At 69.8% G+C, this 182,164-nt stretch carries 180 protein-coding genes, 2 tRNA genes, 3 pseudogenes and 1 riboswitch (1 of these 186 only partly in view); of the genes and pseudogenes, 126 read left to right on the top strand and 59 right to left on the bottom strand.

The annotated features are described in order from the left end of the window. The first annotated feature begins 648 nt into the window (after positions 1 to 648). Both O2L52_RS12660 and O2L52_RS12655 read left to right on the top strand, forming a co-directional pair. Complete coding sequence (locus O2L52_RS12660) at positions 649 to 1,563, top strand: SDR family NAD(P)-dependent oxidoreductase (protein WP_270115834.1); 915 nt, start codon at positions 649 to 651, stop codon at positions 1,561 to 1,563. A 119-nt stretch (positions 1,564 to 1,682) separates the two neighbouring features. Next, positions 1,683 to 2,303 (top strand): vitamin K epoxide reductase family protein, encoded by a 621-nt coding sequence (locus O2L52_RS12655; protein ID WP_270115833.1) that lies wholly within the window; start codon positions 1,683 to 1,685, stop codon positions 2,301 to 2,303. A gap of 102 nt (positions 2,304 to 2,405) precedes the next feature. Here O2L52_RS12655 and cysC read toward each other — a convergent pair whose 3' ends face one another. After that, positions 2,406 to 3,950 (bottom strand): adenylyl-sulfate kinase, encoded by a 1,545-nt coding sequence (gene cysC, locus O2L52_RS12650; protein ID WP_270115832.1) that lies wholly within the window; start codon positions 3,948 to 3,950, stop codon positions 2,406 to 2,408. 372 nt (positions 3,951 to 4,322) lie between these two features. Between cysC and ppc the strand changes: the two genes are divergently transcribed. The 3 genes from ppc to O2L52_RS12635 all read left to right on the top strand — a co-directional run bounded on the left by ppc (position 4,323) and on the right by O2L52_RS12635 (position 8,987). Then, positions 4,323 to 7,079, top strand: a complete 2,757-nt coding sequence (ppc, locus tag O2L52_RS12645; protein ID WP_270115830.1) for a phosphoenolpyruvate carboxylase — start codon at positions 4,323 to 4,325, stop codon at positions 7,077 to 7,079. 358 nt (positions 7,080 to 7,437) lie between these two features. Next, on the top strand, positions 7,438 to 8,259 hold the full coding sequence (locus O2L52_RS12640) for a TrmH family RNA methyltransferase (protein ID WP_270115828.1): 822 nt from the start codon (positions 7,438 to 7,440) through the stop codon (positions 8,257 to 8,259). Positions 8,260 to 8,453: 194 nt separating this feature from the next. After that, positions 8,454 to 8,987, top strand: coding sequence for a hypothetical protein (locus O2L52_RS12635; protein ID WP_270115827.1), 534 nt, complete (start codon positions 8,454 to 8,456; stop codon positions 8,985 to 8,987). Positions 8,988 to 9,024: 37 nt separating this feature from the next. On the opposite strand, the gene O2L52_RS12630 is transcribed toward O2L52_RS12635, so the two are convergent. Then, positions 9,025 to 9,897, bottom strand: coding sequence for an arylamine N-acetyltransferase family protein (locus tag O2L52_RS12630; RefSeq protein WP_270115826.1), 873 nt, complete (start codon positions 9,895 to 9,897; stop codon positions 9,025 to 9,027). A 177-nt stretch (positions 9,898 to 10,074) separates the two neighbouring features. Between O2L52_RS12630 and O2L52_RS12625 the strand changes: the two genes are divergently transcribed. The 4 genes from O2L52_RS12625 to O2L52_RS12610 all read left to right on the top strand — a co-directional run bounded on the left by O2L52_RS12625 (position 10,075) and on the right by O2L52_RS12610 (position 16,159). Continuing rightward, on the top strand, positions 10,075 to 10,905 hold the full coding sequence (locus tag O2L52_RS12625; protein WP_281847066.1) for a metal-dependent hydrolase: 831 nt from the start codon (positions 10,075 to 10,077) through the stop codon (positions 10,903 to 10,905). A 194-nt stretch (positions 10,906 to 11,099) separates the two neighbouring features. After that, positions 11,100 to 14,696, top strand: a complete 3,597-nt coding sequence (mfd, locus tag O2L52_RS12620) for a transcription-repair coupling factor (RefSeq protein ID WP_270115823.1) — start codon at positions 11,100 to 11,102, stop codon at positions 14,694 to 14,696. Between the two features lie 56 nt (positions 14,697 to 14,752). After that, on the top strand, positions 14,753 to 15,550 hold the full coding sequence (locus O2L52_RS12615) for a metalloregulator ArsR/SmtB family transcription factor (protein WP_270115821.1): 798 nt from the start codon (positions 14,753 to 14,755) through the stop codon (positions 15,548 to 15,550). An 18-nt stretch (positions 15,551 to 15,568) separates the two neighbouring features. After that, positions 15,569 to 16,159, top strand: a complete 591-nt coding sequence (locus O2L52_RS12610) for a dihydrofolate reductase family protein (RefSeq protein WP_270115819.1) — start codon at positions 15,569 to 15,571, stop codon at positions 16,157 to 16,159. A 35-nt stretch (positions 16,160 to 16,194) separates the two neighbouring features. Here O2L52_RS12610 and O2L52_RS12605 read toward each other — a convergent pair whose 3' ends face one another. From O2L52_RS12605 to O2L52_RS12590, 4 genes are all read right to left on the bottom strand, one after another. Next, positions 16,195 to 16,917 (bottom strand): SDR family NAD(P)-dependent oxidoreductase, encoded by a 723-nt coding sequence (locus O2L52_RS12605; protein WP_270115818.1) that lies wholly within the window; start codon positions 16,915 to 16,917, stop codon positions 16,195 to 16,197. A gap of 72 nt (positions 16,918 to 16,989) precedes the next feature. After that, positions 16,990 to 17,265: a DUF2277 domain-containing protein gene (locus O2L52_RS12600; RefSeq protein ID WP_270115817.1), complete on the bottom strand. Its 276-nt coding sequence runs from the start codon at positions 17,263 to 17,265 to the stop codon at positions 16,990 to 16,992. Between the two features lie 88 nt (positions 17,266 to 17,353). Continuing rightward, a complete protein-coding gene (locus O2L52_RS12595; protein ID WP_270115816.1) occupies positions 17,354 to 19,699 on the bottom strand; it encodes an endo-1,4-beta-xylanase in 2,346 nt (781 codons plus the stop codon). A 123-nt stretch (positions 19,700 to 19,822) separates the two neighbouring features. Beyond that, the gene (locus O2L52_RS12590; RefSeq protein ID WP_270115815.1) at positions 19,823 to 20,524 is read right to left on the bottom strand and encodes a TioE family transcriptional regulator; all 702 of its coding nucleotides are present in this window, start codon (positions 20,522 to 20,524) and stop codon (positions 19,823 to 19,825) included. Positions 20,525 to 20,713: 189 nt separating this feature from the next. Between O2L52_RS12590 and O2L52_RS12585 the strand changes: the two genes are divergently transcribed. Next, positions 20,714 to 21,313, top strand: coding sequence for a hypothetical protein (locus O2L52_RS12585; protein ID WP_270115814.1), 600 nt, complete (start codon positions 20,714 to 20,716; stop codon positions 21,311 to 21,313). 20 nt (positions 21,314 to 21,333) lie between these two features. Here O2L52_RS12585 and O2L52_RS12580 read toward each other — a convergent pair whose 3' ends face one another. From O2L52_RS12580 to O2L52_RS12570, 3 genes are all read right to left on the bottom strand, one after another. Next, a complete protein-coding gene (locus O2L52_RS12580; RefSeq protein ID WP_270115812.1) occupies positions 21,334 to 22,170 on the bottom strand; it encodes a DUF6585 family protein in 837 nt (278 codons plus the stop codon). A 151-nt stretch (positions 22,171 to 22,321) separates the two neighbouring features. Further along, positions 22,322 to 22,645, bottom strand: coding sequence for a DMT family transporter (locus O2L52_RS12575; RefSeq protein ID WP_270115811.1), 324 nt, complete (start codon positions 22,643 to 22,645; stop codon positions 22,322 to 22,324). Continuing rightward, a complete protein-coding gene (locus O2L52_RS12570; RefSeq protein ID WP_270115809.1) occupies positions 22,642 to 23,283 on the bottom strand; it encodes an FMN-dependent NADH-azoreductase in 642 nt (213 codons plus the stop codon). Before O2L52_RS12570 ends, O2L52_RS12575 begins: the two co-directional genes overlap by 4 nt. A gap of 85 nt (positions 23,284 to 23,368) precedes the next feature. Between O2L52_RS12570 and O2L52_RS12565 the strand changes: the two are divergent. After that, positions 23,369 to 23,908, top strand: a pseudogene (locus O2L52_RS12565) (TetR/AcrR family transcriptional regulator); the annotation flags it as partial. 667 nt (positions 23,909 to 24,575) lie between these two features. Then, entirely contained in the window at positions 24,576 to 25,451 is an 876-nt protein-coding gene (locus O2L52_RS12560) for an aminoglycoside phosphotransferase family protein (protein ID WP_270115807.1), read from the top strand. Between the two features lie 56 nt (positions 25,452 to 25,507). Here the strand turns inward: O2L52_RS12560 and O2L52_RS12555 are convergent, their stop codons facing one another. Both O2L52_RS12555 and O2L52_RS12550 read right to left on the bottom strand, forming a co-directional pair. Beyond that, entirely contained in the window at positions 25,508 to 25,690 is a 183-nt protein-coding gene (locus O2L52_RS12555; RefSeq protein ID WP_270115805.1) for a DUF397 domain-containing protein, read from the bottom strand. Continuing rightward, complete coding sequence (locus tag O2L52_RS12550) at positions 25,687 to 26,490, bottom strand: helix-turn-helix domain-containing protein (protein ID WP_270115804.1); 804 nt, start codon at positions 26,488 to 26,490, stop codon at positions 25,687 to 25,689. Before O2L52_RS12550 ends, O2L52_RS12555 begins: the two co-directional genes overlap by 4 nt. Positions 26,491 to 26,703: 213 nt before the next feature. On the opposite strand from O2L52_RS12550, the gene O2L52_RS12545 reads away from it, so the two are divergent. Further along, positions 26,704 to 27,027, top strand: coding sequence for a hypothetical protein (locus O2L52_RS12545; protein WP_270115803.1), 324 nt, complete (start codon positions 26,704 to 26,706; stop codon positions 27,025 to 27,027). After that, a complete protein-coding gene (locus O2L52_RS12540) occupies positions 27,020 to 27,271 on the top strand; it encodes a hypothetical protein (protein ID WP_270115802.1) in 252 nt (83 codons plus the stop codon). Before O2L52_RS12545 ends, O2L52_RS12540 begins: the two co-directional genes overlap by 8 nt. Before the next feature lie 103 nt (positions 27,272 to 27,374). Here O2L52_RS12540 and O2L52_RS12535 read toward each other — a convergent pair whose 3' ends face one another. After that, positions 27,375 to 27,776 carry a hypothetical protein gene (locus O2L52_RS12535; RefSeq protein ID WP_270115801.1) on the bottom strand — a complete coding sequence of 134 codons (402 nt, stop codon included), beginning with the start codon at positions 27,774 to 27,776 and terminating at the stop codon, positions 27,375 to 27,377. Between the two features lie 227 nt (positions 27,777 to 28,003). On the opposite strand from O2L52_RS12535, the gene O2L52_RS12530 reads away from it, so the two are divergent. The 6 genes from O2L52_RS12530 (at position 28,004) to thpD (ending at position 32,958) form a co-directional block, all read left to right on the top strand. Further along, positions 28,004 to 28,594, top strand: coding sequence for a hypothetical protein (locus tag O2L52_RS12530; protein WP_270115800.1), 591 nt, complete (start codon positions 28,004 to 28,006; stop codon positions 28,592 to 28,594). Further along, positions 28,591 to 29,538 carry a nucleoside triphosphate pyrophosphohydrolase gene (locus tag O2L52_RS12525; protein ID WP_270115799.1) on the top strand — a complete coding sequence of 316 codons (948 nt, stop codon included), beginning with the start codon at positions 28,591 to 28,593 and terminating at the stop codon, positions 29,536 to 29,538. Before O2L52_RS12530 ends, O2L52_RS12525 begins: the two co-directional genes overlap by 4 nt. 73 nt (positions 29,539 to 29,611) lie before the next feature. Next, complete coding sequence (gene ectA / locus O2L52_RS12520; protein ID WP_270115798.1) at positions 29,612 to 30,205, top strand: diaminobutyrate acetyltransferase; 594 nt, start codon at positions 29,612 to 29,614, stop codon at positions 30,203 to 30,205. Between the two features lie 118 nt (positions 30,206 to 30,323). Then, entirely contained in the window at positions 30,324 to 31,613 is a 1,290-nt protein-coding gene (ectB, locus tag O2L52_RS12515; protein ID WP_270115796.1) for a diaminobutyrate--2-oxoglutarate transaminase, read from the top strand. Beyond that, complete coding sequence (locus O2L52_RS12510; RefSeq protein ID WP_270115794.1) at positions 31,610 to 32,026, top strand: ectoine synthase; 417 nt, start codon at positions 31,610 to 31,612, stop codon at positions 32,024 to 32,026. The genes ectB and O2L52_RS12510 overlap by 4 nt, the downstream gene beginning before the upstream one ends. A 47-nt stretch (positions 32,027 to 32,073) precedes the next feature. Then, on the top strand, positions 32,074 to 32,958 hold the full coding sequence (thpD, locus tag O2L52_RS12505; RefSeq protein WP_270115793.1) for an ectoine hydroxylase: 885 nt from the start codon (positions 32,074 to 32,076) through the stop codon (positions 32,956 to 32,958). 131 nt (positions 32,959 to 33,089) lie between these two features. Here the strand turns inward: thpD and O2L52_RS12500 are convergent, their stop codons facing one another. The 4 genes from O2L52_RS12500 to O2L52_RS12485 all read right to left on the bottom strand — a co-directional run bounded on the left by O2L52_RS12500 (position 33,090) and on the right by O2L52_RS12485 (position 36,192). Then, positions 33,090 to 34,616: a hypothetical protein gene (locus O2L52_RS12500; RefSeq protein WP_270115792.1), complete on the bottom strand. Its 1,527-nt coding sequence runs from the start codon at positions 34,614 to 34,616 to the stop codon at positions 33,090 to 33,092. A gap of 19 nt (positions 34,617 to 34,635) precedes the next feature. Continuing rightward, a complete protein-coding gene (locus O2L52_RS12495; protein WP_270115790.1) occupies positions 34,636 to 35,148 on the bottom strand; it encodes a SigE family RNA polymerase sigma factor in 513 nt (170 codons plus the stop codon). Between the two features lie 124 nt (positions 35,149 to 35,272). Continuing rightward, a complete protein-coding gene (locus O2L52_RS12490; protein WP_270115788.1) occupies positions 35,273 to 35,878 on the bottom strand; it encodes a permease prefix domain 1-containing protein in 606 nt (201 codons plus the stop codon). Beyond that, positions 35,875 to 36,192 (bottom strand): PadR family transcriptional regulator, encoded by a 318-nt coding sequence (locus tag O2L52_RS12485; protein WP_270115787.1) that lies wholly within the window; start codon positions 36,190 to 36,192, stop codon positions 35,875 to 35,877. Before O2L52_RS12485 ends, O2L52_RS12490 begins: the two co-directional genes overlap by 4 nt. Positions 36,193 to 36,260: 68 nt before the next feature. Between O2L52_RS12485 and O2L52_RS12480 the strand changes: the two genes are divergently transcribed. Continuing rightward, a complete protein-coding gene (locus O2L52_RS12480) occupies positions 36,261 to 36,857 on the top strand; it encodes a hypothetical protein (protein ID WP_270115786.1) in 597 nt (198 codons plus the stop codon). A gap of 127 nt (positions 36,858 to 36,984) precedes the next feature. Continuing rightward, a tRNA-Gln gene (locus tag O2L52_RS12475) sits at positions 36,985 to 37,059 on the top strand. Positions 37,060 to 37,068: 9 nt separating this feature from the next. Here O2L52_RS12475 and O2L52_RS12470 read toward each other — a convergent pair. Both O2L52_RS12470 and O2L52_RS12465 read right to left on the bottom strand, forming a co-directional pair. Next, entirely contained in the window at positions 37,069 to 37,785 is a 717-nt protein-coding gene (locus O2L52_RS12470; protein ID WP_270115785.1) for an alpha-ketoglutarate-dependent dioxygenase AlkB family protein, read from the bottom strand. Between the two features lie 132 nt (positions 37,786 to 37,917). Beyond that, a complete protein-coding gene (locus tag O2L52_RS12465) occupies positions 37,918 to 38,553 on the bottom strand; it encodes a TetR/AcrR family transcriptional regulator (protein ID WP_270115784.1) in 636 nt (211 codons plus the stop codon). A gap of 69 nt (positions 38,554 to 38,622) precedes the next feature. Here O2L52_RS12465 and O2L52_RS12460 point away from each other — a divergent pair, with 69 nt between their 5' ends. Genes O2L52_RS12460 through O2L52_RS12445 form a run of 4 tightly spaced genes read left to right on the top strand, consistent with a single transcriptional unit; the run spans position 38,623 to position 41,632 of the window. After that, positions 38,623 to 38,997, top strand: a complete 375-nt coding sequence (locus O2L52_RS12460; protein WP_270115783.1) for a DoxX family protein — start codon at positions 38,623 to 38,625, stop codon at positions 38,995 to 38,997. 31 nt (positions 38,998 to 39,028) lie between these two features. After that, positions 39,029 to 39,970 (top strand): ABC transporter ATP-binding protein, encoded by a 942-nt coding sequence (locus O2L52_RS12455; RefSeq protein WP_270115782.1) that lies wholly within the window; start codon positions 39,029 to 39,031, stop codon positions 39,968 to 39,970. Then, complete coding sequence (locus O2L52_RS12450; protein WP_270115781.1) at positions 39,963 to 40,787, top strand: ABC transporter permease; 825 nt, start codon at positions 39,963 to 39,965, stop codon at positions 40,785 to 40,787. The genes O2L52_RS12455 and O2L52_RS12450 overlap by 8 nt, the downstream gene beginning before the upstream one ends. 11 nt (positions 40,788 to 40,798) lie before the next feature. Continuing rightward, on the top strand, positions 40,799 to 41,632 hold the full coding sequence (locus tag O2L52_RS12445) for an ABC transporter permease (protein WP_270115780.1): 834 nt from the start codon (positions 40,799 to 40,801) through the stop codon (positions 41,630 to 41,632). 7 nt (positions 41,633 to 41,639) lie between these two features. Here the strand turns inward: O2L52_RS12445 and O2L52_RS12440 are convergent, their stop codons facing one another. Then, positions 41,640 to 42,221 carry a TetR/AcrR family transcriptional regulator gene (locus O2L52_RS12440; protein WP_270115779.1) on the bottom strand — a complete coding sequence of 194 codons (582 nt, stop codon included), beginning with the start codon at positions 42,219 to 42,221 and terminating at the stop codon, positions 41,640 to 41,642. Between the two features lie 139 nt (positions 42,222 to 42,360). Between O2L52_RS12440 and O2L52_RS12435 the strand changes: the two genes are divergently transcribed. Next, positions 42,361 to 43,266, top strand: coding sequence for an alpha/beta hydrolase family protein (locus tag O2L52_RS12435; protein ID WP_270115778.1), 906 nt, complete (start codon positions 42,361 to 42,363; stop codon positions 43,264 to 43,266). Positions 43,267 to 43,271: 5 nt separating this feature from the next. Here the strand turns inward: O2L52_RS12435 and O2L52_RS12430 are convergent, their stop codons facing one another. From O2L52_RS12430 to O2L52_RS12415, 4 genes are all read right to left on the bottom strand, one after another. Further along, the gene (locus O2L52_RS12430; RefSeq protein WP_270115776.1) at positions 43,272 to 44,183 is read right to left on the bottom strand and encodes a hypothetical protein; all 912 of its coding nucleotides are present in this window, start codon (positions 44,181 to 44,183) and stop codon (positions 43,272 to 43,274) included. Positions 44,184 to 44,194: 11 nt separating this feature from the next. Then, positions 44,195 to 44,608, bottom strand: coding sequence for a hypothetical protein (locus O2L52_RS12425; protein ID WP_270115774.1), 414 nt, complete (start codon positions 44,606 to 44,608; stop codon positions 44,195 to 44,197). A gap of 333 nt (positions 44,609 to 44,941) precedes the next feature. Continuing rightward, entirely contained in the window at positions 44,942 to 46,510 is a 1,569-nt protein-coding gene (locus O2L52_RS12420; RefSeq protein WP_270115772.1) for a multicopper oxidase family protein, read from the bottom strand. Continuing rightward, on the bottom strand, positions 46,503 to 46,958 hold the full coding sequence (locus O2L52_RS12415) for a hypothetical protein (protein ID WP_270115771.1): 456 nt from the start codon (positions 46,956 to 46,958) through the stop codon (positions 46,503 to 46,505). The genes O2L52_RS12420 and O2L52_RS12415 overlap by 8 nt, the downstream gene beginning before the upstream one ends. Positions 46,959 to 47,044: 86 nt before the next feature. Between O2L52_RS12415 and O2L52_RS12410 the strand changes: the two genes are divergently transcribed. Then, complete coding sequence (locus tag O2L52_RS12410; RefSeq protein ID WP_270115770.1) at positions 47,045 to 47,932, top strand: LysR family transcriptional regulator; 888 nt, start codon at positions 47,045 to 47,047, stop codon at positions 47,930 to 47,932. Here O2L52_RS12410 and O2L52_RS12405 read toward each other — a convergent pair. Continuing rightward, complete coding sequence (locus tag O2L52_RS12405) at positions 47,929 to 48,669, bottom strand: TetR/AcrR family transcriptional regulator (RefSeq protein WP_270115769.1); 741 nt, start codon at positions 48,667 to 48,669, stop codon at positions 47,929 to 47,931. The genes O2L52_RS12410 and O2L52_RS12405 overlap by 4 nt on opposite strands. A gap of 126 nt (positions 48,670 to 48,795) precedes the next feature. Between O2L52_RS12405 and O2L52_RS12400 the strand changes: the two genes are divergently transcribed. The 4 genes from O2L52_RS12400 to O2L52_RS12385 all read left to right on the top strand — a co-directional run bounded on the left by O2L52_RS12400 (position 48,796) and on the right by O2L52_RS12385 (position 52,943). Next, entirely contained in the window at positions 48,796 to 50,001 is a 1,206-nt protein-coding gene (locus O2L52_RS12400) for a DUF418 domain-containing protein (RefSeq protein WP_270115767.1), read from the top strand. A 97-nt stretch (positions 50,002 to 50,098) separates the two neighbouring features. Continuing rightward, complete coding sequence (locus O2L52_RS12395; RefSeq protein WP_270115844.1) at positions 50,099 to 51,034, top strand: NADP-dependent oxidoreductase; 936 nt, start codon at positions 50,099 to 50,101, stop codon at positions 51,032 to 51,034. 73 nt (positions 51,035 to 51,107) lie between these two features. Beyond that, positions 51,108 to 51,632 carry an NUDIX hydrolase gene (locus O2L52_RS12390; protein WP_270115765.1) on the top strand — a complete coding sequence of 175 codons (525 nt, stop codon included), beginning with the start codon at positions 51,108 to 51,110 and terminating at the stop codon, positions 51,630 to 51,632. Between the two features lie 96 nt (positions 51,633 to 51,728). Further along, positions 51,729 to 52,943: an MFS transporter gene (locus O2L52_RS12385; protein ID WP_344471261.1), complete on the top strand. Its 1,215-nt coding sequence runs from the start codon at positions 51,729 to 51,731 to the stop codon at positions 52,941 to 52,943. A 47-nt stretch (positions 52,944 to 52,990) separates the two neighbouring features. On the opposite strand, the gene O2L52_RS12380 is transcribed toward O2L52_RS12385, so the two are convergent. Beyond that, positions 52,991 to 54,175 (bottom strand): homogentisate 1,2-dioxygenase, encoded by a 1,185-nt coding sequence (locus O2L52_RS12380; protein WP_270115762.1) that lies wholly within the window; start codon positions 54,173 to 54,175, stop codon positions 52,991 to 52,993. 190 nt (positions 54,176 to 54,365) lie between these two features. Between O2L52_RS12380 and O2L52_RS12375 the strand changes: the two genes are divergently transcribed. Further along, positions 54,366 to 55,187, top strand: coding sequence for a hypothetical protein (locus tag O2L52_RS12375; protein WP_270115761.1), 822 nt, complete (start codon positions 54,366 to 54,368; stop codon positions 55,185 to 55,187). Then, positions 55,184 to 56,407 (top strand): fumarylacetoacetase, encoded by a 1,224-nt coding sequence (fahA, locus tag O2L52_RS12370; protein ID WP_270115760.1) that lies wholly within the window; start codon positions 55,184 to 55,186, stop codon positions 56,405 to 56,407. Before O2L52_RS12375 ends, fahA begins: the two co-directional genes overlap by 4 nt. A gap of 119 nt (positions 56,408 to 56,526) precedes the next feature. On the opposite strand, the gene O2L52_RS12365 is transcribed toward fahA, so the two are convergent. Beyond that, positions 56,527 to 57,060: an Lrp/AsnC family transcriptional regulator gene (locus O2L52_RS12365; RefSeq protein WP_270115759.1), complete on the bottom strand. Its 534-nt coding sequence runs from the start codon at positions 57,058 to 57,060 to the stop codon at positions 56,527 to 56,529. 130 nt (positions 57,061 to 57,190) lie between these two features. Here O2L52_RS12365 and hppD point away from each other — a divergent pair, with 130 nt between their 5' ends. The 8 genes from hppD (at position 57,191) to O2L52_RS12325 (ending at position 67,130) form a co-directional block, all read left to right on the top strand. Then, positions 57,191 to 58,354: a 4-hydroxyphenylpyruvate dioxygenase gene (gene hppD, locus O2L52_RS12360; RefSeq protein WP_270115757.1), complete on the top strand. Its 1,164-nt coding sequence runs from the start codon at positions 57,191 to 57,193 to the stop codon at positions 58,352 to 58,354. A 29-nt stretch (positions 58,355 to 58,383) separates the two neighbouring features. Continuing rightward, the gene (gene hutU / locus O2L52_RS12355; protein WP_309299878.1) at positions 58,384 to 60,021 is read left to right on the top strand and encodes a urocanate hydratase; all 1,638 of its coding nucleotides are present in this window, start codon (positions 58,384 to 58,386) and stop codon (positions 60,019 to 60,021) included. Positions 60,022 to 60,125: 104 nt separating this feature from the next. Next, a complete protein-coding gene (locus O2L52_RS12350; RefSeq protein ID WP_270115755.1) occupies positions 60,126 to 61,361 on the top strand; it encodes an allantoate amidohydrolase in 1,236 nt (411 codons plus the stop codon). After that, entirely contained in the window at positions 61,355 to 62,650 is a 1,296-nt protein-coding gene (locus O2L52_RS12345; RefSeq protein ID WP_270115753.1) for a formimidoylglutamate deiminase, read from the top strand. Before O2L52_RS12350 ends, O2L52_RS12345 begins: the two co-directional genes overlap by 7 nt. A gap of 418 nt (positions 62,651 to 63,068) precedes the next feature. Further along, positions 63,069 to 64,229 carry an imidazolonepropionase gene (gene hutI, locus O2L52_RS12340; protein WP_270115752.1) on the top strand — a complete coding sequence of 387 codons (1,161 nt, stop codon included), beginning with the start codon at positions 63,069 to 63,071 and terminating at the stop codon, positions 64,227 to 64,229. Between the two features lie 9 nt (positions 64,230 to 64,238). Beyond that, positions 64,239 to 65,777, top strand: coding sequence for a histidine ammonia-lyase (gene hutH / locus O2L52_RS12335; protein WP_270115751.1), 1,539 nt, complete (start codon positions 64,239 to 64,241; stop codon positions 65,775 to 65,777). Between the two features lie 82 nt (positions 65,778 to 65,859). Continuing rightward, the gene (locus O2L52_RS12330; RefSeq protein ID WP_270115750.1) at positions 65,860 to 66,240 is read left to right on the top strand and encodes a DUF1801 domain-containing protein; all 381 of its coding nucleotides are present in this window, start codon (positions 65,860 to 65,862) and stop codon (positions 66,238 to 66,240) included. A gap of 92 nt (positions 66,241 to 66,332) precedes the next feature. After that, positions 66,333 to 67,130, top strand: a complete 798-nt coding sequence (locus O2L52_RS12325) for a CHAD domain-containing protein (RefSeq protein WP_270115749.1) — start codon at positions 66,333 to 66,335, stop codon at positions 67,128 to 67,130. 96 nt (positions 67,131 to 67,226) lie between these two features. Here O2L52_RS12325 and O2L52_RS12320 read toward each other — a convergent pair whose 3' ends face one another. Beyond that, a complete protein-coding gene (locus O2L52_RS12320) occupies positions 67,227 to 67,913 on the bottom strand; it encodes an IclR family transcriptional regulator (protein WP_344469158.1) in 687 nt (228 codons plus the stop codon). A 67-nt stretch (positions 67,914 to 67,980) separates the two neighbouring features. On the opposite strand from O2L52_RS12320, the gene leuC reads away from it, so the two are divergent. The 3 genes from leuC to O2L52_RS12305 all read left to right on the top strand — a co-directional run bounded on the left by leuC (position 67,981) and on the right by O2L52_RS12305 (position 70,822). Continuing rightward, the gene (gene leuC, locus O2L52_RS12315; RefSeq protein ID WP_270115748.1) at positions 67,981 to 69,408 is read left to right on the top strand and encodes a 3-isopropylmalate dehydratase large subunit; all 1,428 of its coding nucleotides are present in this window, start codon (positions 67,981 to 67,983) and stop codon (positions 69,406 to 69,408) included. A 15-nt stretch (positions 69,409 to 69,423) separates the two neighbouring features. Further along, the gene (gene leuD, locus O2L52_RS12310) at positions 69,424 to 70,023 is read left to right on the top strand and encodes a 3-isopropylmalate dehydratase small subunit (protein WP_270115747.1); all 600 of its coding nucleotides are present in this window, start codon (positions 69,424 to 69,426) and stop codon (positions 70,021 to 70,023) included. Between the two features lie 241 nt (positions 70,024 to 70,264). Next, the gene (locus tag O2L52_RS12305) at positions 70,265 to 70,822 is read left to right on the top strand and encodes an HU family DNA-binding protein (RefSeq protein ID WP_270115746.1); all 558 of its coding nucleotides are present in this window, start codon (positions 70,265 to 70,267) and stop codon (positions 70,820 to 70,822) included. 141 nt (positions 70,823 to 70,963) lie between these two features. Here the strand turns inward: O2L52_RS12305 and O2L52_RS12300 are convergent, their stop codons facing one another. From O2L52_RS12300 to O2L52_RS12285, 4 genes are all read right to left on the bottom strand, one after another. Beyond that, a complete protein-coding gene (locus O2L52_RS12300) occupies positions 70,964 to 72,247 on the bottom strand; it encodes a D-arabinono-1,4-lactone oxidase (RefSeq protein ID WP_270115745.1) in 1,284 nt (427 codons plus the stop codon). A gap of 423 nt (positions 72,248 to 72,670) precedes the next feature. Beyond that, positions 72,671 to 73,588, bottom strand: coding sequence for an NUDIX domain-containing protein (locus O2L52_RS12295; RefSeq protein WP_270115744.1), 918 nt, complete (start codon positions 73,586 to 73,588; stop codon positions 72,671 to 72,673). 75 nt (positions 73,589 to 73,663) lie between these two features. Continuing rightward, complete coding sequence (locus O2L52_RS12290; protein ID WP_270115743.1) at positions 73,664 to 73,879, bottom strand: cold-shock protein; 216 nt, start codon at positions 73,877 to 73,879, stop codon at positions 73,664 to 73,666. 101 nt (positions 73,880 to 73,980) lie between these two features. Then, positions 73,981 to 74,208: a hypothetical protein gene (locus tag O2L52_RS12285; protein ID WP_270115742.1), complete on the bottom strand. Its 228-nt coding sequence runs from the start codon at positions 74,206 to 74,208 to the stop codon at positions 73,981 to 73,983. A 337-nt stretch (positions 74,209 to 74,545) separates the two neighbouring features. Here O2L52_RS12285 and O2L52_RS12280 point away from each other — a divergent pair, with 337 nt between their 5' ends. The 12 genes and pseudogenes from O2L52_RS12280 (at position 74,546) to O2L52_RS12225 (ending at position 84,036) form a co-directional block, all read left to right on the top strand. Next, positions 74,546 to 75,316, top strand: a complete 771-nt coding sequence (locus O2L52_RS12280; RefSeq protein WP_270115741.1) for a lysophospholipid acyltransferase family protein — start codon at positions 74,546 to 74,548, stop codon at positions 75,314 to 75,316. A gap of 11 nt (positions 75,317 to 75,327) precedes the next feature. Further along, positions 75,328 to 76,332, top strand: coding sequence for an NAD(P)H-dependent glycerol-3-phosphate dehydrogenase (locus O2L52_RS12275; RefSeq protein WP_344471267.1), 1,005 nt, complete (start codon positions 75,328 to 75,330; stop codon positions 76,330 to 76,332). Further along, the gene (locus tag O2L52_RS12270; RefSeq protein ID WP_270115739.1) at positions 76,325 to 77,374 is read left to right on the top strand and encodes a D-alanine--D-alanine ligase family protein; all 1,050 of its coding nucleotides are present in this window, start codon (positions 76,325 to 76,327) and stop codon (positions 77,372 to 77,374) included. The genes O2L52_RS12275 and O2L52_RS12270 overlap by 8 nt, the downstream gene beginning before the upstream one ends. A 196-nt stretch (positions 77,375 to 77,570) precedes the next feature. Beyond that, a complete protein-coding gene (gene rpsD / locus O2L52_RS12265) occupies positions 77,571 to 78,176 on the top strand; it encodes a 30S ribosomal protein S4 (RefSeq protein WP_344471048.1) in 606 nt (201 codons plus the stop codon). 312 nt (positions 78,177 to 78,488) lie between these two features. Then, positions 78,489 to 78,710: a translation initiation factor IF-1 gene (gene infA, locus O2L52_RS12260; protein WP_026929479.1), complete on the top strand. Its 222-nt coding sequence runs from the start codon at positions 78,489 to 78,491 to the stop codon at positions 78,708 to 78,710. Positions 78,711 to 78,737: 27 nt separating this feature from the next. Next, complete coding sequence (rpmJ, locus tag O2L52_RS12255) at positions 78,738 to 78,854, top strand: 50S ribosomal protein L36 (RefSeq protein WP_081913453.1); 117 nt, start codon at positions 78,738 to 78,740, stop codon at positions 78,852 to 78,854. 167 nt (positions 78,855 to 79,021) lie between these two features. Further along, positions 79,022 to 79,396: a 30S ribosomal protein S13 gene (gene rpsM / locus O2L52_RS12250; protein WP_205325287.1), complete on the top strand. Its 375-nt coding sequence runs from the start codon at positions 79,022 to 79,024 to the stop codon at positions 79,394 to 79,396. Positions 79,397 to 79,407: 11 nt separating this feature from the next. After that, on the top strand, positions 79,408 to 79,806 hold the full coding sequence (gene rpsK, locus O2L52_RS12245; protein ID WP_136529806.1) for a 30S ribosomal protein S11: 399 nt from the start codon (positions 79,408 to 79,410) through the stop codon (positions 79,804 to 79,806). 96 nt (positions 79,807 to 79,902) lie between these two features. After that, positions 79,903 to 80,949: a DNA-directed RNA polymerase subunit alpha gene (locus O2L52_RS12240; protein WP_270115736.1), complete on the top strand. Its 1,047-nt coding sequence runs from the start codon at positions 79,903 to 79,905 to the stop codon at positions 80,947 to 80,949. Between the two features lie 68 nt (positions 80,950 to 81,017). Beyond that, positions 81,018 to 81,365, top strand: a pseudogene (gene rplQ / locus O2L52_RS12235) (50S ribosomal protein L17); the annotation flags it as partial. A gap of 145 nt (positions 81,366 to 81,510) precedes the next feature. After that, on the top strand, positions 81,511 to 82,323 hold the full coding sequence (truA, locus tag O2L52_RS12230; RefSeq protein WP_270115733.1) for a tRNA pseudouridine(38-40) synthase TruA: 813 nt from the start codon (positions 81,511 to 81,513) through the stop codon (positions 82,321 to 82,323). A 258-nt stretch (positions 82,324 to 82,581) separates the two neighbouring features. Beyond that, positions 82,582 to 84,036 (top strand): vWA domain-containing protein, encoded by a 1,455-nt coding sequence (locus tag O2L52_RS12225; protein ID WP_270115732.1) that lies wholly within the window; start codon positions 82,582 to 82,584, stop codon positions 84,034 to 84,036. Positions 84,037 to 84,054: 18 nt separating this feature from the next. On the opposite strand, the gene O2L52_RS12220 is transcribed toward O2L52_RS12225, so the two are convergent. Then, positions 84,055 to 84,252: a hypothetical protein gene (locus tag O2L52_RS12220; protein ID WP_270115731.1), complete on the bottom strand. Its 198-nt coding sequence runs from the start codon at positions 84,250 to 84,252 to the stop codon at positions 84,055 to 84,057. A 339-nt stretch (positions 84,253 to 84,591) separates the two neighbouring features. On the opposite strand from O2L52_RS12220, the gene O2L52_RS12215 reads away from it, so the two are divergent. Beyond that, positions 84,592 to 86,145 (top strand): cytochrome ubiquinol oxidase subunit I, encoded by a 1,554-nt coding sequence (locus tag O2L52_RS12215; RefSeq protein ID WP_270115730.1) that lies wholly within the window; start codon positions 84,592 to 84,594, stop codon positions 86,143 to 86,145. Beyond that, on the top strand, positions 86,142 to 87,224 hold the full coding sequence (locus O2L52_RS12210) for a cytochrome d ubiquinol oxidase subunit II (RefSeq protein WP_270115729.1): 1,083 nt from the start codon (positions 86,142 to 86,144) through the stop codon (positions 87,222 to 87,224). The genes O2L52_RS12215 and O2L52_RS12210 overlap by 4 nt, the downstream gene beginning before the upstream one ends. 91 nt (positions 87,225 to 87,315) lie before the next feature. Here O2L52_RS12210 and O2L52_RS12205 read toward each other — a convergent pair whose 3' ends face one another. Together O2L52_RS12205 and O2L52_RS12200 are read right to left on the bottom strand one after the other, a co-directional pair. Further along, a complete protein-coding gene (locus O2L52_RS12205; protein WP_270115728.1) occupies positions 87,316 to 88,344 on the bottom strand; it encodes a proprotein convertase P-domain-containing protein in 1,029 nt (342 codons plus the stop codon). 612 nt (positions 88,345 to 88,956) lie between these two features. After that, positions 88,957 to 89,955 carry a hypothetical protein gene (locus tag O2L52_RS12200; protein ID WP_270115727.1) on the bottom strand — a complete coding sequence of 333 codons (999 nt, stop codon included), beginning with the start codon at positions 89,953 to 89,955 and terminating at the stop codon, positions 88,957 to 88,959. A gap of 264 nt (positions 89,956 to 90,219) precedes the next feature. On the opposite strand from O2L52_RS12200, the gene O2L52_RS12195 reads away from it, so the two are divergent. Next, entirely contained in the window at positions 90,220 to 90,837 is a 618-nt protein-coding gene (locus O2L52_RS12195) for a class I SAM-dependent methyltransferase (protein ID WP_270115726.1), read from the top strand. Between the two features lie 205 nt (positions 90,838 to 91,042). Next, positions 91,043 to 92,056, top strand: a complete 1,014-nt coding sequence (locus O2L52_RS12190) for a LacI family DNA-binding transcriptional regulator (RefSeq protein WP_270115725.1) — start codon at positions 91,043 to 91,045, stop codon at positions 92,054 to 92,056. Between the two features lie 301 nt (positions 92,057 to 92,357). On the opposite strand, the gene O2L52_RS12185 is transcribed toward O2L52_RS12190, so the two are convergent. Continuing rightward, positions 92,358 to 94,457 (bottom strand): RICIN domain-containing protein, encoded by a 2,100-nt coding sequence (locus O2L52_RS12185; protein ID WP_270115724.1) that lies wholly within the window; start codon positions 94,455 to 94,457, stop codon positions 92,358 to 92,360. Positions 94,458 to 94,773: 316 nt separating this feature from the next. On the opposite strand from O2L52_RS12185, the gene O2L52_RS12180 reads away from it, so the two are divergent. The 17 genes and pseudogenes from O2L52_RS12180 (at position 94,774) to O2L52_RS12100 (ending at position 111,295) form a co-directional block, all read left to right on the top strand. Then, on the top strand, positions 94,774 to 96,108 hold the full coding sequence (locus tag O2L52_RS12180) for an extracellular solute-binding protein (protein WP_270115722.1): 1,335 nt from the start codon (positions 94,774 to 94,776) through the stop codon (positions 96,106 to 96,108). An 8-nt stretch (positions 96,109 to 96,116) separates the two neighbouring features. Further along, positions 96,117 to 97,061 carry a carbohydrate ABC transporter permease gene (locus tag O2L52_RS12175; RefSeq protein WP_270115720.1) on the top strand — a complete coding sequence of 315 codons (945 nt, stop codon included), beginning with the start codon at positions 96,117 to 96,119 and terminating at the stop codon, positions 97,059 to 97,061. Then, entirely contained in the window at positions 97,058 to 97,894 is an 837-nt protein-coding gene (locus O2L52_RS12170; protein ID WP_270115718.1) for a carbohydrate ABC transporter permease, read from the top strand. The genes O2L52_RS12175 and O2L52_RS12170 overlap by 4 nt, the downstream gene beginning before the upstream one ends. Further along, on the top strand, positions 97,891 to 99,147 hold the full coding sequence (locus O2L52_RS12165; RefSeq protein WP_270115717.1) for a family 1 glycosylhydrolase: 1,257 nt from the start codon (positions 97,891 to 97,893) through the stop codon (positions 99,145 to 99,147). The genes O2L52_RS12170 and O2L52_RS12165 overlap by 4 nt, the downstream gene beginning before the upstream one ends. Positions 99,148 to 99,237: 90 nt before the next feature. Next, a riboswitch (TPP riboswitch) is annotated at positions 99,238 to 99,346 on the top strand. After that, positions 99,343 to 99,984 (top strand): annotated as a pseudogene (thiE, locus tag O2L52_RS12160) (thiamine phosphate synthase); the annotation flags it as partial. It overlaps the preceding riboswitch by 4 nt. Positions 99,985 to 100,187: 203 nt before the next feature. Beyond that, the gene (gene thiO / locus O2L52_RS12155) at positions 100,188 to 101,678 is read left to right on the top strand and encodes a glycine oxidase ThiO (protein ID WP_270115715.1); all 1,491 of its coding nucleotides are present in this window, start codon (positions 100,188 to 100,190) and stop codon (positions 101,676 to 101,678) included. Further along, on the top strand, positions 101,675 to 101,866 hold the full coding sequence (gene thiS, locus O2L52_RS12150) for a sulfur carrier protein ThiS (RefSeq protein ID WP_270115714.1): 192 nt from the start codon (positions 101,675 to 101,677) through the stop codon (positions 101,864 to 101,866). Before thiO ends, thiS begins: the two co-directional genes overlap by 4 nt. A gap of 2 nt (positions 101,867 to 101,868) precedes the next feature. Beyond that, on the top strand, positions 101,869 to 102,675 hold the full coding sequence (locus tag O2L52_RS12145; protein WP_270115712.1) for a thiazole synthase: 807 nt from the start codon (positions 101,869 to 101,871) through the stop codon (positions 102,673 to 102,675). Next, the gene (gene thiD, locus O2L52_RS12140) at positions 102,672 to 104,069 is read left to right on the top strand and encodes a bifunctional hydroxymethylpyrimidine kinase/phosphomethylpyrimidine kinase (RefSeq protein WP_270115711.1); all 1,398 of its coding nucleotides are present in this window, start codon (positions 102,672 to 102,674) and stop codon (positions 104,067 to 104,069) included. The genes O2L52_RS12145 and thiD overlap by 4 nt, the downstream gene beginning before the upstream one ends. Next, positions 104,066 to 105,658: a phosphomethylpyrimidine synthase ThiC gene (thiC, locus tag O2L52_RS12135; RefSeq protein WP_270115709.1), complete on the top strand. Its 1,593-nt coding sequence runs from the start codon at positions 104,066 to 104,068 to the stop codon at positions 105,656 to 105,658. Before thiD ends, thiC begins: the two co-directional genes overlap by 4 nt. 458 nt (positions 105,659 to 106,116) lie before the next feature. Beyond that, positions 106,117 to 106,560 carry a 50S ribosomal protein L13 gene (rplM, locus tag O2L52_RS12130; RefSeq protein ID WP_270115708.1) on the top strand — a complete coding sequence of 148 codons (444 nt, stop codon included), beginning with the start codon at positions 106,117 to 106,119 and terminating at the stop codon, positions 106,558 to 106,560. A gap of 25 nt (positions 106,561 to 106,585) precedes the next feature. Then, a complete protein-coding gene (gene rpsI, locus O2L52_RS12125) occupies positions 106,586 to 107,191 on the top strand; it encodes a 30S ribosomal protein S9 (protein ID WP_373897030.1) in 606 nt (201 codons plus the stop codon). Positions 107,192 to 107,339: 148 nt separating this feature from the next. Beyond that, entirely contained in the window at positions 107,340 to 108,668 is a 1,329-nt protein-coding gene (glmM, locus tag O2L52_RS12120; protein WP_270115707.1) for a phosphoglucosamine mutase, read from the top strand. A 115-nt stretch (positions 108,669 to 108,783) separates the two neighbouring features. Next, positions 108,784 to 109,665 (top strand): LemA family protein, encoded by an 882-nt coding sequence (locus O2L52_RS12115; RefSeq protein WP_270115706.1) that lies wholly within the window; start codon positions 108,784 to 108,786, stop codon positions 109,663 to 109,665. Positions 109,666 to 109,740: 75 nt separating this feature from the next. Continuing rightward, on the top strand, positions 109,741 to 110,409 hold the full coding sequence (locus O2L52_RS12110; RefSeq protein ID WP_270115705.1) for a hypothetical protein: 669 nt from the start codon (positions 109,741 to 109,743) through the stop codon (positions 110,407 to 110,409). A 70-nt stretch (positions 110,410 to 110,479) separates the two neighbouring features. Further along, entirely contained in the window at positions 110,480 to 111,163 is a 684-nt protein-coding gene (locus tag O2L52_RS12105; protein WP_270115704.1) for a hypothetical protein, read from the top strand. A gap of 57 nt (positions 111,164 to 111,220) precedes the next feature. Further along, a tRNA-Gln gene (locus O2L52_RS12100) sits at positions 111,221 to 111,295 on the top strand. A gap of 89 nt (positions 111,296 to 111,384) precedes the next feature. Here O2L52_RS12100 and O2L52_RS12095 read toward each other — a convergent pair. The 4 genes from O2L52_RS12095 to O2L52_RS12080 are packed head-to-tail and all read right to left on the bottom strand — an operon-like array spanning position 111,385 to position 115,601. Next, a complete protein-coding gene (locus O2L52_RS12095; RefSeq protein WP_270115703.1) occupies positions 111,385 to 112,464 on the bottom strand; it encodes an ROK family transcriptional regulator in 1,080 nt (359 codons plus the stop codon). Positions 112,465 to 112,467: 3 nt separating this feature from the next. Then, positions 112,468 to 113,730: a sugar ABC transporter permease gene (locus tag O2L52_RS12090; protein WP_270115701.1), complete on the bottom strand. Its 1,263-nt coding sequence runs from the start codon at positions 113,728 to 113,730 to the stop codon at positions 112,468 to 112,470. After that, the gene (locus tag O2L52_RS12085) at positions 113,727 to 114,500 is read right to left on the bottom strand and encodes an ATP-binding cassette domain-containing protein (protein ID WP_344471276.1); all 774 of its coding nucleotides are present in this window, start codon (positions 114,498 to 114,500) and stop codon (positions 113,727 to 113,729) included. Before O2L52_RS12085 ends, O2L52_RS12090 begins: the two co-directional genes overlap by 4 nt. A gap of 3 nt (positions 114,501 to 114,503) precedes the next feature. Beyond that, positions 114,504 to 115,601: a sugar ABC transporter substrate-binding protein gene (locus O2L52_RS12080; protein WP_373897029.1), complete on the bottom strand. Its 1,098-nt coding sequence runs from the start codon at positions 115,599 to 115,601 to the stop codon at positions 114,504 to 114,506. Between the two features lie 167 nt (positions 115,602 to 115,768). On the opposite strand from O2L52_RS12080, the gene glmU reads away from it, so the two are divergent. The 13 genes from glmU to O2L52_RS12015 all read left to right on the top strand — a co-directional run bounded on the left by glmU (position 115,769) and on the right by O2L52_RS12015 (position 129,229). Then, the gene (gene glmU, locus O2L52_RS12075) at positions 115,769 to 117,208 is read left to right on the top strand and encodes a bifunctional UDP-N-acetylglucosamine diphosphorylase/glucosamine-1-phosphate N-acetyltransferase GlmU (protein WP_270115696.1); all 1,440 of its coding nucleotides are present in this window, start codon (positions 115,769 to 115,771) and stop codon (positions 117,206 to 117,208) included. Positions 117,209 to 117,310: 102 nt separating this feature from the next. Continuing rightward, a complete protein-coding gene (locus O2L52_RS12070; RefSeq protein WP_270115694.1) occupies positions 117,311 to 118,294 on the top strand; it encodes a ribose-phosphate diphosphokinase in 984 nt (327 codons plus the stop codon). Between the two features lie 203 nt (positions 118,295 to 118,497). Further along, positions 118,498 to 119,112: a 50S ribosomal protein L25/general stress protein Ctc gene (locus O2L52_RS12065; RefSeq protein ID WP_270115692.1), complete on the top strand. Its 615-nt coding sequence runs from the start codon at positions 118,498 to 118,500 to the stop codon at positions 119,110 to 119,112. 14 nt (positions 119,113 to 119,126) lie between these two features. Continuing rightward, positions 119,127 to 119,732 (top strand): aminoacyl-tRNA hydrolase, encoded by a 606-nt coding sequence (gene pth / locus O2L52_RS12060; RefSeq protein ID WP_270115690.1) that lies wholly within the window; start codon positions 119,127 to 119,129, stop codon positions 119,730 to 119,732. A gap of 173 nt (positions 119,733 to 119,905) precedes the next feature. Next, positions 119,906 to 121,375, top strand: coding sequence for a sugar transferase (locus O2L52_RS12055; protein ID WP_270115689.1), 1,470 nt, complete (start codon positions 119,906 to 119,908; stop codon positions 121,373 to 121,375). Positions 121,376 to 121,536: 161 nt separating this feature from the next. Beyond that, a complete protein-coding gene (locus O2L52_RS12050; protein ID WP_270115688.1) occupies positions 121,537 to 121,866 on the top strand; it encodes a hypothetical protein in 330 nt (109 codons plus the stop codon). Between the two features lie 13 nt (positions 121,867 to 121,879). Next, positions 121,880 to 122,611, top strand: coding sequence for a hypothetical protein (locus O2L52_RS12045; RefSeq protein WP_270115686.1), 732 nt, complete (start codon positions 121,880 to 121,882; stop codon positions 122,609 to 122,611). 2 nt (positions 122,612 to 122,613) lie between these two features. Further along, the gene (locus tag O2L52_RS12040) at positions 122,614 to 124,359 is read left to right on the top strand and encodes a hypothetical protein (RefSeq protein ID WP_270115685.1); all 1,746 of its coding nucleotides are present in this window, start codon (positions 122,614 to 122,616) and stop codon (positions 124,357 to 124,359) included. An 87-nt stretch (positions 124,360 to 124,446) separates the two neighbouring features. Further along, on the top strand, positions 124,447 to 124,995 hold the full coding sequence (locus O2L52_RS12035; protein WP_270115682.1) for a hypothetical protein: 549 nt from the start codon (positions 124,447 to 124,449) through the stop codon (positions 124,993 to 124,995). A 134-nt stretch (positions 124,996 to 125,129) separates the two neighbouring features. After that, entirely contained in the window at positions 125,130 to 125,954 is an 825-nt protein-coding gene (locus tag O2L52_RS12030) for a 3'(2'),5'-bisphosphate nucleotidase CysQ (protein WP_270115680.1), read from the top strand. Between the two features lie 74 nt (positions 125,955 to 126,028). Then, on the top strand, positions 126,029 to 126,931 hold the full coding sequence (gene cysD, locus O2L52_RS12025; protein WP_270115678.1) for a sulfate adenylyltransferase subunit CysD: 903 nt from the start codon (positions 126,029 to 126,031) through the stop codon (positions 126,929 to 126,931). Next, complete coding sequence (locus tag O2L52_RS12020) at positions 126,931 to 128,208, top strand: sulfate adenylyltransferase subunit 1 (RefSeq protein WP_270115676.1); 1,278 nt, start codon at positions 126,931 to 126,933, stop codon at positions 128,206 to 128,208. Before cysD ends, O2L52_RS12020 begins: the two co-directional genes overlap by 1 nt. Before the next feature lie 145 nt (positions 128,209 to 128,353). Continuing rightward, positions 128,354 to 129,229 carry a hypothetical protein gene (locus tag O2L52_RS12015; protein ID WP_270115674.1) on the top strand — a complete coding sequence of 292 codons (876 nt, stop codon included), beginning with the start codon at positions 128,354 to 128,356 and terminating at the stop codon, positions 129,227 to 129,229. A 52-nt stretch (positions 129,230 to 129,281) separates the two neighbouring features. Here the strand turns inward: O2L52_RS12015 and O2L52_RS12010 are convergent, their stop codons facing one another. The 5 genes from O2L52_RS12010 to O2L52_RS11990 all read right to left on the bottom strand — a co-directional run bounded on the left by O2L52_RS12010 (position 129,282) and on the right by O2L52_RS11990 (position 132,983). Beyond that, positions 129,282 to 129,626 (bottom strand): MmcQ/YjbR family DNA-binding protein, encoded by a 345-nt coding sequence (locus O2L52_RS12010; protein WP_270115672.1) that lies wholly within the window; start codon positions 129,624 to 129,626, stop codon positions 129,282 to 129,284. Between the two features lie 102 nt (positions 129,627 to 129,728). Beyond that, positions 129,729 to 130,565, bottom strand: a complete 837-nt coding sequence (locus O2L52_RS12005; protein ID WP_270115670.1) for a hypothetical protein — start codon at positions 130,563 to 130,565, stop codon at positions 129,729 to 129,731. A gap of 10 nt (positions 130,566 to 130,575) precedes the next feature. Continuing rightward, on the bottom strand, positions 130,576 to 131,196 hold the full coding sequence (locus O2L52_RS12000; protein ID WP_270115668.1) for a DUF305 domain-containing protein: 621 nt from the start codon (positions 131,194 to 131,196) through the stop codon (positions 130,576 to 130,578). 90 nt (positions 131,197 to 131,286) lie between these two features. Next, on the bottom strand, positions 131,287 to 132,135 hold the full coding sequence (locus O2L52_RS11995; RefSeq protein ID WP_270115666.1) for a DUF3105 domain-containing protein: 849 nt from the start codon (positions 132,133 to 132,135) through the stop codon (positions 131,287 to 131,289). A 152-nt stretch (positions 132,136 to 132,287) separates the two neighbouring features. Beyond that, positions 132,288 to 132,983, bottom strand: a complete 696-nt coding sequence (locus tag O2L52_RS11990; protein WP_270115664.1) for a DUF3105 domain-containing protein — start codon at positions 132,981 to 132,983, stop codon at positions 132,288 to 132,290. 104 nt (positions 132,984 to 133,087) lie between these two features. Between O2L52_RS11990 and argS the strand changes: the two genes are divergently transcribed. The 20 genes from argS to atpD all read left to right on the top strand — a co-directional run bounded on the left by argS (position 133,088) and on the right by atpD (position 153,355). Further along, positions 133,088 to 134,737: an arginine--tRNA ligase gene (argS, locus tag O2L52_RS11985; RefSeq protein WP_270115663.1), complete on the top strand. Its 1,650-nt coding sequence runs from the start codon at positions 133,088 to 133,090 to the stop codon at positions 134,735 to 134,737. Beyond that, on the top strand, positions 134,737 to 136,140 hold the full coding sequence (gene lysA, locus O2L52_RS11980) for a diaminopimelate decarboxylase (protein ID WP_270115662.1): 1,404 nt from the start codon (positions 134,737 to 134,739) through the stop codon (positions 136,138 to 136,140). The genes argS and lysA overlap by 1 nt, the downstream gene beginning before the upstream one ends. 176 nt (positions 136,141 to 136,316) lie before the next feature. Continuing rightward, positions 136,317 to 137,594 (top strand): homoserine dehydrogenase, encoded by a 1,278-nt coding sequence (locus tag O2L52_RS11975; RefSeq protein WP_270115660.1) that lies wholly within the window; start codon positions 136,317 to 136,319, stop codon positions 137,592 to 137,594. Positions 137,595 to 137,615: 21 nt separating this feature from the next. Continuing rightward, a complete protein-coding gene (gene thrC / locus O2L52_RS11970) occupies positions 137,616 to 138,671 on the top strand; it encodes a threonine synthase (protein WP_344471286.1) in 1,056 nt (351 codons plus the stop codon). 16 nt (positions 138,672 to 138,687) lie between these two features. After that, on the top strand, positions 138,688 to 139,608 hold the full coding sequence (gene thrB, locus O2L52_RS11965; RefSeq protein ID WP_270115656.1) for a homoserine kinase: 921 nt from the start codon (positions 138,688 to 138,690) through the stop codon (positions 139,606 to 139,608). A gap of 572 nt (positions 139,609 to 140,180) precedes the next feature. Continuing rightward, positions 140,181 to 142,199, top strand: coding sequence for a transcription termination factor Rho (gene rho, locus O2L52_RS11955; protein ID WP_373897028.1), 2,019 nt, complete (start codon positions 140,181 to 140,183; stop codon positions 142,197 to 142,199). Between the two features lie 189 nt (positions 142,200 to 142,388). Further along, on the top strand, positions 142,389 to 142,619 hold the full coding sequence (gene rpmE, locus O2L52_RS11950) for a 50S ribosomal protein L31 (RefSeq protein WP_205325217.1): 231 nt from the start codon (positions 142,389 to 142,391) through the stop codon (positions 142,617 to 142,619). A gap of 84 nt (positions 142,620 to 142,703) precedes the next feature. After that, a complete protein-coding gene (gene prfA / locus O2L52_RS11945) occupies positions 142,704 to 143,792 on the top strand; it encodes a peptide chain release factor 1 (protein WP_270115654.1) in 1,089 nt (362 codons plus the stop codon). 31 nt (positions 143,793 to 143,823) lie between these two features. Continuing rightward, entirely contained in the window at positions 143,824 to 144,705 is an 882-nt protein-coding gene (gene prmC, locus O2L52_RS11940) for a peptide chain release factor N(5)-glutamine methyltransferase (RefSeq protein ID WP_270115653.1), read from the top strand. Continuing rightward, positions 144,702 to 145,496: an L-threonylcarbamoyladenylate synthase gene (locus O2L52_RS11935; RefSeq protein WP_270115651.1), complete on the top strand. Its 795-nt coding sequence runs from the start codon at positions 144,702 to 144,704 to the stop codon at positions 145,494 to 145,496. Before prmC ends, O2L52_RS11935 begins: the two co-directional genes overlap by 4 nt. Continuing rightward, positions 145,493 to 146,044: an arsenate reductase/protein-tyrosine-phosphatase family protein gene (locus O2L52_RS11930; protein WP_270115650.1), complete on the top strand. Its 552-nt coding sequence runs from the start codon at positions 145,493 to 145,495 to the stop codon at positions 146,042 to 146,044. Before O2L52_RS11935 ends, O2L52_RS11930 begins: the two co-directional genes overlap by 4 nt. Then, on the top strand, positions 146,041 to 146,442 hold the full coding sequence (locus tag O2L52_RS11925; protein ID WP_270115649.1) for a hypothetical protein: 402 nt from the start codon (positions 146,041 to 146,043) through the stop codon (positions 146,440 to 146,442). The genes O2L52_RS11930 and O2L52_RS11925 overlap by 4 nt, the downstream gene beginning before the upstream one ends. Positions 146,443 to 146,568: 126 nt before the next feature. After that, the gene (locus O2L52_RS11920; protein ID WP_270115648.1) at positions 146,569 to 146,787 is read left to right on the top strand and encodes an AtpZ/AtpI family protein; all 219 of its coding nucleotides are present in this window, start codon (positions 146,569 to 146,571) and stop codon (positions 146,785 to 146,787) included. A gap of 34 nt (positions 146,788 to 146,821) precedes the next feature. Then, positions 146,822 to 147,634, top strand: coding sequence for a F0F1 ATP synthase subunit A (gene atpB, locus O2L52_RS11915; protein WP_270115647.1), 813 nt, complete (start codon positions 146,822 to 146,824; stop codon positions 147,632 to 147,634). Positions 147,635 to 147,729: 95 nt separating this feature from the next. Then, a complete protein-coding gene (locus tag O2L52_RS11910; protein WP_205325210.1) occupies positions 147,730 to 147,933 on the top strand; it encodes an ATP synthase subunit c family protein in 204 nt (67 codons plus the stop codon). Positions 147,934 to 147,951: 18 nt separating this feature from the next. Beyond that, positions 147,952 to 148,494, top strand: coding sequence for a F0F1 ATP synthase subunit B (locus O2L52_RS11905; protein WP_270115646.1), 543 nt, complete (start codon positions 147,952 to 147,954; stop codon positions 148,492 to 148,494). Further along, on the top strand, positions 148,494 to 149,315 hold the full coding sequence (locus tag O2L52_RS11900) for a F0F1 ATP synthase subunit delta (protein ID WP_270115645.1): 822 nt from the start codon (positions 148,494 to 148,496) through the stop codon (positions 149,313 to 149,315). The genes O2L52_RS11905 and O2L52_RS11900 overlap by 1 nt, the downstream gene beginning before the upstream one ends. Positions 149,316 to 149,349: 34 nt before the next feature. Then, positions 149,350 to 150,984, top strand: a complete 1,635-nt coding sequence (gene atpA, locus O2L52_RS11895) for a F0F1 ATP synthase subunit alpha (protein WP_270115644.1) — start codon at positions 149,350 to 149,352, stop codon at positions 150,982 to 150,984. 2 nt (positions 150,985 to 150,986) lie between these two features. After that, complete coding sequence (locus tag O2L52_RS11890; protein ID WP_270115643.1) at positions 150,987 to 151,925, top strand: F0F1 ATP synthase subunit gamma; 939 nt, start codon at positions 150,987 to 150,989, stop codon at positions 151,923 to 151,925. A 2-nt stretch (positions 151,926 to 151,927) separates the two neighbouring features. Further along, the gene (gene atpD, locus O2L52_RS11885) at positions 151,928 to 153,355 is read left to right on the top strand and encodes a F0F1 ATP synthase subunit beta (protein ID WP_270115642.1); all 1,428 of its coding nucleotides are present in this window, start codon (positions 151,928 to 151,930) and stop codon (positions 153,353 to 153,355) included. Positions 153,356 to 153,422: 67 nt separating this feature from the next. Here atpD and O2L52_RS11880 read toward each other — a convergent pair whose 3' ends face one another. After that, positions 153,423 to 154,328, bottom strand: a complete 906-nt coding sequence (locus O2L52_RS11880; RefSeq protein WP_270115641.1) for a glycosyltransferase family 2 protein — start codon at positions 154,326 to 154,328, stop codon at positions 153,423 to 153,425. Then, complete coding sequence (locus O2L52_RS11875) at positions 154,321 to 155,355, bottom strand: sulfotransferase (RefSeq protein WP_270115640.1); 1,035 nt, start codon at positions 155,353 to 155,355, stop codon at positions 154,321 to 154,323. Before O2L52_RS11875 ends, O2L52_RS11880 begins: the two co-directional genes overlap by 8 nt. 242 nt (positions 155,356 to 155,597) lie before the next feature. Between O2L52_RS11875 and O2L52_RS11870 the strand changes: the two genes are divergently transcribed. Further along, positions 155,598 to 156,356: a WecB/TagA/CpsF family glycosyltransferase gene (locus tag O2L52_RS11870; RefSeq protein ID WP_270115639.1), complete on the top strand. Its 759-nt coding sequence runs from the start codon at positions 155,598 to 155,600 to the stop codon at positions 156,354 to 156,356. A gap of 4 nt (positions 156,357 to 156,360) precedes the next feature. Beyond that, positions 156,361 to 156,516: a hypothetical protein gene (locus tag O2L52_RS11865; protein ID WP_270115638.1), complete on the top strand. Its 156-nt coding sequence runs from the start codon at positions 156,361 to 156,363 to the stop codon at positions 156,514 to 156,516. A gap of 4 nt (positions 156,517 to 156,520) precedes the next feature. Here the strand turns inward: O2L52_RS11865 and O2L52_RS11860 are convergent, their stop codons facing one another. Genes O2L52_RS11860 through O2L52_RS11835 form a run of 6 tightly spaced genes read right to left on the bottom strand, consistent with a single transcriptional unit; the run spans position 156,521 to position 163,891 of the window. Then, entirely contained in the window at positions 156,521 to 157,252 is a 732-nt protein-coding gene (locus O2L52_RS11860) for a class I SAM-dependent methyltransferase (protein ID WP_270115637.1), read from the bottom strand. A gap of 16 nt (positions 157,253 to 157,268) precedes the next feature. Further along, positions 157,269 to 158,741 (bottom strand): oligosaccharide flippase family protein, encoded by a 1,473-nt coding sequence (locus tag O2L52_RS11855; RefSeq protein ID WP_270115636.1) that lies wholly within the window; start codon positions 158,739 to 158,741, stop codon positions 157,269 to 157,271. Continuing rightward, positions 158,729 to 159,613, bottom strand: a complete 885-nt coding sequence (locus tag O2L52_RS11850) for a sulfotransferase family protein (RefSeq protein ID WP_270115635.1) — start codon at positions 159,611 to 159,613, stop codon at positions 158,729 to 158,731. The genes O2L52_RS11855 and O2L52_RS11850 overlap by 13 nt, the downstream gene beginning before the upstream one ends. Beyond that, complete coding sequence (locus O2L52_RS11845) at positions 159,610 to 160,845, bottom strand: hypothetical protein (protein WP_270115634.1); 1,236 nt, start codon at positions 160,843 to 160,845, stop codon at positions 159,610 to 159,612. Before O2L52_RS11845 ends, O2L52_RS11850 begins: the two co-directional genes overlap by 4 nt. Then, positions 160,842 to 162,230 (bottom strand): hypothetical protein, encoded by a 1,389-nt coding sequence (locus O2L52_RS11840; RefSeq protein ID WP_270115633.1) that lies wholly within the window; start codon positions 162,228 to 162,230, stop codon positions 160,842 to 160,844. The genes O2L52_RS11845 and O2L52_RS11840 overlap by 4 nt, the downstream gene beginning before the upstream one ends. Continuing rightward, positions 162,227 to 163,891 (bottom strand): Wzz/FepE/Etk N-terminal domain-containing protein, encoded by a 1,665-nt coding sequence (locus O2L52_RS11835; protein WP_270115632.1) that lies wholly within the window; start codon positions 163,889 to 163,891, stop codon positions 162,227 to 162,229. Before O2L52_RS11835 ends, O2L52_RS11840 begins: the two co-directional genes overlap by 4 nt. 204 nt (positions 163,892 to 164,095) lie before the next feature. Between O2L52_RS11835 and O2L52_RS11830 the strand changes: the two genes are divergently transcribed. Next, a complete protein-coding gene (locus tag O2L52_RS11830) occupies positions 164,096 to 166,000 on the top strand; it encodes a glycosyl hydrolase (protein WP_270115631.1) in 1,905 nt (634 codons plus the stop codon). Between the two features lie 12 nt (positions 166,001 to 166,012). On the opposite strand, the gene O2L52_RS11825 is transcribed toward O2L52_RS11830, so the two are convergent. The 3 genes from O2L52_RS11825 to O2L52_RS11815 are packed head-to-tail and all read right to left on the bottom strand — an operon-like array spanning position 166,013 to position 167,390. Further along, a complete protein-coding gene (locus O2L52_RS11825; RefSeq protein WP_270115630.1) occupies positions 166,013 to 166,606 on the bottom strand; it encodes a DNA-3-methyladenine glycosylase in 594 nt (197 codons plus the stop codon). Beyond that, the gene (locus O2L52_RS11820; protein ID WP_270115629.1) at positions 166,603 to 167,142 is read right to left on the bottom strand and encodes a DUF3515 family protein; all 540 of its coding nucleotides are present in this window, start codon (positions 167,140 to 167,142) and stop codon (positions 166,603 to 166,605) included. Before O2L52_RS11820 ends, O2L52_RS11825 begins: the two co-directional genes overlap by 4 nt. 14 nt (positions 167,143 to 167,156) lie before the next feature. After that, positions 167,157 to 167,390: an Lrp/AsnC ligand binding domain-containing protein gene (locus O2L52_RS11815; RefSeq protein ID WP_309299877.1), complete on the bottom strand. Its 234-nt coding sequence runs from the start codon at positions 167,388 to 167,390 to the stop codon at positions 167,157 to 167,159. Positions 167,391 to 167,535: 145 nt separating this feature from the next. Between O2L52_RS11815 and O2L52_RS11810 the strand changes: the two genes are divergently transcribed. Continuing rightward, positions 167,536 to 168,486, top strand: a complete 951-nt coding sequence (locus tag O2L52_RS11810) for a thiamine-phosphate kinase (RefSeq protein WP_270115627.1) — start codon at positions 167,536 to 167,538, stop codon at positions 168,484 to 168,486. A 242-nt stretch (positions 168,487 to 168,728) separates the two neighbouring features. Here the strand turns inward: O2L52_RS11810 and rpmB are convergent, their stop codons facing one another. Beyond that, positions 168,729 to 168,920, bottom strand: a complete 192-nt coding sequence (gene rpmB, locus O2L52_RS11805) for a 50S ribosomal protein L28 (RefSeq protein ID WP_030157716.1) — start codon at positions 168,918 to 168,920, stop codon at positions 168,729 to 168,731. A gap of 399 nt (positions 168,921 to 169,319) precedes the next feature. Here rpmB and O2L52_RS11800 point away from each other — a divergent pair, with 399 nt between their 5' ends. From O2L52_RS11800 to rnc, 9 genes are all read left to right on the top strand, one after another. Further along, positions 169,320 to 170,600, top strand: a complete 1,281-nt coding sequence (locus O2L52_RS11800) for a hypothetical protein (RefSeq protein ID WP_270115626.1) — start codon at positions 169,320 to 169,322, stop codon at positions 170,598 to 170,600. A gap of 110 nt (positions 170,601 to 170,710) precedes the next feature. Then, the gene (locus O2L52_RS11795) at positions 170,711 to 172,327 is read left to right on the top strand and encodes a DAK2 domain-containing protein (protein WP_270115625.1); all 1,617 of its coding nucleotides are present in this window, start codon (positions 170,711 to 170,713) and stop codon (positions 172,325 to 172,327) included. Then, positions 172,324 to 174,513, top strand: a complete 2,190-nt coding sequence (gene recG, locus O2L52_RS11790; protein WP_270115624.1) for an ATP-dependent DNA helicase RecG — start codon at positions 172,324 to 172,326, stop codon at positions 174,511 to 174,513. Before O2L52_RS11795 ends, recG begins: the two co-directional genes overlap by 4 nt. Positions 174,514 to 174,747: 234 nt before the next feature. Continuing rightward, complete coding sequence (rsmD, locus tag O2L52_RS11785; protein ID WP_270115623.1) at positions 174,748 to 175,305, top strand: 16S rRNA (guanine(966)-N(2))-methyltransferase RsmD; 558 nt, start codon at positions 174,748 to 174,750, stop codon at positions 175,303 to 175,305. Then, on the top strand, positions 175,302 to 175,793 hold the full coding sequence (coaD, locus tag O2L52_RS11780) for a pantetheine-phosphate adenylyltransferase (RefSeq protein WP_270115622.1): 492 nt from the start codon (positions 175,302 to 175,304) through the stop codon (positions 175,791 to 175,793). Before rsmD ends, coaD begins: the two co-directional genes overlap by 4 nt. Before the next feature lie 63 nt (positions 175,794 to 175,856). Next, positions 175,857 to 176,369, top strand: a complete 513-nt coding sequence (locus tag O2L52_RS11775; RefSeq protein ID WP_344471293.1) for a hypothetical protein — start codon at positions 175,857 to 175,859, stop codon at positions 176,367 to 176,369. A 201-nt stretch (positions 176,370 to 176,570) separates the two neighbouring features. Next, positions 176,571 to 177,140 (top strand): YceD family protein, encoded by a 570-nt coding sequence (locus O2L52_RS11770; RefSeq protein ID WP_270115620.1) that lies wholly within the window; start codon positions 176,571 to 176,573, stop codon positions 177,138 to 177,140. 33 nt (positions 177,141 to 177,173) lie between these two features. Continuing rightward, positions 177,174 to 177,347, top strand: coding sequence for a 50S ribosomal protein L32 (gene rpmF / locus O2L52_RS11765; protein ID WP_205325184.1), 174 nt, complete (start codon positions 177,174 to 177,176; stop codon positions 177,345 to 177,347). Between the two features lie 13 nt (positions 177,348 to 177,360). Next, on the top strand, positions 177,361 to 178,077 hold the full coding sequence (rnc, locus tag O2L52_RS11760; RefSeq protein ID WP_270115619.1) for a ribonuclease III: 717 nt from the start codon (positions 177,361 to 177,363) through the stop codon (positions 178,075 to 178,077). A gap of 238 nt (positions 178,078 to 178,315) precedes the next feature. Here the strand turns inward: rnc and mutM are convergent, their stop codons facing one another. The 3 genes from mutM to O2L52_RS11745 all read right to left on the bottom strand — a co-directional run bounded on the left by mutM (position 178,316) and on the right by O2L52_RS11745 (position 180,729). Continuing rightward, the gene (mutM, locus tag O2L52_RS11755; protein ID WP_270115617.1) at positions 178,316 to 179,146 is read right to left on the bottom strand and encodes a bifunctional DNA-formamidopyrimidine glycosylase/DNA-(apurinic or apyrimidinic site) lyase; all 831 of its coding nucleotides are present in this window, start codon (positions 179,144 to 179,146) and stop codon (positions 178,316 to 178,318) included. Positions 179,147 to 179,168: 22 nt separating this feature from the next. Continuing rightward, positions 179,169 to 179,792 (bottom strand): helix-turn-helix transcriptional regulator, encoded by a 624-nt coding sequence (locus O2L52_RS11750; RefSeq protein WP_270115840.1) that lies wholly within the window; start codon positions 179,790 to 179,792, stop codon positions 179,169 to 179,171. Positions 179,793 to 179,988: 196 nt separating this feature from the next. Beyond that, on the bottom strand, positions 179,989 to 180,729 hold the full coding sequence (locus tag O2L52_RS11745) for a CAP domain-containing protein (protein ID WP_270115616.1): 741 nt from the start codon (positions 180,727 to 180,729) through the stop codon (positions 179,989 to 179,991). A 350-nt stretch (positions 180,730 to 181,079) separates the two neighbouring features. On the opposite strand from O2L52_RS11745, the gene O2L52_RS11740 reads away from it, so the two are divergent. Continuing rightward, complete coding sequence (locus O2L52_RS11740; RefSeq protein WP_270115615.1) at positions 181,080 to 181,268, top strand: hypothetical protein; 189 nt, start codon at positions 181,080 to 181,082, stop codon at positions 181,266 to 181,268. A 237-nt stretch (positions 181,269 to 181,505) separates the two neighbouring features. After that, a protein-coding gene (gene smc, locus O2L52_RS11735) for a chromosome segregation protein SMC (protein ID WP_270115613.1) crosses the window boundary here: on the top strand, positions 181,506 to 182,164 show its start. Its footprint extends 2,887 nt past the window's final position; 659 of the gene's 3,546 nt are visible here — the first part of the coding sequence; the start codon lies at positions 181,506 to 181,508; its stop codon lies beyond the right edge, outside the window.

Below are 182,164 nucleotides of genomic sequence, written 5' to 3'. Positions count from 1 at the left end.
TCCAGGGCGCCAGGTGCGGGTGTTCCTTGATCAGGTCGTCGACCGTCACGTAGAGTGCGGTAGCGAGGGAGTCCAGGTTATTCAAACTTGTTGCCACACAACGAGTCTGGACTCCCTCGCTTTCATGTCAACCGCGAGGGGCCCGACCCGACCCCAATCGACCCCTAGGAATCAACCATCTAGTGGTGGGTGGGGGCTTGGGACGGGGTTCCGACGCCGTCCCGACCGCTCGCCTCGCAATGGGATGAAGCCGCGGACCACCCGCCTCGCAATGGGATGAAGCCGCGGACCACCCGCCTCGCAATGGGATGAAGCCGCGGACCGCCCGTACCGCACCGGATCGAAGCCGCCGACCACCGGCACAGCATTGGAACGACGCCGCCGACCGCCAATGCCGCCTCGTGGCGAATCCCGAAGTCCGCCCGCGCTGCGATTCAGCGGGCTTCCGCCTGCACCGGGTTCAGGCCGTCCCGTCCGCGAACCCGCCGACCGGCATCGCCGGGACCTGGCGAACGCGCCGATCCCCTGCGCCGCTTCGCCTTCGCATGTTCCCGGACCTCACGCCTCACGTGCCCTGATGGTGGCGGTTTGGCGCAGTTCGGCCTGCCGGTGATCTGTTTGATAACAGTCACGTGAGAGACTGCGGTAATGAGTGAACCGCGCACGAGCGCCGACGCATTCGACTCGTCCTTCGACCCCGCCGACTACAGTGCCGACGGCTACGCCACCGTCGACCAGGGCCTCGCCGAGGTGATCGACCTCCCGTCGAACGGCGGCGCGCAGGGCACCGAGTCCTCCCGCGGCCGGCTGCAGGAACTCGACTCGCTCGCCGGAAAGATCGCGCTGGTCACCGGTGCGGGCGCCCCTGACGGCATCGGGTTCGCCATCGCGACCCGGCTGCGCCTCGCCGGTGCAGCGGTCGCGATCGTCTCCACCACCAAGCGGATTCACGAACGCGCCGAAGAGATCGGCGCGATCGGCTTCGTCGCCGACCTCGCCGACGAGGCCGAAGTCGGCGGCCTCGCGGACGCCGTCGCCGAAGCGCTCGGCGAGGTCGACATCCTCATCAACAACGCCGGCCTCACCTCCAAGTCCGATCCGGCCGTGGTGAAACCGGTCGCGCAGCTGTCCTATGCGGACTGGCAGACCGAGGTGACCCGCAACCTCGACACCGCGTTCCTCGTCTCGCGCGCGTTCGTGCAGTCGATGGCCGAGCGCGGCTGGGGCCGCATCGTGAACGTCGCGGCCACCACCGGCGTTGTCACCGCCGTCCCCGCCGAGGCCGCCTACGCCGCAGCCAAAGCCGGCGTCACCGGCCTCACCAAGGCCCTCGCCACCGAGGTCGTCGCCGACGGCGTCACCGTGAACGCGATCGCGCCGGGCCTCATCCGCACCGGCTCCTCCACCGTGCCCGAACTGCAGAAGGGCCTCGACGGCCCGATGGGCCGCCCCGGCAGCCCCGAAGAAGTGGCCGCCGCGGCCGTGTTCTTCTGCGCCCCTTCGGCCTCCTACATCACCGGGCAGACGCTCGTCGTCGACGGCGGCAAGTCCCTGCGGGCCTGAACCGTCACATAACGACCAGTCGTCCGCAACTTCGCACGGGCCGCAGTCGTTACCCTTGCGTGAACACGATTGCGGCGACGACAGTAGCGGCTGAGCCGACCGAGACGGGGGAAGCGCGGATGGACGAGGCTTTCGGCGAGGGCTCGCGCGAGGCCCGGGGACGCACCGTCACCGGCCTCGTGCTGCTCCTGGGCGGACTGGTCGGCCTCGCCGCCGCGTTCGACCTCACCTACGAGCGCATCGCCACCCTCATCGACCCGAGCCACGCGATCTCCTGCGACTTCAACCCGGTGCTGTCCTGCGGCACCGTGATGAACACCTGGCAGGCGTCCGTGTTCGGCTTCCCGAACCCGATGATCGGCCTCGTCGCGTTCCCGTTCGTCGTCTTCATGGGCGCACTGCTCCTGTCGAAGGTGTCCCTGCCGCGCTGGATCGCGCTGGCCTTCAACCTCGGGACGCTCGCCGGGCTCGTCTTCGTGTCGTGGCTGATCTACCAGTCCGTGTACCAGATCGGCGTGCTCTGCCCCTGGTGCATGGCGGTGTGGACCGTCGTCCTGCCGATCTTCTGGTTCTCCACAGTGCGCAACCTGCGCACGGGCGCGATCCCCGTGGGACAGGACTGGCGCGACGCCGTCGACGACCTGCTCCGCTACCACTGGATCGGCCTGGCCCTGCTGTACGCGCTGGTCGTCGTGCTCGTGGGCACCGGCTTCTGGGACTACTGGTCCACGCTCTTCTAAGTCGTTCAGAGACGCAAAGAGGAAAGGCCCCGGGTGGATGCCCGGGGCCTTTCCTCATGTCTCAGCCGAGCGGCCTCACCAGGGGCCTCGATCCGAGATGCCTCAACCCAGCCGCAGCCCGGTGGGCTCCAGCCAGCCGCCCTCGGAGAGGTACTCGAGCACCTGCTCGACCCCTTCCCCGACGGTGATCTCGGTCGTGTCGATGGTCAGCTCCGCGGCCGGCGGCTCCTCGTACGGGTCCGAGATCCCGGTGAACTCCGGAATCTGGCCCGAACGGGCCTTCGCATACAGCCCCTTGCGGTCCCGCGCCTCGCACACCTCGAGCGGGGTGGCCACGTGCACGAGCACGAAGTCCGCTCCCGCCGCCTCGGCCATGCGCCGCGCCTCGGCCCGGTCTGCCTCGTACGGCGCGATCGGGGCGGCCATGCCGATGCCCCCGTGCCGGGCGACCTCGGCCGCCACGAACCCGATCCGGCGGATGTTCACCGACCGGTCCGCGCGCGAGAACCCGAGCCCGCTCGAGAGGAGCCGGCGCACCACGTCGCCGTCGAACAGCGACACCGTGCGGGTGCCGTCCTCCAGCAGCGCCTCATAGACGCCGCGCGAGATCGTGGACTTGCCCGAACCCGAGAGGCCCGTGAAGAACAGCACCAGGCCCCGCTGGCGGCGCGGCGGCCGCGCCTTGCGCAGCTCGGAGGCCACGCTCGGCGGCGTGTGCCACTCGGGGAGCCCGAAGCCGCGGTCGAGCATGTCGGCGACCTCGGCGTCGCTCAGAGCGACCCGCCGGAACGGCGGCTCGATGTCCTCGACCGGACGCCACTGCCCGTCGCGCGTGTCGTACGCCAGCTCGCGCGGCACCATCGAGCGGACGCCGTCGCCGCCGCCGAGGCCGTCGCGGCCGGTCATGATGTGGGTCGCGCCGTACGCCGCCGCCACCTTCGCGGTGAGGAGCCCGTCGCGGAGCTTGTCGCCGCGCTTGGACAGCGGCACCGTCAGCACCGTGGCCGTCGGCAGCCGGTCCTTCGCCGCGAGCACTGATCGCACCAGCGCCGCCGTCGGCAGCCGCAGGTCCCGGTCGCCGTTCGTCTCATCGCCGGTGGGGATCATGACGAGCACGTGCGCGGCCAGGTTGTGCGCGGCCCGCGCCAGCTGCGCCAGCTGCGGACGGTGCAGCGGCCGGTCCGCGACGAGCGCCAGCACCCGCGGCTTCGTGTAGGTCGTGCGCGCCTGCTCCGGGGTGGCGCGCAAGCCCGTGAACACGCCGTGCGCGGCGTCGGCGATGCGCCGCACCGGGCCGCCGACGCGGACCATGTCCGGCCCGAGCGCGTCGAGGCTGTGGCACTCGACCGCCGCGACCGGCGCCCCCTCAGGGTCGGTGATGCGAAGCACACGCCGCTTCGGGTCGGGGTTGTCGAGCAGCCGCGCGGTCGCGATCGGCACGTCCAGCGTCACCGGGACCGGCCACGCCGTCCCGTCCGGGAGCGTCCCGGTCCGCGTCACCGACCGGGCCTCCGCCTCGCCCATGAACCCGCGCAGCGGCGCGTACGCGCCGTACAGCAGCAGCTCCAGGTCGGCGAGTTCATGCGGGAGGGGGGTGTGGCTCGGCGCCTCGGCGAGGATCTCATCGGGCAGTACCCAGTCAGACATCGGCGGTCGGGATCCCTTCGCAGTGCTTCGGGCAGGGGCGGCATCGGATTCGGTCGCACCAGCGTATGCCACGGGACCGTCACTCGCCTCACCCGCGCCGGGCGCTTATGCGCGGGATCGTCCCGCATGGCGGACTGAGAAAGTGGCGCACCCATTACCGGTAAGTTACGCTGACGGAGCCAATTTACGGGTCCGCGAGCGGGCGCCCAGGAGCCGATCCACGGCTCCGCAAGCGGTCGCCGAGCAGGCCCGAGAGCACGAGTGCAGCAGTGACCGCGGACAAGGACGTCGGCGCGGCCAGCCCCTAGGGCTACATGGCGAAGCTTGCGGAGCCGTAAGTTCGTGCCGCCCAGACCACCAGTGGAGACCTCCATGGACTACTTCGACTCCTCCAGCGGCATCGACGACAAGCAGCTGCGCCGCGACATCCGCCGGCTCGGCAACCTGCTCGGCCAGGCACTCGTCCGCCAGGAGGGCCCCCAGCTCCTCGAGCTCGTCGAAGAGGTCCGCGGCCTGGTGCGCCACCAGCCCGAGGCCGTCGCCTCGCGCCTCGCGAAACTCGACGTGAACGAGGAGGTCGACCTCGCCCGCGCGTTCGCCACCTACTTCCACCTCGCGAACATCACCGAGCAGGTCCACCGCGCCCGCGACATGCGCCGCTCCCGCGCCGAGAACGGCGGCTGGCTCTCCCAGGCCCGCGCCGACATCATCGCCGAGGACATCCCGGCCGACCAGATCGCCGCCGCCGCCGAACGCCTCGAAGTGCGCCCCGTCTTCACCGCCCACCCCACCGAGGCCGCCCGCCGCTCCATCCTCATGAAGCTCCGCGGCATCGCCGACCTCCTCGACGCCGAGACCGCCGAACGCGCCGTCCTCGGCTCCGCCGACGTCGACGCCGTCAACTCCCGCCTCGCCGAGATCATCGACCTCCTCTGGCAGACCGACGAACTCCGCGTCGAGAAGCCCGAGCCCACCGACGAGGCCCGCAACGCCATCTACTACCTCACCGACCTCTACCGGGACGCGGCCGCGCGGGTCCTCACCGACCTCAACGCCACCCTCACCGACCTCGGCGGCTCCCCCCGCCCCGGCCACGCGCCCCTCAAGTTCGGCACCTGGATCGGCGGCGACCGCGACGGCAACCCCTTCGTCACCCCCGAAGTGACCAAGCAGGTGCTGCTCATGCAGCACGAGCACGGCATCGCCGCCGCCGAAGGCGCCGTCGCCGCGCTCATCAACGAGCTCTCCGTCTCCCAGACCGTGCGCCCGGCCGCCCAGGAGCTCCTCGACTCCGTCGCCGCCGACTTCAAGGTCCTCGACAACATCCCCGAGCGGTACAAGCGCATCTACGGCGAAGAGCCCTACCGCCTCAAGGCCCGCGCCATCGAGGCGAAGCTCGGCAACACCCGCGCCCGCCACGCCGAAGGCCTCCCGCACCGCGCCGGCTTCGACTACGCCGACGGCCGCGAGCTCCTCACCGATCTCCAGGTCATGCGCGACTCCCTCGCCCGCCAGCGCGGCCAGCTCCCCGCCAAGGGCGTCCTCGACCGCGTCATCCGCACCGTCGGCGCCTTCGGCCTCCAGCTCGCCACCATGGACGTGCGCGAGCACTCCGAGGCCCACCACGCCGTCCTCGGCGAGCTCTACGACGCCACCGGCGAACTCGACAAGCCCTACGCCGACCTCGCCGCCGACGAGCGCGACGCCCTCCTGGAGAAGGAGCTCTCCGGGCAGCGGCCCCTCGCGCCCGCGAACGTCGAACTCGCCGAACGCAACCGCAAGACCTTCGACGTCTTCCACGCGATCCGCGACGCCCAGGTCCAGTTCGGGCAGTCGATCGTCGAGTCCTACATCATCTCGATGACCCACGACCCCGCCGACGTCCTGGCCCCCGCGATCCTCGCCCGCGACGCCGGCCTCGTCGACGTCGCCCGCGGCCGCGCCGACATCGGCTTCGTGCCGCTCATGGAGGAGGTCGAGGACCTCGCCGGCGCCGACGCCCTCCTCGACCGGCTCCTCAGCCTCCCCGCGTACCGCGCGATCGTCGCCGCCCGCGGCGACGTGCAGGAAGTGATGCTCGGCTACTCCGACTCCAACAAGGACGCCGGCATCACCGCCAGCCAGTGGAACATCCAGAGCGCCCAGCGGCAGCTGCGCGACGTCGCGCACAAGCACGGCGTGCGCCTGCGCCTCTTCCACGGCCGCGGCGGCACCATCGGCCGCGGCGGCGGCCCCACCCACGAGGCGATCCTGGCCCAGCCCTCGGGCACGCTCGACGGCGCCATCAAGATCACCGAGCAGGGCGAGGTGCTGTCGGACAAGTACACGCTGCCCGCGCTGGCGCGCGAGAACCTCGAGCTGACGGTGGCCGCTTCGCTGAAGGCGACGCTGCTGCACACCGAGCCGCGCCACCAGCCGGACGTGCTCGGCCGCTGGTTCAGTGTCATGGACCAGACCTCGGAGGCGTCGAAGGCCACGTACCGGGAGCTGACCGGGAAGCCGGGCCTGGCCGAGTACTTCTGGGCCGTGAGCCCCACGGAGCTCTTGGGCGCGTTGAACATCGGTTCGCGCCCGTCGAAGCGCCCGAACACGGACGCGGGGCTGGGCGGCCTGCGGGCGATCCCGTGGGTGTTCGGCTGGACGCAGTCGCGGCAGATCGTGCCGGGCTGGTACGGCGTGGGCTCAGGGCTAGCGGCCGCCCGCGAGGCGGGCCTGGGCGACGACATCGCCGAGATGTACGAGAAGTGGCACTTCTTCCGCAACTTCGTCTCCAATGTGGAGATGACGCTGGCGAAGACGGACCTGTCGATCGCGGAGCAGTACGTCTCCACATTGGTGCCGGCCGGGCTGCGGCCGATCTTCGAGACGATCACGGCCGAGCACGAGCGCACCGTCGCCGAGGTGCTCGCGCTCACCGGCGGTGAGAAGCTGCTCGACGCGAACCCGCAGCTGGCCCGGACCCTCGAGGTCCGCGACCGCTATCTCGCGCCGCTGCACCACCTGCAGATCTCGCTGCTCAAGCGCTACCGCTCGGAGGGCGGCGCCGACGGCGACGTCGACCCGCAGCTCAAGCGCGCGCTACTCATCACGGTGAACGGCATCGCGGCGGGCCTGCGCAACACCGGCTGATCGGTCGCGGTCGAGCCTTCGAGCCCGGTCCGTCAAGGTCGAGCCTTCGGACTCGATCTGTCACGGTTGAGCCGCCGCGCTCGATCCGTCATGACGGATTCGTCACGCCCGATCCGCGACGGCACCACGGGCCCGCGCCTGTTTCCGCAGGTAGCGGGCCTTTGTCGTACCCGTGTGAGAGGGTGTCCTTTTCATTGGTAGTGGTGAAGGTGGGATCGGGAGGGTACCCGGGACCGCCCGTACGGGCCGGGAACGGCCGCGCGGGCCGGGGCACAGCCCGGATTTCTCCGCGGCGGCGCCCGCGCCGCCCGTGGTAGGTTCTGCGCACTTGTCCCCACTACCGAGAAGCGCGGAGGCCATGGCGAGAGTCCTGCAGGTCAGCGTCCGGAACGCCAAGTACCAGCAGTGGGAGACCTTGCTGCGCAACCGCAACAAGCGCCACCGCGCCGGCTCGTTCCTCGTGCAGGGCGTCCGGCCGATCTCCCTCGCGGTCGAGCACGGCTGGACCGTCGAGGCCCTGCTCTATGACGCCGACCGCCCGCGCCTCTCCGACTGGGCCCGCGGCCTGCTCGAACGGCCCCACATCGAGCAGGCGGCCGTCTCCGGCGAGCTCATCGCCGAACTGGGGGAGAAGGACGAGGACAACCCGCCCGAGCTCCTCGCGCAGGTCAAGATCCCGCAGCGCCGGCTCGCCGACCTCGCCACCCGCCCCGACTGGCTCGGCATCGTCATCGACCGGCCGACCAGCCCCGGGAACGTCGGCTCGCTCATTCGCTCGGCCGACGCCTTCGGTGCCGACGCCGTGGTCATCACCGGCCGCAACGCCGCAGACCCCTACGACCCCAAGGCGGTCCGCGCCTCGACCGGGAGCCTGTTCGCGATGCCCGTCGTCAGTGCCGCCTCGGCCCACGAGGTCGCCGAATGGGCCCGCAAGCAGCCGCACGCGCCCGCGATCATCGGCACCGACGAGCGCGGGGAGCAGGCACTGTCCGAACACGACCTGCGCGGCCCCACGCTCCTCGTGGTCGGCAACGAGACCGCCGGCATGTCGAAGTCCTGGTTCGAACTCGCCGACGCCACGGCCCGCATCCCCATGTCCCCCAAGGCCGCCTCCTCACTGAACGCGGCCAACGCCGGTTCAGTGGCGCTCTACGAAGCCGCCCGCCAGCGCACCGCCTGAGCACTCCCCCGGACGGGGGACCGCGCTCACCTCGCGGGGGGAATCCGACCGGCCCCGCGGCCGGGAGCATGGAGTCGACCCGCTGAACGGCGGACTCGATCCTCAGTGCGGGAGCCCCGATGACTTCGCGATCCGATGCCCACGTCCGTATAGAGCCGACGGGGCGGGGGCGCCGAACCGCCGCGGGATCGGTGTTGATCTTCGGCGCGATCATGTTCGCCGCCACGGGTTTCCCGGTCACCGAGGGTGCGGCGGCGTTCGTGAACTGGGCGGGCCTTGCCGCGGTGCTGCTGGTGTTCGGCGGGTTCAGGGTGTTCGCGGGCGGGCATCGGCCTTTCCTCGGCCGACTCGGAGCCTGGGGATGCGGCCTCGTGCTCGCCGGGCTCGCGGCGACGGCGGTCGGCTTCATCGCCAACGCGGCCGGTCCGCTCGTGCCGAAGGCTTTCGAAGGGGCGGTGGCGCTCGCGGCCGTACCGGCGTGGACGCTGTCGCACCTGATCTATGCGGGCGCGACAGTCGTCGGGATCGCCTGCCTGCGGGCGCGCATCGTGCCCCGCTCGACCGCGCTCCTGCTCGTCGCGAGCTTCCCGCTGCTGATCGCCGGCGTCTCTTTGGGGCTGGCGGTCGGCGGATCCGCCGCAGACCTGATCACCTGGGCCGCGACGGAGGGCCAGGCCGGACTGGCCTGGGCGCTCATCGGCGCCCTCCTGTGCCGACGGGAGTACTGAGCCGCATTCGGGCGCCCGACTGGGGGCGGCATGACGGTCAGGCCGAGGTCTTGCTGGCCTGGTCCGCCACCGCGTCTTCGGCGAGTCTGCGTTCGTGCTGCTCTGCGGCCTTGCTCCACAGTGCACTGATTTCGGTCTCGTCGAGGGAGAGATTGAAGCGGCCCTGCAGGAGTCCGGCGAAGTCGGCCTCCTCGGCGATGATGCGGACCGTCTTCCCTTCCGGCGCTTGGGGGTCGTAGATGGTGAGGGTCCGCGCCCGCAGGACCCAGATGTCGGTCTCGGCGGGGCTCTGCACGGTCAGGGTCTTCACGAACGGCGACTCCGGAGAGGTCGAGAGCTCCGTGCACTTTGCCGCGAACTCGGGCACGTTGCGCGGGTCCAGGGTGAAGTCGAACGTCAGGTTGGTGACGCGCGGGTCGATCGAGCAGCGCCATTCGCCGTCGCCGAGGCTCCAGATCCCGAAGTTGAAGGGCCCCACCCGGTAGCTGCCGTTGCGGATCGGCAGGGGGTCGCGGAAACCGGTGCCGATGCCGGCGTCGGCCAGGTACTCGTCGCCGCCGGGGAACCGCACCACCAGCGGCATGTGGTTCCACCAGTTGCCGTCGCCTTCGGTCTCGCGGGCGACGCCGCCGAGGACGCGGCGCACGTCGAAGCCCATGGCCTCCAAGGCGTGCGCGAGGGTGCCGTTGTGCTCGTAGCAGTAGCCGCCGCGGCCGCCTTCGACGAGTTTCGCGAACAGCGACTCGGTGTCGAGCCGGATCGGCCTGCCGAGCTGGATGTCGAGGTTCTCGTACGGGATCGCGTCGATGTGGGCGCGGTGGATCCGCCGCAGCGCGTGCAGCGTCGGGCGCCTCGGGGCCCTGATCCCGACGCGCTTGAGATAGGCCGTGAGCTGCGAGGAGTCGAACACCCCTCGACCATAGCGCGAGGCGCTGCCGCAGGACGGGCCGTGATGATACTGATACGGGAATGATGTTGCGGGACTGGAGGAACCTCTCGCCTGGAACCGCGGTTGTCGTGCGCGTGTGGGATAGTCTCCACAGCTTCCAGACTCTGCTCCCAATCTGCCCTTGAAGGAGTCCCCACTATGGTCATGGGCCCGACCCACGCCATGTCCGGTGCCGCCCTGTGGCTCGCGGGCTCGGCGGTCGCCGACCTCGCGTTCGGCATCGACCAGTCCTCCGCCGAGCTCGTCGTCGGCACGATCGTCGCCTCCGGCGCCGCTCTCTACCCCGACATCGACTGCGCCGGCAAGGTGACCGAGAACAAGGGCGGCTCCACTGTGGCCCGTTCGTTCGGCGTCGCGTCCCTCTTCGTGGCCGAGGTCGTCGAACGCCTCTGCTACTGGTTCTACCTGCTCACGAAGTCGAAGAAGGACAAGAAGCGGAAGAACGGCCACCGCACCTTCACCCACACCGCCCTCCACGCCGCGATCGTGGGCACCGGCACCGGCTTCCTCGCCTACCAGTTCGGGAAGCCGGCGGTCATCGCGATCCTGTTCGTGCTCACGGGACTGGCGGTGCGCGGCCTGCTCGCCGAGACCGTGGAGAAGAAGGGCTGGATCGTCACGACCGGCGTCGCGCTGGTGGCCTCGTACGGCATGTACCGGTTCCTGCCCGAGGGCCGCGACTACTGGGTGCTCGGACTCGCGATGGGCATCGGCTGCTTCATCCACGTCCTGGGGGACATGATCACGAAGATGGGCTCGCCCCTGTTCTTCCCGATTCCGATCCAGGGCCGCCGCTGGCGCGACATCGGCCTGCCCAACTCCGTGGCGCTCCGCGCGGGCGGCAAGGAGGAGAACCGCATCCTCCTGCCCGTGCTCACCGTCCTCGTCGTGATCGGCATGCTCTACAACGTGCCCGAAGTGCAGCAGCTGCTCTTCGACCAGGGCACGGGCCAGGGCGCGAGCGAGTAGGCGCGGCGCGGCGCGCGGCCCCCGGCGAAGCCTGCGAGCCGCAAATGGGCGCCGTCCACGCGAGGTAGACTCGACCGGTTGCCGGAACCAGACGGGCCGATTCGCGGCTCGCAAGCAGCGCCAAGGGCTGCCTGGATTCCGGCCAATCGTCGTGCCTCGAGCACAGTGAAACCCGGAACCTCGCAGGAGTCCGCATGGCCGCAGAACGAACCGTTCCGAAACTCGCGAGCCTGCTCAACGCGGCCGCGAAAGCCCCGAAGCTCGCCCGCATCGCCGACCTCGCGGCCTCGTCCGACCGCCCGGTCGACGTCGTCGCCGTGCCCGGCGCGCGCCCCCTCGCGCTCGCCCGGGCCGCCGCCAGCTCGCCAGGCCCCGTGCTCGCGATCACCGCGACCTCCCGCGAAGCCGAGGAGCTGGCCGAGTCCCTGGCCTCCTTCATCGACGAGGAGGACATCGCGTTCTACCCCGCGTGGGAGACGCTGCCGCACGAGCGCCTCTCGCCCCGCTCCGACACCGTCGGCGCCCGCCTCGAACTCCTCCACCGCATCCATGCCGGCGACATCCCGCGCGTCATCGTCACCCCCGTGCGCGGCGCCCTCCAGCCCCAGCTCAAGGGCCTCGGCGAACGCGAGCCCGTGCAGCTGCGCCGCGGTGACGAGACCGACCTGCTCGACCTCGCCGCCCACCTCGTGGACCTCGCCTACGAGCGGGTCGACCTCGTGGAGAAGCGCGGCGAGTTCGCCGTGCGCGGCGGCATCCTCGACGTGTTCCCGCCCACCGCCCAGCACCCGCTGCGCCTGGAGTTCTTCGGCGACGAGGTCGACTCCATCCGCGAGTTCTCCGTCGCCGACCAGCGCTCCCTCGACGAAGCGCCTGAGCTGCGCGCCGTCGCCTGCCGTGAACTGCTCCTCACCGATGCGGTGCGGGAGAAGGCGGCCGCCCTCGGCGACGCCTACCCCGGCATCGCCGAGATGTGCGCCAAGCTCGCCCAGGGCATCCCGGCCGAAGGCATGGAGTCCCTCCTGCCCGCGCTCGCCGGACCGGACGAGCTGCAGCTGTTCCAGGAGGTGCTGCCCCGGAACTCGCTGGTCGTCGCGATCGAGCCCGAGCGGATCCGCTCGCGCGCGGTCGATCTCGTCGCCACCTCGAACGAGTTCCTCGACGCCTCCTGGGCCGCCGCCGCGGCCGGGGCCGAAGCGCCCGTGGACCTCGGCGCGGGCACGTTCCACGACCTCGCCGAGGCCCGCACCGCCGCGCTCGCCAAGGGCCAGCGCTGGTGGACGATCTCGCCGTTCGCCGTCGCCCCCGAGGAGGACGCGCTCGCGGACGAGCTCGCGACCATCACCGGCGAACCGCTCCACTATGGAGACGTGACGGCCGACGAGTCGATCACCGTGGACCTCGGCATCGCCGAGACCCCGCGCTACCACGGGAACACGCCGCAGCTCGTGGCGGACATGCAGGCCTGGACCCGCGAGGGCCGTGCCGTCGCCGTCGTCTACCCGGCCCTCGGCGGGGCCGAGCGGGCCGCCGAGCAGTTGAAGGCCGAGGGCATCGGCGCGCACCTGGAGGCCGCGCCGCAGGAGTTCCGCGCGGGCGAGGTCGTCGCCTGCACCGGCACGCTCACGCTCGGGTTCGTCGACGCCGCTTCGGGTCTCGTGGTCGTCACGGCCGCCGACATCGCGGGCGGCAAGGCCCTCGCGGCCCAGAAGCCGCGCAAGGGCAAGGCCGCCAAGCGGCGCGGCGTGGTCAACCCGCTCGAGCTCTCGCCCGGGGACTTCGTGGTGCACGACGCGCACGGCGTCGGCAAGTACGTGGAGATGGTGCGGCGCGCTATCGGCGGGGCCGAGCGCGAGTACCTGGTGATCGAGTACGCCGCCTCCAAGCGCGGCCAGCCGGGCGACCGCCTGTTCGTGCCCACCGACTCGCTCGACCAGCTCACGCGGTACGTGGGCGGCGAGCAGCCGACGGTGCACAAGCTGGGCGGCGCGGACTGGCAGAAGACGAAGCGCCGGGCCCGCAAGGCCGTTCGCGAGATCGCGGCCGAGCTGATCCAGTTGTACGCGGCCCGCCAAGCGGCCCAAGGGCACGCGTTCAGCCCGGACACGCCGTGGCAGCGCGAGCTCGAGGACGCGTTCCCGTACATCGAGACCCCCGACCAGATGTCGGCCATCATGGACACGAAGGCTGACATGGAGGCGCGCGTCCCGATGGACCGCCTCGTCATGGGCGATGTGGGGTACGGCAAGACCGAGGTCGCCGTGCGCGCCGCGTTCAAGGCCGTGCAGGACGGCAAGCAGGTGGCGGTGCTCGTGCCGACCACGCTCCTGGCGAGCCAGCACTACGGCACGTTCGTGGAGCGCATGGGCCAGTTCCCGGTGAAGATCAAGCAGCTCTCGCGGTTCCAGTCGACGCGCGAGGCCGGGGAGATCCAGAAGGGCATCGCCGCGGGGGAGATCGACATCCTCGTGGGCACGCACCGGCTCCTGCAGGCCGAGACCCGGTTCAAGGACCTGGGTCTGATCATTGTGGACGAAGAGCAGCGGTTCGGCGTGGAGCACAAGGAGAAGCTGAAGGCCCTGCGCACCGCCGTGGACGTGCTCACCATGTCCGCGACGCCGATCCCGCGCACGCTCGAGATGGCGGTGACGGGCATCCGCGAGATGTCGACGATCGCCACCCCGCCCGAGGAGCGCCACCCGGTGCTGACCTATGTGGGCGCCTGGGAGGCCAAGCAGGTGGCCGCCGCGATCCACCGGGAGCTGCTGCGCGACGGCCAAGTGTTCTACCTGCACAACCGGGTCGAGTCCATCGACCGGGCCGCGACGAAGCTGCGCGAGCTCGTCCCCGAGGCCCGGATCGCCGTGGCCCACGGGAAAATGGGCGAAGGCCAGCTCGAGAAGATCATGCAGGGGTTCTGGGAGAGCGAGTACGACGTGCTCGTCTCGACCACGATCATCGAGTCCGGCATCGACATCCCGAACGCGAACACCCTCATCGTGGAGCGGGCCGACCTGCTCGGCCTCTCGCAGCTGCACCAGATCCGCGGCCGCGTGGGCCGCAGCCGCGACCGGGCGTACGCGTACTTCCTGTACCCGCCGGAGCAGACCCTCTCGGAGACCGCGCACGAGCGGCTCGCGACGATCGCGCAGCACTCCGAGCTCGGCGCCGGCATGTACGTGGCGATGAAGGACCTCGAGATCCGCGGCGCTGGCAACCTCCTGGGGGCCGAGCAGTCCGGGCACATCGCGGACGTGGGCTTCGACCTGTACCTGCGCATGGTCGGCGAGGCGGTGGCGTCGTTCAAGGGCGGCGCCGAGGAGCCGCCCGCGCCGGTCAAGGTGGAGCTGCCGCTGGACGCGAACATCCCGTTCGACTACGTGGAGGTCGAGCGGCTGCGCCTGGAGATGTACCGCAAGATCTCCGAGGTCCACAGCGAGGCCGAGCTCGACGAGGTGCGCGAGGAGATGGAGGACCGGTACGGTCCCGCGCCCGACCAGGCGCAGACCCTGTTCCACCTGGCCCGGTTCCGGCTCCTCGCCCGCGCCCACGGCCTCCAGGACGTTGCGCTGCAAGGGAAGAACCTCCGGTTCTCCTCGATCGAGCTGCCCGACTCGAAGCAGCTGCGGCTCGGCCGGCACTACCCGGACGCGCACTACAAGCCGCAGGCGGGCCTCATCAGCGTCCCGCGCCCGACCACCTCGAAGATCGGCGGCAAGCCGCTCGAGGGCCTGTCGCTCCTGCAGTGGTGCGCCGACCTGGTCAACGACATCATTCCCGAGGCCGCCTGAGCGAATTACAAGATATTCCTTGACAAGAATATTCTCCATGAGGAATACTTCTTCTCATGGAAGCAATCCTCGCCGCACTCGCCGACCCGGCTCGGTGGCGGCTCGTCGAACTCCTGGCCGAGCGGCCCCGGCCGGTCGGCGTCCTCGCCGAGCTGGCCGGGGCGCGCCAACCGCAGACCACCAAGCACCTCCAGGCCCTCGAACGCGCCGGCCTCGTCGCCTCCCAGCGCAACGGCCAGCGCCGCATCTACGCGCTCCGCTCGGGCCCGCTGCGGGACCTGGCGACCGCACTGCATGCCCTCGCCGACGCCGCTGACGGCCACGAGGGATTCGACCGGTACGGCGCGAGCGCCGACGCCGAGCGCCTCGCCGCCACGGCCGAAGGCTGGGCCGACGGCCGCTCGTTCCGGTTCACCCGGTCCCTCCCGGCCGCTCCGGCGGCCCTCTGGCCGCACCTGACCGAGACCGAGCTGCTCGACCGGTGGTGGACGCCCGACGACTTCCGCGTCTCCGAACTGGTCTTCGAAGCGCGACCGGACGGCCGCATCGTCCTGGAGTACCGCGACATCGACGACAAGGGCACCGACCTCGTCGCCGGCCGCGCCGAAGGCGAAGTGACCGAGGCCATTCCCGGTGAGCGCCTGGCCTACCGGCTCTCCCCGCTGCTGCCCGACGGCGGCATCGCCTTCACCTCCCACGTCGAGTTCGACCTCCGCCCGAGCGGCGACGGCACGGACCTCGACGTCCACTGGCGGCTCTCCGACAGCACCGTCGACGCCGCCGACTTCATCGCCGGCATCGAGATCGGCTTCGGCCAGACCCTCGACAAGCTCGCCTCGATCCTCAACCCCTGAAACCGCAAGGAGCACACCATGACCACCACCCGACGCGTCGTCACCAACACCGCCCTCTCCCTCGACGGCCGCTACGCCAAGGCGAACCCGCTCGACATGGGCTGGGTGATGCCGTACGCGGTCTCGGACACCGCCCGCGACCACCTCGCCGCCCTCCACGAGACCGCGACCACGGCCCTGCTCGGCCGCGTCAACGCCGAAGGCTTCCTGGGCTTCTGGCCCACCGTGATCGGCGCCGAAGGCGTCGACCCCCGCGACGAGGCCTTCGCGCAGTGGCTCGTCGACACCGACAAGACGGTCCTCTCCTCCACACTTGACAAAGCGCCCTGGGAGCGGACGGAGATCCGCGACGAACCCACCGCAGAGGTGGTCGCCGACCTCAAGGCCGGTGAAGGCGGCGACATCCTGGTGCTCGCCAGCGCGAGCGTCATCAAGGCGCTCCTGGCCGCCGACCAGGTCGACCGCCTGGCGATCACGCTGTTCCCGGTGTTCCTCGGCGAGGGCCCGCGCCTGTTCGACGGCGGGCTCCCCGAAGGGCAGTGGGCGCTGGCGAGCCAGGCCGCGGGCGAGGACGGCACGGTCTCCCTGGTCTACGACCGCATCCGCTGATCGAGGCGCGAAGGGGCCGGATGAGTCCGGCCCCTTCAGGCCTGCTCGAAGTAGAACGACTTGATGTAGCAGTCGCGCGGCTGGCCGATCGCGAACATGACGCAGTCGGCGACCGAGCGGGCCGTGAGGGCGTCACCGTCGCTGCGTTCGGCGTCCCATGCGGGTCCGAGCGGGTCGGTGTCGTCGAAGTCCGGCGGGTAGAGGGAGATGACGCGGACCCCTTGGGGCCGCAGGCGCTTCGAGAGCACTTCGGTGAACCCGGACTGCGCGGCCTTCGCGGCGTAGAACGCCTCGTGCGCTTCGGACCGGTGGTTGCCGTACTCGCCGCACCCGGACACCATGGTCACGATGTCAGGCCGCGGGCTGCGCAGCAGCAGCGGCAGGAGCGCCTTGGTGGCGAGCACCGTGCCGGTGGCGCCGGCCGCGATGGTCGCCGCGACCTGCGCGTCGTCCGCTTCGAGGAACCCGCCCGCGTCCAGGTAGGGCGCGCCGTTGTTGACGAGCACGTCGACAGCGTCGGTCACCTCGCCGACGGTGGTGGCGAACTCGCGCACCGACTCGGGATCGGCAAGGTCGCATTCGAACGCGTGCGCCCGCCCGCCGGCGTGCCGCACCTCCTCCGCGACCGTTTCGGCCGCCCGGAAGTCGCGGGCACTGAGGAACACCTCCGCGCCGTCCCGGCTCAGCGCGATCGCCAGGCTCCTGCCGAAGCCGCGACCGGCCCCGGTCACGACCACCCGATATCCGTCGAACCGCATGAGCGCCCCTTCCCGCATGTGGAAGTCTCAGCTTCCCACCGATGCGGGCGCAGGGGCGTCTTCGGACGGGTCTTAGTCCCCGGTGCCGAAGCGCTGGGCCGAGCGGGCCTTCGCCTTGGCCGCCTCGACCTCGCGGTCCTTCGGCGGTGCGGACGTGACCAGGCCGTCGAGCAGCTCCTGGGTCGCGGCGGCGATCGCGGCCACGGCGGCCTCGAAGACCGCCTCGTTGGCCTGCGACGGATGGGTCGAGCCGCTGACCTTGCGCACGTACTGGAGCGCGGCGGCGGCGACCTCCTCCTCCGTGGCGGGCGGATCGAAGTTGAACAGGGTCTTCACATTGCGGCACATGTCCCAATGGTGGCACGGTGGTACGACATCGCGCCGGACACGACGAGGGCGGGACCTCGCGGCCCCGCCCTGTCATCTACCTATGGCGTCATTCGCCCCAGTTGGCGGCGCGGCGCTGCCGCAGCACCAGGAACGTGCCGCCGACCGCGAGGACCGCGGCCGAGGCGACCGCGACCGTGAGGCCGGCACCGGTGACGGGCAGGCTCCCGCCGCCGCCGTTCCCGTTGTCGTTCTTGACCTTCTCGACCAGTTCGGCGATGCCCCACATCTTGTTGGTGCTCCAGGACTGGCCGGTCGGGTCGTACCAGGTGTGCGCGGCGGTGCGCACCCCGTCGGTGGCGTCGTTGACCTGCAGGTCGAGGCCGTGCTCGGCGCCGACCTCGCCCTGTCCCTCGGCCAGCGCGATCGCGATCTCGACCCGGTAGCCGGTGCTCGTGGCGACCGCGGCGCTGGTGACCGCGCCCGCGTCGGGTCCGTTGCCGCCCAGGGAGACGACGTTGGTGAAGCTCACGCGGTACTGGCCGTCCGCGTCGTCGTACCCGCCCGACTTGGTGTTGCCGGGGTTGAGGAACACCTCGACGGAGTCCTCCTCCCACGGGTTGGCGCTGCTCTCGTCGAGGGTGGGGTCGGTGACCTCGAACAGGGCGTACATCGCGTTCTCGTCCCACATGAGCGAGACGTCGGCCTTCGCGCCGTCCTCGGCGCCTTCGACGCGGACGTCGGTGGCGACCGTGGCGGCCTTCTTCCAGGCCTTGTCCTTCTCGCCGTCGATGACGGGCGCGTTCTTGGCCCGCGGCACCTGGACCACGGCGTACTCGGGTTCGGGCTCCACGGGGATCTCGGGGAGGCGGCTCGGGTCGACGATGCCCCAGTAGGCCCACTTGGCCTGCAGGTTGTCGTCGAAGGGCAGCGGGGACTCCAGCGGGCGGGTGCCGTTGAAGCCGCGCAGCCAGGAGCGGCCGTCGTGCAGGCCCCAGACGGTGACGGACTCGAGGTCCTTCTCGCGGAGCATCGCGAACAGGTCGCGGTAGTAGTGGCCCTGCTGGACGATGCGGGCGTCGTACTCGGGGAACTCCACGCCTTCGACGGGGGCGCCGATGGCGACGTCGAGTTCGGTCACCGCTTGGAGGACGCCGAGTCCGGCGAACTTGTCGATGCTCGACTCGATGTTCTCGAGGGGGGTGTTGAGGCTGATGTGGGTCTGGTGGCCCACGCCGTCGACGGGGACGCCGTCGGCGAGCATGTCGGCGACGAGGTTGTAGAGGTTGTCGCGCTTGGCCGGGTTGTCGGTGCCGTAGTCGTTGATGAAGAGCTTCACCTCGGTGGCGCCGACGGCGTCGAGCTGCTCGCGGGCGATGCGGAACGCGTGCGAGATGTACTCGGGGCCTTCGAAGATCTGGAACCAGCGGCTGTCGCGGTACACCTCGGCGGCGTTGTCGCTGATGACCTCGTTGACGACGTCCCAGGCCCAGATGCGGTCGCCGTAGTGCTCCGCGATGGCGCCGATGTGGGCTTCGAGGCGGTCGAGCATGATCTGCTGGTCCTCGGCCGAGCTGCCGATGGGCTCACCGGCCTGCGGGTGCCCGGCGGGGTAGGTGAACCACCAGTCGGGGGTCTGGCTGTGCCATAGGAACGTGTGCCCGTAGACCTCCATGCCGTTCGCCTCGGCGTGCTCGACGAGTTCGTCGGCGGCGTCGAAGTTGAACGTGCCCTCGGTCGGCTGGATCGCCTCGACCTTCATGTGGTTCTCGGCGGTGACCTGGTTGAAGTGCTTGTTCAGCAGGTTGCCGGTGGGGGCGGCGAGGTCGCGGGGGTCGATGGCCGCGCCGAAGCGGAAGTCGTCGGCGAGGACGTCCTTGAGGGACGGGATGTCCGGGTCGACGCCGGGCGGGGTGAGCTCGGTGATCTGGACGTTGTCGATCGCGTACGAGGCCTCGGGGGTCGGCGACTCGACGTAGAGCGTGAGGGCGTCGGCGGTCGCGCCGATGCTGTACTCGCCGCTCAGCGTGGTCCAGTCGGCGCCGGCGGCGGCCTGGTAGACGACGCTGTCGTAGGCGGTCTCGCCGCCGGCCTCGCGCTGGACGGTGGCGGAGACGACCTCGCCGGCGCTGTCGGCGGCGAAGCGGACGTCGAGCGCGATCTCGTACACGCCGCCGGGGGCGATGAGCCCGGTGAGGTCGAGGGCGGGGCCGTTCCAGTCGGCGGTGCGGCCGGTGGTGAGGAGCGCGCCGTCCTCGACGGCGAGGGTGACGGGGCCGCGCGGGGCCCAGTCGCCGACCGTGCCGTCCGCGAAGTCGGCGGCGTAGACGACGGTGGGCTCGTCCTGGGCGGCGGCGGGTTGGCCGAAGGCGAGCGCGGCGGGGAGGACCAGCGCTCCGGTTCCGGCGGCGAGGGCGCGGAGGCGCCGATGCCGCGATCGGGGGTGACGTTCCATGGCTTGGCAGCTCCATTGCGGAGGAGGGAAAACAAAGCTTCGGAAGTTTCGAAGATTTTCATGAAACTTTCCGAGAATGACGGTGCCATGGTAAGTGGGATATCAACGCTTGTCAATCGGCGTTCACTGGGCGAGCTGCAGGTACCGGCTCAGCTGCGCGGCCGCGTCGAGCATCGCGAGGCCGCGCTCGGTCAGCCGCTCGCCCCAGCCTTCGAGCGCGAGCGCCAGCTCCTCGGTGCCGCCCGCGGTGCGGACCTGGCCGACGACCACCGCGATGCGCTCCAGCGGGTAGTCGCCGCGCCGCAGCAGATGGGCGAGTTCGGCGTCCCGCACGTCCTCGTCCCGGAACAATCGGTACCCGGTCACCGGTTCGCGCTCGGGGGTGAGGATCCCGGCGTGCTCCCAGTTCCGGAGGGTCGCGGCGGTGACGTCGAGCCGTCGCGCCAGTTCGCCCACCGTGAGCGGCGGGCCGTGGAACCGCGCGGGCGCGGGCTCGGCCGTGAGGTGCCCGATCGCGCCGCGCACCGCGTCCAGGGTCTCGCGGTCGCGGACCAGCCGCAGGTGCCCGCGGTCGATCAGTGCCAAGGCGCTCTCTTGATCGCCTGCATTGAGCGCCTTCATGATCCGGCCTGCCTCGGCGTGCCCGTACGCCGGGATCAGCGCCAGGAACGCGCGCAGCGCCGCCGCGTGCAGCTCGGTGTAGACCCGGTACCCGCTGGGCGTGCGCGCCGCCGCCGGGAGGAAGCCGTCGCGCTCGTAGTTGCGGACGGCCTGGGTCGAGAGCCCGTGCTCGCGGGCGAGGTCGGAAGGTCGCAAGGTGTCCACAGGTCGTTGACCCTAACGGAACGCGGAGGCCCGCGCCGGAGGCTTCCGGCGACGCCTCGCACGGTATCGGGAAAGGCGCAAAAGCGATATGATGGCAAGCCCCGCAATCGAGACGGCGAAGCCGCGATGGACGCACTGGACGGACGTCGTCCCAGGCGGTCCGAGGCCCCGGCCCCTTGGAGGCCCGTGATGAGCACCTCTGATCCGCAAGCGCTGTACGACAAGCCGCACTCGGTCGACCTCGCCCAGGTCATGCTGGTGTTCCAGTACTTCATGGTGCTCAGCGTGAGCGTCGGCATCGGACCCCGGATCTTCAACTGGGTCAAGGGCGAGACCGAAGGGGTGCCGTTCCTCGCCGACGTCGAGGCCGCCATCGACATCGGCGCGAGCTTCCCGATCGCGGTGGTGGCGCCCGCGCTCGTGGTCTACACCGTGCCGTACGTGATGGCGGTCCTCGCCCTCGGTCTGGGCCGCAAGTGGGCCCGCGTCGCCGCCGTCGTCTTCGTCCCGCTCAACACCTGGATCGGCATCACCGCCGTCGTGCGCACCTACGGCGAGGTCTGGGCGCTCATCGTTTCTCCACTGTGGATCATCGTGTCGCTCTGCGTCCTCGGCGGCCTCGCCTCGCACACCGCCCGCCAGTGGTTCCGCCAGGGCGGCTGGGAGCCCTGGTACCTGCGGTACGAGATCGACCAGATCCAGCGGGCGCGCGGCCGCGTCCGCCCGCGCCCCCGCCGCAGGCGCCGCTACCGCACCGCCCACGACCCCAACCAGCCCGACGCCGACTGACCGGAGGCGCTGGGCGAGGCCTACGACCAGGCCAGTCCCGACCGTGACTGCACCGCCGCCTTGAACACGAAGAAGTTCGGGATCGCGTAGACCGGCTGGCGCGCCTTCAGGAAGCGGCCGGCGATCTTGAACGCCACCACACCGTCCTTCACGGACACGCCCTGCAGTTCGCCCCAGGGGACAACGCTGCCGTCGATGTGGAGCGCCCCGGCGTCGAGCGCGAGGCCGCCGAACTCGACCCGGCGGCCCGCGTCGATCTCGGCCAGCACCTGCGGCAGCTGCGCCCGCGTGATCTGCTCCTGCACGATCGGACCCCACTCCTGGGGCCCCTCGAACGCCGCGCCGAGCGTGAACCGGTCGAGGTTCGCCTCCAGGTTGACCGCGGCGGACATCGCCGCTCCCTTCGGGTCGCCGATGCTGATCGCGTTCCCCTCCGGACCGACCAGCAGGTAGTTGTAGGTGACGAGCCCGGTCTGCGGGTAGTGGAAGAGGCGCTGGTACGCCTTCGTGTCGTCCCAGTTGTAGATCGAGACGAGCGACTTGGGGCCCTTGACGATCAGCCCGTGCTCGAACAGGTCGAGCGTGTCGCCCGCCCCGGACTTGTGCTTCGTGTACGCCAAATTGGCGAAGCCGAGCGCGAAGAACGCGGTGATCACCAGGAACATGATGAGCAGGAACCCGTTCGCCAGGAGGTTGCTGCCGATGAAGCACGCCGCGACCGCGACGTAGATCGCCCCGGCGATCCCCATGGACAGCGCGATGGGGGGCTTGCGGGGCCGGTACTGGGCCTGCCAGCGCCCGAGTCCCGCCTGGGCGGCCAGGTCCCCGTGCGGGAACTGTTCTGCGTTCGAGTGCATTGCTCGGTCTCCCGTGATCGTTGGAGGAGGCCGACGCGGGGCGCTCCGGCGGGTCCGGAGGTCGGCCGGTGACTGGTCCTCGAGCCACCGCGGAGCACGCTAGGAACGGCGGGCACGAGTTCGTCCCGACTCGGTCATGATGCGGCAGCGGTCACTCGGCGGGCGAGGTGACCTTGGCGAGGACGACACCGCCGACGATGAGCGCGAGGGCCACGATGCGCCCCACGGTCACCGGGTCCCGGTTGAGGACGATCCCGAGCACCACCGCGCCGACCGCGCCGATGCCGGTGAAGACCGCGTAGGCGGTGCCGGTCGGGAGTTCGCGGATGGCGAGTGCGAGGAGGAACGCGGCGAGCGCCATCAGCACGAGGGACAGCACGGTCGGCCAGAGCCGGGTGAACCCTTCGGTCGGTTTGATGCTCATCGCCCAGGCGATCTCCACGAGACCGGCCCCGAGCAGGATCCACCAGCTCACAGCGCACTGCCGATCCTCGCTGCGGCGGCCAGCGCTGCGGCCCTCGACTCCTCGTGCTCGTCCCGCCGCCCGGCCAGGGCCGGGTCGATGAGCGCGTTCACCATCTCCGAGCCGACGAACACAGCGTCCTCCACGGCGAAGTGCCCGGCGAAGAAGTCGCGGAGGTACCGCTCGTGGTGGTCGAACGGCTCGCGCGGCTTGCCCGGCCCGTACGCCCCTCCGCGGGCGTAGGCGACCACGAACTTGGTGCCCGCCAACGACATCCGCGGGAACGTCACCTGGTCGATCCAGGCCTTGAGCACCGCCGGGACCGAGAAGTTGTACATCGGGGCGGCGATGAGCACCGCGTCGGCCGCGACGAGCTCGTCCAGGAGGGGCTTCACGAGTGCCCACGCCTTGGCCTGCTCCGGTGTGCGGACGGCCTCCGCATACCTTCCGGGGTCGGTGATCTGGTGCTCGAGCACGTAGTCGCAGAGCTCAGTCCAGGCCTCGCCGATGGGCGGGGGAGGGTCGAGGGTGAGGTCGCGGTGCACGTACGCGCTCTCAGGATTGGCTTTCCGCCACGCGGCGGCCACGGTGTCGCCGACCTCGCGGCTGAACGAACTGCGGCGGGCGCTGGCGTCGAGGTGCAGGAGCACAATTCCTCCTCAAATAAACGGACACGATGTCCACTTATTCGAGCATAACCGGTCATCATGTCCACTTACTGTTAGGATCGCCACCATGAAGCCCGAGCGCGCCGACGCCGCCCGCAACCGCACCAAGGTCCTCGCCGCCGCGGCCGACCTCTTCGCGGCCGGGGACCCGCGCGCGGTCACCATGGACGACATCGCGAAAGCCGCCGGCGTCGGCCGCGGCACCCTCTACCGCCGCTACCCCGACGTCGCCTCCATCGCGGTCGCCCTCCTCGACGAGCACGAGACCGCCCTCCAGCACTCGCTCTTGTCCGGCCCCCCACCCCTCGGCCCCGGCGCCCCGCCCACCGAACGCCTCGCCGCCTTCTACGACGCCATGGCCGACCTCCTCGACGCCCACGGCCACCTCGCCCTCGCCACCGAGACCGGCGGCCGCCGCTTCGAAATCGGCGCCTACGGCTTCTGGCGAGCCCACGTCCTCTCGCTTCTCAGGGCAGCGGACGCCCCGGAAGTCCTCGCCGACGCGCTCCTCGCCCCGCTCGCCCCCGAGGTCTTCACCTACCAACGCGCCCAAGGACTCTCCCTCGCCCAGATCAAGGCCGCGCTGGCGCGCCTCGCCAGGATTCTGGCCTTGGATGAGCAGGCGCCCGGGTCGTTACCGGGGTGTGCTCGCCTGAAGAAACGCTTGAGGCGGCGACGAGGAGGCGGGGGCGTGCTCGTGCCACAGCATCGCGGTCTTCGGGGTCGGCGTTCAAGCGGGCGGCGACGAGGAGGTGGGGGGCGGGGCCGGTTCTTCGGGTGGTGGGTCGGGAGGGGCGGCGTCGTCGGCGTTGCCTTTGGGGCGCAACCGGACCGGGTGAGGGCAGCGCGGAAGATGAGTGTTCTCCACGCTTGTGGGTGATGACGACCGAACTTGTAGCGCGGACAATTGAGATACGTACAGGGATACGGAATCCGTGTAGGTGAACGAGATGGTGGTAAGCAGACTACGACATAAGCCTCTGGCCATCTGCCTGCATTGCACGGACGTCGTGTTGCGTTTGGGACGATGTTTCTCATTCGTGCTCGGCTACGGCCCTTACGAGACCAGCCGGTGGGCTGTCCTGGTATTGGACAGACCACTGGGACGCCACCGGCCTGGGTAACACCGGGTCAAGAGCGGCTTCACGGTACGCCGATTGCGCTCGCCTGCCTGCGAAAACTAGGTTCAGGCAGGAGGATGTCTCGCGCTGCCGGCCGGGGCCTCCGAACCACGCGGATAGGGTGGGCTTGAACTTGCGGCGAAGGGATTCGGGTTGAGCGACTGGGCGATCGACGAGTACCTGCTCTGCGAGCTCCTGGAGGAGCAGCACCCCGACCTGGCCGGCCTCGAACTGAAGTCCGTCGACGGCGGCTGGTCCAACCAGATGTGGCGCCTCGGCCCCGACCTCGCCGTACGCATCCCCCGCCACGAAGGCGCCCCCGAACTCCTTGAGCGAGAGCACCGCCTGGTCCCCGGCATCGCGCCACGGCTACCGCTCCCGGTGCCCGTGCCCACCCGGCTCGGCCGGCTCACTGAGCGGTTCCCGCACACCTGGCTCATCGCCACTTGGGTCCACGGCACGCCCGCCGACATCGCACCGATCACCGACGCTGAATCGGCGACCGTGCTCGCCGAATTCCTCACCGCACTCCACACCGATGGCCCCGAAACCCCCGCCAACGACGGCCGCGGCGCACCTCTCGCCGCCATGGACGACCACTTCGAGCAGGCACTCGCACGCCACCGAGGCATCGACGCCGACCGAGCCCGCGCCATCTGGCGCGGCGCCCTCGAAGCGCCCCAAAGAGACCAACCCGACGTCTGGCTCCACGGCGACCTCCACCCCGCCAACGTCGTGGTCGATGACGGCGCCCTCGCGGGCGTGATCGACTTCGGCGACGTCTTCGTCGGCGACCCCGCAGTCGACCTCGCCGCCGCCTGGATCCTCCTTCCAGACGGGGCCGCTGAGCCCTTCTTCAACGCCTACAAGGCAGCCGAAGAATCAGTGGTGCTCCGTGCTCGCGGCCGAGCGCTTATCAAGGCCCTTGTCCTGCTTGACATCGGTGTCGCTGGCGAACTCGGTCGACCAGGCGGCAAGCCGACCTGGAAGCCTTCCGGTGAAGCGGCACTGGCACGAATCCTGCGCTGACCACACAAGCGAACGGCCCCGCCGGAAGGCGGGGCCGCTTTGCGTTTTCGGTCGGGTTACCGGTCGGCTTGCTGGAGCAGCGCGGTGAAGTCGACGGTCTTCAGATCGAAGATCGGGGAGTCATCGCCCAGCTTGCTGTCGCGAACCTGGAAGCCGGTGCCTGCGGGGCGGGCCTCGACGCAGTTGCTGTTCTCGGTGCCATCGCTCCGGCTGGACTTGCGCCACCCATCCTGGCTCATCGCTGGAACTCCTTCAGAGACTTGGCTTGTCGGAGCCCTCCTTCGAAGATCTGGTGGTACTTGCCCACGGCGGCGCTGTCCTCGTAGAAACGACGCTCGAACGGGCTCTCCAGATAGACGATGCTGGGTTCCTCGGTGTTCCTGAAGGATAGTACTGAGAAGGGCACATTCAACATCGGATACGGCCCGTCTGCAAGCGGCAGGAACTTGATGGTCACGCTAGGATGCGCGTCGAGTTTCAGCATGTGAGCGAGTTGTTGGTCGTCGCAGCCACCTCGAAGGACTGCCTCTGAAAAGAGGAATCGCAGCCTCACTGGATCGACCTTTCCGATGAGCTCTGTCTGCCTGGCAAGGCGGTTCTCGATCAGGATCGGGATGCGTTCGGGTGCAGCACCCCGTTCGAAGAGGCGGCTCATGTAGCCCATCGATTGAAGAGGGCCGGGTACGAAGGTGGTCTCGTACTGATCGAGCCCGACCGCCATGCGCTCGAACTCCAGGTAGGCATCCCATCCCGAGTTTTCGACCGCGTGGCTGGGCTGGGCCCAGATCTTGTCGTCCATGAAGCGCCAGATGCGCTCCATCTCGAACCGGACCTTGTCGGGAGCGCCGTAGTACTCCAGGAGCCTCCCGATGCCCGCGAACGTAACCCTCGTGGACTTGCCCTCTTCGATCCTCCTGAGTGTCCGAGTAGAACCGATAATCGCGCCCGCTTCGGGATCGGTGATCTTCTCACCCGCCAACTCGCGCTGCGCCTTCAGTTCTCGGCCGACAACCTTGCGAAGTTCTGAAACCGTCGACATCCACTCAGTATCGCAATCACAACCGATTGTGCAACCTCAAGTGGTCGTGTGTTCTGTGTGGCAGTTTGGCGGACCATACTGCCACATTGTTGTGGCACAACGTATATGAAGGGGCCGATTGGCAACTGTCCGACCTGGTGTTTCGTCTTGAGGCAGTGCCCACTTCTCCCTACTCTCGAGCCATCGACGCCGAACTGGATGGAGGGGAAACCAGTGATGCGAGAGGAATTGAGTGCGCGACATGGCGCGCCCGATCCGCTGACTCGGGGGCAGTTCAGCGACGGCCAGCGCCTTTTCACCGTCCGCGCTTCGAGCACCGAAGCGCCGGACTCGTTCCAGGTGTTTGCGGGAGGCGACGCGGCGGACATCGTGGTCGTGGTCTCGGGGTTGACGTCCTGGAACCTCAGGGCCACATGGGGAGACGGCTGGCGCTCGGCCAGCGCCGAATGGAAGTCGTGGGTGAAGGACCAGGCGTTCATGGCCTTCTACAACGGGCGCCCACCGGCGACCGGAAGTGTGCGGGTGTGCAGTGGCTGAGACCGAAGACCAGCTCCTCGGCGAGTTCCAGCGCGGACCCGCGATCTTCACGGTCTTCCAGACCGCCAAGGACCCCAACGTGATCCGGGTCGACTGCCGCGACAACGGCGGCGGTCCGAACCCGGCGGCCACGTTCCTTGAGGGCATCGGCGAACCGCCGTACTGGCACGGCGCGTGGAACCGCGACCGCTGGTGCCCCTGGATCGTCGCCGAGACCCGCAAGGTCGTCAAGAAGCCGCACTGAACCGGGAGCGCCCCGGCCCGGTGATGCTCCAGGCACCGGGCCGAGCGAGCGCCCCGCAACGGGCCGACCGATCTGGTGGGGATCGGTCGGCCCTCGTTCCTATCTACGCGAAGCTCATGAGGAACTGCGAGAGGGTAATTAGCGTCCCCATCGCCGAAATGGCGAGTGCGCAGGTTGCGATCCGGTTGGCGGCACCGGTAAACCATCCCCGGAACGCTTCCCGGATCTCCTTGGGCTTGAATAGGTCGCTGATCTTCTGCCAGCGATGCTGGTTGTAGGAGCAGCCCAGCAGGAGCCCATAGGAGTTCTTGCGGCAGCTCAGGCCCTTTCGGGTTTCCGCACCGCACCAGACCGGCGCTCCGACGAGCGTCCACGTTCCGGCGAACCCGAAGGCGATTAGGGCCGTTCCCGGCCCGATATCGCGCATAGCCCAGAAGACGATCGCAAGGACCAAGAGAAGGTAGCCCGCGTTCTTCATGATGAAGGATTGCTTCTTTCTTGACATGACTGCGGAGGGTAGTGAAGCGAACTCGTTTCGTGAACCCTCATGTCGGGATCCTGACACCGCGAAGCGTCCTAGGTGCACCGGATTGTGGAGGAACCTTGGGTGAGGCTAAGGTCACAGAGGTTGTCGAGTGGAAGGGAAGTGCTGTGCGCAGACTCAGGATTGTCGCGGTGGCGTCGGTCGGACTTTTGGCGTTGGGGGCCTGCGGGAGTGAGCAGGGGGCCGCGATGTTCGTGGGGGACCAGCGCGTCACGGAGGCCACCCTTGACGGGTTTGTGGACGCGGAGATGGACTCCTACTTCGAGCAGGGCGCGACGCTCGATGACGTGAGCTACGGGGACAGCCGCCAGAAGGCCGCGTTCATCGTGCTCTTCGCCGAGCTCGGCCAGGCCTTGGGCCTGGAGGCCCCCGACACGAACAATGCAGCGGACGAATTCGAGGCCCGGTACATCGAAGCCGCCGCGTACTACGACGAGATCGCCTCGGCCGCCGAGCCGCGCGAGCTGACCGACGCCGAGTTCGAGGCGCTGAACAGCGCCGTCGGGAGCGACCAGGACCTGCTGCAGCGCGTGGTCGAGGGCTGGCTCGCCTCGCAGAACCTCTCTCAGGAGCAGCTCGCGGAGTTCAACGTGGCCGCGCAGTCCGACCCCGCGGTCCTGCAGCAGGTCGTGCAGATGTGGGGCGAGCAGCAGGCCGGCTTCGCCGACGACCTGAGCGAGTACATCACCGAGTACGACATCGCCGTGAACCCGCGCTACGGCGCGCTCGACATCAGCCCGCTCGTGGGCGTGTTCGAGGTCGAGGTGCCGCAGCGTTGAGCGACATCACCTGGCTCCTGACCTCCCCGCGGATCCCCGCCGGGCTGCTCACCGTCGAGGCCTGGGACGCCCTGCAGGACGCCGAGGCGGTGGCCGCGTTCTTCGAGAGCCCCACCGTCGAGGCGGTGCGCGACGCCGGGATCGACGTGGAGCTCGTGGAGGACGCCGCCGAGTTCATCGAGACCGGCGGCGTCTGGATCGTGGGCGAGGAGGGCGACGAGGAACTGCGCGAAGCCCTCGCCGAGTACGTGGCGGGCGGTGAGATCGAGCTCGAGATCGTCTACGGCTCTTGGGATCCGCCCGGCGCCCGTCTGCTCGACCTGGTCGAGGCCGTGGCGCGGCTGCACGCCGAGGACGGCTGCCCGTGGCACCACGAGCAGACGCACGAGACGCTCGGCCCGTACCTGCTCGAGGAGTCGTACGAGGTCCTGGACGCCATCGCCGGGGGCGACCCCGATGAGCTGCGCGAAGAGCTCGGGGACCTGCTGTTCCAGCCGTTCCTGCACGCCTCGCTGGCCGAGGACTTCGACATCGACGAGGTCGCGGGGGACCTGGTCGAGAAGATCATCCGCCGCCACCCGCACGTGTGGGGCGACGCCGACCCGGACGACCTCTACGCGCACTGGAACGAGGCCAAGGCCGCCGAGAAGCCGCACCGCGACCACCCGGCCGACGGCGTCTCGCGTCAGCTGCCCTCGCTCTCCTTGGCCGCCAAGGTCATCGAGCGCTTCAACGACCAGGGCGAGGAGATGGAACTGCCGGAGCTGCCCGAGGGCCTCAAGCTCGAAGCGGACGAAGTGGGCGACTTCCTGCTCGCCGCCGTGGCGGCTGCGCGGGCCGCGGGGGTCGACCCCGAGCTGGCGCTGCGCAAGTCGATCACCGAGCGGGCGGGCCTCGAGCGGCTCGACCCGCAGGGGCATGTGGCGGAGTCCATCGAGCAATAGATCTTCAACCTGGACTTCACAATATCGTTCGGTTGGCCTTAACAGTCGTCGTTTTCTTTGCTACCGTCGTCGCATGCCATCCGGTGACGCAAGTGACAGAGGTCCGCAGGGCCCGGCCACCCAGGTCAAGGAAGCGATCGATCCCAGCGGGGACCTGAGCTTCGGCTCGCCCACCCCCGCCGAGGGGACCGACCTGTGGAACCTCGCCCGCGAAGCGGGCAATCTCGACGTCAACAGCAGGTACGCCTACCTGCTGTGGTGCCGCGACTTCGCGGCGACCAGCGTCGTCGCCCGCGATCTGCGCGGTGCCGTCGCGGGTTTCATCACCGGTTACCGCAGGCCCGAAGCGCCGGACGTGTACTTCGTCTGGCAGGTCGCGGTCGCACCCGGCTTCCGCCGCCGGGGACTGGCTCGGACCATGCTGGACCACGCGGTCCTTCGCATGCGCTCCAACGGAGTCCGCTACGTCGAGACGACGGTGACTCCGGAAAACAAAGCGTCGATGCGCCTGTTCGAGTCGTTCGCCGAGGCGAACGGCGCGGACCTGACGCGCGACGTGCTGTTCTCTGAGCGTGAGCTCGGCTCCGGCCATGAGTCGGAAGTGCTCCACCGGATCGGACCCTTCACGGGCCCGGCGCGGACGCTCGACGGCCCGCTGCCGGACTGAGTCAAGCCCTACCCGGGCGTCGACCAGACGTGCCGGCCCGGGTATGCGCCCGGCGTGCGCCCCAAGCAGCGCGTGCCGGGAAGCGGAGAACAGCCAACAGGCAGACGAAGAAGAGATCATGCAGGTTTTCGAACAGGTCGAATCAGAAGTCCGCTCCTACTGCCGCAACTGGCCCACGGTGTTCACCACCGCGAAGGGCAGCCGCATCGCCGACGAGCAGGGAAGGTCGTACATCGACTTCTTCGCCGGTGCGGGTTCGCTCAACTACGGGCACAACCACCCCGTGCTCAAGGAGGCTCTGCTGGCCTACCTGGCCGAGGACAACGTCGTCCACACCCTCGACACCTACTCGGGCGCCAAGCGCTCCTTCCTCGAGTCCTTCCGCGACGTCGTACTCGCGCCCAGGAACCTCGAGTACAAGGTCCAGTTCCCCGGCCCGGCCGGGAACAACGCCGTCGAAGCCGCGCTCAAGCTCGCGCGCAAGTACACCGGCCGCGAGACCGTCGTGTCCTTCACGAACGGCTTCCACGGCATGACCCTCGGGGCCCTCGCGGTCACCGGGAACTCGATGAAGCGCGGCGGCGCGGGCGTCCCGCTCAACAACGCCGCGACCATGCCCTACGACAACTACATGCACGGCCAGACCCCCGACTTCCTGTGGCTGCGCAGCCTCCTGGAGGACTCGGGCTCCGGCCTCGACCAGCCCGCGGCGGTCATCGTCGAGACCGTGCAGGGCGAGGGCGGCATCAACGTCGCCACCGACGAATGGCTGCGCGGGCTCCAGGACGTGTGCCGCGAGCACGACATGCTGTTCATCGTCGACGACATCCAGATGGGCTGCGGCCGAACGGGACCGTTCTTCTCGTTCGAGCGCGCCGGGATCTACCCGGACATCGTGACCCTCTCGAAGTCGCTGTCCGGCATGGGCCTGCCGTTCGCGCTCACCCTCATGAAACCGCACCTCGACGTGTGGGAGCCGGGGGAGCACAACGGGACCTTCCGCGGGTTCGCGCCCGCGTTCGTCACCGCCACGGCCGCGCTCGAGACCTTCTGGCGCAACGACGACTTCACCGCCGGCGTCGACCGCGACGGCGCCTGGCTCGACGCCGAGCTCGCCGACATCGCCGCCAGCCACCCCGACCTCGGCATCACCACCCGCGGCCGCGGCCTCGCCCGCGGCATGGTCTTCGAAGACCCGGCCCACGCGGGCCAGGTCTGCCACGAGGCCTTCGCGAACGGCCTGCTCATGGAGACCTCCGGCGCCGAGGACGAGGTGGTCAAGTTCCTCCCGCCGCTCACCACCACCCAAGCCGACTTCGAAGAGGGCATCGCCATCGTCCGCGAAGCCGTTGCGACAGTCGAGAAGGAAGCGGCCGCCGCCGGCACGCTCGGGACGGAGTCCGCATGATCGTCAGAAGGCTCGAAGACCTCATCGGCACCGACGCCGACGTCGAAGGCGGCGACCGCGACCAGGCCACCGGCACGTGGCGCTCGCGGCGCCTCCTGCTCGCCCGCGACGGCGTCGGCTTCTCGCTGCACGACACGGTCCTGTTCGCCGGGACCTCCACCACGATGCGGTACGCCAACCACGTCGAGGCCGTGTACGTCATCGAAGGCTCCGCCAAGCTCCGCGACCTGGAGACCGGCGACGTGCACGCGCTCGCGCCGGGAACGATGTACCTGCTCAACGGGGGCGAGCGGCACACGCTCGACGTCGAGCAGGACCTGCGCTGCGTATGCGTGTTCAACCCGCCGGTCACCGGCCGCGAGGTACACGACGCCGACGGCACCTACCCCCTCCTGACCGAAGACGACGACTAGCCGATCCAGAGCCGCAAGCCCTGCGGCGCAGTGAGGAGCGAACGACGATGCAGTCCACCGACCTCTACCCGACCCGGCGCTTCAAGGAACCGCGCCTGGTCTACCGCACCGAGGACCCCGCAGTCTGGGGCCGCCCCGGCGACGGGCCGCTCAGCGAGTCGCAGCTCGACACGCACGAACTCGACGGCTTCACCGCCATCGAGGAGCTGCTCGAGCCGGCCGAGCTCGCCGCGGCCCAGACCGAACTCAACCAGATCCTGCGGGACCCGGCCCTCGACGGCGACGAGCGCGTGATCCGCGAGCGCAGCACCGCCGAGATCCGCTCGGTCTTCGACGTGCACCGGCTCTCGGAGCATTTCGCGGCGCTCATCCGCGACGAGCGGATCGCCGGGATCGCCCGCCAGATCCTGGGCTCGGACGTGTACGTGCACCAGAGCCGCGTCAACTACAAGCCCGGTTTCGGCGGCGCGCCGTTCGAGTGGCACTCGGACTTCGAGACCTGGCACGCCGAGGACGGGATGCCGCGCATGCGCGCGGTCAGCCTCTCCTTGGCGCTGACCGAGAACTACCACTTCAACGGTTCGCTGATGATCATGCCGGGCTCGCACCAGACGTTCGTCTCGTGCGTCGGCGCGACCCCCGAGGACAACCACAAGGCCTCGCTGGTGAAGCAGGAGGTCGGCACGCCCGACCACGACTCGCTGCGGATGCTCGCCGACAAGCACGGCATCCACCAGTTCACGGGCCCGGCCGGCTCGGCGATCTGGTTCGACTCGAACTGCATGCACGGCTCGAACGGGAACATCACGCCGTTCCCGCGCTCGAACCTGTTCATCGTGTTCAACAGCGTCGAGAACGCCCTGGAAGCGCCGTTCGCGGCCGAGAAGCACCGACCGGAGTACCTCGGCTCCCGCGACTGGCAGGTCCTGTAGCGAGCACGACGAGCGCGATCCGACCCGGGCGCTCCGGAACGGGCGGCCATTGCAGCGGCCGCCGCGACGGGGGAAGGCGCGGGCCCGACTCGATGAGTCGGGCCCCCGCTTCGTCGTATCCGACGGCGTCGCTACTCCGCTGGGATCACGGGCGTCGCCGAGGCGTCGTACTGCGGTGCGGGCATCGCGGCCAGGAGATCGGCGATCAGGTCGGCGTTCACCTCGGACTCGTCCTGCCACTGCGTCCAGATGGAGACGGCCCAGCCGTCCGGGTGGAAGCGCGTGACCTCCAGTATGTGCTCCGTGAACGGCTCGAAGTCCATCCCGGCCGCGATCTCCTCCTCGGTGGGTTCGTGGAGCGCTTCGGCGGACTCGAACGCCCAGATGGTGCCGTCCTCGTCGGTGGTCGTCTCGCAGGTGGAACTGGGCTGGCAGCGCGCCAGCTCCGGGCCGCGCCCCTCGGTGATGCCCGGCAGCCAGCCGCCGGGCAACGTGTAGCTGAACTGGATCCCGATGTCGTCGACCGACGAGTCGATCGTCGTCGTGAACGGCAGGGTTCCTGTGGAGTAGTACGAGCGGTTCACGACCGTACCGCGATCCACCATGCCGATGAAGCTCCCGAACGCGCCGTCGAGCGAGGCGCCCGGGAGGATCTCGCTGAGCACGTCGTCAGCTGCGCTGATCGAGGCTTCGGCGGGCTCCTGCGCCGCCTCCTCCCATTCGGGGTCGTAGAGCCAGCCGGTCGGCACCTCCAGCAGCTCGCCGACGGGGCTCAGCTCGCTCGTGTCGTAATCGACCTCGGGCATCGCCGTCATCGCAGTGGTGAGCTCCTCCAGACTGATCTCGTACTCGGAGGTCCCCTCGCCGCAGCCCATGTCCCAGGAGGCGTGCAGGCCACTGCCGTTGGGGTAGGTGATCAGGGCCTCGTAGGCGCACCCGTGATCCACCGTGGTGAGGGTGCGGCCGTCGCCGAGGTCGCTGGTCTTCAGCTCGTCGGTCCAGTCCGCATTCTCCTGCCACGGGCTGCCGCTGGCGCTGATGACGTGCTGCGGGAACAGTTGCTCGGTGACCGGCCCGGGCTCGGCGGTCCAGCCGCCGGGCAGCAGCGCCTTGACGCGCAGGACCACGTCCTCCTCGCCGCCGTCGCCCTCGTCGTTCGAAGCGCCGGTGATGTAGCTGCGCAGCCAGGTCTGCCCGTAGTTGCCGGGCGACTGGCGCGTGTTGAACTCGAGCGGCACATCGTCGGTCAGGACGACCCCGACCTGGTCGAGCAGCGGCTTGAACCCCGCCATCGCGCCCTCGTGCAGGGCGTTCTGCTCGGCTTCCGAGTCGAACTGGTCCTCCTCGGCGTACGGGTACCCGGACATGGCCGGGTCGTCGACGGCCTCCTCTTCGGCGGGCGGTGCGGCGGCGCTATTGCTGGCCGGGTCGTCGGCCGGGTCGGCTGAGGACCCGGGGAGTCCGACCACGGTCAGCGCGAGCACGGCGGCGACGGCGGCCACTCCGGTGGTGGCGGCTCCGCCGAGCACCATCTGGTGGCGGCGGCGGGCGCGGTAGCCGTCGCGCACGACCTGGTCGAGGTCGAGCTGCCGGGGCGGGGGCGGGGCTTCGGGCATGACGGTGCGGAACACCGCACCTGGGTCGTCTTGCAGGTTCATCGCTAGTCGCTTCCTTCCGCTAGACCCGGGCCAGGACGCGGGAGTCGTTGAGGAGCTCTTTCAGCTTGCGCAGGCCCTTGGCGGACTGGCTCTTCACGGTTCCCGTCGAACAGCTCATGGCGGTCGCGGTCTCTTCTACGGACAGTTGCTCCCAATAGCGGAGTACGAGCGTCGCGCGTTGCCTGGCGGGCAGCAGGTTCAGTGCCGCCTCCAGCTCCATCCGCACATCCACGGCCTCTTGTGGACGGTCGATTTCCTGAACGGGCAGTTCGGGACTGGTCCGCTCGCGGCGGACCCAGGCGAGACGCCGATGGGAGATGTACACGTTGGTGACGATCTTGCGGACGTACGCCGAAGCGCCGCCCGGTTCAATGCGCCGCCAGGCCGCGAACATCTTGGTGAGCGCCTTCTGCACGATGTCGTCGGCCTCGAACCAGTCCCCGCAGAGCAGGTACGCGTACCTGCGCAGGCTGTCGCGCTGGGCGATGGCGAAGGATCGGAACTCGGCCTCTTGTTGCTCCTCGGTCTTCACGGGGCCTCTTTCAGGTGACGGGTAGGGGCCGGACCGGCCGCGGTGTGGTGGATTCGGCGTGGTCCGACACGCCTAGTACGCGCCGATTGGCCCCCTGGTTGCCCGGTGTGCGAAAGCGATCCGCTCAGTTCGCGGCGCGGCCGACGCGCAGGGAGCGCAGCGCCGATCCGGCGATCCACGCCGACCCGAGCGCCGAGGCGACCGGCAGCAGCAGCCATGCGGCAGGGACATCGGCCGGCTCGTGGGAGCCGATGACCGCGATGAGGAGCGAACCGCCTAGGGCCACAACGAGGTGCGTGAGGCCGACCGTGCCGCACAGGGCGGCGGCCCGCCGTTCGAGGCGCCGGGCGACGACCAGGGCGGCCACCGTGAACGCCGCCGCCGTGGCGAGGTCGATGAGCCTGGCCAGCAGCGTCACGGCCAGGCCGGGGTCGCCTTCGCCGCCGAAGAGGTCCCACATGATCGTCAACGCGGGCAGACCGATCAGGAGCGTACAGGCGGTGCGGCGCGCCTGCGCGGCCGCGAGCTCCCGCTGGAACTCGGCCGCGATCAGATGCGGCTCGCCGAACTCGGCCGCCGCGTCGGCGAGCGCGCGCTCTCGCTCCATGCCCGCGTCGATCCGCTCGGCGACCGCCTCCTCGAACCCGCCGCCGAGCTCGGCGACCATGTCGGCCCGCAGCCGCCGCGGGCCCCGCAGGGATGCGGTGACCGCGTCGACGTACCCGTTCACGGGCCCAGGACCGCGCTCATGACCTCGCGCAGCGCCAGCCAGTCCTCGCGGCCCTTCGCGAGCGCCGCTAGGCCCTCGTCGGTGATCGCGTAGACCCGGCGCCGCCGCCCCGAGGCCTGCGTCCACTTCCCGGCCGCGTACCCGGCCCGCTCCAGGCGCCGCAGCGCCGGGTAGACCGTGCCGCTGGGCAGGTCGAGCTGCTCGCCGCTCGACTCCTTGAGCGCCGCGATGATCGCGTAGCCATGCGCCTCACCGCGTTTGAGGGTCGCGAGGATGAGGGTGTCGAGCTGGCCGTGAATGCCGTCAGCGTCCATGGCCCCAGCCTACGCCCTCATAGGTAGACGGTCTTGATATGTAGACCAGCTACATATAGTCTGTCTACATGATCAGACACCTGCACTTCCTCTCGCTCCTCGCCGGACCACTGCTCGGCGCCACCGCGACCTTCCTCTGGGAGAGCGACCGGTACGGCACCACCGCCAGCGTCGTCCTCATGATCAGCACCGTCGCCTGGATCTACGGCATCCTCGGCGTCTGGGAGCGGATCGCCGCATGGAAGCCCTGGGTCGGCGGCGCCGGCATCCTCCTGGCCCTCGCCGGCTTCGCCGGCGGCATGGCCTTCAGCCTCCAGGGGTTCTTCGAGGCCATCTTCGCGATCCCCGGCCCCGAATCCCTCGAGGCCGCCGCCGCGCACCCCGTCGCCTCCGCCTTCGTCCTGTGGCTCCCCGGCCCGGCCTTCCCGCTGAGCCTCTGCGCCCTCGGCATCGCCCTGGCCTGGTCCCGGCTCGCGCCCGTCTGGCTCGGCGGCCTCCTCATCCTCGCCAGCGTGGCCTTCCCGCTCAGCCGCATCACCCGCACGGCCCCCGTCGCGCACGCCGCCGACCTCCTCATCCTCGCGGCCTTCACCGCCCTGGCCCTCCTCTACCTGCGCACCGACCTGCGCCGCACCACCACCGAACCCGCCTTCGCCGCGGCCTGACCCCGAACGCCCCGCGCCCTTGCCGACGCGTTGCCCCCGTCACAGGAACCCGTTTGTAGGGGCGCGGGCGCATCCGGTACAGTTGTCTCTCGTCGGCGCCTGCAGATTTGAGGCGCTAAGGCACCATTGGGGTATGGTGTAATTGGCAACACGGCGGTTTCTGGTTCCGTTGTTCTTGGTTCGAGTCCAGGTACCCCAGCCAAAGTTTTCCTTAGACACCAGGCCGATTCATCGGCCTGGTGTTTTTGTTTGCGCGATTCGGGAGCCGGCTCGGTAAGCGGGGGTCGAGGCCGGTGGCGCGCAGGGTCAGGTTGAGGCGGCCGGTGAGGCCGAGCGGTCTGGGGGCGGTGCCGGGCAGGATCCGCGGTACGCCGTGAAATGCGAGGCGCGAAGGGCCTCCGAAGACGAACAGGTCCCCACTGCGCAGTTCCAGGTCGGTGTAAGGCCGCGAGCGCGATTCGGTGTTGCCGAAGCGGAAGACGCACGCGTCGCCCAGGCTCAGCGATATGACAGGGGCCTTCGAGAGCTCGTCCTTGTCCTGGTGCATGCCCATGTGCGCCTTGGCGTCGTAGAAGTTGAGCAGCGCCATGTCGTACTGGGGGCCGTCGTCCGGCGCTCGGCCGAAGGCGTCCGTGATCGCCCGGTCGGCGAGGTCGCCGAGTTCGGGAGGGAACCGCTTCACGGGTGACCCGTCGTCGGCCGTCTTCGAGAAGTGATACGGGCGCCAGTGCCAGCCGAGCGCCACCACCTTTGCCGACATGACGCCGCCGCCCGGAGTGCGAACGGTGCGCATGCCAGCCGGAGGCCGAGCCCATTCGCGACATGCCGCGACCAGCTCGCGCTGCCGCTGCTCATCGAGCCAATCCGGTATCAGCACCGCACCCGGGGCGACCTCGGTCCGGTCCCTGGGGAACAGCTCGCCGTACATGCTTCCGAGCGTAACCGCGGGCTCCGACATCGTCGCCTGACGCCAAATGCCCAGTTCGCTGAGCCTCTGGCGGCCCTCAGTCCTGCGATGGCGAGTCGGCCCGATGCATTCAGCGGGTCTTTGTCCTGGTTTTCAGTCGCTGCGGCAAAGCTGGGCCCGCAGGGTCTCCAGGGTCCATCGGGACCATTGGTCGGTGGTCCAGTGTCGGGATTTGACCATGACGAGGTAGAGCTCGGGGCTCGTGAGGCCGTAGAGGACGTCGGCGGCGTGGGCGGGTTCGATGCCTTGGGCTGCATCGGGTTTGGTGAGCAGGGCGGTCGCGGCTTCGGTGCAGACGGTGTAGCGGGGGTCGGTGTCGCTGCGCCAGATTTCGGCGAGTTCCGGGTCGGTGGCGGCGGCGGTTTCGGCAATCTTGAGGACTGGGGCGAGGCGGGCCTGGATGTCGGCGCTGCCGGCCGTGAATCCGGCGAGCAGCTCGGTGGCGGTGGGGGCGGCGAGGGCGTCGAGGAACCACTGCCGCTGCATCGTGGGGACCGGCTCGTCGTCGCCAGCGATCGCGACGTCGACCAGTTCTTTCATCAGGGTGCGCTTGTTGCCGAAGCTGAAGTAGATGGTCTGCACCGCTACGCCGGCGGCGTCGGCGACGTCCTGCACCGTGGTGGCCCCGTAGCCGTGCTCGATGAACAGCCGCTCGGCGGCGGCGAGGATCTTGCGCCTGGTGAGTCGGGCCTTCTCGGCCCGCTTGCCGGTGCCCTTGACGATGCTCATGCCTAGAGTGTAATACTAGTGATGATCACTAGTGAACAACTCTAGTGAAATTCCGACAGGAGTCCCCGCATGCACCTCGCTCTCTGGATCACCGCCTCCCTCCTCGCACTCGTCTTCCTCCTCGCCGGGACGCTCACCCTGTTCAGCGGCAAGGAGAAGCTGCAGAACAGCGGCATGGCCTGGGTCGAGGACTTCCCGCTCCCCGCAGTGAAGGGCATCGGCCTCCTCGAGGTCCTCGGCGCGGTGGGGCTGGTCCTGCCCGCCCTGCTCGACATCGCGACCGTGCTCGTTCCCGTCGCCGCAGCCGGCTTGGCCGCCCTCATGATCGGCGCCGCCGTCACCCACGGACGACGCGGCGAGTTCAGCGCGATCGCCGTCAACGCCGTCCTGTTCGCGCTCGCCGCGTTCACCGCCTGGGGGCGCTTCGGCCCCGAATCCTTCTGACCCGCCACTGGACCTGCTGAAAGGAACCGCCATGCCAGCCCCCGCCATCGCGATCACCGACCTCACCAAGCGATACGGCGACTCCGGACCGCTCGCCGTCGACGGCGTCTCCCTAACCGTCGAACCCGGATCCGTCATCGGATTCCTCGGCCCCAACGGGGCCGGCAAGACCACCACGATCAAGATCCTCGCCGGGCTGCTCTCGGCCACCTCCGGCACGGCGAGCCTCGGCGGCTTCGACGTCGTCAGGCAGCGCGCCTCGGCCATGGCCCAGTTCGGTGCCGTCCTCGAAGGCTCGCGCAACGTCTACTGGACACTCTCGTCCTGGCAGAACCTCATCTACTTCGGACGCTTGAAGGGCCTGCGCAGATCCGCCGCGGCCGCCAGGGCTGAGCGGCTCCTCACCGACCTCGGCCTGTGGGAACGCCGGCACGAGAAGGTCGGCGGCTTCTCCCGGGGGATGCAGCAGAAGGTCGCCATCGCGGCCGCGCTCATCGCCGACCCCGCCATCATCCTGCTCGACGAGCCCACGCTCGGCCTCGACGTCGCCGCCACCCGCACCGTCAAGGACCTCATCCGAGCCCTCGCCCGCGACGAGGGCAAGACGATCCTGCTCACCACCCACCAGCTCGACGTCGTCGAGGAGCTCTGCGACCGCGTCGCGGTCATCAGGGAAGGCAGGTTCGTGACCGACCTGCCAACCGGAACCCTCCTCTCCCAGTTCAGAAAGCACGACCACTACGAGATCCGGGTCGAGGCCCGGACCGAACCGGTCGTGCTGCCCGACGGCTTCACCGCCGCACGCGGCGACGAGGACACCGTCATCACCGGGCAGGTGCAGGACGGCGACGACCTGTACGCGCTCATCGAGTCGCTTCGGGGACAAGGCCTGCCGCTGCGATCGCTCGCGCAGATCCAGCCGAACCTCGAAGCGGTCTTCCTCTCCCTCGTCGAGGAGCCCGCCCGTGGCTAAACACTTCGCAGCGGCACCCGGTGCCGGAATCCGGACGGGGACCACGGTCCTGGCCGCAGAAGTCCGCAAAGGACTCGCCAACCAGCTCGCGCATCCGCTGGGCCACATCGTGACCCTCGCGATCAGCGTCATGATGTACCTCGGCCTGCAGTACGTCATGGGCCAGGGCGACATGCGCGACGACCTCCTGCCGGCCACGCTCATCGCCATCGGCGCCTACTGGTTCCTCCAGTACTCCGGGCAGGTCATGGTCGCCGACCTCATCGAGGAGAAGCGCAGCGGCACCTTCGCCGCCGCGCTCATGTCGCCCGCGCCCCCATGGGTCGCGATGTGCGGCAGGCTCGTCACGGCGACGGTGTTCGCACTGCCCATCGCGGTGCTCGCCTCGCTCGTTCCCGCGCTCGCGGTCGGCATCGAGATCCCCTGGCGCTGGTCTGCACTCGTGCCGTACCTGCTGCTGGCGGCGAACATCCTGGCGTTCACGTTCCTCATGGCGGCCATCGCGATCCGCAACCCGATGACCGGCGCGCTGCACTCGCTGCTGACCTCGCTGGTCCTGATGCTCAACGGCGCGTTCATGCCGCTGGCGCTCTATCCGGAATGGATGGCGGCCGCCGCGCGGCTGCTCCCGACGACCCTCGCCATCGAAGCGATCAACCTGGTGCTGTTCGAAGGCGGCTCGCTCGCATCGGTCTGGAGCGGTGGCACCCTGCCGCTCCTCATCGCCCACACCGCAGTGCTCGCAGCGCTCGGCGCGTGGTTGTTCCGTCGCAACCGACGGCTCGCCATCGCCGAGGGCCGCGTGGGCCAGTACTGAGAGGAAACGACATGACCACCATGCTCTCCGTTCCCGCGCTCGCGTCTCCGGGTTGGGCGAACGCCTTCGGCAACGAGGTCGGCAAAGGCATGCGGGAACTGGTCGCCGGCTGGCGCGCCGTCCTCGCCGAGATGATCACCTTCCCGGTGTTCTACCTCCTCATCGTGATGTTCATGGGACGGGGAAAGCTGCTCGAGGAGCTGCTGGTTCCGGTCCTGATAGGACTCGTTGGGCTCGCGTTCATCCACGAGCAGATCAACCGCGTATTCTGGAGCTACCTGGGCGACCTCCAGTCGGGCGTCCTGGAGCAGACGTACCTGACGCCGCTGCCGTCGGCCGTCGTGGTCCTCGGACGCCAGGTCGCGGCGGTGATCGGCGCACTGCCCGTGGTCGCCGCGCTCCTCGCCACCGGGTTCGTCGCGGTGACCGTGCAGGGCGGGATGTTCCCGTTCGAGCCGGCCGTACTCGTGCCGGCGGCCGCGATCGTCGTCGGCACCTGCGGTCTGGCGCTCGTGCTCTGCGGGCTGACGCTGGTGTTCAAGCGGATCGAGAGCATCACGCAGGCATCGGTCGCCGTGTACGCGATCATCGGCGGCACCCTCGTGCCCCTGTCGGCGCTCCCGGACCCGGTCGCGGCGGCCAGCCGCGCCCTCATCCCGGTCGCACCGGGCATCGAGGCCGCCCGCGCGATGCTCCTCGACAGCGCGACGCTGACCGACCTCGGCACGGTCTGGGGCCTGGGATGGCTACTGCTGCAACCGATCCTGCTCACGGCCGCTGGCGTGGTCGTGTTCAACCGTCTCGAGCGCGTCGCGAAATCGCGCGGCACCCTCGGCCGCTACTGAGGCCGCGTCAGTCCGGCAGGCGCAATCCCGTGATGAGCAGATCGATCAACGTGCGGGCGTTGTAGCGCGGGTCGCTGTCGTCGCCGATGCAGAGGTTCCCGATGCCGCGCATGAGCTGGTAGGCGTCGATGTCGGAGCGGATCTCGCCGGAGGCCGCCGCCGCGTCGAGGAGGCTGGCGCACACCGGCAGCAGGCGGTCGAGGAAGTACGCGTGCAGCGTCTCGAATCCGGCGTTGTCCGCCTGCATCGCGGCGGCGAGGCCGTGCTTGGTGACCAGGAAGTCGACGAACATGTCGATCCACTGCCAAAGGGCGGCATAGGGAGTCGGGCCGCTCTCGAGCAGGTCCGGGCCAGCCTCCGCGCAGGCGTCGACCTGATGGCGGTAGACCGCGATGACCAGGTCGGCGCGGGTCGGGAAGTGGCGGTAGATGGTGCCCATCCCGACCCCGGCCCTGGTGGCGATGTCGCGGACCGGCGCCTCCACGCCCGAGGCGACGAAGACCTCGGCCGCCGCTTCCAGCAGGGCCTGCTGGTTCCGCCGCGCGTCCTTGCGCTTCGAGCCTGAGCTTTCCTGGCCGTCGTTGTCCACCGCATTGCTCCTTCCGTCACCCGGGCTTGCAAACCGGAACATCGCTCCGTATTGTTAACGGAGCGGCGTTCCGGTTCGGCCATTGTGCCAGAGCCGGGACCGTCGCGCCAAATACCGCCACTGAACGGAGACCACTGCCATGTCCGACTCGACAATCACCACAGCGAAACCACTCGTCCTGTCCGCGCCCGGTCGCGGCGACGATCTCCAGGTCCGCGTCTCCGCGCCCGCGACCGGCACTGGACTGCCCGTCATCGTCTTCTCCCACGGCTTCGGATCCTCAATGGACGGATATGCGCCGCTGGTCGACTTCTGGGCCGCCCAGGGGTTCGCGGTCGTGCAACCCACCCACCTCGACTCGCGGACGCTCGGCCTCCCCGCCGACGACCCCCGCACGCCGGAGATCTGGCGCATCCGGGTCGACGACCTCAAGCGCGTCATCGACGGCCTCGACGTCTTGGAGTCCGCGACACCGGGTCTCGCCGGGCGCCTCGACCACGCCCGCATCGCCGTCGCCGGGCACTCGTGGGGAGCGCAGACGGCGAGCATGCTGCTCGGCGCACGGGTCCTCGCCGCCGACGGCACCCCGGGGGAGGACCTGTCCGACCCGCGCGTCAAGGCGGGCGCGCTGCTCGCCCTGCCCGGCAAGGGCGGCAACGACCTCGCGCCCTTTGCGGCCGAGCACTTCTCCTTCATGAACCCGTCGTTCGACGGCATGACGCCACCCGTGCTCTTCGTCGCCGGGGACAACGACGATTCCGCGCTGACCACGCGCGGACCGGACTGGTTCACCGACGCCTACCGCCTCAGCCCGGGCGGCAAGAGCCTGCTCACGCTCTTCGGGGCGGAGCACTCGCTCGGCGGCGTCTCCGGCTACGACGCCGCGGAGACGACGGACGCGAGCCCCGAACGGGTCGCGCTGATCCGGCGAATCACTGCGGCCTACCTGCGCAGCACTCTCGGCCTCGATGACGTCGCGTGGAAGACCTCGGCTTCGGAGCTTGAGGAGGGCAACCACCCGCTGGGCACGGTGCAGAGCAGGTAGCTGCGCTACGAGCTGCTGGGCTGGCCGCCCGCCGGTCGAGCCGTGACCTGCGGGTAGTGCGCGTACTCGAACGGGTTCCCGCCGATCCCGCCAAGAACCGCGAAGCCATGCTCCGCGAGCCGGCGAAGCTGCGCGAGCGCCTGCCCTAAATCGTGTTCCTTCTTGCCTGTCGGTGTGAAGGAGATCGTCTTCCCGGCGTACATCGCAGACGCGTCCCCGGTCCACTCGATCGGCGGCCACCAGCGGGGGTGCTCCCAGGTCTGGGTGACCGTGGCCGCCGATTCGCCATCGATGCGGACGTTCCAGCGGCGCTCGCCTCCCTTGATGGACGGCATGAGCTGTAGGAGCATCACCGAGTAGAGAGCCTTGTCGTTCGTCGCGGGCTCGCGTGCGGCGACTGACACTGTAATCGTGTCGGGATCCTCATCGCCGCCGTTGGACACGATCCGGGCATCGACCAATGCTGAGCCCGGGAGCGTGGGCGGCGGCAGGGGAGCAGCGGCAGAACCGCGGCCGATCAGGGCCCACCAGATCCATGCGCCCGCGAACATGACGACCCACATCACCGCGAACATGCGCATGCCGGAGGCGAATCCCCAGTCGCTCGCCGTGTTGACGCCCGGCAAAATGGCGGGGAACGAGAGCCAGCAGTGCATGAGGACGACGACTCGGCGGTCCGGGTCGACCGCGAGTCGACCGAACCGATGACGCCACGAGATGAGTCGGGCGAAGGGCTCGCTCAGGTTGAAGGCCGCGATCGCCGCGAGTACGAGTACGCCGGCTGCCCAGGCCCACATCAGGAAGGTGCCGTCGGAGGCCAGCCAGTAGATCAGGGTGGCGAGCGGCAGCGAGACCAGCGCGAGCCAGGCGAACTGCCAGAGGAGCACCGGGCCGTATCTACTGAGGAGTTGTCGCATGTCGTGTTCCCTCAGCAGTTCTGGCCGGCGGCGATGGTGATCTGGGTGTTGATGTAGCCCGACATCGGGTTCAGGGCGGCCGCCAGGAGGACGGCGGGGCAGACCGTCTCGGCGTTTGCGGTGAACTCCTCCGTCTCGAGCGCGAGGACCGAGTCGACCCAGGCCGCTCCGGCGTCCTGGTCGGCTCCGGTCACGGCGGCGGCTGCCCAGCAAGTCCGCAGAAAGGCGTCGGCCGAAGTGGTTCGCGGGCCCATCGCGTGGCAGGTGAACCAGGCGATCGCCTCGTCTTCAAAGCCGATGACCGCCGTCAGGCTGGTGCCCTCGAACTCGGCTGTGCCGGCCAGGTACCCGTCGAAGTGGTCGTCGAAGGAGATCAGGTCGTCCGGCCGGGAGGTCTGGAGTGCGTCATTATCCGGCCATTGCATAGCGAATCCGCTGAAGGCGGACTTCCAAGATTCGATATCGGCAGTCGTCGGCAGCGGACCCCGCAGATCTGGTCTGACGATGTCGCCAATGGTGATCGTGGTCGGTGGATCCGTGCGGTCGCGCAGACGGAGCCCCACGCCGCACGAGGCGAATACGAGGAATGCGATGGCGAGGGCGATGCCGCGGCGCACGCTGGGTTCAAGGAGCCGATTGCCAGAGCGACCGGTTGAGGATTTGCGCATTATGGGCTGCGGTGCTTTCCAGTCATGTGTTCGAGGGGAGGGCTGCAGTATATTGCCGCCGCAGGTGCGGCGGGTCCCCGCGAAACCGCATCAGGTGATTTTCAGGTTGGCCATCATTCCCATGTCCTCGTGTTCGGCGTTGTGGCAGTGGAAGAGATACCGTCCCTTGTAGCCGTCGAAGCGGGTGATGATCTCGGCGGACTCGCCGGGGCGGAGGGCGATGGTGTCCTTGAGGCCGGCGTCGTGGGGGAGGGGCGTGCCGGTGCCGCGGCCGAGGATGCGGAAGCCGACGAGGTGCAGGTGCACCGGGTGGTGGACGTCGGCGATGAGGCGCCAGACCTCGATGTCGCCGAGGCGGGTCGTGACGTCGGTGCGGTTCGGGTCGAACGGGAGCCCGTCGATGACCCAGCCGTGGCGGCCGTCCATGCGGCCCGCGCGGAACGCCATGTCGCGCACCGCTACCGCTTCTGAGCGGTTCCATTCCGGCAGGTCGTTCGCGAGCGTCTCGGGGATCGGGGCGCTCGCGCCCTCCCGGACGACGTGGAACTGCATGACGTCGGCGGTGCGGCCGGATCCGAGCCGGTTGGCGAGGCGCACTTTGGCGCCGATCGGTAGGCCGCTGAAGTCCAGGAGCAGGTCGTAGCGTTCGGCCGGCGCGATCGGCAGGCGCTCGTGGCGGACCGGAGCGGCGAGGAGGCCTTGATCCGCGCCGATCTGGACGAGCGGGAGCCGCCGGCCGTCCTCCGTGAGCGCTTCAAGTTCGTAGTGCCTCGCGTTGGAGGCGTTGAGGATCCGCAGGCGGTACAGCCCGGTGTCGACCTCGTGCACGGGCCAGGGCGCGCCGTTCACCAGGATCACGTCGCCGAGGACGCCCGCCGTATAGGGCTCCTCGACGCCGATCTCACCGGTCAGGCTCGGGTCGAGGGACGGGTACTTGAGCTGCCCGTCCGCGTCGAAGGCGCGGTCGGCGATCATCAGCGGGATCTCGTGGTCGCCGCCGGGCAGGCCGAGGGCGTCCTCGATGTCGTCGCGTACGAAGTGGAGCCCGGCGAGGCCGCGCCAGATCGCCGGGGCGGTGAAGTCCATGCGGTGGTCGTGGTACCAGAGCATGGCGGCGCGCTGGTCGAGCGGGAAGCCGTACTCGCGCTGCACATCGGTGACGACCGCGAGGTCGTCGGCCATGCCGTGGTGCGAGGCGGTGCCGGTCCAGCCCTCGGGGAGGACGAGGTCGGTCGGGTAGCCGTCGGACGCGGCCGGGGTGCGCCCGCCGTGGAGGTGCACCACAGTGGGCACCGGGAGCTCGTTGCGGTGCGCCACGGTGACGTGGCGATCGCGCCGGGACTCGATGGTGGGTCCTGGGAACGTGCCGTCGTACGTCCACAGTCGAGTGGAGTGGCCGGGGATGATCTCGGCCTCGGTCTCGATCTGCACCATCTCGTACCGGTCGCCTTCGGCCGTGGACGCGACGGGCTCAAGCACCTTCGGAATCGGCAGCGGTACCGAGAATGATTGCGGCAGTGACACTTCGCTCACCAGCTGGTCGCCCGTGGCGGCGGGGCGCCGGGCCCAGGCCGCCGAGAGGACCAGGCCGCTCACGGCGACGGTTCCCAGCCCCGCGCCGATGCCGAGCAGGCGGCGCCGCGACACGTGTTCAGGCATCGGTCCCGGCCTCCTTCACGCGGCGGGGCAGCGGCCGCATCCACAACGCCGCGAACGTGATCGCGATCCCGGCGATGAGCGCCACGCCGAGGGGCAGGTGGAGCCACAGCGCCCCGTCGAGCCCGGCGAAGTACTGCGCCACCCCGCCGAGCAGCAGCGCGAGCGAGGCCCAGAACGGCCAGGCCCGGCGCACCCGGATCCAGACCGCGACGGCCGCGCCGAGCTGCACGATGCTGAGGGACGACAAGAGGTCGGCGCCCACCACATGCCAGGTGAGGCCGTCGAAGTCGCCCGTGAGGTACACGCCCGCGAACACCGGCTGTGCGAATCCGCAGATCAGGAAGAGGGTCGCCGTCGCGCGCAGCACCCAGCCGCTGACGGCCGTGCCTGCCCGAGGCGCGGGCGGGTCGGCGGCCGGGGCCGCCGCGAGTGTCGATCGTCGTTCCACGCGCTCGACGATATGATCTCGCGGTTAAGTCGCCAAAGACCAATATCGCTATGGTGTTATAACACCGAGGGCATGAGAGGACGTCAATGGAGCTGAACGCCCTGCACCAGTTCCTCGCGGTCGCACGTGAGGAGCACCTCAGCCGGGCCGCGGCCGAGCTCCGCGTCGCCCAGCCCGCGCTCAGCCGCACCATCGCCCGCCTGGAGGCGGAGCTCGGCGCGCCGCTGTTCGACCGCGCGGGCCGCCTGCGGCTCAACGCGACCGGCGTTCTGTTCCGCGACCATGTGGAGCGGGCGCTCGGCGAGCTCGAGGCGGGCCGCCGCGCGGTCGCGAAGGCCGTGCTCGGCGGCGCCGACACCGTGCGGCTCGCGTCGGAGACGTTCCTGCCGCTCACCGGCCCGATCGCCGCGTTCAAGGCCGCGAATCCCGAGGTCGAGGTGCGGCTGCGCCAGATGGGGACGCACGAGATGGAGCAGGCGCTGCGCGCCGGCGAGGTCGACCTCTGCCTCGCTTCGCAGCCGGTGAAAGCCCCTGACACCACCGCCGAAGTCGTGCACGTCGAGCAGGTCTGGCTCGCCGCGCCGCCGGGCCACCGCCTCGCGGGCGTCCACAATGTCACCGTGGAGGAGCTCGCCGACGAGCCGTTCGTCATCACCCGGCGCGGCCAGTGGCAGCGCCGCCTCCTCGACTGGCTCTTCACCGACCGCAATCTCGAACCGCGGATCATCTGCGAGATCGACGAGCCGGCGGCCACGTACACGCTCGTCGGCGCGGGCCTGGGTCTGAGCATCTTCCCGCAGATCGCCCGCTTCGCCTTTCCTGAGTCGGACGTCGCTTGGGTGGGCGTGGACCACCCGCACTGCTTCCGCACGCTCAGCCTGCACTGGGTGCGGCTTCCCCCTGCGGCGCAACGCTTGCGAGCCCAGATCGCGGATTGGGACTGGAACCAGGACTTTCCGGCGGGCAGGCGCTAGCCCTCGATCGCGGCGGCGACGCCGTCGAGGATGAGGTCCAGGCCGAAGTCGAAGTCGTGCTGGGCGGTGTCCGCGCCGGTGTCCTCGAAGGTGGCCGAAGCGAAGAGCGCCGCCGCGTCCGGGAACCGCTCGGGGGAGACCAGGGCCGCCATCGCGCGGCCGTAGGCCTGCTCGGCCGCCGCCTGGTCCTGGCCGGTGTCGGAGCGCGCGGCCTCGAGGCCTTGCGCCAGTTGGGCATTGCCACGCACGTACTCGCCGACGAGCATGACCGCGCCGACCTTCGCGCCCCAGTCGAGCCCGGTGAGCCGGAGCGTGCGCAGCCCGGCGTCGAACCAGCCGATCAGGTTCGGACCGCGCGGGGGACCGGAGACCGGCGCGGTCGCGATCCAAGGGTGCCGGGCGAGGACCGCGCGCTGCTCGTTCGCCCACAGCCGCAACCGCTCGCGCCACGGGCCCGTGCCGTCCAATGAGGAGGGCACCGGCCCGGCCGCGGCGTCCTGCATGAGGGCCAGCAGCTCGTCCTTGGACCCGGCGTGCCGGTAGAGGGACATCTTCGTGACGCCGAGGGATTCGGCGACCTTCGGCAGCGTCGCCGCCGCGAGGCCCTCGCGGTCGGCCAGCGCGACGGCGGCGTCCACGACGCGGCCGACGTCGAGTTTCGCGGGCCGCCCGAGGCGGGACTCCGATGCGATCCGCCACAGTCTCGCCAGCTCATCCGGCACTGCCGTCTCGTCCATGCGCTGCGGTCACCTCCGTCCCTTCGCCGCCCTGCTTGCGGGAGCATCATCGCACATGCTATTAATATCTCTAGGATAGTATCTCAAGGATATTAATTGCTCGTCCGAGAACCCCGAAGGATCGACATGACCGCTCAGACCGCCCCCGCCGAGCCGCGCATCCGCCGCGGCCCCGTGCGCTCCACCGAAAGGGCCCTCGCGCCCGACCTCGCGCGCGGCGCGATGCTCCTGTTCATCGCGCTCGCCAACAGCGCCGGCTACTTCCTCGCCAGCGCGCCCGGCGTCGAGACCGACCCGCACGGCTTCGAGCGCTTCTACAACTTCTTCATGGTGGAGTTCATCCACGCGCGGGCGTTCCCGCTGTTCGCGATCATGTTCGGCTACGGCCTCGTCCAGCTCGCCCGCCGCCAGGCCCAGGCGGGCGCGACCCCCGGCCAGGTGCGGCGGGTCCTGCTGCGCCGCAACGGATGGCTGTTCCTCTTCGGCATCGCCCACGGCGTGCTGCTCTACTCCGGCGACTTCCTGGGCGCGTACGGGCTCATCGGCATCGCCTTCACGCTCCTGCTGCTGCAGCGCACGGACAGGGTGCACCGCTTCGCGCCCTGGTACCTCGCGGTGGGCGGCCTCTACGTCCTCGTCCTCGCCGCCCTGCTCGCGGTCGGGTTCCAGTCGGGCGACGCCGCGATCCCGGTGTCGCCGTTCCCCTCGGTCGAAGCGCCCTCCTACCTCGAGTCGGTCGGGGAGCGCCTCGCCGAATGGCCGGTGCACACCCTGACGCTGCTGCCGATGATCCTCATGGTCTGGGTCGGCGCGTGGGCCGGCCGCCGCCGCTTCCTCGAGGAGCCCGAGCGGCACCTGCCGCTGCTGCGCTGGACCGCCTTCGGCGGCATCGCGGTCGCCGTCGCCGCGGGGATGCCGATGGCACTGCTCAGCGGCGGGTTCGTCAACGCCGACGAGGGCACTGCCGCGGCGATGAAGCTCCTGTACGAGACCTCGGGCTTCTTCGGCGGCATCGGGTACGCGGCGGTCTTCGGCCTGCTCGCCCACGTCCTCACCCGCAAGCCCGCCGGCACCCTGGTGACCGCGGTGAGCGCGCTGGGGCAGCGGTCGCTGAGCGGCTACCTGTTCCAGTCCGTGGCCTGGCTGGTCCTGGCCACGCCGTTCTTCCTCGGTTTGGACGACCGCGTCGGGAGCCCGCTCCTGGTCTCGCAGGTCAGCGCGGTCGCCGTCTGGGCGCTGACCGTGTGGGCCGCGTACTTGGCCCACCGCCGCGGCTACCGCGGCCCGGCCGAGAAGCTGCTGCGGCGCCTCACCTACGGCCGCAAGCGCTGAGCGCGCCGGGGCCCGCCGGTCGGCGGGCCCCGCCGCGCGCCCGGCTTAGAATCGAGCCCCCACCGCAAATAGCAGACAAGGACCAGCCGTGCCCGAGATGATGCGCGCCGTGACCCAGACCCGACTCGGCGGCCCGGAGGTGCTGGCGCTCCAGGAGGTGGAGCGGCCCGAACCGTACTACGGCGAGATCCAGGTGCGCGTCCACGCGGCCGGCGTCAACCCCGTCGACCCGGCCGCCCGGGAGATCGGACTCTACATCGGACAACCGCCGTTCATCCTCGGCTGGGACGTCTCCGGCGTCGTCGAGAAGACCGGCATCGGCGTCACCCGCTTCAAGCCCGGCGACGAGGTCTTCGGGATGCCCCGCTTCCCCCACCAGGCCGGGACGCACGCCGAGTACGTGACCGCCCCGAGTCGACAGTTCGCCCGCAAGCCCGACTTGCTCTCGCACACCGAGGCCGCCGGGCTCCCGCTGTGCGGCCTCACCGCCTGGCAGGCCCTTGTGGACAATGCCGGGCTCGCGGCCGGCCAGAGCGTGCTCATCCACGCCGCCGCCGGCGGCATCGGCCACCTCGCCGTCCAGATCGCCAAAGCCCGTGGCGCGCATGTCATCGCCACTGCCAGCGCCGGCAAGCACGACTTCGTGCGCGCCCTCGGGGCCGACGAGGTGATCGACTACCGCGCCGTCGACTTCACCGAGGTCGTCGCCGACGTGGACGTCGCCCTCACCACCCTGGCCGGCGACTACGCCGCCCGCTCCGTCTCGGTGATCCGCGACGGCGGCGTCCTCGCCCAGCTCTACTACTCGCTGCGCGACGCCGAGTTCCCCGAGGCGGTCGCGCGCGGCATCCGCACCGACTTCATGCTCGTCGAACCCGACCAGATCGGCCTCGAGGCCCTCGCCCGCCTCGCCGCCGACGGGCTCCTGAAAGTCCATGTCTCCCAGACGTTCCCACTTGAAGACTTCGCCAAGGCCCACGAGGCCATGGAGTCGGGCGGCGCGATCGGCAAGATCGTGCTCACGGTCGACTGAAGCACGGCCGACTGAAGCACCGTCGACTGAGGCGGGGGCACCGCCGCCGGCGTGCCGCTGGCAGAATACGGCGGTGCCCATCTCCATCGCCCATCTCAAAGACCAGCTCTCCGCTTACCTGGTGCGCTGGCCCGAGGACTTCGAGGCCGTCGCGCCGATCCTCGCCCTCAACGGCCCGGACGCGTTCGACCGCTCGACCATGACCGGCCACGTCACGGCCTCCGCGATCCTCGTCAACCGCGCCGGCGAGGTCCTGCTCATCCACCACAAGAGCCTCGACCGCTGGCTCCAGCCCGGCGGCCATGTGGAGCCCGGCGACGAGTCCCTACCCCTCGCCGCTCTGCGGGAAGCCGTGGAGGAGACCGGCATCGACCCCGCGGCCCTCACCCTCGCCGACCCGGTCCCGATCCACATCGACGTGCACGCGATCCCCGCCAACCCGCGCAAAGCCGAAGGCGCCCACTGGCACTTCGACATCCGCTACCGGTTCGACTGCGACGACCCCGAGCTCACCCCGCGGCTCGAAGAGGTCCACGCCGCCGAATGGCGCCCGACCACCGACCTCGACAGCGAGGACCTGGCCGCGCGCCTCTACTAGCGTTGACGTCGCAAACCTGCCAGCATCCTGCTGCTGCGCCTGATGAGCTGGAACGCACGCACTCCGCTCATCGGGACCACGACAGGACGCACGTTCATGCACACCACCGCGCCGCCCCGCACCACCGCGCCCGAGATCCGCTCGAGCCGCACCGGATGGCCGGGGGTGGTCGCGGTGACGGCGGGCATCTTCGCCATCGTCACCACGGAGATCCTGCCGATCGGCCTGCTGACCTCGATCGGCGCCGGTTTCGCAGTCTCCGACGGCATGGCCGGGCTGATGATGACCATGCCGGGGTTCCTGGCCGCGATCGCCGCCCCGCTGGTCACGGTCACTACGGCGCGCCTCGACCGCCGCGCGATGCTGTGCGCCTGCATCCTGCTGCTGGCAGGCGCCAACTTCATCGCCGCAGCGGCCACCGACTACTGGCTGCTGCTCGTCTCCCGGGTACTCGTCGGCGTCACCATCGGCGGCTTCTGGTCGATCGGGGCCGGCCTGGCGAGCCGCCTCGTGCCGCCCGCGTCGGTAGGCCGCGCCACGGCGGTGATCTTCTCGGCGGTGCCGCTGGGGTCGGTACTCGGGGTCCCGGCGGGCACCTTCATCGGCGAGATCGCCGGCTGGCGAACGGCGTTCGTCGTCTTGGGCGTCTTCAGCACCGCAGTCCTCGCGGCACTGGTCCTCACGGTGCCGAAGCTCCCGCCCGTGCGCCCGACGCGCGTGGCTGCGCTGGTGGGCATGCTCAGAGGGGCGGGGACGCGGTTCGCGCTGGTGCTGACGTTCCTGATCGTGGCGGCCCACTTCGGCGCCTACACGTACGTCACGCCGTTCCTCGAGGACGTCACCATGGCGGGTTCGGCCACGGTCACCGTCGTCCTCCTCGGCTACGGCGCGGCCGGGATGGCCGGCAATTTCCTCTGCGGCGCAACCGCGTCCCGGTTTCCGCGGGCCACGTTCGCGGCGGTGGCGGCCGCGGTCGCGGCGAGCACGCTGCTGCTGCCCGTCCTCGGCCACGGCCTGTTCGGGGCGATCGCGCTCCTCACGCTCTGGGGGCTCGCGTACGGCGGCGTCCCGGTCTGCTCGCAGACGTGGTTCGCCAAAGCCGCACCGCAGTCCATTGAGGCCTCATCGGTGCTGTTCACCGCGTCGTTCCAGGCGACCATCGGCATGGGCGCGCTCGCCGGAGGCTTCGTCGTCGACCGCTCCTCGCCCGCGGCGATCATGACGCTCGCGGGCGTGCTCGCGCTGCTGACCGCACTGGTCGTCTACGCGCACCATGCCAAGCGAGTAGCCTGGCCCGAACCGGGGCGCTGACCGCGCCGGTCGGCTCGCCCGTGCCGGGGAGCCGACCGTCACGCAGGTCAGGCCGGGTCGCGGTTCCAGGTCCAGGCGTAGTCGGAGTCCTCGACGTCGAGGGCGGGTTCGCAGAGTTCGAGGGGCCGGAAGGTGTCGACCATTACGGCGAGTTCGTCGAAGTGGTCGGCGCCGATGGAGCGTTCGGCGGCTCCCGGCTGGGGGCCGTGGGTGAAGCCCGAGGGGTGCAGGGAGATCGAGCCCTGCTCGATGCCGGAGCCGCGGCGGGCCTCGTAGTTGCCGCCGCAGTAGAACATCACCTCGTCGGAGTCGACGTTGTGGTGGTTGTAGGGCACCGGGATCGCGTCCGGGTGGTAGTCCACTTTGCGCGGCACGAAGTTGCAGATGACGAAGTTCGGGCCCTGGAACACCTGGTGCGCGGGCGGAGGCTGGTGGATGCGGCCGGTGATCGGCTCGAAGTCGTGGATCGAGAACACCCACGGGTAGAGGCAGCCGTCCCAGCCGACCACGTCGAACGGGTGGTGCGCGTACGTGAACTTCGTCCAGAGGGTCGCACTGCCGCGGCCCCGGTGCTGGACGTACACGTCCACGTCCTCGCCGTCCACGAGCAGCGGCTCCGCGGGGCTGCGCAGGTCGCGCTCGCAGTACGGGCTGTGCTCCAGGAACTGGCCCCGCACCGAGAGGTAGCGCTTCGGCGGCGTGATGTGGCCCGTCGACTCGACGACCAGGGTGCGGAGCGGTTCGGGGCCCTTCGGGACGACCCGGTAGATCGTGGACATCGGCATGATCAGGTAGTCGCCCTGGCCGATGTCGATCGCGCCGAACGAGGTCTCGACCCGCGCCTCACCGGACTCGACGTAGATGCACTCGTCGCCGATAGCGTTGCGGTACAAGGGCGACGGCTGGTCGGCCACCGCGTACGAGATGCGGCAGTCTGCATTGGACAGCAGGTGGTTGCGGCCGAAGACCGCGTCCCCGGAGCCGCCGTTGAGCTTGTGGGTGCGGAAGTGACGGGGCTTGAGGGGGTGGTTCGCGACCGGCTCGGCCCGCTCGGGCCGGTGCTCGCTGCTCGAGGAGATCGCGGTCGGCCGGAAGCGGTGGTAGAGCAGCGAGGAGTCCGAGGAGAAGCCCTCCTGGCCCATCAGCTCCTCGGCGTACAGGCTCCCGTCGTCCTGGCGGAACTGCGTGTGTCGCTTGTCGGGGATCTGCCCGACGGAACGGTAGAACGGCACGTCGACTCCTTCGTCGTGCGCGGACGGGCGAGGGTGACGCCCGCTCCGCGGCGGTTATGCCCTGAGGATAACCTTCCGGCCGTTCGATTTCGAGAGGTGCGCGCGCACCCGCGCGCGGACCGGGCCCAATCGCGCACCGGCTGCGCGGAGCGCTGGACCCCGGCTGCGGCAACCGCCTAGGCTCGGCACCATGGTTGGACCGATACCCGCGATGCTGCGGGGCCTGATCGACGACGCGGCGCTCTTCCCACCAGGCAGCGCGCCCATGCAAGCGGCCGTCCCCGCCCACCGCGGGTACCGCCAGTCCTGGTACGAGGCCATGGTCGGCCCGCTGCTGGTACCCCAGTCGCGGCTCGCCGAACTCGGCCGCGAACTCAGCCCCGGGCGGGGCGAACTGCGCATCGGCGTCATCGTCGACGGCGACCTCGAACAGGTCCCCGGCGACGTCGCCGCACTCGGACCGCAGGTCACCGTCCTGCACTACGAGTCCCGGCACGCGCTCGACCACCTCGCGCGGCACGCGCCCTCCTGGGGCAAACCGGTCTTCGCCGAGCTCCCCTTCGGCGACGACGCCCTCGACGCCGTGCGTGCCACCGGCTTCACCGCGAAGTTCCGCACCGGCGGCCTCGCCGCCGAGTTCTTCCCCGCACCCGAGACCCTCGCCGCCGCGATCGCCGGCTGCCGCCTCCGCGGACTCCAGTTCAAGCTCACCGCCGGGCTCCACCAGGCCGTGCGCCACCGCGACCCTGCCACCGGGTTCGACCACCACGGGTTCCTGAACGTCCTGGTCGCCGCCGCCGACGCCGCCGACGGCGCCCGCACCGACGACCTCACCGCGACCCTCGCCAGCACCGACGCCGCCGACCTCGCCGCCCGCGCGCTCCGCGTCCTCGACCGCCCCCGCGCCCTGTGGACCGGCTACGGCTCCTGCAGCATCGACGAACCGCTCCACGACCTCACCGAACTCGGACTCCTGCACCGAGGGACCTCGCACGAAAAGGACGTCGCATGACCGCCTCCAGCTGGATCGAAGGGGCCGACGACGGCCCGTTCGGCCTCGACCACCTCCCGTACGGCGTCTTCTCCACCACGAAAGACCCCGCCCCGCGCATCGGCGTCCGCATCGGCGACCAGGTGCTCGACCTGCGCGGACTCGCGACCGGCACGTTCTTCCTGCCCTGGATCCGGCCCGCGTTCCACGAGCACGACCTCAACGGCTTCATGGCCATGGGCCCGCCCGCGTGGCGCCTCGTGCGCCACCAGCTCACCGAGCTCCTCGGCGACCGCCGCTTCCAGGACCAGTCCGCGACCCTCCTCACCCCGGTCGCCAAGGCCCGCATGCACCTGCCGTTCGCGGTCGCGGACTATGTGGACTTCTACGCCTCCGAGGACCACGCCACGAACCTCGGCCGGCTCTTCCGCCCCGACTCGGAGCCTTTGCTGCCCAACTGGAAGCACCTCCCCGTCGGCTACCACGGCCGCGCCGGCACGGTCGTCCCCTCCGGGACCCCGATCGTGCGGCCGCGCGGCCAGCGCAAGTCGAAGGACGCGCCGATCGAATTCGGACCGAGCACGCGCCTCGACATCGAGACGGAGGTCGGCTTCGTCGTCGGCGTCGGCACCGACCTCGGGACCCCGGTCAGCCCCGACGACTTCGCCGAGCACGTATTCGGCGTCGTCCTCGTCAACGACTGGTCCGCACGCGACATCCAGGCCTGGGAGTACGTGCCGCTCGGACCGTTCCTCGGCAAGTCGTTCGCGACCTCGATCGGGCACTGGGTGACACCGCTCGACGCGCTGGCACGGGCGAAAGCCCCTGCGCCAGCGCAGGACCCGACCCCGCTTTCCTACCTCCAGGAGGCCGAGCGGTTCGGGTACGACCTCGCATTGTCCGTGCACTGGAACGGCACCGAGGTCTCGCGCCCGCCGTTCGCGGGCATGTACTGGACCCCGGCGCAGATGCTCGCGCACATGACGGTGAACGGCGCCTCGCTGCGCACCGGCGACCTGTACGCCTCCGGCACGGTCTCCGGGCCCGAGGCGGGGCAGCGCGGCTCGTTCCTGGAGCTGACCTGGGGCGGGAAGGACCCGGTCACGGTCGGCGAGGGCGAGAGCCGCACGTTCCTCGAGGACGGCGACACGGTCGTCATCAGCGCGACCGCGCGCGGCGCGAACGGCGGCGAGATCGGTCTGGGCGAGGTGACCGGGACGATCCTTCCCGCGAAATCGTGAGGCCCGCAGAAGGCCACCCACCAACCCCCACCCTCCCGAGAGGGGAAGGAAGGTTCAGGGCGATCGTCGCAGCCGGGTCCGACAGGAATCGGGCCAGAAAAGGCTTGCCCGCCTGAACGTCACTCGTTCGGGTGGGTCGGCCCGTCCGGGCGAGTGGCGTTCGGGGCAGCCGGCTCGCCCGCGGCCTGCTTGACGAGCGGGAGGGTCCGGTACGGGATCTGCTCGGCCAGGGCGATCACGGTCGTGGCGCGCTGGACCCCTTCGCTCGCCAGCACGCGGTCGATCACGCCCTGCAGCTCGGCGTTGGTGCGCGCCACGATCCGGCACAGCATGTCGCCCTGGCCCGTAACTGTATGCGCCTCAAGGACTTCGGGAATCCTCCCGAGCCGCTGCGCCATGTGCGCGTGCCCGACCGCCTGCCGCAGCTCCAGGGTCACGAACGCCGTCACCGGATACCCGAGGGCCGCGGGCTCGACCCGCGGCCCGAAGTCCCGGACGACCGCACGCTGCGTCAGCTTGTCGAGCCGCGCCTGCACGGTCCCGCGCGCCACCCCGAGCCGCCGCGAGCACTCCAACACGCCGATGCGCGGTTCGGCCTCCAACAGCTCGATGAGCCTCGCATCGAGCGCATCGATTCCAGTTTCAGTGGTCATATTGCCTAGTCTAGCGATGAGGACGTTGCCATATATGCGCAAGTTGACTAGCTTTTCGACAACTGCTTGCCCAGTCTCAGAATCTGAACAATGATCAAGACGACCGCCCCACAAGGACGAGGAGGCCGCCATGGTCGACACTGCCAACCGCCCCAGTGATGCCGATCTTGTCGGCGCCGTAGAGCACGACATCCGCGAGGACGCCTTCCCGATCAAGGGCTGGGACCACGTCCGCTACTACGTCGGCAACGCCCGCCAGGCCGCCCACTACTACTCCACCGCGTTCGGCATGACCCTGTTCGCCTACCGCGGCCCCGAGCAGGGCTTCCGCGAGCACGCCGAGTTCGCGCTCAAGTCCGGCGGCGTCGTCTTCGTCCTCGCCGGCGGCGTCACCGGCGACGCCGAGGCCACGCGGCACTACGCCGCCCACGGCGACGGCGTCATCGAAGTCGCACTCGAAGTGCCCGATGTGGACGCCAACTACAAGCACGCGATCAAGCAGGGCGCCATCGCGATCGAGGAGCCGCACGACCTCACGGACGAGCACGGCACCGTCCGCCGCGCGGTGATCGGCACCTACGGCGAGACCCGGAACGTCCTCATCGACCGGTCGAACTACGACGGCCCGTTCCTGCCCGGCTTCGTCGCCGCCGAGCCCATGGTCGCGCCGCCGAAGAAGCGCTTCTTCCAGGCCATCGACCACGTGGTCGGCAACGTCGAGCTCGGCAAGATGCGCGAGTGGGTCCGCTACTACGAGCGGGTCATGGGCTTCACCAACATCGTCGAGTTCGTCGACGACGCGATCGCCACCGAGTACTCCGCGCTCATGAGCAAGGTGGTCGCCAACGGCAGCCGCAAGATCAAGTTCCCGATCAACGAGCCCGCCGAGGGCAAGAAGAAGTCGCAGATCGACGAGTACCTGGAGTTCTACGGCGGACCCGGCGTCCAGCACATCGCGCTCGCGACGAGCGACATCCTCGCCGCCGTCGACGCCATGCGTGAGCGAGGCGTCGAGTTCCTGGAGGCCCCTGACGCCTACTATGAGGACCCTGAGCTGCGGGAACGCATCGGCGAGGTGCGGGTGCCGATCGAGGAGCTGCAGGCGCGGCGCGTCCTGGTGGACCGGGACGAGGACGGCTATATGCTCCAGATCTTCACCAAGCCGCAACAGGATCGGCCGACAATGTTCTACGAGATCATTGAACGGCACGGCTCGCTCAGCTTCGGCAAGGGCAACTTCAAGGCCCTGTTCGAGGCCTTGGAGAAGGAGCAGGCCAAGCGCGGCAACCTCTGATGGCGGCCGCACGAGCGGGGAGCGGACAGATGCACGCACCACACGGCCCTGACCTGCACTGCAAGACCTGGCAGGCCGAGGCGGCGTACCGGATGCTCCAGAATAACCTCGATCCCGAGGTCGCTGAGCGCCCCGAGGACCTGGTGGTCTACGGCGGCACCGGGAAGGCCGCGCGCAGCCGCGACGACCTGAAGGCGATCCTGCGGACCCTCCTCACCTTGGAGGCGGACGAGACGCTGCTGGTCCAGAGCGGCCGCGCGGTCGGCGTCATGCGCACCCACGAGTGGGCCCCGCGCGTGCTCATCGCGAACTCGAACCTGGTGCCCGACTGGGCCACCTGGCCCGAGTTCCGGCGCCTCGAATCGCTGGGCCTGACCATGTACGGGCAGATGACGGCCGGTTCGTGGATCTACATCGGCACGCAGGGCATCCTGCAGGGCACCTACGAGACCTTCGCCGCCGTCGCAGAGAAGCGCTTCGGCGGGAGTCTCAAAGGGACGCTCACACTGACGGCCGGATGCGGCGGGATGGGCGGGGCGCAGCCGCTCGCGGTCACGATGAACGACGGCGTGTGCCTGATCGTGGAGGTCGACCCCGAACGGCTCGAGCGGCGCGTGCGGACCCGCTACCTCGACACGGTCGCCGCCGACCTCGACGACGCGATCGCGCAGGCCATGGCCGCCAAGCGCAACGGCGAGGCGAAGTCGATCGGCGTGGTCGGCAACGCCGCCGAGGTCTTCCCCGAGCTCCTGCGGCGCGGGGTCGAGATCGACATCGTCACCGACCAGACCTCCGCCCACGATCCACTGTCCTATGTGCCTGCCGGAGTCGCCTGCACCGAGGCGGCCGAGCTCGCGCGGGCGGACGCGGAGGGCTTCACCGAGCAGGCGCGGGCCTCCATGGCCCAGCATGTGGAGGCCATGGTCGGCTTCCTGGACGCGGGCGCCGAGGTTTTCGACTACGGCAACTCGATCCGCGGGGAGGCCCTCGAAGGCGGCTTCAAGCGCGCCTTCGCGTTCCCCGGGTTCGTGCCCGCCTACATCCGGCCGCTCTTCTGCGAAGGCAAGGGCCCCTTCAGGTGGGCCGCGCTCTCAGGCGATCCGGCCGACATCGCCGCGACCGATCAGGCCGTGCTCGACCTGTTCCCGGAGAACCGCAGCCTGCACCGCTGGATCTCGCTGGCCCGCGAGCGGGTCGCGTTCCAGGGCCTGCCGGCCCGGATCTGCTGGCTCGGGCACGGCGAGCGGGACGTCGCCGGCGTGCGGTTCAATGAGATGGTCGCCGACGGGACCTTGAAGGCCCCCATCGTGATCGGCCGCGACCACCTGGACTGCGGCTCGGTCGCCAGCCCCTACCGCGAGACCGAGGGCATGAAGGACGGCTCGGACGCGATCGCGGACTGGCCCCTGCTCAATGCCCTCGTGAACACGGCTTCAGGCGCGAGCTGGGTGTCCATCCACCACGGCGGGGGCGTCGGCATCGGCCGGTCCATCCACGCCGGGCAGGTCACCGTCGCCGACGGCACGCCGCTCGCGGCGGAGAAGCTCGCACGGGTGCTCGCCAACGACCCGGCCATGGGCGTCATCCGCCACGTGGACGCCGGATACGAGGAGGCCGAGCGGGTCGCGGCGGACCACGGCGTCCGCGTGCCCGCCAAGGAGTCCTGAGACCGGCCGACTGCGCTTTTGAACGACACGGCGCTCTTGAACGACACGGCCGCCGTGAACGACACGGCACTGCGAACGCGCGGCAACTGTGAACGGGGATTGACATGGACGCGGGGGAATTCCGTCGACTGTGGAATGAGATTGCGCCGATCGGCCGCGCCGAGTCGGGCGGGTACGTGCGGTTCTCCTGGACCGAGCCCGACCTCGACCTTCGGACCTGGTTCCACGCGCAGTCGAAACTGCGCGGCCTTCGCTACGAGGAGGACCGCAACGGGAACCTCTACGCCTGGTGGGACCCGGAGCGGGAACTGGTCATCGACCCGGATGCCCCGCACCCGCACAAAGCCATCCTCACCGGCAGCCACTTCGACTCGGTGCCGCACGGCGGCGCGTACGACGGCCCGCTCGGCATCGTCTCGGCCTTCCTCGCCGTAGACCAGCTCCGGGCCGACGGCGCGAACCCGAAGCGGCCCATCGGCATCGCCGCGTTCACCGAGGAGGAGGGCGGGCGCTTCGGCGTCCCCTGCCTCGGCTCGCGCCTCATGACCGGCGTGATCGACCCCGACCGCGCCCGCGCGCTCACCGACCCTGACGGGGTCACGCTCGAAGCGGCCATGAGAGCGGCTGGGGCCGAACCGGACCTTCTCGGGCCCGATCCCGAACGGCTCGAACGCATCGCCGCGTTCATCGAACTCCACATCGAGCAGGGCCGCGCCCTCGACGGCGGCGAATCCTCCGTGGCCGTCGCCACCGCGATCTGGCCGCACGGCCGCTGGCGCCTCACGTTCACCGGCGAGGCCGACCACGCCGGGACCACGCGCCTGCCCGACCGGCGCGACCCGATGCTGACCTTCGCGTTCGCGGTCCTCGCCGCCCGCAAGGAGGCGCGCCTGGCAGGGGGCGTCGCCACCGTGGGCCGGGTCGAGGTGGAGCCGAACGCCACCAACGCGATCGCCGCGAGCGTGACCGCGTGGCTCGACGCCAGGGCCCCCGATGAGGCGGTGCTCAGCGAGATCCTGTCCGGGTTCGAGTCCAAAGTGTCTGAACGGGCGGGGCGTGACGGTACGAGGGCGGCGATCGTTCGCGAGTCGGAGTCGCCGGTCGTCGAGTTCGACGCGTCCCTGCGCGACCGGATCGCCGCGGTCCTGGGCGGTGCACCGGTCCTGCCGACCGCGGCGGGCCACGACGCGGGCGTCCTGTCCGCGCAAGTGCCGACGGCGATGCTGTTCGTGCGCAACCCGACCGGTGTCTCCCACGCGCCCGGCGAGTCGGCGAGCGACGAGGATTGCGCCGCAGGCGTCGACGCGCTCGCGGCCGTGCTCCGGGACCTGGCGTGCTGACCTTCTGGGCCGAGCACGCCCTGCTGCCCGGCGGACCGGCCGATGCGGTGGCGATCGAGGTCGCGGAAGGCCGCATCACCAAGGTGGTGCCCGACAGCAAGCGGCGCGGTGATGTGCTTGCGGGCGTGACCCTTCCGGGGTTCGCGAACGCGCACTCGCATGCGTTCCACCGGGCGCTGCGCGGTCGCACCCACGCCGGCAAGGGCACGTTCTGGACCTGGCGCGACGGCATGTACGCCCTCGCCGGGCGCCTCGAACCGGACTCGTACTACCGGCTGGCGCGCGGGGTCTACGCCGAGATGGCCCTGGCCGGGATCACGACGGTGGGGGAGTTCCACTACCTGCACCACTCGCCGGGCGGGCGCCCGTACGCGGACCCGAACGCCATGGGAGAGGCCCTGATCCAGGCGGCGGCCGATGCGGGCATCAGGATCACGCTGCTCGACACCCTCTATCTCGCAGGCGGTTTCGGCCTGCCGCTCGAACCGGTGCAGCGGCGCTTCGGCGACGGGAGCCTGGAGGCCTGGCTCGACCGGGTCGAGAAGCTCCAGCCGCCGGGCCACGCGGTGATCGGCGGCGCGGTGCACTCGGTGCGGGCGGTGCCGGACGAGGCGATCGCGGCGTTCGCGTGCTCGACCGAGGGCCGCCCGGTCCATGTGCACCTGTCCGAGCAGCGTTCCGAGAACGAGTCGTGCCGCCTCGTGCACGGTTGCAGCCCCACGGAACTGCTCGAACGCTGCGGGCTCCTCGGCCCCGACCTCACCGCCGTGCACGCCACGCACCTGGCCGGGCACGACATCGAGCTGCTGCGCCGCTCGGGCACGACCGCGTCCTTCTGCCCCACGACCGAACGCGACCTCGCCGACGGGCTCGGCCCGGCGCGGGCGCTCGCCGAAGCGGGCGTGCGGCTCTCGCTCGGCACCGACAGCAACGCCATAGTGGACATGTTCGAGGAGGCGCGGGCGGTGGAGATGCACGAGCGGCTCGTCAGCGAGGAGCGCGGCCGATTCACCGCGAGCGAGCTGCTGGACGCCATGACCAGGCACGACAGCCTCGGCTGGCCCGATGCGGGCCGCATCGAGGTCGGCGCGCGGGCCGACCTGGTCGCGGTGGGACTGGGAACGCCCCGCACCGCCGGGATCGAGCCCTCCGGAGTCGTCTACGCCGCCACGGCAGCCGACATCACCGACGTGATCGTCGACGGGCGCCGCATCGTCGCCGGCGGCAGGCACCTGCGCCTCGACGCGGGTGCGGAACTGGCCGCCGCCATCAAGGGGCTGTGGACATGACCGATGCAACTTCAGACCGCCGCGCCTGCCGACAGGCGAAGCCGCCGCGCGGCCCCGGGCCGGAACGTGAACCGACAGGCGGCATCGCACCGGCGAGCACGTGGTCGGGCTGCGCCGCGCCGGATCGCCCGCGACCGGCCAGCGTCGCATCGCGGCTCGCACGATGGGACCGCGCTGCATCGGATCGCGCGCGGCCGCGCGGCCACGTGCCGGTTCGCCGGTCGGCAGGCGGCATCGTGCCGGGCAGCGCACGATCGCGCCGCGCCGCGCCGCACCGCCCGTGGGCGCGAAATCTCGCGCCGCATCGGCCGCCGTCGAGCGGCTCGTCATCATGCCTCGCGTGGCGCCGCATCGGACCGGCCTCCCCGGCCTCGATTCGCCCCTGGAACGTCCATGCCGCCCACCGAAAGGACCGGCGATGAGCCTGCTGATCGACTCCATCGGCGAGCTCTTCACCGCCGACGACGAGGGCACGATCCACTACGACGCCGCGATCGTCATCGAAGACGGCCGCATCGCCTGGGTCGGCCACCGGCTCAACCGGCCCGCGGCCGACGAGTACTTCGACGCCGACAACAAAGCCATGATCCCCGGTTTCGTCGACAGCCACGCCCACCTCGTCTTCGCCGGCGACCGCAGCGGCGAGTTCGCCGCCCGCATGGCCGGCGAGCCCTACACCGGCGGCGGCATCCGCACCACCGTGACCGCGACCCGCGCCGCGCGCGACGACCGCCTGCGCGAGACCTGCGCCCGCCTGACCGCCGAGATGCTCCGCCAGGGCACCACCACTGTGGAGATCAAGTCCGGGTACGGCCTCACCGTGGAGGACGAGGCCCGGTCGCTGCGCATCGCGGGCGAGTTCACCACCGAGACCACGTACCTCGGCGCGCACACCGTCCCTGAAGGTGCCGACGGCGCTTTGATGGACGCCGACGAGTACACCGCGCTCGCGGCCGGTCCCATGCTCGAGGCCTGCGCGCCGCACGCCAAGTGGGCGGACGTCTTCTGCGAGCGCGGCGCCTTCGACGGGGACCAGGCCCGCGCGGTCCTCACCGCGAGCGCCGCAGCGGGTCTGGGCCTGCGGGTCCACGCCAACCAGCTCACCGCGGGCCCCGGCGTGCGGCTCGCCGTCGAGCTGGGCGCGGCCTCCGCCGACCACTGCACGCACCTTACTGACTCCGATGTGGATGATCTTGCGAACGGGGGTACGGTCGCGACCCTGCTGCCGGGCGCGGAGTTCTCGACCCGCTCGCCCTATCCCGACGCGCGGCGCCTCCTCGACGCCGGCGCCCGCGTCGCCCTCGCGACCGACTGCAACCCCGGCTCCTCGTACACGAGCAGCATGGCGTTCTGCATCGCCCTGGCCGTCCGCGAGATGCGGATGACGCCCGCCGAGGCGCTCGAGGCCGCCACCGCTGCCGGTGCCGATGCGCTGCGGCGCACCGACATCGGTCGGATCGAAGTCGGCGCCCGCGCCGACCTGGTGCTCCTCGACGCCCCCTCGCACGTCCACCTGGCCTACCGGCCGGGGACGCCCCTGATCGACACCGTCTTCCGCGCCGGCACCGCGGTGAGTTGAGGAGCAGCGATGTCAGCAGTCCACATCACGACCGTCCCGGTCACCCCCGAGGAGGTCATCGCGGTCGCCCGCGACCGCGCCCGCGTCGTCATCGACGCCGGGGCCCGCGAGGCCATGGCGCGCAGTCGCGCGATCGTCGACTCGATCGAACGCGAAGGCCGTCCCGTCTACGGCGTCTCGACCGGTTTCGGCGCGCTCGCGAACACGTTCGTCGCGCCCGAGCGCCGCGCCGAACTGCAGCACGCGCTGATCCGCTCGCACGCGGCCGGCGTCGGCGACCCCATGCCCGTCGAGGTGGTGCGGGCGATGATGCTGCTGCGCGTGCGCTCGCTCGCCATGGGCCTCAGCGGGGTCCGCCCCGAAGTGGCCGATGCCCTCGCCGCGCTGCTCAACGCCGACATCACGCCGTGGGTCCCGCGGCACGGCTCCCTCGGCGCCTCGGGCGACCTGGCGCCGCTGGCGCACTGCGCGATGGTGCTGCTGGGCGAGGGCTGGGTCCGCGCCGAGGACGGCACCCGCGTCGACGCCGGGCCGGTCCTGCAACGCGCCGGGCTGACGCCGATCACCTTGTCCTCGAAGGAGGGCCTGGCGCTCATCAACGGCACCGACGGCATGCTCGGCATGCTGATCCTCGCGGTCGCGGACCTGCGCCACCTCCTCGCCATGGCCGACGTCTGCGCCGCGCTCTCGAACGAGGCGATGCTCGGCTCGGACCGCCCGTTCCAGCCCGAGCTCCACGAGATCCGCCCCCAGCCGGGCCAGGCGAGGAGCGCCGCGAACATCCACCGGCTGCTCCAGGACTCCGAGGTCATGGACTCCCACCGCAACGACACCGCGCACGCGGTGCAGGACGCCTACTCGATGCGCTGCGCCCCGCAGGTCGCCGGAGCCGCGCGCGACGTGCTCGCCTACGCCGAGACCGCGGCGGCCCAGGAGCTGCGCTCGGTCGTCGACAACCCGGTGGTGCTCCCGGACGGCCGCGTCGAGTCCACCGGCAACTTCCACGGCGCCCCGCTCGGCTACGCCGCCGACTTCCTCGGCATCGCCGCGGCCGACGTCGGCTCGATCTCGGAGCGGCGCGTCGACCGCCTGCTCGACGTGACGCGCTCGCGCGGCCTCCCGGCGTTCCTCAGCCCGGACCCGGGCGTGAACTCAGGGCTCATGATCGCGCAGTACACGGCGGCCGGGATCGTGGCCGAGAACCGCAGGCTCGCGGCGCCGGCCTCGGTCGACTCGGTGCCGACCTCCGGCATGCAGGAGGACCACGTCTCGATGGGCTGGGCCGCGGGCTGCAAGCTGCGCACCATCATCGACAACCTGGGCACGCTCCTCGCGGTCGAACTCCTCGCCGGAGTCCAAGGCCTGCAACTGCGCCAGCCCTTGATCCCCAGCCCGGCCGCGCGGGCCGCGATCGCCGCCGTCGCCCCGATCGCCGGCAAGCCCGGCCCCGACCACTTCCTCGCCCCCGTCATCGAGCAGGTCAAGCACCTCCTCGAGAGCCCGGCGCTCAAGGCCGAGATCGAAGCGGCGGTGGGCCCGCTGCGCTGACGGATCGCGGATGTCGGTGGCCGCCGATACGATCGACCCACCGGCCGCGCCGCGGCTGCCACGAGTGCGAGGTGCGCGGACGATGACCAATCGGAACGACAAGGTCGATCAGCTCATGGAGCGGCTCGACCATCCGCACAAGGACGCGGTCGAGCACCTGCGCGCCGTGATCCTCGCCGTCGACCCGGGGATCACCGAGCAGGTCAAGTGGAACGCGCCGAGCTTCCGCTACGGCGGCGACGACCGCGTGACCTTCCAGCTCAAGTCGCAGGACGTGCAGCTGGTCTTCCACCGCGGCGCCGCGGTCCGCGAGGACGCCGAGACCTTCGCGTTCACCGACGACACGGGCCTCATGCAGTGGCGGACCAACGACCGCGCCGTGGTCGCCTTCAAGGACCTCGCCGAGGCCGAGGCCAACGAGCAGGCCTTCAGCGGCCTCGTGAGGCGCTGGATCGAAGCCTGACCGGCGCGGCCTCGTTGTGATTGCGGCCCTTCGGGTTTGGGCCCGCTGCCCGCATGATGCTGTAATGGTGGCCCAGCGACAGCGGAGGTTCCATGACAGCGACACCGAGTGCCGTGACCGGCGTTCACACCTACCTCGCACTCCAGGTGGAGGCGCTGCACCAGTTCCGGGAACCGGTCATTCGCGCCGAACCGGACGCCGTGCACCGCATGCGGGTCGCCACCCGCCGGCTGCGATCGCTGCTGTCGACCTACTCCGGCCTGTACGAGGCGATGCCGCTGAACCGCAGGCGACTGCGCTGGCTCGCCGACGAACTCGGCAGCGTCCGCGACCTCGAAGTGCTGCGGACGCGGTTCGCCAAGCGCCTCGGCGACGAGCGCCCTGACTGGTTCGAGGCACTGGCCGAGCAGGAGCGCCTCGCCTACGGGCCGCTCGCGCAGGCCTGCTCGCGCGAGCGCACGACCAAGCTCCTCGCCGCCGCCGAGGCCATGGCCACCGCACCGCAGTACGCGGCCGCAGCATCACAACCGGTCGAATCCGTGCTCGGCCCCATCGGCGAAGCCGCTCAAAGAGACCTGGAACGGGCACTGGACGCCATCGAGGGCGCCGCCGATCCGGACGAAGCGCGCCACACGGCGCGCAACGCCGCCAAGCGGACCCGCTACACCGCCGAAGCGGCGGCCGCGGACCTCGGCGAGCCCGCCGAGGCGATCGCGTCCGAGGCCAAGCGCTTGCAGAACCTGTTCGGGCGCTGCCAGGACGACGTGGTCGCCATCCGCTACCTCGAGGCCCACGCCCCCGAATCGCCGCTCCTGGAACGCGAGCACCAGGCCCACGCCAAGCACCTCGCCAAGGCCGAAGCGGCCCTGGCCGAGGGCAGCGGCGCCTGACCTTCGGACAACGCAGAACGGCCCGGTGGCTGCGCTTCTTTCAAAGCGTGATGCCACCGGGCCGTTTTCGGGACGACAATGGGGGTTGGACGGGGGTTAGAGGCCGGAGAGCTTCTGGCCGGCGCGGATGACGGCCATGCCGAGGCGGTCGCCCGGGCGGCGTCCGAGACGCTCTATGGGACCGGACACCGAGATCGCGGCGACCACGCGGCCGGTCTTGTCCCGCACCGGGGCCGAGACGCTGACCACGCCGGGCTCGCGTTCGGCGACCGACTGCGCGAAGCCGCGGCGGCGGACCTCGGCGAGGGTCTTCGACGAGAACCGGCACTTGGGCAGGAGCGGCAGGATCCCTTCCGGCGGTTCCCAGGCGAGCAGCACCTGCGCGCCGGAACCGGCGGTCATCGGGAGGCCCGCGCCGACGGGCACCGTGTCGCGCAGCCCGGAGGCGCGCTCGGCGGCGGCCACGCAGACGCGTTCGTCGGCTCGCCTGCGGTACAGCTGGGTCGATTCGCCCGTCTGGTCGCGGAGGAGGTTGAGCACTGGTTCGGCGGCACTGAGGAGGACGTCGGCCGTCGACCCGGCGAGCTCGCCGAGTTTCGGGCCGGGGCGCCAACGGCCCTCGTGGTCGCGTTGCAGCATCTCGTGGGCTTCGAGGGCCTGTGCGAGCCGGTGGGCCGTGGCCCTGGGCAATCCGGTCTCGTGCACGAGCTCAGCCAGGCTGGCGCCGTTGGTGCAAGCCGTGAGGATGAGCACCGCCTTGTCAAGGACGCCGACTCCGCTGATAGTATTCGTTCTCACGAGCTGAACATTACCTCCCATATTTCGAGAAGTCCAACGACTGGGAACAGAGATGTCACCTACACCACACGAATCCGAGGGAACGGCACCGCGCACCCTCGCGCAGAAGGTCTGGGACGCCCACACGGTACGCACGGGCGGCCAGCAACCCGATCTGCTCTACATCGACCTGCACCTCCTTCACGAGGTGACCAGCCCCCAGGCCTTCGACGGCCTCCGGGTGGCGGGGCGCAAAGTCCGCCGGACCGATCTCACGATCGCGACCGAGGACCACAACACGCCCACCGACAACCTCTTCACCATCGCGGACCCGACCAGCCGCAAGCAGATCGAGACGCTCCGCGCCAACTGCGAAGAGTTCGGCGTCCGCATCCACTCGCTCGGTGACGAGAACCAGGGCGTCGTCCACGTCGTGGGACCCCAGCTGGGACTCACCCAGCCGGGCATGACCGTCGTGTGCGGCGACTCCCACACTTCGACGCACGGCGCGTTCGGCTCGATCGCGTTCGGCATCGGCACCAGCGAGGTCGAGCACGTGCTCGCCACGCAGACCCTGCCGCAGGCGAAGCCGAAGTACATGGCCGTCACCGTGAACGGCTCGCTGCCCGAAGGCGTCTCGGCGAAGGACCTGATCCTCAAGATCATCTCCATCACCGGCACCGGCGGCGGCAAGGGCCACATCGTCGAGTACCGCGGCCAGGCCATCGAGGAGCTCTCGATGGAAGGCCGCATGACGGTGTGCAACATGTCCATCGAGTGGGGCGCCAAGGCCGGCATGATCGCCCCGGACGAGAAGACCGCCGCCTACGTCAAGGGCCGCCCGCACGCGCCCCAGGGCGAGGACTGGGACGCCGCCGTCGCGTACTGGCAGACCCTCAAGACCGACGAGGGCGCCGTCTTCGACAAGGAGATCGTCATCGACGCGGCCTCGCTGAGCCCGTTCGTCACCTGGGGCACCAACCCCGGGCAGGGCGTCGAGCTCTCCGGCACCGTCCCCGCACCCGAGGACTTCGAGGACCCGATCGCGCGCACCACCGCCGCCGGGGCCCTGGAGTACATGGGCCTCGAGGCCGGCACGCCGATGCGCGAGATCGGCGTCGACGTCGTCTTCCTCGGCTCGTGCACCAACGGCCGCATCGAGGACCTGCGCACCGCCGCCGAGGTCATCAAGGGCCGCAAGGTCGCCGAGACCGTCAACATGATGGTCGTGCCCGGCTCCGCCAAGGTCCGCGAGCAGGCCATCGCCGAAGGCCTCGACAAGGTCTTCATCGACGCGGGCGCCGACTGGCGCTTCGCCGGCTGCTCGATGTGCCTGGGCATGAACCCGGACCAGCTGACGCCCGGCCAGCGCGCCGCCTCCACCTCGAACCGCAACTTCGAGGGACGCCAAGGCAAGGGCGGGCGCACGCACCTGGTGAGCCCGGCCGTCGCCGCCGCCACGGCCGTCACCGGCCACCTCGCCAGCCCGGCGGATCTGTAGGAAGGGCAGGGAATCATGGACAAGTTCACGACCCACACCGGCAGCGTCGCCCCGCTGCGACGCTCCAACGTCGACACCGACCAGATCATCCCGGCCGTGTACCTCAAGCGGGTCACCAAGACCGGGTTCGAGGACGGCCTGTTCGCCGAGTGGCGCGAGGACGAGAAGTTCCTCCTCAACCAGCCGGAGTACCGCAGCGCCACGATCCTGGTCACCGGCACCGAGTTCGGCACCGGCTCCTCGCGCGAGCACGCCGTCTGGGCCCTGAAGGACTACGGGTTCAAGGCGGTCATCGCCCCGCGCTTCGGCGACATCTTCCGCGGCAACTCCCTCAAGAACGGTCTGTTGACTGTGGAGCTGCCCGAGGCGGCCGTCGAGGAGCTGTGGCTCCGCGCCGAACTGCACCCGGAGGCGGAGACCACGGTCGACCTCGAGGCGTGCGAAGTCCGTGCGGGCGACCGCACCTGGGGCTTCGAGTTCGACGAGTTCCTGCGCTGGCGCATGATGGAAGGGCTCGACGACGTGGCCCTGACGCTGCGCGACGAGGACAAGATCGCGGGCTTCGAGTCGAACCGGGACGCTTGGCGGCCTAGGACTCTCCCCGCTCAGGTCTAGTGTCCGGGAGCGCGATCCAGTTAGACCTCACGTACGGAGCCGGTGGCGATGCCACCGGCTCCAGGCGTGTTCGGGTCCCTCCCAACGGGGTTGCGAGCGTCGATTTCGGGCACCTGAATAAAAATTCCCTGCGACACAACGGGTCTATTTTCGCGGAAACAGTTGCGTTCGCTTTCGAAACGTCATAACGTGCGCTTAACAAGCTGGTATGGCTTCAAGGACTATCGGGAGGGTAGGACTCGTGAACAAGGCAGAGTTCGTCGAACGGATCGCCGCACGCACTGGCGACCGGGCCGCTGCGAAAGAAGTCGTGGATGTCGCGATCGACGAGATACAGCGCGCGGTGGTGAAAGGGGAGAAAGTCTCCTTCGCCGGTTTCGGCGTCTTCGAGAAGCGCGCACGCGCCGCTCGCATGGCGCGCAACCCGCGCACCGGGGAAGCGGTGAAGGTCAAGAAGACCGTCGTCCCCGCGTTCCGTCCGGGCACCGGCTTCAAGGAGCTCGTGACCGGCAAGCGCAAGGCCGCGAAGTCGGCCACCGCCAAGAAGGCGGCGCCGGCCAAGAAGGCCACCGCGAAGAAGGCGGCGACCAAGAAGACGGCCGCCAAGAAGACCACCCGCGCCGCGTCCACCGCGACCCGCTCGACCGCCACGAGCCGCGTGGGGGCCAAGAAGACCGCGGCGAAGAAGACCACGGCCAAGAAGGCCTCGACCGCGAAGAAGGCCGTGCGCAAGACCGCGGCGAAGCCCGCCGCGAAGAAGACGGCGGCGAAGAAGACCACGAAGCGCGGACGCAGCTGATGCCGCGGCCCCGAAGCGGTTCGGGGCACGCGGTGAGGCGCCCGTCCGAACTCGCACGGGGAAGAGGGCATTCAGGAGCCGCCTGAATGCCCTCGCTGCTTTACACGGCTTTACACGGGCAGGCGCCTCAGACGGCACCGCCTACTGGTTCGCGGCACCGCCCGCGACTGCGTCGGAGAAGTCATTGCCGAACTTCCCCTCTGGATCGACGCGAGCGCGGAGTTTCTCGAAGTCGCCCATTCGCGGATAACGCGAGCGGACTTCATCCATTGGTATCGAAAACAATTTGCCCCAATGGGGTCGCGGTGAGAACGGTTCCAAAGCGGCCTCCGCCGCCGACATCACCGGAGCGACCGCCCCGAAGTCGCTCACCCAAGTGAAATGCAGCCCCACAGTGTCGCGCCCGAATGCGGGCGACAACCACAGGTCGTCGGCCGCCATCGTGCGCACCTCGCAGATCTGCACCACCGAGCCGAGCCGCTCGCCCAGCCCCGCCAGCGCCTCGAGCGCCGCGGGCGCGTCCGCCCGGTCGACCAGGAACTCCGACTGCAGCTCGTCGCCCGCGCTGGGCGTGAACTCGGGCTTGAAGTGCGGCAGGCGCTCGTGCCACGGGCCGGTCTGGCCCTGCTGCACCGTGCACGCCTCCGGGTCGACGCCCGGCACCGGGTGCCGCTTGCCGTCCGCCAGCGGCGCCCCGTACCAATTCGCCTGCGGGAACGGGTGGGTCTGGTCGGCCGTGCGCTGCTTCACCCAGTACTGGAACGAGGGGGACGCGCCCCATGCGGTGAACAGGCTGGTGCTGTAGGCCGAGGAGGTCAGCTCGTCGAAATGCGCGAGCGCCTGGTCGAACGCCAGGCCGTCGTAGACGTACTGGCGCATCTCGAAGCCGGGCACGAGGTCCAGGGTCACCGTGTGCACGACGCCCAAGGCGCCCAGGTGGACGACGGAACCGGGGAAGTCCTCGTCGCCGCGCGCGACCGTGCGCAGCTCCCCGTCGGGGCCGATGAACTCGATGGCGGCCACGGCGGTCGCGAGGTTCCCGTTGCGGTCGCCCGAACCGTGCGTGCCGGTCGCGATCGAGCCGGCGACGGAGATGTGCGGCAGGGACGCCATGTTGTGCAGGGCGAAGCCGGCGCGGTGCACGGCGTCGCTCAAGGCGGCGTAGGTGATCCAGCCGGAGGCGCGGACGGTGCCGGTAAGGGCGTTGATGTGCACCTCGGGCTCGATGCCGGCGAGGGAGATCATCGTCGCGTCCGAGGCGGCGATCGCGTTGAACGAGTGGCCCGAGCCGAGCACGCGCAGGCGCGGCGCGGCGGCGACGACTGCGCGGGCCTCGTCGAGCGTGGCGGGCGCCTCGAAGCGGCTGGGGGAGAAGCGGATGTTCCCGGCCCAGTTCTGGAGGGCGGTGGGGGAGCGGTCCGGCACGGCGGCATTCCTCCTTGTAGGCGCGCTACGGCGCACACAGAGCAGTGGGCGGCCAACGGTACCGCTAACACCCGCAGGAGGCACCTGAGCGGTCCAGGAGGCGGGAACGCACCCTTGCCGACGGCCGTGACCCCTGCCACGGCCGCACGGGATGTCGTACCCGTCCGTCAGGGTATTGACAGTGCCGATTGACGGCTCGCAAGCTTCGCCGAGACCGGGCCCGCGATACGGCGCCCGAGACCTCTGTCCGTGCCCGCAAACAGCGACCGCGAGCGGTCGAGCCCGCGGCACTGTCGTGCCCCTGTGTCAGAGTATTGACAGCGCCGATTGACGGTTCGCAAGCTTCGCCGAGACCGGGCCTGCGATACGGCGCTCAGCGGCTCGGCCGCTGCCCGCGAAACGCGCCGCGGCGACCGCGATCCGTTAGAGCCGCTCCACGCCCACGAGCTTCTGCCCCGACAGCGACAACACCCACGCCTCGCCGGGCCTGGTCGAGACATCGGCGGTCTCGAGACCGTCCTCGTCCGCGAGGATCGCGACCGTGTCGCTCACGACTTCCGTCTCGGCGCAGATGATCGCCGTCCCGCCGCCGCCCGCCAGCTCGCGCAGGCGCCCGCTCGAGCGCTCGGGATTGCGTTCGTGCGCTTCGGTGTCGAACGCCGTATCACCGCTCAGCCTGCACCGCACCGCCTGCGCGATCGGCTCCAGTGTCTGCACGCTCGCCCGGCCGGTGGCGCTGAACGCCCGATCCGGCTGGTACAGCGACGCCAGCGCCGCCACCCGAACCGCCTGGTCCTGCCCGCGCGGGCTCAACGGCCGCGTCACCTCGGGCCCGTCCCAAGCCTGCTCGACCTCCGCCGGCGCCATCAGCAGCACCGTCGCGGTCACCGGAGGCAGCTCCCCGAACGCCCTGAGCACCTGCTGGTCCCGCGGCCGCGTCAGCGCCTCCCGCGCCTCCGCGAGGGTGATCCAGCGGCGCTCGCCGATCTCCTCGTCGGCGATGAACGCCGCATCGGGCTTCTCCGTGCGCATGGACCAGTAGTCGACGTACTTCAGCACGTCCCCTTCGGGATTCGGGAGCACGTACGAGGCCCGGCACAGCCGCATCTGCGGGATGACCGGGATCCCGGTCTCCTCCTCGACCTCGCGGCACGCCGCCGTGAGCGGGTGCTCGCCGGGGTCGAGCTTGCCCTTCGGCAGCGACCAGTTCCCGACCTTGGGGCGCCACACGGCGATCACTTCGACGACGCCGCGCTCGCCGTTGCGCCACAACAGTCCGCCGGCGGCGGCGACCTGCCTCTGCGGCGCCCCGTTCCCGACAGTGTCCTGTTCCACACTCACGCCTCATACGGTACTGGGACTTGCCCAATCGCGGGAGGCCTGCCACCCGCGCGGAGGAGGCCGTGCGCGGGACGTCTAGGCGCGCATGGTGGGGATGCGGACGGCGACGACCGCGCCGTCCGAGTCGACATCGAGGTGCACGCGCTGGCCGAGGCGGAGGAACCGCAGGCCGGAGACGGCGAAGGCCGCCGCGTCGAAGGCGACGCGGCGGCCGTTGTCCAAGACGACCTCGCCTGAGGTGTCCTCGTTGAAGTTCGAGACGGTGCCCTGCATGGTCTCAGCTTGGCCCATGCGGGCCGGGAAAGCGAGCGTCCGCCAGGGGGAGCCGGAACTACTTCCGGCTGTGCCGCTTTTTCCGGAACTACTTCCGGCTGTGCCGCTTTTTTCCGGAACTACTTCCGGATCTGGGGGTTGTTGCGGCCGCCGATGGCCTTCTTGGCCTTGAGGCCGAGCCAGACGATGCCGCCGACGATGGCGATGAAGAGGGCGAAGTTGAAGATGAAGGCGAGGATGCCGCCGATCGCTCCGAGCACGAATTGGATCACGTTCACCACGATGATCACGGCGAGGACCGCGCCGCCGAACAGGGCGGCAAGCCAGCCGAAGAGACGCCAGTTCATGTCACTCACTCCGAGTCGAGTCGAGATTCGAGCCGACCCGGGCGGTCGGCAGGTTAGATGTCATTGTGACTCTATGATGACATCATAGCGGGTTCCGCGCAAGCCTGGAGTACCACCGTCCTCGCCTGGCGCTCAACCGGTCGCGCGCCGCGTACCTGGGAGTTCACGCGACGTAGCGGTGCGGCCCGCGACGAGGAGTCAAACCCCACGCTTTGCTTACCGTCGCCTGAAGGGCCCGGCGCGGGCGTTAGAGTGCAATGCACTGACGATCCCGTACACGACGGCACAGGCCGAGCCCATCCGGCCGGAGCCCTTCCCCGAGAAAGCGAGCCAGCAGGTGACCGAGCCGAGGCCCGAGGCGCAGTACACCTTCCGCCGCCGCGGCGGCGACGCCCTCCGCCCCGACGTCCGCGTCTACGCGAACCTCGTCAAGGGCGGCATGCTGGGACTCACCAAGCGCTCGTGGTCCGGCATGGAGCACGTCCCGCTCAAGGGCCCCGCGATCCTGGTCTGGAACCACTACTCGGACATCGACCCGCTCCTGGTCGTCCATTACGTGTACAACGCCGGCCGCCACCCCAGGTTCCTCCTCAAGGAGTCGATCCTGCGCATTCCGCTGGTCGGCCCGCTCGTGCGCAGCACCGGCCAGATCCCCGTCAAGCGCGGCAGCGCCGAGGCGGCCGACTCGCTGCGGACCCTCGAACGCGAACTCGCCCAAGGGCACGTGGTGATCATGTCCCCGGAGGGCACGGTCACGAAGGAACCGGACCGCTGGCCGATGCGCGGCAAGACCGGCATCGCCCGCCTCGCCCTGGACTCCGGCGCGCCCGTGATCCCGATCGTGCAGTGGGGCGCCCTCGGCATCCACGACCGCAGGCGCGACCCCAAGTTCAAGCTCGGCCGCAAGCCCGTCACCGTGGCGGCGCTCCCGGCCGTCGACCTCTCCCCCTGGGAGGGCAAGGAACCCACCCGCGAAGACCTCGCCGCGGTCACCGACCGCATCATGGAGGCCCTGCGCGCGGGCCTCGCCGAGATCCGCGGCCAGGAAGCACCCCCTTTGTTCGATCCCCGGCAGCACCGATCCGAAGAAAGCGAGTCTTCTGAGTGAGAGCAGCCGTCATGGGGGCCGGTTCCTGGGGAACCGTGTTCGCCAAGATCCTCGCCGACGCCGGGACGCCGGTCACCGTGTGGGCCAGGCGGGCCGAGGTCGCCGAGGCGATCAACGCGACCCACCGCAACCCGGACTACTTCCCGGACATCGAGCTGCCGGGCCTGGTGAGCGCCACTGACGACGCGGCCGTGGCGCTGCAGGGCGCGGACCTCGTGGTCCTGTCCGTCCCGAGCCAGACGCTGCGGGGCAACCTCGCCGTCTGGAAGGAGCACCTCGAGCCGGTCGCGACCCTCCTGAGCCTCATGAAGGGCATCGAGCTCGGTTCGACCGAGCGGATGACCGAGGTCATCGCCGAGGTCACCGGCGCGGCCGAATCGCGGATCGCGGTCCTGTCGGGCCCGAACCTGGCGCGCGAGATCGCCGAGGAGCAGCCCACGGCCTCGGTCGTGGCATGCGTCGACCACGGCCGCGCCGTGGACGTGCAGAAGGCCGTCACGACCTCCTACTTCCGGCCGTACACGAACACCGACGTCGTCGGCTGCGAGCTCGGCGGCGCGGTCAAGAACGTCATCGCCCTCGCCTACGGCATGGCCGCGGGGATGGGCATGGGCGACAACACGAAGGCCACGATCATCACGCGGGGCCTGGCCGAGACCACCCGCCTCGGCGTGCGCCTGGGCGCGGACCCGACCACGTTCGCCGGGCTCGCCGGGCTCGGCGACCTCGTCGCGACCTGCTCGTCCCCCCTGTCGCGCAACCACACCTTCGGCGAGCAGCTGGGGCTCGGGGCCACCTTGGAAGAGGCCGCCCGCGTCACCAAGCAGACCGCCGAGGGCGTCAAGAGCTGCCGTTCCATCACCGACCTCGCCCGCAAGGTGGGCGTGGAGATGCCGATCTGCGATGCCGTGGAACGGGTCTGCCACGAGGGACTCGACCCCAGAGCCGCGGTCGCCGAACTCATGGGACGCGAGACCAAACCCGAAATCGACAGTTTGAGGTCCGACAATGACTAAACCGACCGTCGCCGTCTTCTTCGGCGGACGCAGTGTGGAACAGCCGGTCTCGTGCGCCTCCGGCTCCGGCGTCGCCAAGGCCCTGCGCGAGCGCGGCTTCGACGTGACCACGATCGGCATCACCCGCAGCGGCGAATGGGTCGAGCTCGCGCCCGACACCGTGTTCGCGATCGAGTCCCCCGATGCCCTCCCCGAGGTCACCGCCGAGGCCGGCAAGGCCGTCGCGGTCGACCTCGGCCCCGGCGCGGAGCCGATCGCGGACGTCCTCTTCCCGGTCCTGCACGGCCCCTTCGGCGAGGACGGCACGATCCAGGGCCTGTTCGAGATGGCCGGCGCCCCCTATGTGGGCTCCGGCGTGCTCTCGAGCTCGCTGTGCATGGACAAGGAGTTCAGCAAGCGACTCCTCGCCGCCGAAGGCGTCCCGCAGGGCGCGTTCGACGTCCTCAAGGCCGGCGAGCAGCTCGACGCCGAAGCGGTCATCAGTAAGCTCGGCCTCCCGATCTTCGTCAAGCCCGCGCGCGCCGGCTCGAGCCTGGGCATCAGCAAGGTCAACTCGGGGGCCGAACTCGCCGCCGCGGTCGAGAAGGCCCGCGAGGTCGACGAGAAGGTCGTCTTCGAGGCCGGCTTCGTGAACGCCCGTGAGATCGAGATGGGCGTCGTCGAGACGCTCGACGGCGACCTGGAGATCACCTTCCCGCTCGAGGTCCTCGCCAAGGGCGAGGACGGCTGGTTCGACTTCGAAGCGAAGTACCTCGACAACCCCGAGCCGTTCAACCTCCACCCGGACTACCCCGAGGGCGTGGCCGAGCAGGCCCAGGCGCTCGCCCGCAAGGTCTTCCGGCTGCTGGACTGCCGCGACCTGGCGCGCGTCGACTGCTTCCTCGGCGAGGACGGCGTGGTGTACCTCAATGAGGTGAACACCATGCCGGGCATGACGCCGATGAGCGGCGTGCCCCAGGCGTTCGACGCCTACGGCATCTCGTACGGCGAGCTCGTAGAGCGCCTGGTCACTCTCGCGGAGGCCCGTGCTCGACGCTCCTGAGCACGGCGAGTACCCTGGCTGAGTTGACCCGCGGTGCTTCCGTGGTGTCGGCTACTGCATCACCGTGTGCGCGCCAGTCCTCAAGGTTCCCTTGAGTGCATAACTGAGCGCGCTACACTCACGCGTTCCTGCTGGTCAGGAGCGTACTGTGCCTCGTATCTTCTTCGAGGCGACGCATGAATTACTGGAGAGATCATTGCAAGCTAAGGCGAAAGTCAAGCTTTCCCGATCCCTCGGCATCGCTCTGACGCCGAAGGCCGCCAAGTACATGGAGCGCCGTCCCTACCCTCCGGGGCAGCACGGCCGCGGCCGCAAGAAGGAATCGGACTACAAGAACCAGCTCGTCGAGAAGCAGCGTCTGCGCGCGCAGTACAACATCTCTGAGCGCCAGCTGCGGAACGCCTACGCCGAGGCCGTGCGCAAGCCCGGCAAGACCGGTGAGAACCTGGTGACGCTGCTCGAGTCCCGCCTGGACGCCTTCGTGCTCCGCGCCGGCTTCGCCCGCACCATCTACCAGGCGCGGCAGTTCGTGAACCACGGCCACTTCACCGTGAACGGCCGCAAGGTCGACATCGCGTCCTACCGGCTCAAGGCCGGCGACTTCGTGCAGGTGCGCAAGAAGTCCCGCGAGACCACGCCGTTCCAGCTGGCCGCCGCCGGCGCCTGGGCGGGCGAAGTGACTCCGGCCTACATCGAGGCTCACCTCGAAGGCCTGATCGCCCGCTTCCTCTCGGTGCCCGAGCGCAAGCAGGTCCCCGTGATCTGCGACGAGCAGCTCATCGTCGAGTTCTACTCGAAGTAAAAGCCTGAGCGTGCAATGAGCGCCGCCCGGCATTCCGGGCGACCGGGAGACCGGGCGGCGCCCCGCTCACGTCCTAGTGCCCTCCGTCACGGTTAACCCCCTGGTAGGCGGTATTGGGACGCGAGTAGACTCGCTCAGTGGTGCAGTGCGTCCCCGAGTGGGTCGTCGTGCGAATCGCGGTTTTTCCCGAGTTCACCGACGTAACGCTGCATCATTTCCGCGCCGCCCGAATCCTCGGACCGGCGTGCCAGTAGCTCCGACCTGATCATGGGTGCGGGGTTTTCAGACCGAGTTGTCACGGTAGCGGAGGACATGCCGAAAAAAGACGGTGCCATCGAGATTGAGGGCAAGGTCGTCGAGTCCCTCCCGAACGCAATGTTCCGGGTGGAGCTCACCAACGGCCACAAAGTACTCGCCCACATCAGTGGCAAGATGCGCCAGAACTACATCCGAATCCTCCCCGAGGACCGGGTCGTGGTGGAGCTCTCGCCGTACGACCTGTCGCGCGGGCGGATTGTCTACCGCTACCGCTGACCTGACTTCTACACGTAAGTAGGACTCGTGAAAGTCAAGCCGAGCGTCAAAGTGATCTGCAAGAACTGCCGCGTGATCCGCAGGCACGGACGAGTGATGGTTATCTGCTCGTCCGACCCGCGTCACAAGCAGCGTCAGGGCTAACGCAGCACATACGCCAGCAAGAAAGGCCCCAGAAGGGGAAACCGCCGCCAGTGCGCCAGCACAACCCTCGGCTCGGAGGCCGAGGCTCGCATCGCCCATCAGGGCAGGGATCAGACCCGACGAGAAGGCAGTGGTCAGACCTCCGACAACGCTAGGAGTACGCCTGAATGGCACGCCTGGTTGGAGTCGACCTCCCGCGCGACAAGCGCCTGGAGATCGCACTCACCTACATTTTCGGCATCGGCCGCACGCGCTCGCTTGAGACGATCGCGGCGACCGGCCTCGACCGCGACAAGCGCGTCAAGGACCTCACCGACGAAGAGCTCGTGCAGCTTCGTACGCACATCGAAGAGCACTACCAGGTCGAAGGTGACCTGCGCCGCGAGGTGCAGGCGGACATTCGCCGCAAGATCGAGATCAACTGCTACCAGGGTCTCCGTCACCGCTACGGCCTTCCGGTCCACGGTCAGCGGACCAAGACCAATGCCCGTACTCGCAAGGGTCCGAAGAAGACCGTCGCGGGCAAGAAGAAGGCACGTTAGGAGACCAGCTGATGCCACCGAAGACTCGCGGCGGTTCCAAGAACCCGCGCGCCAAGAAGAAGAACGTGCCCCACGGGCACGCCCACATCAAGAGCACCTTCAACAACACCATCGTGTCGATCACCGACCCGACCGGTGCTGTGATCGCCTGGGCCTCTTCCGGCCAGGTCGGTTTCAAGGGCTCGCGCAAGTCCACCCCGTACGCCGCGCAGATGGCCGCCGAGGCCGCCGCCCGCCGTGCGATGGACAACGGCATGCGCAAGGTCGACGTCTACGTCAAGGGCCCGGGTTCGGGCCGCGAGACCGCGATCCGCTCCCTCCAGGCCGTCGGCCTCGAGGTCGGCTCGATCAACGACGTCACCCCGCAGCCGCACAACGGCTGCCGCCCGCCGAAGCGTCGCCGCGTCTAATACGCGCAGCGCCACCCAAGCGGATATCGTCACCGAATAATCCATGAGTTTTAGGCGTCAAATAGCGGGCGCCCCGAACAAAGGAAACACGCAACAGTGCTTATCACTCAGCGGCCCACGCTCTCCGAGCAGCAGATCAGCCCGACCCGCTCCAAGTTCACGATCGAACCCCTGGAGCCCGGTTTCGGCTACACGCTCGGCAACTCGCTGCGGCGCACGCTGCTGTCGTCCATCCCGGGCGCGGCGGTCACGTCGATCAAGATCGACGGCGTCCTGCACGAGTTCTCCACCATTCCCGGCGTGAAAGAAGACGTCGTCGAACTGGTGCTGAACGTCAAGCAGATCTGCGTCTCCTCGGAGAACGACGAGCCGGCCACCATGTACCTGCGCAAGGAAGGTCCGGGCGAGGTCCTCGCCGGGGACATCCAGCCGCCCGCCGGCGTGCAGGTCCACAACCCCGAACTCAAGCTCGCGACCCTGAACTCCAAGGGCCGCATCGACATGGAGTTCGTGGTGGAGCGCGGCCGGGGCTACGTCTCGTCGCCGGCCAACAAGGGCGAGACCAACGAGATCGGCCGCATCCCGGTCGACTCGATCTACTCGCCCGTGCTCAAGGTGGCCTACTCCGTCGACGCGACCCGCGTCGAGCAGCGCACCGACTTCGACAAGCTGACCGTCGACGTCGAGTCCAAGCCGTCCACGACGCCGCGCACCGCGCTCGCGTCGGCCGGTTCCACCCTGGTGGAGCTGTTCGGCCTGTACCGCGAGCTCGACACCGAGGCCGAGGGCATCGATGTCGGCCCCAGCCCGGCCGACCAGCAGCTCGCTGCTGATCTGGCGCTGCCGATCGAGGACCTGGACATGACCGTCCGGTCCTACAACTGCCTCAAGCGCGAGGGCGTCAACACCGTTGGCGAACTCATCAACCGCACCGAGGCGGACCTGCTCGACATAAGGAACTTCGGGCAGAAGTCGATCGACGAGGTCAAGATGAAGCTCGCCGGCATGGGCCTGAGCCTCAAGGACTCGCCCGGCACCTTCGACCCGAGCGAGGCCGCTGTGGCCTACGGCGGGTCGCCGGTCGCCGACAACGACGAGTACGAAGAAGACGGTGAAGATCTCCGCGAGACCGAAGAGCTCTAAACCGCTCGATTTTTCTGGCGGTCGGTTCCGTAAAACGGCCGGCCGCGACAACGCAATTGGAGTTAGAAATGCCTAAGCCCACTAAGGGCCCGCGTCTGGGCGGTTCGCCGGCGCACGAGAAGCTCATGCTCTCGGGCCTCGCGGCCTCCCTGTTCGAGCACGGCAGCATCACCACCACGGTGACCAAGGCCCGCCGCCTGCGCCCCTACGCCGAGCGTCTCATCACGTACGGCAAGAAGGGCACGCTGCACCACCGCCGTCTGGCGCTGGCCAAGCTGCGCAACAAGGACGCCACGCACGACCTGTTCGAGCAGGTCGCGCCCCGCTTCGCCAACCGCGAAGGCGGCTACACCCGGATCATCAAGGCCGGGAACCGCAAGGGCGACAACGCTCCTATGGCGATCATTCAGCTGGTCGACTAGCGGCTGAGCCAGTTCATGGCTCGCACGCTTCGCAAGAGGCGAACCGCGCGCAGGGCTCACGCTCTGCGCGCGGTTTCTTGCTTCCCATAGGATATATCCTATAGGATTTTTGGTTCTCGAAGTAGAAGGCGGAGACCCGGTGGACCAGACGAGACTGCGAATCGGCATCGCCTACGACGGGGCCGAGTTCTCGGGGTGGGCGCTCCAGCCGGGGCTGCGGACGGTGGCCGCCGAGGTCATCCGCGCGCTGGAGCTGCTGTTCGGCGAGATCGGCGACTTCACCGTCGCCGGCCGGACCGACGCGGGCGTGCACGCGACGGGCCAGATCCTGCACGTCGACGTGCCGACCGCGAAGTGGGAGGCGCTGAGCGACCGGCTGCTGTGGCGGATGCGCGGCATCCTCCCGCCCGATGTGCGGGCGGTGTCCGCCGAGGCCGTCGATCCGAGCTTCAACGCGCGCTTCGCGGCGCAGTGGCGGCGGTACCGCTACCGGGTCGCCGATGCGAGATGGGGCGTGAACCCGCTGCGGCGCTTGGACACCCTGGCCTGGCAGCGGCCCCTCGACGTCGAGCGGATGCACGCGGCCTGCCAAAGCCTGCTCGGCGAGCACGACTTCGTGGGCTTCTGCAAATCGCGCGAAGGCGCGACGACCATCCGGGAGCTGCAGCAGTACGACTGGGCGCGCGACGAGGACGGCGTCGCCGTCGCGACGGTGCGCGCCGACGCGTTCTGCCACTCGATGGTCCGGAGCCTGGTGGGCGCGGCACTCGCGGTGGGCGACGGCCGCCGGGACGAGGCCTGGCTCGCCTCGATACTCCACATCGGTGAGCGGGCCAACGACGTGCACGTGGTGGGGCCGCACGGCCTGACCCTGGTCGAGGTCTCCTACTCGGAGGACCCGCAGGACTGGCAGGCCCGGGTGGACCTGACCCGCCGGGTGCGGACGCTGTGACCGGTCGGCGCGATGGCCGTCGCGCCGCGTTCGACTACCCGGACGTACTGCGGGAGGTCATGCGGGACTACGGGTTCCGCCTCCCGATACACCACTGCGACCGGTAGTGACCGAATCGTGACCCGATGACGGCTCGGTCTCGGTAGGGCGCCGTTTGCTCACCGCGCCATCACGGTTCGGCCACGAGGGGAACCGAATCACCGAATCGGCGGTCTCATGGAAGTACCCCGTCGTCCCGAGTGAGAAGGGAACCCCTCCATGAGACGCCACCAAGTGGCCGGTATTCCGGCTGCCCTCCTGCTGTTCGCCCTTGCCGCCTGCACCGCCCCGAGCGACGGCGAGTCCGGTGCGGCACCGGACATGACCGTCGACGAGGCCGCGCCGAGCAGTGAAACGTACGGCGCGAACGAGCCGGTCTCGCCCGCGGACGATCCTCAGTCGACGTTCGCGGTCGACGTGGACACCGCCTCCTACGACTACGCGCGCCGCTCGCTCGAGGACGGGGTCCTGCCTCCGGCCGACCAGATCCGGCCCGAGGAGTTCGTGAACTACTTCGACCAGGGATACGAAGAGCCCGAAGGGAACGGCTTCGCGGTCAGTGTCGACGGGACCGCGGTCCCCGAGTGGTACGACGCGGGCGACGCGACCCACGTGATGCGCGTGGGCCTCCAGACCCGCAGCGGATCGGACGAGGAGCGCGCCGACGTGAACCTCACCTTCGTCATCGACGTCTCCGGCTCCATGGAAGGCGATCGGATCGCACTGGTCCGCGACTCGCTCGACCTGCTCGTGAGCCAGCTGCGGCCGACCGACTCGGTCGCGATCGTCACGTACGAGTCCGACTCCGAAGTGCTGCTGGGGATGACGGACGTCGGCGACGGCGAGGAGCTGCGCGCCTCGATCGACGACCTCTACGCGCGCGGCTCCACGAACATGGAGGCCGGCCTCGAGGACGGCTACGAGCTCGCGGGCGAGGTCTTCGACCCGGAGAAGGACAACCGGGTCATCCTGCTCTCCGACGGGGAGGCGAACGTCGGGATCACCGAGCACGACGCGATGCTGGAGGCGCTGGGCGAGGAGATCGCCGCGGGCATCACCCTCCTCACCGTAGGGGTCGGCGACTCGTACAACCAGGAGCTGCTGGAGCAGCTGGCCGACAACGGCGACGGGTGGGCGGTGTACTTCGCGACCGAGACCGAGGCCGAACGGGTCTTCTCCGAGCGCCTGACCTCGACGCTCGGCGTGGCCGCGCGGGACGCGAAGATCCAGGTGACCTTCGATGACGCCACAGTCGCCGAGTACCGGCTCATCGGCTTCGAGAACCGCGCGCTCGCCGACGAGGACTTCGAGGACGACGAGGCCGACGGCGGCGAGGTCGGGCCCGGCCACAGTGTGACGGCGCTGTACGCGCTGACGCTCACGGGCGAAGCCGGCGACGTGGGGACGGTGGGCGTGCGCTGGCAGGACCCGGACGGCGAGCACGCCGGTTCCGCGGAGGCGTCCCTGCCGGTGAGCGGCTTGGACGCGGACCCGGACTCGCATCTGAGCGTCGACCTGGTCGCGGCGGCCTTCGCGGAGGTTCTGCGCGGCAGTGCCGGCTTCGACTGCGAGTCGCTGCTGCCCGCGGCCCGGGAACTCGCCGAGACGAACGATGACCCGGGCGTCGAGGAACTGGCGGCACTGATCGAGACCGCCTCGGAACTGGGGGCGTAGCGCGCGGCGCGCTGCGGCTCAGTCCTGGCCAGCGCCCGTGCCTGAGCACCAGTCGGGCGCGGCCGCACTGGTGCTGTAGACGCAGTGCGCCTGCGGTGCGGTGTTCGGACCGCTCCAGTTGGTCGGGATCGCCTGCGCGGGCGACGCCGCCAGCGCCGCCCCGACGACGATCATTGCGGCGATGCCGGTCCGGCGAAGGTGCTTGCGTGTGTTCACGGCTTCTCCAAACGCTTGCGGATCTTCCGGGTATGAGTTCGCGGTTGTACCGTGGGGCCCCGGAGATCCGGCTGCACCGGGCCGGGCTCGCGGCTCGAACTGGCGCCATCGGGCGTTCGCCGTGGCGCTGCGGGCGGATTCCCGGGCGGGGTTTCTCGGGGTCCGCGCAAAATTGAGCGCTGCGGCCTCGGCGTCCTAGCCGCGTGGCAGGTTGCCGAGGTCCGGGCGTGTATCCGCTGGTCCTGGCGTTTTTGAACACGTTCGATCTCACGTTCCGCGCTCTTGTGAAAGCATTCACAAGAGCGTGTATTCGGGATTTCCAGGCCGTAGCTTCAAGGCATGGATGCAACCCAGCTCCTCGCCCAGGCGTCCGATGTGGTCGCCGCCGCAGACCCCGCAGGGCTCATGCCCGCCCGCCAGCAGATGGCGCTGTCCCTCGGATGGCACATCATCCTGGCCTGCTTCGGAGTCGCGTTCCCCGCCATCATCTTCGTGATGCACCTGCGCGGCATCCGAAAGAACGACCCCGTCGCGCTCAACCTCGCCAAGCGCTGGGGCAAGGTCTCCGCCGTGCTCTTCGCGATCGGCGCGGTCTCCGGCACCGTCCTCAGCTTCGAGATGGGCCTCCTGTGGCCCGGCCTCATGGGCACCTTCGGCGACGTGCTCGGACTCCCGTTCGCCTTCGAGGGACTCGCGTTCTTCCTCGAGGCGATCTTCCTCGGCATCTACCTCTACGGCTGGGGCAAGATGCCCCCGAAACTCCACCTGCTCATGGTGCTGCCCATGGCGATCACCGGCGTGATCGGCACCTACTGCGTCCTCGCGGTGAACGCCTGGATGAACGCGCCCACCGGCTTCGACATCGTCAACGGCGAGGTCGTGAACATCGCGCCGTGGGCCGTCCTGTTCAACCAGCACGCCTTCCTGGCCTTCGGGCACATGTGGCTCGCCGCGTACATGGTCGCGGGCTTCTCGATCGCCTCGGTCTACGCCGTCGGCATGCTCAAGGGCCGCCGCGACCGCCACCACCGGCTCGGCTTCATGGTGCCGTTCGCCTTCGCCACGATCGCCGCCCTCGCCCAGCCGTTCGCCGGGCACTTCCTCGGGCACGACCTGGCCGAACGCCAGCCCGCGAAGCTCGCCGCGTTCGAGTTCGCGGACGAGACCGCCGACGGTGCCACGCCGCTCACCATCGGCGGCATCTACGTCGACGGCGAGGTCAAGTGGGCCGTCGAGATCCCGTACCTCTCCTCGGTCGCCTCGCTGAACTCCTTCACCGAGCCCGTGCCGGGCCTCGACCAGTTCGCCGAGGAGGACGAGCCGCCCGTCAACTTCGCGCACTACTCGTTCCAGGCCATGGTCGGGATCGGCCTGCTGCTCCTGGCGGCCGTCGCGCTCTTCTGGTTCCTGCGCTGGCGCAAACGGGACCTCCTGGAGAACAAGTGGTTCCTGCGGTTCATGGCCGTCACCGGGCTGCTCGCGATGACCGCGATGGAGGCCGGCTGGATCGCCACGGAGGTGGGCCGGCAGCCGTGGATCGTCTACGGCGTCATGCGCACCCCGGAGGCCGCCGCCGACCACTCAGCCGGGCTCTGGGCCGTCTACGGCGGATCGGTGCTCCTCTACGGCGGCATGACGATCGCCGCGATCGCGATCCTGCGCTCGATGTCGCGGCGCTGGCGCGAAGGCGCCGCCGACCTGCCGAGCCCGTACGGGCCGAAGCTCCTGGCCGCGGACGGGCCCGTGGAGGTCCGCGACTGCATCGATGAAAAAGACGGCGCCGATGTGAAAGACGGCGCTGATGTGAAAAACGGTGGAGTCGAGCTGGACGACGCTGCGGTGCAGGACGGGGCCGACGCTCAGGCCGCTGACTCGGAGGGGACCGCGAAATGATGTCGCTCGAGTTCGCGGTCGCCGCCGCACTGTTCGCCGGGGTCGTCGCCTACGCCGTGTTCGGCGGCGCGGACTTCGGTTCGGGGTTCCACGACCTCACGGCCGGCGGCGCCCGGCGCGGTGCTCCACTGCGGACGCTCATCGACCACAGCATCGGCCCGGTGTGGGAGGCCAACCACGTTTGGCTCATCTACGTGCTGGTCATGTGGTGGACCGGGTTCCCCGAGTCGTTCGCCGCCGCCATGACGACCCTGTACGTGCCGTTCGTGTTCGCGCTCATCGGCATCGTGCTGCGCGGAGCGAGCTTCGCATTCCGCAAGTACAGCGAGACCCTCTGGCAGGCGAAGCTGTTCGGCGTCGTCTTCGCGACCTCCTCGGTGCTCGCGCCGTTCTTCCTCGGGACCATCGTCGGGGCGCTGGCTTCGGGCCGGGTCCCGGCGGGCGGCAACGGCGACCCGTGGACCTCGTGGATCAACCCGACCGCGCTGTTCACCGGGTGCATCTCGGTCGGGACCTGCGCGTTCCTGGCAGCGACCTTCCTGACCGCCGATGCCGCCAGGCGCGGCGAGACCGCGCTGACCGCGAAGCTTCGCGTCCGGTCCCTTGTGGTCGGTGCGGCGACCGGGGTCGTGGTGTTCGCGGGGCTCATTCCGATCGAGCACGACGCGCCGACGTTCTGGGACGGCCTGACCGGCCGAGCCGCGCCCGTCATGGCGCTCTCGGCGCTGGGTGGAATCGCGACGCTGGTCCTGTTGTGGCGCAGGCGCTTCGGCCCGGCCCGGGTGACCGCCGTGGCTGCGGTCGCGGCGGTGATGGCCGGGTGGGGGATCGGGCAGTACCCGTGGGTGCTGGTCGACCAGGTGAGCATCAGTGAGGGCGCGGGCGCGACGGCGACGCTGCAGGGGCTGCTCGTGGCCGTGGGCATCGCGGCAGTGATCGTCGGTCCGGCACTCGGGTACCTGTTCTACCTGACGCAGTCGCCCGAATGGAACGGGGAGGCGGGCGGCGGCGTCAAAGCCGACGAGGGTGGTCCGATCCGCCGCCCCGCCTCGCACTGGAGCAGTCGGCTGGGGGGCTGACCACTTCGGACGAAGCATTGCACCTGCGGTGGATGGAGGGAGGGCCGGGCGCGCCAGTGCCCGGCCCTCCTCGGTTCTGCAGGTCGGTGCGTCAGATGCTGAGCGACCAGCTGTTCAACGTGCCGCTCGATCCGCCCGAGTAGACGTCGGTGACGCGCAGCGTCCATGTGCCCGAACGGTTCTCGGTGGACAGGTTGACGCTGTAGGTGGTGGCGATGTTCGCGCCGGAGCCGCCGGCGGCCTTGAGGGTGCGGCTCGTGCCGTCGGGGGCGATGAGCGCGATGGTGATGTCGCCGCTGTACGGGTGGGTGACGTTCACTGTCACCGAGCTGGTTGCGGAGGCGGTACCGGTGCAGGACAAGGGGATCGTCGAGTTCAGCGGCGAGCCCTCGGGGATCGCGGCGGCGGTGGTCTTCGAGCCGGTGCAGTTCGTGGGGGTGCCGCCGCCGGAGCCGCAGTAGTTCGTCAGGTGCGACTGGATCGCCGACTTCTCGGCGGTGTCGATCGAGAGGTTGTACAGGTACTTGACGTGCGTCCAGGCCTTGACGTAGTCGCAGCGCAGCCCGGTGGTGTTGACGGGCATCCACTCGGCGGGGTCGTAGTCGCTCTTGGAGGAGTTCGCGGAGGTGGTGGCGATCCACAGCTGCGGGGAGTTGATGTCGTTGGCGAAGGCCTGGCGCTGGGCGGTGGTCCAGGACCAGGCACCGGAGGCCCAGGCCTCGGAGAGGGCCACGACGTGGTCGATGGTGGCGTTGGAGACCGTGGTCGTCCAGGTGTTGTCGAAGTCGGACTGCCAGTTGCCGGAGGTGGGCTGGCAGCCGTCGCTGGTGACCACGTTCTGGCCGTCGCGCTTGAGCACGTACTGGCGGGCGGTGCAGCTGCCGGTGCCGCTCACGGACTTCCAGTGGGGGAAGAGGCTGCGGTCGTAGGTCGAGCCGTGGGACTCGGCGGCGACGGTGAGCGCGTTGAGCTCGGTCTGCGCGGTCGCGGTGGACGGGATGCCCGGGGGCCGAACGGCTTCGGCTGGCGCGGCGTCGAGGACGACGACCGAGAGGACGGCCAGCGCGGTCGCGGCGAGCGCGGCGAGGGCACGGCGGGCGGGGAGGGTCCAGGAAGGCATGAGGGCTCCTGAGGTGAGGCGGTCGGGGGTGACCGGCGGGCCGGTCGCAGGGACTTGTGGTACGTGACATGTCACATGGCATCGGAGGTCGACGCTGGCGGGCCCGCCGGGGACGGATGGGACGCAGGCCTGAAATGATCAAATCATGGGATGATCGGCTATGGCAACAGTCACAGGAAATTATTCACATTCCCGACACCGATCGGTAGGCGCGAGGAGCGTGGAAGTTCGCCGAAAGGCCCTGGCGCCCAACCAGGCCGCGCTGGAGTCCTAGTAGAGCGTGGTGCGTCCGTCGTCGATGTGGCGGACACTCGTCGACGGGGAACCGCCCGCGTGTCACCGCCCGCGTGTCACCGCCCGCGCGTCACCGCGCGGGCGGTCGAGCCGTTCGAGGCGTAAGGCGCGGGCGCGATTCGCGGCAGGGGACCGGGTGTCGTACCGGTGTGACAGTGTCGATTCGGGGGCGCCTGCGAATGTCCGTTTCGCCGGGACCCTCCGTTCACATTCCCGGCCACGACCTGCTGTCGTACCCGTGCGGGACAATGGATTCGGGGGTTCCCCGGGTGTCCGATTTGCCGGGACCCTCCGTTCATGTTCGAGCCCCGGCGATCGCTACTGCACGTCGCGCCTCGGGTTGAGCTGGTCGATGAACCACACGTCCACGAGGTCGCTCACGATGGCGCGCACCGGTTCCGAGGCCTCTTCGATGGGCTCGCCGTCGGTGCGGCCGATGACCACGTACATCAGGTAGTGGCCGTAAGTGTTGTAGCCGACCATCGTCGCGGCGCGGCCGAGTTCCTCGGCTTCGCCGTCGGTCCGCAGGGCGGCGAAGCCGCCCTCCAGGCCCGCCTCGATCTCGGCTCGCAGCGCGTCCGCTTCGGCAGTGTCGGCCAGGTTGAGGACTCCCGCGGTCGCCGCGTACTCGCCGTCCGGGTTGATGAGCGTTGCGCGCACGGTCTGGGTGCAGTCGGCGTCGGCCAGGAGCTCGGCGAGTTCGTCCAGCCCGGCGTCGGCGCAGTTCGAGAGTTCTTCCGTCTCAAGGACTTTGTAATCCCCGGCGCCGCCGGCGGGAGTGATCGTGTTCGCGCCGAACAGCTCTTCCACCGTGATCGGTGCGGTGTCGGTCGCGCGGCTGGCGATCGGGTCGACGACCTCGGGCGCGGCCTCCGTGCCGTCCATCGCGGACGGCTGGTCGGCGGCGGCCTGCGCGCTGGGCGCGGACGGGTCCGGCTCGCCCTCGCGGAGCACGATGAACGCCCCTGCGGCGCAGGCCGCGACGACCGCGAGCGCGCTCACGATCACGAGCGCGACCAGCCACCACCTGGTGCGGCGCCGGGCGCGCTGGGCGGCGCGGCGCAGGGGACGCGAGGCCTGGATCTGGTCCAGGTGCTCCTCCATCTCCTCCTCGGGCGACCGGCGCCCGCGCGTGGGCGGGCGGTCTCGGGTGCCGAGCCGCACGGTCGGCGTGCGGTCCTCGGGGCTGAGCCGCGCTGTGGGCGCGCGCATCTGCGAGCGCTCGTCGTACTCCGACCAGTCGAATCCTGGATTGTCCGGAGGCCGGTGCGCCTGCGTCTCCTGGGGAACTCCGAACGGTGACGGGCCATGTGCCATGGAGGCAGCTTAGACCCGCAAACCGCCGAAACCGGGAAACGTTCCCCCGGGAGAAGGACGGCGTTGAGCGCCGTTCATCTCCCCGGGTGACAAGCCGTGGCACGTGACATATCACGCGTCACACTGCACCCTCGATTCGCGAACGCCGTTAGGGCGGGTGGCATGTCACATGTCACGCGGCACGACAGCGCCCGCGAACGGCGCACGTCTCTAACCGGCCGATCCGGGCGACCCGCGCCGGGCGGGCAGGCGACAATGGTCGGCATGTCCAAAGGCTCAGCCGACCAGCCAGAGCACTACTTCAGCGAGCAGCCCGCCGTCGACGACCGCGAGCGCACCGTCGAGTTCACGCTCGACGGCGTCGCCTATGAGCTGACCTCCTCCACGGGGGTCTTCTCGGGCTACCGCCTCGACCCCGGCACCAGCGTGCTGCTGAACAAGGTCGTGCCGCCCGAGGCGGCCGGGACCTTCCTCGACCTCGGCTGCGGGTACGGGCCGATCAGCGCCGTACTCGCCCAGCGCGACGACGCCGAGATCTGGGCCGTCGACGTCAACCGCCGCGCCCTCGACCTGACCCGCCGCAACACCGAGAAGGCCCCCGGCACGGTGCACGTCGCCGCGCCCGAGGACGTCCCGGCCGACGTGCGGTTCGACGAGATCTGGTCCAACCCGCCGATCAAGGTCGGCAAGGAGGCCCTGCACGAGCTGCTCGAGACCTGGCTGCCGCGCTTGAAGGACGGCGGCGTCGCCTGGCTCGTCGTCTCCAAGCACCTCGGCGCCGATTCGCTCGCGCGCTGGCTCACCGATCAGGGATGGGAAGTCGACAAGCACGCGAGCGCCAACGGCTACCGAGTCCTGAAGGTCGAACGCGCGGAGGCATAGCGTCGCGGGTCCGCCGTTCGCCATTTCGGCGACCGGGCGGGCGCTCCCATTGCGCGCCTCAGGAAGTCGGCGGACGCCGAGGAATTCTTCGATCGAAATGTGCGGATAAACTGTCGCCGGTCGGGCCGTGAGCGGCCCGACTTGTCGAATCGGTCTGGCAGGACTGGTTTGCATCGTTGTAGAATTCTCGGACTGAGGAGGTGCGATGGCGGCGACTTTGCGCGATGTCGCGAAACTGGCGGGCGTCTCATTCAAGACCGTTTCGAACGTCATCAACGACTACCCGCACGTCCGCCCCGCGACGAGGGAGAAGGTCGAGCGCGCGATCGCCGAGCTCGGCTACAAGCCGAACCTCAACGCCCGCAGTCTGCGCTCGGGCCGCACCGACACCGTCGCCCTCGCCGTCCCCGAGCTCAACCTGAGTTACTTCGCCGAGCTCGCCGGGATGGTCATCGCCGCGGCCGAGGAGAACGGCCTCACGGTGGTCGTCGAGCAGACCGGCGGCGACCGCGACCGCGAACTCGCACTGCTGCGCAGCCCCCGCCTGAGCATGACCGACGGCCTCATCCTCAGCCCGCTCGGCATGGGGCAGGAGGACGCCGACGCGCTCGACGTCCCGTTCCCGCTGGTGCTCTTGGGAGAGCGGACCTTCGACTGGCCGTGCGACCACGTGACGATGCGGAACGTCGAGGCCGCCCGCGCGGCCACCGAGTACCTGCTGGCCTCTGGCCGCAGGCGGATCGCCGTCATCGGCGAGTACGAGGGCGAGGTCATGGGCTCGGCCCGGCTCCGCCTGCGCGGCTACCGCGAGGCGCTCGCCGCCCATGGCGTGCCGTACGACGCCTCGCTCGTGGTCCGCGCGACCCTGTGGCACCGCGCCGACGGCGCCCGCGCGATGCACGAGCTGCTCGAACGGGACGTGCCGTTCGACGCGGTCTTCGGCTTCAACGACACCATGGCGCTCGGCGCGATGCGTGTTCTCCAGGAGGCCGGCCGCCGCGTCCCCGAGGACGTGGCCGTGATCGGCTTCGACGACCTCGACGAGGCCGCCTACTCGATCCCCTCGCTCACCACAGTGGACCCGGGTCGGGAATGGCTGGCGCGCACCGCACTCGGGACACTGCTCGCACGCATCGCCGAGGTCGGCCCCAAGCAGCCGCCCCGGACCGAACTGGCCGACTTCACGATCGTCGAACGCGAGTCCGCGCCGAGGGCGTGACGCCCATCCTGCCCGGGCGATGCGGGCGCGGCGCTGCAAGCCATCTGCGCCGATCGCCATGCGAAATGCCGGTCGGGCGAACCGGAGTGAACCGATCGGATGCCCGTCGGCCGGGCGCTGCGCTCGCCGGGGTGGCTCTCGGCGCTGAACGCCGGTCGCCGACTGCGCGCCCGATCCGGCCCTGGCGCTCGCCGCGGCCACGACAGCGCCCTGAACGCAACCGCGCGGCGGATCACCGATCCGCCGCGCGCCGCGGGGCCGGGGCGGGGGGGGGGGGGCGCCGCGCCCCGCCCGGCCCCCGTTACTGGATGCCCTCCTTCACGAGCCGCCACTGCTGGCACGTCAGCCCGTTCGCGGCGAACTGCTGCGCCACCGCGCCGTCCGCTGTGGAGCATCCGTCGATCTCGAGCAGTTTGCCGCTGTTGGCGTTCGCGAACGTCCACCAACCCCCGCTGGTCGCGGCGTTCCACGACTGCGTCGAGGCCCCCGTCGGACCCCACTGCACCGCGTCCACCCCGTCGGCGGTCTGCGCCGACGGGATCTCGAGGAGCTTCCCGCTGTTGCGGTTGGTCAGCTGCACGGTGCCGCCGCCGCTGACGGTCCAGCGCTGGGTCGCGTGGTTCGTGTCGCCCCACTGGCCCGCGGGTGCGCCGTCGGTCGTCAAGGCGCTCAGCACTTCCAGGTACTTCCCGCTGTTGCGGTTCTGGATCTGGAAGACCGGCGGCAGCGCGCTGCTCGAGTACAGGTGGATCGCGTCGAGCTCGGCGAAGTTCGTGCCCTTCGTGAACCGGATCGTGTTCGTGCCCGCGTTCAGCGTGACGGACTTCTGCGCCCACGCGTACCGGCCCCAGTCCACAGTGGCCGGGTAGCTGATCGACGAGCCGGAGCCGCCGTTCACGCTCACCGAGTGGGTCGCGGCCGAGCCGTAGCCGTTGTCGTAGCGGACGTTCATCGTGTAGGTCCCGGCGGTCGGCACGTTCACGGTGAACTGCACGTAGCTGCCGGTGTTGTTGATGTTGCCGATCTTCGAGCCGTTCGAGGCCTGCACGTGGCTGACCGCCGCGACGTCGTTCAGCGTCGCGTTCTCGGCCTCGTACTGCTGCGCGTCGAGCGGGATCGAACCCACGCGGATGTCGTTGAGGTCGGTGACCGTGTTCTCGACGTTCACGGCCTGGTAGAGCGTGCGGCCGTCCGCGCTGTAGTCCATGCCCTGCGCGAATCCGCTGAAGTTGCCGCCCTGGGTGTCGGTGGCGTCGTAGGTGACCGCCATCGGCAGCCGCTCCCACGGCCCCTCGCCGAGGTTGTAGTTGACGTAGAAGTTCTGGCCGCCGTCGATGTTGCCGCTCCCGTCGAGCGACCACTTCGAGGCCACCACGACCATCCCCTTAGGACCACCTGAGGGCACCCACTTGACGTACGGGGAGGAGCCGATGCCGCGGCCGTCCGCCAGTTTGATCTGCGTGCCGATGCTGTTGGTCGTGCCCCAGTTCAGGCCGTCCGCCGAGATCTTGTAGTAGACCGGCGCGGTGTTCTGGGACTGGCTGGGCCGGTTCACGACCTCGAAGGTCGCCATGTAGCGGCCGTCCGGAAGCTTCGTCACGGTGATCATGCCCGGCCGGTCGCTCTGGTTGGTCGGCGCCGAGACGTTGACCAGGGAGCCCCAGGTCTGGCCGCCGTCGGTCGAGCGGCGGTAGGACACGGCCTGGAGCACGCCGTTCGCCTTCTGGCGCTCGTCCGAGTAGTACGCGGTCAGGCCGCCGTTGCCGTCGATCGCCAGCGACGGCTCCCACACGGTGGTGGTCGTCGAGGACGGGGACGGGTCGTAGACGGCCGGGCCGCCCGAGTCGATCGTGCTCAGGTAGCTCCAGCTCGTGCCCTGGTTGGTGCTCTTGTACACCACGAGGCGGCTGCTCGAGCGGTCCTCGGGCATGACCATGCCCGCGAGGAGGATGGTGCCCGCGGTCAGGTTGCCCGTGGTCTGGGTGACCTCGTAGAGGAACGGCTGCGCGGTGCGGGTGAAGGCCGGGAAGGTCGCGCTGGGGTTGACGTCGGCGACGTGGGTCCAGCTCGTGCCGTTGTTCGTGCTGCGGTAGATCGGGTAGACCTGCACGCCGTTCTGGAGCACGAGCTTGTCGAAGGTGACCAGCTGCGTGCCGTTCGAGCTGCCGCTGTTCTTGAGCACGATGATCTTGGCGTAGGTCGTGCCCGCGGGCGTGCCGCCTTCGGGGTTGAACGAGCTGCCGGCGGCGGGCGAGTAGACGAGCGCGCCGTTGCCGGTGGTCACGGCCGCGGCGGGGGCCGGATTCAGGCTGACCGAGACCGCGACGACGGTGAGGAGCAGGGCTGCGGCGGCGAGCAGGGCGCCGCCCCGCCTGAGGGTGAGGAGGTGAGGGCTTCGCATGTGACTCCCAATCTTTACAACGTTGTATCATGCGTGCGGGACATCGTATGACCATCAATGCCCGCTGGTCAAGCCCTCGGTCGCGGAAGTGATCACGGATCGGAAACGAAGTGGCAATGATCGGCGGGTCGCGTTGACACTGTCGGCGCGGCGGGCGTACGATTCCCGGACTTACAACGTTGTACAAATGGTTCCCCCAGTACAGGACCCCCTCGACGTTGTTCGTACCAACTGCATGCAGCATGTACCGCCAATTCACAGCGCGGTCCTGGCAGCGCCATTGCGAGCAGCCCGGCCGCGTTGGGAGGGAACTGAAATGAAACGCAAGACCGTACTCGTCGGCGGCGCCGGCAGCGCCGCGCTGGCATTCCTGGGCTCCGCCTGCTCGGGGGAGGAGACCGGTGGCCCGGCCACCCTCACGTTCTGGCACGGCTACACCGAGGCCGACGGCGACGTGCTCCAGGGCATCGTCGACGAGTTCAACGCCTCGCAGGCCGACATCACGGTGAACACCGAGGTCAAGACCTGGGCGAGCATCGACGACACCCTGCTGACGGCCCTGTCGGCGGGCGAGGGTCCCGACATCGTCGCGATGCCCGCCGAGCGGCTCCCGGTCTATGCCGACAAGGGCGCTTTCGTCGAGCTCACGAGCTTCTACGCCGACGACTCGTCGAACACCGCGAACCTCATCCCGGGTGCGGTCGCGATGATCGAGGTCGAGGGCACCAAGTACGGCGTGCCCACCGGCTTCGTGCCGCTGGCCGTCTACTACAACACCGCGCTGTTCGAGGCCGGCGGCGTCACCGAGTTCCCGGCCACCTGGGACGAGTGGGTCGCCACCGCCAAGCAGCTCACCGTGGACGAGGACGGCGACGGCACGCCCGAGCAGTACGGGGTGGTCCTGCCCGACCACGCCACCGTCGCCAATGGACTCTGGCCGTCGCTGTTCTACGGCAACGGCGGTGACATCGTGAGCGAGGAGATCGACGCGGTCATCGACTCGCCCGAGAACGCCGCGACGCTCGAGTACTGGCGTTCGGCCATTGTGGACGACAAGATCTCGCCTACGGGCATCGACGGGGTCGGCGCGGACGAGCTGTTCGGCGCCGGCAAGGCCGCCATGACCATCGGCGGACCCTGGATGGCCTCCATCGCCGCCGAGAACGGCATCGACTGCGCCATCGCCGCGATCCCCGCCGGGCCCGCGGCCCAGGCGGCCTCCGCCATCGGCGTCTCCATGGCCGTCACGATGGACGCGAACGACAACGCCCGCGCCGCCGCCGAGAAGTTCTTCGCGTTCTTCCTGAACGACGAGAACGCCGCCGCCTGGTCGCTGGGCTCCGGCTGGCCGCCGCTGCGCACCGACGTTCCCGCCGAGGCCGTCAACTCGAACCCGGTCGTCGCCTCGCTGACCGAGATCGCCGACCTCGGACGCCCGCTGCTGCCCGGCGTCGTCAACAGCGTCGACGTGCTCGCCGCCGTGGACGAGCTGACCCAGCGCGCGATCGCCGGCGACGACATCGACGGCCGCTCGCCGATGCCCAGGGGACCGTCCAGAACGCGCTCTAGCCGCCCGGCCGGAACGACGTCCGAACAGGACAGACAGGCGGGGGCGCCGACCTCGGCGCCCCCGCCGCACCAAGGGGAGTGAAGGAGACCATGACCACCGCACCACCGACGGGCCGCCGGTACCGCCCGCCCGCACCGCTGGGCGGACGACGCAGCGACAGTCCCATGCGCCGCACCGCGAAGGCCGCCGCGTTCCTCGCTCCGGCCCTGATCATCCTGGGCGCGTTCACGATCTGGCCGATGCTCTCGGCCCTGCGGCTGTCCTTCACGGACGCCAGCGGCTTCGGCGAACCGGAGTTCATCGGCCTGGAGAACTACATCGGCGTCTTCACCGACCCCGACATCCTCAACGCCGTCACGAACACCGCGCTGTACACCGTGCTGTTCACGCCCGTCGCGGTCGCCTCCGCGCTCGGCCTCGCGCTGCTGCTCAACAACCCGCGCCTGCCGTTCAAGGGGTTCTTCCGCACCGCCCTGTTCGTGCCGTTCGTGGTCTCGTTCTCCGTGGCCGCCTTCGCCTGGAGCTACCTCGTCGACCCGCAGGTCGGCCTGCTCAACTACTGGCTGCGCGGCATGGGCATCCAGATCGGCAACGTCCTCGAGGACCCGCACCTGGCCATGCCCATGGTCGTGCTCGTCGCCGTCTGGAAGCTCTTCGGCTTCTACTTCGTGATCTTCCTGGCCGGACTCCAGGACATCCCGACCTCGGTCTACGAGGCCGCGCGGATGGACGGCGCCGGCGCATGGTCGCGCTTTCGCCACGTCACACTCCCCATGCTGTCCAACACGATGGCGTTCGTGCTCATCTTCGCGATGATCGCCGCCCTCCAGGCCTTCGACCAGATCTACGTGATGACCGGCGGCGGCCCCTACGGCAGCACTCAGACACTCGTCATGGAGATCTACGAGTCCGGCTTCCGCAAGCTCGACATCGGCTTCGCCTCGGCGCTGTCGTACGTGCTGCTCGCCGCGACCCTGCTGCTGAGCCTCGCGCAGTTCGTGTTCTTCGGCCGCAAAGAAAAGGACCTGGCATGAGGACGCGCCTCAAGGGACTCAAGCCCTCCACCGTGCTCACGACGATCGCGTTCCTCGTCGTCACCGCCCTGGTGCTGCTGCCGATCGCGATCATCGTGCTCACCGCGTTCAAGCCCGCGGCCGAGGTCAACGCCTACCCGCCGAGCCTGCTGCCCGACGTCTGGACGCTCGAGAACCTCAAGACGGTGACCTCCGAGCTGCCGTTCGCGCGGCTGGTCGGCAACAGCTTCGTGTTCGCGGGCGGTGTGACGGTCTTCGCGCTCGTCTTCGACTCGCTCGCGGCGTACGCCTTGGCGCGCTTGGACTTCACCGGGCGCCGGTTCCTGCTCATCGTCATCATCGCGACGCTGATGATCCCGTTCCAGGCGACCCTCATCCCGCTGTACCAGCTCGTGGCCGACCTCGGCTGGGTGAACACGTACACCGGGCTGATCGCGCCGCGCGCCGCCGACGCGTTCGGGATCTTCTTCCTGCGCCAGTTCTTCCTGGCGCTGCCGCGCGACATCGACCAGGCCGCGCGGATCGACGGCGCGGGGGAGTTCCGGATCTTCCGGTCCATTGTGCTCCCTAACGCCGTTCCGGCCCTGCTCACCTTGGGGCTCTTCACTTTCGTCAACAACTGGAACGACCTGCTGTGGCCGCTGGTGTTCACCACCGATGCGGAAATGGGAACGATAACCTCCGGCCTGACCCAGCTCACCGGGCCGAGCGGCATCGTGCCGCACGGCGTGATGATGGCCGGCTCGCTCATCGCGATCCTGCCGCTCGTCATCGCGTTCCTCTTCATCCAGCGGCGCTTCATCGAGAACATCGCAACGACAGGACTCAAATGACCGGCTCTCCCAACTGGCACCGCGATGGCGGCCTGCACTTCGCCGTCGGTGTCGAGGACACCTTCGTGCCCCAGGCCGGACCGGGCGAGCGGCCGATCGACGAGTACGAGCTCACCGAGCACTACGAGCGGTGGCACGCCGACCTCGGCCTCGCGGTCGAGGCGGGCGCCGAGCTCGTGCGCTGGGGCGTGCCGTGGCACCGCATCCAGCCCGAACCCGGCCGCTGGGACTGGGACTGGCTCGACGGCGTCATGGACCGCTACGCCGAGCTGAGCTTGCGGCCCATTGTGGACCTCATGCACTACGGGACTCCACTGTGGCTTCCGCGGCAGTTCGCCAACCCGGACTACCCGAAGCTCGTCGCCGAGTACTCCGCCCGCGTGGCCGAGCGCTACGCGCACCTCGGCGTGCACGACTACACGCCGGTGAACGAGCCGATGATCCACGCCCTGTTCTCCGGCGAGTACGCCTACTGGCCGCCGTACCTCTCAGGGCCGCAAGGGCTCAGCACCATGGTCGGGCAGCTGGCCCGCGGCTTCGTGCTCGCCCAGCGCGCCATGCGCGACGTCCTCGGCGACCGCGGCGTCTTCGTCCACGTGGACGCCGGCATGCGCTACGTCGGCGACGTGGACGCGCCCGAGCACCGCGAGCACGCGGCGCGCCTGAAGGACCAGGTCTTCCTCGTCGAAGACCTCGTCACCGGCCGCGTCGACGCCGCGCATCCGCTCGTGCCGCACCTTCGCGCCAACGGCTGGAACGACGCCGACCTCGCCTGGTTCGCCGAGGCGCCCGTGCTCCCGGACGTGATGGGCGTGAACTACTACCCGCGCCACTCGACCGAGGTCTTCGAGGCCGGGGTCTTCCACGGCGGCGGCTTCCGCGACCCGCGACCGACCCGCGACGACGGCGTCGCCGGCCTGACCGAGCTCATCCGTGAGGCCCACACCAGGTACGGGGCGCCGGTGATGCTGACCGAGACGTGCGTGACCGGCTCGGTCAAGGAGCGGATCGACTGGCTCGACGAGTCGGTCGCGGCCCTGCACGACCTGCGCGCCTCCGGCGTGGATGTGGTCGGGTACACGTGGTGGCCGCTGTTCGACATGTACGAGTGGACGTACCGCCACTCCGAGCAGCCGCGCGAGGCGCACCGGCTCACCATGGGGCTGTGGCGACTCGAGGAGCGCGCCACGGGCCTCGAGCGGGTGCGGACCGACATCGTCGACCGCTTCCGCCACTACGCGATCGGCGGGTAGCCGGGGAGGCGGGCCGGTGGGCGGTGTCCACTACCTGACACTGCCCTTGCGAAGGGTCCTCGCGATGACGTAGCGTAACGGCCGTAAACGAATAACACCCACGGGAGTCCGATGCATCGGGCTGAGAGGGGACTTGGTAGTCCCGACCGTCGAACCTGATCCAGATCATGCTGGCGCAGGGAGAAGGAGCTTTGCGTGCGCGCTACTCGTCTACCCCGGCTTCACGTCATCACCGACACCCGCCTTCTCAACGCGAATCCCGTTGGCCCACTCCACGATCCGATCGCCGCCACCGAGGCCGCCCTGGCGGCCGGGGCGCGGCTCGTCCAGGTGCGGCCCGAGGACCACTACACCGACCGGGCGGCTTTCGACCTCGCCACGGCGATCGCCGCGCTCTGCGGCCAGTACGGCGCGGTGTGCCTGGTCAACGACCGGGTGCACATCGCGCAGGCGGTCGGGGCGGACGGCGTGCATCTCGGCGCCGACGACCTCCCGATCGACGCCGCCCGCCGCATCCTGCCCGCCGCCTCGATCATCGGCGGCACCGCCCGCGATCCGGAATCGGCACGCGCGGCGCGGCGGGCCGGGGCGACGTACCTCGGCGTCGGGCCGGTGTGGGGGACCACCACGAAAACCGGGCTGCCGCAGTCGATCGGACTCGAAGGCCTGGCCGCGGTCTGCGAGGCCGTCGACCTCCCGGTGATCGCCATCGGCGGCATCACCGCCGAGCGCGCGGCGCTGTGCCGCGAGGCCGGGGCACACGGCGTGGCGGTCGTGGGCGCGATCGCGGCCGCTGCGGACCCGCACCGGGCGACGGCTGAACTCCTTGAGGCCGTGGGCGAGAGCTCCGTTGCGGGGCCGAGTGGAGCGCTTCGAAGTTCCCGAAGCGCCGGTTTTCCGGCGGACGAGCGCGCTGGAGTAGCCGGCGTTCGGAACACCGGATACGGAGTACCGGCCGCAAGCGAGGTTTTCGGAATCGGTTCGCAATACACCGGCGAACATCCGGATACCGACCTCCTTCGAGGGGTGGGCGAGGGCTGATGCGCATCGCCATCGTCGGCGCCGGATCCATCGGGCTCGCCGTCGCGTGGCGGGCCGCCCAGTCCGGTGCCGAGGTCGTCGTGCACGACCCCGACCCGGGCTCGGGCGCTTCGCGCGTGGCCGCCGGCATGATCGCGCCCGTCACCGAATCCCATTACGGCGAGGAAGCGCTCGGCCCGTTCATGGCCGAGTCGGCCGACGCCTGGCCCGGCTTCGCCCGCGAACTCGAAGCGGCATCGGGGCTTGCGATCGGCTTCCGCGATGTGCCGACGCTCGTCGTCGGCGTGGAGGACGGCGACCGCGCCGAAATCGACCGGCAGGCCGACCTGTACCGATTCACGGCCCGGGAGGTCGAGGTGCTCACGGCGCGCGCCGCGCGCAAGGTCGAGCCGCTCCTGAGCCATCGCGTGCGCGGCGGCGTGCTCGCGCCGGAGGACCGGGCGGTGGATCCGCGAGTAGTACATGACGCACTACTGGTCGCGGCCGAGCGTGCAGGGGTCGCGCTGCGGGCCGAGCAGGTTGATGACCTCGCGGCGCTCGACGCCGACCAGGTGGTCATCGCGGCCGGATGCGGATCGGCGAGATTCTTCGGTGCGGGTGCGGGTGCGGGTGCGGGTGCGGGTGCGGGTGCGGGTGCGGACCTGATCGGCTCGTTCCGCGACCGCGACGTGTGGCATCTGCCAGTGCGGCCGGTACGCGGCGCGGTGCTGCGGCTCCGGGCCGTCGGCGACCAGCCGGTCCCGCGAACCACCGTGCGCGGCTTCGTGAAAGGCCATCCGATCTACATCGTGACCCGCGAAAGCGGCGAAATCGTCGTGGGCGCCTCGAGCGACGAGCGCGGGTTCGACCGGCGCACCGGCACGGCCGGTGCCGTGTACGAACTGCTGCGCCGGTCGATCGAGCTCGTGCCCGAAATCGCCGAGTACCACCTCGCCGAAGTGAGCGTCGGCTTCCGCCCCGGCACCCCCGACAACCTGCCGCTCATCGGCCGCCTCGACAAGCGGACCGTGGCCGCGACCGGCCACTACCGCAACGGCATCGCACTCATCCCCGCGACCGCCGCCGCAGTCGCGGCCCTGCTCAGCGGGAACGAGAAGGCGGTCCCAGCAGCCTTCGACCCGCGCCGATTCGGTCAGGTCAAGGACCGGCGTCCAGACGACTCGCGACGGTTCGAGCGGCCGGAACTCCAGCACGCCGAATCCGTGCCGTCCGAGGCAGAACCCGCAATGCAGACCGAGGAGACCGGCAGGCGAACCGCTTCTGCGCTGCAGCCGCGCGCCGCAGAGCGACCCGCGGCCGGCACGCCGCGGCGTGGCGGACCTCGACTCTCGCGAGCGGAACCGGTGGCGGACGGCGGCCAGCGCCTCACAGGCCCGGCCGCCGCCGAAGCAACGATGCCCTCAGGAGCCGACGAACGCGTGGACCGCGAACCGACGACCGGCGCCGGTGCGGCCGAATCCACATCCACCCACGAGGAGGCTGATTCATGAAGATCGAGGTCAACGGCGAAGCGCGCGAGGGCATCGCCACCATCACCGACGCGGTCGCGGCCGTCACCGCCGCACGCCGCGGCATCGCCGTGGCGCTCAATGGGGAAGTCGTGCCGCGGTCCGAATGGGACCGTCCGCTCGCCGATGGCGACGCCGTCGAAGTGCTCACCGCGACCCAAGGAGGCTAGCCATGGACCAGCACACCACCGCCCGCATCGGAACCGCCCGCGACGCCGACCTGAAGATCGCCGACAAGACCTTCACTTCGCGACTCATCCTCGGCACCGGCGGCGCCGCCAACCACGCCCAGCTCGCCGAGGCGATCACCGCCTCCGGCACCGAACTCGTCACCGTCGCGCTGCGCCGCGTCGACCCCGGCGCTTCCGGATCCATTCTGGACGTCATCGAGCGTTGCGGCGTCGAACTCCTCCCCAACACCGCCGGATGCTTCACCGCCGAGCAGGCCGTGCGCACCGCCAAGCTGGCCCGCGAAGCGTTCGGCACCAACTGGATCAAGCTCGAGGTCATCGGCGACGAGGACACGCTCCTGCCCGACCCGGTCGAACTCCTCGACGCCGCCGAGACCCTGGTCGGCGACGGATTCACCGTGCTGCCCTACACGAGCGACGACCCGGTGCTGGCCCGCCGCCTCGAAGACGCCGGGTGCGCCGCGGTGATGCCGCTAGCCGCGCCCATCGGCACCGGCCTCGGCGTGCGCAACCCACACAACATGGCGCTGATCTGCGAGAACGCCAACGTCCCGGTCATCTGCGACGCGGGAATCGGCACCGCCTCGGATGCGGCCCTCGCGATGGAGCTCGGCTGCTCGGCGGTCCTCCTCGCCACCGCGGTCACCCGCGCCGCCGACCCCGCGCTCATGGCCGCCGCGATGCGCGACGCCGTCAGCGCCGGCCGGGCCGCCCGCCTTGCGGGACGCATCCCCAAGCGCCACTTGGCCAACGCCTCCTCGAGCTTCGACGGCATGGCCGACCTGTGAGCCGCGCGGAAACCGGAACGGGGCAGCCGCCCGTCGCCCTCACCATCGCCGGGTCCGACTCAGGCGGCGGCGCGGGCATCCAGGCCGACCTCCACACGTTCGCCGCGCATCGGGTGCACGGCACCAGTGTCGTCACCGCGATAACTGCGCAGAACACGCGCGGCGTCACCGCGGCCGAGTCGGTCGGGGTGGATCTGGTTCGGGCTCAACTGGACGCGGTCCTCGGCGACTTCTCGGTCGCGGCCGTCAAGACCGGGATGTTGGGTGGCGATGCGCTGCTCGCGCTCGTCGCGCAGTACGGCGAGGCCGGGCGGCTGCCGAGCCTCGTGGTCGACCCGGTGATGGTGACGACGACCGGCGACTCGCTGTTCGCCGGTGATCCGGCCGCGTACCTCGCGCGGCTCGGCCCGCTCGCGACTGTATTGACGCCCAACCTGATCGAGGCGCGACAGCTGCTAGGCCGCGAGATCACCACGGTCGATGACATGCGCGAGGCCGCCCGAGCCCTCGCGACCTACGGGCCACGGGCGGTCCTGGTCAAAGGAGGCCACCGAGAGGAGGACGCCAGCGGACCGGCGTCGTTCGGCGCCCCGCATGAAGACGAGCCGGCGAGCGGCGACCGCCGCGAGCGCGGCGGCGCTCGCGGTTCGGATGGACCCGGCGGAGCTCAAAACGGTCGTGTCGACACCGGCGGAGCCCGAAGCGGCCGTGTCGAGACCGGCGGCGCTCCGCGCCGCTCCGTCGAGACCGCCAGCGCTGCAGGTGATTCGGGTTCGGCGATCGACGTGCTGTGGTGCGACGGCGAGATGCGCGAACTCGCCGCGCCGCGCGTTGAGACCCGCAACGACCACGGCACGGGCTGCACGCTCGCCTCGGCGATCGCGGCCCGGCTCGCGCTCGGCCACCCACTGCCGCAAGCGGTCGCGGGCGCGAAGGCCTACGTCACCGAGGCGCTGCGGGCCGCGGCCGACTGGCGGCTGGGCCTCGGCCCGGGACCGGTCCACCACCATCATGCGCATTTACCGCCCGCGGCCATTGCCGAAGCTGCGCGCGGCGAGCTTCACCGGGACCCTGCCTCCCTCGGCCCACAGGCGTCGCTGTGGGGAAACGCCGGGCTTCGGCGCGACCGGCGGGCCGCGGCCTTCGTATTCCCGGCCCGCGTCGCCGTGGCGAAACGCCCTGCCGCTTCGACGGGATCGGCGGGTCGCAGCCCTCGCGCGGTCGTGTTCCGAAGCGCCGCTTGGTTTTCGGGGTCACGAAGGCGCCTCGGCCCGAGTGGCCCCCCGGATTCAACCCTGGCAGCAGGGTCTGACACTGCCGTGCCGCTCACGATTCGAACAGTGCGCGCGGACCGATCGAGTTTCACATCGAACCACTCCAAGGAGACAGCATGAACGCCAGAAGCAAGGTCTACGCCGAAGGCCCCACTCCCGACATCCAGGTGCCGTTCACCCAGGTCGAGCTGGCCGGGGGCGAACCGCCGGTGCGGCTCTACGACACGTCCGGGCCCGGGTCCGATCCCGAGGTGGGGCTGCCGAAGCTCCGCGAGGCCTGGATCGCCGAGCGCGCCCAGAACGCCGCGAGCAGGATCGAGCACGAGGGCAGGCAGCTCGACTGCCCCACCCAGCTCCACTACGCCAAGCAGGGCATCGTCACCCCCGAGATGTCGTTCGTCGCCGTCCGCGAAGGCCTCGAGGCCGAGTTCGTGCGGTCCGAGATCGCCGCGGGCCGCGCGATCCTGCCCGCGAACGTCAACCACCCCGAGACCGAGCCGATGATCATCGGCAAGAACTTCCTCACCAAGATCAACGCGAACATCGGCACGTCCGCCGTCTCCGACTCGGTCGCCGCCGAGGTCGAGAAGCTCACCTGGGCCACCAAGTGGGGCGCGGACACCGTGATGGACCTGTCCACGGGCAAGCACATCCACGAGACCCGCGAGCACATCATGCGGAACTCCCCGGTCCCGATCGGCACCGTCCCGCTCTACCAGGCCCTCGAGAAGGTCAACGGCGACCCGGTGAAGCTCAACTGGGAGGTCTACCGCGACACCATCATCGAGCAGGCCGAGCAGGGCGTCGACTACATGACCGTCCACGCCGGGGTCCTCCTGCGGTACGTCCCGCTCGCGGCCCGCCGCGTCACCGGGATCGTCTCCCGCGGCGGCTCGATCATGGCCGCCTGGTGCCTCGCCCACCACGAGGAGAACTTCCTCTACACGAACTACCGCGAGCTCTGCGAGATCTTCGCGAAGTACGACATCGCGTTCTCCCTCGGCGACGGCCTGCGCCCCGGCTCCATCGCGGACGCCAACGACGACGCCCAGTTCGCCGAGCTCCGCACCCTCGGCGAGCTCACCCACATCGCGTGGGAGTACGACGTCCAGGTCATGTGCGAGGGCCCCGGCCACGTCCCGATGCACAAGATCAAGGAGAACGTGGACCTCCAGCAGGAGCTCTGCGGCGAGGCCCCGTTCTACACGCTCGGCCCGCTCACCACCGACGTCGCGCCCGCCTACGACCACATCACCTCCGCGATCGGCGCGGCCATGATCGGCTGGTTCGGCACCGCGATGCTCTGCTACGTGACGCCGAAGGAGCACCTGGGCCTGCCCAACCGCGAGGACGTCAAGGAAGGTGTGATCGCCTACAAGATCGCCGCCCACGCCGCCGACCTCGCCAAAGGCCACCCCGGCGCGCAGGCCTGGGACGACGCGCTCTCCAAAGCCCGCTTCGAGTTCCGCTGGCAGGACCAGTTCAACCTCTCGCTCGACCCCGACCGGGCCCGCGAGTACCACGACGAGACCCTGCCCGCCGAACCCGCGAAGACCGCGCACTTCTGCTCCATGTGCGGCCCGAAGTTCTGCTCCATGAAGATCAGCCAGGAGCTGAAGGCATACGCGGAGCAGGGCATGGCCGAGAAGAGCGACGAGTTCACCGCCTCCGGCGGCAAGGTCTACCTCCCGGTCGTCGAAGCGAGCTGACCCCGGGGCGGCCGGCGGCGCCCGTCGGCCGGATGCTCCGCTGGTGGGGGGCCGGTATCGTGCGACGATCCATCGGCCCCCCGCGCGGCCCCCGAACCCCCAACCGGTGTCGCCGAGGTCACCGCCTGGTCCGGCCCGTCGCCGAGCAGGCCGCCGCCGCGCCCGGACCCGCGCTCACGTTCGACGGGACTCCCGCGCTGAACGGCTGTAGCCGAGGTCACGGCGGCCGCCTTCAGGGGGGCCGCCACCACCGCGTAGACTTGGCAGCTGTTGTTCGAGTGCCTTCGCACCGGGCCCGCTAACGGCCCGCAAGCTTCACCGCGAAAGCACTGTCCAACGAATCCCACGCCCGCGGCCCAGCGCCGCGGAGCGCGCCGATCACGGCCCAGGGGATTCAGGCGGTCCCGCCCTCATCTGCGGGATTCGTTCCACACCGACAACGAAAGCTAGGTAAACCTGTGCGCACGTACAGCCCTAAGCCGGGTGACATTGACCCGCAGTGGCTCGTGATCGACGCGACCGACGTGGTGTTGGGCCGGCTCGCGACGCACGCTGCCGAACTGCTCCGCGGCAAGCACAAGCCGACCTTCGCACCGAACGCGGACACCGGTGACTACGTCATCATCGTGAACGCCGAGAAGGTCGTGCTGACCCGGAACAAGCTCCAGACCAAGAAGGCCTACCGCCACTCCGGCTTCCCGGGCGGACTCAAGGAGAAGTCGTACGCCGACTTCATGGAGAAGGCCCCCCACAAGGTCGTCGAGAAGGCCGTCTTCGGCATGCTGCCGAAGAACAAGCTCGGTCGCGCCGTGTCCAAGAAGCTGAAGGTTTACGCGGGTCCTGGTCACCCGCACACCGCCCAGCAGCCGAAGCCGTACGAGATCAAGAAGATCGCGCAGTAGGCGCGGGCGGAGAAGGAGCAACCACATGACTGACGAAACCCAGGTCCCCGAGACCACCGAGACCCCCGAGGTCCCCGAGGCTGTTGCAGCCGCGGAGGCCCCCGAGGCCGCTGAGGCCGAGGTCGTCGAGACCCCCGCCGACGTCGCCGAGGTCGCCGAAGCCCCCGCCGACGTTCCCGTCGTCGAGGTCCCCGCCGATGTCGCCGCCGCGCCGTCCGTGCCGAGCATCCCCGTGGTGCCGTCCGACCGCGCGATCCAGACCGTGGGCCGCCGCAAGCGCGCGATCGCCCGCGTCCGCCTGGTCGCCGGCACCGGCAAGTACGTCGTCAACGGCAAGACCCTCGAGGACTACTTCCCGAGCAAGGTCCACCAGCAGACCGTCGCGGAGCCCTTCGTGACCGTCGAGGCCGGCGACAACTTCGACGTCCTGGTCAACATCAAGGGCGGCGGCGCCACCGGTCAGGCCGGCGCGCTCCGCCTCGGCATCGCCCGCGCCCTGCTCGAGGTCGACCCGAACATGCGCCCGGCCCTCAAGGCCGCCGGCTTCCTGACCCGCGACGCCCGCGAGAAGGAATCGAAGAAGTACGGCCTCAAGAAGGCCCGCAAGGCACCGCAGTACTCGAAGCGCTAGCACGCCTTCGCCGCCCCCGGCGAAGCTTGCGAGCCGCGAGTTTCACGGAGGCGGCGAACGCGCTAGTCTGCACAAGCGACGGGGCTGCCGAGGAGGACATCCTCGGCAGCCCCCGTTTTTTTATGCCACAACGATGGGAAGCCACACCGTGTCACGACTGTTCGGCACCGACGGCGTACGGGGGCGGGCGAACGCCGACCTCACGCCCGACCTGGCACTTCGCCTCAGCATCGCCGCCGCGCGAGTCCTCGGCGCGGTCGACCACCGCCCCGTCGCCGTCATCGGCCGCGACCCGCGGGCCTCCGGCGACATGCTCGCCGCCGCCAGCGCCGCCGGCCTCGCCGCGGCCGGCGTGAAAGTCATCGACCTGGGCATTCTCCCCACGCCCGCGGTCGCCCACCTCACGGCCCTGACCGGCGCCGACTTCGGCGTCATGGTCTCGGCCTCGCACAACCCCATGCCGGACAACGGCATCAAGTTCTTCGCGGCCGGCGGCCGCAAGCTCCCCGACGAGGTCGAGGACGCCATCGAGGCGGCCATGGACGACCCCGCGCCGCTGCCGCAGGGCGACGGCGTCGGCCGCATCGCGCGCTCGGTCGACCCGGTCGAGTCGTACATCGACCACCTGGTCGCGGCCTGCCCGCACACGCTCGACGGCATCAAGGTCGTGCTCGACCCGGCCAACGGCGCGGCCACCGGCGCGGCACCTGAGGCCCTGCGCCGCGTGGGCGCCGAGGTCATCACGATCAACGCCGACCCCGACGGGCTCAACATCAACGAGGACTGCGGGTCCACCCACATGGGCGGGCTGCGCGCGGCCGTCGTCGAGCACGGCGCGCACGCCGGTATCGCGCTCGACGGCGACGCGGACCGCTGCCTCGCGGTGGACGCGAACGGCGCGGACGTCGACGGCGACGCGATCATGGCGATCCTGGCGCTGGCGATGCGCGAGGCCGGGCAGCTGCGCGGCGACACGCTCGTCACGACGGTGATGAGCAACCTCGGCCTGCACCAGGCGATGGGGGCGGCCGGGATCAAGCTCGAGGTCACCGGAGTGGGCGACCGCTACGTGCTCGAGCGCATCGGCGAGGGCGGCTATTCGCTCGGCGGCGAGCAGTCGGGGCACATCATCGTCTCCGACCACGCGACCACGGGCGACGGGACGCTCACGGCGATCCTGCTGCTGGCGCGCATGGCCGCTACCGGGAAGTCCCTGGAGGAGCTCGCCTCCGTGTTCACCCCCGCGCCGCAGGTGCTGGTGAACGTGCGGGTGACCGACAAGTCCGTGATCGACCATGCGGACGTGCGCAGCGCGGTGGCGCTGTGGCAGGCGAAGCTCGGCTCGGACGGCCGGGTCCTGCTGCGGCCTTCGGGCACTGAGCCGCTCGTCCGGGTCATGGTCGAGGCTTCGGAGGAGCCGGTGGCGCAGTCGGTGGCGGCGGAGCTCGTCGCGGTCGTCGAACACGCGATGGGCTGATTCCGACCATATCGTTCAGCAACGGGAGGGCACCGCTTCCGGCGGATCCCACAGGCCGTCACACGGCTTTGAGCGGTGCCCTCCCGTTGGCATAGATGCACTAAGCTCACGCTCTATGGACAACCCAATCGTCTGGATCCTGATCCTCCTGCTGCTGATCGGCCTGATCCTGGTGTTCGCCGCCCTCGGCGGCCGCAACAAACTGGTGCGAATGCGCAACATCACCCAGGAGTCTTGGGCGCAGATCGATGTCGAGCTCCAGCGCCGGTACGACCTGCTGGACAACCTGATGTACGTGGTGCAGCAGGCCGCGGGCTCCGAGAACGCGACGCTGCGGCAGGTCGCCGAGGCGCGCGCGATGGCCATGCAGACCCGGCAGGACCCCAGCGCGGGCCACGCCCAGCAGGGCCAGGCCGAAGGCCAGCTCGGGAACGCCATCCGCGGCGTGATCCACATGCAGGAGTCCTACCCCGCCCTGCAGACCAACCAGAACTTCCTCCAGCTCCAGCAGGAGATCACCGAGACGGAGAACCGCATCGCGGCTCCGCGCCGGTTCTACAACGCGAACGTGCGCGAGTACAACACCGCGCTGCAGGTCTTCCCCGGTTCGATCTCCGCGAAGATGGGCGGGTTCAAGCCCGAGGAGTACTTCGAGCTCGACAACCCGGCGGCCCGCACGGCCCCGAAGATGCGCGACATGGGCCAGCCCGCCTACATGCAGCAGCCTCCGGTCCAGCAGCAGATGCCGCCGCAGCCCGCGCCCGGCCAGATGCCGCCCGGCTACGGCCAGCCGCAGCAGGTCGGCTACCAGCAGCAGCCGCCGCAGCAGCCCGGTTACGGGCAGCCCGCCCCGCAGCCCGGCTACGGCCAGCAGCCCCAGCCCGGCTACGGTGCCCCGCAGCCCGGTTACGGCCAGCCCGCGCCCCAGCCCGGTTACCCGCAGCAGCCCCAGCAGCCGCAGCAGCCCGGTTACGGCCAGCAGCCCTACGGCCGGTAGTCCCGGCGCCTGCTCCACCGGCGAAGCTTGCGAGCCGTGCCCCAGCCCTGAACGCCCGTAAGAAGGAAACACCCCGTGTCTAACTCCAGCGGCGACCTGCCGTGGTGGGCCTACGTCCTCTGCCTGATCGTGGTCGGTGTCGGCATCTACTTCGCCTGGCGCGCCAGGCAGAAGAAGATCGCGATGTTCCGGGCCTGGGCGGCCCAGTACGGATTCCACTACGAGCCCAGCGACAACTCGGTGACCGGCCTGTCCACTGAGGAGCCGTTCAACGTAGGCCACTCCCGCAAGGGCATCGACGTCTTCCGCGGCATGTACAAGAACGTGCACATCGTGTTCTTCCAGTACCAGTACACGACCGGCAGCGGCAAGGAAGCGCAGACGCACACCCACCAGGTGGTGGCGATCGGCCTGCCGACCGCGCGGCCGCTGCTGGACATCAGCCAGGAGAACTTCCTGACCAAGCGGTTCGCGAAGGACATCGACTTCGAGAACCAGGCGTTCAACGACATCTTCCGGATCAAGTCGCCGAACCGCCGGTTCGCGTACGACATCATTCACGCCCGGACCATGGAGTGGATGCTCCAGGACCAGCGCGCGCGGTCGTACTCGTGGCGGTTCGAGGGGCCGTGGCTCATGACCTCCCGCTCGGGCGCGCTCAAGCTCGAAGAGGTCTTCTTCTACGCGGACTTCCTGATCGACATCCTCGGACAGGTGCCCAGACACGTGTGGGCGAACAACTGAGGGCCCGCCGGGCCGCGTCGGACGACGCGGCCCGGCGGCGTCTCCGCACCCGGGCGGCGAAGGAGGCAACGTGACGGCAGCCCTCAGCGGCGTGGTGATCTCCGTGCTCGCCCTGGTGTGCCTGGGGATCCCCGGCGGGGCCATCGCGATCGCGATCGTCTACTCGCGGCGGTCGCGCCAGCGGCACATCGCGCAGCTCGCGGCCTGGGCGGCCCACTACGGCTTCCAGTACTGGCCGCGGGACCAGTCGGCGCTGGGGCTCTCGCGGCACCCGCCGTTCACCACCGGCAGCGGCCACGAGGCGCTCGACGTCCTGCGCGGCACCTTCCGCGGCGTGCACCTGCACTGCTTCCAGCTCCGGTACCACGTCAGCAGCGGGGACTCCACCAGCACGCACGACTACCAGGTGGTGGCGATCAGCCTCCCCGCGATGCGGCCGCTGCTCGACATCGCGCACGAGAACGCGCTGAGCCGGCGGTTCGACAAGGACATCACGTTCGAGAACCGGGCGTTCAACGACAGGTTCAAGATCGCCTCGCCCAGCCCGAGGTACGCGCACGACGTGATCCACCCGCGCACGATGGAGTGGATGCTCGCCGACCCGCGGGCCCGCACGATCCGCTGGCGTTTCGAGGGGGCGTGGCTGATGACGTTCCGGCCGGGCGGGCTCAAGCCGGAAGAGATCTTCTACTACGCGGAGTTCCTGCACCAGGTGCTCGACCAGGTCCCGAAGCACGTGTGGTCGGACGGGTAGCGCCCCGGCGGGTTGCTAAGATTGCTCGCGCGGGTCGCTGAAAAGCGCTGCCCGCGATGGCCCGTGGTGTAATTGGCAACACTACTGATTTTGGTTCAGTCATTTCAGGTTCGAGTCCTGGCGGGCCAGCCAGCAGCACCGCTCGCACGACCGCTGACCGGGTCGGTGCACCATTCTCAGTCGCAGTGCCCGCGGGCTTGGATTTGAAGCGCAGCGTCGCATCAGCGCATCCGGTCGAAGACCGCTTCGAATCCCGTCTCAGCCGCGCCGATGAGCGCGCCTTCGTCGCCGAGGACCGGCGTGCGCAGCCGCAGCTTCGAGCGCAGATGCGGGAGGGTCGTCTCCGCCAGCGCCGAGCGCACCGGCGCGGCCGTGGAGAGGTACAGCTCGCGCAGCCAGCCGCCGAACAGGATCTCGTCGGGGCCCGTCGCGGTCACGACCGCGCCCAGGGCCCGCCCCAGGTCCTCGCCCGAGCGGCGGAGCCAGTCCCGCGCCGCGCCGTCGCCCATGCCGGCCGCGAGCGTGGTGCGCTCGATGTCCTCGGCGTAGGCGCGCACCTCCATCTCGGCCTCCAGGCACCCGCGCAGCCCGCACTCGCACTCGCGTCCGCCGGGCTCGACCACGATGTGCCCCAACTGGATCGAGCCGCCGCGCTGCGCGCGGCCCTCGATCACCAGGCCGGCGGTCAAGCCGCGGCCGCCGTGCAGATAGAGCAGTTTGCGGGCCTCGCGCGCGTCGCCGCGCGCCCATTCGCCGACCGCCGCGGCCGTCGCCGTGTCGACCACCTTCCACTCCCGGCCGGTCGCCGCCTCGAGATCGGCGGCCACCCGCCGGTCGACCCAGCCCAGCTCGGTCGAGTGCGCGACCGTGCCCTCATCGACCAGGCCCGGCATGGCCGCCACCGCTGCCGCGGCGGTCCCGCGGGTGAGCCCCGCGACGGCCGTCATCGCGTCGGCCCCCTCCTCGAGCGCCGTCTCCGACCGCTCGAGCACCTCGCCGCCGAGGCCGACGAGCGCGAACCGCAGCCGGTCGGCGCGGATCTCGACCGCCGACACCGTGATCGACTGCGGCACGCAGGCCACGAGCGTCGAGGGCCGACCGGCCGAGCCGGTCGACTGCCCCGTCGTCTCCTGCAGGTGCCCCGAATCGGCCAGGTCGGTGGCCAGAGCGCCGATCGTGGAGCGGTTGAGCCCCAACGCCTCGGTGAGCTCCGCGCGGGTCTGCGGACCGTGCCGGTGGAGCTGCTCCAGCAGCGCCGCGCGGTTGCGCCGCCGCAGCTCCACGGCCGGGGGCAGGGCCACCGGTCAGTGCCTGCCGAAGAGCTTGCCCCGGCCCCGGGACATGGCGTCCACGCCCGCCGCGAGCAGCAGGACCGCGCCGGTCACGCCGAACCGCACCCCGGCGCTCAGGCCCATGAGGCCCATCCCGTTGTTGATGATCGCCACGACCGCTCCTCCCAGCAGGGCCGCCCGCACCGTGCCCTTGCCACCGAAGAGGCTAGCACCGCCGATGACGGCCGCCCCCACAGAAAGCAGGAGCACATTGGACCCTCCCGTGTTGGGGTCCACCGAGGCCGCGCGCGAGGCGGCGACGATGCCGCCGATCGCGGCCATGCCCGAGCAGATGACGAACGCGGCGATGCGCACCCGGTCGACGTTCACGCCCGCGCGCACCGCCGCCTCGGCGTTGCCGCCGACCGCGTACAGGTGGCGCCCGAACCTGGTGCGGTGCAGCACGAACGTCCAGATCGCGAAGAACGCCCCGAGGAGCGCGACCACCACGGGCACGCCGGTGAGCGAGATGATCTGCGGGTTCGCCGAGCGCTCCAGGTTCAGCAGGAACACCGTCGCCGTCAACAGCGCCGCGAGCGCGAGGATCCGCGCCGCCACCACCGCGAGCGGCTCGTGCACGAGCGACCGCGCCACGCGCCGCCGCCACCGGTTCAACTGCAGCGCAGCGTAAGCCGCGATCGTCAGCACCAGCAGCGTCCAGCCCTGCCAGCGCTCCAGGTTCCCGCCCGCGACGGCCTTGACCGTCTCGTTGTGGATCGTGATGTTGCTGCCCTCTTCGAGGATCATGAGCACGATCCCCTGGAACGCCAGGAACGCCGCGAGCGTCACCACGAACGACGGGATGCCGAGCTTCACCACCAGCGTCCCCAGCAGCAGCCCGATCACCACGCCCGTGGCGATGGCCGCGCCGATCGCGAGCGGCCACGGCATCCCCCAGTTCGTGAGGATCACCGCCATCACCGCCGCGCACACGCCCGAGGCGAACCCGGCCGACAGGTCGATCTCGCCGATGACCAGCACGAACACCAGTCCCATGGCGATGCACGCGACGGCCGCGCCCTGCCCGAAGAGGTTCGCGAGGTTCCCCACGGAAAGGAACACCGGCTGCGAGATCCCGAAGAACACGCACAGCGCGATGATCCCGGCCACGGCCGGCAGCGCGCCGACCTCGCCCGACCTGACCTCGGCCCAGTAGCCGCGCAGATGATCGGCGACGGCGCGCACCGCGCCCGGTTCGGTCCCGGCCTCAGGCCGGGTTTCGACTTGCGTGCTCACGTCCGGGCTCCGTTCGTGTCCGCGCCGAGCCCGAGGGACCCGGACCGGCCGCTGGTGATGAGTTCGACCACCTGCGACTGGGTCGCGTCGGCGGCGTCGAGCACGGCCGCCATGCGCCCCAGGTAGAGCGCGGCGATCCGGTCGGCCACGGCGAAGACGTCGTTGAGGTTGTGGGAGATGTAGAGGACGGCCAGGCCCTGGTCGGCGAGGCGCCGGATGAGTTCGAGCACCTGCCGGGTCTGGGCGACGCCCAGCGCGGCCGTCGGCTCGTCGAGGATCACCAGGCGCGAGTTCCACAGCACCGCCTTGGCGATGGCCACGGTCTGGCGCTGGCCGCCCGAGAGACTGGCGACCGGCTGGCGGAGGTTCCTGATGGTGCGCACCGCGAGTGAGGAGAGCGTCTCGGCGGCGAGCTGCTCCATGGAGTCCTCGTCGAGGATGAGCCCGTGTACTTTCTCGCGTCCGAGGAACAGGTTCTCGACGACGTCGAGGTTGTCGCAGAGCGCGAGGTCCTGGTAGACGACCTCGATGCCGAGGGCCGCGGCGTCGCGCGGCCCGGAGATGGTGCGGGCCTCGCCGTCGACGCTGATGGCGCCGCCGTCGATGCCGTGGATGCCGGCCACGCATTTGACGAGGGTGGACTTCCCGGCGCCGTTGTCGCCGACCAGTGCACAGACCTCTCCGGCGTCGATCGCGAGATCGACGTCGGAGAGGACTTCAACCGGTCCGAAGCGCTTCGAGAGCCCGTTGAGTTCGAGCAGCACGCGCAGCCCCTATCCGATGCCGTGCTCGGTGCAGAGCGCCGCGTACTCGCCGGCGCAGAGCTCGGCCGGGTCGGCGAAGCCGTCGTCGACGACGAGCTGGATGTTCTCGGCGGTGATGGCGACGGGCTCGAGGAGCACGGACGGCACTTCGGCGCCGCTCACCGGGTCGGTGACGGTGGCGTCGGTCGTGGGCGTCTCGCCGTTGGCGAGGGCCACGGCGAGTTCGGCGGCGGCGTTGGCCTCCTCCTCGATCGCCTTGTAGACGGTCATGCACTGGTCGCCGGTGAGGATGTTCTGGAGCCCCTGGATGGTGGCGTCCTGGCCGGTGACGGGCACGGTGCCGTTGAGGTTGTTGCGCTCGAGGACGGTGATCACCGCGTGGGCGAGGCCGTCGTTGGCGGCGAGCACGCCGTCCACTTCGGTGCCGGTGTCGGTGAGCATCTGCTCGAAGAGCGTGCCGCCCTGGGCGTTGTCCCAGTCGGGCACCCATTCGTCGGGGCCCTTAGTGAACGTCCCGCCGTCGTAGAGCGGCTGGAGCACCGAGTCGTACCCGTTCTTGAACAGGGTCGCGTTGTTGTCGGTGGGGGAGCCGTTGAGCTCGGCCACGAGCGGGTCGGCGACGCCTTCGAGGCAGGAGACGAGGCCTTCGCCCTGGAGGATGCCGACCTGCTCGTTGTCGAAGCTCACGTAGTAGTCGGCGCCGCCGTCCTCGGTGAGCCGGTCGTAGTCGATGGTGGCCACGCCCTGGGACTTGGCCTTCTCGATGACGGTCTTGCCGGTGCCCGAGTCGAGGTTCACCGTGACCAGGACGTCGGCGCCCTTGGTGAGCATCTGGTCCGCGATGGTCTGGAAGTCCTCGCGGCTGCCTTGGGCGTTCTGGATGTCGTACTCGACGCCGGCCGCCTCGAAGGCCGCTTCAAGGTACTTGCGGTCGGCGGTCTCCCACCGGTCCGAGGAGGCGGAGTCGGGGAGGATGACGCCGATGAGCGGGGTGTCGGCGGCGCCGCCGCCGTCGTCCTGTCCGCAGGCGGTCAGAGTGAGAGCGAGGACCGCGCCTGCGGTGGCGGCCAAAGCGATTCGTGGGCGGGAGCTGCTGAGAAGGTGCATGAGAGGTACCTCCGAGGTTTGTTGTTGTCTGCAACATATGATGAGTGACGCAGCTCGCACAAGTGTCAGCGGGATGGAGAACGTGTTCCATTCGTAACGATTCGGTGACGGGGCAGGTCGCCGGGTCGGCCCGTTCACCGCTCGGCCACCGACTACCATGGCCCATCATGAGCAGTGAGCGTTCGGCGATCATCCTGGCCGCTGGCCTGGGCACCCGCATGAAGTCGGCGAAACCCAAGGTCCTCCATGAACTCCTGGGGCGGACCCTGCTGGGGCACGTCCTCCGCAGCACCAAGTCCTTCCAGCCCGACCACCGCATCGTGGTCGTCGGCGCCGCGGCCGACCAGGTCACCGGCTTCCTCGACAGGACCGCGCCGGACGCCGAGACCGTGCTGCAGACCGAGCAGCTCGGCACCGGCCACGCCGTGCGCACCGCGCTCGACGCCTACCCGGACCTCGAAGGCACCGTCGTCGTCCTCTGCGGCGACGCCCCCCTCATGCGCCGCAGCACCCTGACCGAGCTGGTCGAGGTCCACGAGAAGGCCCGCCACGCCGTCACGGTCCTCACCGCGGAAGTGGACGACCCGACCGGGTTCGGCCGCATCGTGCGCGACGGCGAGGGCAACGTGCTCCGCAACGTCGAGCACCGCGACGCCGACCTCGACGAGCTCGCCATCCGCGAGATCAACTCCGGCACGTACGCCTTCGACGTGCAGGTCCTGCGCGAACAGCTGGCCAAGCTCACCTCGGCGAACGACCAGGGCGAGCTCTACCTGACCGACGTGCTCGAGCTCGCCCGCGAGGCCGGGCACGCCATCGGCGCCGTCGTCGTCGACGACCCGACCGAGGTCCTGGCCTGCAACGACCGCGCCCAGCTCGCCGGGCTGCGCCGCATCATGCAGGGCCGCATCAACAACGACCTCATGAAGTCGGGCGTCACCATGGAGGACCCCGAGACCACCTGGATCGACGCCACCGCCAAGGTCGCCCCGGACGTGCTCATCCACCCGGGCGTGCAGCTCAAGGGCGCCACGGCCGTCGACTCAGGCGCCGAGATCGGCCCCGACACGACGCTCACCGACACGATCGTCGGCTCCGGCGCCGTCGTCGTGCGCAGCCACGCCGACCAGTCGCACATCGGCGAAGGCGCCCACGTCGGCCCGTTCGCCCACCTGCGCCCGGCCTCCAAGCTCGCCGAGCAGTCCAAGATCGGCGCGTTCGTCGAGACCAAGAACGCCGAGATCGGCGCAGGCGCGAAGGCCAACCACCTCGCCTACCTCGGCGACGCGACTGTGGGCGCGAACGCCAACATCGGCTGCGGCGTCATCACCGCCAACTACGACGGCGCCAGGAAGCACCGCACGGAGATCGGCGAGGGCGCGTTCATCGGCTGCGACTCGGTGCTCGTCGCCCCTGTCAGCGTCGGCGACGGCGCGTACGTCGCGGCCGGCTCCACCATCGTCAAGGACGTCAACCCCGGGGACCTCGGCGTCGCCCGCGCCCGCCAGGCCGCGCTCACCGACTGGGTCGCCAAGAAGCGCCCCGGCACGGTGTCCGACAGAGCAGCGCGGCGTGCGAAGGGTGAGGCGGGAGTGTCGGAAGCGTGACGGGACACTAAACCCCCCGGTCCCCTCGCGCTCCGGCGCCGGGCAAGGGACACTGGAACCGTCGAGGTTCAGGTGAGACGACCTACTGGGGGAGCCCACGTCATGGCGAGCATGTCCGCTGTCAACTCCAAGATGCTCATGCTGTTCTCCGGGCGTGCCTACCCGGAGCTGGCTGAGGAGATCGGCAAGCACCTCGGGGTCGCACCGACCCCGATGAGCGCCTACTCCTTCGCCAACGGCGAGCTCTTCGTGCGCTACCAGGAGTCCGTCCGCGGCTGCGACGCCTTCGTCGTGCAGTCCATGCCCGCGCCGATCAACGAGTGGGTCATGGAGACCCTCATCATGATCGACGCGCTCAAGCGCGGCTCGGCCAAGCGGATCACCGTCGTGCTGCCGTTCTACCCGTACGCGCGCCAGGACAAGAAGCACCGCGGCCGCGAGCCCATCTCCGCGCGCCTCATGGCCGACCTGCTCAAGACCGCCGGCGCCGACCGCATCCTCACCGTGGACCTCCACACCGCCCAGATCCAGGGCTTCTTCGACGGCCCCGTCGACCACCTCTTCGCCATGGGCACGCTCGCGCGCTACGTCGAGGAGAAGTACGCCGACCGCCAGATGGCCGTCGTCTCGCCCGACACCGGCCGCGTGCGCCTCGCCGAGCGCTGGTCCGACCGCCTCGGCGGCTGCCCGATCGCGTTCGTGCACAAGACCCGCGACCCGCTCAAGCCCAACCAGGTCGTCGCGCACAAGGTCGTCGGCGACGTCGAGGGCCGCACCTGCCTCCTCATCGACGACATGATCGACACCGCCGGCACCATCTGCTCGGCGGCCGAGATGCTCAAGGAGTCCGGCGTCGAGGACATCGTCATCGCCTCCACGCACGCGATCATGTCCGGCCCCGCCGTCGAGCGCCTCGCCAAGGCCCCGGTCAGCGAAGTCATCGTGACCAACACCCTCCCCCTCCCCAAGGAAGCCCAGGACCTCGAGAAGATCACCACCCTCTCCATCGCGCCGCTCGTCGCGAAGGCCATCTGGGAGGTCTTCAACGACGGCTCCGTCACCACCCTCTTCGGCGGTCTCTCGTAAGTCACATATCGACGCCCGTGTCAAGCCTGATCTGATGCGCGTAGTACTCTGGTGGGGTTGCCGACGGCGAGGGTGTCCTCCAGAGGGCGCCGTAATCGACGCAAAGGCGTAGGTCTTTTTTCAGGGCTCGTGTGCCCTTCTGAATGCCGACGTGAGCGTCGAGCGCCGCATGAAATGTTGCTAAAAAACAGGGGAGTATTTCCGTGTCCGAAGTTCGTATCAGCGCCGAGCCTCGCACTGACTTCGGGAAGGGCGGTGCCCGCCGTACGCGCCGGGCTGGAAAGGTTCCCGCGGTGGTCTACGGCCACGGCGAGAAGCCGCTCCACATTTCCCTTCCCTCGCTTGAGCTCGCCGCCGCCATCCGCAAGGGCGGCGCCAACCAGCTCATCGCCATCGAGGTCACCGACGGGACCCGCGAGCTGGTGATCCCCAAGGACATCCAGCGCGACCCGCTGCGTGACGACATCGTCCACGCCGACCTCCTGATCGTCCGCCGCGGCGAGACCATCACCACCGACATCCCGGTCAACTTCGTCGGCGAGGCGGAGAAGGGCGGCCTGGTCGTGCACGACCTCAACACCCTGACCGTCGAGGCCGAGGCGACCCACATCCCCGAGTCCATCGAGGTCAGCATCGAAGGCCTCGCCATCGGCTCGCAGCGCTACGTGCGCGAGGTCGAGGTCCCCGAGGGCATCGTCATCCTCTCGGACGGCGACCTGGTGCTCGCCTCCGTGAGCGAGCCGCGCGGCGAAGCCGCCGACGAGGACGAGGCCGCCGAGGGCGAAGCCGCTCCGGCCGCCCCCGCCGCCGCCGAGTAACCACCGAGATCTGCATGACCGACACCCCGACGCTCGTGGTCGGCCTGGGCAACCCCGGGCCGAAGTACGCCGCGAACCGCCACAATGTCGGTTTCATGGTCGTCGACGCGCTCGCCCGGCGCGCCGGCGGCCGTTTCGCCGCGGTCCGCAAGTACCGCGCCGAAGTCTGCGAGGCCCGCCTGGGGGTAGGCGGGCCTCGCGTCATTCTCGTCAAGCCCTTGACGTTCATGAACCTCTCGGGCGAGGCCGTCGGACCGATCGCCCAGTACTTCGGGATCCCGCCCGAGTCCGTGATCGCCGTCCACGACGAGCTCGACGTCCCCTTCGGCGAGCTGCGCCTCAAGCGCGGCGGCGGCGAAGGCGGCCACAACGGCCTGCGCTCGCTCTCGAAAGTGCTGGGCACCAAGGACTACGCCCGAGTCCGCTTCGGCGTCGGCCGCCCGCCCGGCCGCCAGGACGCGGCCGACTACGTCCTCAAGGACTTTGCGAAAGCCGAACGCCCCGAAGTGGACCTGAACATCGAGCTCGCGGCCGACGCCGTCGAGGCGATCATCGAGAAGGGCTTCGTGCTGGCGCAGAACGCGTTCAACGCGAAGCGCGTGGAACCAGAAGCGCAGTAACGCGCCGCCCGCGGAGTCGCACCAACGACTCGCACCCACTTCAGATACGGTTCCGTCCGCCCAGAGTGGATTAAATCTCATGTACTCCATAGGGTAATAATCCCGTCACTCAAAGTCCTGTCGGTCGTTAATGTGTCATGACAGTGGTTGCGGACTCAACGGCTTTCGATGGCGTGCATGACAGCCCCGCAAAAGGGCGCGTCTATTCCATAGGACCCCAGGCGACCCGGCCCTACGGCGGCCCACCCGCCTGGCAGCGCAAGTACTTCGCGGGCATCATCGGCTCCGACATCGCCGCCGGCGTCATCGGCGCGGCGCTGGCGTTCTTCGCCCGCTTCGGCCACTTCAACGACGGCACCCGCGTCTACGCCCTCGCCCTGATCGCCATGCCCGCGGTGTGGATCGCGGTCCTCGGCCTCTCCCGCGCCTTCGAGAAGCGGTACCTGTTCGTCGGCACCGAGGAGTACCAGCGGATAGTCCATGCAGCCGTGGCCCTCACCGCCGCCGTCGCCCTCGTCTCCTATGGACTCGAGCTGCCGACCTCCCGCGTCTTCGTCCTCATCGCGATCCCCACCGCCGCCGCCATCTCCATCGTCGCCCGCTTCGGCTGGCGCAAATGGCTGCACCACATGCGCCGCGACGGCCGCTGCATGAAGCGCGTCGTCCTGGTCGGCCACGAGTCCTCGGTCGCCGCCCTCATCGTCCAGCTCCGCCGCGAGCATTACCACGGCCTCAAGGTCGTGGCCGCGTGTCTGCCCACCGAGCGGCCCCGAGGTGCGCTGCTGGACTTCGACACCCGCGTCCGCGGCAGCTTCGACCGCATCGCCGAAGCCGTCGCCGCCGAACGCGCCGACACCGTGATCGTCCTGGGCTGCCCCGAGATCGACGGCCAGGCCCTGCGCCGCCTCGCCTGGAAGCTCGAACGCAGCGAAGTCGACCTCATCGTCGCCTCCGCCCTCGTCGACGTCGCCGGCGACCGCACCACCGTCCGCCCCGTCGACGGCCTGCCCATGCTCCACCTCGACCACGCCCGCCTCACCGGCGTCCGCCGCCTCGCCAAGGAAGCGGTCGACCGCGTCGGCGCCGCACTGCTGCTGCTCGCGCTCTCACCGCTCCTCCTCAGCGCCGCATTCCTCATCCGCTGCACCTCGCCCGGCCCGGCCCTGTTCAAACAGGAGCGCATCGGCAAGGACGGACAGCCGTTCACCATCTGGAAGTTCCGCACCATGCACCTGGACGCCGAACGGCGCCTTGCGGACATCGCGCACCTCAACGAAGGCGACGGCGTCCTCTTCAAGATGAAGGACGACCCCCGCATCACCGTCGTCGGCAAGTACCTGCGCCGCTTCTCCATCGACGAGTTCCCCCAGCTCGTCAACGTCCTCCGCGGCGACATGAGCCTCGTCGGCCCCCGCCCGCCGCTCGCGATCGAGGTCGCCGCCTACGAGAGCGACATGCGCCGCCGCCTCGCCGTCAAGCCCGGCATGACCGGCCTGTGGCAGGTCTCCGGCCGATCCGACCTGCCCTGGGAAGAGGCCGTGCGCCTCGACCTCCGCTACGTCGAGCACTGGAACCTCTCCCTCGACTTCGTCATCCTGCTCCGCACGGTGACCGCCATTCTGCGCCCCCAAGGCGCATACTGAAACGGGGTTAGTCAGCGCCTCGCCCGGTCGATGACCGAGCGAGGCGCTCCGCTGTTCGGTGATCGAGCGAGAACACCGCGATCACACGGTGTTGCATCGGACCGTTAAAATCAAGATGGTTTTGCCGATGTTTCGCCCGATACACCCCGGAGGTCCCCGCCGTGGCTCAGCGCATTCTCGATCCCGCCTACCTTGAGGCGTACCGCGACGAACTCGCGGCGCGCTTCAACTTCGTGACCGAGAAACTCCAGATGCTCGCCACCGGCAACGAGCTCGGCGTCGAGCCCGGATTCGGTCTCCTCGACTCTTCGCAGCAGGCCCGCCGCGACTACGCGGCCGCCCACGAAGAGGTGTGGAACAACCTGCAGAAGCTGCGCGCCGACCTGTACGGCGCCATCGTGACGATCAACGAGTCGCTGGGCGTTCACATGGACTCCGAGGACTTGAACCTCACCGAGTTCAACGCCAGCCAGAACGACCTCGAAAGCTAGGACCCCCGAGCTGATGAAGCGCACAATCTTCAAGACCTTTGCAGTGGCCGGCACTGCTGCCCTCCTCCTCAGCGGCTGCAGCCTGTTCGAGCGCGGCGAAGACTCCGGCGGTGACAGCAGCGGCGAGAACAGCGGTGGCGACAACCCCGTCTACACCGAGATGTCCTCGTGGGACGCATGCGAAGTGCTCAACAAACTTCAGCCCATCACCGAATTCATGGGGATCGAGGGCTACGGGTCCTCGACCAGCACTGGCGGCGAGCCGAGTACTGCGGAAATCGGAAACACCTGGGATCCCGATTCCATCGGCTGCAACGATCTCATCAGCATTTCGGCCGCGGATGAATACGCGAGCACTATGGGCGGCGGCGAGATCAAGGTAAAGATCGTCCCCGCGGAAAGCGAAGAGCAGGCGACAACGGCTTACGAGGAGCGCGTCGCGGCTGCGGACTCAGCGTCGTCGCAGGGAACCGATCCTCAGAGCGAGGAGATCGGTGATCCCTGGGACCAGGGCACCATCGTTTCCTGGATCGGGAGTGCGGAAAGCCCCAATGTGGAAGTCATTGCCCGCGACGGGCAGTGGGTGTTCCACATCCAGCTGAACTACGGCGCGGACTTCGGTCTTCGGAACGAAGGGACCCCGGCGTACCAGTTCACCAGTGATGAGCTCAATCAGTGGTTCGTCGACACGTATCTGCCTGAGGTCAACCAGACCGTGAACGACAGAATTGCGGAGGTCCAGTAGTCATGGGCGACAACATCGAATTCCAGACCGAGGACTACGCCGGAAACGGCGACCTCGAGGGCCAGGAAGCCATCGACGGACAGCAGTCGATGGCCGATGGTGCCTACCTCAGCGGTGACCCGTGCACCAACGGCGATTGCCAGAACACCCACAATCCAGCAGAGGACGCCTGGGTCAAGCTGGTCTCGGCAATCCCCGTGGCCGGCCAGATCTCGAACCTGAAATGCGTGGCGACAGGCACGGCCGCCCCCAGCCAGGACGAAGTGCAGTCGCTGGTCGCCCAAGTCCGACCGGCTGATCCGGACAAGTACGCCCTCAAGGAAATCGCGCTCAAGTGGGGGTTGTTCAACAACGACTTCGCAGACAATGAGGGAACCGCGGTCGCCCCGATCCTCCGATCGAAGCTGACCGAGCTGTCGAACGGCTGGCAGGGCAACGACTTCGACGCGTTCGCCGAGCAGATGGAGGCGGTGTTCACCAACTGCGAGCAGATCGCCGCCGACATCGGGACCGAATCCACTGGCATGGTCGGTCTGCTCAACCAAAAGGGCGACGAGATCTACAACCTCCAAGGCGGAGGGTCCGGCGAACTGCCGTATCCGGCGCCGCAGTACTGGGTCGAGGACGAAGGCAGCCTGTTCACGGACACCAAGATCCACGTCCGGCCTCCGTTCCACTCAGGCGAGTGCGAGATCAGCGACGGATGCGCCTTCGACGGTGAAGACGATGGCGTCAAGGGCGCGATGGAGATGGGCGGCTTCGACGGTGAGTACACCAATGAGCTGAACCAGTACGTCGTCGACCAGACCGAGTACCACTACACCCGGTTGAAGGCCGAGCACGTCAACGGCGTCGACACCAAGGGCATGGACGCCGAGGAGAAGGCCGAGGCGACCACGCTGACCGCGTCGCAGGAGTCCTCCCTGCGTGCCGAGGCCGAGCGCCTGGCACAGCAGGACGCGAATGAGCGGGCTCAGCAGGACTACTCGGAGGGCTCGCAGGACTACGAAGCGCGCGCAACCGAGCAGAACGACTCGGTCACCGCTCGCTGGCAGGACGCCGAGACCTCCACCTCCGAGTTCGTCCCGACCGTGCAGCCGTCAGGCGACACGACCTTCCGCGATTCCGCAGGCGACCTGAGCGGCTCCGGCTACTCGCCGCCCGGCGGCGGCGACTTCAACGGCATGCCCTCCGGTTCGGGCACTGCAGGGCTCACGCCGCCGTCGAACACGTCCACCTTCGGCCCTGGCGGCAACCTCACCGGCGGCTCCAACCCCGGTTCTACCGGCGGACTGAACCCGTGGGAGTCCACCGGTGGCGGCGACGATGACGACATCTCCGGTGGTCTCGCCTCCGGTGGCGGCCTCGGTGCGGGCGCTGGCACGCTCACTGGCGCCGGCCTCGGCACGGGCGGCGGAGGCATGGGCGCCGGTGGCGGCAGCCTCGGCCCGGGCTCGGGGCTCTTCGGCCCGGCTTCGGGCGGCGCGGGCAGCATGACCGGCATGACCGGAGCCGGCAGCGGACGCGGCGCAGGTGCCGGCGGCATGGGCAAGGGCCAAGGCCTCTTCGGCAAGACCGCCGGAGCCGGCGCAGGCGGCAAGGCCGGCGCCGGAGGCATGATGGGCGGCGGCCGAGGTGCCGGCGCCACCGGTGACAACGAGGACGCCGACACCGGCACCTGGCTCACCGAAGACGAAGACGTCTGGGGCCTCGCCCGCTTCAACGACGAGAACGACCCCCTCGCCTAACCAGTACAACAAGCAGCGGCGGCCGAGCCCGAAAGGACCCGGCCGCCGCGCTATTGCGTGCGTGACCATATCGAGGAGACTCGGTCGATGCAGGAGCAGTACCTGGCTCCGGGGGAGGTTGTCCGGTGGACGGCGCCGCAGGCTCCGGAGTCTTATTTCGTGGCCGGTTTGCGGGAGGACGGGAAGCCTGCTGGTCGTTGGCCGGTCTGGGTGCGGGTGTTGGTTTTCCCCTTCCAGCTCGTGTGGACGGCGTTTCTCCGATTGGCGGAGTTCTTGGCATGCTTCTCGGATTTCGACTTCTCGGACTTTCCGAGGCGCAAGGGCCAGCCGGTCGTCCTGGTCTTTGGCGGCAGCCCCGAGTGCATGGCCGTCTTTCGCTCACGGCCTTCGTCTGATGCCGGGTTCCACGGGGTCTGGATGCTGACCGATCGCAGGTTCGTGGCCGCGTCCTTCGAGTCGATGCCGTTCCGTATCGAGTTCGAGGTTCCCGCTGATCAGCTTCGGTTCCATCCGCACGTTGAACGCCGGTTCTCGCGGAAGTTCCGACCTCGGAACGGCACCTACCACCAGGTTCTCCTCCCGGACGGCTCAGGCTTTGCGTTCGCTCCGGGCGCTGTGTCGTTTACAGCGGGCTGAGGCATCTGGCGGCCGTGCGACTATCCGAGGTCGACCGGTTCGGGGTGGTCGGGGAAACGCGAGGGGTTTCCGTATGTCGGGATCGGGTGGCCCAATATTTGGGCGGGGTTGGGCTGCAGCGTAGACTGACCGGCATGCATGACGCCCCCGACTCCGCTTCGGTGACCGGAGTTCCCACCGCCACGCCTGCGGCCGCTTCCGCTGCTGATGTCGCGTTCGCGGCCGAGCTGGCGACCGGTGCGGGGGAGCTGCTGGTCAAGCTCAGAGCGGTGATGGGGTTCGCCGACTCGCGGGCGCTCAAAGCCGCCGGGGATCAGCAGGCCAACGACTTTCTGCTGGGCCGGATCGCCGCCGAGCGTCCTGGTGACGCCGTGCTCTCGGAGGAGGGCAAGGGCGAGACCGGCCGCGTCGGTACCGAGCGGCTCGGGGCGGATCGGGTCTGGATCATCGACCCGCTCGACGGCACTCGTGAGTACTCCGAGGAAGGCCGCGACGACTGGGCCGTGCATGTCGCTCTCTGGCAGCGGGGCCTCGGATTGACCGCCTCCGCCGTAGCGCTTCCAGCACAGAATGTGACGTTGCGCACGGACAAGACCTACGCGGTCCCCGCCCTCCGGGAGGGCAAGCCCCGTATCGCCGTGTCCCGCACCAGACCACCGGCCGAGGCCGAAGCGGTCGCCGCCGCCCTGGGCGCGGAACTCGTGCCGATGGGCTCCGCCGGCGCCAAGGTCATGGCCGTGGTCGCCGGTACAGTTGACGCCTATGTGCACGCCGGCGGGCAGTTCGAATGGGACTCCGCCGCTCCCGTAGGAGTGGCCCTCGCCTCCGGTTGGCACGCGACGCGGATCGATGGCGCCCCGCTGCAGTACAACAGTGCCGACCCGTACCTGCCGGACCTGCTGGTCTGCCGCCCCGACCTGGCCGGGCCCGCGCTCGAGGCCATCCGAGGGACGAACTGACCGCCCGGTCACCGACCGGATCCGACGACGACCGAACACCCCGAACGGGGTCTGCCGAGAGGAGCATTGCGCCGGTGAGCGACTACCGCATCAGCCACATCGCCGCGCTGGAGGCCGAGGCGATCTTCATCTTCCGTGAAGTCGCGGCCACCTGTCAGCGGCCCGTACTGCTCTTCTCCGGCGGCAAGGACTCCATCGTCATGCTGCACCTGGCGCAGAAGGCGTTCGCGCCGGCGCCGATCCCGTTCCCGGTCATGCACGTCGACACCGGCCAGAACTTCGCGGAGGTCATCGACTACCGCGACCGCCGCGTCGCCGAGGCCGGCGTCCAGCTCATCGTCGCCTCTGTCCAGGACGCGATCGACCGCGGCATGGTCACCGAGCCGCCGGACGGCACCCGCAACCGCATCCAGACCCCCGTGCTCCTGGAAGCGGCCGAGAAGTACCAGTTCGACGCCCTCTTCGGCGGCGCCCGCCGCGACGAGGAGAAGGCCCGCGCCAAGGAGCGCGTGTTCTCCTTCCGCGACGACTTCGGCCAGTGGGACCCCAAGAACCAGCGGCCCGAGCTGTGGAACCTGTACAACGGCCGGGTCCACCCGGGCGAGCAGATCCGCGTGTTCCCGCTGTCGAACTGGACCGAGCTCGACGTGTGGCGTTACATCGGCTCCGAGGACATCCCGCTTCCCGAGGTGTACTTCTCCGCCGAGCGCGAGGTCGTGGACCGCGGCGGCATGCTCTACGCCGTCAACGAGTTCATCAAGCCGCGCGAGGGCGAGGAGACCTTCTTCGAGAAGGTCCGCTACCGCACCGTGGGCGACGCGAACCTGACCGCCGGCGTGCGCTCGGACGCGACCACGATCGACGAGATCATCGCCGAAGTCGAGGTCACCCGCATCACCGAGCGCGGTGCGACCCGCGGTGACGACAAGACCTCCGAGGCCGCGATGGAAGACCGGAAACGGGAAGGCTACTTCTAATGACGGACACCCTGACCTCCCGCGAGGACACGCACGAGCTGCTGCGCTTCGCCACGGCCGGTTCGGTGGACGACGGCAAGTCGACCCTCATCGGCCGGCTCCTGTTCGACTCGAAGGCGCTGTTCGACGACCAGTGGGACGCCGTCGAGGCCGTCAGCGCCGGCCGCGGCGACGAGTACACCGACCTGGCGCTGCTCACCGACGGGCTCCGCTCGGAACGCGAGCAGGGCATCACGATCGACGTCGCGTACCGCTACTTCTCCACGCCCGAGCGCAAGTTCATCATCGCGGACACGCCCGGCCACATCCAGTACACGCGCAACATGGTCACCGGCGCCTCGACCGCCGACCTCGCGCTGATCCTGGTCGACGCCCGCAAGGGCCTCGTGGAGCAGTCCCGCCGCCACGCGTTCCTGTGCTCGCTGCTGCGCGTGCCGCACATGGTCCTGTGCGTCAACAAGATGGACCTCGTCGACTACGACGAGGCCGTGTTCAAGCGGATCGAGAACGAGTTCTCCGCGTTCGCGACCAAGCTCGAAGTGCCGGACCTGACAGTGATCCCCGTGTCGGCCCTCAAGGGCGACAACGTGGTCAACCGCTCCGAGAACATGCCGTGGTTCCAGGGCCCGAGTTTGCTCCACCACCTGGAGAAGGTCCACATCGCCTCGGACCGCAACCTCGTGGACGTGCGCTTCCCGGTCCAGCACGTGATCCGGCCGCACTCCAGCGACAACCACGACTTCCGCGGCTACGCGGGCCAGGTCGCCTCCGGCGTCATGAAGCCCGGCGACGAGGTCATGGTGCTGCCCAGCGGCTTCACCTCGCGCATCGCGTCGATCGAGACCGCCGACGGCCCGCTCGAAGAGGCCTTCCCGCCCTTGAGCGTGACCGTGCGCCTCGAGGACGAGCTCGACGTCTCCCGCGGCGACATGCTCTGCCGCCCCGGCAACCAGGCGCGCGTCTCGCAGGACATCGAGGCGATGGTCTGCTGGATGGACGAGGCGCGGCCGCTGAAGCTGCGCGGCAAGTACGCCGTCAAGCACACCACCTCGGATGTGCGCGCGATCGTCAAGGACGTGCAGTACCAGCTCGACATCAACACGCTCCACCGCGACGAAACCGCGACCGAGCTGGGGCTCAACGAGATCGGCCGCGTCACGCTCCGCACGACCAAGCCGCTCCTGTGCGACGACTACCGCCGCAACCGGTCCACCGGCGGGTTCATCATCATCGACGAAGCCGACAACCGCACCGTGGGCGCCGGCATCATCGTCTAAGCACCGCAACAGATTCGGGCCCGGCCGCTTTGCGGCCGGGCCCGAATCCGTTGTCCGCCTGAGTGTCTGGCGTCACGCGGATGCGGATTCGTGTCGGAGTGTCGAAACGCGAATCACGTGCTGAGCTCCAATACCGTTTCATGTCATGGTCACCCATTCGCATGAGGTCCCCATCCGCCTGTTCCAGGTTCGCCCGGAACTCGCGGCCGAACTGCTCGTCAAGTCGCTCGGCGCCGCGTTCCCCGCGTATGCCAGTGCACTGCCCGAATCGGAGGCGCTCACCAACAACGACCCACTCGAACTCAACTGCGACAACGCGGCTGTGTTCCGCGACGAGGCAGGGGTGCCGGTCTTCGCGGTCATCATCGAGATCCAACGCGGCCAGGACAATCGGAAGCGCTACAGCTGGCCGATGTACACGACGATTCTCCGTGCCCGGCTGAAATGCCCGGTGCGGCTGCTGGCGATCTGTACTGACGCGGCCACGGCGGATTGGGCGCGCCGGGCGATCGAAATCGGACCGCCCGGGTTCACACTGCTCCCGGATGTCATCAACCCGGAGGATCTCATGGAGATCGACGAGGACCGTGCCAAGGAGGCGGTGGAGATCCTGATCCTCAAGGCGGCCTGCAGGGGACCGCAGGCCGAGCAGGTCGCCCACAAGCTCGGCCGGAGACTCAACGAGCTTTCCGAGTCGGACCGCCAGCAGTATGCTGGATTGGCGATGCAGCTTCTCTCGGACGAAGCATGCACCGTACTGGAGGAATACATGAGCATGACGTACCAGGAATACCTCGAGAGCCCGGCCGGGAAGCTGGAACTCAAGGGCGAGCAGCGGGGCGAGCAGCGCGGCAGGCGGCTCGGCCAGATTGGCGCGCTGCTCAAAGTGCTCGATGCACGCGGCATTGAGGTCTCCTCATCGGCGCTCGCCCGTATCGAGGGCGTGTCAGATGAGGAAGAGCTCGACCGCTGGTTCATCAGAGCGGTGACGGTCGACCGTGTCGAGGAGATCTTCGACTGAGCACGCACCATTGACTTCGAAAGGCCCGGCCGCACGAGCGGCCGGGCCTTTGTCATTGGCCGGCTTCGTAGGCTTTGCGGACGCGCACGGGGGCTTTGAGGAGCCAGGCGTCTTCGATCATCTCGGTGAGGCGCTGGGTGTCGATGCGGTCGAGGTGGATGAGGATCATGGCGTAGCCGTCGTAGTGGGGCGTCGTGTAGAACGCCGGGTCTGCCGAGGCGAGGAGGGCGGCTTTCTCGCCGGGGTCGCAGACGATGGCTAGGCCGCCTTCGGCCTCGGTGCGGAGTCTGGCGAAGAACTTGCCCTTGACCTTCAGTGAAGGGGTCTGCCAGCTCGTGGTCACCTCGACTTCGGGCAGGCGGGTCGCGATGGCCGTTACGTCGTCCCAGGTCGGCATCCGGGCTCCTCTCGTCACCCTGATTCTCGCCCATGGGTACGACAATCCAGCCGAATACGACGATGCACCGCTATGCGGCAGTGCCCGCGTGAACGGCGGCGGTCAGGGGTTGATCCAGTTGCCGATCGTGATGAGGCTGGCGGCGGAGGCGCCGAGCACGGCGGTGGCGACGACGGCCGCGGCGAGGAGGCGCAGGGGCGTCTGGGTCCAGTCGGGGCCGATCTGGTGGCGCATGGCGGGCATGGAGCCGGTGCCGGGTTCCGGTTGCGGCGCCTGCTCGGCGGGCGCGATCTCGGTCTCCTGCGGGCGCCTGAAGTTCGTGGTGTCGAGCAGCTGCGTGTCGCCGTTGACGCCGTTGTCGACCCTGACGTGGTCGATCTGCACCGAGACGGGCCCGACGGAGCCGCGGACGCCGTCGCCGACGCGCGCGAACTGGGCGGTGTCGCCCGGGCGGTAGCCGCTGAGGCTGGGGCGGGAGTGCTCGCCGGTGAGTCCGGAGGCGGCGCTCTCGCGGCCGACGCGGGGGACCGACCAGTCGCCGAAGCCGGACTCGGCCGGGTCGGCCGAGGACTCAGGTTGCGAGGAGCCGTGGCGCGGTTCTGAAGCGGCGTATCGGGGCTCTGAGAAGCCGTGGCGCGGTTCTGACGCGGCATATCGGGGTTCCGAGAAGCCGTGGCCCGGTTCCGAAGCGCCGTAACGGGGTTCGGAGAACCCGTGGCCCGGTTCGGAGTGGGAGCCGGCGGGCTCGGCGTCGCCCGGTGCCGCGGATTCCCAGCTGTACCGGTACCGCGAGCGCGACTGCTGGGGCGGCTCCTCGGGGACGGTGTCGACCTGGATCGTGCGCTGCTCGTCCGTGCGGCCGTCACCGACCCGGGGGAGTTCCCCCGTGGTCGGATGCGTCGGGTCGCCGTATCGAGGTCCCCACTGGTCCTGGCTCACAGCGGCGTCCCTACTCTTCGACGGCGTTCAGGATGTTGTCGCGGTGGTTCTCGAGGTTCTCGATCTCGGCCTGCTGCAGGTTGACCGTGCGGCGGGCCGCGTCGACCACGAGCGCATTGTCGCTGAGATCGAGCGCCGCCCTGGCCATGTCGACGCCGCCGATGTGGTGGGCGATCATGAGGTCGGCGAACATGACGTCCGCCTCGGCGCCGGTGAGGGTCTTGAACTCGGCCATCTGCTCGTCGGTGGCCATGCCGGGCATGAGCCCGCCCGCCTCTTCGAGGTCGTGGGCGTGCTCTTCGCCGGCCCAGGCCATCGGCTCGCCGGACGACAGCTGGACGCCCCAGTCGCGCAACCACGAGCGGTACATGCCGATCTCGGCGCTCTGAGTCGTGACGATGTCGTAGGCGATCGTCGTCAGCGCCGGGTCCGAGCCGTTCTGCCACTCGTACATGGCCATCTCGACGGCCTGCTGGTGGTGCGTCTGCATGTCGCGCGCGAACCCGGCCTCGACCGAGTCGTTGCCGGGGGCGGAGGTGCCCCACACCCAGCCGACCGCGAGGCCTGCGGCGAGCATGAGCACGGCGGTGAACGCGACCAACAGTGCGGGCCGGCGCCACAAGCGGCTCATTCGTCGTCCTCTCTCGGCGGGCGCTCCCTCTCGGGGAGCGCCCGTTGTCCTACTTGCCTAACGAGCGTCGCGCAGAAAGGTTCGCGCCCGTCAGCCGGTGGGCATCTGCTGGTCGGCCGTGGTCGTGGTCAGATCGCTCGTGCACGTGGCGTTGGCCTCGGCCGCGTTGTCGGCGTTCTGGATGTAGAAGTCCATGAACTCGTCGATCTTCGGGTCGTTGATGTCGCTGGTCTGGTACTGCACGCCCCAGGCCTGCAGCGAGACCTCCACACCCAGTTCGGGGTACGGGCTCATCAGCGAGAAGTCGCGGCCTTCGACCTTCGAGGCGAGCTGCTCGATGCCGTCCCCGTCGACCAGCGCCGGGTCGTAGGTCACCCAGACCGCGCCGTGCTCGAGGGAGTGGACGGCGTTGCCGTCCACGATCGGCGCGTCGTAGACCGAACCGGTGCAGTTCTGCCACTGCGAGAGGTGGTCGCCGCCCGCGGGCGGGGTGATCGCGTACTCGGGCACCGCCGCCGGGTCTTCGCCGTCGATGTGGGTCTGCTGGACGACCCAGGGGTTCTCGAGGTCCTCCTCCTTGACGTCGCCGTCCTGGAGGGCCTCGGTGACCTCGGAGTAGTTCGCGTACTCGCCGTAGAAGTCGGTGACCCCCGCCGGCGGCTGGCTGCGGTCCCAGACCACGAACACGGCGGCCCCGATCAGGCCGAGCGCGACGACGCCGACGCCGGCGAACGTGAAGATCAGGCCCCACGGCTTCGGCTGCTTCACCACGACGGCGCGGCCCTTGCGGGGGGAGGCGGCGGGCGCCGAGGTCTTGCTCAGGCCCTTGGTCTCGCCCTTGCCGGCGTCTTTCCTGCCGGCAGGGCCTTTTTCAACGACTGCGCCTTTGCCGGTGCTCTTGCCGGAGCCCTTGCTGGCGGTCTGCTTCTTCGATGCCATATCGCGGGGAGAGCCTTATTCGTCGAGGTCGGGATGAGCCGGAGCGGAGCCGGGGAGGCCCGGTGTGAAGTCCACTCGCGTACGCCACCTTACCTGGTCGGTCCAGGGCACTCCCTTAGAGCGCGCCCCGAAACCGACAAACGGCGACCCGCCTACGACGCGGTGGTCGTCACACCGCCCGAGCAGGTCGCGTTCGGCTCCGGGTTGAACCGCTCGTTCAGGACGTACGTGTCGAGGTACTCGCCGATCTTCGGATCGGCCGGGTCCTCCGTCTGGTACCGGTTCCCCCACGACTGCATCGACACCGCCACGCCCTGCCCCGGGTACGGGCTCATCAGGCTGTAGTCCCGGGCGCCGATCAGCAGCGCCAGCGCGTCGATGTCGGCCTGCTCGACCAGCTCCGGGTCGTAGGTGAGCCACACCGCGCCGTGCTCCATCGAGTGCACCCCGTTCCCGTCGACGATCGGCCCGTCGTACACCGAGCCGTTGCACGTCTGCCAGACCGAGAGGTGGTTCCCGCCCGCGGGCGGCGTCAGGTCGTACACCGGGTTCCGGCCGTCCCAGGTCCCCAGCGAGTCCACGTGCTCCTGCTGCACCACGAACGGGTGCTCGAGCTCCTCGGCCGTGGTCTCCCCGTCCTGGATGGCGGCCATCACGGTGACGTAGTCGCCGTACTCGCCGTAGAAGCTCTCCACCCCCTCCAGCTCCGCCGGCGCGGCGGCGGTGTCCTGGTCGGCCGCGGACGAGCCGTCCCCGGCGCTCCCACCTCCCTCGGCGCCGCATCCGGCGAGCGCACTGAGCGCGAGAGCGGCGGCGAGAGCGGTCCAGCGATTGCGAAGCGGGCGCATGTTCGGAGCCTTCCGTCGAGGTTGCACAGAAGCAACCTACCGCTGCAGCCCACAAGGGGGTTTATCACTCGCGGGCGGCGAAGCGCGCCGTCTACGATTACCGGGTGACTCCTGAGACGCTCGCAGAGAAAGTGCTGTCCGCTACGCGCGCCGCGTTCGAGGCCTTGGACCTCGACGACGCCGTACTGCCCACCCAGACGGCGGTCGAGCGACCCAGGGACCCCAAGCACGGCGACTACGCCTCCAACATCGCGCTGCAGACCGCCAAGAAGGCCGGCACGAACCCGCGCGCGCTCGCCGAGAAGATCGCCGAGCACCTCGCCGCAACTGCAGGCGTCGCCAAGGTCGACATCGCCGGCCCCGGCTTCCTCAACATCACCCTGGACGCGGCCGCCGCCGGCGAGATCGCCGGGAAGATCGTCGCGGCCGGCACCTCATACGGCACCAACAACTCCATGGAAGGCGTCTACGCCAACCTCGAGTTCGTCTCCGCCAACCCGACCGGGCCGATCCACGCGGGCGGCGTCCGCTGGGCCGCGATGGGCGACTCCCTGGCCCGCGTCATGCGCGCCTCCGGCGCGAAGCTCACCGCCGAGTACTACGTCAACGACGCCGGCGCCCAGGTCGACCACTTCGCCGGTTCGCTCCTGGCCCGCGCCAAGGGCGAGCCGACCCCCGAGAACGGGTACGTCGGCGAGTACATCGACGACATCGCCGCCGACGTGCTCAAGCGGCGGCCCGACGCGCTCGAGGCCGACGACCCGTTCGAGGTCTTCAAGACCGCGGGCCTGGAGCTCATGCTCGAGGACATCAAGTCCACCCTCGCCGACTTCCACACGCACTTCGACGTGTTCTTCAGCGAGAAGAGCCTGCACGACCGGGGCGAACTGGACAAGGCCCTCGAACGCCTCGCCGAGCTCGGCCACGTCTTCGAGGCCGACGGCGCGACCTGGCTGCGCACCACCGAATTCGGCGACGACAAGGACCGCGTCCTCAAGAACTCCAAGGGAGCCTGGACCTACTTCGCCGCCGACTGCGCCTACTACCTCGACAAGCGCGAGCGCGGCTTCGAGAAGCTCGTGCTCATGCTCGGCGCCGACCACCACGGCTACGTCGGCCGGATGCAGGCGATCAGCCAGGCCTTCGGCGACGAGCCCGGCACCCTCGAGATCCTGATCGGCCAGTTCGTGAACCTCCTCAAGGACGGGGAGCCGTTCCGGCTCTCGAAGCGGGCCGGCAACATGATCACCCTCAACGACGTCGTCGAAGCGGTCGGAGTTGACGCCGCCCGCTACGCGATGACCCGCAACTCGGCGGACTCGACGATCGACCTCGACATCGACGTCTGGACCAAGCACAGCAGCGACAACCCGGTCTACTACGTGCAGTATGCGCACGCCCGGACCTCCGGCGTGCTCCGCAACGCCGCCGAGCGCGGCGTCGAGAAGGGCGAGTCCTACGACGCCGCCCTGCTCACCCACCCGCGCGAATCGGACCTGCTCAAGGCCCTCGCCGAGTTCCCGGCCGTCGTCGCCACCGCCGCCGACCTGCGCGAACCGCACCGCATCGCCCGGTACGCCGAAGAGCTCGCCGCCGCCTACCACCGCTTCCAGCACGACTGCCGCGTCCTGCCCTTCCCGGACGAGGACACCACCCCGGTCAACCAGGCGCGCCTCTGGGTCGTCGACGCCACCCGCGTCGTCCTCGCCAACGCGCTCGGCCTGCTCGGCGTCTCGGCCCCGGAGCGGATGTAATGCGGACCCACGAAGCCGGCGCACTGCACGGCGACTTCGACTACTCCGCGCTGCGCCCGGGCTGGCTCGGCGTGCCCGAGGACGTCAACACGCTCCTCCCGCAGCTGTGGGCCCAGAACGTCGAGCGCGCCGACGACGGCGTCCTCCACATCGGCGGCATCTCCGTCGAAGCGCTGGCCGCCGAGTTCGGCACGCCCGCCTACGTCTTCGACGAAGACGACTTCCGCGCCCGCTGCCGCGCCTGGATCGAGGCCTTCGAAGGCGCCGACGTCTTCTACGCCTCCAAGGCCTTCTGCTCCAAGGCCGTGCTCCGCGCCGCCGCCGAGGAGGGCCTCTTCGTCGACGTCTGCACCGCCGGCGAACTCGCCGTCGCCCTGGCAGCCGGGCTCGCGCCCGCTCGTCTGGGTCTCCACGGCAACAACAAGTCGTTCGCCGAACTGCGCCAGGCCGTCGAGATCGGCGTCGGCCGCATCGTCGCCGACTCCTTCACCGAGATCGAGCGGATCGAGGCGATCGCCGCCGAGCTCGGCAAGCGCCCGAACGTGATGATCCGCGTCAACGTGGGCGTCGAAGCCCACACGCACGAGTTCATCGCCACCGCCCACGAGGACCAGAAGTTCGGCTTCTCCCTCGCCGGAGGCGCCGCCTACGACGCCGCCCGCCGCGTCATCCAGGCCGAGCACCTCGAACTCCTCGGCCTGCACTCGCACATCGGCTCCCAGATCTTCGACACCGCCGCGTTCGAGATCTCCGCCGCCCGCGTCGCCCGCCTCCACGCGAAGCTCCAGACCGACTTCAGCGTCCAGATCCCCGAGATGGACCTCGGCGGCGGCTTCGGCATGGCCTACACCAGCCAGGACGACCCGCAGCCGCCCGCCGACATCGCCGCGTCACTGCGCAAGATCGTCGACGAGGAGTGCACCGCCGCCGGCATCGACGTCCCGCGCCTCTCCATCGAGCCCGGCCGCAGCCTCATCGGTCCCACGATGTTCACCCTCTACCAGGTCGGCACCGTCAAGCCCGTCACCCTCGCCGGGTCCGCCGCCCGCCTCTACGTCTCCGTCGACGGCGGCATCAGCGACAACATCCGCACCGCGCTCTACGACGCCACCTACTCGGCGACGCTCGCCTCGCGCTCCTCGGACGCCACGCCCGCGCTGGCCCGAGTAGTGGGAAAGCATTGCGAAGCGGGCGACATTGTTGTTAAAGATGAGTTCCTCCCGGCCGACGTCGCGCCGGGCGACCTGATCGCCGTCCCTGGAACCGGCGCCTACTGCCGCTCCATGGGCTCGAACTACAACCACGTGCCCCGCCCGCCGGTCGTCGCCGTCCGAAACGGCGAGGCACGTGTGATCCTGGCGCGTGAGACCGTCGACGACCTACTACGGCTCGACGTCGGCTAGCCGGCCCGAGGAGGCACGCCAGGGAACAATCTGAGCTGCGGCTCGCTCGTCGCAAGTACGCCACGCAAGCTTCGCTGATGTACTAGCTCCTCACGAGCCTTGTCAGATTGCCCCTGACGCACCTCCTCGGCCCGCCAGGGGCGAGAACTTGAATGCACTACGAAGGGACACCAGCGATGAAACTCGCGCTACTCGGATGCGGCAACGTCGGCAGTGAAGTCGTGCGCCTCATGCGAACGCGCGGGGAGGAGCTGGCGTCCCGTGTGGGCGAGCCGGTCGAGATCGTCGGGATCGCGGTCCGCCGCCTCGACCGCGACCGCTCGCACCTGCCCGTGGAGAAGGAGCTCTTCACCACGGACGCGCTCAGCCTCGTCAAGCGCCCGGACGTGGACATCGTCGTCGAGGTCGCCGGCGGCATCGAGCCCGCCCGCACCTGGATCACCACTGCGCTGGCCGAGGGCAAGTCGGTCGTGACCGCGAACAAGGCCCTGCTCGCCGAGGACGGCCCGGCCCTGTCGGCCGCCGCGAAGGCGGGCGGCGCGGACCTCTACTACGAGGCCGCCGCGGCCGCCGCGATCCCGCTGATGCGCCCGCTGCGCGAGTCGCTGCACGGCGACACGATCAACCGCGTGCTCGGCATCGTCAACGGCACCACGAACTACATCCTCAGCCAGATGTCGCAGACCGGGGCCGCCTTCGAGGAGGCCCTCGGCGAGGCGACCGAGCTGGGCTACGCCGAGGCGGACCCGACCGCGGACGTCGACAACTACGACGCCGCCGCGAAGGCAGCGCTCATCGCCTCGCTCGCGTTCCACACCCACATCGACCTGGGCGAGGTCTACCGCGAGGGCATCCGGGACGTCTCGGCCGCCGACATCGCGTCGGCCGCCGCGCAGGGCCGCGTCGTGAAGCCGCTCTGCATCGCCACCCGGGAGGCCGACGGCGTGTCCGTGCGCGTCCACCCGGCGATGATCCCGACGACCCATCCGCTCGCGAACGTCAACGGCGCCTACAACGCGGTGTTCGTCGAGGCCGAGTCCGCCGGCCGCCTCATGTTCTACGGAGCGGGAGCGGGCGGTACCGAGACCGCTTCGGCGGTGCTCGGCGATATCGTGGCCGTGGCGCGCAACAAGCGCGGCGGGATCACCGCCTTCCCTCCCGAGGCCGCCTACCAGGACCTGCCGGTGAAACCCATCGGCGAGGCCCGCACCAGGTACCACGTCAGCCTCGACGTGGTCGACGAGCCCGGCGTGCTCGCGCGCGTGGCGGCCACCTTCGCCCACCACGGCGTCAGCCTCGCCACCGTCCATCAATCCGGCCAGGGCGATGAGGCCCGGCTCGTGGTCGTCACCCACACGGCGGCCGACAAGCAGTTGTCGGACACCGTAGAGGAACTGTCGCAACTGACCTCGGTGCACAATGTCGCCTCGGTCATGCGCGTCGAAGGAGAATAGGGCGATATGTCCGCTAGCGCTATGCGCCCGGGGTGGCGCGGCCTCATCGAGGAATTCCGCGACCGGCTCCCGGTCACCGACGCCACCCCCGTCGTCACCCTGCAGGAGGGCGGCACGCCCCTGCTGCCCGCCCCGATCCTCTCCGCGAAGACCGGCTGCGACGTCTACCTCAAGGTCGAAGGCCTCAACCCGACCGGGTCTTTCAAGGACCGCGGCATGACGCTCGCGGTCTCGAAGGCCGTCGAGGACGGCTCGAAGGCCGTCATCTGCGCCTCCACCGGCAACACCTCCGCTTCGGCGGCGGCGTACGCCGCGCGCGCCGGGATCACCTGCGCGGTGCTCGTCCCGGCCGGGAAGATCGCCCTCGGCAAGCTCGCCCAGGCCCTCGTGCACGGCGCGAAGCTCCTCCAGGTCGACGGCAACTTCGACGACTGCCTCACCATGGCCGACAAGCTCGCCCAGGACTACCCGGTGACGCTCGTCAACCACATCAACTTCAACCGCATCCTCGGGCAGAAGACCGCCGCCTACGAGGTCGTGCAGGTCCTCGGCGACGCCCCCGACATCCACTGCCTGCCGGTGGGCAACGCGGGCAACATCACCGCCTACTGGATGGGCTACAACGAGGACCACGCCGCGGGCAACGCCACGAAGCTGCCCCGGATGCTCGGCGTCCAGGCCGCTGGCTCGGCCCCGATCGTCGACGGCCACGTGGTCGAGCACCCGCAGACCATCGCCACCGCGATCCGCATCGGCAACCCGGCCTCCTGGACGAAGGCGCTCGACGCCAAGAAGGAGTCGAACGGCGACATCATCGCCGCCACCGACCGCGAGATCCACGCCGCGTACATGCTGCTGGCCCGCTCCGAGGGCGTCTTCGTCGAACTCGCCTCGGCCGCGTCAGTCGCAGGCCTGCTCAAGCAGGCCGAAGCCGGCTGGGTCGAGAAGGGACAGACGATCGTCTGCACCGTCACGGGCAACGGCCTCAAGGACCCCGACTGGGCCGTCTCCACCGCGCCGCAGCCGCAGACCGTCCCGGTCGACGTGGTCAAGACCGCCACCGCGCTGGGTCTGTAGTTGGAGGCCTTCAGCTGTGCAGACTTACGGCTCCGCAAGCGTCGCCGTGGGCGGACCCCGCGCCACTGTGCGCGTCCCGGCCACCTCAGCCAACCTCGGTCCCGGCTTCGACTCGCTGGGCCTCGCGCTCGACCTCTGCGACGAGGTCACGGCCGAGGCCACCAGCGGCACCGCCGTCATGGTCGAGGTCCAGGGCGAAGGCGAGGGCACCGTCGCCCTCGACGAACGCCACCTCGTGGCCGCCACGATGCTGCGCACCTTCAAGCACCTCGGCCTCTCGGCCCCGGGCCTGAAGGTCAAGTGCCGCAACAGGATTCCGCACGCCCGCGGGCTCGGCTCCTCGTCGGCGGCGATCGTCGCGGGCATCATGCTCGCCGACGCCCTCGCCGGCGCAGGGCTCACCCGCGCGCAGAAGCTCGTCCTCGCGAGCGAGATCGAGGGCCACCCGGACAACGTCGCCCCGTGCCTCCTCGGCGGCTTCACCATCGCCTACACCACAGAGGACGGTGCCAAGGCCATCAGCCTCGACCCGTCTCCGCGCGTCCACCCCTGGGCGTTCGTACCGCAGTCCAAGGGCCTGACCTCGGTCGCCCGCGCCGCGCTGCCCGAGAAGGTCCCGCACGCCGACGCGGTGTTCAACCTCTCCCGGTCCGCGCTGCTCGCCGCCGCGATCACCCACCACCCCTCCCGGCTATTCGAGGCCACGGACGACCGGCTCCACCAGTCGTACCGGGCCAAGGGAATGCCGGAAAGCACCCATTTGTTGCGAGCATTGCGTTCCGCCGGAATCGCGTCGGCGATCTCCGGTGCGGGTCCGACCGTGCTCGCCCTTACTATCGACGACACGCGCGTACCCGAGGTCCCATCGGGCTTCGAGGCCATGCGCCTGGAGGTCGCAGACGGGGCCGTGCAGGTCGCGACCTCCCCGAACGAGTGATCCTCGGGTCCGTTGTTGTGAATGGGAAGAGTGCGCTACCATTCCAGTTAGACGACCACCCGGTGTCGTGACTGCTCGAAGCCTTGCTTATGCTTGTGGTCACAACAGCTGCGGCGCATCCAGCGCACGCCTGATCTCTTGTTTGGGTCATCACCCTCAACCATGGATTTGTGACTTTGCATAGCTCCAGCGTGGCATGGCACGGTTTCGACCAAGGAACAGTCGCTGTCCGCTTGTGGCGCCGGGCCTCCGCCCGGATCGGATCGCAAAGGCGAGGATCGCAATCAGCGGAGATCGCAATCACGTGTCTCACCGTGCACGATCATTCATCGCAAGCTGTCCAGTCGCAGGCCCAGAGGCTGCTCACCACGATCAGGACCGTCTGCTCAGCGGACAGCCCAGGGGTGTTGCACCCAGTGTCAACTGTCGTCTTCCAACCGCCGAGGTCACTTGCTGACCGGAAGCGGCCGAAGCGATGGCGGGACGCAGACCAGAACATCGGCATTGCGGCTATTTGAAAGACGCGGAAACTCCTCGAATCCACTTCGAAGTTCCGCCAGGGAAGGAATCCATTGAGCGACACCACCGGCACGACGTCGGACCGGATGAGCGATGAGGCTTCGGCTGCGGAAGAGATTCCGGAGACCAAGAAGCGCCGTCGGGCAGGAACCGGTCTGGCCTCTATGCTGATGCCCGAGCTCCAGCAGATGGCGCAATCGCTCGGCATCACCGGCGTTGGCCGGATGCGCAAGAGCGAGCTGATCGCCGCCATCCAGGAACGGCAGGATGCGGGCTCGCAGCCCGGCGGTGCCAGCGCGGAAAAGGAGGCCCCGCCAGTGCCTGACTCTGACCAAACGCCCATCGCCGAGGCCCCGTCGACCACAGTCGACGCCGCGCCCGCCGAGAACGGCTCCGAGAGTGCAGAGGCCAAGGGCGGCACCGCCGCCCGTCGGGCGACCCGCCCGGCAGGTCCGCCGCAGCCGCGCCGCCGTGAAGAGCGTCAGACCGAAGCCGTTGAGTCCGAAGGACAGACGGCCGTCTCGACCATCGAGTCCGATGAGGACCGCCCGCAGCGTCGTCGCCGCTCCCGTGAGAACGGGCGCGACAACCGCGAAGGCGGTCGTGAGCTCAGCCGTGAAGGCGGCCGCGATAGCGGTCGCGAAGGCGGCAACCGTGAGAACCGCCGCGACGAGCGCCCTGAGCGTTCCGAGCGCGCCGAGCGTTCTGAGCGCATCGAGCAGTCCGACACCCGCACCGAGAACCGCGAGCGCCGGAACGAGGACGACGGTTACGACGACCGCGGTCCGCGCGATGGCGACGGCGACAACCGCCGCCGCAAGCGCCGGGACCGCTCCGACCGCCGCCAGCGCGGCGGCCGCGACGAGGCTCCCGAGCGCGGCAACGTGGGCGGCGGCGTCTCGAACGACGAGCAGCTCGTGCCCGTCGCGGGGATCCTCGACATCCTCGACAACTACGCGTTCATCCGCACCACCGGCTACCTCGCCGGCCCTGACGACGTCTATGTCTCGATGTCACAGGTCCGCAAGCACCGCCTGCGCCGCGGCGACGCCATCACCGGCGCCGTCAAGCCCAGCCGCGGCGGCACCGAGGAGCCGAACGGCCAGGGTGGCAAGCAGCAGCAGCGCCGCGAGAAGTACAACCCGCTGGTCCGCCTCGACACCGTCAACGGCATGAGCCCGCAGGACGCGACGAAGCGCGACGAGTTCTACAAGCTCACGCCGCTGTACCCGCAGGAGCGCCTGCGTCTGGAGACCGAGCCGAACGCGATCACCACGAGGGTCATAGACCTCGTGGCCCCGATCGGCAAGGGCCAGCGCGCCCTCATCGTCTCGCCGCCGAAGGCCGGCAAGACGATGGTGCTGCAGGCGATCGCGAACGCGATCACCACGAACAACCCCGAGTGCCACCTCATGGTGGTCCTCGCGGACGAGCGGCCCGAAGAGGTCACCGACATGCAGCGTTCGGTGAAGGGCGAGGTCATCGCCTCGACCTTCGACCGCCCGCCGTCGGACCACACCACCGTCGCCGAGCTGGCGATCGAGCGCGCCAAGCGCCTGGTCGAACTCGGCCACGACGTGGTCGTGCTGCTCGACTCGATCACCCGTCTGGGCCGCGCGTACAACAATTCGTCGCCCGCTTCGGGACGCATCCTGTCCGGTGGCATCGACTCGACGGCGCTGTACCCGCCGAAGCGGTTCCTCGGCGCGGCGCGCAACATCGAGCACGGCGGGTCGCTGACCATCATCGGCACGGCGCTGGTCGAGACCGGCTCCATGGGCGACACGGTGATCTTCGAAGAGTTCAAGGGCACCGGCAACGCCGAGCTCAAGCTCGACCGCAAGATCGCCGAGAAGCGCACCTACCCGGCGATCGACGTGCACCAGTCGAGCACCCGCAAGGACGAGCTCATGATGAGCGCGGAGGAGCAGGCAGTGATGCTGAAGCTCCGCCGGGTCCTGTCTTCGCTGGACCCGCAGCAGGCGATCGACCTGCTGATCGACCGGCTGAAGAAGACGCAGACGAACGCCGAGTTCCTGATGCAGATCGTCAAGAACACGCCCGGCGAGTAGTTCGTGAGACGTGAGGCCGCCCTCGTTGAGAGCGGCCTCACGCCTTATCATTGAATGTTGGTGCGCAGGTCGCGCACCCTAAGCGCCTCTTACGGGGCACGATGCGGTTCCGGTTCACGGCAGATTGCGACGCCTGCGAGCAATCCAGCGTTGCAGTGGCCGACCCGGCGACCCAGAGAAAGGGAAGTCATGAAAGACGGGATCCACCCTCAGTACGTCGTCACCGAGGTGACCTGTTCCTGCGGGAACGCCTTCACCACCCGGTCGACGGTGGCCAGTGGCAAGATCCAGGCTGCGACCTGCAACAAGTGCCACCCGTTCTACACCGGTAAGCAGCGCATCCTCGACACCGGCGGTCGCGTGGCCAAGTTCAAGGCCCGCTACGCCAAGACCCAGGAGAAGGCTCAGGCCGGTAAGTAGCTTTGCCGCGCAGCGCTCGTGTCACTGACACGGGCGCTGCGTTTTTTGCATCTTCACACGGCTCTGCTTTCGAAGGACATTGAGATGACCACCGCTGCCGACAACCGCCTGGAATCGCTCCTCGCCGAGTTCCGCGATCTGGAAGTCCAGATGGGCGACCCCGCCCTGCACGCTGACCAGGCCCAGGCGCGGCGGGTCGGACGCCGCTACGCCGAGCTGTCCCCGATCGCGAAGACCGCCGAGGACATCGCGGCGGCCAAGGACGACCTCGAGACCGCCGAGGAGCTCGCCAAGGAGGACTCGGATTTCGCCGCCGAGGCCGAGCAGATCAAGAAGCGCATCCCCGAGCTGGAATCGAAGCTCGCCGAGCTGCTGGTTCCGCGCGACCCCGACGACGCGAAGGACGTGATCATCGAGATCAAGGCCGGTGCGGGCGGTGAGGAGTCCGGCCTGTTCGCCGGGGACCTCATGCGCATGTACCTGCGGTTCTTCGAGCGAATGGGCTGGACCGTCGAGACCTTGGAAATGGTGCCGACCGACCTCGGCGGCATCAAGGACTCCTCGATCGCCGTGCGCACCAAGGGCACTCCCGAAGGCGGCAACGGCGTGTGGTCGCGGCTGAAGTTCGAGGGCGGCGTGCACCGCGTGCAGCGCGTGCCCGTGACCGAGTCGCAGGGCCGTGTGCACACCTCCGCGGCGGCGGTCGTCGTGATGCCCGAGGCCGAAGAGGTCGACTTCGAGCTGAACATGAACGACGTCCGCGTCGACGTGTACCGCTCGTCCGGCCCCGGCGGCCAGTCGGTCAACACCACCGACTCGGCCGTGCGCCTCACGCACGTGCCCACTGGCGTGGTCGTGACCAGCCAGAACGAGAAGAGCCAACTGCAGAACAAGGAAGCCGCGATCAAGGTGCTCCGCGCGCGGCTCCTGGCCAAGCAGCAGGAGGAGGCGGCCGCGGCCGCCGGTGCCGCGCGGCTCTCGCAGGTGCGCACCGCGGACCGCTCCGAGCGCATCCGCACGTATAACTTCCCGCAGAACCGGCTCACCGACCACCGCGTGGGCTTCACCGCCTACAACCTCGACCAGGTCATGGACGGCGCGCTCGACGAGGTCCTCGACGCCCTCGCCGCCGCCGACCGGGCCGAGCGCATGGCGCGCGGCACGGATGAGTGAACACAGAGCGAGCACCAATGAGTGAGCACCGATGAGTGAGCACAGGCGAGTGACGGCTCCCGGGCTTCCCGAAGCGCAAGCGACCTGGCCGCAGGCCGTCGCCTCGGCGGCGAATCGTCTCGAGGCGGCCGGCGTGCATTCCCCGCGGAACGACGCCGAGCTGCTGGCCGCCCACGTCTCCGGGCTGACGCGGACGCGCCTGCTCATCGCCGACGGGCCCACCGCGGCCCAGCTCGCCCAGTTCAACGCGCTCATCGAACGGCGCGCCACCCGCGAGCCGCTGCAGCACCTGACCGGTTCGGCCGCGTTCCGCTACGGCGAACTCGCGGTCGGGCCCGGGGTGTTCGTGCCCCGGCCCGAGACCGAACTGCTGGTGGACTGGGCGCTCGAGCACCTGCCGCAGGGCGGCACCGTCATCGACGCGTGCTCCGGTTCGGGCGCCATCGCCTACGCGATCGCGACAGAGCGCCCCGACGCGACCGTGTGGGCGATCGAGGCCGATCCCGACGCGTTCGAATGGCTCGAATCGAACCTCGACGGCACCGGCGCGACCCCGGTCCTGGCCGACGCGACCGCCGCCGCCACCTTGAACGAACTCGACGGCGCGGTCGATCTCGTCACCGCGAACCCGCCGTACGTGCCCTTTGAGATGGAGGTCGCGCCCGAGGTCAAGTTCGACCCTCACGGCGCGGTCTACGCCGCCGAAGCGGGCCTCGCCGTGATCCAGCCGCTGGCCGTGCGGGCCGCGGGCTGGCTCAAGCCCGGCGGCTGGTTCGGCTTCGAACACGACGACACGCACGGTGCCGTCGCCCCCGAGATCCTGGGTGTCAGCGGGTTCACCGAGACCGAGGACCACGACGACCTGGCGGGCCGCCCGCGGTTCGCGACGGGAAGGCTAGGCTTGTCGCCGTGAGGCTGTTCAATTGCAGGAAGATCAAGGACCGCGCGACCGGGCTGAAGTCGGCCACCAGGGCCGTGACCGGCGGTCGACTCGTCGTCATCCCCACCGACACCGTCTACGGCATCGGTTGCGACGCGTTCAATCCCACGGCGGTCAAGGCGCTGCTCGCCGCGAAGGGCCGCGGGCGCGACATGGCGCCGCCGGTCCTCATCGGCTCGAAGCGCGCCCTCGACGGCATCGCCTCCGACATCCCCGACTCCGCCAAGGAGCTCATCGAGGCGTTCTGGCCCGGGCCGCTCACCATCGTCGTGCCCTACACGCCGTCCCTGACCTGGGACCTCGGTGACACCGACGGCACGGTCGCGGTGCGCATGCCGCTGCACCCGCTCGCGCTCGAACTGCTCAAGGAGACCGGCCCGATGGCCGTCTCCTCGGCGAACAAGACCGGCCAGCCGCCGGCCGACACCGCCGCCGACGCCAAGGCCCAGCTCGGATCCGACGTCTCCGTGTACCTGGAGGCCGGCCCGATAACTGAGCCAATTTACGACTTCGCAAGCTCAGTCGTGGTCGACAACCAGCCGTCGACCATCATCGACTGCGTGGCCCACCCGCCGCAGATACTGCGTCTGGGCGCGCTGAGCCTCGAGCAAATCCGCAAGATCGTGCCCGACACGCTCGACCGCGACGGCTACGGGCCCGGCCAGGGCCCCGAGGACGACGAGCCCGAAGCGGACGACACCGAGGCGGCCGAAGCGGAAGCCGACGAGACCGCCGAGCCGAAGGCCGACGAGGCTTCAGCGTGACCTCGCCGTTCACCGTGCTGCACGTGTGCACCGGCAACATCTGCCGGTCGCCCATGTCCGAGCGCATCCTCGCCGGTCTCACCGGCGAGGACGTGCTCAACCACGGCGCGGGCATCTCGCCCTTCCACGAAGGCGAGAACATGCAGGGCAACGCGATGACCGAGCTCGAGTCCCGCGGCTTCGACCCCGCGGGGCACCGTGCCCGGCACCTCCTGCGCGAGCACGTGGAGGCCTCGGACCTCATCCTCGTTGCAACTATCGGGCACCGGGAGTACCTCGCCGAGCGCTTCCCCGAGTCGTCCGCCAAGGCCTTCCTCGTCCGCTCGTTCGGGCCGATGGCCGCCGACCTCGCCGGTTCGCTGCCGGACGGCGACACCGCCGTCCGCGGCAAGGCCCTGGTCGACGCGGCCGACGCGCGCCGAGGCGACTACGACGAGCTCGACCTCGCCGACCCGTGGGGAATGCGGCAGGCCGTCTACGCCCAGATCGCCGACCAGCTCGAGGCCGCGCTGCGGCCGGTGGCGGACGCGCTGGAGCCGCGCCCATGACCAAGATCAAGGGCTTCTTGAAGCCGTGCCTCATCGCCGCCGCGATCGCGGCGGTCATCGCCGGCGTGGTCGGCGGCATCACCGACGGGGTGACCGGCGCATGGGCCGCGCCGGCGGGAGTAGCGTTGGCGGCCTTGGGATTCGCGGGTTCCGCAGCGGCAGTCGCACTGGCGGAGACCTTTGACTTGCGTCTCACTCTGCCTATGGCGTTGATCACGTACTCGATCAAGTTGGCGCTGGTCCTGACGATCCTCTCGATCGTCAAGACGGCCGTGCCCGACGCGCTGCTGCCCTTCGCCTACGGCGTGGTCGGCGGGGCCGTCGCGTGGCTCGCCACCCAGGTCGTGTGGGCCTACAAGGCGAAAATTCCCTACATCGAGCTCGACCAGAGTTCTTGACGAAATCTTGACGCTACTCGCGACACGCGGTGTTTCTTAGAGGTTGACAACCCCTCACCGATGGCACTCATCTCAGCGAACCCGCTGGGCAGTTCCTGTGTAGTAGCTGTTAGAGTTCAGCTCGACATGGCCGACAAACACCCCCCTGACCACAAGCCGCAGCCTGATGGCTCGGACATGGGCTGGCGTGCGCTGGGGTACCTCATTTCAGGGATCGTCTTTTGGGGCGGTATCGGGTACCTCGTCGACCTGTGGCTCGATTTGCCCAGAGTCGGGCTCCTGGTAGGGATGCTTGTCGGTGCTGCAGCAGGAATGTTCCTGCTGATCAAGCAGATGTCGCCTTAATTTTGACCGACACTGACTGAGAGGCGTGACTCGCGTGACCGACTCAGCCATCGTGCTGGCCGAAGGGGACTCCCACTTCCCGCCCGGCATTCACAGCTTTGATTTCCGGGACTGGTTCACCGGGCTCAGCGACACGGCTCTCGCCCACATGTTCACCACGATCACCTTCGCGGTATGGGCTTCTGTCGCCATTCTCATCGTGTTCTTCCTGTGGGCGTACCGCAAGCCCCAGATCGTTCCGAGCAAGAAGCAGTGGCTCGCCGAATCCGCCTATGGCTTCATTCGCAACACCGTCGCCATCGACCAGATGGGCAAGAAGGAAGGCGTGAAGTTCGCGCCCTACCTCGCGACGCTGTTCCTCTTCATCCTGATCATGAACATGTGGGCCATCGTGCCCGGCGTTCAGGTCTCTCCGAACTCCCACATCGCCTTCCCCGCGATGCTCGGCGTGCTCTCGTGGATCATCTACATGGCCGTCGGCTTCAAGAAGCACGGCTTCATCGGCTTCCTCAAGATGACCTGCGTGCCCCCGGGCGCGCCCTGGTTCATCTACCCGCTGCTGATCCCGATCGAGTTCCTGCAGAACATCATCCTGCGACCGGTCACCCTCGCCCTGCGGCTCTTCGCGAACATGTTCGCCGGCCACCTCATCCTGCTGGTGTTCATCCTCGGCGGCTTCGAGATGCTCAACTCGGGCAACATCTTCATCCAAGGCCTCTCGGTCTTCTCGTTCGGCATGGGCATCGCCATGACCATGTTCGAACTGATCGTCATCCTGCTGCAGGCGTACGTCTTCACCCTGCTGACCGGTATGTACATCCAGGGGTCCCTCGCGGACGAGCACTAGCGCTCCCCGAGCCTTCGCCCCTCATCCAGATTTCGCAATTGAAGAACATCGTGCGCGTGACGGACACGCCACGCTGACACCTAGGAGAAAACGCCATGGATGGCAGCCTCAACGTCATCGGTTACGGCCTCGCTGCGATCGGCCCCGGTATCGGTGTCGCCCTGATCTTCGCCGCGTGGATCACCGCCACCGCGCGTCAGCCCGAGTCGGCCGGTATCACCCGTCCGATGCTCTTCATGGGCTTCGCCCTCGTCGAGGTTCTGGCCCTGTTCGGCCTGGTCCTCGCGTTCATCAACTAACCACCTCACGGAGCGAACATGATTCACGCCGCCGAAGGAGGCGCAGAGATTCTCTTCCCGATCTGGCAAGAGATTCTCGTCGGCGCCATCGCCTTCGGTCTGCTGTGCTTCGTGCTCATGAAGTTCGTCTTCCCCATGATGGAGAAGACCTTCGAGGCACGAGTCGACGCGATCGAAGGCGGCATCGAGCGGGCTGAGCGGGCTCAAGAAGAGGCCAACCAGACGCTCGAGGAATACCGTCGCAAGCTCGCCACTGCGCAGGAAGAGGCCGCCGCGATTCGCGACGAGGCTCGTGCCGACGCTGTGGCGGCCAAGGAGGAGATCCTCGTCTCCGCCCGCGAGGAGGCCAACCGCGTGATCGCGGCGGGCCACGCGCAGATCGAGGCCTCTCGCCAGCAGCTCGTCCGCGAGCTGCGCAGCGAGGTCGGCAACCTGGCCGTTGACCTGGCCGGGAAGATCATCGGCCAGCGCCTCGCCGGCGACGCCGACACGACGGCGACTGTGGACCAGTTCCTGTCCCAGATCGCCGACGACACGGCCGAGACGAGCGGAGCGCGCTGATGTCGACGACTGGACGCGAAAGCATCGAGGCCGGCCGGGCCGTGCTGGAGGCAGCCGCCTCCAGCGCCTCGGCCGAGCAGCTCACCGAGTGCGGCGATCAGCTGCTGGGAGTGACGAGGTTCCTCGTCGACCAGCCTCGGCTGCGTCGCGCCCTGTCCGACCCCGCCCGCACGGCGGACGACCGGGAGGGCCTGGTCCGCGGGCTCATCGCGGGCCAAGTGGGCGAGACCGCCGCTGACGTGGTGGCCTCGCTCGTGCGCGGCCGCTGGGGCGCCCCGTCCGAACTGGTCGACGGCACCGAGCAGCTCGCCGTCTCGGCGCTGCTGCTCGCCGCGACCAAGGACGGCAGCCTGGCGAACGTCGAAGACGAGCTGTTCCGATTCGGGCAGCTCGTCGACGGCGACGCCGAGCTGGCCTCCGTCCTGGGCGCTTCGGGCTCCGACCCGAAGGGCCGGGCCTCGCTCGTCGAGCAGCTGCTCGGCGGCAAGGCCGAGCCGGTGACGGTGAAGCTGGCCTCCGCCTCGTGCTTCGGCATCGGCGGTCGCAGCTTCCACGCCTCGTTGGCCCACCTCGTCGAGGCCGCCGCTGCGGCCCAGGACGAGACCGTGGCCTACGTGACCGTGGCGAGGCCGCTCGACGAGGCGGGGGAGCGTCAGCTCGCCGCCAAGCTCACCCTGGTCTACGGGCGCCCTGTGGCGCTCAAGGTCACGGTCGACCCCGCGATCGTCGGGGGCATCCGAGTGCAAGTGGGCTCGGAGCTGTGGGACGGTTCCGTCTCGCGCCGCCTCGACGAAGCCCGCCAAGCCTTGGCCGGACGCTGATCCAGCCGGTAACAACAGAAAGGTAAACGTTCAGATGGCTGAATTGACCATCTCCTCTGACGAGATCCGTAACGCGCTCGACGCGTACGTCTCGTCTTACCGGCCGGAGATCACCCGCGAAGAGGTCGGTACCGTCACCTCCGCCGGCGACGGCATCGCCGTCGTCGAGGGCCTGCCCTCCGTCATGGCCAACGAGCTCCTGGAGTTCGAGGGCGGCGTGATGGGCCTGGCCCTGAACCTCGACGTCCGCGAGATCGGCGCCGTCCTCCTGGGCGACCCGGTCAAGGTCGGCGAGGGCCAGTCGGTCAAGCGCACCGGCAAGGTCCTCTCCGTGCCGGTGGGCGACAAGTTCCTGGGCCGCGTCGTCGACGCCCTGGGCAACCCCATCGACGACCTCGGCGAGATCGAGGCCGAGGGCGAGCGCGAGCTGGAGGCCCAGGCCCCCAACGTCGTGAGCCGCCAGTCGGTGTTCGAGCCCGTCGAGACCGGCATCAAGGCCATCGACTCGATGACCCCCATCGGGCGCGGCCAGCGCCAGCTGATCATCGGCGACCGCAAGACCGGCAAGACGCAGGTCGCGATCGACACGATCATCAACCAGCGGGCCAACTGGGAGTCCGGCGACCCCGACAAGCAGCTGCGCTGCATCTACGTCGCGGTCGGCCAGAAGGGCTCCACCGTCGCCGGCATCAAGGGCATGCTCGAGGCGCACGGCGCGATGGAGTACACCACCATCGTCGCGGCGAACGCCGACGAGCCGGCGGGTCTGAAGTACCTGGCGCCCTACACCGGTTCGGCCATCGGCCAGCACTGGATGTACGGCGGCAAGCACGTCCTCATCGTCTTCGACGACCTGTCGAAGCAGGCCGAGGCGTACCGCACCGTGTCGCTGCTGCTGCGTCGTCCCCCGGGCCGCGAGGCCTTCCCCGGTGACGTCTTCTACCTGCACTCGCGTCTGCTCGAGCGTTGCGCGAAGCTGTCCGAGGAGCTCGGCGGCGGTTCGATGACGGGTCTGCCGATCATCGAGACCAAGGCCGGCGACATCTCGCAGTTCATCCCGACCAACGTCATCTCCATCACCGACGGCCAGGTCTACCTCGAAGAGGGCCTGTTCAACTCGGGTGTGCGTCCGGCGATCAACGTCGGTACGTCCGTCTCCCGTGTCGGTGGCGCCGCGCAGACCAAGGGCATGCGCTCGGTCGCCGGTTCGCTCCGCCTGGACCTGGCCCAGTACCGCGACCTGGAGGCCTTCGCGGCCTTCGCGTCCGACCTGGACGCCGCGTCCCGCGCGCAGCTGGACCGCGGTCTGCGCATGGTCGAGCTCCTCAAGCAGGGTGTGGCCGAGCCGCTCCCCATGGGCGAGGAGACCATCTCGATCTGGGCCGGCACCGCCGGCGAGCTCGACGACATCCCGGTCGGGGAGGTGCGCCGTTTCGAGAGCGAGTTCCTCACCTACATGCGCGCCAACCACAAGGACGTCGTCGCCCAGCTCACCGCGGGCAAGGACAAGGTCACCGGCGACATCGAGGACACCCTCAAGCGCGCCGCGGCCAAGTTCAAGAAGATGTTCAAGGCCACCGCCGACGACCTGCACGTGACCGACACCGCTGAAGACGCCCTCGAGGGCGACGTGGACGTCGAGACCGTCAAGCGCGTCAAGAGGGGTTAGCCATGTCAGCGCAGCTTCGTAACTTGCGCAAGCGGCTGAAGTCGACCCAGTCCATCCGGAAGATCACCAAGGCGCAGGAACTGGTCGCGACCAGCCGCATCGCCAAGGCTCAGGAGCGGGTGGCGGCGTCACTGCCGTACTCCCGCGCCATGACCAGCGTGATGACCTCCTTGGCGTCGAACGCGTCGATCAACCACCCGCTGCTGCAGCCGCGCAAGGCGGTCAGGCGTGCGGGCGTGCTCGTGATCACGGCGGACAAGGGGATGTGCGGCGGCTACAACGCCAACGTCATCCGCACCGCCGAGCAGCTGGTCTCGCGTCTCTCCGAGGAGGGCAAGCAGCCGGTCCTGTACGTGGCGGGCCGCCGCGGCGTGGACTACTACCGGTTCCGCTCCAGGAAGATCGAGCAGTCCTGGACGGGGTTCTCGCAGCAGCCGAAGGTCGCCGACGCGCAGGAGATCACCAGGACGCTGCTCGCGGCGTTCATGTCCGGCGCCGACGACGAGGGTGACGACGCGGGAGCGGACGGTATCCTCGGTGTGGACGAACTGCACATCGTGCACACCAGGTTCGTCTCGCTGCTGACACAGAGCCCCGAGCCGCGGCAATTGGCGCCTCTCGAGGTCGAGGACGTGGAAGAGGAAGAGCTCGACGAGCACATCCTCCTCCCGGACTACGAGTTCGAGCCGAACCCGGAAGCGCTGCTCAACTCGCTGCTGCCGAAGTACTTGACGACCCGCATCTACGCGGCGTTGATCGATGCGGCGGCGAGCGAGTTGGCGGCCAAGCGCCGGGCCATGAAGGCCGCGACGGACAATGCCGATGAAATGATCAAGACCCTGCGGCGGAGCGCGAACGCGGCGCGGCAGGCGGCGATCACGCAGGAGATCAGCGAAATCGTGGGCGGGGCCTCGGCCCTTTCCGCCGCAGGAAGAGAGTAACGATGACTGACACTCAAGGAGTGGGGCGCGTCGTACGGGTCATCGGGCCGGTCGTCGACGTCGAGTTCCCTCGAAACGCCATCCCGGCGATCTTCAACGCACTCCACGTTGACGTCGTCTACGGCGAGCACAACAAGACCCTGACCCTGGAAGTGGCCCAGCACCTGGGCGACAACCAGATCCGCGGCATCTGCATGGCCCCGACCGACGGCCTGGTCCGCGGTACCGAGGTCCGCGACACCGGCGGCCAGATCAAGGTCCCGGTCGGCGACGGCATCAAGGGCAAGGTCTTCAACGTGCTCGGCGAATGCCTCAACCTCGCCGAAGGCGAAGTGCTCGAGGCCGACGACCACTGGGAGATCCACCGCCACGCCCCGGCGTTCGCGCAGCTGGAGCCGAAGACCGAGATGCTGGAGACCGGCATCAAGGCCATCGACCTGCTCGCCCCGTACGTCAAGGGCGGCAAGATCGGCCTGTTCGGCGGCGCCGGCGTGGGCAAGACGGTGCTCATCCAGGAGATGATCATCCGTGTCGCCCAGAACTTCGGTGGTTCTTCGGTGTTCGCCGGTGTCGGCGAGCGCACCCGTGAGGGCAACGACCTCATCGCCGAAATGGCCGAGGCCGGCGTCCTTCCGAAGACCTCGCTGGTCTACGGCCAGATGGACGAGCCGCCGGGGGTGCGTCTTCGCGTCGCCCTGTCGGCCCTGACGATGGCCGAGTACTTCCGCGACGTGAAGAACCAGGAGGTGCTGCTCTTCATCGACAACATCTTCCGCTTCACGCAGGCCGGTTCGGAGACCTCCGCGCTGCTGGGCCGCATGCCCTCGGCCGTGGGTTACCAGCCGACCCTGGCGGACGAGATGGGTGAGCTCCAGGAGCGCATCACCTCGCTGCGCGGCAAGGCCATCACCTCGATGCAGGCCGTGTACGTCCCCGCGGACGACTACACCGACCCGGCGCCGTTCACCGCGTTCACGCACTTGGACGCGACGACGAACCTCGAGCGGAAGATCTCCGACAAGGGCATCTACCCGGCGATCGACCCGCTCGCCTCGAACTCCCGCATTCTGGAGCCCGAGGTCGTGGGTGCCGAGCACTACGCGGTCGCCTCCCAGGTGAAGCAGATCCTGCAGAAGTACAACGAGCTGCAGGACATCATCGCGATCCTCGGTATGGACGAGCTCTCGGAAGAGGACCGTCTCGTCGTGGGCCGCGCGCGCCGCATCGAGCGCTTCCTGTCGCAGAACACGTTCGCGGCGAAGCAGTTCACCGGTGTCGAGGGCTCGTTCGTCCCCGTCAAGGAGACCGTCGAGGCCTTCAAGAAGATCGCTGAGGGCGAGTACGACCACTTCCCCGAGCAGGCGTTCTTCATGTGCGGTGGCCTCGAGGACCTGCACAAGAACGAAGAGGAGCTCCGCAAGAAGGGCTAGCCCTTCTCGCAGCGCTTGACGAGGCGGCCCCGGAACCGAATGGTTCCGGGGCCGCTTTCTCGTGTGGTCAGATGCCGCGGCCGCGGCGGTGCAGGGCGGCCATGACGGCGGGGACGCCGACGATGCCGGCCGCGGCGGCCGCCGCGACGGCGGCGCGGGGCTCGCCCGGGTTCGCCTTGGTCGCGCGGACCGCCCAGCGCAGGGCCTCCTTGCGGTCGCCGGTGGCGGCGTGCCAGCAGGCGATCTGGCCGTAGACGCGCGCGGCGCCCTCGGGGCTGCCGTGGATCTCCGGGTGGCGGTCGAGGATCCACCGCAGTGAGGAGATCTTGGTGTCCCAGCGGGTCTCGAAGTGCGAGCCGGCCCAGTTGACGAGGGCGTACGGGACGTCGACGTGCGCGATGGGGCGGCGGCGCGAGGCGCGCAGCAGCATGTCCCAGTCCTCGTTCTGGCTGCCCGGGGCGTCCTCCGCGACCAGCCCGAGGCCGCCCAGCAGGGCCGAGCGGCGGAACAGGAACGTCGAGGAGTGGAGCATCATCATGCGCGAGCGGAGCAGGTCGCCGTGGCGGACCATGGTCTTCTGCGCGAGCCGCGGGTTCCGGCGGCCGCGGTAGTCGACCTCGATCGCGGTCGTGCACAGCTCGGCCTCGGTGCCGAGCGCGTTGACCTGCGCGGTGAGCTTGCCGGCGAGCCATTCGTCGTCGTCGTCGAGGAACGCCACGAGGTCGGTGTCGAGCGCGGTGATCCCGGTGTTCCGGGCCCCGGCGAGGCCGGGGGTGCGCTCGTTCTTGACGACGCGGACGGGCCGGTCGCCGTCGGCGGCGAGCGTTTCGTCCACTTTGGCGCGGTCGAAGACCACGACGACTTCGATGTCGCCGGGGTAGAACTGGGCCAGCACCGAGCGCAGCGCCGCGCGTACCTGCTCGGGGCGGTTGTGCGTGGGGATGACGACGCCGACCGAAGGCCAGTCAGTCACGGGCGATCACCTCTTCCAGAACGGGTTCGTCCACAGGGCCCTCCTCGTCGTCGAGGTAGCCGTAGCGGCCCAGGAGGGGCCGGGTCAGGGTGGAGACCATGCGCCGGGTGCTGTCGGGCAGATCCGCGGTCCAGGCCTCGTCGGGGTAGATCGGGATGCGCCCCACGGTGAACCGCATCGGGTTCCCGGCCGCCGAGTGGCTCGGGCCGAGGTCGGCCCAGCCGTCCCCGATGAAGTTGTAGTCCGACTCGGCGAGGTCCAGGCCGCAGAACCGGCCCAGGGACGCGATCACCTTGCGCGGGCGCTGGATGATCCGCTCGTAGCGGACCCGCCGGACCGGGACGCCGCGGCGGGCGAGGAGGCTGAACGCGGCGTTCTGCGCGTTCCACAGCATCGCGGCCTTCGCGGGGGAGTAGCGGGTCATCTGGTCGCCCGTGGGGGACTCGGGGCGGTTCACCTTCTTGGTCCACGAGTAGGCGACGCCGCGCGAGTCGCGCACGACGTGCAGCACCCGCAGGTCGATCTTGGGCGACCAGCGCAGGCAGTACGCGAGGGACGCGTGCTTGGAGGAGTCGACCACGACCTGGGCGCGGGTGTCCTTCGCGGCCGCGGTGTAGATCTTCTCGAAGTACTCGGCGTACTCGGTCACGAGCTCGTGCTGCGCGGGCGCGAGGCGCTTCGCGGCGAGCGTCGGGATGTGCCTGGTGCGGTCCACAGTGGCCTTGAGGGCGTTGAGGCGCTCGACGTCGACCTGCTCCCAGGAGCCGAAGGCGCGCTGCCCGATCCGCTGCCAGAACTCGCAGTGCGAGAACGTGGCCCCGCAGGCGCACATCTCGTTGCCGACGAGGTCCCGTTCCCAGAGGTGGGTGATCTCGCCGAGGGGGACGACGCCGGGGAGCTGTCCGAGCAGGCGTTCGAGGAGCGTCGTGCCGCTGCGCCCGAGTCCTCCGATGAAGACCACTTTGACGCGGTTCTCGGACTGCTCGGCCGTGTCGGCGATCTTCGCGCTCACTGATCCCTCGCTCACTGCTGCTCCACCTACTGCCGTCGGGGCCGCGATCCGAGCCGGGCTCGGAAACCTGCAGATGCCCCTTGATGATTCGTATAACGACCCGGGGTGGGGTGGGGGACACGCCCTGCGGCCAAAATTCCCGGAAAATCGCACGCGGACCTCTAACGTCTGATCGCATGGAGCGTTTGGGCCCTTCGTGCGCTGACCGTGTCAGCGCCGCGCCTTCCCCTCGACCGCACGCACGGCCCGCTCCGCGGGTGTGCCTGGGCGGCATCGGCATCGACCCGGTCACCGAGGCCGAGGCGGTGACGCGGGTGCTCGACGCGCTCGAATCGGGGCGGGGCGGCCAGATCGTCACCCCGAACGTCGACATCCTCGCCGCCGCCCGCAGGAGCCGCGAGCTGCGCGCCATCATCGCGGCCTCGGACCTCGCGGTCGCCGACGGCGCGCCCCTCGTGTGGGCCTCCAAAGTGGCCGGAACCCCGCTCCCCGCCCGCGTCGCGGGCTCGGACCTCGTCTGGTCCCTCTCCGAGGCCGCCGCCGCGCGGGGCCTGCGCATCGCCCTGCTGGGCGGCACCCCGGACGCCACCGCGCGCCCCACCGAACGCGCCGCGGACCTCCTCGAGGCCCGCTATCCGGGATTGAAGGTGGTCGGCGCCTGGTGCCCGCCCATGGGGTTCGACCGCGACGACTCGCAGTGGCGCGCCCTCGTCGCGCGCGTCGAAGCCGCCGCCCCCGACCTCGTGTACGTCGGACTCGGCTTCCCCAAGCAGGAGCACGTGACGGTGCGCCTGCGCGCCGTCGCCCCCAAGGCGTGGTTCCTCGGCTGCGGCGCGAGCATCGACTTCATCGCCGGCTACCGCCGCCGCGCCCCGAAATGGATGCAGCGCACGGGCACCGAATGGATCTTCCGGATGCTCTCCGAACCCCGCCGCCTCGTCCGCCGCTACCTCAAGGACGACGTCCCCGAAGCGGTGCGGCTCCTCGCCGAGGCCTATCGGCAGCGCCGCCACTAGCGCCATGGATCCTGTCGACGACGAATTCTGGGCGCGAGCCCGAGCCACGATCGAAACGGACGAGGCCCGCGAGGACATCGGGCGCGAAGCTCAGCTGATCGAAGGCTCTCTGAAGGACGCACTCGGGCCCGAGGCTGGAGCACGCCTTGGACTGAGCTGAGCGGTCAGCGGCGCCGCGCGATGTAGACCACGTCCGTGGCCCACTTCGACAGCGGCGAGGCCAGCGCGGCGTCGGCGGCCTTCGAGGCCCAGCCCCACGGCGCGCGGTAGCAGCCCTGCGTGAACAGCGTGAAGCCCTGCATGCCGACGAGCTCGAAGCCGTGGCGGGTGAACAGGTCCCGCATCTCCAGGTGGGAGAGCTCCTGGAACCACGTGCTCGCGTCCAGGCGTCCGAAGGTCTTGCGCAGGTGTCTCAGGGACGACGCGTTGCCGTGGTTCTCCACCAGCAGCAGCCCCGCGTCCGCGTCCGGCAGCGCCGCCGACGCGAAGTCCATCAGCTGGTCCCGCAGGTGCAGGTCCACGTTGAGCACGAACCGGAACGCCGTCACCAGCGCCGGACGGCCCGGCTCGACGTGGGGCGAGGCCAGCCCCGGCTGCACCAGGTGCCCGTGCCCGGGCGTGCCCAGCTCGCGGCTCTTCTGGAGCATCGCCTCCGAGGTGTCGTAGCCGTGCGAGACCGCGACCATCCCCGCGAGCATCCGCGAGACGCGGCCGGTGCCGCACGCGAAGTCGTGGTGGACGGGCCGGGTCGCGAAGGCGTTCGGCACGAACCCGCGGAGCCAGCCGGCCTGGCGGCTGGAGACGATCGAGGAGAACGTCCCAGGGGCATACGTTCGCTCGGCGTACTTCTCTACCGCGGTCGGGTCCCGGAACACGTCGGTGTAGTTGCTGGCCACGAAGTCCCTTTCAAGTTCAGATCCTGGTGCGGTACCGCAGGAGCGCCACCGCCCACGCGAGGCCCGCGGCCGCGAGGGCGGCCCACGTCCAAAGCGGGCCGAGCGGCGTGACCGCCAGCGGCAGGACCCCGAACCCGAGGCCGGCCGCGATCAGCGACCGCCTCGTCAACGCCCCGAACGGGTGCAGGCCGAACGTGCGCCACAGTTGCGTGAGTGGAACCAAATTATTGACCAGAACCGCCGCCGCCCACGCGATCGCCGCGCCGACGACCCCCATGGAAGGGATCAGCGCGAGGTTCAGCCCGACATTGACCACGAGCGCGATCGAGACGTCGACGAGCTGCCACGAGGTCTTCCCGGCCATCGACAGCATCGAGTCGACCACCCCGCACGCCGACGAGCACATCATCGCGGGCACGAGGATCCACACCACCAGGCGCGCGTCGCCGCCCACGTACTCGGCGCCGAACAACCGCAGGTACCAGTCCGCCAGCAGGCCGACCCCGAGGTACACCGGCCAGGTGAGCGCCACGATCCACGCCGTCGACTCCTGGTACAGCGACCGCGCGGACGCCGGCTTCCCGGCGGCCATCGCCGCGGCCGCGCGCGGCTGCACCGACTGCCCGACCGCGCCCGCCGCCATCTGCCCGACGATCACGAACCGCGTCGCCACCGTGTACACCGCGGCCGGGCCGAGCCCGGCCAGGGCCGCCACCATGATGATGTCGAGCCGCTGCAGCCCCAGGTGGGCCACGCCCGCAGCGGCGCGCGGCGCCGTGAACCCCCAGAACGCCCGGGCCGAGACCCGGTCGGGGAACCCCTGCTCCGGCCGCGACCTGCGGTGGCGCCGCGCCAGGTACCAGCCCGCCGCGACCGCCGCGGGCAGGTACGGCAGCACCCACGCGAACGTGATCGTGAACGGCGAGGCCGTGCCCGCCAACGCGATCGCCGCGAGCCCCACCAGCTGCGCCACGGTGCGGCCGAGCTTGTCGATGAGGACCGAGGGCCCCATCAGCCGGTACCCGCGCGTCGCCGCCAGCAGCGCCTCCATCGCGACCGACGCGGGCAGGAACACCGCGATCAGCCGCACCAGATCGGGGCTCTCGAACAGGGGCGCGGCCATGAGCAGCCCGAACGCCGTCGCCATCGACACGATCGCCGCCGGCCACAGGCCGAGCTTCAGGACCGAGCCGACCGCGGCCTCGCGCCCGTTCTGGTTGAGCCGCGCCACCCAGTACACCAGCCCCGTGGGCGTGCCCACGCGGGCGATCGCGCCCGCCAGCAGGAACACCGAGGTGGCGGCGAAGAACGCGCCCGCCTCGGCGGGCGAGAGCGCGACCGCCGCCAGCCAGGTGACCGCGAGGCCGCCGAGCCCGGAGACCGCTGCGCCGACGAGGTTCACGAGGCCGCCGCGGGCGGTGCCGCGCAGCTCCTCCCTGGTGCGCTCCTCGGTCTCGGCGGCGACCGCGCCCGAGGTCAGCGCCGCCAACTGGGCACGCCTCCCAACCAGTCCGCGAGCCGCTCGTCGTACGGGCCGAAATGCTCCGTCAACTGCTCCCGCAGAGCCGCGGACATCGGGGAGGGGCGCCCGCGCGCGTTGTGCCGCGCGAAGGCGAACTCCCCGAGCCACGGCAGCCCCAGGAACCGCAGCACGCGCTCGAACGCGTCCTCCGGCCGGGAGAAGAACTCGCCCGAGTCGAGCACCAGCACCTTGTCGCGCCCCACCTGCTCGGCAAGCGGCTCGAGGAAGTCCGCGTACCGCCCCCGCGCCGTGTAGGCGTGGTGCTGGTGGTCGAAGTCGTACAGCGAAGGATCGGCGCGGAGCCGCTCCTCCTTGCCGTGCAGCCGGGCCTCTTCGGCCGCCACGGCCTCCTCGAAGTCCCCGATCGGCTCGAACCCGCGCGCCACCTCGTGCGCGTGGTGCGACCACGCCCGCTCGACCGGGTCGCGCACGAGCACGATCACCTTGACCCCCGGCAGGTCCCGCGCGAACCGCTCCGCGGCGAGCGGGTGGTACAGGTAGTACGGGCTCGACTCGAACCCGATCGGCGCGAGCCCGGTGTGGTCGGCGATCCGCCGCGCGGCCGCCTGCGTCGGGAAGTGCCCCCGGTACCAGGCCATGCCCTTGTCGTAGCCGGTGTCGAAGTAGTGCACGCCCTTGTGGAACACCGGTTTCAGGATCGCCGGGTGCTGGGCCAGGGCCCGGTACAGGGACGTGGTGCCGCAGCGCTGGCCGCCGCAGATCAGCAGGCCCGGCAGGATGCGCGAGGCGGCCGTCAGGCGGCCGAAGGTGCGCGTCGAGTGCCCGACGACGGCCTTGAGCTGGCTCGGGATGCGCTCGCTGAGCGACCGCTGGCTCACGACTGGCCCCCTGTCTCCGAAGCGGTGCGCTGGCGCGCGATGTGGCGCAGCAGTGTGGGCAGGAGCCAGCGGCCGAGGGCCCCGAGGGCCGCGCCGGCGCGCTCGGCCTGGTCGCCCATGTAGCGGGCGGCGAGATCGACGAGGTACAGCAGCGCGGTGGGTTCGGCCTCGGCGGGTGCGACCCCCATGGGCGCCAGGACGGCGGGGGCGTCGGCGACGAGGCCGAGCACGGCCGTGGTCGGGTCGGCCCCTTGGGTGACGATGTGGTCCTGGAGCCGGTAGTGCGCGGCGTCGAAGCCGTAGGGGACGCCGGTCTCGAAGCGCTCGAGGTCCCACAGGTACACGAGCGACTCGGTCTCGCGGGTGTTCCACGGGGACCAGTCGCCGTGCCACGCGCCGAAGGTCAGCTCGGTCCCGGCGTACCGGTCGAGCAGGGTCTCCCCTGCGGTCTGGAGCGTGTCCGCGTCGGTCTCGCCTTGTGCGGTGAGGTCATTGAGGCGCGAGCGCAGCCGCGCGGCGTAGTCGGACTCGCCGAGCGGCGAGCGGGCGGTCCCGCAGGCGTCGGCGAGTTCGCGCATGGCATTGGTGCGGCGGGAGGGCCCGAGGTCGGCCGGGGCGTCCCAAGACGGGAGCGCGGAGGCCACCATCAGGTTGTGGCCGTTCCAGTTCCCCGAGTGGAGCAGGCGTGGCACGCGCAGCAGCTTGAGGTCGCAGAACTCGCTGAGGCGCCGCGTCGCGTTCGCCTCGGCCTCCACGAGTTCGCGGGTGAGCTGGTTGACGCCGAGCTTCGCGAACGCCACGGTCAGGGCGTCGCCGTCGAGGATCTGCAGCACCGGCTTGCGGTTCGCCCGCGCCGGTCCGATGTGGATGCTCAGGTGCACCTCGTGGCCGAGCACGGCCGCGAGGTGGTCGTCGATGCCTTCGGTGCCGCCCACTTTGATGCGGTGGGGCAGCAGCATCCGGTCCAGGCCGAGCCGCAGGGCCCACACGGCGGCGTCGCGCTTGAGGCGCGCGCCGCGCGCGGCGGGCCGGGCGTAGCGGTGCAGTGCGGCGGCGGCGACCTTGCGGTCGGCGGCCGGGATGAGCACGCGCGGCTTGCGGCGGCCCGGCACCACGATGTAGGGCCTGGGTGCGTCGCCTTGCGCTGCACCGGGGTACAGCTGGTCGACCACCTCCGCCAGGTAGGTCGCGCGCCTGCGCAGGTCGTCGGTGGTCTTCAGGGCTCGGCTCATCGGTTCTCCGTCTCTGGGCCGTGGTGTGAGGCCTCGGGCAGGCGGCCCGCGGCGAGGAGGACGTAGCTGAGCAGGGTGAACAGGAGGGGGGTGACGAGGGCGTTGTAGTAGAACATCGTGATCAGCGAGAAGCCGACGACGGCGCTCCCGGCGATCCCGACCGCGGTGTGGTCGTGCCGGAACCGCCACAGGACCGCGAGGGTGAACCCGAGGTAGGTGACGGCGCCGAGGATCCCGTGGGCGAACATGACCTGCCAGAGCTGGCCGTTCCCGCCGAGGGTGCGGCCGCCGCAGCGGGGGCATTCGGGGGTGGGGCCGACGGCGATCGACTCGCCCGAGCCGAGGGTCTTGCGGGTGGACCCGAAGCCGATCACGGGGGAGTGCTCGATCACGAGTTCGGTGGCGCGCTCGGAGGAGAACGCCCGGCCCTCGTCGGAGTGCCCGTTGTCGAGCCGGGTCTGCACCACCGTCCCCAGTGGTGTCAGGACCACGAGCAGCACGGCGGCGCAGCCGGCCCCGGCCAGGGCGAGCATCCCGCCCGGTCGGCCGGAGACGAGCAGCCGCAGGGCCGCGAACACGGCGATGGCGGCGAGGCCGAGCCACAGGCCGCGGTTCATCGAGTACACGGCGGGCACGAGCGAGGCGACGAGCAGCACGACGGCCGCGACCCGCCATCGCGTCCTGAGGGGCGTGCAGAACGCGGCGATGAGGAACCAGACCGCGGTAATCGCGAAGTTGTTGCCCCACGTGTTGGTGTAGCCCCAGGGCGCGGCGGGCCGGGGCGTCTCGTAGCCGAGGAAGTCCATGGTCTGCGCGGCCGCCGGGTGCACGAGCGACTGGACGAACCCGTCCTTCGCCACGGCCTTCGGCAGCAGCGCCTCCACCGGCGAGGTGTACTCGAAGGACCCGAAGAAGGTCCCGAGGAAGCCGCCCGCCACCGTGACCACGAACAGCCACCCGAGGAGCCGCACCAGTGTGTCCCGCTTGAGCTTCCCCTCCGCCAGGAGGTTGTACGCCCACAGGGCGATGAGGGTGCAGCAGCAGTAGAAGCCGAGCCGGAAGGTCGCCCCGGCCAGGCTCGAGAACCAGGTCTCGGGCACCACACCCGGGGGGTCGACGCCGAGGTTCGCCAGGCTCAATGTGACCGCGAGGAGGAACAGCAGCCACCACCCGAACGCGGGCGGCACGCTGATCGACCTGCGGCGCACCAGCTTCACGGTGGCGACGGCGGCGACGAACGGGATGATGAGGACGCCCATGCCGAGCGCCCACCACAGCGGGAACCCGGCCAGGAGCCACGTGAGCGAGGCGCCTTCGCGGTCGCCCCGCGCGGCGGGATCGGTGCGGAGGCGCCCCGCGGAGCGGGCGGCCGCGAGGAGGGTCACCGGGACTCGGCTGCAGGGACAGTGGAGGGCACCGCCGGCATGACCTGCGTCGTCGCCTCCTCGTCCGCGACGGGCTCGAGCGAGTCCGTGGGCGTCTCGTCCTGGGAGACCTCCGCATCGGCGGCGAGCTCGGATTCGCGGCGCGCGGTCGGCAGCGGCACCGTGTTCATCGGTCCGAGGACGCTCGGCAGCAGGATCGCGCCGAGCAGCGGCGTGTCGATCTGGCGCATCGCCAGCGCGGCGGCGGCGGTCTCGCTGATCGAGTCGCGTCCTGACTGGACGGCGAGGATCACGGCGTCGGCGTGTCCGGCGAGCAGCTGCGCGTCGGCGGAGCACGAGAGCGGCGGGGCGTCGACGACCACGAAGCGGCCGGCTTCGGCGAGCTTCGTGAAGGTCTCCGCGGCGGCTTCGCTGGTGGGGCCGGCGGCCCTGGCGGCGGCGCCGGGGCCGATCACGTTGAGGCTCGGCTGCCGCGGTGCGGCGTGCGTGGCCTCGGTGAGGTCGACCCGGCCGGACCAGACGTCCGCGAGGCCCGGCACCGAGTCGGTGCCGAACAGCTCCGGCAGGCCGACCGTGGTGCTCGGGTTGGCGGCGACGGCGGTGGCGCGGTCGCCCGCGCGGGCCATCGCGGTGGCGAGGTTGGCGGCGACGACGCTCGCGGCGGGCCCGGGGGCCACGCCGGCGACGACGATGACGCGCTGATCGTGAGTGAGCTGCGAGGACACGACATTGCGGAGTTGGGAGAAGACCCGGCCGCCGGGGCTGTAGGCCCCGAAGACCTCGCGGCGCTGGAACTTCACGCCCGGGGGCACGGAGGCGAGCACGTCGAGTTCGCACCGCTCGACCAGGTCGGTCGGGTAGGCCACCTTGCGGGCGAGGCGGTGGCGGGCCCACGCGAGGATGAGGCCGAGCGGGAGGCCGAGGCCGAGCGCGGCGGCGAGGTTGAAGAGGGCGTTCGGGCTGATCGGGGCGCTGGGCGCGGAGGCCTGGTTGATGACGCGGCCGGGCGTGATCGCGCCCTGCTGGGCTTCGATCGCGGCGATCTCCGCTTCGATCTCCTCGGCCTGCTGGCGCAGCCCGTCGAGCTCGGATTCGAGTCCGGACCGCCCGGAGCCGTCCGAGTCCATCCCGGACAGTTCGTCCTCGGCGGCGGCGATGTCGGCGTTGACCGCGTCGAGGCCGACGGTGGCCGCGGCGATCGCGCTGTCGAGCGAGGCGGTGGCCCCCGAGCGGCGGTGGTCGAGGTACGCCTCGCTGAACGCGATGGCACCGGCCCGGGCGTCCTCGGGGTTCCCGGCGTGGAAGGCGATCTCGAGCACGGCGGTGTTGGGCGGCACGGTGACCGACACGCGCGAGACGAGGTCGTCGGGGGCGTCGGCGCCGAGCGCTTCGGCGGCGGCCACGGCGACCTCGGTCGACTTGACGAGCTGGGCCTCGGTGTCGAGGTTGACCTGCCCGGCGGTGCGGGCGCCCGTGACGGGGGTGTCGCTCGCGGTGGGCAGCACCAGGATCGCGGACGTGGACTCGTAGACCTCCTCGCTCAGCGAGGTGTAGGCGAACCCGGCGGCCAGTGCCGCGGCCACCGTTCCGATGATGAGCCACCAGGAACGGCGGACGATGACGCCGTAGTCGGCGAGCGTGCGGGCGGCAGGGGTCCTCAACGCGAAGGCCTTTCTCGTTATCGGGATCTCGATTGAGTAACGAGCGATGTGACCTTGAGGTGACGGCCGGGCGGCTTCCAGGCGCGCCGTGAACGGGGTCGGGGTTGTGTTTGCGAGAGCAGACTAGTAAAAACCAGTTTGTTCGCTAATATGGTGATTCGCAGCATTTGAGTGCAGGTCACATTGGACGGAAGAAGGTGGACGATGAGCGATACCGAGAAGCGCCAGAGCCTGCGGGCCGGCCGCGGCATCGTGACCGTCCTGGCGGTGCTGCCGCTGGTACTGGCGGGCTTCGTGGCCGGTTACGGGGTCGGCGCGGGCGGGCAGCGCGACGGCATCGCCGTCGACGAGGCCTGGCAGGACGGCAACGGCACCTACGACCACGCCCCGCTCGCCGCGTCGTTCACCGCCACGCAGGTCACCGGTCCCGCCCCGCAGTCGCCCGCGGTGCTGCCGGTCGGCACCTCCAGCGACCTCGGCATCGCCGTCACCCACCTGCAGTTCGTCGTCGACGAGTCCACGGTCCGGCCGAACCACACCGCCGAGCTGCGCCTGCCCGTCGCCGTGCCGCCCGACAGCGAGGACATGACCGTCGAGGTCGCCTCCGTGCACCCGGTGAGCTGCCTGTGCACGCTCACGGCCGCCACCGCCCCGCCGTACGGCGCGGTGTGGGACGCGGTCGAGATCGAGGCGGGGGACACCGAAGTGGTCCTCGACGTCTCCGGTGCGATCGGCGCGCCGGGCCGCTACGGCTTCGCCGTCACGACCCCCGACCGCAACGCCTACTTGGAGTTCGAGGGCGCCGAGTACGGTTCGGGCCCGAACCTGCGCACCATCTCGGCCGTGCCGCCGGTGGCCCCGGCCCCGCCGACCATGCCCGCCCCGCTGCCGTACCCGACCGGCGGGCCGACCGCCCCGAGCCCGTCGCCCACAGGGGACCCGACCGGCACGCCGGACGCGCCGTCCTCTGAGGCTCCCGCGTCGACCGATCCGGCGCCGACCGCGTCGACCGATCCGGCGCCGACCGCGTCGCCGAGCCCGACGCCCGCGACGGTCCCGGCGCCCGCAGCGGACCCGTCGGCCGACCCGGCGCTCCCGGCCGCCGAACCGACCTCGCCCGGCGGCCCGCCGCTGAATCCGGAATCAGGTCAGGTCGAGGACCAGCTCTCCACCTGCGCGACAGGGGAGAAGCTCATCCCGACCTGCGGCGCCCTCGTCGGCGTCGCCCCCGCGGCGCACACGTCGCGGGAGAAGGAGCAGGAGCTCCTCGCGTTCGAGTCCAGAGTGGGGCACGACCAGCAGATCTACCACGCCTATGAGCGCGGCAGCGAGCGCATGTTCCCGACTCCGGAGCAGATCGCGCTCACCGAGGACCCGCAGCACCCGCGGACCCTCCTCATCAACTGGAAGCCGCAAATGGCCGAATGGGGCGCGATCGCCGCGGGCGACCCGGAGACCGACGCCTATCTCGACAAGCTCGCAGAGCACATCAAGGCCAACTTCCAGAAGCCGTTCTTCTTCACCGTCCACCACGAGCCCGAGAACGACGTCGTCCAGACTGAGGGCTCCAATATGGAGGCGTCGGACTACGCGGACATGTTCCGCTACGTCGTCGAGCGCCTCCGCGGGGCCGGGGTGGACAACCTCGTCACGGTCATGAACTACATGGGCTACCTGAAGTGGGTCGAGAAGCCCTGGCACGGGGACCTGTACCCCGGTGCCGACGTGGTCGACTGGATCGGCCTCTCGGGCTACGGCCAGTCGCTCCACGACGACGGGCACTCGGACTTCGGCGAGATCGTCGACCAGACCAAGGGCGAGAGCGCCTGGCCCGGCTTCTACCACTGGGTCGCGCGCGAGCACCCCGACAAGCCGATGATGCTCGCCGAATGGGGCGTCTTCCATGAAGAGAAGTACCCGGGCCACCAGAAGGCGGTCTTCCAAGCGGCCAAATACCAGATGGCGCACTATCCGCGGCTGAAGGCGATCGTCTACTTCGAATCGCCGAACGCCGAAGGCCGGAACTCCGAAGTGCACTTGCACGAGGACACGCTCGAAGCGTTCCAAGAGCTCATGCGCTCGCCGCACTTCGACGTGCGACTCGAATAAGCGGACGCCCGCTCAATCGGCGACAGGCGCCGGCGGGGCCTTCGGGTGGCGCTTGTACGGGGACACGAACCGGTCGCCCGGGATCCAGAACCGCCAATCGGTGTCGGCCGCCTTCGTGATGCCGGTCCGCGGCCCGGCGGCGACCGCCGCCGCGCCGCCGCCCGAGCGCACCGCGCCGATCATGTCGCGGCCGTCGTCCTCGCGGTCCCAGCCCAGCGCCTGCGCCAGGCGCGCGGGGCCGCGCGCGAGGTCCCGGTCCGGCACCTTCGCGCCCCGCCGCGCGCGAGCCGCGTCGAGCCCGTCCACGACCTCGCCGGCCCGCAGCAGCACCGCCGCCCCCGAACCGTCGGGGCCGCATACCAGGTTCGCGCAGTAATGCATCCCGTAGGTGAAGTAGACGTACAGGAACCCGGGCGGGCCGAACATGACCGCCGTCCGCTTCGTCTCCCCGCGAAAGGAATGCGAGGCCGGATCGTCCTCGCGGTACGCCTCGACCTCCGTCAGACGCACGGTGACGCCGTTCGCGGTCACCAAGCAGCCCAGCAGCTCCGGGGCCACCCGTACCGAATCGCGCGCGAAGAACGAGCGCTCGAGCGCAGCGCTCACGCGCACCCTGTCGGCGCCTCAGCGGCCGCCGGGACCTTGTCCGCGATCGCCGTCGACAGGTCGTTGAGCACGTCGACCGGCTGCTCGTGCGTCTCCGGGACGCTCACGCCCACCGGCACCTGCCGGTCGAGCGACGTCCACTCCAGGCCCGCCTCGTCCGAGTACCAGCAGACCCCGTTGAGCTTGTAGACCAGCGCCGTGTCCTCCACCGCGACCGGTTCGACCCCGCAGGTCGCCACGACCGCCGGATCGCCGTACGCCATGACCGACTCCGCCGCACCCGCGCCGCCCTCGACCGGGCGCGCCTGCAGGCCGCCCGCCGACTCCGGCGCGGTCGCCGTGAGCGCCAGGCACACCACGGCGTCCTCCTCGCTCAGCGCGGGGACCTCGACCGCCACCGGCGAGAGGTCCTCGTGCACCGGCTCGGCCTTCGGCGCGATCGCGTTGAACACCAGCACACCCGCGACCACTGCGACCGGCACCGCCACGGCGGTCGCCACGATCGCCGGAAGGCGCGACTTCTTCTCGGAACCCACCAGGACCCCGCTCCTCAGTCAGTGAGAATCGAACAGGTCAACGTGCGGGTAATGCCCGCCACCCGCTGGACTCTACTCACCACCAGCGTCCGCAGATGGTCCGCGGAGGCGGCCTCGGTGAGCGCCACCACGTCGTACGGGCCGGTGACGATGTCCACCCGGACCACGCCCTCGATCGCCGACACGTCCGCGGACACCCGATCGGCCATGCCGACCTCGGTCTGGACCAAGATATACGCCTGTACCATGCGACAGGCCTCCTCAGGGAGACGGGCAGAAGGGGATCGTGGGGCCGAACCCGACACGGGTGGGCCTGACCGCTTCGCGATCGCCTTTGAGCGAAGATTACCCAGTGCTTCACCGACCAACAAACGCCCGAGGACTGATCCGCACGTGAGTGAGACCGTCGCCGAGGTCGGCGAGTTCCGCCTCATCGAGCGCTTCACGCGCCATTTCGCGACCACGCCCGCCGTCGTGCTCGGACCCGGGGACGACGCCGCGGTCGTCACCGCCCCCGACGGCCGCGTCGTCGCCTGCACCGACATGCTCGTCGAAGGCAACCACTTCCGCCGCGACTGGTGCTCCGCCGCCGACGTCGGCCACAAGGCCGCCGCCGCCAACCTCGCCGACATCGCCGCGATGGGCGCCCGGCCCACCGCGCTCCTCGCCGCCGTCGCCGCCCCGCAGGACCTGCCCGCCGAATGGCTCGAAGGCCTCGCCTCCGGCCTCGCCGCCGAGGCCGCCGCCGTCGGCGCGGCCGTCGTCGGCGGCGACACCACCCGCGGCGAGCTCCTCACCGTCACCGTGACCGCCCTCGGCGACCTCGAAGGCCGCGAACCGGTCACGCGCGGCGGCGCCGAGCCGGGCGACGTGCTCGCGCTGGCGGGACGGATCGGCTGGGCCGCAGGCGGCCTCAACGTCCTCTCGCGCGGCTTCCGCTCCCCGGGTGCGCTCGTGGGCGCCTACCGCAGGCCGCAGCCGCCGTACCCGGCCGGACGTGACGCCGCCCTCATGGGCGTGCGCGCCATGATCGACGTCTCCGACGGGCTCCTCGCCGACGTGGGCCACATCGCCGACGACTCCGGTGTCGCCATCGACGTCGACACCGCGGCCCTGCCCGTCCCCGAACCCATGCGCAACGCGGCCGAAGCCCTGGGCGCCGACGCCCGCGGCTGGATCCTCACCGGCGGCGAGGACCACGCGCTCGCGGCGGCCTTCCCGCCCGACGTGCTCCTCCCCGAAGGCTGGCGACGCATCGGCACGGTCACCGAAGGAGCGGGAGTCACGGTCGACGGCAAGCGCTGGACCGGCCCTACGGGCTGGGACCACTTCACGAAGGAATAACGCGAGGGAGCAGGCCGCTCGGGCATCGGTTCGAGCGGCCGCGTTCGGTCTGGCCGGCGGGCGGCGCCTACCTACCCGCCCTGGATGGGGAGTTCGGTCGACCATCCCACCCGGGTCCGACAAGAACGCGGCGATTTCACGCCGAGTGTCGGCGCAATCACGTTGCACACCTGCTTCGGGTACGACAAAGCGCCGCCGGGGCAGAGCCCCGGCGGCGTAAGTCTTTCGCGGCGTCAGACCCCTTAGCGGGTGACCTTGCCGGCCTTGATGCACGAAGTGCAGACCTTGGCGCGGCGCTTGTTGTCGCCGGAGCCAGTCGCGATGCGGATGGTCTGCAGGTTCGGGTTCCAACGACGACGGGTCTTCTTGTGGGACCACGGGACGTTGTTGCCGAAGCCGGGGCGCTTCGCGCAGACTTCACACACGCTCGACATAATCCAAAACTCCTGCATTGACGTTCATTCGGCCCACCCCGACGGCGGGCAACCCGGTAATTCTAACGGACCCGGCGGACCGCCGACCATCCAGGTGGCGGGACCTGCGCCACAGCCGCCGAGGGCCGGGCCCCCGGAGGCCGGGCCGACCCGGCGACGGGTCGGTCGCTCCCGGTCGGAACATCTGCGCCGCAATCGAAAGACCCAGTGTGCTGCAAGCAGACTTGGGTCCGGATCGCGCAGATTCGTCGGTCCTCCCAGGACGCTCCGCGGCGGCGCTGCGCTGTGGCGGCTGCCGCGGTCGGCTACCGTTGGTGACTCTAGGATGGGTTCAGATCCCGTAGGCTGGCCGCATACACATGATGTGCCGATGCCCATATCTTCTTTGGTGAGTCGAACATGAGCCACACCCCGCAGCAGCCTGCCGACGGCTGGCAGCCGCCGCAGCAACAGCCCCCGGTGTACCGCCCGAACGAGCAGCCTCCCCACGAGGACGCGCCGTGGTCGCCGGAGAGTCAGCGCATGGCGCAGTCGGGCCGACAGGGCCCGGTCGAAGAGGACGGGACCGTCAAGTACGTCGGCGGGCCCGGCCAGCCGTCGCCGCAGCAGTTCGGTCCGCCTCCCGGCGTCCCCGTCTCCCCGTTCGACGCGCCGCAGCCGCAGGCCTTCCAGAACATGCCCCCGCAGCAGCCCTACCAGAGCATGCCGCCGCAGCAGCCGTTTCAGGCGTCCCCTCCGCCTCCCTCGATCTCCGACCCGTTCGGTCCGGCAGGCGGCATGCCCGTCTCGGGAATGCCGGTCTCCGGGATGCCGCCCGTCTCCTCCATCCCCGCTTCCGGCATGCCGGTCTCGGGCATGCCCGTCTCGGCCCCGATGGGCCCCGGCGGCCAGCCGCCGTTCGGCGGCGGGCAGTTCGGTCCGCAGGGCGGCCAGCTCGTGCCGATCTCGGGCGGCGGCGCGCAGCCGTGGGGCGCCCCCGACACGATCCAGCGCAAGGGCAAGAAGAAGGGCGGCAAGGGCACGATGTGGCTCATCGTCGCCGGGATCGTGGTCATCGCGCTCGCCCTCGGCGTCGGCGGCTTCATCCTCTTCAACCCCTTCGAGGACAACGGCGACGACACCGCCACCATCGAGAGCAACCAGGCCACGGAGAGCCAGGCGGCCGAGAGCAGCGAGGCCGCTGAGAGCAGCGCGGCCGAAAGCAGCGCGCCCGCCGAGCCGGAGCCGGAGACGCCGGCCGTGCAGACCGTCGTCGCCAACGAAGCCTCGGGCCTGAGCATCCTCGCCGCGGAGGGATCCACCGAAGCGGCGAACCCGCCCGGCGGATTCACCGGGGCGACCGGCCTGCTCCTCGCCGGCACGGGCCCGACGGTGTTCTTCGGCGCGCTCGACCCGGCCACGATCGGCGCAGGAGCGGACGTCCCGATCGCCGACCTCAGCGGCAACCTGCAGAATCTGGCCGCGACCTGGGCCGGCGGCGCCGCCGAAGGCGCGCAGGCCACGCAGTACCGGGTCGACGCCCGGTCGGCCTACTTCAACACCTTCACCGTCGGCGACCTGACCGTGATGACCGCGGTCATCGAGAACGGCGACGGCTACGTCGGCTTCGTCGGTTCGGCCACCGCCGACCAGGTCGAAGCGCTGGAAGCGGCCCGGGGCAGCATCAGCTTCGGCGCGTAGCACCCACCCAGGCATCGGCCGGCCCGCACGCGATAGCGCGCGGGCCGGTCCTTTTTCCATGGTCCGAAGCCCCGCTCGGCCACCGGAAGGGCGTATCCTCTGAGCCCGTGGTGGAAATCCCTGAAACCGGACGCCAGGTCCTCGACGCCGACATCATGCGCGAGTGGGCCGCGCGCGGCATCGACACGTTGACCCGCCACCGGCGCGGCGTCGACGAGCTCAACGTGTTCCCCGTCGCCGACTCCGACACCGCGACGAACATGGTCGCGACCCTCCAGGCCGCGTTCCAGGGCGCCACGCCAGGGCTCACCCTCGAACCGCTCCTCGACGAGGCCGCCGGACGCGCGCTGCTCTCGGCCCGCGGCAACTCCGGCGTGATCCTCGCGCAGATGCTCCGCGGCCTCGCGGACGTCTGGAACAGCGACGAGATCGACGCGAAGGGCTTCGCCGCCGGGCTGCGCTCGGCCACCGACGCCGCCACCGCGGCCGTCGCCGTCCCGACCGCCGGCACCATCCTCACCGTCGCCGAAGCAGCGGCCTCGGCCGCCGGGAAGGCCGCCCCGTTCGGCCTGGTCTCGGCCGCCCGCGCCGCCGCCGAGGCCGCCGCCGAAGCCGTCGCGGCCACGCCCGGGCAGCTGCCCGCGCTCGCTCGCGCCGGGGTCGTGGACGCCGGGGGCTTGGCCCTCACCGTGATCCTCGAGGCGCTCGTGGAGACCCTCACCGGCTCGGTCTCGACCGGCGCGTTGGACCTCCTCGAGCGCCACCGCGTCCGCGCCGTCTCCGAAGTCGAGGAGGTCCCGCGCGAGACCGGCTCGGAGGTCTACGGCTACGAGGTCCAGTACCTCCTCGAAGCGAACGCCGCGGCCGCCGCCGACCTGCGCCACCGCCTCACCGAGCTCGGCGACTCGGTGGTCATCATCGGCTCCCGCGCCGCCAAGGACGTCACCACGTTCAACGTCCACGTGCACGTCAACGACATCGGCGCGGCCATCGAGGCCGGGATCGAGCGCGGGCGCGTGCACCGCATCTCCGTGACCCGCTTCGACGACACGCTCGGCGCCCACGCGGGCGCCCGCATGCACGCCGTGCCCGCGCGCCACCATGCGGCCGGAGCGCCGACGCGGTCCCTCGTCGTCGTCACCGCCGTCGCGCGGATGCGCGAGTTCCTCGCGGACGAGGGCTGCCGCACGGCGACCAGCGCCACGGTCGGCGCCGAACTCGCGGCGGCCATCGGTGACGGCGCCGCCAGCGTGGTGGTGCTCGCCGACAGCCCCGAGACCGCGCACGCCGCGCACGAGGCGGTCGAAGCCGCCCGCAGCACCGGCGCTCAGGCCACCGTCCTGCGCACGATCACCGTGGTGCAGGCCGTCGCGGCCGTCGCCGTCCACGACCCCGAGCGGCGGTTCGACGACGACGTCACCGCCATGGCCGAAGCGATCAGGGCCTGCCGCACCGGCGAGCTCCGCTCCGAGACCGAGGGCATCGCCGTCGTCGTCGGCGAAGCGGACTTCGGCGTGTTCGACACTGCTGAAGAAGCGGCCCGCGACCTCGCCGACCGCCTCTGCGCCGACGGCGCCGAACTCCTCACGGTCCTGCCCGGCGCCGGTTCGAACGCGGGGATTGTCACAGCCTTGAGCGATCATGTCAGTGAGGCGTGGCCGCTGGTGGAGATCCAGCAGCTGCCCGCCGGAGACGACGAACCGCTGCTGCTGCTAGGAGCCGAATGACCATTGGGCTGGACACCCGGCTGCGCGAGGTCCTGGGCAAGAAGACCGTGGAGGCCCTCAGCGAGGGACTGGGCCTCGACACGGTGGGGGACCTCCTCGGGCACTACCCGTTCCGCTACGCCCAGCGGGGCGAGCGCACCGACCTCGGCGCGCTCCAGATCGGCGAGGACGTCACCGTCACCGCGCAGGTGCGCGCCGCCGTCCAGAAATCCTTCGTCCCCAAGGGCCGCGGGCGCGGTTCGCGGCCGGGCGGCAAGCCCCGCGACCTCCTCGAGGTGATCGTCGCGGACGAGGCCGGGCGCTCGCTCACCCTCACGTTCTTCAACCAGGCGTGGCGCGCGAAGGAGCTTGTCGCCGGGCGCTGGGGCCTGTTCGCGGGCAAGGTCGCCCAGTTCCGCGGGCGCCTCCAGCTCAACTCCCCGCAGTACCAGCTCCTCGCCGAGGACGCCGCCGACCCGTCGAGCGCGATCGAGGAGTTCGCCGGGACCCTCATCCCCGTCTACCCGGCCACCGCCGAGATCCCGACCTGGAACATCGCCAAGGCCATCCACACGGTCCTCGACATGGTCCCGACACCGCCCGACCCGCTCCCGCGCTCCCTGCGCGAGGACCTGAGCCTCCTCGGCTACGGCACCGCGCTGCGCCAGATCCACCGCCCCGACTCCCACGAGGCCCTCGGCGCGGCCAAGAAGCGCCTCAAATGGCAAGAGGCCCTGGTCATGCAAGCCGTCCTCGTGCGCCGCAAGGCAGCGGCCGCAGGCGAGACCGCCACCGCGTACGCCCGCGGCGGCGCGCTCCCCGAGGCGTTCGACGCCCGCCTCCCGTTCACCCTCACCGAGGGCCAGCGGCAGGTCGGCGAAGAGATCGCCGCCGAACTCGCCGGGGACCACCCGATGCACCGGCTCCTCCAAGGCGACGTCGGCTCCGGCAAGACCCTCGTCGCACTCCGCGCCATGCTCCAGGTCGTCGCCCACGGCGGCCAGGCCGCGCTCCTCGCCCCCACCGAAGTCCTTGCGGCCCAGCACCACCGCTCCATCATCGAGATGCTCGGCGATCTGGCCCGCGGCGGCGAGCTCGGCGCCCCGCCCGAAGCGACCCGCGTCGCGCTCCTCACCGGCTCGGCCACCGCCGCCCAGCGCCGCACCGTGCTCGACGAGGTCAAGACCAACACCGCCGGGATCGTCATCGGCACGCACGCGCTCCTGTACGACGGCGTCGACTTCGCCGACCTCGGCTTCGTCGTCGTCGACGAGCAGCACCGCTTCGGGGTCGAGCAGCGCGACGCCCTGCGCGCCAAGGCCGACCGGCCCCCGCACACGCTCGTCATGACCGCCACCCCGATCCCGCGCACCGTCGCCATGACCGTCTACGGCGACCTCGAGACCAGCCGCCTCACCGAGCTCCCGGCCGGCCGCACCCCCATCGCCACCCACGTCGTGCCCTACACCGACCAGCGGTGGCTGGCCCGCACCTGGAACCGCGTGCGCGAAGAGGTCGCCGCCGGACGCCAGGCCTACGTCGTCTGCCCCCGCGTCGGAGGCGACGACGCCGAAGACAACGGAGCCGGTGACAAGCGCCCGCCGCTCGCGGTCGTCGACGTCATCGAGCAGCTGCGCGGCGGGGCCCTCAGCGGCCTGCGCCTCGGGCTCCTGCACGGCCGCCTCGACACCGACGAGAAGGACCGCGTCATGCGCGCCTACGCCGCCGGCGACCTCGACGTGCTCGTCGCGACCACCGTCATCGAAGTGGGCGTCAACGTGCCCAACGCCACCGCCATGGTCGTGCTCGACGCCGAGCGCTTCGGCATCTCCCAGCTCCACCAGCTGCGCGGCCGCGTCGGCCGCGGCGCCCACCCGGGCCTCTGCCTGCTCGTGAGCGAAGCCCCCGAGGGCTCCTCCTCACGCGAACGCCTCGACGCCGTCGCCTCCACCACCGACGGCTTCGCGCTGGCCGAGCTCGACCTGGAGCAGCGCCGCGAGGGCGACGTGCTCGGCGCGGCCCAGTCGGGCGTGAAGTCGCACGTGAAGCTTCTGTCGCTGCTGAAGGACGCCGACATCATCGAGGCGGCCCGCGCCGAGGCGACCGCGCTCATCAGCGCCGATCCGGAGCTCAAGGGCGAGCCGGGCCTGGCCGAACTCGTGGACGACCTGGCGGCCGACCGCGGCGAGTTCCTGGAGAAGGGCTGACGGGGGCGCGGGCGGCGGCGGCGCGCTCGCTGCGCTCGGGACATAGGGCATGCCCCTTCCCACCCGCATCCACCTCCGACCAACCGAAGAAATGCGATGACGATCCCACACGGGTCCGACATTCGCTGAAATATGAGGGATCGTCGGTCGGGGCCGCGCCCGGGGTCCGCTCCGCGATGCGCCCCGCGACCGGCGACCTGCGGTCCGCGCCGCACCGGATTATTGTTGTGGCAAATGACTAGGATCATCGCCGGCAGCCTCAAGGGCCGCCGCCTCGCCACGCCTCCGGGGGACCGCACCCGGCCCACCTCCGACCGGGTCCGCGAAGCGCTGTTCAACTCGCTCGCCCCCGGCGGCGACCTCGACGGACTGCGCTTCGCCGACCTCTACGCCGGGTCCGGCGCGGTCGGCCTCGAAGCGCTCTCGCGCGGCGCCGACTCGGCGCTCTTCGTCGAGTCGCACGCCCTCACTGCGAAGCTCCTGCGACGCAACATCGCCGACCTCGCCGTCACCGGTGCGGAAGTGATCTGCGCCCCCGTCGAGAAGGCCCTGCAGAACGGCCCCGCCGAGCCGTTCGACATCGTCTTCGCCGACCCGCCCTACGCCGTCACGGACACCGCCATCGCCGAAGTGCTGGAAGCACTGGTCGCGAACGGATGGCTCGCCGACGACGCCGACGTGGTGGTCGAACGCGGCGGCAAAGAGGCCTCCGTGCCGTGGCCGGAGAAGATCGCAGAAGACCGCGTCCGTCGCTACGGCAGCACGGCACTTTGCTACGGTCACGCCCTGTGAAACCTGAAGCCCGAATCGCCGCCTGCTCCGGTTCATTCGATCCGGTGACCTACGGTCATCTCGACATCTTCGGACGCGCCGCCCAGCTGTACGATGAGGTGTGGGTCGCGGTCTTCCACAACGCCTCCAAGAACGCGTTGTTCAGCGTCGAGGAGCGGGTGGAACTCCTCCGCGAGACCACCGCGGACATCCCCAATGTGCGCATCGCGTCCTTCCAGGGCCTGGTCGTCGACTTCTGCAAGGAACACGGCGCCGGAGTGCTGGTCAGAGGCGTCCGCGCGGCCTCCGACTTCGACTACGAACTACAGATGGCTCAGATGAACTACGGGTTGAGGGGGATCGAGACGGTGTTCATTCCGACCAACCCCCTGTACTCCTTCCTGTCCTCCTCGATGGTCAAGGACGTGGTGAAATGGGGCGGCGACATCTCGCCCTATGTGCCGGAATTCGTCCAATCGCGACTGATCGAGCGTTTGCGCCAGGAATAGCCTCCTTATTCCACCCTCATCCGGGACAATGTCCCCATGACTGACATCGACGGGAGCAAATCGGTGGGTGCGCTCGACCGGATCGAAGAGATCATCGCCTACGTGGAGCAGGCCAAGGCCGTGCCCATGTCAAGGGCCTGCAAAGTTGACCGGGCCGAGATGATCGCCATGCTCGAAGAGCTCCAGAACGAACTCCCCGGCGACCTGCGCCGCGCCGAGGCCATGCTTCAGGAGCGCGACAAGATCATCGACGCCGGCGAGCGCGAGGCCGAGCGGATCATCACCGAGGGCGAGACCGAGCACGCGCGGCTCGTCTCCCGCCACGAGATCACCGTCTCCGCAGAGCACGAGGGCAACCGCATCATCGCGGAGGCCCGCGGCGAGGCGCAGCGACTGCGCGACGAGGTCGACGAGTACGTCGACACGACGCTCGCCAACTTCGAGCAGTTCCTGCACCGCGCCCTCTCGGGTGTGGAGCGCGGCCGCGACAAGATGCACACCCTCCGGGAGATCGGCAGCTTCGCGCCCTCGCAGCAGGAGCCCGTCGAGGAAGAGAAGCCCCTCCCGCAGCTGTAAGGGCGTTCGAGACCTCTCGAGCCCTTTGGGGGCCCGTCCGGCGGCACCGGGCGGACCCCTCGCGTGTCGGCTCGCTCACACCCTCCCCCCGTGCTTCACTGCGCCCGCTACCTGGGTTGGGGCCGGTTCCGCCGTTGATGTAGCATTACCGGTCGGCCTCGATCGAGGCGCACCTCCCTACCGAAGGACCGCAGTACACCCATGAGGAAGACCGCTCTGGATCCCGCCGCGCCGCTGGTGTTCGACACCGCGGAACTGCGCGGCGCGGGCACGACGATGCACGTCGCGCTCGAGATCCCCGCACCCGAGGCCTACGGCCTCGAGTCGGTGTACGCGGTTCCCAAGGGCGCGGTCCTCGACCTCGACATCCACCTCACCGGCGTCAGTGAAGGCGTGCTCGCCTCCGGCGGGGTCGAGGCGGTCGCCGAAGGCGAGTGTGCGAGGTGCCTCGCACCGGTGCAGGACGCTCTCAGCGTCCAGGTGCAGGAGCTGTACGCTTATGAAGGCTCCGTCACCGAAGCGACCACCGAAGCCGATGAGATCATGCGGCTCGAGGGGGACCTGCTCGATCTGGAGCCCGCGGTCCGGGACGCGCTGGTGCTGGCGATGCCAGTCACCCCGCTGTGCCGACCTGACTGCCCGGGAATGTGCGCCGAGTGCGGCGTTCCTTGGGATGAACTGCCCGACGACCACGTTCACGAGACCGTGGACCCCCGTTGGGCGGGCTTGGAGAAGCTTCGACTCGCCGACAATGACGGCGAATCGAAATAGCACAGCGTAAGCGTATAGGTATGGAGTTCTGAAGTGGCTGTTCCGAAGCGTCGTATGTCGCGCAGCAACACCCGACACCGTCGGTCGCAGTGGAAAGCTGCCCCGATCCAGTTGATCGAGTGCCCGCAGTGCCACGCCAAGAAGCGCGGCCACCAGGTCTGCGAGACCTGCGGCACGTACAGGGGCCGTCAGGTCCTCGAGGCCTAAAGTCCTCCCGCACATGGGCGACAAGGCAGTACAACATTTCGAAGCGGTGTTCGGGGTCCGAGATATCGACCCCGAACTGCTGCGTCTCGCCCTGACACACCGGTCCTACGCCTACGAGCACGGCGGACTGCCCACCAATGAGCGCCTGGAGTTCCTCGGGGACTCCGTGCTCAGCCTGGTGGTCACGACCGCGCTCTACCAGGAGCACCCCGACCTGCCCGAAGGGCAGCTCGCGCGCCTGCGCGCGTCCGTGGTGAACATGAAGGCGCTGGCCGGGGTGGCGCGCCGCATGGGCGCGGGCGGCATCGGCCCGCACCTCATGCTCGGCAAGGGCGAGGAGAGCTCGGGCGGACGCGGCAAGAACTCGATCCTCGCCGATGCGGTCGAGGCGCTGCTGGGCGCCGTCTACCTGCAGTACGGGGTGGAGACCGCCAAGGTCGTGGTGCACCGGTTCTTCGACCCGCTCATGGAGGCCGCGGCCGGACAGGGCGCAGCCCTGGACTGGAAGACGAGCCTGCAGGAGCTGACGGCCGACTCCGGACTCGGCGTGCCCGAGTACCGGATCACCGAGTCCGGCCCCGACCACGCCAAGCAGTTCACGGCGTGGGCGGTCGTGGCCGGCGAGGAGTTCGGCGAGGGCTCCGGCGGTTCGAAGAAGGACGCCGAGCAGATCGCCGCCAAGCTCGCCTGGCAGATGCTGTCCGAACGCCTCGGCGTGAAGCAGCGGTAGACAAGACGTTCTGAGGGGCGGCACCGGATCTCCGGTGCCGCCCTTCACGTTTTGCATTGCTGCCGGGAACACCGTCCACAGCCCCCACCCACCACTAGAGGGGAAAGAAGGTCAGGGCCGAGCGTCCCACCCGGCCCCGACAAGAACGGCCCGCGAACGCCGCCGCGGGCCGAAATGTCACCCGAAAGAGTGGTTCAGCAGGGTTCTCGGTGGTCTCGGTGGTGTCTTCGAGCCGTCTTCAGCGCTGGCATTTCGGGCAGTAGTGCGCGGACCTGTCGCCGATGACCTCGCGTTTGATCGGGGTGTCGCACCGCTTGCACGGTTGGCCCGCGCGGCCGTAGACCGCGAGTTCGCGGGCGAAGTACCCGGCCTCGCCGCGGGCGTCCACGTACAGCTCGTCGAACGAGGTGCCGCCGACCGCGAGGGACTCGGTGAGCACGTCCTTGACGTGGCCGAGCAGCTCCAGGGCCTTGCGCTTCGAGAGCGACGCGCCGCTGCGCCGGCCGCGCAGCCGCGCGCGCCACAGCGCCTCGTCGGCGTAGATGTTCCCGACCCCGCTGATCCAGGTCTGGTCGAGCAGGGCCTTCTTGACTTCGATCTGGCGCCGCAGCAGCCGCTCGGCGGCCGCATTCGCGTCGAACGCGGCCTCGAACACGTCGGGGGCGATGTGGGCCATGGTCTTCGGCACGGAGTTGTCGAGTTCCGCGAGGTCCCAGTACCCGAAGGTCCGCTGGTCGATGAACCACAGCTCGCGCGCGTCGGCGAACCCGATCCGGCCGCGCAGGTGCTTGTGCGCCGCGCGGCCGTCGGTGACGACGTGCAGCTGGCCGCTCATGCCCAGGTGGCACACGAGCGCGCGGCCGTCGTCCAGCGTGAGCCACATGAACTTGCCGCGCCGCCCGCTGCCGGTGACCTGCAGGCCCGTGAGGCTCAGCTGGAAATCGGCGATGCCGGTGGCGTGGCGGCGCACGGTGCGGGGGTTGTAGACCTCGACGGCGCTGATGCGCCCGCCGCGGAAGGCCTCGTCGACCCCGCGGCGGACGGTCTCTACTTCGGGAAGCTCTGGCACCCCTCAAGTATGAGCCCTCGGCTCAGCTGAGCTGCGGGTGCTTCTCCCTGACGGTGTCCAGGCCGTAGTTGATGGCGAAGGCGATCGCCGCGAGGCGCGAGTTCACGCCGAGCTTGCCGAGCACGTTCTGGACGTGGGAGCGGACGGTGGAGACGGAGACGCCCATCTGGGTGGCCATCTGGGCGGTCGGTTCGCCGCGCACGATGCGGCGCAGCACGTCGTCCTCTCTCGGGGTCAGGTGGTGGGCGAGTTCGAGTGCGTCGTGCTCGCCGAGGAGCGGGGCCGGCTGGAGGGCCGCGCGCAGCAGCTGCGGGTCGTAGTAGGGCGGAGTGAGGAGCCCGCGGTCGATGGCTTCGAGCAGATCGCCGGGCATGATGTGGGTGTTGGCTATTCCGGCCGCCGAGACCGAGACGGCCTTGCGGAGGACCGAGCCGTCGTCGCGGTCGGTGATGAGGAAGAGCGGTCGCTTGCAGTCGGTCAGGACCCGGTTGCGGGAGACCGCTTCGAGTGCGACCAGGCAGCAGTCGATCTGCGCATCCGCCGCCACGAGCGCTTTCGCGGTCCTCGCCTCGACTGGGATGTCACCGCGTCGGTGGAGCAGGGGTCGAATGCTGGCGGAGAAGACCTGATTCGGGTCGTAGAGCATGACACGCACGGTTGGCACCTCGTCCTTCAGGTTTTTTGCTCGCCTCCCCAGATGCGCGCCTCAGCGGGCGGCCATCCCAGCATGACTGTTGGTAATCATTCAGTCCAGCGTTGAGTCGGATGGACGACAGTAAGAGGTTCCAGCATGGTTCACCTGCGATAATGCTGGCCCGATCGGTGCTCTGAAAAGCGCCCCGTCAGCCGAAGTTCTGGACCCAGTAGAGGGTGCCGTCGCGGTCGGCGATGCCGATGCCGAGCACGCTGTAGTCGCAGTTGAGGATGTTCGCGCGGTGCCCTTCGGAGTTCATCCAGCCCTCCATGACGGCCGCGGCGTCGGGGTAGCCCGCGGCGATGTTCTCGCCGACGCCGCCTTCGTAGCCCTGCTCGGCGGCGCGCTCGGTGGGGCCGCGGCCGTCCTGCGAGGTGTGGTCGAAGTAGTCGTTGGCGGCCATGTCCTCGGCGTGGAGGCGGGCGGCGTTGTCGAGTCGGGAGTCGCGTTCGAGGGAGCCGCAGCCGGCTTCGGCGCGTTCGGCGTCGACGAGGTCGGCCACGGCCGCCTCGGTGTCGGCGAACTCGCCGGATCCGGCCTGGTCCCCGTCGTCGCCGGCGTCGCCCTCGTCCGCTTGGGTCGGCGCCTCGGTGGTCTCCTCGGGCGTCTCGGTGGTGGGGACTTCCTCGGCCTCCTGTGTGCGCATCCCGGCTTCACTGGGGGCGTCGAGCACCTGGGGTTCGGGCGAGGTGGGGTCCTCCGGAAGGGTGGTCTCGACCTGGGCGGTGGTGGGGGCGTCGCCGGAGGCGGCGAGGCCGTCGAGTGGCGATCCGAGCGCCCAGAGTGAGGTCGCGCCCGCCGTGAGGCCGAAGGTCACCGGGATGAGCATGAGCATCCGGCGGCGGTGCTCGGCGCGGTCGCGGTGGCGTCCGCCCTGGAGTCTTCGCATGGGGGTAGGGCCTCGTCACGTGGGGTTACGTGTGAATCGTTCGGATTTTCCGGGACCCTACCAGGTTTGCGCGCCTCGTGCACGGAGCAGATCGGCCCCTTCCGAACGTGAGGCACCCCCCTCAGTTGTGACCCCCGTCGAATCCGATGGGCAAAGCATGTGCAAAGCTTGACGAGAACCGTCGATCAGGCGGATGATGTCAGGAGACGGCCAGTGTTCACGAGCCGTGCTCCACTGGTCCGGCTAGGGGCAATCGGCCCCAGCGACTAAAAAAATTCACTCAGCAAAATGCGACGTTTTCATGGTGCGTACGCCAACGCCACCAGTCGACGTGATCGCAAGGAGAAACCATGGCGAAAGCCCTCTACGGCCACATCGGCCAGGCTCCCAACAAGCGCCTGCTCGAAGAAGTGGTCCAGCTACGCGCGCGAGTACGCAACCTCGAGTCCGAGCTCGCCGAGCTCCGGGCCCGGGAGGACGAGATCGAGCACGATCATGTCGAGGAGTTGATGCGGCTGCATGAGCCCGCGTTGACTTAAGTCGTCTCGCGACAACGGAAGAACGGCGCGCCTGCTGATACAGCCGGCGCGCATTGCCATGTCTGCCCCTGAATGCTCAGCCGCCCCTGAGCGCCCGGGCCGTCCCCGAAAAGCCCCGCCTCCCCTCCCCCGGTTCGTCCCCTTTGGGGCCTTTGATATACCCCTCTCCCCGATGGCGGCCTTGTAGGCTGGGACGGTCCCGCACCCGAAGCGAAGCACACCAGCCCGGAGCGACCGTTGTACCTGAAGAGCCTCACGCTGAAGGGCTTCAAGTCCTTCGCCTCGGCCACGACCCTGCGTTTCGAACCGGGGATCACCTGCGTCGTGGGTCCGAACGGCTCCGGGAAGTCCAATGTCGTCGACGCCATCGCCTGGGTCCTCGGCGAGCAGGGCGCGAAGTCCCTGCGCGGCGGCAAGATGGAGGACGTCATCTTCGCCGGCACCACCGGCCGCCCCGCGCTCGGCCGCGCCGAGGTCACGCTGACGATCGACAACTCCGACGGCGCCATCCCCATCGACTACTCCGAAGTCTCGATCACCCGCCGCATGTACCGCTCCGGCGAAGGCGAGTACGAGATCAACGGCGACCGCTGCCGCCTCCTCGACGTGCAGGACCTCCTCTCCGACGCCGGCATCGGCCGCGAGATGCACGTCCTCGTCGGCCAGGGCAAGCTCGACTCCTATCTGCACGCCCGCCCCGAGGACCGCCGCGCCTTCATCGAGGAGGCCGCCGGCGTCCTCAAGCACCGCAAGCGCAAGGAGAAGGCCCTCCGCAAGCTCGAGGGCATGCAGGGCAACCTCGACCGCCTCGCCGACCTCACCGGCGAGCTGCGCCGCCAGCTCAAGCCGCTCGGCCGCCAGGCCGAGCTCGCCCGCCGCGCCCAGACCATCCAGAT

Source organism: Glycomyces algeriensis (genome assembly GCF_027622855.1).
In the GTDB taxonomy this organism is placed as follows: Bacteria; Actinomycetota; Actinomycetes; order Mycobacteriales; family Micromonosporaceae; genus Glycomyces; species Glycomyces algeriensis.
Note: the sequence above shows the minus strand (reverse complement) of the source record. Positions and strands in the feature narration are given on the sequence as shown.

Coding starts and splice junctions, on each gene's coding strand:
- O2L52_RS12660 (WP_270115834.1), top strand. CDS start 649: ATGAGTGAACCGCGCACGAGCGCCGACGCATTCGACTCGTCCTTCGAC.
- O2L52_RS12655 (WP_270115833.1), top strand. CDS start 1,683: ATGGACGAGGCTTTCGGCGAGGGCTCGCGCGAGGCCCGGGGACGCACC.
- cysC (WP_270115832.1), bottom strand. CDS start 3,950: ATGTCTGACTGGGTACTGCCCGATGAGATCCTCGCCGAGGCGCCGAGC.
- ppc (WP_270115830.1), top strand. CDS start 4,323: ATGGACTACTTCGACTCCTCCAGCGGCATCGACGACAAGCAGCTGCGC.
- O2L52_RS12640 (WP_270115828.1), top strand. CDS start 7,438: ATGGCGAGAGTCCTGCAGGTCAGCGTCCGGAACGCCAAGTACCAGCAG.
- O2L52_RS12625 (WP_281847066.1), top strand. CDS start 10,075: ATGGTCATGGGCCCGACCCACGCCATGTCCGGTGCCGCCCTGTGGCTC.
- mfd (WP_270115823.1), top strand. CDS start 11,100: ATGGCCGCAGAACGAACCGTTCCGAAACTCGCGAGCCTGCTCAACGCG.
- O2L52_RS12615 (WP_270115821.1), top strand. CDS start 14,753: ATGGAAGCAATCCTCGCCGCACTCGCCGACCCGGCTCGGTGGCGGCTC.
- O2L52_RS12610 (WP_270115819.1), top strand. CDS start 15,569: ATGACCACCACCCGACGCGTCGTCACCAACACCGCCCTCTCCCTCGAC.
- O2L52_RS12605 (WP_270115818.1), bottom strand. CDS start 16,917: ATGCGGTTCGACGGATATCGGGTGGTCGTGACCGGGGCCGGTCGCGGC.
- O2L52_RS12600 (WP_270115817.1), bottom strand. CDS start 17,265: ATGTGCCGCAATGTGAAGACCCTGTTCAACTTCGATCCGCCCGCCACG.
- O2L52_RS12595 (WP_270115816.1), bottom strand. CDS start 19,699: ATGGAACGTCACCCCCGATCGCGGCATCGGCGCCTCCGCGCCCTCGCC.
- O2L52_RS12585 (WP_270115814.1), top strand. CDS start 20,714: ATGAGCACCTCTGATCCGCAAGCGCTGTACGACAAGCCGCACTCGGTC.
- O2L52_RS12580 (WP_270115812.1), bottom strand. CDS start 22,170: ATGCACTCGAACGCAGAACAGTTCCCGCACGGGGACCTGGCCGCCCAG.
- O2L52_RS12555 (WP_270115805.1), bottom strand. CDS start 25,690: ATGAGCCAGGATGGGTGGCGCAAGTCCAGCCGGAGCGATGGCACCGAG.
- O2L52_RS12550 (WP_270115804.1), bottom strand. CDS start 26,490: ATGTCGACGGTTTCAGAACTTCGCAAGGTTGTCGGCCGAGAACTGAAG.
- O2L52_RS12535 (WP_270115801.1), bottom strand. CDS start 27,776: ATGTCAAGAAAGAAGCAATCCTTCATCATGAAGAACGCGGGCTACCTT.
- O2L52_RS12530 (WP_270115800.1), top strand. CDS start 28,004: ATGTTCGTGGGGGACCAGCGCGTCACGGAGGCCACCCTTGACGGGTTT.
- ectA (WP_270115798.1), top strand. CDS start 29,612: ATGCCATCCGGTGACGCAAGTGACAGAGGTCCGCAGGGCCCGGCCACC.
- ectB (WP_270115796.1), top strand. CDS start 30,324: ATGCAGGTTTTCGAACAGGTCGAATCAGAAGTCCGCTCCTACTGCCGC.
- O2L52_RS12510 (WP_270115794.1), top strand. CDS start 31,610: ATGATCGTCAGAAGGCTCGAAGACCTCATCGGCACCGACGCCGACGTC.
- thpD (WP_270115793.1), top strand. CDS start 32,074: ATGCAGTCCACCGACCTCTACCCGACCCGGCGCTTCAAGGAACCGCGC.
- O2L52_RS12500 (WP_270115792.1), bottom strand. CDS start 34,616: ATGAACCTGCAAGACGACCCAGGTGCGGTGTTCCGCACCGTCATGCCC.
- O2L52_RS12485 (WP_270115787.1), bottom strand. CDS start 36,192: ATGGACGCTGACGGCATTCACGGCCAGCTCGACACCCTCATCCTCGCG.
- O2L52_RS12480 (WP_270115786.1), top strand. CDS start 36,261: ATGATCAGACACCTGCACTTCCTCTCGCTCCTCGCCGGACCACTGCTC.
- O2L52_RS12470 (WP_270115785.1), bottom strand. CDS start 37,785: ATGTACGGCGAGCTGTTCCCCAGGGACCGGACCGAGGTCGCCCCGGGT.
- O2L52_RS12465 (WP_270115784.1), bottom strand. CDS start 38,553: ATGAGCATCGTCAAGGGCACCGGCAAGCGGGCCGAGAAGGCCCGACTC.
- O2L52_RS12460 (WP_270115783.1), top strand. CDS start 38,623: ATGCACCTCGCTCTCTGGATCACCGCCTCCCTCCTCGCACTCGTCTTC.
- O2L52_RS12455 (WP_270115782.1), top strand. CDS start 39,029: ATGCCAGCCCCCGCCATCGCGATCACCGACCTCACCAAGCGATACGGC.
- O2L52_RS12445 (WP_270115780.1), top strand. CDS start 40,799: ATGACCACCATGCTCTCCGTTCCCGCGCTCGCGTCTCCGGGTTGGGCG.
- O2L52_RS12435 (WP_270115778.1), top strand. CDS start 42,361: ATGTCCGACTCGACAATCACCACAGCGAAACCACTCGTCCTGTCCGCG.
- O2L52_RS12430 (WP_270115776.1), bottom strand. CDS start 44,183: ATGCGACAACTCCTCAGTAGATACGGCCCGGTGCTCCTCTGGCAGTTC.
- O2L52_RS12425 (WP_270115774.1), bottom strand. CDS start 44,608: ATGCAATGGCCGGATAATGACGCACTCCAGACCTCCCGGCCGGACGAC.
- O2L52_RS12420 (WP_270115772.1), bottom strand. CDS start 46,510: ATGCCTGAACACGTGTCGCGGCGCCGCCTGCTCGGCATCGGCGCGGGG.
- O2L52_RS12410 (WP_270115770.1), top strand. CDS start 47,045: ATGGAGCTGAACGCCCTGCACCAGTTCCTCGCGGTCGCACGTGAGGAG.
- O2L52_RS12405 (WP_270115769.1), bottom strand. CDS start 48,669: ATGGACGAGACGGCAGTGCCGGATGAGCTGGCGAGACTGTGGCGGATC.
- O2L52_RS12400 (WP_270115767.1), top strand. CDS start 48,796: ATGACCGCTCAGACCGCCCCCGCCGAGCCGCGCATCCGCCGCGGCCCC.
- O2L52_RS12395 (WP_270115844.1), top strand. CDS start 50,099: ATGATGCGCGCCGTGACCCAGACCCGACTCGGCGGCCCGGAGGTGCTG.
- O2L52_RS12385 (WP_344471261.1), top strand. CDS start 51,729: ATGCACACCACCGCGCCGCCCCGCACCACCGCGCCCGAGATCCGCTCG.
- O2L52_RS12375 (WP_270115761.1), top strand. CDS start 54,366: ATGGTTGGACCGATACCCGCGATGCTGCGGGGCCTGATCGACGACGCG.
- fahA (WP_270115760.1), top strand. CDS start 55,184: ATGACCGCCTCCAGCTGGATCGAAGGGGCCGACGACGGCCCGTTCGGC.
- O2L52_RS12365 (WP_270115759.1), bottom strand. CDS start 57,060: ATGACCACTGAAACTGGAATCGATGCGCTCGATGCGAGGCTCATCGAG.
- hppD (WP_270115757.1), top strand. CDS start 57,191: ATGGTCGACACTGCCAACCGCCCCAGTGATGCCGATCTTGTCGGCGCC.
- hutU (WP_309299878.1), top strand. CDS start 58,384: ATGCACGCACCACACGGCCCTGACCTGCACTGCAAGACCTGGCAGGCC.
- O2L52_RS12350 (WP_270115755.1), top strand. CDS start 60,126: ATGGACGCGGGGGAATTCCGTCGACTGTGGAATGAGATTGCGCCGATC.
- hutI (WP_270115752.1), top strand. CDS start 63,069: ATGAGCCTGCTGATCGACTCCATCGGCGAGCTCTTCACCGCCGACGAC.
- hutH (WP_270115751.1), top strand. CDS start 64,239: ATGTCAGCAGTCCACATCACGACCGTCCCGGTCACCCCCGAGGAGGTC.
- O2L52_RS12330 (WP_270115750.1), top strand. CDS start 65,860: ATGACCAATCGGAACGACAAGGTCGATCAGCTCATGGAGCGGCTCGAC.
- O2L52_RS12325 (WP_270115749.1), top strand. CDS start 66,333: ATGACAGCGACACCGAGTGCCGTGACCGGCGTTCACACCTACCTCGCA.
- leuC (WP_270115748.1), top strand. CDS start 67,981: ATGTCACCTACACCACACGAATCCGAGGGAACGGCACCGCGCACCCTC.
- leuD (WP_270115747.1), top strand. CDS start 69,424: ATGGACAAGTTCACGACCCACACCGGCAGCGTCGCCCCGCTGCGACGC.
- O2L52_RS12290 (WP_270115743.1), bottom strand. CDS start 73,879: ATGGGCCAAGCTGAGACCATGCAGGGCACCGTCTCGAACTTCAACGAG.
- O2L52_RS12285 (WP_270115742.1), bottom strand. CDS start 74,208: ATGAACTGGCGTCTCTTCGGCTGGCTTGCCGCCCTGTTCGGCGGCGCG.
- O2L52_RS12275 (WP_344471267.1), top strand. CDS start 75,328: ATGGGGGCCGGTTCCTGGGGAACCGTGTTCGCCAAGATCCTCGCCGAC.
- O2L52_RS12270 (WP_270115739.1), top strand. CDS start 76,325: ATGACTAAACCGACCGTCGCCGTCTTCTTCGGCGGACGCAGTGTGGAA.
- infA (WP_026929479.1), top strand. CDS start 78,489: ATGCCGAAAAAAGACGGTGCCATCGAGATTGAGGGCAAGGTCGTCGAG.
- rpsM (WP_205325287.1), top strand. CDS start 79,022: ATGGCACGCCTGGTTGGAGTCGACCTCCCGCGCGACAAGCGCCTGGAG.
- rpsK (WP_136529806.1), top strand. CDS start 79,408: ATGCCACCGAAGACTCGCGGCGGTTCCAAGAACCCGCGCGCCAAGAAG.
- O2L52_RS12225 (WP_270115732.1), top strand. CDS start 82,582: ATGAGACGCCACCAAGTGGCCGGTATTCCGGCTGCCCTCCTGCTGTTC.
- O2L52_RS12215 (WP_270115730.1), top strand. CDS start 84,592: ATGGATGCAACCCAGCTCCTCGCCCAGGCGTCCGATGTGGTCGCCGCC.
- O2L52_RS12210 (WP_270115729.1), top strand. CDS start 86,142: ATGATGTCGCTCGAGTTCGCGGTCGCCGCCGCACTGTTCGCCGGGGTC.
- O2L52_RS12205 (WP_270115728.1), bottom strand. CDS start 88,344: ATGCCTTCCTGGACCCTCCCCGCCCGCCGTGCCCTCGCCGCGCTCGCC.
- O2L52_RS12200 (WP_270115727.1), bottom strand. CDS start 89,955: ATGGCACATGGCCCGTCACCGTTCGGAGTTCCCCAGGAGACGCAGGCG.
- O2L52_RS12195 (WP_270115726.1), top strand. CDS start 90,220: ATGTCCAAAGGCTCAGCCGACCAGCCAGAGCACTACTTCAGCGAGCAG.
- O2L52_RS12190 (WP_270115725.1), top strand. CDS start 91,043: ATGGCGGCGACTTTGCGCGATGTCGCGAAACTGGCGGGCGTCTCATTC.
- O2L52_RS12185 (WP_270115724.1), bottom strand. CDS start 94,457: ATGCGAAGCCCTCACCTCCTCACCCTCAGGCGGGGCGGCGCCCTGCTC.
- O2L52_RS12180 (WP_270115722.1), top strand. CDS start 94,774: ATGAAACGCAAGACCGTACTCGTCGGCGGCGCCGGCAGCGCCGCGCTG.
- O2L52_RS12175 (WP_270115720.1), top strand. CDS start 96,117: ATGACCACCGCACCACCGACGGGCCGCCGGTACCGCCCGCCCGCACCG.
- O2L52_RS12170 (WP_270115718.1), top strand. CDS start 97,058: ATGAGGACGCGCCTCAAGGGACTCAAGCCCTCCACCGTGCTCACGACG.
- O2L52_RS12165 (WP_270115717.1), top strand. CDS start 97,891: ATGACCGGCTCTCCCAACTGGCACCGCGATGGCGGCCTGCACTTCGCC.
- thiO (WP_270115715.1), top strand. CDS start 100,188: ATGCGCATCGCCATCGTCGGCGCCGGATCCATCGGGCTCGCCGTCGCG.
- thiS (WP_270115714.1), top strand. CDS start 101,675: ATGAAGATCGAGGTCAACGGCGAAGCGCGCGAGGGCATCGCCACCATC.
- O2L52_RS12145 (WP_270115712.1), top strand. CDS start 101,869: ATGGACCAGCACACCACCGCCCGCATCGGAACCGCCCGCGACGCCGAC.
- thiC (WP_270115709.1), top strand. CDS start 104,066: ATGAACGCCAGAAGCAAGGTCTACGCCGAAGGCCCCACTCCCGACATC.
- rpsI (WP_373897030.1), top strand. CDS start 106,586: ATGACTGACGAAACCCAGGTCCCCGAGACCACCGAGACCCCCGAGGTC.
- O2L52_RS12115 (WP_270115706.1), top strand. CDS start 108,784: ATGGACAACCCAATCGTCTGGATCCTGATCCTCCTGCTGCTGATCGGC.
- O2L52_RS12080 (WP_373897029.1), bottom strand. CDS start 115,601: ATGCACCTTCTCAGCAGCTCCCGCCCACGAATCGCTTTGGCCGCCACC.
- glmU (WP_270115696.1), top strand. CDS start 115,769: ATGAGCAGTGAGCGTTCGGCGATCATCCTGGCCGCTGGCCTGGGCACC.
- O2L52_RS12070 (WP_270115694.1), top strand. CDS start 117,311: ATGGCGAGCATGTCCGCTGTCAACTCCAAGATGCTCATGCTGTTCTCC.
- pth (WP_270115690.1), top strand. CDS start 119,127: ATGACCGACACCCCGACGCTCGTGGTCGGCCTGGGCAACCCCGGGCCG.
- O2L52_RS12045 (WP_270115686.1), top strand. CDS start 121,880: ATGAAGCGCACAATCTTCAAGACCTTTGCAGTGGCCGGCACTGCTGCC.
- O2L52_RS12040 (WP_270115685.1), top strand. CDS start 122,614: ATGGGCGACAACATCGAATTCCAGACCGAGGACTACGCCGGAAACGGC.
- O2L52_RS12035 (WP_270115682.1), top strand. CDS start 124,447: ATGCAGGAGCAGTACCTGGCTCCGGGGGAGGTTGTCCGGTGGACGGCG.
- O2L52_RS12030 (WP_270115680.1), top strand. CDS start 125,130: ATGCATGACGCCCCCGACTCCGCTTCGGTGACCGGAGTTCCCACCGCC.
- O2L52_RS12020 (WP_270115676.1), top strand. CDS start 126,931: ATGACGGACACCCTGACCTCCCGCGAGGACACGCACGAGCTGCTGCGC.
- O2L52_RS12015 (WP_270115674.1), top strand. CDS start 128,354: ATGGTCACCCATTCGCATGAGGTCCCCATCCGCCTGTTCCAGGTTCGC.
- O2L52_RS12010 (WP_270115672.1), bottom strand. CDS start 129,626: ATGCCGACCTGGGACGACGTAACGGCCATCGCGACCCGCCTGCCCGAA.
- O2L52_RS12000 (WP_270115668.1), bottom strand. CDS start 131,196: ATGAGCCGCTTGTGGCGCCGGCCCGCACTGTTGGTCGCGTTCACCGCC.
- O2L52_RS11995 (WP_270115666.1), bottom strand. CDS start 132,135: ATGGCATCGAAGAAGCAGACCGCCAGCAAGGGCTCCGGCAAGAGCACC.
- O2L52_RS11990 (WP_270115664.1), bottom strand. CDS start 132,983: ATGCGCCCGCTTCGCAATCGCTGGACCGCTCTCGCCGCCGCTCTCGCG.
- lysA (WP_270115662.1), top strand. CDS start 134,737: ATGCGGACCCACGAAGCCGGCGCACTGCACGGCGACTTCGACTACTCC.
- O2L52_RS11975 (WP_270115660.1), top strand. CDS start 136,317: ATGAAACTCGCGCTACTCGGATGCGGCAACGTCGGCAGTGAAGTCGTG.
- thrC (WP_344471286.1), top strand. CDS start 137,616: ATGCGCCCGGGGTGGCGCGGCCTCATCGAGGAATTCCGCGACCGGCTC.
- rpmE (WP_205325217.1), top strand. CDS start 142,389: ATGAAAGACGGGATCCACCCTCAGTACGTCGTCACCGAGGTGACCTGT.
- prfA (WP_270115654.1), top strand. CDS start 142,704: ATGACCACCGCTGCCGACAACCGCCTGGAATCGCTCCTCGCCGAGTTC.
- prmC (WP_270115653.1), top strand. CDS start 143,824: ATGAGTGAGCACAGGCGAGTGACGGCTCCCGGGCTTCCCGAAGCGCAA.
- O2L52_RS11925 (WP_270115649.1), top strand. CDS start 146,041: ATGACCAAGATCAAGGGCTTCTTGAAGCCGTGCCTCATCGCCGCCGCG.
- O2L52_RS11920 (WP_270115648.1), top strand. CDS start 146,569: ATGGCCGACAAACACCCCCCTGACCACAAGCCGCAGCCTGATGGCTCG.
- O2L52_RS11910 (WP_205325210.1), top strand. CDS start 147,730: ATGGATGGCAGCCTCAACGTCATCGGTTACGGCCTCGCTGCGATCGGC.
- O2L52_RS11905 (WP_270115646.1), top strand. CDS start 147,952: ATGATTCACGCCGCCGAAGGAGGCGCAGAGATTCTCTTCCCGATCTGG.
- O2L52_RS11900 (WP_270115645.1), top strand. CDS start 148,494: ATGTCGACGACTGGACGCGAAAGCATCGAGGCCGGCCGGGCCGTGCTG.
- atpA (WP_270115644.1), top strand. CDS start 149,350: ATGGCTGAATTGACCATCTCCTCTGACGAGATCCGTAACGCGCTCGAC.
- O2L52_RS11890 (WP_270115643.1), top strand. CDS start 150,987: ATGTCAGCGCAGCTTCGTAACTTGCGCAAGCGGCTGAAGTCGACCCAG.
- atpD (WP_270115642.1), top strand. CDS start 151,928: ATGACTGACACTCAAGGAGTGGGGCGCGTCGTACGGGTCATCGGGCCG.
- O2L52_RS11865 (WP_270115638.1), top strand. CDS start 156,361: ATGGATCCTGTCGACGACGAATTCTGGGCGCGAGCCCGAGCCACGATC.
- O2L52_RS11845 (WP_270115634.1), bottom strand. CDS start 160,845: ATGAGCCGAGCCCTGAAGACCACCGACGACCTGCGCAGGCGCGCGACC.
- O2L52_RS11830 (WP_270115631.1), top strand. CDS start 164,096: ATGAGCGATACCGAGAAGCGCCAGAGCCTGCGGGCCGGCCGCGGCATC.
- O2L52_RS11815 (WP_309299877.1), bottom strand. CDS start 167,390: ATGGTACAGGCGTATATCTTGGTCCAGACCGAGGTCGGCATGGCCGAT.
- rpmB (WP_030157716.1), bottom strand. CDS start 168,920: ATGTCGAGCGTGTGTGAAGTCTGCGCGAAGCGCCCCGGCTTCGGCAAC.
- O2L52_RS11800 (WP_270115626.1), top strand. CDS start 169,320: ATGAGCCACACCCCGCAGCAGCCTGCCGACGGCTGGCAGCCGCCGCAG.
- recG (WP_270115624.1), top strand. CDS start 172,324: ATGACCATTGGGCTGGACACCCGGCTGCGCGAGGTCCTGGGCAAGAAG.
- rsmD (WP_270115623.1), top strand. CDS start 174,748: ATGACTAGGATCATCGCCGGCAGCCTCAAGGGCCGCCGCCTCGCCACG.
- O2L52_RS11770 (WP_270115620.1), top strand. CDS start 176,571: ATGAGGAAGACCGCTCTGGATCCCGCCGCGCCGCTGGTGTTCGACACC.
- rnc (WP_270115619.1), top strand. CDS start 177,361: ATGGGCGACAAGGCAGTACAACATTTCGAAGCGGTGTTCGGGGTCCGA.
- O2L52_RS11750 (WP_270115840.1), bottom strand. CDS start 179,792: ATGCTCTACGACCCGAATCAGGTCTTCTCCGCCAGCATTCGACCCCTG.
- O2L52_RS11745 (WP_270115616.1), bottom strand. CDS start 180,729: ATGCGAAGACTCCAGGGCGGACGCCACCGCGACCGCGCCGAGCACCGC.
- O2L52_RS11740 (WP_270115615.1), top strand. CDS start 181,080: ATGGCGAAAGCCCTCTACGGCCACATCGGCCAGGCTCCCAACAAGCGC.